A 196,067-nucleotide genomic window follows, 5' to 3' on the forward strand; every position below is an offset into this window, starting at 1 on the left:
TATCCAGTATTCAATATAGCTGATTCAGCATTATGTATTGGTGTTGTATTAATTATTATTCAAACATTATTAGAAGGCAAGAAAGCGAAGGAGTAATTGAATGAGTGAAGTAGTACAAGTAACAGTTGCAGCAGAGCAAAAAAATGAGCGAATTGATAAATTCGTTGCAGGGATAAATAACGAATGGTCACGTACGCAAGTGCAGCAATGGATTAAAGATGACGTTGTGACAGTAAACGGGAAAGCGGTAAAAGGGAATTATAAAGTAAAAGAAGAAGATGAAATTACAGTAACAATTCCTGAACCAGAAGAGTTAGATATTCAACCAGAGGATTTAAATTTAGAAATTTATTATGAAGATGCAGATGTGCTTGTTGTAAATAAGCCACGTGGTATGGTTGTACATCCAGCACCAGGGCATACAAGTGGTACACTTGTAAATGGCCTTATGCATCATTGTACAGACTTATCAGGCATTAACGGTGTAATGCGTCCAGGTATCGTGCATCGTATTGATAAAGATACATCTGGACTATTAATGGTTGCTAAAAATGATATGGCACATGAATCGCTTGTGAATCAGCTTGTAGCAAAAACAGTAACGAGACGTTACAAAGCGATTGTACACGGTGTGATTCCGCATGATAAGGGAACGATTGATGCTCCGATTGCTCGTGATAAGAAAGAGCGTCAAAGTATGACAGTTGATGAAAATGGTAAGAACGCTGTTACGCACTTCCAAGTGTTAGAACGCTTTAAAGACTTTACACTTGTAGAATGTCGCTTAGAAACGGGACGTACGCACCAAATTCGTGTTCATATGAAATATATTGGCTATCCACTTGCAGGAGATCCGAAGTATGGTCCGAAGAAAACGTTAGATATGAATGGACAAGCACTTCATGCGGGTATTTTAGGCTTTGATCATCCTCGTACGGGTGAATATATTCAGTTTGAGGCACCGATTCCAGAAGTGTTTGAAGACGCATTAAATATTTTACGAAAATAGTATTGACAAATCATAAGAAAATTGAGATACTGACAACAGTTAAATAATGATCCTTTAACACAGCCCCGTGAGGTTGAGAAGGTAACGGTTTGAAATACTTAGGGTATGTTGTACCCTTTTTTCAAAAGTCCTCTCGCACACGTTGAGAGGACTTTTTTTATACCATTACTCTCACGCAAGAAAAAAGCTTGGAGGTGTAGAGCATGCAAGAGAAAGCTGTCGTTTTAGATGACCAAATGATTCGCCGCGCTTTAACACGAATTAGTCATGAAATCGTGGAACGAAATAAAGGTGTCGATAATTGTGTTCTTGTCGGAATTAAAACTCGTGGAATTTTTATTGCACAACGTTTGGCAGAACGAATTGGTCAAATTGAAGGAAAAGAAATGGAAGTTGGAGAGTTAGACATTACGTTATATCGTGATGATTTAACACTACAATCGAAAAATAAAGAACCACTTGTAAAAGGTTCTGATATCCCTGTAGATATTACGAAGAAAAAAGTTATCCTTGTGGATGACGTATTATATACAGGAAGAACAGTTCGAGCAGCAATGGATGCTCTTATGGATTTAGGTAGACCATCTCAAATCCAATTGGCGGTTCTTGTTGATAGAGGTCATCGCGAATTACCAATTCGCGCTGATTATGTAGGGAAGAATATTCCAACATCAAGTGAAGAGCGTATCGAAGTTGATTTGCAAGAGACAGATCAACAAGATCGAGTAAGCATATACGATAAGTAAAGCCCTTTTAAATGTAGTCCTGTGAGGCTGCCAAAGGGTCTTGGCTTTCATATGTCAAATTTGGCATACGAAAGTGTAGGACTCTTTGTGCACAGGCACAAAGAGTTTTTTTATTGCAAAGATTTAAACTGAAGGAGGATATAACAATGGAACAAAAGCCAGTGTTAGACGTTAATGAAGTACCGAAACCGGGAAAATGGTTATTTTTAAGTATACAACATTTGTTCGCGATGTTTGGATCAACAGTGCTTGTTCCGTTTTTAACAGGATTGAATCCATCAGTAGCATTAATATCAAGTGGATTAGGAACGTTAGCATTCCTTCTTATAACGAAAGGTCAAGTACCTGCTTATCTAGGATCATCATTCGCCTTTATCGCACCGATTATAACAGCGAAAACGGCAGGTGGACCGGGAGCGGCAATGCTTGGTGGTTTGCTAGCAGGACTTGTGTACATCTTAATCTCACTCGGAATTAAGAAATCAGGATCAGAGTGGATTATGAAATTACTACCACCAATCGTAGTTGGTCCAGTAGTAATGGTAATCGGTCTAGCTTTAGCACATACAGCAGTTAACATGGCGATGAACGGTGCGGATGGCAAATATAGCTTTACACACTTTTCAGTAGCGTTAGTAACATTAGCAATTACAATTATATGCTCGATATTTGGAAGAGGATTTTTCAGTATCATACCAGTGTTACTTGGCATTATCGGCGGATATATCTTCGCTTACTTCCAAGGGCTAGTAGACTTAAAGCCGGTAGCTGAGGCAAAATGGTTTGTTGTACCAGATTTCACAGTACCATTTGTAACATACACACCAGAGTTTTCATGGAAGATTGTACTCTTGATGGTACCAGTTGCACTAGTAACAATATCAGAACATATCGGACATCAAATTGTTCTTGGAAATGTTATTAAAAGAGATTTAATTGAAAAACCAGGTTTACACCGTTCAATCTTCGGTGACGGAGTAGCAACATTAATCGCGTCACTAATCGGTGGGCCACCGAATACAACGTATGGTGAAAACATCGGTGTGCTAGCAATTACGAGAGCATACAGTGTATACTTATTCATCGGTTCAGCAGTATTCGCAATCATGTTCGGATTTATCGGTAAGATTTCTGCACTGATTCATTCGATCCCAACACCAGTTATGGGTGGTGTATCAATCTTACTATTCGGTGTAATCGCATCAAGCGGATTACGCATGATGGTAGATGATAAAACAGATTTAAGTGACAAACGAAACTTAATGATTGCATCAGTAATATTAGTAATCGGTATTGGTGGAGCGGTACTTCACGTAGGAGAATCATTCCAAGTAGAAGGAATGGCACTAGCAGCAATTGTAGGTGTACTGTTAAATCTACTACTACCGGAAACGAAACAAATAAAACAATCTAAGCAGATTGCTTCATAATAATAACCTTTTAATTCAGTCCTGTGAGACCGGAAAGGGTGGCTTCTTTCTTGCACCCTAGTCTCACACGATTAGGGTATTTTTATGCAAAGGTTGTTATAAAAATTCAAAAGTGGTAACATAAAAATCAGAAAGATGAGGGATGACGATGAGCCATTTGTTAACGATGAGTGAATTATCGGAAGTAGAAATTTCAGAAATCCTAAAAGATGCAGAAGATTTTGCGAATGGAAAAGAGAGCAAAACGACAGAGCAAACTTTTGTTGCGAACTTGTTCTTTGAGAATAGTACGAGAACGAGATTTAGCTTTGAAGTTGCTGAGAAGAGATTAGGACTTGATGTTTTAAACTTTTCAGCTGATGCATCTAGCGTACAAAAAGGAGAAACTCTATACGATACGATAAGAACACTAGAATCAATCGGAACAAAAGCAGTGGTCATCCGCCACGAGCAAGATCGCTACTTCGATGAACTAAAAGATCAGGTGAATATTCCAATCTTAAATGCTGGAGATGGATGCGGAAACCACCCAACACAGTGCCTACTGGACCTTCTTACAATTAAACAAGAGTTTGGAAGATTTGAAGGTTTGAAGATTGCAATAGTAGGAGATGTTCGTCATAGCCGAGTAGCACGTTCTAATGCAGAAGCATTAACGAAGCTTGGTGCAACAATTTACTTTGCAAGTCCAGAAGAGTGGAAAGATGAAGACAACACATTTGGAACATACAAACCATTAGATGAACTTGTTCCAGAAGTTGATGTAATGATGTTACTCCGTGTACAACATGAGCGTCATGATCATTATGAAACAGACATTATGAAAGAATATCATGAGAAACACGGATTAACAGTAGAAAGAGAAAAGCGTATGAAAGAAGGAAGCATTATTATGCATCCAGCTCCTGTAAACCGTGATGTTGAAATTGCAAGTGAACTTGTTGAGTGTGAGCGTTCACGTATATTTAAACAAATGGAAAATGGAGTTTACGTAAGAATGGCTGTACTAAAACGCGCCTTACCAAATGTATTAGGAGGAATGAAACATGAATTATTTGTTTAAAAATGGTCGTTATATGAATGAAGAAGGAAAAATCGTAGCAACGGATCTTCTCGTACAAGACGGTAAAATCGCTAAGGTAGCAGAAAATATTACGGCAGATAATGCTGAAGTAATCGATGTGAACGGAAAGTTAATCGCACCTGGATTAGTAGATGTACACGTACATCTTCGTGAACCAGGTGGTGAACATAAAGAAACAATTGAAACAGGTACACTAGCAGCGGCAAAAGGTGGATTCACTACAATTTGCGCAATGCCAAATACACGCCCGGTACCAGATTGCAGAGAACATATGGAAGACTTGCAAAAACGTATTGAAGAAAAAGCTCATGTTAACGTACTACCATACGGAGCAATTACAGTACGTCAAGCTGGTTCTGAAATGACAGATTTCGAAACATTAAAAGAACTTGGAGCATTTGCTTTCACAGATGACGGCGTAGGCGTACAAGATGCGAGCATGATGTTAGCGGCTATGAAACGTGCAGCAAAATTAGATATGGCAGTAGTTGCGCACTGTGAAGAGAATACGCTTATTAATAAAGGTTGTGTACATGAAGGGAAGTTTTCTGAGAAACACGGATTAAACGGTATCCCATCAGTATGTGAATCTGTACATATTGCAAGGGATATACTGCTTGCTGAAGCAGCAGATTGCCACTATCACGTATGTCATGTAAGTACGAAAGGTTCTGTACGTGTAATCCGTGATGCGAAACGCGCTGGAATTAAAATAACAGCAGAAGTAACACCGCATCACCTAGTGTTATGTGAAGATGATATCCCATCAGCTGATCCTAACTTTAAAATGAACCCACCGCTTCGTGGAAAAGAAGACCATGCAGCATTAATTGAAGGTTTATTAGATGGAACGATCGATATGATCGCAACTGACCATGCACCGCATACAGCGGAAGAGAAAGCACAAGGAATTGAAAGAGCACCGTTTGGAATTACTGGTTTTGAAACAGCATTCCCGCTTCTATACACAAACCTTGTGAAAAAGGGAGTTATTACGCTAGAACAGTTAATTCAATTCTTAACAGAAAAGCCAGCTGATACATTCGGCTTAGAAGCAGGTCGCCTAAAAGAAGGTAGAGCAGCTGATATTACAATCATTGATTTAGAACAAGAAGAAGAGATTGACCCAACAACATTCTTATCAAAAGGAAAAAATACACCATTCGCAGGTTGGAAATGCCAAGGATGGCCGGTAATGACAATCGTTGGTGGTAAGATCGCATGGCAAAAGGAGAGTGCATTAGTATGAAAAGACAACTTATCTTAGAAGATGGAACAGTATTAATTGGAACAGGTTTCGGAGGCGAAATCGAAAAGTCAGGTGAGGTTGTATTTACAACAGGAATGACTGGATATCAAGAAACATTATCTGATCCATCATATTGCGGTCAAATCGTAACATTCACGTACCCATTAATCGGAAACTACGGCATTAACCGTGACGATTTTGAATCCATTCACCCATCTGTAAATGGTTTAATCGTAAACGAAATTTGTGATCACCCATCAAACTTCCGTAATGAAATTTCGTTAAATGATTACTTGAAAGAAAGAAATATCCCAGGATTAGCAGGGATTGATACGAGAAAATTAACGAGAAAAATTCGTCAATACGGTACATTACGTGGACGCCTTTGTAACATGGATGCAGATGTAGAGTACATTGTAAGCCAATTAAAAGCGACAGTATTTACAGATCATGTAAAACGCGTATCAACGAAAGATCCATACCCAAGTCCAGGTCGTGGTCACCGAGTTGTACTAGTAGACTTCGGTATGAAACATGGTATTTTACGAGAATTAAATAAGCGTGACTGTGATGTAATTGTAGTTCCTTACAACACAACAGCGGAAGAAATTTTACGCCTTAGCCCAGATGGAATTATGTTAAGTAATGGACCTGGAGATCCGAAAGATGTACCAGAAGCAATTGAAATGTTAAAAGACATTATCGGTAAAGTTCCTTTATTCGGAATTTGCCTAGGACATCAATTGTTCGCTCTAGCATCAGGTGCAAATACAAGTAAGTTGAAATTTGGTCACCGTGGTTTAAACCATCCAGTAAAAAATCTTGCAACTGGAAAAGTAGCAATTACATCTCAAAACCACGGATACGCAGTAGAAGAAGAATCAGTTGAAAATACAGATCTTGAAATTACACATGTTGCTTTAAACGATGGAACGGTAGAAGGTCTTCGTCATAAGAAGTTCCCGGCATTTACAGTACAATACCATCCAGAAGCTTCAGCGGGACCAGAAGATGCAAATGATTTATTCGAAGATTTCTTAACAATGATTGAAAACTTCAAGAAAGAAGGGGAAGAGTTATGCCAAAACGCCTAGACATTAACACAATTTTAGTAATCGGATCAGGACCAATTGTAATTGGGCAAGCAGCGGAGTTTGACTACTCTGGTACACAAGCTTGTCAATCTCTTAAAGAGGAAGGTTACAAAGTAATCCTTGTTAACTCTAACCCAGCAACAATTATGACGGATACTGCAACAGCAGATAAAGTATACATCGAGCCATTAACATTAGAATTCGTAAGCCGTATTATTCGTAAAGAACGTCCTGATGCAATCCTACCAACATTAGGTGGTCAAACAGGTTTAAACATGGCTGTTGAACTTGCAAAATCAGGCGTACTTGACGAGTGTGGAGTTGAAATTTTAGGAACAAAATTATCAGCAATCGAGCAAGCGGAAGATCGTGATTTATTCCGTACATTAATGCAAGATTTAAATGAACCAACACCACCAAGTGAAATTATTCATAACCTTGATGAAGCATATGGATTTGTAAACGAAATTGGTTACCCAGTAATCGTTCGACCAGCGTTCACATTAGGAGGAACGGGCGGCGGAATTTGTCATAACGAAGAAGAGCTAATTGAAATCGTAACAAGTGGTTTAAAACATAGCCCAGTAACACAATGTTTATTAGAGAAAAGTATTGCTGGCTGTAAAGAAATTGAATACGAAGTAATGCGTGATTCAAATGATAACGCGATTGTAGTGTGTAACATGGAAAATATCGATCCAGTTGGTGTTCATACAGGTGATTCAATCGTTGTAGCACCGAGCCAAACGCTAAGCGACCGTGAATACCAAATGTTACGTAACACGTCATTACGAATTATTCGTGCACTAGGAATTGAAGGTGGATGTAACGTTCAGCTTGCACTAGATCCATATAGCTTCCAATACTATGTAATCGAAGTAAATCCACGTGTAAGTCGTTCATCTGCACTAGCATCTAAAGCAACTGGATATCCAATTGCGAAATTAGCAGCAAAAATTGCAGTCGGCTTAACGTTAGATGAAATCGTAAACCCAGTAACACAAAAAACTTACGCTTGCTTCGAGCCAGCGTTAGACTATGTTGTTTCAAAAATTCCACGTTGGCCGTTTGATAAGTTTGAATCAGCGAACAGAACGCTTGGAACACAAATGAAAGCAACTGGTGAAGTTATGTCAATCGGACGTAACTTAGAAGAATCATTACTAAAAGCAGTTCGTTCTTTAGAGCTTGGCATTTATCACTTAGAATTAGACCACTTAAAAGAACTTGATAAAGAAACGATGAAAAAACGTATCATTAAAGCGGATGATGAACGACTGTTTATTGTAGCAGAAGCAATTCGCCAAGGTGTAACGAAAGAAGAAATCAATGAATGGTGTGAAATGGACTTCTTCTTCTTACAAAAAGTTGAAAACATCGTAAATATGGAACGTGAAGTAAAAGCGAATGTAGGAAATATGGAAGTACTACAAACTGCAAAAGAAATGGGCTTCAGCGATCACTACATTGCAGCAGCTTGGAACAAAACGGAGCGCGAAATTTACGATATGCGTAAAGAAAATAATATGATGCCAGTATTCAAAATGGTAGATACTTGTGCGGCAGAGTTTGAATCTGCAACGCCATATTACTACAGCACATATGCGGACGAAAATGAATCGATTGTAACAGATCGTAAGAGTGTAGTAGTTCTAGGATCTGGTCCGATCCGTATTGGTCAAGGTGTTGAGTTTGATTACGCAACAGTTCACTCAGTATGGGCAATTAAAGAAGCTGGATATGAAGCAATTATCATTAACAACAACCCAGAAACAGTTTCAACAGACTTCAGTATTTCTGACAAATTATACTTTGAACCATTAACGATTGAAGATGTAATGCATATTATCGATTTAGAAAAACCAGAAGGTGTTATCGTTCAGTTCGGTGGACAAACGGCAATTAACTTAGCAGCGAAACTAGAAGAACACGGTGTGAAAATTTTAGGAACATCACTTGAAGACTTAGACCGTGCAGAAGATCGTGATAAATTCGAAGCTGCTTTAACAAAACTTGGCATCCCGCAACCAGTTGGTAAAACAGCAACGACTGTAGAACAAGCGGTAGCAATCGCAGAAGAAATTGGTTACCCAGTATTAGTAAGACCATCTTACGTACTAGGTGGACGTGCGATGGAAATCGTATATCGTCAAGAAGAACTACTGCACTACATGAAAAATGCAGTTAAAGTTCATGCAGATCACCCAGTATTAATCGACCGTTACATGGTTGGTAAAGAAATTGAAGTAGATGCAATTTCCGATGGTGAGAATGTATTCATTCCAGGTATTATGGAACATATTGAACGCGCTGGAGTTCACTCTGGTGACTCAATTGGAGTATATCCACCACAAAGTTTATCTGAAAAACTAAAAGAACAAATCATTGAACATACAATTGCACTTGGAAAAGGATTAAACATTGTTGGATTACTAAATATCCAGTTTGTAGTATTCAAAGATCAAGTGTACGTAATTGAAGTAAATCCACGTGCAAGCCGTACAGTACCGTTCTTAAGTAAAATTACAGGCGTACCGATGGCGAATGTTGCAACGAAAGTTATTTTAGGGCAAGACCTAGTAGAGCAAGGATACGGAACTGGCTATCACCCAGAAGAGAAAGAAGTATATGTAAAAGCTCCGGTATTCTCATTCGCGAAACTACGCTCAGTTGATACAACATTAGGACCTGAAATGAAATCAACAGGGGAAGTAATGGGTAAAGACTTAACGCTTGAAAAAGCATTATATAAAGGGTTAGTTGCTTCTGGAATTAACATCCCAACGCACGGCTCAGTAATCATTACTGTAGCGGATAAAGATAAAGAAGAGGCGATGGAAATTGCAAAACGTTTCCACGAAATCGGCTATAACTTATTAGCAACAGCTGGAACAGCACAATCATTAGAAGAGCAAAATATCCCAGTACAAGTTGTAAACAAAATTGATTCTGAAGACTACAACTTACTAGATATTATCCGTCAAGGAAAAGCACAGTTTGTAATTAACACATTAACAAAAGGTAAACAACCAGCGCGTGATGGTTTCCGCATTCGCCGTGAATCAGTAGAAAATGGTGTGGCTTGCTTAACATCACTTGATACAACAAGAGCAATCTTACGAGTATTAGAATCTATGACATTCTCAGCTCATTCAATGAAAGAAATTACGCAAACAAAGCGTCACGAGGTGGTACATGCATGATGCAAAAGCAAAATATGATCGTCGTTAACCAAAAAGAAATCGCAAAAAATATTTACGAATTAGTGCTTCAAGGAACGTTAGTACAGCAAATGAACGAACCAGGGCAGTTTGTACACATTAAGGTAGCAGAGGGCATTGCGCCCCTTCTGCGCCGCCCAATTAGTATTTGTAATGTAGATCAAGAGAAGAATGAATTTACAATGCTATATCGTGCCGAAGGACAAGGGACAAAAACATTAGCAACTAGAAAACAAGGTGAAATGGTAGATGTACTAGGACCATTAGGACACGGTTTTCCTGTAGAAGAAGCAGAAGCTGGTCAAACAGCTTTACTAGTAGGTGGGGGAATTGGTGTACCACCACTTTATGAATTATCACAGCGCCTCGTTGCAAAAGGTGTACGTGTTATTCACATCTTAGGCTTTCAAACGAAAGATGTAGTTTTCTATGAAGAAAAATTTGCAGAACTTGGTGATACGTACGTTGCGACAGTAGACGGTACACACGGTACAAAAGGATTTGTCACAGATGTAATTGATAATTACGGAATTGACTTTGATATTCTTTATTCATGTGGTCCGCTAGCGATGCTTCGTGCATTAGAAGGACGTTACAAAGAGAAAAAAGCCTATATTTCATTAGAAGAACGTATGGGCTGTGGTATTGGAGCTTGTTTCGCATGTGTATGCCACTTACAAGAAGATCCAAGTGGACATTCTTACAAGAAGGTGTGTAGCGACGGACCAGTATTTCCAATCGGGGAGGTTGTACTATGAACAGATTGCAAGTTGAATTACCAGGATTATCATTAAAAAATCCAATTATACCGGCATCTGGATGCTTTGGGTTTGGTCGTGAATATGCACAGTTTTACGATTTAAGTGTACTAGGATCAATCATGATTAAAGCGACGACAGAACAACCACGTTATGGAAATCCAACGCCTCGTGTTGCTGAAACACCAGGGGGCATGCTAAATGCAATCGGACTTCAAAACCCGGGATTAGACAAAGTAATGAATTCGGAATTACCATGGTTAGAACAATTTGACCTTCCAATTATTGCAAACGTTGCAGGCTCACAAGCTGAGGATTACGTAGCGGTTGCGAAGGAAATTTCTAAAGCGCCTAATGTCCATGCACTAGAATTAAACATTTCTTGTCCGAACGTAAAAACAGGTGGTATCGCCTTTGGTACAAATCCTGAAATTGCTGCTGATTTAACGAAGCGAGTAAAAGAGGTTTCTGAAGTACCTGTATACGTGAAATTGTCACCGAACGTGGCAAACATAGTAGAAATTGCAAAAGCGATTGAAAATGCAGGTGCAGATGGTTTAACGATGATTAATACATTGCTTGGTATGCGTCTAGATTTAAAAACAGCTAAACCAATTTTAGCAAACCGTACAGGCGGATTATCAGGTCCTGCGATTAAGCCAGTAGCAATTCGCATGGTACATGAAGTAAGCCAAGCGGTTAACATTCCAATTATCGGAATGGGTGGTATTGAAACAGCTGAAGATGTAATTGAATTCTTCTATGCTGGCGCAAGCGCAGTTGCAGTAGGTACAGCGAACTTTATCGATCCGTTCGTATGTCCGACAATTATTGAAGAGTTACCAGCATTATTAGATGAATTAGGATTTGATCACATTTCGGAATGTCAAGGAAGGAGCTGGAAGCAAACATGTCACAGTCGTTAATCGTTGCACTAGATTTTCCAGGGAAACAAGAAGTAGAACAATTCTTACACCACTTTGAAGGGGAAGAGTTATTTGTCAAAGTAGGTATGGAGTTATTTTACAAAGAAGGCCCTGCGATTATTACGTACTTAAAAGAAAAAGGACATAAGATCTTCTTAGATTTAAAACTTCATGATATTCCGAATACAGTAAAAAGCGCTATGCGTAGCCTAGCTAGTCTAGATGTTGATATGGTAAATGTTCATGCTGCTGGGGGAAGCAGCATGATGAAAGCTGCGATTGAGGGATTAGAGGAAGGTAAGCAAGAAGGAAAAGAGAGACCGATTTGTATTGCAGTTACACAACTAACAAGCACTTCGGAAGCTATGATGAAAAAAGAGATCGGCATTGAGAAAACGTTAGAAGAAGCGGTTGCTCATTATGCAAAATTAACGAAAGAAAGTGGACTTGATGGCGTTGTTTGTTCAACACTTGAAGTTCCAAAATTACGTGAAGTATGCGGAAATGAATTTGTAACAGTAACACCGGGGATTCGTCTTGCAAGCGATGATGTAAATGACCAAGTGCGCGTAGCAACACCGAAACGTGCGAGGGAACTTGGCTCAAGCTACATCGTAGTTGGACGTAGTATTACAAAAGCAGAAAATCCGCTTGAAGCGTATAAAACAGTAAAACAACAGTGGGAAGGTGTAACAGTATGAAAAAAGAAATCGCATCGCATTTATTAGAAATTGGAGCAGTATTTTTACAACCGAATGATCCATTCACTTGGTCTTCAGGTATGAAATCACCAATTTATTGTGATAACCGTTTAACTTTATCTTATCCAAAAGTACGTCAAGCGATTGCAGCTGGATTAGAAGAGTTAATTAAAGAGCACTTCCCAACTGTAGAAATTATTGCAGGAACAGCAACTGCTGGTATTGCGCACGCTGCATGGGTAAGCGATCGTATGGATTTACCAATGTGCTACGTACGTAGTAAAGCAAAAGGTCACGGTAAAGGGAACCAAATCGAAGGAAAAGCTGAAAAAGGTCAAAAAGTCGTAGTAGTAGAAGACTTAATTTCAACTGGCGGTAGTGCAATTACATGTGTAGAAGCACTTCGCGAAGCTGGATGTGAAGTATTAGGAATCGTATCAATCTTCACATATGAGTTAGAAGCAGGAAAAGAAAAACTAGAAGCAGCTAACGTAGCATCATATTCTTTAAGTGATTACAGTGCATTAACTGAAGTTGCAGCAGAAAAAGGTATGATTGGACAAGCTGAAACGAAAAAATTACAAGAGTGGCGTAAAAATCCAGCTAACGAAGCTTGGATCACAGCGTAACATGAAAAAAACGACCGCGGGGGAACGCGGTCGTTTTTTATATTATTGTTAAAACTTCATGTAAAGAACAGATAGTAGGAATATCGTACTTGAGTTGTGAGTTATCTCGATTTAACCATATCCCTTGCATCCCAGCTGCTGTACTACTAATCGCATCAGTCTCTAATCGATCGCCAATATAATAGCAATCTTTCATTTCAAGGTTCGATTGTAATACGGTTCTGTGAAAAATTTCAGGATCTGGTTTCGATATACCAAGTTCACTAGAAGTAAATATATATTTGAAAAAAATCTATAATACCATTTCTTTCAGCAGCCTCATAATCAAGTAAAGTTCCATCAATATCAAAGAAAATCATATTGCTGTCTCCTTGCTAACAACTATTTAGCGTTTTCAGCAACCTCATATCCTTTCACAAACAATAGCGTCATATAAGAAACGATAAACGAGAAGATACTGTACATGCCAACCCAAAAGAAAAATTTTGGAGTAAAGGCGATAACACCTATTATTAAAAAACTAGCAAACGTTACAATCGGCATTACGTAATACGTTTTCGTTTTGCGTGTTCCAATAACAGATACGATAAAGATAAATAATGGACAAATTAATAAGACGAAAATCAATTCATTCATAGGTATGTCCCCTTTTCTAATTGCAGTAATCTGTTTCTCGTAAACGTTTTGAAATAATTACTCTCCTAATATAATTTCGCTAAGTAATAACGAATCCCTCTTGAAAACTTATAATTCATGATGAATTTTACAAGCAAAAAACGTAAGCAAGAGAACACTTGCTTACGTTATAGGATAAACATCGCAACGATCGTGGTGACAATTAAACCGATAACAACCGGTAAAAAGTTTCGGCGTGCAAGTTCAAATGGATCGACTTTACAAATCGCAGCAGCAGGAATAAGTGCCCAAGGAATTAACGTCCCGCCCCCGGTCCATATAGCTGCAATTTGCCCGAGTGCTGTTAATGTAGCTGTTCCATGGCCAAGTGCTGTTCCAAAAAGATTGGCAATGGAACCAGCAAGTGATATACCTGAAAAACCTGATCCATCTAAGCCGGTAATGACACCCACGATGGTTAATGTCCCTGCCGATACATATTGATTTAAAGGAACAGTTTGAGATAAAGCGATGCCTAAGTCGTTAATGATTCCGTGTGAACCTTTCGGTAAATAGTCTCCGATAATTTTCACAAAGCCACTATCTCCTAAATAAAAGAGTGCAGCGATAGGAATAACTGGTCCGAAAATTTTAAAGCCAAATTGGAGCCCTTCTATGAAATAATCGGTCGTTTTATTCAGTCCATTACCTTTGTAGGCGATGAGAGAAATGATGATAATCATAATAACAGTTGTTCCGCCGATAAGTGCAGTTGCGTCGCTTCCTTGTAGTTGAAATTGAATCATGCAAAGGATATCAATGATATATACGATAGGGATACAAATAGCGAGCCATTTCTTTGTACGAGGAGATAATGAAGTGAGCGTTTTAGAAGACTCAGTTGATAGAATAGATTCTTGTATAGCTAAGCCTGTATGAAACTCTTTTCGTAAGAAGAAAAAAGCGACGGAAGTTGTCACAACTCCCATAACGATAACGAGTGGAACACTTGCAGATACGACGCTGGAAACAGGGAGACCAGCAGCGTCTGCGGTTAATTTTGGTGCGCCTTGTATAACGAAGTCGCCGGATAAAGCAATCCCATGACCGAATAAGTTCATAGCAATTGCTACTCCAATTGGGGGGAGACCGACGCGTACAGCAACCGGTAATAAAATAGCTCCCATTAAGGCGACAGCGGGAGAAGGCCAAAAGAAGAAAGAAATTGTCATCATCAAAAGGCCAATAATCCAGTAGGCGAGGGTAGGGGTACGGATCATCTTTGTAAATGGTGAAATCATTGTATCATTTATACCGGTATGAACGAGTAAATTGCTCATGGATACAATAATAGAAATGATTAATATAGTTGGTAATAGCTCAGTAATGGCGTAAATAAAACTTTGAAAAATGCCGCTAACGGCAAGAGGGATAGAACTTGTAGCAGTTAATGCTAATAAAAAGATAAAAACGATACAAATAATTGTAGTATCTTTCCGGAGAATAAAAAAGGTAATAATAGTGAGTAAACAAATAACATAGAGAGCGTGTAATAGCGTTAATTCAACTCCCATAACATTCACATCCTTAGGCAATCGTGTAGTTTATTGTATGAAAGTAGGGAAAGTATGTGAGTATAAGAAACAGAAAAAAGGTAAAATTTCATGTACTGCAATGGTAAGGATAAAAAATGGATGTTACAATACAATTAATCCTAAAAATGGAATTCGAGGAGGACTTATGCACAAAAAAATTGGATTTTTGGGATTTATCATATCTTGTAGTCTATTAATCATTTTAAAGCTATTTACAAACAATGAATGGATAAGTATTATACCTGTTTTCGGGTTTGTATTTATACTTTTATATAACTGGGATGGTATGAAACAATACAGTAAAAAGTATCGGAATTATGATAGGTATCATCGTTGTTTGCTCATTGTTCGCAGGGGTTATTTTAATAGAGGGTCAGAAACAAATGGAGAAAATGTCTATTTTTCAAGAATGGATGTCTTCTGCAAACGTTCTTTATCTTGTAATTATAGTTGTTATTTTTCTAAGAATTGTTATAAGTATAGCAAGTTACATATTAAAGGAGAAGTAGAATGGGGGAGTACGAATGAGAGAAAAAATAGGATATTATGGTGTGCTAGTTTGTTTACTATTATCAATTATTTCAGGACAATTTCTTAACAGTGAATGGGTACCAGTTATATTATGTATAGGAGTATTGATTTTTGCTCCTATGTATCGCTGGAATGAATGGAAAGCATATAGTCGAAAAAAGAAAATGGTTTTCAGCATCGAATTTGTCATTATAATCAGCACAATTCCGTTTTTGTTATGGAAAGGAAATGAGATAATAGATGGAATTGTAATGTTTCAAGGGTGGTTGTTTATTGCGAAAATGCTATATTTAATATGCATTTTAATGTTGGTAGTGGTAGTCGCTAAAATAGTAAACGAAAAGCTATTCATTAATGAATAAAAGAAAATGCCACCTTATTCGGTGGCATTTCCTCATTTTACTGCATGAGCTTTTTGCATCTTTTTAATTAAACGAATTTGTCCACGATGATTGATTTCATCTTCAAAAACGTGAAACCACTTAAAATAGTTATTTGCTGGTTTGTCATACCAAAAGTCTGTCGTTTTAAATAACCATTCATCAGGTAACGATTGAAAAGTCTCGATTGTTTTGGAACGTACTTCTTGTAATGTATTTATATAAAATTCTATAGCGTTTCCTTTTATTTTTTCACGCCCAAGATCGCCTAATTCAATGCCAGGTAACCAGCGTTCTAATTCAGCCTCCGTTGGTTCACGGTCTTCAAAAGTATGAATTTGGTAGTAAAATTCAATAGCAGCCATATGATACAATAACATGCCAATTGAATTTGCTTCCTTATCATATAAATAATCAAGTTCTTCAATTGTTAAACTTTCCACTGCTTGCATTGTTGTATAGCGAGCGTAATTCATCATGGAAACAAGCTTTGAAAATTCTACATGTAAACCCTCCAATTTATCAATTACAAAATTCAATTAAAATTCCCCCTCTTTAAATGAATACTCCAGAGAAGGAATTCTATGTGCAAAAAAAGTTTTGTTTAAACCTTCATAATATTAACAAGGGATTATAATTAGTTCTCTATTTGATTTTGTAATAACGTCATAACCATCTTTGGTGATGACAATATCATCTTCGATTCTACAACCGCCCCAGTTCGGTATGTAAATGCCCGGCTCAACTGTAACAACCATACCTTCTTGTAAAGTTGCCTTGCTTTCTTGGGATAAGCGAAGTGGTTCATGTATTTCTAACCCAAGACCGTGCCCGGTAGAGTGGCCAAAGTATTGACCGTATCCATGTTCTGTAATGTAATTCCTCGTTATATCATCGATACTTTTCGCAGTTTCTCCAGGCTTAATTGCTTCAGTCCCACGCTTTAACGCTTCTCGTACAACATTGTATATTTTTTGGAATTCTTCCGATGGTTCCCCGATTGCTACGGTACGTGTTATATCGGAACAATATCCGTCGTAAAGTGCACCGAAGTCTAATGTAACGATATCGCCTCGTTCGATTATTTTATTTGATGCAACTCCATGGGGAAGTGAAGAACGAACGCCTGAGGCTACAATGATTTGGAATGAAGAAGATGTGGCCCCTTTTTTTCGCATGAAAAATTCTAACTCATCTCGAACGTCAGTCTCGCTTATTCCAGGCTTTAGAAATGTAACAATATGGTGAAATGCTTCGTCAGCGATCGTAGCTGCGATTTTCATTGTTTCTATTTCAGATGTGTCTTTAATAAGTCGAATATCTTCAATAATCTCACACACTGGAACCATTTCTGTATGTATATATTTTTGTAGTTTCTTAAATTGTTGCAAAGTCATATTATTGTCTTCTATACCAAGTTTTTGAATTTTTAATTTTGATACTTGATTTGCAACTTCTTCTTCTAAATTTCCTTTATGCATAATAATTTCTGCTGCTTTTATTTCCGTTTTTGCTTGATCTACGTAACGGAAATCAGTAATGAAAATAGCTTTATGCGCAGCGATTAAGACAACGCCTGCGCTACCTGTAAAGTTTGTTGCGTATTGACGGTTTTCTTTTTTTGTAATAAGTAACCCGTCGATTCCGTAATTATGTAGTTGTTTTTGGATGTTAGTTATTCTTACATTCATTTTAATTCCTCCTTTTTACATTAATAAAGCAAGAATTGTGCCAGTATATTTATTTAGAATAAAAGAGAAGAGGGTAGCTGTGTGTCAAAAAAACTAGACGAATGTAAAATAAATATATATAAAATTTTTACAGTAAGTTTTTATGTGACTGAACAATAATATAAACTCGCAAACGAAAATCTTTTTAATTTAAATATTATATTTTTTGTATAAATGGATTAATTTAATTGGTATAATAAGGGATTGTTACGTTTTTTATAGGTAAAGAGATGTAACGAAAAAAACTGGGTTAAGGAATGTGAGTGTATGAAGAAATTAAGTAAAGTAATGTCATTTTGTTTGGCCGCTAGTATGCTTGTTATAACGGGGTGTGAAACAAGTGAACACAAAGTTCAAGTAAATGAAACGATTGAACAGCTTGATGAAGCGCCAGAAGTGACAGAAAAAGAAGCGAAAAAGATTGTAAGAAAGAGTGTAGATGGAATAGCAAATGCGTTTAGTGAGATGGAAAAAGAAAATGGATGGAGCCGAAATAATCCTGGGGATTTAGAGACAGCTAAAAAAGGAGTTAAAGGATTGGTTTCAGAAAAGTTTGTAGAGAATCAGCTTCCTGAATTGCTTGCTAACTTTAATAGATCGAGAGAGACTGATATGTTACCATTCCCAAATTATTTTCAAACTGAAATAAGATTTTCTTCTTCACAAGATAAAGAAAATTTAACGGTACATACATTAAGTTTAGAAGATGAAATAGGTCATGCGGCCCAAGATTGGGAATTTCATTTGGTGTATAAAGAAGGGGGATGGTTAATGGATAAATGGTCATTCGTTTTTCCTGAAGATTTAAAACTTACAAAAGAAGAAGCAAATAGAATTTTAAAAATGCCAGACGATAAGAATGTGTCATTTGTAAGTGAAGAAAATAGTGGCGATAAGAAATACATATTCAAAGATAGTAACGGATTAATTACTGTAAATGCGAAAACATCTCTTATTTCATACAATGTAGATAAAAATAGGTATGAAAAGGTAACGAAAGAAAGAAATATTCAAGAAACAGAACAAGTACAGAGAAAGGATTCGAGTGCGTATACAGGCTCAAAAGAAGAGAAACAATCGCAAAAAGAATCTTCTTCAAAGATAGATAGAGCAAATGTTTTAAGTGAATTAGCTGCTATAGATAAACAAGAAAAACATACGAATGCTATGTCAACCAATGATATAGTAAATGAAATAGAAGGAAATTATGAACTGTGGGATAATAAACTAAATGAAATTTACAGTACATTAAAAAGTACGATGTCACCTGATGCGTTTCAGTCGTTAAAAACGAAACAAATTGCGTGGGTTAAAGAAAAAGAAAGTAAAGTTAAAGCAATTGGTACTGATACAAATAACGGAACGATGAGGCGTATAGAAGCTTCAGAAGAGAAATATAAGATGACAAAAGCAAGATGTTATGAATTAGTAAATGGGTATATGAACTAGTGTGAACGAATATAAAAAATGCGTTGCTTATAAGCAACGCATTTTTGTATTTACGCTTTTAATTTCATTACAATATCAGCATCTGGTGTTACATATACGGTTTGCTGATTGTCGTACGTAACAAAACCAAGTTTTGCACCACTCGGTTTTTTGACATGGCGTATTTTGGTGAAATCAACAGGTACAGAGCTAGACTCTTTCGCTTTACTGTAATAGGCAGCAATTTTGGCAGCTTCTAGTAAAGTTTCTTCAGCAGGCTCTAAAGAACGAATGACAACGTGAGAGCCAGGTATGTCTTTCGTATGTAACCAAATTTCATCACGGCGGGCAAACTTCGTTGTTAAATAATCATTTTGTTTATTGTTTTTACCAACGAAAATCTCTGTGCCATCACTTGCTACATATTTATCTAATACTGGTTTAGTAGGCTTTTTCTTTGCGTTTTTCGTTTTGCGATTGCGCACATAACCTTCTTCAGCTAATTCCTCACGAATTTCTTCAATATCTTTTGAAGAAGCAGCTTCCATTTGTTGAAGTAAGCTATCAAAATAAAGAATTTCTTCATTTGTTTTTTCGATTTGTTCTTCTACAACAGCAACCGAATTTTTTGCTTTTTGATACTTTTGGAAATAGCGTTGTGCATTTTCAGATGGTGTTTTTAAAGGATCTAATGTGATTTTTACAGTTCCACCATCCTCATCGTAATAATTAACGACCTCAATATCTTTATCGCCTTTTTTTAAAGCGTACATATTGGCTGTAAGTAGCTCTCCAAATAGTTGATATTTATCTGCTTTTCCAGCATCTTGCAGTGTTTTTTCGAGTTTAATGAGTTTTTTCTCGTTTTTATTTTTTTCGTTTTGCATAAAGCGTTCTAAATCATGAGCTTGTTGTTTTACACGATCACGTTCTGCTTTGCCAAAGAAGAAACGATCTAACAATTCGCTTACTGATGAGAATGTTTTTTCTTCTCCTTGCAAGTGTGTAAGAGGGAAAAGATAAAAGAATTCTTTTCCATTTGCAGTAATCATTGTAGGTGTATATGCATGAGATAGTAATGGTGTTTGTATAGAGAAAAATGCTTCTGATAATGCTTTCTCGTTTACCATACCGGCTTTCTTTACTACTTCTTTTGCAAATAATGGGGATATTCCCATGAAAGCACCGACGAGTTGTTTATCCATATTTCCAGATAGAAAGTCTAGCGGTCTAATAAAATCATCTGCGGTTTCAATTTGCAGAGGATTGATTTTATGTTGGGCTGGTGGCGCGACGTACTCAGCACCAGCATATACAGTTCGGTGACGGTTTACGGCTAATGAAACGTGTTTTAAGCTATCTAAAATCACGTTTGTTTTCGTATCTAATAAGATAATGTTACTATGTCGTCCCATTATTTCAATTACTAATGTTTTTAATGATTCGTCTCCGATTTCATTACGACTGCGAACTGTAATTTGAATAATGCGTTCTAAGTCGATTTGTTCAATTTTTTCAATAAATCCACCTTCTAAATGTTTGCGAAGAAGCATACAGAACATCGGCGGTATTGCTGGCGAATCGTAGTTTTGATTCGTTAAGTGCATACGCGCATATGTAGGATGAGATGAAAGAATTAGTTTTTGGTTCTTTCCATTCGCTCGAATATGTAATAAAATCTCGTATTTTGAAGGTTGATATATTTTGGAAATTCTTCCTGTGTAAAGAGAATTTTCAATTTCATGTGTAATCGCTCTTGTAAATAATCCATCGAATGCCATAAATGAACACTCCTTTCTAACTAAATGTTAATTATAGCATTTTTTTGGACGAGGCTGAATAAGCTTTCAATAGAGTATGTCTGGAATCAGGAGGTCGATAGCAGGATGAACTGGTATGGAATGCGAGCACATGAAGTGGAAGAAAGAACGAATACGAATGTAAAGGTTGGACTTACAGAGAAAGAAGCAGAAGGGCGAGTAAAGAAATTTGGTACTAATGAATTAGAAGAAGCAAAAAGGCCTTCTGCACTAATGGTATTTTTAGCACAGTTTAAAGATTTCATGGTACTCGTTTTGTTTGGAGCAACAATTGTTTCTGCGTTTTTAGGTGAATACATTGATTCTATTGCTATTGTTGCCATTGTTATTATCAATGGTATTCTCGGCTTTTTTCAAGAAAGAAAAGCTGAAAAATCATTGGAAGCTTTAAAGGAACTAGCTGCCCCGCAAGTTACTGTAATGCGGAATGGAAAGTGGGTAAAAGCACCATCTAAAGCACTTGTTTTAGGTGATATTATTAAGTTTTCCAGTGGTGATCGTATTGGGGCTGATGTGCGTCTTGTTGAGGCATCAAGTTTATATATTGAAGAGTCTGCTTTGACAGGGGAGTCCGTACCTGTACAAAAGAAGGTAGAAGCACTGCAAGGGCAAGATGTTGCAATTGGGGATCAAAAAAATATGGCTTTTATGGGGACAATGATTACGCGAGGATCTGGTACAGGAGTCGTTGTAGCAACTGGTATGAATACAGCGATGGGGCAAATTGCAAATATGTTGCAAAATGCAGAGCAAATGGAAACGCCACTGCAAAGAAGGTTAGAACAGCTCGGAAAAATATTAATTATTGTAGCTCTTATTTTGACAGCGCTCGTTGTATTGGCTGGTGTGTATCAAGGGAATGAAGTATATCATATGTTTTTAGCTGGCGTATCGCTAGCTGTTGCGGCTATTCCAGAAGGATTGCCAGCAATTGTTACAGTAGCTTTATCACTTGGTGTACAGCGTATGATAAAAAAGAGAGCAATTGTAAGGAAGTTACCGGCCGTAGAAACGTTAGGCTGCGCTTCTGTTATATGCTCTGATAAAACGGGAACAATGACACAAAACAAAATGATGGTAACACATATGTGGTCAGGCGGAGAATTGTGGAAAGTGACAGGGCAAGGATATGAACCTAATGGCTCTTTTATGAAAGGTGAAAAAGAAGTGAATCCAGCTAAGACAAAATCACTTTATCAGCTACTTACATTTGGTTCACTATGTAACAATGCAAATATTATTCAAAAGAAAAAGGCGTACGTATTAGATGGGGATCCAACAGAGGGAGCGCTTGTAGCTGCAGCAATGAAAGCTGGGATAACACGTGAGGCATTGAAAGGGAAATTTGAAATTATTCGTGAATTTCCATTTGATTCAACTCGAAAAATGATGAGTGTTATTGTACGAGATCGAGAGGGGAAAAAGTTTATTGTTACGAAAGGAGCACCGGATGTTCTTTTGCAAATGAGTCAAACAATCTTATGGGGGGATAAGCAGCAGCCGTTAAGTGAGCTATATAGAAAAGAAGTACAGGCGGCTATTCATAGCTTAGGTAGTCAAGCGCTTCGAACAATTGCAGTTGCGTTTAAACCTTTAAAAGTCACGGATTCTATTGAACATGAAAGAGACGTTGAAAAAGATTTTATGTTGGTTGGGATACAAGGTATGATTGACCCGCCAAGGCCAGAAGTCGCGCAGGCGGTAAAAGAGTGTAAAGAAGCTGGTATTCGAACAGTAATGATTACAGGTGATCATAAAGTGACAGCAATGGCGATTGCTGAACAATTAGGAGTTTTACCACCAGATGGACGCGTTGTTGAAGGAGTAGAACTCGCGAATATGGATGTGGAGGAATTAGAAAATGTTGTAGAAGATACGTATGTATTCGCTCGTGTATCACCTGAGCATAAATTGAAAATTGTTAAAGCATTGCAAAATCAAGGACATATAGTAGCGATGACAGGTGATGGAGTGAACGATGCTCCAGCTATAAAAACAGCGGATATTGGGATAGCGATGGGGATTACAGGGACAGATGTTGCAAAAGAAGCCTCTTCACTTGTTTTACTAGATGATAATTTTGCTACAATTAAGTCAGCGATTAAAGAAGGAAGAAATATATACGAGAACATACGTAAGTTCATTCGCTACTTATTGGCGTCAAATGTTGGAGAAATTTTAGTTATGTTATTTGCGATGTTACTTGCATTACCACTGCCGATGGTTCCTATTCAAATTTTATGGGTGAACTTAGTTACTGATGGTTTACCAGCGATGGCATTAGGTTTGGATAAGGCTGAAGGAGATGTGATGAAGAGAACACCGCGTCACCCGAAAGAAGGGGTATTCGCTAGAGGGCTTGCGTGGAAAATAATAAGTCGAGGGTTTTTAATTGGAGCAGTGACGTTAGTGGCGTTTATTATTGCGTATAACCAACATCCAAATGAACTGAAATATGCACAAACTGTAGCGTTCGCGACGTTGGTACTTGCACAGCTTATTCATGTATTTGATTGTCGTAGTGAGCATTCTGTCTTTCACCGTAATCCATTTGGGAACGTGTATTTAGTAGTGGCGGTTATTATTTCGTTACTACTTATGCTAGTGGTTATATATTATCCACCGTTACAACCGATCTTTAGCACAATGCCGATACAAGCAAGAGATTGGTTATTAATTGGAGGTTTGTCATCAATTCCGACTTTCTTACTAGTAGGTTCTTTATTAACAGGGAAAAAGGCTAAGAAGAAAAAGCCGATGTTATATAAGAAGGGATTAAACTTGAAATAGTCAATGTTATGAAAATGTGATATAATTTACAGAAGGTAGTAGAGCCTTGTCTCTATTACCTTTTTCATTGAGTTATTTTATGGCTTGGATGTGATAAAAATGATTTCTAGTATGACAGGGTTTGGAAGATCGAAAGTAGAAAGTGATACTTTTCAAATTACAGTAGAAATGAAATCGGTGAACCACCGTTTTTTAGAGATGAGTATTCGACTTCCTAAGCAAATGATGGTATTTGAGGACAAAATTCGTAAAATAATTGCACAGCAAGTTCGACGTGGGCGCATCGAAGTGTCTATTAGTATAGCAGGTGAAGGACTTGTTGAAAGAAAATTAAGTGTGAATTGGTCACTTCTTGAGCAGTACCAATCGATGATGGAAGATATAAAAGGGAAATTTCAATTACAAGATTCTATTACACTCGAACAATTAATGGCAATGCCAGAAGTAACAGCAATTGAAGAAATAGAAAATGTAAATGAACATTTTGAGAACAGTTTATATGAGGCTGTTCGTCAAGCTGCTCATATGTTGAAAACGATGAGAGATGGCGAAGGAGAACGATTACATAAAGATATAGCGTATCGTTTACAAGAGATTAGCAATTGTGTAAATGCGATTATTCCACATGCACCAATTGTTACACAAAAATATCGTGAACGATTAGAAAATCGCTTAAAAGAATTACATAATCAAGATCTAGATGAACAAAGATTGCTAACAGAAGTCGCAATCTTTGCAGAGCGTTGTGATATTCATGAAGAGTTAGTTCGTTTGCAAAGTCATTTAGAGCAATTTCGTGAAACATTGCAGATTGAAGAGCCTGTTGGAAGGAAAATGGATTTCATCGTGCAAGAGATGCATAGAGAAATTAATACGATTGGTTCTAAGGCAAATGACTTAACAATTTCAAAATATGTTGTAGAAATGAAAAATAACCTTGAAAAAATTCGTGAACAAGTACAAAATATTGAGTAGCTTTCAAAAAATATATAAAGTTATACGTGGTGGAGAAATCGGATAGACTTACTAGGAGGCGCAAACTATGGCCATGCGGTTTTTAAATATTGGATACGGAAATATTGTATCTGCTCATCGAATTATTGCTATTGTAAGTCCGGAGTCAGCTCCTATTAAACGAACAGTACAAGAAGCACGCGAACATAATGCTTTGCTTGATGCTACGTATGGGAGAAAAACAAGGGCGGTTATTGTTATGGATGATGGGCATGTTGTATTAAGTCCAATTCAACCAGAGACGATTGCACATCGTTTGAATAATAAAGAAGATTTAAGTGAGGAAGGGTAGGTTTTACATATTTATGAGAAGTAGAAGAGGATTGCTCATCGTTCTTTCAGGGCCTTCTGGGGTTGGAAAAGGGACGGTTCGTAAAGAGCTGTTTAGCCATGAGGATACACGTTTTCAGTACTCTATTTCAGTAACGACACGTAAGCCGCGTGAAGGTGAAGTAGATGGTGTGGATTATTTCTTTAAAGAAAGAGAAGAATTCGAGGAAATGATTCGTAATGAAAAATTACTTGAGTGGGCTGAGTTCGTAGGTAATTATTACGGAACACCGATTGACTATGTTGAAAAAACATTACAAGAAGGAAAAGATGTATTCTTAGAAATTGAAGTGCAAGGAGCAATTCAAGTTAAGAAAGCTTTCCCAGAAGGTGTATTTATTTTCTTAGCACCTCCAAGTTTATCTGAACTAAAGAGCCGTATTGTCGGACGTGGTACAGAGACTGAAGATGTTATTGAAAATCGTTTAACTGTAGCGAAAGAAGAAATCGAGATGATGGACGCTTACGACTATGTAGTAGAAAACGATCAAGTTGAATTAGCTTGTGATAGAATTAAAGCAATTGTGGTTGGCGAACATTGCCGCCGCGAAAGGGTAGCAAAATATTATAAAGAAATGACGGAGGGTCTATAATTATGTTAAATCCATCAATTGACTCATTACTACAAAAAATCGATTCTAAGTACACTTTAGTAACAGTGGCTGCAAAACGCGCACGTGAAATGCAACTTGCTAATAACTGTGTTGTAGAAAAACCTGTTTCTCATAAATGTGTAGGTAAAGCATTAGAAGAAATCGATGCAGAAGCATTAAGCTACGTACCAAGTGAAGATAAAGTAGCTGAATAAGCCTTTGCCTTCGACAAAATAAAACATAGACTTTATAATTTTCTATGTAACGGTAACAACCTATTTACAAGTAGGTTGTTATTTTTTTACGAAAGGAATGAAATATCGGTACTGACGAGCTGAGAATTCTATTTCAGTATTATAAGTTTGAAAAAGAAAGAGGACGAGTCATATGCTAAAAGGGAAAAAGATACTTTTATGTGTAACAGGAGGCATTGCGGTTTTTAAAGCAGCTGCGTTAACGAGTAAATTGACACAATCTGGCGCGATTGTCAAAGTAATGATGAGTGAGTCGGCAATGAAGTTTGTTACGCCTCTTACATTCCAAGCGCTTTCTCGCCATGATGTATATACGGATACATTCGATGAGAAAGACTCAGCTGTTATTGCTCATATTGATTTAGCAGATTGGGCGGATGTTGTACTTGTCGCACCTGCTACTGCCAATTGTATTGGAAAGTTAGCTGGTGGTATTGCAGATGATATGATTACAACTACTTTGTTAGCTACTACAGCTCCGGTATGGATTGCGCCTGCTATGAATGTGCATATGTATGAAAATAAAATAGTTCAAAAAAATATGATGACATTGAAAACGCTAGGATATACATTTATTGAGCCTGGGGAAGGCTTTTTAGCATGTGGATATGTAGCGAAGGGACGACTAGAAGAACCTGAAGCAATTATTGCACGGTTAGAGGAAGCTTTCTCAGAACACAAACCATTGCAGGGAAAAAGAATATTAATAACTGCTGGCCCAACACGTGAAAAGGTTGATCCAGTTCGTTTTATGACGAATTTTTCTTCTGGGAAAATGGGGTATGCGATTGCGGAAGTGGCAGCGAATTTAGGCGTTGATGTTATACTCGTTTCAGGACCGACAGCATTAAATCCACCGTTACATGTAACGACAGTGCAAGTGGAATCTGCACAAGATATGTTAGAAGCAGTTCTTCAACATTATCAAAACGTAGACGTTGTCATTAAAACAGCAGCAGTTGCAGATTATCGTCCGAAATATGTGCATGAGAATAAAATGAAAAAGCAAAATGGTGATGCTGTCATTGAACTTGAAAGAACGGTGGATATTTTAAAAACATTAGGTCAGAAAAAGGATAAACAGTTACTTATCGGTTTTGCTGCTGAAACGACAAATGTAGAGGAATATGCAACGAAAAAACTACGTGAGAAAAATGCAGATATGATTGTCGCGAATGATGTAAAAGCGCAAGGAGCTGGATTTGGCACGGATACGAATATTGTAACAATGTATAGAAAAGATGGAAAAGTTATTGAGTTGCCACTTTTAATGAAAAAAGAGGTAGCTCGTGAAATATTGAAGCAAATTGAAATGATGTTAGAAGATGATCGTTTATGAAATTTGCAAGTGTAATTGTTGATGTACCTGCCCGTCAGACAGATCGACCATTTGATTACATTATTCCTAAAAAATGGGAAGATATTGTACAGACAGGAATGCGTGTAGTAGTTCCGTTTGGGCCAAGAAAATTGCAAGGTTTTATTATTGGGATTAAAGATTCGGTGGATGTAGAAAGTAAGAAGTTAAAGACAATCCATGAAATATTAGATGTAACACCGGTTTTAAATGATGAATTATTAAAGCTTGGATATTGGCTTACAAGTGAAACGTTATGCTACATGATTTCAGCTTTTCAAGTGATGCTTCCAACTGCGATAAAAGCAACGTATAAAAAACGTCTACAACTTTGTAAACAGGAAGAAATAGCACCTGAAATACTATATTTATTTCAGGATAAAGAAGCAATTGATTTTGAAGTAATCGAGCAACAGCCACATTTATACCGAACTATTCAACAAGAAATTAAAAATGGTACGGTTGAAGTCGTTTATCAGGTGAAAGATAAAGTACAAAAGAAGAAGCAAAGAGTGGTTCAGCCGGAGTTGCCAGAAGATAAATTGGAATTAGCGGCATTTGAACTGAAAAGTAAAAAACAACAAGATGTACTGTATTATTTTGTGGAAAATTATAAAAGTACACCGTTGAAAGTAATTACAGAAGAGTTACAAATAACAGATGCTCCAATAAAAGCACTTGTTAAAAAGGGATTCATTTCAGAAAAGTATGTGGAAGTATACCGAAATCCGTATGACGATGATGATTTTGAACAAACAAAACCATTTCCACTTACGGAGGAACAAAAACAAGTTATTACACCGATTTTATCATCAATTACAAATGAAACTTATAATCCATTTTTACTATATGGTGTTACAGGAAGTGGAAAGACAGAAGTATATTTACAATCTATAGCAGCAGTGCTCAAGAAAGGAAAAGAAGCTATCGTTCTTGTTCCTGAAATTGCACTAACGCCCCAAATGGTGGATCGTTTTAAAGGTAGGTTTGGCTCGCAAGTTGCAGTTCTTCATAGTGCGTTGTCTGTTGGAGAAAAGTATGACGAGTGGCGTAAGATTTTAAGAAAAGAAGTGAAAGTTGTAGTTGGTGCGCGTTCAGCTGTTTTTGCGCCTTTTGAGAATTTAGGGATTATTATTATTGATGAAGAGCATGAATCAAGTTACAAACAAGAAGATAATCCGAGGTATCATGCAAGAGATGTAGCTGTCTGGAGAGGACAATATCATAAATGTCCTATCGTTCTTGGTAGTGCGACACCAACACTTGAATCGTTTGCAAGGGCGAAAAAAGGTGTTTATGAACTATTAACAATGGAAAAACGTATGAATGAACAAGCTTTACCAACGGTAGAGATTGTTGACATGCGAGAAGAACTTCGTGACGGGAATCGATCAATGTTTTCTAAGGCGCTGCATGAAAAAATAGCAGATCGATTAGAAAAGAAAGAACAAATGGTACTCTTTTTAAATAGAAGAGGTCATTCTACATTTGTTATGTGCCGTGATTGTGGGTATGTTGTCCAATGTCCGCATTGTGATATTTCATTGACATATCATAAAATGAATCATCGTTTAAAATGTCATTATTGTAGTTACGAAGAGAATATGCCAACTGAGTGTCCAGCTTGTCAAAGTACATACATTCGTTTCTTTGGTACAGGTACACAAAAGGTAGAAGAAGAAATTACAAAACTATTTCCAGAGGCGCGAGTCATTCGAATGGATGTAGATACGACAAGTCGAAAAGGAATGCATGAAAAATTATTAAAGGCGTTTGGGGAAGAAAAAGCAGATATATTACTTGGAACACAAATGATTGCTAAAGGATTAGATTTTCCGAAAGTAACGCTCGTTGGGGTTTTAACTGCAGATACGATGCTTCACTTACCTGATTTTCGGGCGAGTGAAAAGACATATCAGTTATTGACGCAAGTAAGTGGACGAGCGGGTAGACATGAATTGCCAGGGGAAGTTGTGATTCAAACGTATACGCCAGAACATTACAGTATAGAGTTAGCGAAGAACCAACAATATGATGTGTTTTTTGACCAAGAAATGCAAATGAGACGAACAAGACAATATCCCCCATATTACTATGTTGTACTCGTAACTGTATCTCATCCAGAATTATTAAAAGCGGTACAAGTGACGGAAAAAATTGCCTCGTATTTACGAACGCATTGCTCACAGCAAACAATGGTGCTAGGACCAGTTGCTTCAGCGATTCCAAGGATAAAAGATAGATATCGTTATCAATGCATGATAAAATACAAACGGGAACCAAACTTAAAGAACGTGCTCAAAATGGTAAATGAACATTATCAAGCAGAAATGCAAAAAGAGCTACAAATCTCAATTGATTTTAATCCAACAATGTTAATGTAGCGGAGGGAAATATGGCAGTTTTAGAAATAATAAAGCATCCAAATGAAGTATTAGAAACACCATGCGAAAGAGTAATTAACTTTGATAAAAAGTTAGTGAAATTGTTGAAAGATATGCATGAAACAATGTTAATTGCGGACGGAGTCGGTTTAGCTGCGCCTCAAGTAGGTGTAAGCTTGCAAGTAGCGGTTGTTGATGTCGATGATGATACTGGGAAAATCGAGTTAATCAATCCATCAATATTAGAAAAACGTGGTGAACAAGTAGGTCCCGAAGGCTGTTTAAGCTTCCCGGGACTTTATGGTGAAGTAGAACGTGCCGATTATATTAAAGTAAGAGCGCAAAATCGCCGTGGGAAAGTATTCTTATTAGAAGCGGAAGGATTTTTAGCGCGTGCAATTCAACATGAAATTGATCATTTACACGGTGTTTTATTTACATCGAAAGTGACAAGATATTATGAAGAAAACGAACTAGAATAGGTGTTAAAAGGAGCGGTTTTTAAATGATAAAAGTAGTGTTTATGGGAACACCGGACTTTTCAGTGCCGGTGCTTCGTCGTCTTATTGAAGATGGCTATGAGGTAGTAGGTGTTGTGACGCAACCTGATCGTCCAGTAGGTAGAAAAAAAGTATTAACACCTACACCTGTTAAAGTTGAAGCGGAAAAACATGGTATCCCTGTGTTACAGCCGTTAAAAATTCGTGAAAAAGATGAATATGAAAAAGTATTGGCATTAGAGCCAGATTTAATTGTAACAGCTGCATTTGGGCAGATTGTACCAAATGAAATTTTAGAAGCACCAAAGTATGGGTGTATTAATGTTCACGCTTCTTTACTTCCTGAACTTCGTGGTGGTGCACCAATTCATTATGCAATTATGGAAGGTAAAGAAAAAACAGGTATTACAATTATGTATATGGTAGAAAAATTGGATGCTGGTGATATCTTAACGCAAGTGGAAGTTGAAATTGAAGAGCGTGAAACGACAGGCTCATTATTTGATAAATTAAGTGAAGCAGGAGCACACCTTCTATCTAAAACAGTGCCTTTATTAATTCAAGGTAAGTTAGAACCGATTAAACAAAACGAAGAAGAAGTAACGTTTGCGTACAATATAAAACGTGAGCAAGAGAAAATTGATTGGACAAAAACAGGTGAAGAAGTATACAATCACATTCGCGGATTGAATCCATGGCCAGTTGCTTATACAACTTTAGCAGGACAAGTTGTTAAAGTATGGTGGGGGGAAAAAGTGCCTATAACTGAACCGGCTGAAGCAGGTACGATTGTTGCAATCGAAGAAGATGGTTTTGTTGTAGCAACGAGTAATGAAACAGGTGTTAAAATTACTGAATTGCAACCTTCTGGTAAAAAGCGTATGAGTTGTTCACAATTTTTACGTGGAACAAAACCTGAAATTGGAACGAAGTTAGGAGAAAATGCATGAGACAAAATGTTCGTGAATTAGCTCTTGATGGTTTAATTCAAGTGGAAAAAAGTGGTGCATATAGCAACTTACTTTTAAATAATCTAATTGAAAAAAGTGCAATTGATAGAAAAGATATTGGTTTATTAACTGAAATTGTATATGGAACGATTCAACGTCGTGACACATTAGATTATTATTTACAGCCTTTTTTAAAAAAGAAGGTTGAGGCGTGGGTAAGAGTATTGCTTCGCTTATCTTTATATCAAATGATTTATTTAGACCGAGTGCCAGAAAGAGCGGCTATTCATGAAGCGGTTGAGATTGCAAAGCGTCGCGGGCATAAAGGAATTGCTGGTATGGTGAACGGTGTATTACGTTCGATTCAGAGAGAAGGTGTACCTTCTGTAGATGAAATCAAGGATCCAGTAGAACGTCTTGCAATTACAACAAGTCATCCAGTTTGGCTTGTCCAAGAGTGGACTTCAGAATATGGTTTAGAAACTGCAGAAAAAATGTGCGAAGTAAACATGTTACCCCCTGTACCAACAGCGCGTGTGAATGTTGATAAGGTAACTGTAGAAGAAGCGATTGAGTTGTTAGCAAGTGAAGGTATAGAAGCAAAACGTGGTGACTTATCAGATGATGCTATTCAGATTGAAAGAGGAAATGTAGCGCATACAGAAGCGTTTAAAAAAGGATTTCTTTCTATTCAAGATGAAAGTTCTATGCTTGTAGCACGCGCTTTAGAACCGAATACGGGAGATGCAGTCCTTGATAGTTGTGCTGCTCCAGGCGGAAAAACAACGCATATCGCGGAACGATTAAAGGGAACTGGTAAGGTCATGTCCCTTGATTTACATGCACACAAAGTACGTTTAATTAAACAGCAAGCAGAGCGACTTGGTCTAGAAAATGTCGAAACTAAAGCGCTAGATGCTAGAAAAGTGCAAGAGCACTTTGCAAATGAAACGTTTGATAAAATATTGGTAGATGCACCGTGTTCTGGATTTGGTGTAATTAGACGTAAACCTGATATTAAGTTAGGAAAAGATAAAGGCGATAGTGAAAGATTATCGACGATTCAAATTGCAATACTAGAAAAAATAGCACCATTATTAAAACAAGGCGGTCGTCTTGTTTATAGTACGTGCACAATTGAGAAAATAGAAAATGAACAAGTAATAGAGAAATTTTTACAAGAACATCCTGAATTTGAATGGGATACTACGCTTAAAGAGCGTATGCCAGAAAAATTAACTCCGTATATTGATGAAGGTCAAGTGCAAATTTTACCGCATTATTTTGCGACGGATGGCTTTTATATTGCTTGTTTAAGGAAGAAGGTGTAGCATCATGGAAACGACTGTAAGAAAACAAAAGAAAAATTTAGAAACGAAGAAACCATCAATTTACTCTTTACAACTTCATGAAATGCAAGATTGGTTAAAGGAACAAGGAGAACCGAAGTTCCGTGCTGGACAAATTTTTGATTGGTTATATAAAAAACGTGTAAAAAATTATGAGGATATGTCAAACCTTTCTAAAGGATTGCGTGATAAATTGTCGAATTCCTTTGATATTACTACTTTAAAAACGTTAGTAAAACAAACGTCTTCGGATGGAACAATTAAATTCTTATTCCAATTATATGACGGATATTCTATTGAAACGGTATTAATGCGACACGAATATGGAAATTCCATTTGTGTAACAACGCAAGTTGGTTGTCGTATTGGGTGTACGTTCTGTGCTTCTACACTTGGTGGATTAAAGCGAAACCTAGAAGCTGGAGAAATCGTAGCGCAAGTAGTAGAAGTTCAGCGTGCGCTTGATGAAACAGAAGAACGTGTAAGTTCTCTTGTTGTTATGGGGATTGGAGAACCATTTGATAACTATGATAATTTAATGGGATTCTTACGCATCATTAACCATGAAAAAGGACTTCATATTGGTGCGAGACATATGACTGTTTCGACGAGTGGAATTATCCCGAAAATTTATAAGTTTGCTGAAGAAGATCTACAAATTAATTTTGCGATTTCATTGCATGCTCCAAACTCAGAATTACGTTCAAAATTAATGCCGATTAACCGTGCTTATAAATTACCAGATTTAATGGAAGCTATTAAATACTATGTAAATAGAACAGGGCGTCGTATTACTTTTGAATATGGATTATTTGGAGGAGAAAATGACCAAGTAGAGCATGCTGAAGAGCTTGCTGCGCTCTTAAAAGGTGTAAAATGTCATGTGAACTTGATTCCGGTAAACTACGTACCTGAACGTGATTATGTACGTACGCCACGTGAACAAATTTTCTTGTTCGAAAAAACGTTAAAAGATCGTGGAGTGAATGTAACGATTCGCCGTGAACAAGGTCATGATATTGATGCAGCCTGCGGTCAGTTGCGTGCGAAGGAGCGCAAAGAAGAGACGAGGTGACGAGATGAAAGCCGTATTTCTATCGGATAAAGGAAAAGTTCGTCAACATAATGAAGATAGTGCAGGAGTTTTTCACAATTTAGATGGAAATGTATTAGCGGTAGTAGCAGATGGAATGGGAGGTCATCGAGCTGGTGATGTAGCTAGCTCGATGGCCATTCAATTATTCCATGATTATTGGAAGCAAACACATAATATGAATGAGCCGAAAAAAGTAGAACAATGGTTACATACTAGTGTTGGGATTATTAATGAGCGTATATATGAATATGCTCAGCAAAATGCAGAATGTAATGGTATGGGAACAACGCTTATAATAGCTGTTTGTACACCAAGCTTTGTGACAATAGGGCATATAGGAGATAGTCGTTGCTATATGGTATCAGAAGGAGAAATGACGCTAGTAACGGAAGATCATTCGCTTGTAAATGAGCTTGTGAAACATGGTGAAATTTCAAAGGAAGACGCAGAGTATCATCCGAAAAAGAATGTGTTATTAAGAGCATTAGGAACAGAAGAAAAAGTTGGGTTAGATGTTAAAACGTTGGTGATTGAGGAAGATGATCAATTACTTCTTTGCTCTGATGGGTTATCAAACAAAGTTTCTATTGATGATATGCGACAAATTTTACAGTTAAATGAACAGCTTGAAGGTAAAGGGCAGTGTCTCATTCAATTGGCAAATGATCGCGGTGGAGAAGATAATATCACACTTGTTCTTATTGATTATGCGGGTTCGACAAACGAAAGTAGGTGAAGTGCAACGTGCTGATTGGAAAACGCTTAAATGACCGTTATAAGCTGCTGAAAATGATTGGTGGTGGCGGAATGGCCAATGTATATTTAGCTCATGATGATATACTTGGCCGAGATGTAGCGGTAAAAATATTAAGACTCGACTACTCAAATAACGAAGAGTTTATTAAACGTTTCCATCGAGAAGCGCAGTCTGTTACAACGTTGTCGCATCCAAATATTGTGAATATGTATGATGTCGGAGAAGAAGATGGTATATACTATCTTGTCATGGAATATGTACCAGGGCAAACATTGAAGCAATACATAATTGAGCGAGGGATGTTACCTATAGGAGAAGCTCTTGATATTATGGAGCAGTTAACATCCGCTATGGCACACGCCCATCATTTTGAAATTGTGCATCGTGATATAAAGCCGCACAATATTTTAATTCGAGCTGATGGAATAATAAAAGTAACAGATTTTGGAATTGCGACAGCTACAAGTGCAACAACAATTACACATACAAATTCAGTGCTCGGTTCAGTCCATTATTTATCACCAGAACAGGCACGTGGCGGAATAGCAAATAAACAATCAGATATCTATTCTCTTGGGATAGTTATGTTTGAATTGTTAACAGGAAGACAACCGTTTTCTGGCGAATCTGCTGTTGCTATAGCTTTAAAACATTTACAAAGTGAAATCCCATCACCAAAAAGATGGAATGAAAATATTCCGCAAAGTGTTGAAAATATTATATTAAAAGCAACTGCAAAAGATCCGTTCCATCGATATCAATCTGCCAATGCGATGAAGCGAGATATTGAAACTGCGCTATATCCAGAGAGGATAAATGAGCAACCGTTTTACATACCAGAAGATATGGAAGCGACGAAAGCGATTCCGATTATTCAACAAGAACAATTATTTGAAAATGTAAGTGATGAAACGATTGTTTTAAAAGGGAGTAAGGTGGAAGAACCGATAAGAGCAGAAGCAGCTGAGTTAGATAAGAAGAAAAAACGGAGTAACAAGTGGCTTAAAGTTTTAATTTCAACATTTTTATTTTTAGCAATAGGAATAACATTAGCGCTTACGGTTATTCCAGGATTATTTATTCCGAAAGATGTGAAAGTTCCTGATGTGGCTGGTATGAAATACACGACAGCTGTAAATACATTAGTAGAAAAGGGCTTTGAGGTGACGGAGCCTAATATTGTATATACAGATGATGTTGAAGTTGGGGATGTAATAAAAACGGACCCTGTAGCAGGAAGAGTCGTAAAAGAAAACGCTAAAATTACTATCTATCAATCAGGTGGGAAAAAGAAAAGTAAGATGGCGAATTTCACAGGGCAAAACTTTGAGAGTGTAAAAGCTGAGTTAGAAGAAAAATATAAACAAGTTACAGTAAATTATATTGAAAATGATAAGCCGAAAGGTGAAATTGTAGAGCAAATTCCGACGCCTGATCAAATGGTTATAGAAGCGGAGCAAGAACTGAAAATCTGGGTAAGTAAAGGTCCTTATCAAATTAGACCAGGTGACTTTTCGGGGTGGACTGAAAATAGTGTAACTGGTTATTTGAATGAGAGAAAACTAACGTCAGATATAAAACGAGAGTATTCAGATACAGTCGAAAAAGGACTTGTAATTTCGCAATTTCCAAAACCAGGTACACCATTAAAAGAGGGAGATAAAGTAACTATTATTATCTCTGATGGTCAAAAGCCTAAAGTGACTAAAACGGTAAAATTGGACAATATCTCTATCCCATATGAGCCTGCTGTAACAGGTGAAAAAAAGCCGCAAACAATAGAAATTTATAAAGAAGACATGCAGCAAAAAATGGATAGACCGGTTGAAACGAGAACAATTACTGAATCAGCGACTATTTCTTTAGAATTTGTAATTCAAGAAGGTTCAAAGGGACACTATAAAATTGTACGAGATGGAGTAACGATTATTGATAAAGAAGTACCATATCCAACTCAATAATAGTGAAAGTCTACTTATTATTATTGCCTGTTATGCTGTCTACAAAGTGGACGGTATAGCAGGCAAAAATATATGATTCAAAAAGCTAGTAAAGTGATGCAGCTGTAAATGTTTTTTTGCATTTAATGGGAAATTTAATGTATATTAGCAAAAGTATATATGGTAGGTTTTGAAATCGTTATTTAGAAAATTTAAATCCATTCATTTTTAAATTCAGCATCACCTTATACAAAAAAGGAGAATTCTATGCCAGAAGGAAAAATTATAAAAGCTTTAAGTGGGTTTTATTACGTGCAGCATGAAGAAGGGGTTACGCAATGTCGTGGACGAGGTGTATTTAGAAAAAATAAAATTACACCACTTGTAGGAGACCAAGTTGTTTTTCAGGCAGATAATCCAACTGAAGGTTATGTGCTTGAAGTGTTTGATCGAAAAAATGAACTTGTTAGACCTCCTATTGCTAATGTCGATCAAGCGATCCTTGTGTTCTCTGCAGTAGAACCAGATTTTAATCCTGGACTGTTAGATCGATTTTTAGTGCTGATTGAATATCATAACATTAAGCCAATTATTTGTATTAGCAAGATGGATTTAGTAGATGAAAAGATGAAAGCAACTGTTGAAGCTTATGCGAATGATTATCGTGAGATGGGTTATGATGTTTTATTTACTTCTATTAATACGTCAGAAAGTATTGATATATTAAAACCATACTTAGAAAATTGTGTTTCTGTCGTTGCGGGTCAATCTGGTGTGGGGAAATCTTCAATGCTTAATGTGCTACGTCCAGAATTAGATCTGAAAACAAATGATATTTCCTCCCATTTAGGACGCGGGAAGCATACGACAAGACACGTAGAATTAATTGCAATTGGGAGTGGACTAGTAGCAGATACACCGGGGTTTAGTTCACTAGATTTCATTGATATAGAAGTAGAAGATCTTACATATTGTTTTCCAGAGTTGAAAGAAGCGAGCCAATACTGTAAATTTAGAGGGTGTACACATCTTTCTGAACCGAAATGTGCGGTGAAAGCTGCGGTTGAAGAAGGGAAGATTACAGAATATCGCTATAAGAACTATAAACAATTCGTAGAAGAAATTAGAGAGAGAAAGCCGAGGTATTAGTTATGATTAAAATTGCACCATCGATTTTATCAGCAGATTTTTCAAAATTAGGGGAAGAGATTAAAGATGTAGAAAAGGGCGGAGCGGATTACATTCACGTTGACGTAATGGATGGACATTTCGTACCAAATATTACGATTGGACCGTTAATTGTAGAAGCAATCCGTCCGATTACATCATTACCATTAGATGTACATTTAATGATTGAAAATCCTGATAACTATATCCCGACTTTCGCACAAGCGGGAGCGGATATTATTACTGTTCACGTAGAGGCGTGTCCACATCTACATCGTACAATTCAGTTAATTAAATCTCATGGTATTAAAGCGGGCGTTGTATTAAATCCACATACGCCAGTTTCAGTAATTGAGCATGTATTAGAAGATATAGATATGGTATTACTTATGACAGTAAACCCTGGATTTGGTGGACAGAAGTTTATCCATTCTGTATTACCGAAAATTAAACAAGTTGCAGACATGGTGAAAGAGCGCAATCTAGAAGTAGAAATTGAAGTTGATGGTGGTGTAAATGCTGAAACAGCAAGACTTTGTGTGGAAGCAGGAGCAAATGTACTTGTAGCTGGGTCAGCAGTATACAATCAAAAAGACCGCGGTGAAGCAATTCGCGTAATTCGTGGGTAGTGATGAACTTTTATCCTAGTAAGGTATTTATAGGATAGGGTAAAAATATGTAAAAAGGCAATCTACCGAATGGCAGATTGCCTTTTTACAATGGAAGGGGAAGAAAAAATGATTATTCATATTTTGGCAGGAGGACCTTCGGAATATTGCGCAGATTTTGCTCGATATGAGAATGAGGAAGTAGTGTGGGCAGCGGTTGATAGGGGAGTATACCGTCTATTAAAGAAAGGGATTACACCGGCTGTTGCGTTTGGAGATTACGATTCAGTTACTGAAGAAGAATTAGCATGGATGGGACAGCAAACGAACGAATTACATATTGTTCCGCGAGAAAAAGATCAAACGGATTTAGAAATTGCAATTAACTGGGCATTAGGACAGAAGCCGGCACTAATTCGTATTTTTGGTGCTACCGGTGGAAGGCTTGATCACGGTTTGGCAAATATACAGATGCTTTTAAAAGGGTTAGAAGTAGAGATAGAAATGTGTATTGTGGACAATAAAAATGAAATAACAGTTAAAAAAGTGGGTACACATATAATTGAAGAAAATAAAAACTTTCCTTATGTATCTTTTGTACCAGTTACTGAAATAGTGGAAGGGATTACATTGTTTGGTTTTAAGTACCCGCTTACTAATAAAACAATAGAGTGGGGATCAACACTTTGTATTAGTAACGAACTCGTTGAGGAAAAAGGTACTTTTTCATTTACTTCTGGCATATTAATGTTGATAAGAAGCACTGATTGAAGAAACAATTTTGCTCCTTACATCATATAGTGACCAAGTGGAGTAATGGGGATTAGGAGGGAAACCATGAGATTTTATACAATTAAGTTACCTAAATTTCTTGGTGGAATTGTTCGTGCAATGTTAAATACCTTCAAAAAAGATTAAAAAAAGCACCTATCACCGGTGCTTTTTCCATTGTTATAGTAAAAAAAGAGCCTATCGGCTCTTTTTTTTATTATTAAACACGTTCGATTTTGCCAGATTTTAATGCTCTAGCAGAAACGTAAACACGTTGAACTTTTCCGTCGATGCGTACGCGAACTTTTTGAAGGTTAGCGCCCCACTTACGTTTTGTAGCGTTCATTGCGTGAGAACGAGAGTTACCAGAACGAGCTTTTCTTCCAGTAATAGCACAAACACGAGCCATTTATATTTCCCTCCCTTGATACCTTACCATACGTAATTTTTCAATGTTAGTCTTTTATGCGATGCTAAAAACACTACTATAATTTAACACAACTAAAAAGAGAATGCAACACCGTAGAAAAAAGAAATCAAGAAAATTTACTTGACACTATATGTCAATGAAGAAAAGTTGAAATCCATAAAAATTGCTTGACATATTATAGTGGTACATGTTGTATAATAACAATGGACTATTTTGCTCATCATAAAAAAGTGTAATTTAAAACATAAAATATGAGAGTGAAAAGAAAGAACGATGGAATTTTCTTTAAAAAGATTATATGATAGTAACTAAAGTAGTCTAGCTCACTTTCACCATTTATGAAGGGGGAAACGAGATGTCAATTGAAATTAAAACGAAGTACGGTCAAATTGATATTAGTACAGATGTAATTGCAACAATTGCTGGAGGTGCCGCGGTAGATTGCTACGGTATCGTAGGTATGGCATCAAAAAATCAGTTAAAAGATGGATTAACAGACATTTTACGAAAAGAAAACTTCACTAGAGGTGTTATTGTTCGTAAAGATGAAGATGAAGTACATATTGATATGTATATTATTGTGAGCTATGGTACGAAAATTTCAGAAGTGGCACATAATGTGCAGACGAAAGTGAAATATACATTAGATCAAACTGTAGGACTAGCAGTAGATTCTGTAAACATCTACGTACAAGGAGTTAAAGTAATAAACTTGTAATGTGCATTAAGGAGGAAAATCTGTGTCAATTCAAAAAATTGATGGAAAACGTTTATCACAAATGATCATGCAAGGAGCGAATAATTTAACAAATAATGTTCAGCTTGTTGATGCATTAAACGTATTTCCAGTTCCAGATGGCGATACCGGTACAAACATGAACTTATCTATGACTTCAGGTGCGCGTGAAGTGAAAGCAAATCCTTCACAGCATGCTGGTAAAGTCGGCGTAAGTTTAGCCAAAGGATTATTAATGGGAGCTCGTGGTAACTCTGGAGTTATTTTATCTCAGTTGTTCCGTGGTTTCTCTAAATCCATTGAACAAAAAGAAGAATTAACAACAGTTGATTTTGCTGCAGCACTAGAAGCTGGAGTAGAGGCGGCTTATAAAGCGGTTATGAAACCGATTGAAGGAACGATTTTAACGGTTGCAAGAGAAACGGGTAAATATGCAGTAACAGTTGCGAAAAAACAGCGCGACTTTGTTTTGTTTATGGAAGACGTTGTGAAAGAAGCAAACGCATCGTTAAATCGTACGCCAGATTTATTACCTGTATTAAAACAAGTTGGCGTTGTAGATAGCGGTGGTAAAGGTCTTGTAGTGGTATACGAAGGGTTTTTAGCTGACTTAAAAGGAGAAACGATTTCTTCTGATGCACCGACGCAACCATCTATGAATGAAATGGTACGCGCAGAACATCACCGTAGTGTACAAAGCCAATTGAGTACAGAAGATATTAAGTATGGATATTGTACGGAGTTCATGGTGAAATTAGAGGCTGAAAAGGTGAAAGAGCATAATTTCTCTGAACAAAAATTCCGTGAAGATATTAGTGTATATGGTGATTCTCTACTAGTTGTGTCTGATGATGAAATTGTAAAAGTTCATATCCATGCAGAACATCCTGGAGACGCTATGAACTACGGGCAAAAATATGGTAGTTTAATTAAGATTAAAGTAGAAAATATGCGTGAACAGCATACTGCTTTGTTAGATGAACCTACTATGGTTCCTGAGCAACCAGCTCAATCGAAGGAAAAACAACCATATGGTATCGTAACTGTAGCTATGGGTTCTGGTATTAAAACTTTATTTGAGAGCATCGGCGCAACGAAAGTTATCGAAGGTGGTCAAACGATGAATCCAAGTACGGAGGATATCGTGAAGGCAATTGAAGAAGCAAATGCTGAAAAAATCATTATTTTACCGAATAACGGAAATATTGTAATGGCAGCAGAACAAGCGGCATCAGTTGTAGATCAAGAAGTTATTGTTGTTCGTTCGAAAACAGTTCCTCAAGGTATGGCAGCAATGTTAGCATTTAACCCAGTTGGAACGTTAGAAGAGAATGAAGAAAACATGCAAGAAGCTTTATCTCATGTGAAAACAGGTCAAATTACGTATGCTGTACGTGATACGGAAATTGATGGTGTAGCAATTCAAAAAGATGATTTCATGTGTATTGCAGATGGGAAAATTGTATCTACAAATGCTGAAAAAGTAGGAGCTGCGAAGCAATTACTAGAAGCGCTTATTGATGAAGATTCTGAAATCGTAACGATTCTACAAGGGGAAGATGCAACTGATGAAGAAGTAGCGGAGTTAGTTGAATTTGTAGAAGAGAAATTTGAAGATGCAGAAGTAGAAGTACATGCTGGAAACCAACCAGTGTATTCTTTCATCTTCTCTGTAGAATAAGATAAGATTCGTTTTGAAAATAAATGGATTACTTACTTGCTAATGGATAAGAAGTAGTAATATGAAGTTTATTACTAGTTTTTATTCAAAAGGCTAGCATATTGAAGAGAGAAAAGAGCCTTGCTGCTAATAGTGAGGCTCTTTTTTACTTGTTTTATATAAGGGATTTGAGTAGTTTCTCTTAGAATGCCTATGATAGAATATATAAGGTGAAAGAGAGCGATTACAGATGCTAATTGGTACTCAAATAAAATGCAATAAAGAAAATAATGTGACGGGGTGTGAGAATCTTGAATGATGTTGTACAAGTTCCTGTTACGGATGTAAAGGGGATCGGAGGAGAAACATCTGAGTTACTACATGAGATGGGTATTTATACAGTTTCTCATCTATTAGAACATTTTCCGTACCGTTATGAAGATTATGCGATGAAAGATCTTGCTGAAGTAAAGCATGATGAACGTGTAACGGTTGAAGGGAAGGTTCATAGTGCTCCTTTGCTGCAATATTATGGTAAGAAGAAATCGCGTTTAACAGTTCGTGTTCTCGTCGGTCGTTATTTAATTACGGCGGTATGTTTTAATAGGCCTTACTATAAGCAAAAATTAAAGTTAGATGAAACGATAACGATTACTGGTAAATGGGATCAACATCGTCAAACAATTGCTGTATCAGAACTTCATTTTGGACCGGTTGTACGTCAACAAGAAGTGGAACCTGTTTATTCAGTAAAGGGGAAACTTACAGTAAAACAGATGCGTCGTTTTATTGCTCAAGCGTTAAAGGAATATGGAGATTCTATAGTCGAAGTGTTACCGGATGGTTTGTTAGGGCGATATAAATTATTACCAAGATATGAAGCGCTCAGGGCATTGCATTTTCCGGTAGGACAGGAAGATTTGAAGCAAGCGCGTCGCCGTTTTGTATATGAAGAATTTTTCTTATTTCAGCTGAAAATGCAAACGCTCCGGAAAATGGAGAGGGAAAATTCAAAAGGGACGAAGAAAGAGATTCCGTCAGCAGAATTACAAGAATTTATCGATGCACTGCCGTTTCCATTAACGGGTGCGCAGCGCCGAGTTGTAGATGAAATTTTGAAAGATATGACATCTCCTTATCGGATGAACCGACTATTGCAAGGTGACGTTGGTTCTGGGAAAACAGTTGTTGCTGCGATTGGTCTTTATGCATCGAAATTAGCTCATTATCAAGGTGCTTTAATGGTTCCTACAGAAATTTTAGCTGAGCAACATTATCAGTCGCTTGCTGAAACGTTTTCGCATTTTGGTATGAAGGTGGAACTGTTAACAAGTTCTGTTAAAGGGGCGAGACGTCGAGAAATTTTAGCGAAGTTAGAACAAGGAGAAATAGATATTCTTGTTGGAACGCATGCCTTAATTCAAGATGAAGTTATATTTCATAGGTTGGGTCTCGTTATTACAGATGAACAGCATCGATTTGGTGTAGCGCAGCGCCGAGTTTTACGGGAGAAAGGTGAAAGTCCAGATGTATTATTTATGACAGCGACACCAATTCCGCGTACGCTTGCAATTACTGCATTTGGAGAGATGGATGTTTCGATAATCGATGAGATGCCAGCAGGTAGAAAGGTGATTGAAACATACTGGGCAAAACATGATATGTTAGATCGCGTTCTCGGTTTCGTTGAAAAGGAGATAAAAAAAGGAAGACAGGCATACGTTATTTGTCCTCTAATTGAAGAATCTGAGAAACTTGATGTGCAAAATGCTATCGACTTACATAGTATGCTGACGCATCATTACCAAGGGAAATGCCAAGTTGGATTGATGCATGGGAGATTATCGTCTCAGGAAAAAGAAGAGATAATGGGACAGTTTAGTGAAAATAAAGTACAAATTCTTGTATCGACAACAGTTGTTGAAGTAGGTGTGAACGTACCGAATGCGACTGTAATGGTTATTTATGATGCAGAACGTTTCGGTTTATCGCAGCTTCATCAGCTTAGAGGGCGTGTCGGCCGTGGTAGTGAACAATCATATTGTTTATTAATAGCAGACCCTAAATCAGAAACAGGGAAAGAAAGAATGCGCATAATGACTGAAACAAATGATGGATTTGTATTGTCAGAAAAAGATTTAGAATTACGAGGTCCTGGAGATTTCTTTGGGAGTAAGCAAAGTGGCTTACCAGAATTTAAGGTTGCTGACATGGTACATGATTATCGAGCGTTAGAAACGGCAAGGCAAGATGCGGCGATACTAGTAGATTCAGAAGCGTTTTGGCACAATGATCAGTATGCTGCCTTGCGTACGTATCTTGATGGGACAGGTGTGTTCCAAGGAGAGAAGCTCGATTAAAGGGAGTCAACAAAAGTTTTTGTTGCATTCTACTTTTAATGATTATATACTACTGTTAGTACCTAGTCATAAAAATGGATGGTGCGGTATGAAAAAAAGAAGAAGTAAAAAAGAAAGACAAGAGTTATTACAACAAACAATCGAATCAAATCCTTTTATTACGGATGAAGATTTAGCGGAAAAATTTCAAGTGAGTATACAAACGGTACGACTTGATCGTATGGAATTGTCTATTCCTGAATTAAGAGAGAGAATTAAACATGTAGCTACAAAGCAACATGAAGAAGATGTGAAATCTTTACCGTTAGAAGAGGTTGTTGGAGAAATTATTGATATTGAATTAGATAGACATGCAATCTCTATCTTTGAAGTAAAGATAGAACATGTATTTAAAAGAAATCAAATCGCTCGTGGGCATCATCTGTTTGCGCAAGCAAACTCACTAGCTGTTGCGGTTATTGATGAAGAATTAGCTTTAACTGCAAAGTCTACCATTCGATACATTCGCCCTGTAAAATTAGGAGAGCGTGTTGTTGCAAAAGCGCGCGTTGAAGATGTAGAGAATGATAAAGGACGGACGGTTGTCAAAGTGCGTAGCTTCGTTGGAGAAGAACTTGTTTTTACAGGCACTTTTGAAATGTATCGATCTAGTAATTATAGTGAGGAAGGTAACAACTTATGAAAATCGCAATAGATGCAATGGGCGGAGATCACGCTCCAAAGGCTGTAGTATTAGGGGCAATGAAAGCTATTAAGGAATATTCTGATTTACATATTACGTTAGTAGGGAAAGAAGAGGAAATTCGTCAATACTTAACGAGTGATGAACGAATTACTATTCTTCATACAGACGAAAAAATAGAATCAACGGAGGAACCAGTAAGAGCGGTTCGTCGAAAAAAACAAGCTTCAATGGTGCTTGCGGCACAACAAGTAAAGGATGGAGAAGCAGACGCTTGTATATCCGCAGGTAGTACAGGAGCTTTAATGGCAGCTGGATTATTTGTAGTCGGTCGTATGGAAGGAATTGAGAGACCAGCTTTATCGCCTACAATGCCAACTGTAGATGGAAAAGGTTTTGTTATGTTAGATGTTGGAGCAAATGTTGATGCAAAACCAGTTCATTTATATCAATATGCAGTAATGGGATCTGTTTATGCTGAGAAGGTAAGAGGAATTGAAAATCCTCGCGTTGGACTATTAAACGTTGGAACAGAGGATGGAAAAGGAAACGAGCTTTCAAAGCAAGTATTTGCAATGCTTAAAGATGCGCCAATTAATTTCGTGGGGAACGTTGAATCAAGAGATTTATTGCAAGGTGTAGCAGATGTTGTTGTATGTGATGGTTTTACAGGGAATGTAGCGTTGAAATCATTAGAGGGAACAGCACTTGCGCTATTCTCTATGTTGAAAGAACAGTTAATGAGTTCATTTACGAGCAAATTAGCAGCGGCGGTATTAAAGCCAAAACTTATGGTATTAAAAGATAAAATGGATTATTCGGAGTATGGAGGAGCTGCATTATTTGGATTGAAAGCACCTGTCATTAAGGCTCACGGTTCTTCTAATGATCAGTCGATATTTAGTGCGATTCGTCAAACGAGAGAAATGGTAGCGAAAGAAGTAATTCCTACGATTTCAAGCGTAATGGAGAAAGAGTCACTCCAATAAGAGGAGGATTTGAAATGGGAAAAATAGCATTTCTTTTTCCGGGCCAAGGTTCACAGGCAGTTGGAATGGGTAAACAATTAGCAGAGAATAATAAAGAGGTTGCAAAAGTGTTTGCAAAAGCAGATGAGGTGTTGGAAGATTCACTTTCAGAAGTGATTTTTGAAGGACCGCAGGAAAAGCTTACATTAACAACAAATGCGCAGCCTGCATTATTAACAACGAGTTTTGCTATTTTGACAGCTTTGAAAGAGTATGACATTACACCTGACTTTGTCGCTGGTCATAGTTTAGGTGAATATAGTGCTCTTGTAGCAGCTGGTGCATTAACTTTTGAAGATGCTGTATATGCTGTAAGGAAACGCGGGGAATATATGGAAGAAGCTGTTCCGGGCGGGGAAGGCGCAATGGCAGCTATATTAGGTGCTGACCCACATATGCTGAAACAAGTTACAGAAGAAGTAACAAGTGAAGGATATGCAGTGCAAATCGCTAATATGAATAGTACGAAGCAAATTGTGATTTCTGGAACGAAGCAAGGCGTAGAGGTTGCTTCTCAAAGAGCGAAAGAAAATGGTGCAAAGAGAGCGATTCCACTAAAAGTAAGTGGGCCATTCCATTCTTCACTTATGAAGCCGGCAGCTGAGAAGTTCCAAAGTGTTTTAAATGAAATTACAATTCATGACACGAATATTCCTGTTATTGCAAATGTTACGGCGGAAGTTATTACACGTGGTGCAGACATTCAAGAAAAGTTAATCGAACAGCTTTATTCGCCTGTATTATGGTACCCGTCTATTGAATATATGGTGAACCAGGGAGTAGATACATTTATTGAAATTGGACCTGGAAAAGTACTTGCTGGACTTATGAAGTCAATTGATTCATCAGTAAAAGCATATGCGATATACGATGAAGAGACATTAAAAGATACCATTTCAAATTTGAGAGGAGAAAACTGATGTTAAAAGGGAAGGTAGCATTAGTAACTGGCGCTTCACGTGGAATTGGTCGCGCGATTGCGATTGATTTAGCGAAACAAGGGGCAAATGTAGTAGTAAATTATGCTGGTAATGAACAAAAAGCAAATGAAGTAGTAGATGAAATTAAAAAATTAGGTTCTGATGCAATTGCGGTAAGAGCAGATGTTGCAAATGCTGATGATGTTACAAATATGGTGAAACAAACAGTAGATACATTTGGACAAGTTGATATTCTTGTAAATAATGCTGGTGTAACGAAAGATAATTTATTAATGCGTATGAAAGAAGAAGAATGGGATACAGTTATTAATACAAACTTAAAAGGTGTATTCTTATGTACAAAAGCAGTATCTCGTTATATGATGCGTCAACGTCACGGTAGAATTATAAACATCGCTTCGGTTGTTGGTGTTATAGGAAACCCAGGACAAGCTAACTATGTTGCTGCTAAAGCGGGTGTTATTGGATTAACAAAAACATCTGCAAAAGAGTTAGCAAGTCGAAATATTACAGTGAATGCAATTGCGCCGGGCTTTATTGCGACTGATATGACGGATGTACTAGATGAGAATATTAAAGCCGAAATGTTAAAAGTTATTCCAGCTGCTCAATTTGGTGAAGCGAAAGATATCGCGAATGCTGTAACGTTTTTTGCTTCTGATCAAAGCAAATATGTTACAGGTCAAACGTTAAATGTTGATGGCGGTATGGTAATGTAATAAAAGAATCGATTTCACCTAGTTTTTTTGGTCAATATTTAATATAATATTTGAGGGGAGGTGAATGGAATGGCAGATGTTTTAGAGCGCGTAACAAAAATCATCGTTGATCGTTTAGGAGTAGAAGAGACTGAGGTAGTACCAGCTGCAAGCTTCAAGGAAGATTTAGGAGCAGACTCCCTAGATGTAGTAGAACTTGTAATGCAATTAGAAGATGAATTCGAAATGGAAATTTCTGATGAAGATGCTGAAAAGATTGCTACTGTTGGCGATGCTGTGACTTACATAGAGAGTCATCTATAATGCTTAAGTGAAGTCCCGTTTTTTAGCGGGGCTTTCTGGCTTATATCTGGAGGGACCTATGCCGTACCGAAAATATAGAGAAAAAAAATACGAAACAAAATATCGTGAAGCATTTAAAGTGTTTCAAGAAAAGATAGGTATTACGTTTACAGATGAAAAATTATTGATTCAAGCATTTACGCATTCATCGTATGTGAATGAGCATCGAAAAAAACCGCATGAAGATAATGAGCGTCTTGAATTTCTTGGAGATGCAGTATTGGAACTGACTGTATCGCAGTATCTGTTTCAAAAATATCCGACAATGAGCGAAGGAGAGTTAACAAAACTACGTGCAGCTATTGTATGTGAGCCATCTCTTGTTCGTTTTGCGAACGAATTGTCATTTGGTAGCCTTGTTTTATTAGGAAAAGGTGAAGAAATGACAGGTGGACGTGAACGACCAGCTTTATTAGCGGATGTCTTTGAAGCGTTTATTGGTGCCCTTTATCTTGATCAAGGGCTAGAAACAGTTTGGGAATTCTTAAAAGAAATTGTATATCCGAAAATTAATGAGGGTGCTTTTTCTCATGTGATGGATTATAAGAGTCAGTTGCAAGAATTGATTCAGCGTGATGGCAGTGGCAATGTTGAGTATCAAATTTTGCAAGAAAAAGGACCAGCTCACAATCGAGAATTTGTGTCGCGTGTTACGTTAAATAACGTAGCTTTAGGTCTTGGTAGTGGTAAGTCGAAAAAAGAAGCAGAGCAACAAGCTGCTGCAGAAGCATTGAAAAAATTAAAAGAACAACTATAAGGAATCCCCCTTTGAATGAGGGGGATTCCTTGTGCATAGAATGAAACTTTCTTTTTGTTTATAATGAAAAAGAAGGTAAATCCGTATAATACTTGTTTTTGTATAGAGAACATTTATAACGACGGAGAATAGGAGGAAGGCCTTTCGTGTTTTTAAAAAGATTAGAAATAGCAGGGTTTAAGTCTTTTGCTGAGCGTGTATCTGTTGATTTTGTCCCAGGTGTAACTTCTGTAGTAGGACCTAATGGAAGCGGGAAAAGTAATATTACTGATGCAATTCGCTGGGTACTTGGTGAACAATCTGCAAAATCATTACGTGGTGCAAAGATGGAGGATATTATTTTTGCAGGCAGTGATACGAGGAGAGCGGTTAATGTTGCTGAAGTAACAATAACTTTAAATAATGAAGATCAACGTTTACCAATTGAATACAATGAGGTGTGTGTAACACGTCGTGTATCTCGTTCAGGTGATAGTGATTTTTATATTAATAAACAATCATGTAGATTGAAAGATATTATCGATTTATTTATGGACTCTGGTATGGGAAGAGAAGCTTTTTCAATTATTAGCCAGGGGAAAGTGGAAGAGATTTTAAGTAGTAAGTCAGAAGAGCGTCGAGGTGTATTTGAAGAAGCGGCAGGCGTACTAAAATACAAACTTCGCAAAAAGAAAGCTGAAGGGAAATTAGCAGAAACACAAGAAAACTTAAATCGTGTACAAGATATAATTCATGAATTAAGTAGTCAAGTAGAACCTTTAGAAAGACAAGCTTCTATTGCGAAAGATTATCTTGAGAATAAAGAAGAATTAGAGAAAGTAGAAGCTGCGCTTATTGTCCATGAAATTGAAGAATTGCACGAGAAATGGGAAGCGCTTCGAAATCAGTTTGGGCATAATAAAAACGAAGAAGCTAAAATGTCAACGAATTTACAAAAAAGTGAAGAAGAGCTTGAGGAATTACGAGGACAATTACAAGCGGTAGATGAGTCTGTAGACTCGTTGCAAGAAGTACTTCTTCTTTCTAGTAAAGAGCTAGAAAAACTTGAAGGGCAGCGCGAGTTGTTAAAAGAGAGAAAGCAAAATGCTACGACGCATTGTGCGCAACTTGAGCAGTTAATTGTTGAATTAACAGAGAAAGCTAAAAGTTACGATGGTGAGATTGAGTCAAGTACAGAAGCTTTAATGCAATTTGTGAATGAAGTAAAAGAGTTGGAGCAAAAATTGCATGATAATGAGCAACTGCTTGCTACTTTTGCTGACAATTTAGAGGAACAGATTGAGAATTTAAAAGGTGACTATATTGAGCTTTTAAATCAACAAGCTAGTCATCGTAATGAATTATCTATGATTGAAGAACAATCTAAACAGCAAACGTCTAAAAACGAGCGTCTAGATGAAGAGAATGCGAAATATGTAGAAATGCGTATGGAAATTACAGCGAAAAAGACGAAACTTGTAGAAAGTTACGAACAAGCGAAAGAAAAAGTAGCTGGCATTCTCTCAAACATACAGAAGACAGAGGCGGCGCTTGGGAAATGTAAGACGCAGTATAGTGAAAATGAAACAAAACTGTATCAAGCATATCAATTTGTGCAACAGGCACGTTCTCGAAAAGAAATGCTTGAAGAGATGCAAGAAGATTATTCTGGATTCTATCAAGGTGTACGTGAAGTATTGAAAGCTAGAGAAAATAGGTTGCAAGGTATCGAGGGTGCTGTTGCGGAACTGTTAACGGTACCGAAAGAATACGAAGTTGCAATGGAAATTGCTCTAGGTGCAGCGATGCAGCATATTGTTGTACAAACAGAGGAGCATGCTCGTAATGCGATAGCATTTTTAAAGCAAAATAAACATGGACGTGCAACGTTTTTACCGCAAGCTGTTATTAAAAGCAGGTCTTTATCATTTGAGCAATTACGCATTGCAAATCAACACCCATCGTTTGTAGGTGTGGCGGCAGAACTTGTGCAGTACAACAATAAATATGAAAATGTAGTTTCAAATTTATTAGGTACGGTTATTGTTGCGAAAGATTTACGCGGAGCAAATGAGTTGGCGAAACAACTGCAATACCGTTATCGCATTGTAACAATCGAAGGTGATGTAGTGAATCCTGGCGGTTCTATGACTGGTGGGGCGGTAAAGCAAGCGAAATCTTCTTTATTAGGACGCCAACGTGAACTGGAAGAGTGGACTCGCAAGTTAACTGATATGGAAGAAAAAACAATGAAGTTAGAAAACTTTGTTAAAGCAGTAAAACAAGAGATTCAAGAAAAAGAAGTGAAAATACGCGAACTAAGGCAAACTGTAGAAGTAGATCGTGTAGATGAGCAGAAATTAAGAGAAGAGATTAATCGTCTAGAATTAGAAGAACATCGTATTAATGATCGATTGTCTATTTATGATTTAGAGATTGAAGGGTTTTTACAAGATCGAGTAAAAATGCAAGGGCGTAAAGAGGAGTTAGAAGGGATTTTAACGAATCTTCAAGCTGATATCACTAAGTTAGATAGTAAAATTGTAGCTTTAACAAAACAAAAAAGTGAGCAACATTCTTCGAAAGAAAAAGTTCAAAAAGAAATGACGGAGTTAAAAGTGCTGGTAGCTGAAAAGCAACAACGCTTATTTAATCAAAAAGAAAAAGTTGAACGATTGACGAAGGAAAAAGAAGAAACGGATGCGACACTTGTAAAAACGAAAGAGGATTTAGCGTTCTTAAAACAAGAAATGACATCTAATTCAAGTGGTGAAGAGCAAATTACGAATATGATTGAGAAGAAAGCATATGATCGTAATCAAACTTCAGAATTAATTCGCTCTCGTCGTGAACAACGTGTATCGTTGCAAGAGAGGGTAGAACATTTAGAGCGCAATTTGAAAGAAACGACAGGTAAACATAAATATATTCTTGAAATGTTGAAAGATCAAGAAGTGAGAATAAATCGACTTGATGTAGAGTTGGAAAATAGATTACAACATTTACGTGAAACATATACGATTTCATTTGAAGCGGCAAAACTAAAATATACAATGACAATGCCTGCAGAAGATGCGCGTAAGAAAGTAAAATTAATCAAATTATCTATAGAAGAGTTAGGTACAGTGAACCTAGGGGCAATTGATGAATATGAACGTGTAGCGGAGCGTCATACATTCTTACTAGAGCAGAGAGACGACCTAGAAGAAGCGAAAGCGACATTGCACCAGCTTATTACCGAAATGGATGAAGAAATGAAAAAACGCTTTTCTACTACGTTTGAAGGCATTAGAATGGAGTTTCAATCGGTATTCTCTGAATTATTTGGAGGCGGTAGAGCGGATTTAGTAATGACTAATCCAGAGGATTTACTAAATACGGGTATTGATATTGTAGCACAACCGCCAGGGAAGAAACTGCAGAACTTAGGTTTACTTTCAGGTGGAGAGCGTGCTTTAACAGCAATTGCGCTTTTATTTGGTATTTTAAAAGTACGCCCAGTACCATTCTGTGTACTAGATGAGGTAGAGGCAGCCCTTGATGAGGCGAATGTAGCTCGTTTTGCACAGTATTTAAAGAAATTCAGTAATGAGACGCAGTTTATTGTAATTACACATAGAAAAGGTACAATGGAAGAGTCTGATGTGTTGTACGGTGTAACAATGCAAGAATCAGGGGTATCTAAACTTGTTTCGGTTCGTTTAGACGCCGGAGAAGAACTTATTGCAAGTGAATAGGAAGGATGGGAAAGTATGAGTTTTTTTAAAAAACTAAAAGAAAAAATTTCAAAACAAACGGATACAGTTACAGAGAAATTTAAACAAGGATTAGAAAAAACGAGAAATTCATTTGCGGATAAAGTGAATGATTTAGTGTATCGTTACCGTAAAGTGGACGAAGATTTTTTCGAAGAGTTAGAAGAGATCTTAATCGGTGCAGACGTTGGCGTTGCGACGGTAATGGAATTAATTGACCAATTGAAAGAAGAAGTACAACGTCGTAACATTCAAGATCCAAAAGAAGTACAAGCTGTTATTTCAGAAAAACTAGTAGGAATTTACAAAGGCGACAGCGATTTTAGTAACGAAATTAATATGCAAGAGGACCAATTAACGGTTGTTTTATTTGTTGGTGTTAATGGTGTAGGAAAAACGACGACAATTGGTAAACTGGCGCATAAGTTTAAATCAGAAGGTAAGTCAGTCCTATTAGCGGCAGGAGACACATTCCGTGCTGGAGCGATTGAACAATTAGAAGTATGGGGCGATCGCGTTGGTGTAGAAGTGATTAAACAAGGATCTGGATCTGATCCAGCGGCGGTTATGTATGACGCTGTACAAGCTGCGAAAGCACGTAAGGTAGATGTATTACTATGTGACACAGCAGGACGCTTGCAAAATAAAGTAAATTTAATGAAAGAATTAGAGAAGGTGAAGCGTGTAATTGAGCGTGAAGTACCAGGTGCTCCTCATGAAGTATTACTTGTTATTGATGCAACAACAGGACAAAACGGTTTAAGCCAAGCGAAAACATTCCGTGAAGCAACGAATGTAACTGGTATTGTTTTAACGAAGTTAGATGGAACTGCTAAAGGTGGTATTGTATTAGCGATTCGTAACGAAATGGATGTACCAGTGAAGTTTGTTGGATTAGGAGAGCAAATGGATGACTTGCAACAGTTTGATCCAGAACAATATGTGTATGGTTTATTTGCGAACTTAGTAGAAACAGAAGAAGTATAAGTGAAAGGAGCGGTATTTCCGCTTCTTTTTCTATAAAAAATATATGATGTTAAGAAAAAAACTTGACACTCTTTTGGACTACATGTAAACTAATTCATGTAAAGGGAAATCACTTAACAAAGGATGATCCAACATGCTCGAAAAAACAACGAGAATGAACTATTTATTTGATTTTTATCAATCGTTGTTAACGCAAAAACAAAGAAGTTATATGTCGCTTTATTATCTAGATGATTTATCTCTTGGTGAAATTGCGGAAGAATTTGATGTAAGTCGCCAAGCCGTGTATGATAACATTAAACGGACTGAAGCGATGCTTGAAGAATATGAAGGAAAATTAGTATTACTTCAAAAGTTTCAAGAGCGACAGCGACTTGTTGCAAAGCTAAAACAGCTAATCAGCGAAGAAGAGCATGTAAATGAAGAAATGAAACAAGTTGTTGAAGCTATCGAAAAATTAGATTAGGAGGGCGGCAATATGGCATTTGAAGGATTAGCCGACCGACTTCAACAGACAATGCAAAAAATCCGCGGCAAAGGAAAAGTTTCTGAAGCCGATGTGAAAGAAATGATGAGAGAAGTTCGTCTAGCTCTTTTAGAAGCAGATGTTAACTTTAAAGTAGTAAAAGATTTTGTGAAGCGTGTGTCTGAACGTGCTGTCGGACAAGATGTAATGAAAAGTTTGACACCTGGACAACAAGTAATTAAAGTTGTACAGGAAGAACTTACAGAACTTATGGGCGGAGAGCAAAGCAAAATTGCTGTTGCTAATAAGCCACCGACTGTTATTATGATGGTTGGTCTGCAAGGTGCGGGTAAAACAACGACGACAGGTAAGCTTGCGAATTTGCTTCGTAAAAAGCATAACCGTAAACCGATGCTTGTTGCAGCGGATATTTACCGTCCAGCAGCGATTAAACAGCTTGAAACATTAGGGAAGCAATTGGACATGCCTGTATTCTCTTTAGGAGATCAAGTAAGTCCTGTTGAAATTGCGAAACAAGCGATTGCAAAAGCAAAAGAAGATCATCACGATTATGTTTTAATCGATACAGCGGGTCGCCTGCATATTGATGAAGAACTAATGGATGAATTAGCGAAAGTTAAAGAAGTTGCGAAACCGGATGAAATTTTCCTTGTTGTCGATGCGATGACGGGACAAGACGCGGTAAATGTTGCGCAAAGTTTCCATGAACAGTTAGGTTTAACAGGTGTTGTATTAACGAAATTAGATGGTGATACGCGCGGTGGTGCTGCATTATCTATTAAGGCTGTAACAAACACGCCGATTAAATTTGCTGGTATGGGTGAAAAACTAGATGCAATTGAAGCGTTCCATCCAGAGCGTATGGCATCCCGTATTTTAGGGATGGGCGATGTCTTAACATTGATTGAAAAAGCGCAAGCTACAGTTGATGAAGAGAAAGCGAAAGAACTTGAGCAAAAAATGCGTACGCTTTCGTTTACGCTTGACGATTTCCTAGAACAACTTGGACAAGTGCGTCAACTTGGGCCGCTTGATGAATTGTTAGGAATGCTTCCTGGTGCAAATAAAATTAAAGGGCTGAAAAATGCACAAGTTGATGAAAAACAAATTGGGCATATTGAGGCAATTATTCGTTCTATGACTAAATTAGAACGAGAACAACCGGAAATAATCAATGCTAGTCGCAAAAAGCGCATTGCCAAAGGTAGCGGTACAACTGTACAAGAAATCAATCGTCTAATTAAACAATTCGATGACATGAAAAAAATGATGAAGACGATGACGGGAATGCAAAAAGGTAAGAAAAAAGGACTAGGTGGATTGAAGTTTCCATTCATGTAAGGAAAAAAAGATGGCTCTGTTAAGAAAAAATACTTTACAAAGCAATAGTCTTTTTGCTAATATAATTATCTGTGTGAAATAAATTCGGAGGTGCTTTATAAATGGCAGTTAAAATTCGTTTAAAACGTATGGGAGCTAAAAAAACTCCTTTCTATCGTGTAGTTGTTGCAGATTCTCGTTCTCCTCGTGACGGACGTTTCATTGAGGAAATCGGAACTTACAATCCAGTTGCTCAACCAGCTGAAGTTAAGATCAACGAAGAAGCAGCATTAAAATGGTTAGGAAATGGTGCTAAACCATCTGATACAGTTCGTAACTTATTCTCTAACCAAGGTATCATGGAGAAATTCCACTTATCTAAACAAGGTAAGTAATTGAGGCAATGACTATGAAGAAGTTAGTCGAGACGATTGTCAAGCCTCTTGTCGATTATCCTGAAGATGTAAAAGTTACACAGGAACTTTGCAACGGAGAGATAAAGTATCGATTAACTGTACATCCTGAGGATGTTGGAAAAGTCATTGGAAAGCAAGGGAGAGTTGCGAAAGCGATTCGAATGCTCTTGTATTCAGTGGGACATCATAATGATGAAAAAGTAACACTGGAAATTCAATAAACGTAAAAAAGGGCGAGGAGTTATTCCTCTCCCTTTTTTAACATTTAAATAGAGAGTGCATGTTCCATCTGTGAAATGGAGATGCTTAATTTATATAGAAACCAGGGGTGACATACTATTTATGACAAAATGGTTTAACGTAGGGAAAATTGTAAATACTCATGGCGTAAGAGGAGAAATCCGTGTTATTTCTCGTACTGATTTTCCAGAAGAGCGATATAAAGTAGGAAACACGTTATACATATCGAATGAGAAAGGCACAGACTACCTTCCGGTGAAGGTAACTTCTCATCGCCAACATAAGACATTCGATTTATTAACATTTGAAGGATATAACAATGTAGATGAAGTAGAGAAGTTTAAAGGTTCTTTAATAAAAGTACCAGAAGAGCAGTTAGGTGAACTTGCTGAAGGTGAATACTACTATCATGAAATTATTGGTTGCAGTGTTGTAACGGAAGAAGGAGAAGCGCTAGGGACAATCAAAGAGATTCTATCTCCTGGTGCAAACGATGTTTGGGTAATTAAACGCCCGAAGGGTCAAGATCTCTTAATTCCTTATATCGATGACGTTGTACTTCAAGTTAATATTGAAAATAAATTAGTAACCATTCATGTAATGGAAGGGCTGCTATAATGAAAATTGATATTTTAACGTTGTTCCCAGACATGTTTACCGGTGTATTTGGATCTTCTATATTAAAGAAGGCGCAAGAAAAAGAAGCGGTAAACCTTCGTGTTGTTAACTTTCGTGATTATACAACAAGTAAGCATAATAGCGTAGACGATTATCCTTACGGCGGAGGAGCTGGTATGGTGCTTACTCCTCAGCCTATTTTTGATGCTGTAGAAGATTTGACGAAAGAAACAGAGCGTAAGCCGAGAGTTGTCTTAATGTGTCCGCAGGGCGAAAGGTTTACGCAGAAGAAAGCGGAAGAGCTTGCAGGGGAAGAACATTTAATCTTCGTATGTGGGCATTATGAAGGATATGACGAACGAATTCGTGAGCATCTCGTAACGGATGAGATTTCTATTGGTGACTATGTATTAACGGGCGGCGAATTAGCCTCTATGGTTATTACTGATAGTGTGGTACGTCTCTTGCCAGGTGTGTTAGGAAATCATGCTTCACAAGTAGAGGATTCGTTTAGTACAGGTTTATTAGAGCATCCTCATTATACACGTCCGGCTGATTTTCGTGGTATGAAGGTACCGGATGTATTAATGTCAGGGAATCATAAAAATATTGATGAATGGCGACATAAGGAATCTTTGCGCCGAACGTATACGCGTAGACCTGATTTATTAGATGAGAGAGAGTTATCTAAACAAGAGAAAAAATGGCTTGAGGAAATAAAGCGAGAGCAGTAATAACTTCATATATTTGCTATTGCAACAGGCCTAGTAATATGCTATTATAACATTTGTGCTACTGAAATCAGTAGCCGTATTAACGATGTTCCGCTGTAATTTATTAAGACTTTATAAGAGCATCTGTTTAAAGGAGAGAATTTAATATGCAACAATTAATCGCAGAAATTACAAAAGGCCAATTAAAAACTGACCTTCCTTCATTCCGTCCTGGTGACACTTTACGTGTACACGTAAAAGTTGTTGAGGGAACTCGTGAAAGAATTCAGCTTTTCGAAGGTGTTGTAATTAAACGTCGTGGTGGCGGAATCAGTGAAACATTCACAGTTCGTAAGATTTCTTACGGTGTAGGTGTTGAGCGTACATTCCCAGTTCACACGCCAAGAATCGCGAAAATCGAAGTACTTCGCCGTGGTAAAGTACGTCGTGCTAAGTTATACTACTTACGTAACCTTCGCGGTAAAAAAGCACGTATTAAAGAAATTCGATAAGACATGTATGGGAGCTTGTAAATGCACAAGCTCCCTTTTTCCAATCTATATGAAATTTTGGTATAATACGAGCAGTTTACATAACCGTGGAGGGGAAATGCATGAAAAAAGAGAAGAGTTCACTTTGGGAATGGATTAAAGCAATTTTGATTGCTGTTGTATTAGCTGGTGTTATTAGACAGTTTTTCTTTGCGCCAATTCTCGTAGACGGGGTATCGATGGCACCTACTTTACATGATCGTGATCGAATGATTGTGAATAAAATTGGTTATCACATTGGAGATCCAAAACGCTTTGATATTATCGTATTTCGAGCAACAGAAGATAAAGATTACATTAAGCGCATTATAGGCCTGCCAGGCGATGAAATAGAGTATCGTAATGATAAACTGTATGTTAACGGAAAAGCTTATGAGGAGCCGTATTTAGACAAGCAGAAAAAGCAAATTGCTGACGGACCGCTTACATATGATTTTAATCTTGAAGAAATGACAGGCAAGAAAACCGTTCCAAAAGATCAATTATTTGTTTTAGGTGATAATCGTCGTTTTAGTAAAGATAGCCGTTCAATCGGTACGATTTCAATGGATCAAGTAATTGGTAAAGCTAATATGTTATATTGGCCGTTAGAAGACGCACGTATTGTGAAATAAATGAAAAAGAAGGTGGCAACATGGTAATTCAATGGTTTCCAGGGCATATGGCGAAGGCTAGACGCCAAGTAACGGAGAAATTAAAATTAATTGATGTTGTAATTGAACTTGTAGATGCTCGATTACCATTATCATCTCGAAACCCAATGATTGATGAAATCATTACACATAAGCCAAGGCTTGTTGTTTTAAATAAAGCGGATATGGCGGATGATCGTTTAACAAAACAATGGATCGCATATTTTAAAGAAAACGGCCATATGGCAATTTCGATTAACGCGCAAGCTGGACAAGGTATGAAGGAAATTGCAGCAGCTTGTAAAGTGCTTGTTAAAGAAAAATTTGATAAAATGGTTGCAAAAGGTATTAGACCGAGAGCGATTCGTGCATTAATTGTAGGTATACCAAATGTTGGTAAATCTACATTGATTAATAAATTGGCAAAGAAAAATATTGCTAAAACAGGAGATCGTCCAGGTGTGACAACAGCTCAACAATGGATTAAAGTTGGGAAGGAAATGGAATTGTTAGATACACCAGGTATTCTGTGGCCTAAATTTGAAGATCAATTAGTGGGTCTTCGTTTAGCGACAACGGGTGCAATTAAAGATTCAATTTTAAATTTACAAGATGTAGCTGTTTACGCATTACGTTTTATGGAGAAACATTATCCAGAACGCTTGAAAGAACGCTATAATTTAAATGAGATTCCAGAAGATATTGTGGAATTATTCGATGCAATTGGAAAAAATAGAGGTTGCTTAATGGGCGGCGGAATGATTGATTATGATAAGACATCTGAGCTTGTGCTTCGTGAGCTTCGTGGTGGCAAACTTGGAAAAATGACGTTTGAAACACCGGAAGAGTTTGGAGAGCAAGTGGAAGATGTGGAAAAAATAGAAGAAGTATAAGACGTGCGTTTGTGCGTCTTTTCTTTTTGGATATGTTTAAAAAGGAGCTTGTATAAATGCAAACTATGACGATAAAAGAAGCGGAAAATGTATTGAAAGAAATTATGAATGAAGAAGATGATCGCTTTCAACTATTAATGAAAGATGAGCGAAAAGGTGTTCAAAAGCTCGTTTTGAAGTGGTATAAACAAAAAGAGTTAGAACAGAAAGAAAAAGAGAAGTTTTTTGAAATGTCCAAGTATGAAAATGCTTTGCGTGAAAAAGGGGTCACATATATCGCGGGTATTGATGAAGTAGGGCGCGGTCCGTTGGCTGGGCCTGTTGTGACGGCAGCTGTCGTTCTTCCTGAGGATTTTTATATTCCAGGGTTAAATGACTCGAAAAAGTTGAGTGAAGCGAAACGTGAGCGTTTTTATGATGAAATAAAAGTACAAGCAATTGCAATTGGAGTAGGAATTGTATCACCGCAAGTTATTGATGACATTAATATTTACCAAGCAACGAAACAAGCGATGTTAGATGCAGTTGCAAATTTATCTTGTACACCCCAACATTTATTAATTGATGCGATGAAGCTTCCTACACCAATTCCGCAAACATCAATTATTAAAGGTGATGCGAAAAGTGTTTCGATTTCAGCCGCATCCATTATCGCAAAAGTAACGAGAGATCGTATGATGAAAGAACTGGGAGAGAAGTATCCTCAATATGGATTTGAGCAACATATGGGTTATGGCACAAAGCAACATTTAGAGGCAATTGAAGTGCATGGAGTATTAGATGAACACCGAAAGTCATTCGCGCCAATTAAAGATATGATTCAAAAATAAGCTGTAAATATACAGCTTATTTTTTTATTTTGAGATATAAACATTACTATTTTTGAAAAAGAATAAAGCGATTTCAGTTTTCTGACACTTTATTGTAGACAGCGTGCCAATCATCTTATACAATGGCAATGTAATGTTTTTTAAACATTAAAAAACTTTTCGAGTAAAACAGGAAAACAGGGGAGGATGGGACCATGAATATCCATGAGTACCAAGGTAAGGCAGTCCTTAGAAGCTATGGGGTTAGCGTTCCGAACGGGAAGGTTGCGTTTACAGTAGAAGAAGCTGTAGAAGCAGCGAAAGAATTAGGAACAGATGTATGTGTAGTGAAAGCACAAATTCACGCTGGTGGACGCGGCAAAGCTGGCGGAGTAAAAGTTGCAAAAAATTTAGATGAAGTTCGTACATATGCAGAAAGCATTTTAGGAACTACACTTGTGACACATCAAACAGGTCCTGAAGGTAAGGAAGTAAAACGCTTACTTATCGAAGAAGGTTGCGATATTAAAAAAGAATATTATGTAGGTCTAGTTTTAGATCGTGCAACTTCTCAAGTTGTTTTAATGGCGTCTGAAGAAGGCGGAACAGAAATTGAAGAAGTAGCAGAAAAAACACCTGAAAAAATCTTTAAAGAATATATTGATCCAGCAGTAGGCTTACAAGGTTTCCAAGCGCGCCGAATTGCATTTAACATCAATATTCCAAAAGAGCTTGTAGGACAAGCTGTGAAGTTTATGATGGGCTTATATCGTGCGTTTATCGAAAAAGATTGCTCTATCGCTGAGATTAATCCACTTGTTACAACAGGTGAAGGTAAAGTTATGGCATTAGATGCAAAATTAAACTTTGATTCTAATGCGTTATATCGCCATAAAGACATTTTAGAGCTTCGTGATCTTGATGAAGAGGATTCAAAAGAAATTGAAGCTTCAAAATACGACTTAAACTACATTCCTTTAGATGGAAATATCGGTTGTATGGTTAATGGTGCAGGTTTAGCGATGGCTACAATGGATATCATTAAACATTACCACGGTGACCCAGCTAACTTCTTAGATGTTGGTGGCGGTGCAACTGCAGAAAAAGTTACAGAAGCATTCAAAATTATCCTTTCTGACAAAAATGTAAAAGGTATCTTCGTTAACATTTTTGGTGGCATTATGAAGTGTGATGTTATTGCAGAAGGTGTTATTGAAGCAACGAAACAAGTAGGTCTTGAGTTACCTTTAGTTGTACGTCTTGAAGGTACAAACGTAGAACTAGGTAAGAAAATTTTAAATGAGTCTGGCTTAAATATTGTTGCAGCAGAATCTATGGCAGACGGTGCACAAAAAATTGTTTCACTAGTGGGCTAATAGAAAGCGGGGGAGAAAAATGAGCGTATTAGTTAATAAAGATACAAAAGTTATTGTTCAAGGTATTACAGGTTCTCAAGGTTTATTCCATACAAAACAAATGATTGAATACGGTACGAAAATTGTCGGTGGTGTAACACCAGGTAAGGGCGGCACTGATATTGAAGGTGTACCAGTATTTGATACAGTAGAAGATGCAGTGAAAGCAACAGGCGCAAACGCTTCAGTTGTATACGTTCCACCCGCTTTTGCGGCAGATGCAATTATGGAAGCTGTTGATGCAGAAATTGATTTAGTAGTATGTATTACTGAAGGGATTCCTGTATTAGATATGGTAAACGTAAAGAGATATATGGCGGGTAAACATACACGTTTACTTGGACCAAACTGCCCAGGTGTAATCACACCAGATGAATGTAAGATTGGTATTATGCCAGGATATATTCATAAAAAAGGTCATGTTGGTATCGTATCTCGCTCTGGTACATTAACTTATGAAGCTGTACATCAGTTAACACAAGAAGGTATTGGCCAATCTACTGCTGTAGGTATCGGCGGAGACCCTGTTAACGGTACAGACTTTATTGATGCGTTAAAAGCATTTAATGAAGATGAAGAAACACATGCTGTAATTATGATTGGTGAAATCGGCGGTACAGCAGAAGAAGAGGCAGCTGAATGGGTAAAAGCTAATATGACAAAACCTGTTGTAGGCTTCATTGGTGGTCAAACAGCGCCTGCTGGCAAACGTATGGGCCATGCTGGTGCAATCATTTCTGGCGGTAAAGGAACTGCTGCTGAAAAGATTAAAACAATGGAAGCTTGTGGCATTAAAGTAGCTGAAACTCCAGCAGTTATGGGAGAAACGCTAATCTCTGTTTTAAAAGAAAAAGGTTTATTTGAGACTTGTAAAAACTATTAATCTGTTGAAAGACACCTTCTTACTTGAGGGTGTCTTTTTACACTTTTTTCTGTTTACATAATAAAAATTATGGGTAAGGAGAATTAAGATGAAAAGAGAGAGATTATTACATCTTCATTACTTGCTAGCAGATTATTGGAAAGCGATGGAGAGGCTACTATATGTCGATCCAGAATTAAAGAACATATATAATTTTAACGAAAAACAAATGGAACACTACACTGGAATATCCTCGAAAAAATCTTCAGAACTAGTAAAATTTCTTCAAAGTTCAAATCTTCCGCAATATATATCTTATTTAGAGAGAAATCGTATTTTTTATATAACGATATGGGATGAAGATTATCCGCAATTATTACGTGAAATACAAGACCCTCCCTTCGTTTTATATGGAAAAGGAGAGAAAGATTTCCTGAATAAAGTAAATAAATTAGCAGTTGTTGGAACGAGAGAACCATCATTATATGGTCATGAGAGTTTGAAGTTTATTTTACACCCTTTATTAGAAAGAGAGTGGCTTATTGTCAGTGGGTTTGCAAAAGGGATAGATACAATGTCTCATGAGATTACAGTAAGGCATCATTGCCCGACTATTGCGATATTAGGGCATGGATTGTCTTTTATGTATCCGAAAGAAAATAGACATTTATATGAAATGTGGAAGGAATATATATTGTTATTGACAGAGTATCCGCCGCACTATGCACCGAAAAAATGGTATTTTCCAAAAAGGAACCGGATTATTAGTGGTATAAGTAAAGGTGTTTTAGTTGTAGAAGCGAAATCGAGAAGTGGAACACTTATTACTGCAGACCTTGCGTTAGAGCAAAATAGAGAGGTGTTTGCGCTTCCTGGACCTATATTTGTAGAGGGGGCATCGGGAACGAATCATCTTATTCAGCAAGGAGCAAAACTAGTAAGAAATGCAGAAGATATCTTGGAAGAGATTTTAAATTAACCTTATATTTTTATGTTTTTATTAAACAATTATTGACAAATGGTAGATTGGCACTGTATGGTATATTCATTCTTGATTGACAAAAACAAGAGAAATCAATAAGATTAATGAAGACTTGAATCCACCTCTTAAGGAGGCACTAGCATGTCAGATTACCTCGTAATCGTGGAGTCGCCTTCTAAGGCGAAGACCATTGAGAAATATTTAGGAAAAAAATACAAAGTTGTCGCGTCTATGGGACATGTTCGCGATTTGCCAAAAAGTCAAATGGGGATAGAAGTAAAGAACAACTTCACCCCGAAGTATATTACCATTCGTGGTAAAGGTCCCGTCTTAAAAGATTTAAAATCAGCGGCGAAAAAAGCAAAGAAAGTCTATCTCGCGGCCGATCCAGACCGTGAAGGGGAAGCGATTGCTTGGCATTTAGCGAATACGTTAAATGTGGACGTTGAATCAGATTGTCGGGTTGTGTTTAATGAGATTACGAAAGATGCAATCAAAGAATCATTTAAACATCCTCGTGCAATTAATATGGATTTAGTGGATGCACAACAAGCAAGACGTATACTTGATCGTCTTGTTGGTTACAATATTAGTCCTTTATTATGGAAGAAAGTAAAAAAAGGATTAAGTGCAGGACGTGTACAATCTGTAGCAGTTCGTTTAATCATCGAGCGTGAAAGGGAAATTCAAAACTTTGAACCTGAAGAATTCTGGACAATTAAAACAGAATTTGTAAAAGGAAAAGACAAATTTGAAGCAAGCTTTTACGGTGTAGATGGTGAAAAAGTTCAATTAACAAATGAAACGCAAGTGAATGAAATAATTGAACAGATGAAAGACAATGCGTTTTCAGTTGAAAATGTAACGCGCAAAGAGCGAAAACGTAATCCTGCATTACCGTTTACAACATCTTCCTTGCAACAAGAAGCAGCACGTAAGTTAAACATGCGAGCAAAGAAAACAATGATGCTTGCACAGCAATTGTATGAAGGGATAGATCTTGGAAAACAAGGAACTGTAGGTCTTATTACGTATATGAGAACTGATTCAACACGTATCTCAGAAACAGCTCAAACAGAGGCTCGTACTTACATCACTGAAGCGTATGGTACGGAATACATAGGAACAGAAAAGAAGAAAGAAACGAAAAAGTCAAATGCACAAGATGCGCATGAGGCAATTCGTCCTACTTCAGTAATGAGAAAGCCAGAGGAACTAAAAAGTTTCTTAGGTCGTGATCAACTTCGATTATATAAATTGATTTGGGAGCGATTTGTTGCAAGTCAAATGGCGTCTGCTATAATGGATACTGTGACAGCGAGACTCATTAATAACAATGTTCAGTTCCGTGCAAGTGGATCGGTTGTAAAGTTCCCAGGATTTATGAAAGTGTATGTAGAGTCAAAAGATGATGGTGCTGAAGAAAAGGATAAGATGTTGCCACCTTTAGAAGTAGGGGAAACTGTATTTTCAAAGGATTTAGAACCAAAGCAACATTTTACACAACCTCCTCCGCGCTATACAGAGGCTCGCCTAGTAAGAACACTTGAAGAACTTGGAATTGGAAGACCGTCAACATATGTACCTACACTTGAAACAATTCAAAAGCGTGGGTATGTAGGTTTGGATAATAAACGCTTCGTTCCGACTGAACTTGGTGAAATAGTAATTGAACTTATTTTAGAGTTTTTCCCAGAAATTATTAACATTGAATTTACTGCCAATATGGAGCAAAGCCTTGATGAAGTAGAAGAAGGAAATGCGAATTGGGTAAAAATTGTTGATGATTTCTACGTAGGTTTTGAACCGCGTTTAGAAAAAGCGGAAAAAGAAATGCGTGAAGTGGAAATTAAAGATGAACCAGCTGGGGAAGATTGTGAATTATGTAATCACCCAATGGTCTTTAAAATGGGTAAATACGGGAAATTTATGGCTTGCTCGAATTTCCCAGATTGTCGTAATACAAAGCCGATTGTGAAAGAAATCGGTGTTACTTGTCCAAAGTGTGATAAGGGTCAAATTATTGAACGCCGTAGTAATAAAAAGAAACGTCTTTTCTATGGGTGCGGTACGTATCCGGAATGCGACTTTGTATCTTGGGATAAGCCAATTGGTCGTAAGTGTCCGAAGTGCGAAGGCATGCTTGTAGAGAAAAAGTTGAAAAAAGGCGTGCAAGTACAATGTATTTCGTGCGATTATGAAGAAGAACAACAAATGTGAGCGTAACTGCTCACATTTTTTTCGGGAAGAAAAGGAAAGGTGATATAAATGACAACACAAGTAGTAAACGTCATTGGCGCAGGTCTTGCAGGAAGTGAAGCAGCTTACCAAATTGCAAAACGTGGTGTCCAAGTTAGATTATATGAAATGAGACCGGTAAGGCAAACGCCAGCTCATCACACAGATAAATTCGCTGAATTAGTATGTAGTAACTCACTTCGTGCAAACACTTTAACAAATGCAGTTGGAGTTATTAAAGAGGAAATGCGCTTAATGGATTCTGTAATTATTCGTGCGGCGGATGAGTGCTCTGTACCAGCTGGAGGTGCTTTAGCTGTAGATCGTCATGAGTTCGCAGCTAAAGTAACAGAATACGTAAAGAACCATCCAAATGTAATTGTAATGAATGAAGAAATTACAGATATTCCAGAGGGACCGACAATTATTGCTACAGGTCCATTAACATCTCCTGATCTTTCTGCAAAATTGAAAGAATTAACAGGAGAAGATTATTTCTACTTCTATGATGCTGCAGCCCCAATCGTAGAAAAAGACAGCATTGATATGAATAAAGTGTATTTAAAATCGCGTTATGACAAAGGTGAAGCTGCATATTTAAATTGCCCAATGACAGAAGAAGAGTTTGATCGTTTTTATGAGGCTCTAATTGCTGCTGAGACAGTGCCTTTAAAAGAGTTTGAAAAAGAAATTTTCTTTGAAGGTTGTATGCCAGTAGAAGTTATGGCAAGTAGAGGGAGACAGACGTTAGTATTTGGACCTATGAAACCTGTTGGATTGGAAGATCCAAAAACAGGGAAAACGCCATATGCTGTTGTTCAGTTACGTCAAGATGATGCAGCGGGAACTTTATACAATATCGTAGGTTTCCAAACTCATTTAAAGTGGGGACCGCAAAAAGAAGTGCTACAGTTAATTCCGGGATTGGAAAATGCAGAGATTGTACGTTATGGTGTAATGCATCGTAATACGTTTATTAATTCACCTAATTTGCTTCGTCCAACATATCAATATAAACAACGTGATGATTTATTCTTCGCTGGTCAAATGACTGGAGTAGAGGGATATGTTGAATCAGCAGCATCAGGATTATTAGCAGGAATTAATGCTGCGCGTCTTGTGCAAGGTGAAGAGCCAGTTGTATTACCGCCAGTAACTGCGATGGGTAGCATGGCAAATTACATTACGGCAACGAACGCTAAAAACTTCCAGCCGATGAATGCGAACTTCGGTCTATTTGCACCGTTAGAGAAGAAGATTAAAAAGAAAGCAGAACGAAATGAAGCGTACGCAGCACGCGCTTTAGAAACGATTCGAAATTTTGTAAATATTTAGTTAAATTTCTTGCAAAGGCTACTAAGTTGTGATACGATTTAGTAGCCTTTATTGAGGTGAGTTGTGTGAATGTGAAGAAATTGTTACAATTATTCGTTGGATATTTACAAATTGAAAGAAATTATTCAAAATATACAATTGCAAGTTATCAAAATGATTTAGAACATTTTGTGCAATTTATGGAACGAGAAGGCATATCCTCTTTTTTAGACGTTACATACGCGGATGTTCGTTTGTACTTAACGACGTTGCACGATGAAAAGTTAGCCCGTAAATCTGTCGCAAGAAAAGTATCAAGCTTACGAAGTTTATATCGTTTTTTGATGCGTGAAGGTTATCGAAAGGATAATCCGTTTGCACTTGCGTCACTCCCCAAAAAAGAATTGTCAATCCCAAAGTTTTTATATGCTGAAGAGTTAGAGGAATTATTTGAAGTTTCTGACACGGAAACGCCATTAGGTCAAAGGAATCAAGCTTTATTAGAGTTGATGTATGCGACTGGGATCCGTGTGAGTGAATGTGTCAATTTACAACTTACCGATATTGACTTTGCGGTGGGAACAATTTTAGTAATGGGAAAAGGAAAAAAACAAAGGTATATTCCGTTCGGAAGCTATGCGCAAGATTCTTTAATTACTTATATAGAGAATGGGAGAAAACAGTTAGTTAATAAGACTGACGAAGATTCTCATATGGTATTTTTAAATGCGAAAGGTACACCGCTAACAAGTCGTGGGGTTCGTTATGTTTTAAATGAACTCATTAAAAAGGCTTCGCTGACAATGCGGATAAGTCCCCATATGTTAAGGCATACATTTGCTACACATATGCTAGATGAAGGGGCGGATTTACGTACTGTACAGGAGCTATTAGGCCATGAAAATTTGTCGACGACACAAATTTATACGCATGTCTCTAAAGAAAGATTGCGTTCTGTTTACATGAAGCATCACCCGCGGGCATAAATTGCTTTAAAAGCTATAAAAACAAATAAAGGAGTTTTTTCTATGGGAAATTTCCACGCTACAACGATATTTGCAGTTCATCATAATGGAGAATGTGCAATGGCTGGAGATGGCCAAGTGACAATGGGAAATGCTGTTGTAATGAAACATACAGCTCGTAAAGTTCGTAAACTTTTCCAAGGTAAAGTTTTAGCTGGTTTCGCAGGATCAGTTGCTGACGCATTTACTCTTTTTGAAATGTTTGAAGGGAAATTAGAAGAGTATAATGGCAACTTGCAGCGTGCTGCTGTTGAAATGGCAAAACAATGGCGTGGCGATAAAATGTTACGTCAGCTAGAAGCGATGCTCATTGTCATGGATAAAACAACTATGCTCCTTGTTTCAGGTACAGGAGAAGTGATTGAACCGGATGATGGTATTTTAGCAATTGGATCTGGTGGGAATTATGCACTTTCTGCAGGTCGTGCTTTAAAGCAATATGCAAGTGAACACTTAACAGCGAAGCAAATTGCGAAAGCGAGTTTAGAGATTGCTGGCGATATTTGTGTTTATACGAATCACAACATAATTGTTGAAGAATTGTAGAATCGTAAGGGAGGCATTTTATATGCATTTACATTTTACTCCGCGCCAAATTGTGGAAAAATTAGATCAATACATCATCGGTCAAAAAGACGCAAAGAAAGCGGTTGCTGTAGCGTTGAGAAATCGATATCGCCGCAGTAAATTAGCTGAAAATTTACGTGACGAAATTGCACCTAAAAATATTTTAATGATTGGACCGACAGGTGTTGGGAAAACAGAGGTAGCACGACGAATGGCGAAACTCGTTGGAGCACCTTTTATTAAGGTTGAGGCTACAAAATTCACAGAAGTTGGATATGTGGGTAGAGATGTAGAGTCGATGGTACGTGACTTGGTGGAAACATCGGTTCGTATCGTAAAAGAAGAAATGGTAGTGAAAGTTCAAGATAAAGCAGAAGAGCAAGCGAATCAACGTCTTGTTGAAATTTTAGTGCCGAGTCCGGAGAAGCAATCTGGATTCAAAAATCCATTAGAGATGCTTTTTGGAGGCGCTCAAAATTCGAATCAAACGTCTGATACACAAGAAGATGTTGAAATCGAAAAGAAACGTCAAGATGTGGAGAGAAAGCTTGCTGCAGGGCTTCTTGAAGAAGAAATTGTATCGATTGAAGTGACTGAACAACAGTCTTCCATGTTTGATATGTTACAAGGAACTGGCATGGAACAAATGGGAATGAATTTCCAAGATGCGCTAGGAAGTTTTATGCCGAAAAAAACGAAAAAACGTAAACTTTCTGTAAAAGAAGCAAGAAAACTCTTGACAAATGAAGAGGCACAGCGCTTAATTGATATGGATGAAGTTACACAAGAGGCTGTTTATCGTGCTGAACAGCTCGGGATTATTTTTATCGATGAAATTGACAAAATTGCTGGTAAGCAGTCGAATAGCGTAGATGTATCACGTGAAGGTGTGCAACGTGACATTCTGCCAATTGTAGAAGGGTCGAATGTTGCGACAAAATACGGATCAGTAAAAACGGATTATATTTTATTCGTTGCAGCTGGAGCGTTCCATATGTCTAAACCGTCGGATTTAATTCCGGAATTGCAAGGGAGATTTCCGATTCGAGTAGAATTAACAAAATTATCGACAGACGATTTTGTTAAAATATTAATCGAGCCTGACAATGCGTTAATTAAACAATATATGGCATTATTAGCGACTGAAGGTATAGAAATTGAATTTTCAGACGAAGCTATTCGTAAGATTGCTGAGATTGCTTATCAAGTTAATCAGGATACAGATAATATTGGAGCAAGAAGACTTCATACGATTATGGAGAAGCTCCTTGAAGATTTATCGTTTGAAGCATCTGAAATTACGTTAGAGAAAATAACGATAACACCTCAATACGTTGAGGAGAAATTAGCAACAATTGCTAAAAATAAAGATGTGAGCCAGTTTATTTTGTAATAGTGTCATCAGGTGACTCGCCCTAGTTTCCAAGTGATGAAAAAATATGTGAGTAACATGTAGGAGGAACTTTTGAAATGGAATTATTAGCAAAAACGAGAAAATTAAATGCGTTATTACAGAGCGCAGCAGGGAAGCCTGTAAACTTTAGAGAAATGTCTGACACAATGTGTGAAGTAATCGAAGCAAACGTATTCGTAGTTAGCCGTCGTGGTAAATTACTAGGTTATGCAATTCACCAACAAATCGAAAACGAACGCATGAAGCAAATGCTTGCAGAACGTCAATTCCCAGAAGAATATACACAAAGCTTATTCAACATTACAGAAACATCTTCAAACTTAGATGTGAACAGTGCTTACACAGCATTCCCAGTAGAAAACAGAGAATTATTTGGTCAAGGTTTAACTACAATCGTACCAATCGTTGGTGGCGGTGAGCGTCTAGGTACATTAGTATTAGCTCGTCTTGGTCAAGAGTTCTTAGATGATGATTTAATCCTTGCTGAGTACAGCTCAACTGTTGTAGGTATGGAAATCTTACGTGAAAAAGCAGAAGAAATCGAAGAGGAAGCACGTAGTAAAGCTGTTGTTCAAATGGCGATCAGCTCATTATCTTATAGTGAGTTAGAAGCAATTGAGCATATCTTCGAAGAGTTAAATGGAACAGAAGGTTTACTTGTTGCAAGTAAAATTGCTGATCGCGTAGGAATTACTCGCTCTGTAATCGTAAATGCACTACGTAAATTAGAAAGTGCTGGTGTTATTGAGTCTCGTTCTTTAGGTATGAAAGGAACATACATTAAAGTGCTAAACGACAAGTTTCTACAGGAACTTGCTAAATTAAAAACAAACTAATTTATAAAAAACTCTCCTCAATTGAGGAGAGTTTTTTTGTGCAATGGATAGATGATGCTTGTGAAAAGTGTCATAAGTGTGTTTTCTGGGAAAACTATTAATTGTATTTACTTTTTTGCTTAAAAGAAATGAAGGTTGGTAATACTAGAATTCGAGTATGAACAAAGAAAGTTTTACATTGTTCGCATTTTCGACTTGATTGAAATATTTCAGTATGATATAGTAAGCAGTGGTGTCAGTACAAAGTACACACGTTTACTGATTTAAGTGTTGGTGCTACGTTTGTAGTTTCGCTTAGAGATGAAGTAAACGGAGGATATCAAAAACCATTTAGGAGGAACTATATTATGTCAGTAATTTCTATGAAGCAATTGCTTGAAGCTGGTGTTCATTTCGGACATCAAACTCGTCGTTGGAACCCAAAAATGAAGCGTTACATTTTCACAGAGCGTAACGGTATCTACATCATCGACTTACAAAAAACTGTGAAAAAAGTTGAGGAAGCTTACAGAACGATGCGCGACATCGCTGCTGAAGGCGGAGACATCTTATTCGTAGGTACTAAAAAACAAGCACAAGAAGCTATTAAAGAAGAAGCAACTCGTGCTGGTATGTACTTCGTTAACCAACGTTGGTTAGGCGGAACTTTAACAAACTTCCAAACAATCCAAAAGCGTATCAAGCGTCTTAAAGACATCGAAAGAATGCAAGAAGATGGTACTTTCGAAGTACTTCCTAAGAAAGAAGTTGTTCAACTTAAAAAAGAGTTAGAGCGTCTTGAGAAATTCTTAGGCGGTATTAAAGATATGAAAGGTCTTCCAAGTGCATTATTCGTAGTAGACCCTCGTAAAGAGCGTATTGCAGTTGCTGAAGCACGCAAATTACACATTCCAATCATCGGTATCGTTGATACAAACTGTGATCCAGACGAAATCGATCACGTTATCCCAGCAAACGATGATGCAATTCGTGCTGTAAAACTTCTTACATCTAAAATGGCAGACGCGATCCTTGAAGCAAAACAAGGTGAAGAAACTGTTACTGCGTAACAAAGTTGGAAAGGTGATAAGGGGTTCGGCCTTTTATCACCTTTTTTAAGGTATAAACACCTTTATAAAAGGTATAAATACATATTTTAGGAGGATGAAAAGTATGGCAATCACTGCTCAAATGGTAAAAGAATTACGTGAAAAAACTGGCGCAGGTATGATGGACTGCAAAAAAGCTTTAACAGAAACTAACGGCGACATGGAGAAGGCAATTGACTTCTTACGTGAAAAAGGTATTGCGAAAGCTGCTAAAAAAGCAGACCGCATTGCTGCTGAAGGTTTAACTTTCATCGAAACAAACGGTAACGACGCTTTAATCTTAGAATTAAACTCTGAAACTGATTTCGTTGCGAAAAACGAAGGTTTCCAAACACTAATTAAAGAATTAGCTGCTCACTTATTAACTAACAAACCAGCTAACGTTGAAGAAGCTATGGCTCAAACAATGGAAAACGGTAAAAAAGTTGAAGAGCACATCAACGAAGCAATCGCTAAAATTGGTGAAAAACTTACACTTCGTCGTTTCGAAATCGTATCAAAAACTGATGCAGATGCATTCGGCGCTTACCTACACATGGGTGGACGCATTGGTGTATTAACAGTTCTTGAAGGTTCTACTGATGAAGCTGCTGCTAAAGATGTTGCAATGCACATCGCTGCAGTTAACCCTAAATACATCGACCGCGATGCTGTAACAGCTGAAGAAGTTGAGCATGAGCGTCAAGTATTAACACAACAAGCATTAAACGAAGGCAAGCCTGAGAAAATCGTTGCGAAAATGGTTGAAGGCCGTCTAGGCAAATTCTTCGAAGAGATTTGCTTACTTGACCAAGCATTCGTTAAAAACCCTGATATGAAAGTTCGTCAGTTCGTTGAGTCTAAAGGCGGAACATTAAAAGGATTCGTTCGCTACGCTGTTGGTGAAGGTATCGAAAAACGCGAAGACAACTTTGCTGAAGAAGTAATGAACCAAGTAAAAGGTAGTAACTAATACAGATTAGGGAACACATTGTGTTCCCTTTTTTAAAATAAAGATGTAAGCAATTGGAGGTTCATTATGAGTAAACCGAAATATAATCGTGTCGTTTTAAAGCTAAGTGGAGAAGCTTTAGCTGGAGAGCAAGGATTTGGAATTAACCCAACTGTTATTAAGTCAGTTGCGGAACAAGTAAAAGAAATTGCAGAACTTGATGTAGAGGTTGCTGTTGTTGTTGGTGGCGGTAACATTTGGCGTGGGAAAATTGGAAGTGAAATGGGCATGGATCGTGCAGGGGCAGATTACATGGGCATGTTAGCGACAGTTATGAATTCATTAGCTCTTCAAGATAGCTTGGAGAATATCGGAATTCAAACTCGTGTACAAACTTCAATTGAGATGCGTCAAGTTGCAGAACCTTACATTCGTCGTAAAGCAGTTCGTCACTTAGAGAAAAAACGTGTTGTTATCTTTGCAGCAGGTACAGGTAACCCATACTTCTCTACAGATACAACAGCAGCATTACGTGCGGCAGAAATTGAAGCAGATGTAATTTTAATGGCGAAAAACAATGTAGATGGTGTATATAATGCAGATCCATCTATTGATCCAACAGCTACGAAATACGAAACGCTTACTTACTTAGACGTATTAAAAGAAGGTTTAGGTGTAATGGATTCTACAGCTTCTTCTCTATGTATGGATAATGATATTCCATTAATTGTATTCTCAGTTATGGAAAAAGGTAATATTAAACGTGCCGTTTTAGGCGAAAATATCGGAACAGTGGTAAGGGGGAAATAAATATGGGACAACAAGTATTGAAGTCTTCAAATGAAAAAATGGAAAAAGCAGTTGCTGCTTATTCTCGTGAATTAGCAACAGTTCGTGCTGGCCGTGCAAACGCGTCTGTATTAGATAAGGTACAAGTTGATTACTATGGTGCACCAACACCAGTTGTGCAATTAGCGAACATTACAGTTCCAGAAGCGCGTTTACTAGTAATTCAACCTTATGATAAAACTTCTATCGGTGATATTGAAAAAGCAATTTTAAAAGCAGATTTAGGCTTAAACCCTTCTAATGATGGAACTGTAATTCGTATTGCATTCCCTGCATTAACAGAAGAGCGTCGTCGTGATCTTGTAAAAGTTGTGAAAAAATATGCTGAAGAAGCAAAAGTTGCTGTTCGTAACGTACGTCGTGACGGAAATGATGATCTTAAGAAGCTTGAAAAAGCTGGCGAGATTACAGAAGATGATTTAAGAGGATATACTGAAGATATCCAAAAAGAAACAGATAAATATATTGCAAAAGTTGACGAAATCGCAAAAAACAAAGAAAAAGAAATCATGGAAGTGTAATAGCGATAACTTCGCAAATATGACCCTCTTCTTAAGGGGGTCTTTTTACACTTTTAGGCATACGTCTGCTTGCTGGAGGGTATGAATGATGTTTAAAAACTTTCCTTTTTTTAAAGGTAAAAAGGACACATCGTTTGATCATCTCGTTGAAGAAGTGAAAAAAGGATATATCCCAGAACATATTGCCATCATTATGGATGGGAATGGAAGATGGGCAAAGAGGAGAGCAATGCCTCGCATTGCGGGACATCATGAAGGTATGCAAGTTGTAAAGAAAATTACAAAATTTGCAAGTAAACTTAATGTGAAAGTGTTAACTCTCTATGCTTTTTCAACTGAGAACTGGAAAAGACCGAAAAAGGAAGTTGATTATTTAATGAAGCTTCCAGAAGAATTTCTAGGTACATTTTTACCAGAATTGATTGAAGAAAACGTACAAGTCCGAGTAATAGGGCAAAAAGATCGTCTTCCTACGCATACACGCAGAGCGATGGAGAAAGCCATGGAAGATACGAAAGAGAATACGGGATTAATTCTTAATTTCGCGTTAAACTATGGAAGTCGAGATGAAATCGTTTCTGCTGTGCAACATATGATGAAAGATAATGAGGAAGGAAAAATTCGTTCTGAAGAGGTAAGTGAAGAAATGCTTTCCTCCTACTTAATGACGAGTTCTTTACCTGATCCAGAGTTGTTAATCCGAACAAGCGGAGAGCTACGTATTAGTAATTTCATGTTATGGCAAATTGCATATTCGGAGTTTTGGTTTACAGACGTGTATTGGCCAGACTTCAAAGAAGAACATTTGCTAAATGCGATTACTGACTTTCAACATAGAGGGCGCAGATTCGGAGGCGTGTAGAAAGAGAGGGTTTGGTAGTGAAACAGAGAATTATTACTGGAGTGGTTGCTGCCGCGCTATTCATTCCCATCGTAATATACGGTGGCGTGCCTTTTACGGTTTTAGTGTATGCACTTGCTTCTATAGGTTTATATGAATTAATTCGTATGAATAAGCTTACGCTTATTTCAGTACCGACAGTTTTAGCTGCAGTATTATTGTGGATTCTTTTAATTCCAAGTAGTGCATCAGAACTGTTTACATGGATTGGATTAGGTAAATTGGAAATCACATTTGTGATTGTTTTATTACTTTTATCATATACAGTCCTTTCTAAGAATACATTTACTTTTGATAATGCTTCATTTTTACTGATGGCAACGACATATGTGGCAATGGGATTCTTATATTTAAATGAAACGAGAATATTAGGAATTAAATATGTATTTTGCGCATTATTTGTTATATGGGCTACTGATTCAGGCGCATATTTCGTAGGAAAAGCATTAGGCAAGAGAAAATTGTGGCCAGAAATTAGTCCAAATAAAACGATTGAAGGTTCATTAGGTGGCATCGTTTGTGGAATTATTGTGGCACTTGTTTACAACGTGTTCTTCCTAGTCGAATCGAATGTAGTAATTTTAATTGTGCTGACAATTATCATTTCTATTTTTGGACAAATTGGTGATTTAGTACAATCTGCTTTTAAACGTCATTATGGCGTAAAGGATTCAGGTACAATTTTACCTGGGCATGGTGGTATATTAGACCGAACAGATAGTTGGTTATTCGTTTTACCAATTCTCTACTTCTTATTACAATACAATTAATAAATGAACGAGGGGTTGGAGTCATGAAAAACATTAGTTTATTAGGTGCAAGCGGATCAATTGGTACACAAACTTTAGATGTATTACGCTCGCACCCAGACCAATTCCGTCTCGTTGCTTTTTCTGTAGGGAAAAATATTGACTACGCAGTAAAGGTAATTCAAGAATTTTCTCCGCAAATCGTCTCTGTGCAAAGAGAGGAAGATGTTTTAAAATTACAATCTGTTTCTGGTAATACAAAAATTGTATATGGTAGTGAAGGACTTTTAGAAGTAGCATTACATCCAGATGCGGAGATTGTAGTAAATGCTGTTGTAGGTAGCGTAGGGTTGTTACCAACACTTCGTGCAATTGAGGCGAAAAAAACAATTGGAATTGCAAATAAAGAAACGTTAGTAACTGCAGGACATCTTGTAATGGAAGCAGCACGAAAACATAATGTTTCGTTACTTCCAGTAGACAGTGAACATTCGGCTATTTTTCAATGCTTGAATGGTGAAAATGAAAAAAGAATTTCTCGTCTTATTATAACGGCTTCTGGTGGAAGTTTCCGTGATAAAACGAGGGATGAATTGCATCATGTGACCGTAGAAGATGCGCTTCGACATCCAAACTGGTCAATGGGTTCGAAAATTACAATTGATTCTGCTACAATGATGAATAAGGGACTAGAAGTAATTGAAGCACATTGGCTTTTTGGTATCCCTTATGAGCAAATCGATGTTGTTTTACATAAAGAAAGTATTATCCATTCTATGGTTGAATTTGAAGATCGTAGTGTAATGGCGCAGCTTGGTTCACCTGATATGCGAGTACCAATTCAATACGCACTTACATATCCTGATAGATTGCCTCTTTCAGACACAAAACAGTTAAACTTATGGGAAATAGGGACGTTGCATTTTGAGAAAATGGACCAAGAACGATTCCGTTGTTTACGTTTTGCGTATGAAGCTGGAAAAGCAGGTGGAAGTATGCCAGCTGTAATGAACGCAGCGAATGAAGTAGCTGTTGAAGCCTTTTTACAAAAGAGAATTGGTTTCTTAACAGTGGAAGACCTCATTGAAAAAGCAATGAACCATCACAATGTCATTGCACGACCGAGCTTAGAGGGAATTTTGGAAATTGATGCGGCCACAAGACGGTTTGTGATGGAACAAATTTAGCAAAGGTGGTTATGGAATTGAATACAGCGATTGCCTTTATATTAATTTTCGGTGCACTCGTATTTTTCCATGAGCTAGGGCATCTATATTTCGCAAAAAGAGCAGGTATTTTATGCCGCGAGTTTGCGATTGGTTTTGGTCCGAAAATATTCTCATTTGAAAAGAATGAAACGGTGTATACGATTCGATTACTGCCCCTTGGTGGCTATGTAAGAATGGCCGGCGAGGATGCGGACACAGTTGAGTTAAAGCCTGGGAAAAAGGTTGGCCTTGTATTAAATGAAAAAGATGAAGTTGTGAAATTAGTTTTTGATGGATATGAAAAGTATCCAAATGTTCGTGTTATTGAAGTCGAACAAGCTGATTTGGAGCATAATTTAACAATTTCGGGCTATGAAGAGTACGAGGAAGAGCTTCAAACATTCCGAGTGAATGAAAAGGCTCGTATTATTACTGCGGGGGAAGAAATTCAAATTGCTCCGTATAATAGACAATTTGGCTCGAAAAAACTAGGGCAACGCGCTTTAACAATCTTTGCGGGTCCTGCAATGAACTTCATTTTAGCATTTGTTATTTTTGTGATTCTTGGGTTTGTACAAGGGGTTCCTATTGACAAACCAATGGTCGGAAAAGTGATGGATAACAGTGCAGCACAGCAAGCTGGATTGAAAGAGAATGATACAATTCAAGCTATTGATGGGAAAAACACAAGTACATGGAAAGATGTTGTTAATATTGTACGTGAAAACCCAAATAAAGAAATTACGTTACAAGTAAAGCGTGATAATGAACAGTTTAATGTGAAAGTAACGCCAACGCTCGATAAAGAAGGAAAAGACGAAGTTGGTAGAATCGGTGTTTATTCTCCTGTAGAGAAAACAGTAATGGGTTCTATTAAATCAGGATTTGAACAAACGTACCAATGGACGAAACTAATTTTTGAATCTCTTGTTAAATTAGTAACTGGTCAATTTTCTATTAATGAGTTGTCAGGTCCAGTAGGAATTTATAATCTAACAGATCAAGTTGTAGATTATGGGTTTACGCGTGTACTAAGTTTAGCTGCAGTTCTAAGCATTAATCTTGGTTTATTTAATTTATTACCAGTTCCTGCTTTAGATGGTGGCCGTTTATTCTTCTTCTTAATTGAAGCGTTACGAGGGAAACCAATTGATCGCCAAAAAGAAGGAATGGTTCACTTTATTGGTTTTGCATTATTAATGTTACTTATGTTAGTTGTAACTTGGAATGACATTCGTAAGTTTTTCTTGTAAAATAAAGTGAAACTTATAATGAAATAGAGCTCGTAGAATAAAATCCCTCACCTAACTCGAGGTGAGGGGTTTTACTGCGTGTAAGAGTAAAATGAAGAGGTGCAAATAAATGAAACAAAGTATGGTATTCAGTCCTACATTACGTGAAGTTCCAGCTGATGCTGAAATTAAGAGTCATCAGCTATTACTTCGTGCAGGTTTTATGCGTCAAAATGCTTCTGGTATTTATAGCTTTCTACCATTTGGATTAAAAGTATTACACAAAGTAGAACGTATCGTTCGAGAAGAAATGGAGCGCGCAGGTGCTGTAGAATTATTAATGCCAGCTATGCAAGCTGCAGAATTATGGCAAGAATCAGGTCGCTGGTATTCTTACGGATCTGAATTAATGCGTATGAAAGATCGTAACGCTCGTGAATTCGCATTAGGAGCGACACATGAGGAAGTAATTACGGACCTTGTGCGTGATGAAGTGAAATCATATAAAAAATTACCGTTAACATTATACCAAATTCAAACAAAATTCCGTGATGAGCAAAGACCTCGTTTCGGCTTATTACGTGGAAGAGAGTTTCTAATGAAAGATGCATACTCTTTCCATGCTACACAAGAGAGTTTAGATGAAGTATACGATCGATTATACAAAGCATACTCTAACATTTTTGCTCGTTGTGGCTTGAATTACCGTGCAGTTATTGCTGATTCTGGAGCAATGGGCGGAAAAGATACACATGAATTTATGGTATTATCTGATGTTGGTGAAGATACAATTGCATACTCTGACACATCTGATTATGCAGCAAACATCGAAATGGCTCCTGTTGTAGCTACGTATACGAAGAGTGACGAAGCAGAAAAAGCACTTGAAAAAGTAGCAACACCAGACCAAAAAGCAATTGAAGAAGTATCTGCATTCTTAAACATTGCAGCTGACAAGTGCATTAAGTCTATGGTATTTAAAGTAGATGAGAAATTAGTAGTTGTACTTGTTCGTGGTGATCACGAAGTAAACGATGTGAAAGTGAAAAATGTATACGGCGCTTCAGTTGTTGAGCTTGCTTCTCATGAAGAAGTAAAAGCATTATTAAATTGTGAAGTTGGTTCATTAGGACCGATTAATGTAACAGGTGATATCGAAATTATTGCTGATCATGCTGTAGCATCAATTGTTAACGGATGTTCAGGAGCGAATGAAGAAGGATTCCATTATGTAAATGTAAATCCAGAACGTGACTTTAAAGTAAGTCAATATACAGATTTACGCTTTATTCAAGAAGGAGACCAATCTCCAGATGGAAACGGAACAATTCTTTTTGCACGCGGAATTGAAGTTGGTCATGTATTCAAATTAGGAACTCGTTATAGTGAAGCAATGAACGCAACATTCCTAGATGAAAACGGAAAAACACAACCACTTATTATGGGTTGTTACGGCATTGGTGTGTCTCGTACAGTGGCAGCAATTGCAGAGCAGTTTAACGATGAGAACGGCTTAGTTTGGCCAAAAGCTGTAGCACCGTTCCATGTGCATGTAATTCCAGTAAATATGAAATCGGATGCACAACGTGAAATGGGTGAAAATATCTACAACTCATTACAAGAACAAGGCTATGAAGTGTTATTAGACGATCGTGCAGAACGTGCAGGTGTTAAATTTGCAGATGCAGATTTATTCGGTCTTCCAGTTCGTGTTACAGTTGGTAAAAAAGCAGACGAAGGTATTGTAGAAGTGAAAGTACGTGCTACAGGTGAGTCTGAAGAAGTAAAAGTAGAAGAACTTCAAACATATATTGCAAATATTTTAAAATAAGAAGAGGTACCTCGTAATGAGGTACCTTCTCTTTCTTTGTAAACGTATTTTGTAAAAGAAGAGGTGAGAAATCTTTCTTTGTGGTACGTTTCAATTTATAATAGCAAATGGAAGGAGAGTGCTTATGTCTTTAACAAATGAACAACAAGAGCGATTTCAAATTTTGCTCCAGCAGTTGCAAATACCAGACGACCTTATAAATCAATATTTACAAGGCGGTGGTATTGAAAGGCTCGTTATTGATAAAGCGAATAAAAGTTGGCATTTTGATTTACAAGTGCCACGTATTTTGCCTACAGAATTATATGAATTGCTAGAAACAAAGCTTAAGCAATCATTTTCTCATATTGCAAGAACAACATTTGCATTAGAAACAGAGAATAAACAATTTACAGAAGAAGAAGTGAGGGCGTATTGGCCGCTTTGTACGGAACGAATTACATTTTCACCTATGTTCGCATACTTAAAGAAGCAGCTTCCGCAGGTGAATGGAGTGAAGTTGCTAATAAATGTGAATAACGAGTTGGAGTCTACTGCTTTAAAGAAAAACGTTGCGAAACCAGTAGGGGATCAATACGAAGTTTTTGGATTCCCGCGTTTTCAGTTAGACACACATATACAGCAAAATACAGAAGAAATGCAAAAGTTTCGTGAACAAACGCAGCAAGAAGACCGCGAGCGTGTTATACAAGCTATGGAAGAAATGGCGAAGAAGCAAGCTGAGGAAAGCAGCGTTGTGTATGAAGGACCGATTACACTCGGGTATCTTATTAAGCCAGATGAAGAGATTACACCGATGCGAGAAATTCAAGATGAAGAAAGAAGAAAAACGGTTCAAGGATATGTCTTCCATGTAGAAACAAAAGAGCTTCGTAGTGGACGTACGTTATTAACTTTAAAAATAACGGATTATACGGATTCTATTATGATCAAAATGTTCTCGCGTGACAAAGAAGATATTCCAATGCTGCAATCCTTGAAAAAAGGAATGTGGGTGAAAGCGCGTGGTTCTGTTCAAAACGATACATTCGTTCGAGATTTAGTAATGATTGCAAATGATATTAATGAAATAACAGGACCGTCTCGTAAAGATAAAGCACCAGAAGGCGAAAAACGAGTAGAGCTGCATCTCCATACTCCGATGAGTCAAATGGACGCTGTCACTCCAGTTTCTAAGCTTGTTGCTCAAGCTGGTAAATGGGGACATGAGGCTATTGCGGTTACAGACCATGCCGTGGCTCAGTCTTTCCCAGAGGCGTATTCTGCGGGGAAGAAGGCTGGAGTTAAAGTTATATATGGTGTAGAAGCAAATCTAGTTAATGATGGTGTACCGATAGCGTATAACGAAGCGCATCGTTTACTTGCAGAGGAAACGTATGTTGTTTTCGACGTTGAGACGACAGGTTTATCAGCTGTATACGATACAGTCATTGAGTTGGCTGCCGTAAAAGTAAAGGGTGGCGAAATTATTGATCGCTTTGAATCTTTCGCAAATCCACATCAACCATTATCAGCGACGATTATTGAATTGACAGGTATTACAGATGATATGTTAACTGATGCACCTGAAGTGGACGAAGTGTTTAAAAAGTTTGAGGAATGGATGGGCGACCATACACTTGTTGCCCATAACGCGAGCTTTGATATGGGCTTTATTAACGTAGGTTTTAAAAAGGCTGGACTAGAAAAAACGAATAACCCCGTTATTGATACGTTAGAACTTGCACGATTCTTATTCCCAGAAATGAAAAATCATCGATTAAATACGATGTGTAAAAAACTTGATATTGAATTAACACAACATCACCGTGCGATTTATGATACAGAAGCGACGGGATATTTACTTGTGAAAATGTTGAAAGACGTAATTGAAAAGGGATTTGAATATCACGATCAATTAAATGATAGCATGGGACAAGGGGATGCGTATAAGCGTGGCCGTCCAAGTCATATGACGTTACTTGCCACATCAGATGTTGGATTGAAAAATTTATATAAACTTGTTTCATATTCTCACCTTAATTACTTTTACCGTGTACCACGTGTGCCGAGGTCACTATTAAAAAAATACCGTGAAGGAATTTTAGTAGGAACGGCTTGTGATAAAGGTGAAGTGTTCGAGGCAATGATGCAAAAGGCACCTGAAGAGGTAGAAGAAATTGCCCAGTTCTATGATTACATTGAAGTAATGCCTCCAGAGGTGTTGCGTCATTTAGTAGAACGTGAACTTGTTCGAGACGAAGGTCAATTAAAAACAATTATTTCTAACTTAGTAAAACTAGGTGAGACGTTAGATAAACCAGTTGTTGCTACAGGAAACGTGCATTATTTAGACCCTGAGGATGCAATGTATCGTAAAATTTTAGTCAGTTCGCAGGGCGGGGCCAATCCGTTAAATCGACATTCATTACCGCCAGTACATTTCCGTACAACTGATGAAATGTTAGAATGTTTTTCATTCTTAGGTGAAGACAAAGCGAAAGAAGTTGTTGTAACAAATACACAAAAGATTGCGTCATTAATTGGTGATGTGCATCCAGTAAAAGACGATCTATACACACCGAAAATTGAAGGTGCTGATGATGAAACGCGTGATATGAGTTATAAAATGGCGCGTAGTATTTATGGTGAAGAGCTACCGGAAATTGTAGAAGCACGTTTAGAAAAAGAATTAAAAAGTATTATTGGGCATGGATTCGCCGTAATTTATTTAATTTCACATAAGCTTGTGAAAAAATCGTTAGTAGATGGATATCTAGTAGGTTCGCGTGGATCGGTAGGGTCATCATTTGTTGCAACGATGATGGAAATTACAGAAGTAAACCCATTACCACCACACTATGTATGTCCGAAGTGTAAGCAATCAGAATTCTTTAATGATGGTTCTGTAGGTTCTGGTTTTGACTTACCGGATAAAGAATGTCCTGCTTGTAATATTCCATATGTAAAAGATGGACATGACATTCCGTTCGAAACGTTCCTTGGATTTAAAGGAGATAAGGTACCCGATATCGATTTGAACTTCTCCGGGGAATATCAACCACGTGCCCATAACTATACGAAAGTACTGTTCGGCGAAGACTATGTATACCGTGCAGGAACGATTGGTACAGTTGCGGAAAAAACCGCTTATGGATATGTAAAAGGTTATGCAAATGATCATAATTTAACAATTCGAAATGCAGAGATTGATCGCTTAGTAGCAGGATGTACCGGTGTAAAACGTACAACTGGACAGCATCCAGGTGGTATTATCGTTGTGCCAGATTACATGGATATCTTTGATTTCTCACCAATACAGTATCCTGCAGATTCAATTGGTGCTGAATGGAGAACAACGCATTTTGATTTCCACTCGATTCATGATAATTTATTGAAACTTGATATACTAGGACACGATGATCCGACCGTTATTCGTATGTTACAAGATTTAAGTGGTATTGACCCGAAAACAATCCCAACGGATGATCCAGAAGTAATGAAAATTTTCTCAGGTCCAGAATCGCTAGGCGTAACGGAAGAACAAATTAACTGTAAAACAGGTACACTTGGTATACCAGAATTCGGTACGAAATTCGTAAGACAGATGTTAGAAGAGACAAAACCAACGACATTCTCAGAGTTAGTTCAAATTTCTGGACTATCACATGGTACGGACGTATGGCTTGGTAATGCAAACGAGTTAATTTATAACGGTACATGTACGCTGAGCGAAGTTATCGGTTGTCGTGATGACATCATGGTATATTTAATCTATCAAGGTCTAGATCCATCATTAGCCTTCAAAATCATGGAGTCGGTACGTAAAGGTAAAGGTGTACCAGAAGAATGGGAAGACGACATGAAAAGTAATAATGTACCAGGTTGGTATATTGATTCATGTAAGAAAATCAAGTATATGTTCCCTAAAGCCCATGCGGCTGCTTACGTACTTATGGCTGTACGTATCGCATACTTTAAAGTACATTTCGCGCTTCTATTCTATGCGGCATATTTTACAGTTCGAGCAGATGACTTTGACGTAGAAGCAATGGCGAAAGGTTCAGCATCTATACGTGCAAGAATTGATGAAATTGCGCAAAAAGGTTTAGATGCAGCGCCGAAAGAGAAGAGTTTATTAACAGTATTAGAAATGACACTTGAAATGTGTGAGCGTGGATACTCATTCCAAAAGGTTGATTTGTATCGTTCACATGCAACAGACTTTATTATTGATGGAGACTCATTAATCCCTCCATTTAATGCGGTACCTGGTCTTGGTACAAACGCAGCTTTAAGTATTGTAGAAGCACGCAAAAATGGAGACTTCTTATCAAAAGAAGACTTACAGCAGCGTAGTAAGGTTTCGAAAACAATTATTGAGTATTTAGATAGTCAGGGTTGTTTAGGAGATTTACCTGATCAAAACCAGTTATCACTGTTCTAGTAGGTAGGAAAAGTCTTTGCAAATCAACATTTCCTATGATATACTATTAACCGAGATAACCATGTCATGTATATTGTGTAAAGAAAAGAGTGGGGAAACCCACTCTTTCGTGTTACTATCTATGTTTTATCTACGTAGATAGGTAAAAGATTTCTGTCGTATATACATATTTTGTTACAAGTTTTACTTCTTAAATTTGGTAATACTAAGACAGATAATCCCTGCTGAACAGCAGGGGCTTTTGTTAGCTAACGAGAAAGAATAAGATAGTCCGTTTTTAAATTGGCGGAGTCTTCTTCTTTTAAATGGTACATGGCGGCAGGAAGGAGGCTGTTTATGGATAAGAAAGTCACAGAAGTTGTAGAAGCATTTGCGCAGCCGATCGTTGAAGAGTTAAATCTTGAACTTGTAGATGTAGAGTATGTGAAAGAAGGACAAGACTGGTTCTTACGCGTATTCATCGATTCTGAAAAGGGAGTCGACATTGAAGAATGCGGTGCGGTAAGTGAACGTTTAAGCGAAGCTTTAGATAAAGAGGATCCAATTCCTCATCTTTACTTTTTGGATGTATCATCTCCTGGAGCGGAACGCCCATTAAAGAAAGAAAAAGACTTCCAGCAAGCGGTAGGAAAACAAGTGGCAATTAAAACATATGAGCCGATTGATGGTGAAAAGATGTTTGAAGGAAAACTGCTTTCTTACGATGGTACAACAATAACATTATTATTAACAATTAAAACACGTAAAAAAGAAATCCAAATTTCGATGGATAAAGTCGCAAATGCGCGACTTGCTGTTACGTTTTAGTTAGAAGGGGGATCTTCATGAGCACTGAGTTATTAGATGCTTTGCTCGTATTAGAATCTGAAAAAGGCATTAGCAAAGACATTATTATTGATGCGATTGAAGCAGCTTTAATCTCTGCTTATAAGCGCAATTTTAATCAAGCACAAAACGTTCGTGTGAGCTTTAACCCAGAAGTGGGAACAATTCAAGTTTTAGCACGTAAAGACGTAGTAGACAATGTGTTTGATCCACGTCTTGAAATTTCTGTAGAGGAAGCAAGACAAATTAATCCAAACTACCAAGATGGTGACGTACTAGAAATTGAAGTAACACCAAAAGACTTTGGTCGTATTGCAGCACAAACTGCAAAACAAGTTGTAACACAACGAGTGCGTGAAGCAGAGCGCGGTGTTATTTACTCTGAGTTTAGTGATCGTGAAGAAGATATTATGGTAGGTATTGTACAACGTCAAGATGCTCGTTTCATCTATGTAAGCTTAGGAAAAGTAGAAGCTTTATTACCTGTAAGTGAGCAAATGCCTAATGAGCAATACAAACCACATGATCGTATTCGCGTATTCATTACGAAAGTAGAAAAAACGACAAAAGGACCACAAATTTACGTATCACGTACACATCCTGGTCTTTTAAAACGTTTATTCGAAATGGAAGTTCCTGAAATCTATGATGGAACTGTAGAAATTCGTTCTGTAGCACGTGAAGCTGGCGATCGCTCTAAGATCTCTGTATATGCAGAGAACACTGATGTTGATCCAGTTGGTTCTTGTGTAGGACCAAAAGGGCAACGTGTACAACGCATTGTAGACGAATTAAAAGGTGAAAAAATTGACATCGTTCGCTGGTCAAATGATCCAGTTGAATATGTTGCAAATGCATTAAGCCCATCACAAGTTGTTAAAGTACTTGTAGATGAAGAAGAAAAAGCGACAACAGTAGTTGTTCCAGACCACCAGCTATCATTAGCTATCGGTAAGCGTGGACAAAATGCACGTCTTGCAGCTAAATTAACAGGCTGGAAAATTGACATTAAGAGTGAGTCTGATGCGAAACAACTTGGTATTGTAACAGAAGAAGATAGCGTAATCGCATTTGGATTCGATTCAGTGGAAGACGAAATCGAATAGAGGTGATGAGTATGAGCAATCGAAAAGTTCCGTTACGAAAATGTGTTGCAACGCAAGAAATGAAATCAAAACGAGAGCTCGTTCGCATTGTTCGTTCCAAAGAGGGAGAAGTATCCATTGATTTAACTGGAAAAAAATCAGGACGAGGTGCTTACTTGTCGAAGGACAAGGAGAGCATTCTTCAAGCTCAAAAGAAAAATGTTTTGGAACATCATCTAAAAGCGAAAATCGACGGTTCTTTATATGAAGAGCTTCTTGAGCTTGTTGAGAAGGAGTCGAAATAAGTGTCCGATTGGAAATCGTTTTTAGGACTAGCAAACCGGGCTCGGAAAATTATTTCGGGTGAAGAACTCGTTTTAAAAGAAGTACGAAGTGGCAAAGCAAAACTTGTATTGCTATCTGAAGATGCGTCAGTAAATACTACAAAACGCATCACAGATAAAACTACGTACTACAACGTACCAATGAGAAAGGTCGAAAATCGACAACAATTAGGGCATGCGATTGGGAGAGATGAGCGAGTCGTTGTAGCTGTGTTAGATGAAGGCTTTGCGAAAAAGCTGCGTAGCATGCTCGATACAAATTACCGGGGGTGAAGGTATGAGTAAAATTCGAGTGCATGAATATGCAAAAAAACATAATATCTCAAGTAAAGATCTTATGACAAAACTAAAAGAAATGAATATCGAGGTTTCGAATCATATGACAATGTTAGACGATGAAGTAGTAAATAAATTAGATAATGAATATCAAACTGAAAAACCTTCTGTTGCAGATGAGTTTGAAGTAGAAGAAAAAGTTGTTCGCAGTAAAAAGAACAGCAATAAGAAAAAGAAAAAAGGCAAAGGAAACGAAGACAAACGTCAAGAAAACTTTGCTGGTAGACAACAAACTCAAATTGTAGAAACACCAGATAAAATTACTTTCTCTGGAAGCCTTACAGTAGGAGATCTTGCTAAAAAATTAAGCAAAGAGCCATCTGAAATTATTAAGAAGCTCTTCATGCTTGGAATTATGGCAACAATTAACCAAGACTTGGATAAAGATACAATTGAGTTAATTGCTAACGACTACGGTATTGAAGTAGAAGAAGAAGTAATTGTGAGCGAGACTGAGTTTGAAACATTCATTGATGAGCAAGATGATGAAGAGAACTTAAAAGAACGTCCAGCTGTAGTTACAATCATGGGACACGTTGACCACGGAAAAACAACATTACTGGATTCTATTCGTAACTCAAAAGTAACTGCAGGCGAAGCGGGTGGAATTACTCAGCATATCGGTGCATATCAAGTTGAAGTAAACGATAAGAAGATTACATTCTTAGATACACCTGGTCACGCAGCATTTACAACGATGCGTGCTCGTGGTGCACAAGTAACGGATATTACAATCCTTGTTGTTGCAGCGGATGACGGTGTTATGCCACAAACGGTTGAAGCAATTAACCATGCGAAGGCAGCAGGAGTACCAATTATTGTTGCTGTGAATAAAATGGATAAACCAGCTGCAAACCCTGATCGCGTAATGCAAGAACTAACAGAATATGAATTAGTTCCAGAAGCTTGGGGCGGAGATACTATTTTCGTACCAATTTCTGCAATTCAAGGCGAAGGCATTGACAACTTACTAGAAATGATCCTTCTTGTAAGTGAAGTAGAAGAATATAAAGCAAATCCAAACCGCTATGCAACTGGTACAGTAATCGAAGCACAGCTTGATAAAGGTAAAGGAACTATCGCGACATTACTTGTTCAAAACGGTACGCTTCGAGTTGGAGATCCAATCGTTGTTGGAACTTCATTCGGACGTGTTCGTGCAATGGTAAGTGATATTGGTCGTCGTGTAAAAGTTGCTGGTCCATCAACTCCTGTTGAAATTACTGGTTTAAACGAAGTACCACAGGCTGGAGATCGTTTCATGGCATTCGCTGATGAGAAGAAAGCTCGTCAAATTGGTGAATCACGTGCACAAGAAGCGTTAGTTGCACAACGTGGTGAGAAATCTAAATTAAGCCTTGAAGATTTATTCCAACAAATCCAAGAGGGCGATGTAAAAGAAATTAACTTAATCGTAAAAGCAGACGTACAAGGTTCTGTTGAAGCGATGGCAGCATCACTTCGTAAAATTGATGTTGAAGGTGTAAAAGTTAAAATCATTCACACTGGTGTAGGTGCGATTACAGAATCTGATATCATTTTAGCTTCTGCATCTAATGCAATTGTAATTGGATTTAACGTACGTCCAGATGTGAACGCGAAGCGTACAGCTGAATTAGAGAACGTTGATATTCGTTTACACCGTATTATTTATAAAGTAATCGAAGAGATTGAAGCAGCGATGCAAGGTATGCTTGATCCAGAATTCGAAGAAAAAGTAATCGGTCAAGCAGAAGTTCGTCAAACGTTTAAAGTAACAAAAGTTGGAACAATCGCAGGTTGTTACGTAACAGACGGTAAAATTACGCGTGATAGTGGCGTACGTATTATCCGTGACGGCGTAGTAATTTTCGAAGGACAACTTGATACGTTAAAACGTTTCAAAGACGATGTAAAAGAAGTTGCACAAAACTATGAGTGTGGTATTACAATTGAGAGATATAATGATCTTAAAGAAGGGGACATCATTGAAGCGTACATTATGGAAGAAGTGAAGCGATGATTATCGCTTCACTCTCATTCGAGTGTATGATTTACGATGTGCATTCTTTAAAAGAGAAACGTGCAATTTTACAACGTGTGTTAACTCGTGTGAAACAGCGCTATAATGTAGCTGTTTCTGAAGTTGGGCACCAAGATGTATGGCAACGTACAGAAATTGCAATTGTTTCCGTATCCTCAAATCGTGTTATCTGTGAAAAAGAAATGAATCGTGTACTTGAGTACATCGATTCATTTCCTGAAATTGAACGTACAATAACACATTTGGAATGGTATTGAATGAGGTGAAGAGTTATGAAATTACGTGCGAACCGTGTGGGCGAGCAAATGAAAAAAGAATTAGGCGATATTATCAGTCGTAAAATTAAAGACCCACGTATTGGATTTGTTACAGTAACAGATGTACAAGTGAGTGGTGATTTACAAATTGCTAAAGTATATATTTCTGTTTTAGGTGACGAAGAACAGAAAGAAAATACTTTAAAAGGTTTAGCGAAGGCAAAAGGCTTTATTCGTTCAGAAATTGGCCAACGTATTCGTCTTCGTAAAACACCGGAAATTACCTTTGAGTTTGATGAGTCTATCGGATATGGTCATCGAATTGATACACTTTTACATGAAATTAATAAAGACGGTAAACGTGAAGAATAATGGATAGACATTTGTCTATCCATTTTTTCAATGCAAAATAAGTTTTGGATATTTAATACGAAAGAATTATGATGAGGTGAACATATATGGAAGGTGTAGTATTATTACATAAGCCAAAAGGCATGACATCACATGATTGTGTATTTAAATTAAGAAAGATATTGCGAGAAAAGAGAATTGGTCATACGGGAACATTAGATCCAGATGTAACAGGAGTATTACCAATTTGCGTTGGAAGAGCAACGAAAATTGCACAATTTTTAACAAGTGAAACGAAAACATATGAAGGTGAAGTAACACTAGGGTTTTCAACGACAACTGAAGACGCTTCTGGTGAGGTTGTTGAAACGAAAAATGTAGATCGTACTATTACTCGTATGGAAGTAGAGAAAGCCCTTGCGGAATTAACAGGCACGATTGAACAAATGCCACCAATGTTCTCGGCTGTAAAAGTAAACGGGAAAAAATTATATGAATATGCAAGAGCAGGACAAGAGGTGGAACGTCCAGTTCGTACAATTACAATTCATGAATTCGTATTACTTGATGATCGTGAAGTTTTTGAAGGAGAAAATATTTCATTCCGTTTCCGTGTAACGTGTAGTAAAGGAACATATGTAAGAACATTAGCTGTAATGATTGGGGAGAAACTTGGTTTCCCATCACATATGTCGCACCTTGTAAGAACGGCATCTGGTGAATTTTTATTAGAAGATTGCATATCATTTGAAGAAATTGAAGAAAACGTGCAAAATGGAACAGTAGAGTCTATCTTCATTTCAATCGATGAAGCATTAAGCAAGTTTCCAAAAATGGTTGTAGATGAAAAGCAAGCAGAGAAAATAAAGAATGGTATGTTCTTAAAGAATGAATTAGAAATAACAGCACCATTTATTACAGTGTTTGATAAAAATGATCGTTGCTTAGCAATTTATGAACATCATCCGAAACATCCTGGCATGTTAAAGCCGATGAAAGTACTTGTGAATAATCAAGAACTAAAGCTATAATGAATTATTGGAAGGATTATTACAGAAAAAGGTGAATTCAAGCGTGAAACTTATTCATTTAACTCATCCACATGAACAAAATAAATTAGAATTACCACCTACTGTAATGGCATTAGGATTTTTTGATGGCATTCATTTAGGACATCAATGTGTAATTCGAACTGCGAAAAAAATAGCGGACGAACGAGGATATAAAAGTGCAGTTATGACATTTCATCCTCATCCATCTGTTGTTTTAGGGAAAAAGGATGCGCATGTGGAGTATATTACACCAATGCGCGATAAAGAAAAAATAGTCGAAAGCTTAGGAATCGATATATTATATGTGATTAAATTTGATGAATCATTTGCAGGATTATTACCGCAACAATTTGTAGATGATTATATTATTGGTTTAAATGTAAAGCATGTAGTAGCAGGGTTTGATTATTCATATGGACGTTTAGGAAAAGGAAAGATGGAGACTTTACCATTTCATGCAAGAGGGGAGTTTACACAGACTGTGATTGAAAAAGTTGAATTTCAAGAAGAGAAAGTAAGTTCTACAGCATTACGAAAGTTAATTCGAAATGGCGAAATGGAGCAAATTCCATCTATTTTAGGTAGAGCCTATACTGTAGCGGGAACAGTTATACACGGCGACAAACGTGGGCGTCAAATTGGTTTCCCGACAGCTAATGTAGGTTTAAGTGATGAGTATTTATTGCCACCTGTAGGTGTTTATGCAGTGAGATTAAAAGTTCACGATGAATGGTACGATGGTGTATGTAATATTGGATATAAACCGACTTTTAAAGAAGATGAGCGTCAATTATCAATTGAAGTGCACTTATTTGAATTTAACAAAGATATATACGATCAAAATGTTACAGTAGAGTGGCATATGCGTATAAGAGCAGAAAAGAAATTCAACGGTATTGATGAGTTAGTTGAACAAATCGCAAAAGATAAGAAAACAGCACAAGAATATTTTATGAGCGAAAAGAATATACTTGCTTTTTCAAATGAAAAGTAGTATTCTATGTTATGTACTTTATGACAACCATTGCTTGGCATTGCGACTCACCGACGCTTGCTAGGTAATTGGGGGTTTAATTAATAGGAGGTGAAATAGGATGGCTTTAACACAAGAACGTAAAAATGAAATCATTGCACAATTTAGAACTCATGAGACTGATACTGGTTCTCCAGAGGTTCAAATTGCTGTCCTAACGGAGCAAATTAACACTCTAAACGAGCACTTACGTACTCACAAGAAAGATCATCATTCACGTCGTGGTCTATTAAAGATGGTTGGTAAACGTCGTAACTTACTAACTTACCTTCGTAATAGCGATATCACACGTTACCGTGAATTAATCACAAAGCTTGGCTTACGTCGATAGTCAAAGAAGCGGGAATATTCCCGCTTTTTTGTTAGGTAAAAATATATCTTCTACGCTTTATAGCTTACTTAATTTTAGGCAATACTAGAGGTAGAATATTGTGATATACTATCCATTTACATAGAAGAATTGAATACTTTAAATTGAGAGGGGTACTTAAATGAGTCAAGAAAAGCAAGTCTTCTCGATAGATTTAGCTGGTCGCCAGCTAACAGTTGAAACTGGTCAGCTTGCAAAACAAGCGAACGGAGCAGTATTAGTAAGATATGGCGATACAGCGGTTCTATCTACAGCAACTGCATCAAAAGAAGCAAAAAATGTAGATTTCTTCCCACTTACAGTAAACTATGAAGAGCGTTTATATGCAGTCGGAAAAATTCCTGGCGGTTTTATTAAGCGTGAAGGTCGTCCAAGTGAAAAAGCAATTTTGGCAAGTCGTTTAATCGACCGTCCAATTCGTCCGCTATTCGCAGATGGCTTCCGTAATGAAGTACAAGTTGTCAGCATTGTAATGAGTGTTGATCAAGATTGTTCTTCTGAAATGGCAGCTATGCTTGGTTCTTCATTAGCGTTATCGATTTCAGATATTCCATTTGAAGGTCCAATCGCTGGTGCGACAGTTGGCCGTATTAATGGCGAATTCGTTATTAACCCAACAGTAGAACAGCAAGAACAAAGTGATATCCACTTAGTTGTAGCTGGTACGAAAGATGCGATTAACATGGTTGAAGCAGGAGCAGATCAAGTACCTGAAGAAACAATGTTAGAAGCAATTATGTTTGGTCATGACGAAATTAAACGTCTAATTGCATTCCAAGAAGAGATTGTACAAGCTGTAGGTAAAGAGAAATCAGAAGTGAAACTTTATGAAGTTGACGCTGATCTTAACCAAGCTGTACGTGAAATGGCTGAAGAAGATATGCATTCAGCAATTCAAGTACATGAGAAACATGCACGTGAAGATGCAATTAACGAAGTGAAAAAGCGTGTTATTGAGCATTACGAAGCGCAGGAAGCTGACGCTGATACATTAGGACAAGTAAATGAGATTTTATATAAAATTGTAAAAGAAGAAGTACGTCGTCTTATTACAGTTGAAAAAATCCGTCCAGATGGCCGTAAAGGTGACGAAATCCGCCCATTAGCATCAGAGGTTGGTATTTTATCTCGTACACACGGTTCTGGTTTGTTCACTCGTGGACAAACACAAGCATTAAGTATTTGTACATTAGGTGCATTAGGCGATGTGCAAATTTTAGATGGTCTTGGCGTAGAAGAATCAAAACGCTTTATGCACCATTACAATTTCCCATCATTTAGTGTTGGTGAAACAAGACCAATGCGTGGACCAGGTCGTCGTGAAATCGGTCACGGTGCACTAGGAGAACGCGCACTTGAGCCTGTAATTCCATCTGAAAAAGATTTCCCATACACAGTACGTCTTGTATCTGAAGTTTTAGAATCAAATGGTTCTACTTCACAAGCAAGTATTTGTGGTAGTACTTTAGCAATGATGGATGCTGGTGTTCCACTTAAAGCTCCAGTTGCAGGTATTGCAATGGGTCTAGTTAAAACTGGTGAGCATTACACAATTTTATCTGATATTCAAGGTATGGAAGATCATTTAGGTGATATGGACTTTAAAGTAGCAGGTACAGCACAAGGTGTAACTGCACTACAAATGGACATTAAAATCGATGGTCTATCTCGTGAAATTTTAGAAGAGGCATTACAACAAGCGAAAGTTGGTCGTGTGCACATTCTAAATCATATGTTATCTGTTATTCCAGAGCCACGCACTGAATTATCAGCGTACGCTCCAAAGATTATTACAATGACAATTAATCCAGATAAAATCCGTGACGTTATCGGACCGAGCGGTAAACAAATCAATAAAATTATTGAAGAAACTGGCGTTAAAATTGACATCGAGCAAGATGGCACAGTATTCATTTCTTCAATAAACCAAGAAATGAACGACAAAGCTAAGAAAATTATCGAAGATATCGTTCGCGAAGTACAAGTAGGTGAAATCTACGAAGGAAAAGTGAAACGTGTTGAGAAATTCGGTGCTTTCGTTGAATTATTCAGCGGTAAAGATGGATTAGTTCACATTTCTGAACTTGCACTTGAGCGTGTAGGTAAAGTAGAAGACGTTGTAAAAATCGGTGATGTAATTACGGTTAAAGTTATCGAGATTGACAAGCAAGGTCGCGTAAATCTATCTAGAAAAGTATTGCTAAAAGAAGAGCAAGAAAAAGAAGCTGCTAAAGAAGAAAACAAACAAGAGCAGCAATAAGTAAAAGCCAGTTTAACTGGCTTTTTTGTTATGTAAAAATATGATTTATATATATTTTTATGTCAGCATAGGTATAGTTTTCATTATAACGCTCAAATTAACAAAGATAAGAAGAAAAATGTTTTTTATATAGTTAAATTGGGAGGGTTTATATGAAAGTTCGTATATTGGCATACATATGTATATTTTCTTTATATGTCAGCTTAGGCTCTTATTCTGTTTTTGCACAGGATAACTTATATGAAGAAATTCAAAAGCATGCAAAACAATATGAGATTGCACCTCAAAATGCGATGATTGATAAAATATGGAAAGCAACACCAGGATATAATGGAAGACAAGTTGATATGGAAGCATCCTATAACAATATGAAGAAGCTAAAGGAATTTGATCAAAAACACCTTGAATTCAAGGAAGTATCACCGAGTGTCCATTTAGAAGATTTATCACCCGCTCCAATTTATAGAGGCCATCCGAATAAAAAAATGGTAGGATTAACAATAAATGTGGCATGGGGAAATGAGTATTTGCCTCGTATATTAGAAATATTGAAAAAGCATGATGTGAAGGCGACTTTCTTTTTAGAAGGACGTTGGGTGAAAGAAAATTTACGATTTGCAAAAATGATTGTCGATGCAAATCAAGAAGTCGGAAATCATTCTTATACGCACCCTAATATGAAAACGCTATCGTCTGATGAAATACGAGAGCAGTTACAAAAAACAAATCGAATGATAGAAGTAGTAACGAATCAAAAAGTAAGATGGTTTGCCCCGCCGAGTGGAAGTTTTCGGGATGAAGTCGTGAAAATCGCTGATGATTTCCAAATGGGAACGATTATGTGGACTGTCGATACAATCGATTGGAAGCGACCTGAGCCAGATGTACTATTGCAGAGAGTAATGAGAAAAATACACCCAGGTGCTATCGTATTAATGCATCCTACTTCGTCAACGGCAGAAGCATTAGATACAATGATTAAAAAATTGAAGGAACAAGGATATAAAGTGGGGAATATAACAGAATTACTGGATGAAAAACGTGTGGATTAAATACATTTGCATGACATTCATCCTTAAACTTGTTATCATTAAATAATAGCACTTATTTAGAGAAACTGGCAGTAGGAGGAAAGTTTTTGATTAAAAAATATACTTGTAAAAATGGTGTAAGAATAGTTATGGAGAATATACCAACTGTAAGATCGGTTGCGATTGGTATTTGGATCCATGCGGGATCAAGAAATGAAAATGAAAAAAATAACGGGATTTCTCACTTTTTAGAGCATATGTTCTTTAAAGGGACAGAAACACGTAGTGCACGCGAAATTGCAGAATCATTTGATAGCATTGGTGGACAAGTGAATGCTTTTACTTCAAAAGAATACACTTGTTACTATGCAAAAGTACTAGATGAACATGCTAAATATGCTTTAGATGTATTAGCTGACATGTTCTTTAATTCAACATTTGATGAAGAAGAATTGAAAAAAGAGAAGAATGTCGTATGTGAAGAAATTAAAATGTACGAAGATGCTCCAGATGATATTGTGCATGATATGTTAACGAAAGCAACATATGAAACGCATCCACTTGGATATCCTATTTTAGGAACAGAAGAAACGCTTAATACGTTTACAGGTGATACGTTACGTCAATATATAAAAGATCATTACACACCTGAAAATGTAGTTGTATCAATCGCAGGAAATATTGATGAAGCATTTTTACAAACAGTGGAGCAATATTTCGGTAGTTATGAAGGAACAACAAACCGTGAACAAGTACATAGCCCAATTTTCCATTTCAATAAGGTAGCCCGTAAAAAAGAAACGGAACAAGCTCATTTATGTCTAGGATATAAAGGCTTACAAATGGGACACGAAGATATTTATAACTTAATTGTATTAAATAATGTTTTAGGCGGTAGCATGAGTAGCCGTTTATTCCAAGAAGTACGTGAGCAACGTGGATTAGCTTACTCAGTATTTTCTTACCACTCTTCTTATGAAGATACAGGCATGTTAACACTTTACGGTGGAACAGGTAGCCAACAATTAGATACATTGTATGAAACAATGCAAGAAACATTAGAGACATTGAAAAATACAGGTATTACAGAAAAAGAGCTTATGAATAGTAAAGAGCAATTAAAAGGAAACTTAATGTTAAGTTTAGAAAGTACAAATAGCCGTATGAGCCGTAACGGTAAAAATGAATTGCTTCTTCGTAAACATCGTTCACTTGATGAGATTATTGAAAGTGTAAACACTGTAACAAAAGAAAATGTGGACGGATTAATTCGCAATATGTTTACTGACGAGTTCTCTGCGGCACTTATTAGTCCAGACGGAAAACTTCCAAAAGGAATAAAACTATAATCAATTTTTACGATGTAAAAAAAATAACCTTCTCTCTTTTTAAATGAGAGAAGGTTATTTTTTTTATACATATAGAATAGGTACTAATTATAGACAATGCAAATGAAAAATTCATTAGGGGAGTGGAGTGTGTATGCGATTAAGTGAATTAAGTGGTAAAGAGGTTGTAGATATAGAAAAAGCGGAAAAAATGGGAGTCTTAGGTTATATGGATTTAGAGATTAATGAGAAAGACGGGCAAATACAAACACTTATAATACCTGTAGGGAAGTGGGGAGGTTTTAAAAAGGAACCACAAGAAGTAAGGGTGGCATGGAGTCAAATAAAGAAAGTCGGACACGATATGCTTCTTTGTGATAGTATAGATCGTTCAAATTCGGAGTGAAGGATGGCCATTTTGGTCATCTTTTTTTGTATCTACATAGAAACCTGATAAATCATATGTGCATTTGGATTTTCAATCACCATAAACTCGTACATTACATATGATGTGGAGGAAAAAGAAAAAGTAGGCACTTTTCTTATAAATGACAGAAAAAGAAGGTGAATTAGGGAATGTTGACTGAGATGCATATTGCTGTCATAGGAGGAGATGCAAGACAGCTAGAAGTAATTCGTAAGCTAGTTGAATTGGATGCGAAACTTTCTTTGATAGGTTTTGATCAGTTAGATCATGGTTTCACAGGGGCAGCAAAAGAAAGTATACAAAATTTAGATTTCACTTCTGTAGACGCAATTATTTTGCCGGTTGCCGGTACAAATGCCAAAGGAGAAGTAGATACTATTTTTTCAAATGAAAAAGTTTCAATAACGAAAGAACAAATTGAAAATACACCAGAACACTTTACTATATATTCAGGTATTGGTACACCTTACTTGGAAAATCTCGTATCTACTACGAACCGAAAACTTGTTAAATTATTTGATCGTGATGATGTAGCAATATACAATTCTATTCCAACGGTAGAAGGTACATTAATGATGGTAATTCAACATACCGACTATACAATTCATGGGTCCAATGTAATGGTTCTAGGATTTGGTAGAACAGGAATGAGTGTTGCGAGAGCATTTCAATCATTAGGAGCCCATGTCAAAGTTGGAGCAAGACGATCTGAACATATTGCACGTATTACAGAAATGATGTTTTCTCCTTTTCATATGCAAGACATAGAGAAAGAAGTAGGAAATATCGATATTGTAATTAATACGATTCCGCACCTCGTTGTAACAGCGAATGTTATTGCAAAAATGCCAGCTCATACGTTAGTGATTGATTTAGCTTCTAAACCAGGCGGTACCGACTTTAGATATGCGGAAAAAAGAGGAGTCAAAGCATTGCTAGCACCTGGATTACCAGGTATTGTTGCCCCAAAAACGGCTGGGCAAATCTTAGCAAATGTTCTTTCTCAGTTATTAGCAGCAGATGCAATCGCAAAGGAGGAGGAAAAGAAATGAGTTTGAAGGGGAAACGAATTGGTTTCGGATTTACAGGTTCACATTGTACGTATGAGGAAGTTATGCCGCACTTAGAAAAATTAATTGCTGAAGGAGCAGAAGTACGTCCTGTTGTTTCATACACTGTTCAATCAACAAATACTAGATTTGGAGAAGGAGCAGAGTGGATTAAGAAGATTGAAGAAATAACAGGTTTTAAAGCAATTAATTCAATTGTTGGAGCAGAGCCACTTGGACCTAAAATTCCATTAGACTGCATGGTAATCGCTCCTTTAACAGGAAATTCTATGAGTAAATTTGCAAATGCAATGACAGATTCTCCAGTACTAATGGCAGCAAAAGCGACGCTAAGAAATGGCAAGCCTGTCGTATTGGCGGTTTCGACGAATGATGCTTTAGGATTAAATGGGGTAAATCTCATGCGCCTAATGGCAACAAAAAACATCTACTTCGTCCCATTCGGTCAAGATGCGCCAGAGAAAAAACCGAACTCAATGGTAGCTCGTATGGAGTTACTGGAAGATACAGTATTAGAAGCGCTGCAAGGGAAGCAATTGCAACCGGTGGTCGTAGAAAAATTCAGATATATGAATTAAAAAACGAAAAAAAACGGACAATTTTTGATGAAACCATCATTCTTACTGTAGAATATGATAAAATTAACATTATTAAGATTAGAAGGGGTATTGTATACTCCTTCTGATTCTAAGTTATAGAAGGATTGGTATCTAGAAAGGGGCATAGTGATGGAAAAGCAAAAAACTTTTCATGTCGCTGTAGTTGGAGCAACCGGCGCAGTTGGTGAACAAATGTTAAATACTTTAGAGAAACGAGAATTTCCAATCGGGAAATTAACGTTACTTTCATCTAAACGATCTGCAGGTAAGAAACTTGTATTTAAAGGCGAAGAATTTACAGTTCAAGAGGCAACTCCTGAAAGCTTTGAAGGAGTAGATATTGCACTATTTAGTGCTGGTGGATCTGTATCGAAACAATTAGCGCCAGAAGCAGCAAAACGCGGTGCGATTGTTGTTGATAATACAAGTGCATTCCGTATGACAGAAAACGTGCCACTTGTTGTACCTGAAGTAAATGAAAACGACTTAAAAGAACATAATGGTATTATTGCAAATCCAAACTGTTCTACAATTCAAATGGTAGTAGCTCTTGAGCCAGTTCGTCAGCAATATGGTTTAAAACGAGTAATCGTTTCCACATATCAAGCTGTATCAGGTGCTGGTGCGGCAGCTATTGAAGAACTGCATGAACAATCACAAGCAATCTTAAATGGCGAAGAAGTTAAGGCAAATGTTCTTCCTGTATCAGGTGATAAGAAGCATTTCCCAATTGCTTTTAATGCGATTCCACAGATTGATAAATTCCAAGATAATGGATTTACGTTTGAAGAAATGAAAATGATTAACGAAACGAAAAAAATTATGCATATGCCTGAATTAGAAGTAGCGGCAACATGTGTACGTTTACCAGTTGTATCAGGACACTCTGAGTCTGTTTACATCGAAGTAGAAAAAGAAGGCGTAACAGTAGCAGAATTAAAGAGCTTACTTGCAAATGCGGAAGGTATTGTTCTACAAGATAATCCAGAAGAGCAGTTATATCCAATGCCAGCTACTGCAGTAGGTAAAAACGAAGTATTCGTTGGAAGAATCCGTAAAGATTTAAATAACGATAAAGGATTCCATCTTTGGGTCGTATCTGATAACTTATTAAAAGGCGCTGCATGGAATTCTGTTCAAATTGCAGAGAGCTTAGTAAAATTACAATTAGTGTAAACGGCTAAGAGAAGGTGCAAAATATGAAAATAATTGTTCAAAAATTTGGTGGCACATCAGTACGTGATGACAATGGACGTAAGCATGCGCTTCATCATATAAAAAAATCATTAGCTGCTGGTTATAAAGTAGTTACTGTCGTATCTGCTATGGGCCGTAAAGGTGAACCATATGCAACGGATACGTTATTAAGTCTTGTAAATCAAGAGGAATCTACTATTTCTAAGCGTGAGCAAGATTTATTATTATCGTGTGGAGAGTTAATCTCTGCAATTGTTTTCTCTAATATGTTGAATGAGAACGGTATAAAAGCAGCAGCATTAAATGGTGCACAAGCTGGTTTTGTAACGAATGATGACTTTACGAATGCAAAGATTATTGAAATGAATTGCGATCGTATACATGAAGAGTTAGAAAATGTAGATGTAATCGTCGTTACAGGATTCCAGGGACAAACGAAAAAAGGTGATACGACAACACTTGGACGCGGAGGTAGTGATACTTCAGCTTCAGCATTAGGTGTTGCACTTCATGCTGAATACATCGATATATTCACTGATGTAGAAGGTGTTATGACTGCGGATCCTCGTATTGTAAAAGATGCACGTCATCTTCAAACTGTAACGTATAACGAAATTTGTAACATGGCTTATCAAGGTGCGAAAGTCGTTCATCCACGTGCAGTTGAAATTGCGATGCATGCAAAAGTGCCACTTCGTGTACGTTCTACGTATTCTGATAGTGAAGGTACGCTTATTTCAGCATATGACGGTGCTACAAGAGGTCGTGATGTAGAAGAACGTCCTGTTACAGGCATTGCCCACGTATCAAACGTAACGCAAATTAAAGTGCTTGCAAAAGAAACGGCATATGATTTGCAACAACATGTGTTTAAAGAGATGGCGAACGAAGGAATAAGTGTTGATTTAATTAATATTTCACCTACTGGCGTAGCATATACAGTGAGTGATAATGTATCAAGTCATGCAGTTAAATTATTACAGAACCTTGGATATGAGCCAATTGTGACAGAACATTGTGCGAAAGTATCTATCGTTGGGGCTGGAATGGCAGGATACCCAGGGGTTACTGCGAAAATCGTTACAGCTTTAGCGGAAAAAGGTATTCAAATCCTGCAATCGGCAGATAGTCATACAACAATTTGGGTTCTTGTAAAAGAAACTGATTTAGTGGAGGCTGTAAATGCATTACATAGTGCGTTTGAGCTTTCAAAAGAAAAGCAACTGGAACAATAAGGAGTGAGACCATGATAGATTTTGGGACAATTGCAACCGCGATGGTAACACCGTTTGATATAAACGGGAATATCGATTTTGCAAAGACAACGAAATTGGTAAATTATTTAATTGATAACGGTACAACAGCAATCGTGGTAGGAGGAACGACAGGAGAATCTCCTACATTAACTTCAGAAGAGAAAGTAGCGTTATATCGCCATGTCGTATCTGTTGTCGATAAAAGAGTGCCCGTAATCGCTGGAACAGGTAGCAATAATACGCATGCTTCTATTGACTTAACTAAAAAGGCAACAGAAGTTGGTGTGGATGCAGTAATGCTAGTAGCACCGTATTATAACAAACCGAGTCAAGAAGGAATGTATCAGCATTTTAAAGCAATTGCTGAAAGCACGCCGCTTCCGGTTATGCTATATAACGTTCCAGGACGATCTATTGTACAAATCTCCGTTGATACAGTTGTTCGTTTATCAGAAATAGAAAACATTGTTGCTATTAAAGATGCCGGCGGCGATGTGTTAACAATGACAGAAATCATTGAAAAAACAGCGGACGACTTTGCGGTATACAGCGGTGATGACGGTTTAACGTTACCAGCTATGGCAGTTGGAGCGAAAGGTATCGTTTCGGTAGCATCTCATGTTATCGGAAACGAAATGCAAGAGATGATTACAGCATTTCAAGTAGGAGAGTTTAAGAAGGCACAAAAATTACATCAATTACTTGTAAGAGTAACTGATTCATTATTTATGGCGCCAAGTCCAACTCCAGTAAAAACAGCGTTACAAATGGTTGGATTAGATGTAGGTTCTGTACGTTTACCACTTCTTCCATTAACAGAAGAGGAAAGAGTAACGTTACAATCTGTTATGCAATCTATCCCTCGTTAATAAAAAATGACCTAGTGTAGAACTAGGTCATTTTTTATTATATGCAAATCTTTTCCTCTTTTTTTCACCTATATGTGTTTTTATAAGAACATTAATCGCTTCTTCATTATATGTATAAGAAAATAATCATCCCCCTTTAACTGAGTCAAAAAATGATAGATATTATGGAATAAACGTAATAAACCACGGTGTCTGTTTTTAGAGAAATCCCCTAAAATGTGACGTAATTCATAAAAAAACTCCATTTTGTAAGTGTTTTTGTTGGATTCTAGAAAAATAAATCTTGAAACTCCCTATTATGAAATGAATTTAGCGTATGTATGGCTAGTTCTTCAAAATAATATGGAGTATAAAATCGGAGTAAATATAAAGGAAATACGTTCGATACTTTTATTGTCATTCCGTTCTTTTCCTCTTTCTTTCGCACGATTTAACTTGTGTTCTATTTCTTGTATCAGGTATAATATGGCTAAGTAGCTTAGTACGGGTATGCTTAGCAAAATTGGTAAAAATTATAATTTGATTACATTTTCATATCATATCGAATAAGATATTTGATTTATATAATGAAAGAGAGGTGAAACCTGGTTTAAAAAATAAACAAGGACATGATATCGCATAACGGTAAGGACATTCGTCTTGGACGGTGAATATATGGTGGTTGTAGAGTTTCCCCTGGTGTCTCTGCAATTTTAGTGAAATCAGTGTTTGAAAGATTTTTAAACCAGGCAACAACATGAAGAGAAAAGAGAATGAGTCTGTTAAAGTATTTGCTCTTGGTGGAGTAGGTGAAATCGGGAAAAACATGTACTGTGTTGAAATTGATTCTGAAATCTTTATCGTAGATGCAGGGTTAATGTTCCCGGGAGATGAAATGTTTGGAATTGATATCGTTATTCCTGATATTACATATTTAGTGGAAAATCAAGAGCGAGTAAAAGGTTTATTTATTACTCACGGTCATGAAGATCATATTGGTGGAATTGTGTATGTACTTCGTAAATTATCTATTCCAGTCTATGCAACGAAATTAACAGTAGGACTTATACAAGAAAAACTTGGTGAAGCGGGCATGTTAGGCCGTGTAGACTTAAAAACAATCGATTCAAATTCAACAGTAGAATTTAACACTACAACGGTGTCATTCTTCGGAACGACACATAGTATTCCGGATTCTGTTGGCGTTTGTTTCCATACATCAAAAGGTGCAGTCGTATATACGGGAGACTTTAAATTCGATCAAACTCCAATTGGAAATAGTGGAGCAGACCTTGGTAAAATGGCACAAATCGGAAATGAAGGCGTACTTTGCTTATTATCTGATAGTACAAATGCAGAGCGCCCAGGCTATACAGGTTCAGAAAAAGAAGTTGGTGTAGAAATCTCTAAAGTGTTCTACGGCGCAGAAGGTCGCATTATCGTTGCTTCATTTGCATCGAATGTACATCGTATTCAACAAGTATTTGATGCAGCTGCTGAAACAGGGCGAAAAGTAGCAGTAGTAGGACGTAGTATGGTGAAAGTAGTAGACATTGCAAGACGTCTTGGTTATTTAGATGTTCCAGAAGGTATGGTTATTTCATTACAAGAAGTAGACAACTTCCCAGAGAAAAAGGTAGCTATTTTAACGACAGGTAGTCAAGGTGAACCGATGGCTGCTCTATCTAGAATGGCAAAACAAGCGCATAAACAAATTTCAATTCGTAAAGGTGATACTGTTATCATTGCTGCTTCGCCAATTCCGGGTAATGAAATATCTGTATCAAAAATTATTGATTTGTTATTTAGAGCTGGAGCTGAAGTTGTTTATTACGGCGAACGAAAAGTTCACGTGTCAGGTCACGGTAGCCAAGAAGAATTAAAATTAATGTTAAATTTAATGAAACCAAAGTACTTTGTACCCGTACATGGTGAGTTCCGTATGCAAAAAGCACATGCATATTTAGCTGAAGATGTAGGTATTACAAGAGAAAATATCTTTATCGTAGAAAAAGGCGATGTAATTGCTTTTGGTGACGATGAAGCAAACTTAGTCGGTAAAGTACAAGCTGGTAATGTTTTAATTGATGGATTAGGTGTAGGTGACGTTGGTAATATCGTTCTTCGAGATAGAAAGATGTTATCTCAAGATGGAATACTAGTAGTTGTTGTAACGCTTGGTAAAGATGAAAAGAAAATTATCTCTGGTCCAGAAATCATTTCACGTGGTTTCGTATATGTTCGTGAATCAGAAGCGTTAATTGAACGATCTACAGAGATTGTACGTATGATTGTTGAGCAGTCAATTAAAGAATATTCAATTGAATGGTCAATGTTAAAACAAAATATTCGTGAATTATTAGGACAGTTCTTGTACGAAGAGACAAAGAGGAAACCTATGATTTTACCGATTATTATGGAAGTATAAAAAGATCACCCTTATGGGTGATCTTTTTTCTTTTTAACCCTATCGAATGAAATTTATAACTTAAGAAATAATAGTTATATACGAGTGAAAGGGGATGCGAAATGACAGAACGTGATCGATATACAAATGAAGAAAAAGAAGCTGAGCCAAAAGAAGCTGGAAAAGAGGCTTCAATAGTTGAAAAAATTCAACAGCTTGGACAGACAAATGTACCACAGATGAATGAATCACGTATTCATTGTTTAACGATTATCGGACAAGTGGAAGGTCATGTTCAATTACCACCGCAAAATAAAACAACAAAATATGAGCATATCATTCCGCAAATTGTTGCGATTGAACAAAATCCGAAAATTGAAGGTTTGCTTTTAATATTAAATACAGTTGGAGGTGACGTTGAAGCTGGGCTAGCAATTTCTGAAATGGTAGCTTCACTTTCAAAACCAACAGTATCTCTAGTTTTAGGTGGGGGACATTCCATCGGTGTACCGATTGCTGTTTCTACTGACTATTCGTTTATTGCGGAAACTGCGACGATGACAATTCATCCAATTCGTTTAACAGGTCTTGTCATAGGTGTGCCACAAACATTTGAGTATTTGGATAAGATGCAAGAAAGAGTCATTCGTTTTGTGACGAAGCACTCGAAAGTAACAGAAGATCGTTTTAAAGAGCTTATGTTTGCGAAAGGAAATTTAACGCGAGATATTGGGACGAATGTAATTGGTGGGGATGCAGTAAAGTACGGTCTTATAGATGATGTCGGCGGTATTGGAAATGCGATTCGAAAATTAAACGAATTAATAGATGTTCGTGCGGAAGATAGTACAGAAGGGACAATGCTACAATGATTTTATATACAATTATGCCAGAGCAACTTGTGTATCCGGTCGATTATTCACAATGTGAAAGTCAAAAAGTTGTAAATATAAATGGTGTGGAATTAATGGTTTCTGAAGAGGAACATGGATGTTATTCTATTGTACGTGTGCTAAGTACGGACCCACTTCACTATTTAGAGTTTGAGCCCGGTCAGAAAATAACCTTTTAGCAAAAAGAAGGATTTTGTTTAGAAGCTATGGTATAATATAAAAAACAAGACGGTTGAGCAGCCATGAGTAGGCTGCTTTCTTCTGTTTATTTAGCATTTTACAAGAAGTGTAAAAATAGAAGATATAAAGACCAGAAAAATAGAGAAAACAGACATATAAATAGAGCGTTTTGAAGGGAGCTTTACTTATATGTAGAACACGAGGTGAAGAAATGGCAAAACAAAAGCAAAGAGGGACGAAGGCAAAGGCAAGACGTACGATAAAGCCAACTTTGTATTATGAAATCGTCGGTTTAACTCTTTTTGCACTTTCAATCATTACGATTTTACAGCTAGGCGTTGTAGGGAAATCGTTTGTGTTATTTTTTCGCTTCTTCTTTGGTGAGTGGTACATAATTGGTGTGTTAGGTGTAATAGCTTTATCGGTTTCCTTTGTTATAAAACGCGGATGGCCGAACCTTTTAAATAAACGATTAATTGGATTTTATTTAATTGTATTGGCGATATTAATGTTTAGTCATATTACATTATTTAACCTTCTTACAAAAGATGGAGCAGTGCAAAATACTTCTGTTATTGTGAGTACGAAAGATAACTTCTTTCTTGAAATGAAAAAGGGGCCAGATAGCGTTCATTTAGGTGGTGGTATGTTTGGTGCGCTTATGTTCGCAACATGTTACTTCTTATTTGACGAAGTAGGAGCTTATATCATTGGTATTATTCTAGTTATTCTCGGTATACTTTGTATAACAAATAAGCATATTGGAGAAGTGTTAGCTCCAGTTGGTAGAATTCTTAGAAGTCAGTTTCAAGTGATGCAAGGGGATTATAAAGATTGGAGAGCCAAAAGAACGGCTGAACAAACAGAAAAGAAAAAAACAACAAGAAGCACAAGAAGCAAACGTGCTGCAGAACAAGAAGAAATTATTGAGCCGATGGAAGAAATCTCAATTGATCCTCCGATTATTTCGAATTTCACTGAGAATTATCCTGTAAATGAAGAAGAGGATAAACGAATCGAAGTAGAGCAAGAAGAGTTGATCACTTCACCGTTTATTGAAGAGACTCCGCCAATTGAAGAACCAAAGAAAAAGCGTGGAGAAAAAATTGTTGAATCGTTAGAGAGTGAAGCGCAAGCACCTCCTATGCAATTTTCAAATGTAGAAAATAAAGATTACAAGCTTCCTTCACTTGATATATTAAAATTTCCAAAGAATAAGCAAGTTACAAATGAAAATGCGGAAATTTATGAGAATGCTCGTAAATTAGAACGTACATTCCAAAGTTTCGGAGTGAAAGCGAAAGTAACAAAAGTGCATAGAGGTCCTGCAGTTACAAAATATGAAGTGTATCCTGATATGGGGGTAAAGGTAAGCAAAATTGTCAGTTTAAGTGATGATTTAGCCCTTGCTTTAGCCGCAAAGGACATTCGTATTGAAGCGCCAATTCCCGGGAAATCAGCTGTAGGGATCGAAGTTCCAAACTCAGAAGTTTCGATGGTAACGCTGAGGGAAGTTCTTGACTCTAAGGCTAATAATCATCCGGAAGAGAAGTTGTTAATTGGTCTTGGCCGAGATATTACAGGTGAAGCTGTATTAGCCCGTCTAAATAAAATGCCTCATTTACTCGTAGCTGGTGCGACAGGTAGCGGGAAAAGTGTATGTATTAACGGTATTATTGTTAGTATTTTAATGCGTGCAAAACCACATGAAGTAAAATTAATGATGATTGACCCGAAAATGGTAGAGCTAAATGTATATAACGGTGTACCTCATTTGTTAACGCCAGTTGTAACTGATCCGAAAAAAGCATCGCAAGCATTGAAAAAAGTTGTGAGTGAAATGGAACGTCGTTATGAATTGTTTGCTCATAGTGGTACACGTAACATTGAAGGATACAACGATTATATAAAAGAGCATAATAGTCAATCAGAAGCGAAACAACCCGAATTACCTTATATTGTAGTAATTGTGGACGAGTTAGCAGATTTAATGATGGTTGCTTCGTCTGATGTAGAGGATGCGATTATGCGTCTAGCGCAAATGGCTCGTGCTGCTGGTATTCATTTAATTATTGCAACGCAACGTCCGTCAGTTGACGTTATTACGGGTGTTATTAAAGCAAATATTCCATCACGTATTGCATTCGCTGTATCTTCTCAAACAGATTCTCGTACAATTCTTGACGGTGGTGGTGCAGAGAAGCTACTAGGTCGTGGAGACATGCTGTTTATACCAATTGGTGCATCGAAACCTGTACGTGTACAAGGCGCATTTTTATCAGATGATGAAGTTGAGAGAGTTGTAGAATATGTTATTGGACAGCAAAAAGCACAATATCAAGAAGATATGATTCCGCAAGATGTTCCTGATACGAAGCAGGAAGTAGAAGATGAATTATATGATGAAGCGGTTCAACTTGTAGTGGAAATGCAAACAGCATCTGTTTCTATGTTACAACGTAGGTTTAGAGTAGGTTATACGCGAGCTGCTCGCCTAATTGATGCAATGGAAATGAATGGTGTAGTAGGTCCGTATGAAGGGAGTAAACCGAGAGAAGTACTCATTAATGATGTACAAGAAAAAAGTTCTTAAAAAAAGCCTAATTGTTTTTACAATTAGGCTTTTTTATATAGTGTTTTTGTTATATACTATACTCAGCGATAAAGAAAGGGCTTACATTTAGGGGTGCCCTTTAGAATACGAATACTTTGAGTATGTTTTATGTAAATGTTCGATATTTAATGCAGAAAAATGTTCGATTTTGTTGACACGTATGAGAGCAAGTGGTAAGATTACTTCGAAAAGAATCACTGCCTCATATAATCTTGGAGATAAGGTCCATAAGTTTCTACCTGGCAACCATGAATTGCTAGACTATGAGGGGAAAAGTGTGTAACAAAGGATGTAAAGGATCTTTGTGCCGAACTTTTTCTCGAAATGAGGAATGTTTATGGTGCAAAGTTTTTTTTATGCAATAAAGAGTGAAAATTTTATTTTAAAAAATTATTATTATTTATTCGACAATTACACTTATTTTGGTGTTTAGTCATTTGTACTATGTTGTAAGTTGAAAAAAGAGAAAAGAAGTCTTACATCAGAGGTCGAATAATTGAAATGCGGGGGAGTCTTATGTCAGTAAAATCTGATAGTCGTCACCTATATCTACGGGTGATTGATCACATCAAAGAAAAAATTAAAGATGGCGCTTATAAAGAACGACAAAAGTTACCATCAGAGTTTGATTTAGCGAAAGAACTTGGCGTAAGTAGAGCGACTTTAAGGGAAGCGTTGCGTATTTTAGAAGAAGAAAATGTTGTCATTCGTAGACATGGTGTAGGGACATTTGTAAATGCAAAGCCATTATTTTCTTCTGGAATAGAACAACTTTCTAGTATTACAGATATGATTTCTAGTGTGGGGAAAACACCAGGAACAATCTTTTTATCATCATCTACTACAACTTTAACAGAAGAGGAAAAAGAGAAGTTTAATAGTGAAGATGGTTTTAATGCAGTGATGATTGAACGCGTGCGTACAGCAGATGGGGAACCTGTTGTGTATTGTATCGATAAACTTGCAAAAGAAATATTGCCAGACTTATCGGGTTACAATGAGGAATCATTATTAACGGTGATACATAATAACACGCATAAGCGCATAACATATGCGGTTGCTCACATTGAGCCAATTGGCTATCACCCTAAAATCTCACCAATTTTAGAATGTGAGCCTGAAACAGCACTGCTTGTATTAAAACAAATGCACTATGATCAAAATGATGAGCCAATCTTATATTCTATCAATTACTTTAGAGCTGATAAATTTAGCTTCCACGTATTAAGAAAGCGTATGTAGGTAAATTCCTTTTTAGGGAGGTGACAGCAAGAAGTAAGGAACAGCAGCGTAAGAATAAATAAATATATATCATTTTTGGAGGGGTTTCTAGTATGAAGAAAAAAGCAGGCCTTTTATTATCATTAACTTTAGCAGCAAGTACAGTTTTAGGTGCATGTGGTAACTCGGATAAGGCGAGCAGTGACAAGAAAGACACGAAAGACAATAAAGACTTCAAGGTTGGTCTCGTAACGGATGTTGGGGGCGTTGATGATAAGTCATTTAACCAATCTTCTTGGGAAGGGTTACAAAAGTTTGGTAAAGATAATGGTTTAAAAGAAAAGACAAATTATCGTTACCTTCAGTCTGAAAAAGAAGCTGATTATATTCCGAATTTAAAAAAATTCTCAAAAGATAAATATGATTTAACATTCGGAATTGGTTATAAATTAGAAGGTGCAATTAAAGAAGTAGCAAAAGAATCTTCAAAACAACAATTTGCAATCGTAGATACTGTTGTAGATGCACCGAACGTAACGAGTATTACGTTTAAAGATCATGAGGGATCATTCCTTGTAGGTGCGGTAGCAGCTATGTCAACAAAATCGAATAAAGTAGGATTTGTTGGTGGAATGAAAAGTGATTTAATTAGTAAATTTGAAAATGGATTTAAAGCTGGTGCAAAGGCAGTAAATCCAAACATTGAAATCGTATCTGAATATGCAGAAGCATTCGATAAGCCTGAAAAAGGTACAGTTCTTGCTTCAGCAATGTATGGTCAAGGCGTAGACGTAATTTATCATGCTGCTGGTGGTACAGGTAACGGTGTGTTCACAGAAGCGAAAAACCGTAAGAAAAAAGGTGAAAATGTTTGGGTAATCGGTGTTGACCGTGACCAACATCAAGAAGGTATGCCTGAAAATGTAACATTAACTTCAATGATTAAACGTGTTGATGTAGCAGTAGAAAAAGTAGCTAAAGAAGCAAAAGATGGGAATTTAAAAGGTGGGAAAATTGAAGAGTTTGGCTTAAAAGATGACGGTATTGGTATTTCAAAAACAACTGATAACGTGAAAAAAGTTAACCCTGAAATTTTAACAAAAGTAGAAGAGCTTGAAAAGAAAATTACAGCCGGTGAAATTAAAGTGCCAGCTACAGATAAAGAGTATAAAGAATATGAAGCTTCTCTAAAAAAATAAATAGAGAAATAGCAAAGGTTAGTTCATAGAACTAACCTTTGTATGTATAAAACTTCCGAATTGCTTAATAAGTTAATAGTGTAATAGGGAATGTTCCCTGTTAAAAGGAGGAACACAATGGAATACGTAATTGAGATGAATAACATTACGAAAGTATTCCCAGGCATTGTAGCGAATGATGATATTACGCTGCAAGTAAAGCAGGGTGAGATACATGCTTTACTTGGAGAAAATGGTGCAGGGAAATCCACATTGATGAATGTACTATTTGGTTTGTACCAACCAGAGCAGGGTGAAATTAAAATTAAAGGTAAACCTGTAAAAATCACAAATCCGAATATAGCAAATGACCTTGGTATTGGAATGGTCCATCAACACTTTATGCTTGTTCATAATTTTACAGTTACAGAGAATATTATTCTCGGAAATGAACCGAAGAAAAAAGGGAAAATTGCTGTTGAGGAAGCTGCTAAAGAAATTCAAAAACTGTCTGAACAATACGGTTTATCTGTAGATCCATATGCGAAAATACAGGATATTTCAGTTGGTATGCAGCAGCGTGTTGAGATTTTGAAAACTCTTTACCGCGGTGCAGAAATTTTAATATTTGATGAACCAACAGCTGTGTTAACACCGCAAGAAATTCATGAGCTAATTCAAATTATGAAAAAGCTTGTGCAAGAAGGAAAATCTATTGTTCTTATTACACATAAGTTGAAAGAAATTATGGAAGTTTGCGATCGTTGTACGATTATTCGTAAAGGAAAAGGGATTGGAACGGTTGACGTTGCAAATACGGATGAAAATAAACTTGCAGAATTAATGGTCGGACGTCAAGTGAATTTTAAAACAGAAAAAATAGACGCGAAGCCAAAAGAAGAGGTACTTTCAATTGCAAACCTTGTTGTTCACGATGCACGTCAACTACCTGCTGTAAAAGGCCTTGACTTAACTGTTCGTGCGGGGGAAATTGTTGGGATTGCAGGGATTGATGGAAACGGACAAAGTGAATTAATAGAAGCAATTACTGGTTTACGAAAAGTTGAGTCAGGTTCTATTGCAATTAAAGGAAAAGAAATAACAAATTGGCCTGTTAGAAGAATAACAGAAGAAGGAATTGGTCATATTCCAGAAGATCGTCATAAACACGGACTCGTTCTTGATTTTTCTGTTAGAGATAATATAGTTCTGCAAACGTATTATAAAAATCCATTTTCAAAGAAAGGGATTTTAAATTTCAGCAAAATTACAGAAAAAGCAAAGGCTCTTATTGAACAGTTTGATGTGCGTACACCTAGTGAGCAAACGTTAGCACGCGCTCTATCTGGGGGGAATCAACAAAAAGCAATTATTGCACGTGAAGTAGACCGAAATCCAGATTTATTAATTGCGGCACAGCCAACACGTGGTTTAGATGTAGGAGCAATTGAATTTATTCATAAGAGATTAATAGAGCAAAGGGATAAAGGAAAAGGTGTATTACTTTTATCATTAGAGTTAGATGAAATCTTAAATGTTAGCGATCGAATTGCTGTTATTTATGAAGGGGAAATTGTAGCAATAGTTGATGCGAAAGAAACGAATGAACAACAGCTTGGATTGTTAATGGCTGGAGGAACAAAGAAGGAGCAGGTGGGTACAAATGGCTAAAAAGCTTTTAACAGAACGAACGATAAATATTTTAGTCCCAGTACTATCCGTTATTTTCGGCTTACTTGTAGGAGCGATTGTAATGCTAGTTAGTGGCTATGATCCAATTGTTGGTTATAGTGCACTTTGGACAGGAATGTTCGGCAGCGCAAGTGCGATTGGTGAAACGCTCCGTACAATGATACCGCTTATTCTTGCTGGCTTATCGGTGGCGTTTGCATTTCGTACAGGTTTATTTAATATCGGGGTAGAGGGTCAATTGTTAGTTGGTTGGCTTGCAGCGGTTTGGTTCGGTTATGCAGTCTCACTACCAGCTTTCCTTCATATTCCATTATCTATTTTATTTGCAGCATTGGTAGGCGGAATTTGGGGCTTCATTCCGGGATACTTAAAAGGGAAGTTTCAAGTGAATGAAGTTATTGTAACTATTATGATGAACTATATCGCGTTGTATGTAACGTATGACATCATTAAGCGTTTCTTACATGCGGGTAATGACAAAACGTATGATATTAAAGAGAGTGCTTCACTATCTTCAGACTGGCTTGCTTCTATTACTGATGGTTCACGTCTACACTGGGGAATTATTGTAGCAATTTTAATCGCTATTTTAATGTGGTTCTTATTAGATCGAACAACTTTAGGTTACGAATTAAAGTCAGTAGGATTTAATCAGCATGCTTCTCAATATGCAGGTATGAAAGTTTCTCGTAATGTAGTATTCTCCATGACAATTGCTGGTGCATTTGCGGGGATTGGTGGAGCGATGGAAGGATTAGGGACATTCCAGAGTATGACAGCGATGTCTTCGTTTACAGGAGTAGGATTTGATGGGATTGCCGTAGCATTACTTGGAGGGAATAATCCGTTTGGTATAATCCTTTCAGCTTTATTATTTGGTGGTTTGAAAAGTGCTTCCCCTCAAATGAACTTTGAGGCAGATGTACCGTCAGAGCTTATTAATGTAATTATTGCATGTATCATCTTCTTTGTTGCATGTAGTTATGTGTTAAGATGGGCGCTTACACGCATGAGCAAGGAGGGGAAATAAATGAGCTTTTTAGATATATTAGCCATTCTTGTGACGGGTACGTTATATACATCGGCACCTATCATTTTCACAGCACTAGGTGGTGTATTTAGTGAACGATCGGGTGTTGTAAACATCGGATTAGAAGGACTAATGCTATTTGGTGCATTTATTGGAGTCGTTACAAACTTATTAATGGGTGATACTTGGGGAACGATGACTCCGTGGATTGCGTTACTATTTGCGGCAATTGGTAGTGGGTTATTTGCATTACTTCATGCGGTAGCTTCTATTACATTCCGAGCAGATCAAGTTGTAAGTGGTGTAGCCATTAACTTCTTATCTCTTGGTTTAACAGTATTTGCAATTAAGAAGATTTTTGATAAAGGGCAGACTGACTTTATTCAGTATCGTATTGAAAAGATTGATATTCCAGGACTTTCGGATATTCCGGTTTTAGGGAAAATATTTTTCTCGAACGTACCAATAACGTCATATATTGCCATTATTTTAGCATTCGTTGTTTGGTATGTTATTTATAAAACACCGTTCGGTCTTCGTCTACGTGCTGTTGGTGAACACCCAATGGCAGCGGATACGATGGGGATTAACGTATATAAAATGCGCTATATTGGAGTCTGTATTTCAGGAGTGTTTGCTGGAATTGGTGGAGCGATTTTTGCAATGTCAATTTCTAATAACTTCTCAGGGGCAACTATTACAGGACAAGGTTTCTTAGCTTTAGCTGCTATGATTTTTGGAAAGTGGAATCCACTAGGCGCACTAGGTGCAGCTCTATTCTTTGGTTTTGCGCAATCTCTAAGTGTAACGGGCGGAACAATCCCTGTATTAGATCAAATTCCAAGTGTTTTATTAACGATATTACCATATATATTCACAATATTAGCGCTTGTCGGTTTTGTAGGTCGTTCTGAAGCTCCGAAAGCTTTAGGAACTCCTTATGAAAAAGGAAAACGATAAGTATTTTATAAGTATAAAAAAGCTCGCACATTAGTGTGGGCTTTTTTACATAGAATATATTTAATACGGAATTTTACTATGTTCCTTACATATTAAAGTTTTTAGAAAGAATCATATGTAAGCATAATAAGGGAGAAAAGTTGATTTTTTATTTCTAAAAACTGTATATTGAAGAGGAATATTCCTATATACGTAAAGGAGGGCTATAAATGAAACTAATGGAACAACAACTACATGAGTTAGGTGGTTTGCGCGTACATATTATTCCGACTGATAAATATAAAACGAATACCTTTGTATTTCGTTTTAAAGCGCCTTTAAATGAGGAGACGGTGACAGAGCGTGCCCTATTGCCATACGTATTGCAAAGTGCGACAGAAAAATTACCTTCTGTAATTCGTCTTCGTCAATATTTAGAAGAATTATACGGATCTTCTTTAGCGGTAGATGTAAGTAAAAAAGGGGAAGACCATATTATCTCCATTTATGTAGACATTGCAAATGAAGTTTATTTACATGATGCACCACCGTTATTTGAAAAAGTGCTTTCTATGTTGTCAGATATTGTGTTACATCCAGCAACGGAGGGGAACGGTTTCCTATCTTCTATCGTAGAAAGTGAAAAAAGAGCACTGTTACAGAGAATTGAAGCTACTTATGATGATAAAATGCGTTATGCAAACGAGCGTTTAATTGAAGAAATGTGCAAAGTAGAACCGTATCGTTTAAGTGCAAATGGAAAAAAAGAGAGTGTTATGTCTATTACAAATGAAAGTTTGTATCAATATTATCAAAAGGTGTTAGCGGAAGATGAAATGGATCTATATATTATTGGTGATATTTCAGAAAACGCCGTTGATCTTGTAAGTAAGTATTTTTCTATTTCAACTCGTCCAGTGAGAGAAAGAAATGTACTCCTTCATAGACGAAATAATGAAGAAAAAGAAGTTGTTGAAAAACAAGAATTAAAACAAAGTAAATTACACATCGGTTATCGTACATTTGTCACATATAAAGATGAAGATTATTTTGCATTGCAATTGTTCAATGGATTGTTTGGTGGCTTTTCTCATTCGAAGTTATTCGTAAATGTGCGTGAAAAAAATAGTTTAGCGTACTATGCAGCATCGCGCTTTGAAAGTCATAAAGGTTTATTATTTGTTATGTCAGGAATCGAAGCGAAAAATTATGAAAAAGCAGTTGAGATTATTAAAGAACAAATGCTTGCGATGCAAAACGGAGAGTTTTCTGAAGAAGAAATACATCAAACAAAAAGTGTCATCCAAAATCAAATATTAGAGGCAATTGATACACCACGTGGCTTTGTAGAAATGCTATATCATGGTATTATTTCAGATCGTACACGTCCAGTTGAAGAATGGCTTACAGGTATAGAAAGTGTGACGAAAGAAGAAATTGTAAAAGTTGCTAAAAATATTGAACTAGATACAATTTACTTTTTACAAGGAACGGAGGGAGAGTAAATGGAGAAAATTGTTTATGAGCAATTAAAAGAAACACTCTATTATGAAAAACTTCCTAATGGATTAGATGTATATGTTTTACCGAAACAAGGATTTAATAAAACATTTGCGACGTTTACGACGAAATATGGTTCTGTAGATAATACATTTGTACCATTAGGGAAAGAAGAAATGATTCGTGTGCCTGATGGAATTGCACATTTTCTTGAGCATAAATTATTTGAAAAAGAAGATCACGATGCTTTCCAATTGTTTAGTAAACAAGGAGCATCGGCAAATGCTTTTACATCCTTTACACGAACAGCTTACCTTTTTTCATGTACTTCAAACGTAGAACAAAATTTAAATACATTGCTAAACTTCGTGCAAGAGCCTTATTTCTCTGAAAAAACGGTTGAAAAAGAGAAGGGGATAATTGGGCAAGAAATTCAAATGTATCAAGATAACCCAGATTGGCGTTTGTACTTCGGGTTAATTGATAGCTTGTTTGTAAAACACCCAATTAAAATTGATATTGCAGGGACAATCGAATCTATTAGTAAAATTACGAAAGATTTATTGTATGAATGTTATGAAACATTTTATCATCCGAGCAATATGTTATTATTTGTTGTGGGTGCAATTGATCCAGAGAAAACAATGGATTTAGTACGTGAAAATCAAGCGAAAAAAGATTATAAAAACCAGCCAGAAATTGTGCGTTCATTTGAAGAAGAACCAAATGAGGTAAATGAAAAGAAAAAAATTATTTCAATGCCTGTGCAAACACCGAAATGTTTAGTTGGTATTAAAGCGACTAATTTAAAGGAAAAGGGGCAAGCGCTTTTAAAACAAGAAATTGCGCTTACGTTACTCTTAGATTATTTATTTGGGAAAAGTTCTGTTCATTACGAAACTTTATATAATGAAGGGCTTATTGATGATTCATTCTCGTATGACTATACAGAAGAAAATAACTTCGGTTTTGCAATGGTTGGCGGTGATACGAAACAACCTGATGAATTGGCAAATCGTTTAAAAGATATTTTATTAAAAACAGATTATGATCAATTAGATGCGGCGGCATTAGAACGAGTGAAGAAAAAGAAAATTGGTGGTTTTTTACGCTCGTTGAATTCACCAGAATATATTGCAAATCAATTTACACGATACGCGTTTAATGAATCTAGCCTATTTGATGCATTGACTGTATTAGAAGGACTAACCGTTCAAGACTTACAAGAAGTAGCGAAATTATTGTTATCAGAAGACAAAATGAGTATTTGTCAGGTGTTACCGAAAAAATAAAATTAAAAAGATACCCTCATCTTATCATTGAAAAATTGTAAGATGAGGGTATTATTTAGTTGTGTGAAAATTGAACTTGTAGAGATAAGAGAGGGACTTTATGAAAAAGTATGTGTTAGTAACTGGAGGGAGCGGAGGAATTGGCTCTGCTATTTCTAAACAATTAATTCAAGATGGATATACAGTTTATGTTCATTACAATAACAGTGAAGAAAAGGTATTGGAATTGCAGAAGGCATGGGGAGAAGTTATCCCTGTTCAAGCGAATTTAGCTTCTAGTGATGGAGCAGAGCGATTGTGGGGACAAATTGAACATCCTATTGATGTTATTGTATACGCAGCTGGGAAGAGTATTTTTGGACTAGTAACAGATGTAACAAACGATGAATTGGATTATATGGTAGAACTTCAAGTGAAGAACGTATATAAATTACTTTCTATGGCACTTCCGCCTATGATCGGGAGAAGAAGTGGTAATATTGTAATTGTTTCATCTATATGGGGACAAATAGGGGCTTCTTGTGAAGTGCTTTATTCAATGGTAAAAGGGGCACAAAATTCATATGTGAAAGCTTTAGCGAAAGAAGTTTCTTTAAGTGGATTACGTGTGAATGCAGTAGCACCAGGAGCAATTGAAACGGAAATGTTAAGTGTTTTTTCTGAAGAAGATAAAATGGGAATTGCAGAAGATATACCATTAGGTAGAATAGGATTACCAGAAGAAGTAGCGAAAACAGTTTCATTCCTCGTATCACCAGGAGCGTCTTACATAACTGGACAAATTATCGGAGTGAATGGCGGTTGGCACTGCTAAAAAATTCTTACATAAAAAATGAATAGTTGCACAAATTAAGGATGATTTTATTACTCAATAGTGAGGTGCTTAATTATGTCAGTATTAGATAATTTTGATCAGTGGAAGAGCTTTTTAGGAGAACGTTTAGAGCAAGCGCAAGACAAAGGTTTAGATGGCGGTGCGGTATCAGATATGGCGTTTCGTGTTGGCGACTATCTTGCTAATGAGGTAGAAGGACGCAATGACCAAGAGAAATTATTAGCTGAGCTTTGGAAAGTTGCTGATGAACAGGAGCAACATACAATTGCAAATTTAATGGTTAAGTTCGTACAACATAAGTAAAAGTAGAGAGGAGATTCTCCTCTCTACTTTTTTTGTATAATAATTACACAGGGTAGATTATACATTTAGCTTCCCTATTAAGGTGAAATCATATAATATAGTACGTAGGTGTAAAGTAAGCAAGGGGAGTGATCTTGGATGATTGAATGGTATTTTGAATATGAAATACATAAAAACCGACCTGGCTTGCTTGGTGACGTTTCTTCGTTAATCGGTATGCTCGGCATTAATATTGTCACAATTAATGGTGTAGATAATGCACGACGTGGGTTACTTCTTATGTGTGATAATCAAGAGCAAATCTCTAGACTTGAATCAATTTTAAATACGATGGATAACATAACGGTAACGAAATATCGTCCGCCCAAGCTAAGAGATAAGCTAGCGGTTAGACATGGTAGGTACATACAACGAGATGCAGATGATAAGAAAACATTTCGATTTGTGCGTGATGAATTAGGCTTACTTGTAGACTTTATGGCAGAAATTATGAAAAAAGAAGGCCATAAACTAATTGGGATACGCGGAATGCCTCGTGTCGGAAAAACAGAATCCATTGTTGCTGCAAGTGTTTGTGCAAATAAAAGGTGGTTATTTGTATCATCTACTCTTATTAAGCAAACTGTTCGTAGTCAATTAATTGAAGATGAGTATAGCGATGACAATATTTTCATCCTAGATGGAATTGTGTCAACGAAGCGTGCTAACGAAAGACATTGGCAGCTCGTTCGTGAAATTATGAGATTGCCTGCAACGAAAGTTGTAGAACATCCTGATGTATTTGTGAGTCAGTCAGAATACACATTGGATGATTTTGATTATATTATCGAGTTGCGTAACGATTATGATGAAGAAATTCAATATAATTTAGTAGATGAAATTGAGCAAGGTACGCAAAATAATTTCTCTATGTTTGACTTTTAAAGAAATATTGAGGTGTTAGTAGTGACGGAATTGGGACAAAAGCTGAAAGAAGCAAGAGAAGCGAAAGGCTTGTCTATTGATCAGCTGCATGAGATTACAAAAATTCAAAAACGCCATTTAGTGGCAATTGAAGAAGGCAATTATGATGTATTGCCAGGAGCTTTTTATGCGCGTGCATTCATTAAACAATACGCAGATGCGGTTGGATTAAATGGAGAGGAACTGCTCGTAGAACATCAGAGTACGATACCACAATCTGAAAAGCGGGAAGTTCCACAAGTATCAACGGGACAAAAAACACAAGAAACAATGCAAAAATCTTCATCATGGCCAATTGCAGATCACATGCCGAAAATCTTAGTTGCGCTGTTAGTAATTGCAGTTGGAGTGGTAATCTGGTTTGTGTTTCAAGCGTTAACTGGAAAAGATGATGAAAAAGTTCCGAGCGCTCAAAGTGAGAAAATTGAAGTTCAAAAAGCGAAAGATTCTCCGTTAGATACGAAGAAAGATGAAGTGAAAGCGGAAGAGCCAAAAAAAGAGGAACCAAAGAAAGAAGAACCAAAGAAAGAAGAACCAAAGAAAGAGGAGCAACCAGCACAACCAACTGGACAGCAAGAAGTGAAAGTAGTTGGAACAACTGGAAAAGTATCTACTTTGGAAATTCATAATAATAAAACATTAGAACTGGAATTATCGGGTAAAGGTGCGAGTTATGTAGATGTTAAAGATGATGCTGGGAATGTGATTCTAAACGCTACAGTACAAGAGGGCCAAATAGAAAAACGTGATGTATCAACATTAAAAGAAGTGCGACTTAATATTGGAAATGCAACGAATGTTGAAGTTAAACTGAATGGCCAAGTGGTCGCTTATCCATTGGATCCAGAAAAAGAACTTCACCAAAGATTGGTGATAAAAAACCAAGGGATAGAGCAACCTGCACAATAACAGTCATCGCTTCGATGACTTTTTTTCGATGAACAAATGTTTTTGATATGATGGAGGAATAGCTGTGAATTTACCAAATAAAATTACAATATCTAGAATCTTCTTAATTCCAATTTTTATGGTAATTATGTTAGCGCCCTTTGATTGGGGTTCATACAAAATTGGTGATGTTGATTTACCGATTCAACATTTAGTGGGGGCACTTATCTTTATCATTGCTTCAGCTACAGATTGGATTGATGGACATTACGCAAGAAAATATAATCTTGTAACGAATTTAGGGAAGTTTCTTGACCCGTTAGCTGATAAATTACTTGTTTCGGCAGCACTTATTACATTGGTAGAGATGCAATATGTACCGGCTTGGATTGTTATTGTAATTATCAGTCGTGAGTTTGCGGTAACTGGTTTACGTCTTGTACTTGCTGGAACAGGGGAAGTAGTTGCAGCAAACCAGCTAGGAAAAATTAAGACATGGACACAAATTATTGCGATTGCAGCATATTTATTACACGATGTACCTTTAAATTTAATCCATATTCCAGTTGCGGATATCTTCATATGGATTGCATTAATCTTTACTGTTATTTCAGGATGGGATTATTTCTGGAAAAATAGAGCTGCTTTTGTAAACTCAAAATAGAAGTTTATGGGGGAATTGGGATGAATGCTGAGATTATTGCGGTTGGAACTGAATTATTACTTGGACAAATTGCAAATACAAATGCCCAGTTTTTATCTGAAAAGTTAGCTTCAATCGGAATTAACGTGTACTATCATACTGTTGTTGGTGATAATAATAAGCGATTGCAAAAGGCGATTGAAGCTGCGGAAGAACGTGCTGATATACTTATTTTTACAGGTGGATTAGGACCGACAAAAGATGATTTAACGAAAGAAACGATAGCTGCTAGTTTAGATGAAGAGCTTGTGTATGATGAAAAGGCATTAGCCTTAATAAGTAATTACTTTAAGCGTACAGGCCGTGAATTTACGGAGAATAATAAAAAGCAAGCGCTCGTTTTAAATGGAGCAACAGTATTTGCAAATGATCACGGTATGGCGCCGGGTATGGGGGTAAATAAGAACGGAAAAGTTTATATTTTATTACCAGGGCCGCCAAAAGAAATGAAACCAATGTATGTAAGTTACGTAGAGCCTTTTTTACGTAATTTTACAACAGGAGAAAACATTTATTCTCGTGTGCTTCGTTTCTTCGGTATTGGGGAGTCCCAATTAGAGGTGAAAGTTCAAGATTTAATTGATGGACAAACAAACCCAACAATTGCCCCGTTAGCAAATGATGGAGAAGTGACATTACGTTTAACCGCTAAGCATCAAAATGTTAGCGAAGCGGAGAAACTAATTCAACATGTGGAAGATTTGATTTTAGAAAGAGTAGGAGAATTTTTCTACGGATATGACCAAGAATTTTTGCATTATAAGGCAATCGAGTTATTGAAGAGAAAAGGGTTAACTTTAGCGTGTGCAGAAAGTTTAACAGGTGGTCTTTTTGGAAATCAAGTAACTGAAAACGCTGGTGTTTCTTCTGTGTTTAAAGGCGGTGTCATTTGTTATCATAATGATGTGAAGCAATCTGTTTTACGTGTGCCTGAAGAAGTGTTGCATACTGATGGTGCAGTTAGTAAAGAATGTGCTCGTTATCTTGCTGAAAATGTTAAGGATGTACTAAAAGCGGATATTGGAATTAGTTTCACTGGGGTAGCAGGGCCAGATGCTTCAGAACAGAAAGAACCAGGAACAGTATTTGTTGGGCTTTCGATTAAGGATGAACCAACTGTAGTCTTTTCTCTTAATTTAAGCGGAAGTCGTCAACAAATTAGAGAACGAACAGCAAAATATGGATTTTATCATTTATATAAAAAGCTAGAAGAGATATAAGTTTCTTCTAGTTTTTTTACGGTTAAATTTAGATGTTATTTGATAGAAAATAAAAAAATCGAATAAATGTTCGATTTTTGTTGGCAAATTGAATTGAAAATAGGTATAATAAGATTAGCAATTCAGTTAAGGAGGAATTTTGAATGAGTGATCGTCAAGCAGCGTTAGATATGGCGTTAAAACAAATAGAGAAGCAATTCGGTAAAGGTTCAATTATGAAATTAGGAGAACAAGCGGAGCGTAGAGTTTCTACGGTTTCTAGTGGTTCTTTAGCACTTGATGTGGCACTAGGGGTAGGCGGATATCCACGTGGCCGTATTATCGAAATTTACGGACCTGAAAGTTCAGGTAAAACGACAGTTTCATTACATGCAATTGCAGAAGTACAACGTCAAGGTGGACAAGCAGCATTCATCGATGCGGAGCACGCAATGGATCCTGTATATGCACAAAAACTAGGCGTTAACATAGATGAATTACTATTATCACAGCCTGATACAGGGGAGCAAGGATTAGAAATCGCGGAAGCACTTGTACGAAGTGGTGCGGTTGACATTATCGTAATTGACTCTGTAGCAGCTCTTGTACCGAAAGCAGAGATTGAAGGCGACATGGGTGACTCACACGTAGGTTTACAAGCACGTTTAATGTCACAAGCACTTCGTAAGCTTTCAGGAGCAATCAACAAATCAAAAACAATTGCAATCTTTATTAACCAAATTCGTGAAAAAGTTGGGGTTATGTTCGGAAACCCAGAAACAACTCCAGGTGGTCGTGCGTTGAAATTCTATTCAACTGTTCGTCTTGAAGTGCGTCGTGCGGAGCAATTAAAGCAAGGTAACGACATCGTTGGTAATAAAACAAAAGTAAAAGTAGTGAAAAATAAAGTAGCACCACCATTCCGTGTTGCTGAAGTTGATATTATGTACGGAGAAGGTATTTCAAGAGAAGGTGAAATCTTGGATATGGCTTCTGAGCTTGATATCGTTCAAAAGAGCGGTGCTTGGTATTCTTATAATGAAGAACGCCTAGGACAAGGTCGTGAAAATTCGAAGCAGTTCTTAAAAGAAAATACAGATTTAAGAGAAGAAATTGCTTTCTTTATTCGTGAGCATCACGGAATTAGTGAAGATTCTGGTGCTGAGGGCGCAGAAGATTCAACTCTTCTTGATTAAAAAAATAAAAGACACGGCCTCGTGTCTTTTATTTTTTTATCTACTATTAAGGAGCATAATACTATAGATAAAAAATATTTTTTTACTTCAAATGCGTTGTGTAAAGAGGGATATATAAATATTTTAAGTAAAAGAAATGGGAATTACTAAGGTTTTCCAGTATAGTAGGCTCCTTACTTTTAAAATTTAGGTCACATTCAAGGCTGAAGGCAAAGAAAGTAAAAGTAGACAACGCTTGACAATGAAAATTACGATAGATACAATGAGAATGTATATTTTTTCTTATATACAATATACTCTTCTCAAGAAGAGAAGTAATATTCGGAGTAAGGTTTAAATCTTACCGAAATAATAATATGACATTTTAATTGTGAAATGAAGAAAGTCCCTTAAAAAAGCGGGACGACGGTCTTTGCTGTATGTTGTAATTCAATGTACATGCCGACAGTCTTTTTTCATTCATAGCAAGGGGAGGTGAAATCATGACGAGTACAGTTTGGATACTCATCTCCATTTTGCTTGCAACAGTCGGTGCAGTTGTTGGCTTTTTTGTTCGAAAGTCTATTGCTGAAGCGAAGATTAATGGTGCAGCTAATGAAGCGAGACGTATTTTAGACGAAGCGAATCGTGATGCTGAAGCACTTAAGAAAGAAGCGCTTTTAGAAGCAAAGGATGAAATTCATACACTTCGTACAGAAGCTGAATTAGAAATTCGTGACCGTAGAAGCGAATTACAAAAACAAGAAAATCGTTTAATGCAAAAAGAAGAGAACCTTGATCGTAAAGACGAAACGCTCGATAAACGCGAGCAGCAGTTAGAGAAGAAAGAGGAATCTCTTGTAGCGAGACAACAACAGATTGAAGAGTTGGAAAGCAAAGTGGGAGAGTTAGTTCAAAAGCAACAAACAGAATTAGAGCGCATTTCCAATCTGACACGCGAACAAGCGAAAGCAATTATTCTTGGTAAAGTAGAAAGTGAAGTTTCTCATGAAATCGCTGTTATGGTAAAAGAGAGTGAAGTTCGCGCGAAAGAAGAAGCGGATAAGAAAGCAAAAGAGATTTTATCTCTTGCAATGCAAAGATGTGCAGCTGATCATGTTGCTGAAACAACCGTTTCGGTTGTAAATCTTCCAAATGACGAAATGAAGGGACGTATTATCGGGCGTGAAGGTCGTAATATTCGTACGTTAGAAACGTTAACGGGTATTGACTTAATTATCGATGATACACCAGAGGCAGTAATCCTTTCTGGATTCGACCCAATTCGTCGTGAAACAGCTCGTATCGCTCTTGATAAACTAGTACAGGACGGACGTATTCACCCAGCGCGTATTGAAGAGATGGTCGAAAAATCAAGACGTGAAGTGGACGAGTATATTCGCGAAGTCGGAGAGCAAACAACGTTTGAAGTGGGTGTTCATGGATTACATCCAGATTTAATTAAAATTTTAGGTCGTTTAAAATACCGTACAAGTTATGGTCAAAACGTCTTAAAACACTCTATGGAAGTTGCATATTTAACTGGACTTATGGCGGCAGAGCTTGGCGAGGATGAAAAACTAGCAAGACGTGCAGGTCTATTACATGATATCGGAAAAGCGATTGACCATGAAGTAGAAGGAAGCCACGTTGAAATTGGTGTTGAACTTGCAACGAAATATAAAGAGCATCCTGTAGTTATAAACAGTATCGCATCTCACCATGGTGACACAGAACCAACTTCTATCATTGCAGTTTTAGTTGCAGCAGCAGATGCTTTATCAGCTGCAAGACCGGGAGCTCGTAGTGAAACACTTGAAAACTATATTCGTCGTCTTGAAAAGTTAGAAGAGATTTCAGAGTCTTATGAAGGCGTTGAAAAGTCATTTGCAATTCAAGCAGGACGTGAAGTTCGTATTTTGGTAAAACCAGATACAATCGATGACTTAGAAGCTCATCGTTTAGCTCGTGATATCCGAAAACGTATTGAAAATGAACTGGATTACCCAGGACATATTAAAGTAACTGTTATTCGTGAAACACGTGCAGTGGAATACGCAAAATAAAGTGGTGAAACACCACTTTATTTTTTTGTGTTGGAATTGGATAAAATAAAGACAGTTAGTTATATAGTATAAAAGTGAAACAAACTTATAATAAACATATTATAAGGAATTTACTTGATGCTATAGCAATAAAAAATGCAGTACATAGAAAGGGTAAGACATATGAGAATATTATTTGTTGGGGATGTAGTAGGATCTCCTGGTAGAGGTATGATTCAACAATACGTACCGGCATTAAAGAAAAAATATACACCTACAGTAACAATCATTAATGGAGAAAATGCAGCAGGTGGCCGTGGGATTACAGAAAAAATATATCGAAACTTTTTAGAGTGTGGGGCGCAGGCAGTTACACTTGGAAACCACGCTTGGGATAATCGTGAAGTATTTGAATTCATCGATGATGCAAAATATCTTGCAAGACCAGCTAACTTCCCAGAAGGAACTCCAGGAAAAGGACTTATCTTTGTGAACTGTAATGGAACAGAAGTTGCAGTTATTAACTTACAAGGACGTACTTTCCTTCCTCCAATTGATTGTCCATTCCGTAAAGTGGATGAATTAATTAATATTGCGAAAAAGCGTACGAATATTATATTTGTTGATTTCCATGCGGAGACTACAAGTGAAAAACAAGCGCTAGGTTGGTATGTAGATGGACGTGCTACAGCAGTAGTAGGTACGCATACGCATGTCCCTACAGCGGATAACCGTATTTTACCAAGCGGAACGGCATATATTACAGATGTTGGGATGACAGGGCCGTATGACGGAATATTAGGTATGGACAGAGAAGCAGTATTGAAGAAGTTTTTAACAAACTTACCAGTACGATTTGAAGTAACAAATGGTAGAACGCAATTAAGTGCAGTGTTAATTGATGTGGATCCAAATACAGGAAAAGCAAAGAAAATTGAACGTATTTTAATTAATGACGATCAACCATTTTTTGAGTAAATTTTCGTTAAATTTTAGATGAGTTATTATATTTTAATTTTTTAGAAAAATTACGAAAATTTAGCAGGAATACGCGCCATTCCTCGTGAATATAAGTTAAAGTGAAATAATTGCTAATACTTTTTAAAGAAACGAGGAGGAAACGCGGAATGGAAATATTAAAAGTTAAAGCAACGTCGGTCCCTAATTCTGTAGCTGGTGCACTTGCAGGTGTTATTCGCGAACGCGGAACAGCAGAAATTCAAGCTATTGGTGCAGGTGCATTGAACCAAGCGGTAAAGGCAGTAGCAATCGCAAGAGGATTTGTAGCGCCTAGTGGTTTGGACCTGATTTGTATCCCAGCGTTTACAGATATTATGATTGATGGCGAAGAGCGTACAGCAATAAAATTAATTGTAGAACCTCGTTAAGTTTTAAACAACCTGTTTGCAGTATGCAAACAGGTTGTTTTTATAATGGAGGAATGAAAATGAAAATTTTTGATGCTCATTGTGACGTGCTTCTTCAGTTATGGAGTGCACAAGGGAAAAGGAATTTTAACGATGATTCACAATTACATATTACATTTGAACAGTTGAAGAGAAGAAAAGGAAGTATACAATGTTTTGCTATATATGTACCAGAAACAGTGGCATATGAAAACCGATTTGAAGCAGCATTACAAATGGTAGATATTTTTTATAATGAAATTTTATCCCTACCAGGTGTAAAGTTTATTCAGACAAAAGATGATATTAACATGTTAAAACAGGACGAGGTTGGAGCGATATTAACACTAGAAGGATGCGAAGCAATTGGAAAAGAAGCAATGAAATTAAGGTTGTTGTATCGCCTAGGAGTACGTTCTTTTGGACTAACATGGAATTATGCCAATCTCTTAGCTGATGGTGCGCTAGAGACACGTGGGGCGGGTTTAACGAATTTTGGTAAACAGGTTGTACAAGAACTGAATGCGCTACATGTATGGACTGATGTGTCTCATCTGAATGAAAGAAGTTTTTGGGATGTTATAGAGATTGCAAAAAATCCTATTGCTTCCCACTCAAATTGTATGAAACTTTGCGAGCACCCACGTAATTTAAACGATGAACAACTTAAAGCTCTTATAAAGAAAAATGGCATGATCGGTGTCACTTTTGTACCGCAGTTTCTAACGAATGAAAATGAAGCAAATATAACAGATATAGTAAGACATATCGAATATATTTGTTCATTAGGTGGAGAGTACAATATAGGATTTGGTTCAGATTTTGATGGGATTTTAGAAACAGTTGTAAATGTATCAGTTTATCGAGATTATGAAAATGTAATGAATGAGCTTTGTAAACACTATGCTGCATCTACTGTAGAACGATTTTTATATGATAATTTTGTAGAACATATGAGTTTTTAATTTTTGGTTTAAAATTCAGAAAAATTAAAATTAATTCATTTGATTTTATTGCTTTTTTTAAGACCTAATACTAGAATGAAAAACAAAATAGCTTTATACTAAAGATTCAGGGAAATCAGAAGAGGCATAATTTGCGTCCGTTGTAGTTTATTTGCATAAAAAATGCTAAACTATTACTGTAAAAAAATACACTACAATGAATGCAGCCAAAAGGGGTGTAGGAGATGATTAGTCAACTTTCATGGAAAGTTGGAGGCCAACAAGGTGAAGGAATTGAAAGTACAGGAGAAATCTTCTGTATTGCATTAAACCGATTAGGATATTACCTATACGGTTACCGCCACTTCTCATCACGTATAAAAGGCGGCCATACAAATAATAAAATTCGTGTAAGTACAACAGAAGTACGAGCGATCTCAGATGATTTAGATATTTTAATTGCTTTTGACCAAGAAACAATTGATTTTAATTTCCACGAACTACGTCCAGGTGGAATTGTAGTTGCGGATGCGAAATTTAATCCAACAATACCTGACAATACAGATGTAAATCTATATGTGATACCGTTTACAGATATTGCTTCAGAATTAGGCACATCATTAATGAAAAACATGGTTGCTGTTGGAGCATCAAGTGCAGTATTAGGATTAGATGAAACAGCTTATTTAGATGTTGTTGAAGAAATCTTTGGTCGTAAAGGAGAGCAAGTCGTTCAAAAGAATATGGACGCAATTAAACGTGGCTCTCAATATATGAAAGAATTACTAGGTGAGAAAGTAAACATGATGCAGCTTGAAAAAGCTGATGGTAAAAAACGCATGTTTATGATTGGGAACGATGCAATCGCATTTGGTGCGGTAGCTGGTGGTGCTCGTTTTATGTCAGCATACCCAATCACACCTGCATCAGAAATTATGGAATACTTAATTAAAAAATTACCGAAAGTCGGCGGAACAGTAATCCAAACTGAGGATGAAATCGCAGCTTGTACAATGGCAATCGGTGCAAACTATGCTGGTGTTCGTACATTAACGGCATCTGCTGGTCCAGGTCTTTCATTAATGATGGAAGCAATTGGTTTAGCAGGTATTACAGAAACTCCATTAGTAATTGTTGATACACAACGTGGCGGCCCAAGTACAGGATTACCAACTAAGCAAGAACAGTCTGACTTAATGGCGATGATTTACGGTACGCATGGTGAAATTCCAAAAATCGTAATGGCGCCAAGTACAGTTGAAGAAGCTTTCTATGACATTGTAGAAGCATTTAACTTATCTGAAGAATATCAAGTTCCTGTTATTTTCTTAACAGATTTACAGCTTTCTTTAGGAAAACAAACAGTAGAACCACTTAAATTAGATAAAGTGGAAATTCGTCGTGGTAAGCTTGATTTAGAAGTAGAATTACCAGAACGTGAAAATAAAGCATACTTCAAGCGTTATGAAGTAACAGAAGACGGCGTTTCACCACGTGTTTTACCTGGTATGAAAAATGGTGTTCACCATGTTACAGGTGTAGAACATGATGAAACTGGAAAACCATCGGAATCAGCAATAAACCGTAAAGATCAAATGGACAAACGTTTCCGTAAAATGGAGAACTTGAAGTTTAATACCCCTGTTTATAAAAATGTTAAGCATGAAGAAGCAGACGTATTGCTTGTTGGATTTAACTCAACTCGTGGTGCGATCGAAGAGGCAATGACGCGTTTAGAACAAGAGGGTATGAAAGTAAACCATGCTCATGTGCGTTTAATTCACCCGTTCCCAACAGCTGAAATCGATCCACTTGTAAAAAAGGCGAAGCGTGTTGTAGTAGTAGAAAACAATGCAACGGGTCAGCTTGCTAACATTATGAAAATGAATCTTGGTAATGGTGAGAAAATTTCTAGTCTTTTAAAATATGATGGAAACCCATTCTTGCCGAAAGAGATTTACAACGAATGCAAAAAAGGGGTTGTATTAAATGGCAACATTTAAGGACTTTCGTAACAGTGTAAAGCCAAACTGGTGCCCAGGTTGCGGAGACTTCTCAGTGCAAGCTGCAATTCAACGTGCAGCAGCTAACGTTGGCTTAAATCCAGATGAACTTGCTGTTATTTCTGGTATCGGCTGTTCAGGCCGTATTTCAGGTTATATTAATTCATATGGTGTGCATAGTATTCATGGTCGTGCCCTTCCGATTGCACAAGGTGTGAAAATGGCAAATCGTGATTTAACAGTTATCGCTTCAGGTGGTGACGGTGATGGATTTGCGATTGGTATGGGACATACAATCCATTCTATTCGTCGTAATATCGACATTACTTACATCGTAATGGATAACCAAATTTACGGATTAACAAAAGGGCAAACTTCACCACGTAGTGAAGCTGGATTTAAAACGAAAAGCACACCACAAGGTTCAATTGAACCATCACTAAATGTAATGGAAATGGCTTTAACAGCTGGTGCGACATTTGTGGCGCAAAGCTTTTCGAGTGATTTAAAAGAACTAACACAAATTATTGAAGCTGGTATTAACCATAAAGGATTTTCATTAATTAACGTATTTAGCCCATGTGTTACTTACAATAAAGTAAATACTTACGATTGGTTTAAAGAGAATTTAACGAAACTAAGCACAGTAGAGGGATATGATCCATCTAATCGTATGATGGCTATGCAAACGTTAATGGAAAATAACGGTTTAGTAACAGGGTTAATTTATCAAAATACTAAGCAACCATCATATCAAGAACTTGTTAAAGGCTATAGTGAAGAGCCTTTAGTGAAATCTGATTTAAATATGGATCAGAAAATGTTTGATGAGCTTGTTGCTGAGTTTATGTAATGTAAGAAGAGGAGGTTGCCGATTTGGTAACCTTTTTTTATGTACAAAAATATAGGGTAGTCTTATTTACTTAGAAAATTCAGAATGATAAAATAATATATAAATCGTTGTATGAAAATGGCAAGTTCATTGCTTGTGAAATGTAAGATAATAAAGGGCCTCTTTATTGTTAAAATTGGCGAAATACATCATACTATGGTAATGTTTATAGGGATAAAGCAATATGCTTTTTGGTAGGACAACAAGAAATGATAAAAAGGGAATGTCTATTTGCGTGGGGAAGACTTCATTCTTATGAATGATTAGATTGATTACTCAAGTTTCAAAGGACAAGTTATCTCTCAAGCTATCTAACCATTTTTGAGGTGAGTCTAGGCGCATTAAAATGGACTATAGAGTATGTATAGTTAAGGGTGAAAGGAGATTACCGATGAACGAGCAACAACGATTAGCAAGTCAACAAGCAAATTCCTCTACGAAAAAAGAAGAGAAAGATTATAGTAAATACTTTGAAAGTGTATATCAACCACCTTCCTTAAAGGATGCGAAAAAGCGCGGGAAAGAAGAAGTTAAAATTGAACGGGATTTTGGCTTACCTGAAGAGTTTCGCAATTTTGGTACAGGAAGAAAGTTCTATATTCGTACATATGGTTGTCAAATGAATGAGCATGATACGGAAGTAATGGCAGGCATTTTCACCGCACTTGGATATGAACCAACTTTTTCAACTGAGGATGCAGATGTAGTTTTATTAAACACTTGTGCAATTCGTGAAAATGCTGAAAATAAAGTGTTTGGTGAGCTAGGCCATTTAAAGTCACTCAAACGAAGAAATCCAGACCTTTTAATTGGTGTATGTGGTTGTATGTCTCAAGAGGAATCTGTTGTAAATAAAATTATGCAGAAAAATCAGCATGTAGATATGGTATTTGGAACGCATAATATTCATAGATTACCGTACATTCTAAAAGATGCGATGTTCTCGAAAGAGACGGTAGTTGAAGTATGGTCAAAAGAAGGTGACGTAATTGAAAACCTTCCGAAAGTACGTCGTGGTGATATTAAAGCTTGGGTAAATATTATGTATGGCTGTGATAAGTTCTGTACGTATTGTATTGTACCGTATACACGAGGAAAAGAGCGAAGTAGACGTCCAGAAGATATTATCCAAGAGATTCGTCATTTAGCTGCAAATGGTTATAAAGAAATTACTTTACTTGGACAAAACGTAAATGCATATGGTAAAGACTTTGAAGATATAGAATACGGTCTTGGCGATTTAATGGACGAACTTCGTAAAGTTGATATTGCCCGTATTCGTTTTACAACGAGCCATCCACGTGATTTCGATGATCACTTAATTGAAGTGCTTGGAAAAGGTGGCAACCTAGTAGAACATATTCATTTACCAGTTCAATCTGGAAGTACAGATATGCTGAAAATTATGGCACGTAAATATTCGCGTGAGCATTATTTAGAACTTGTAAGAAAAATTAAAGAAGCAATTCCAGATGCAGTATTAACAACAGATATTATCGTTGGTTTTCCAAATGAAACAGATGAGCAATTTGAAGAAACGATGTCGTTATATCGTGAAGTAGGGTTTGATACTGCCTTTACATTCATTTACTCTCCTCGCGAAGGTACACCAGCTGCAAAAATGAAAGATAATGTACCGATGGAAGTAAAGAAAGAACGTCTTCAACGCTTAAATACACTAGTAAATACGTTGGCAATTGAAAAGAATAGTCGTTACAAAGGTCAAATTGTAGAAGTGTTAGTTGATGGGGAAAGTAAAAATAATCCGGAAGTACTTGCAGGTTATACTCGTACGAATAAACTTGTAAACTTCGTCGCTTCAAAATCTTTAATTGGTCAGCTTGTGAAAGTAAAAATAACGGAAGCAAAAACTTGGTCTCTTAACGGGGAATTAGTTGAAGAGCCGATTGAGGTGAAATAATAGATGAAAGTATATTCGAAAGATGACATTGTTGAACAAGCGAAAGAATTAGCAAAAATGATTTCTGAAACAGAAGAAGTTGATTTTTTTAAGAAAGCAGAGGCGCAAATTCATAAAAATGAAAATGTAAAGCGCGCAATCGATGAAATTAAAGCACTGCAAAAACAAGCAGTAAACTTGCAACATTACGGGAAATGGGAAGCTTTAAAAAAGGTAGAAGCTGAAATTGATGCATTGCAAGATAAGTTAGACAGTATTCCAGTCGTACAACAATTTAAATCTTCACAAACATACGTAAATGACTTATTACAGTTAGTTGCTAGTACAATTTCTAACAACGTAACAGATGAAATATTAATTTCAACTGGTGGCGATGTACTAAAGGGTGAAACTGGCGCAGCGGTAGAAAGTAAAAAAGGAAATTGTGGTTGTTAAAGAGATGTCATATTGACATCTCTTTTTTTTGTGGATTAAACGTAAGTTCTTCTCAAAAAAAGAATGACACATTCCGCTATTGTCACGCATATGATTAAGTGAATAGTGATTGAGGAGGGTTACGAATGTCCGAATTTAGAGAGATTATTACAAAAGCAGTGGTTGGAAAAGGACGTAAGTATACAAAGTCAACGCATACATGTGAATCGAATAATGAGCCAACAAGTATTTTAGGGTGCTGGGTAATTAACCACTCGTACGAAGCAAGAAAGAATGGAAAGCATGTGGAAATTGAAGGTTTCTATGATGTGAACACTTGGTATTCATTTGATGGAAATACAAAGACTGAAGTTGTAACAGAACGTGTGAACTACACGGACGAAGTAAGTATTGGTTATCGTGATAAAAACTTTTCTGGTGACGATTTAGAAATTATTGCTCGTGTTATTCAGCCGCCAAATTGTTTAGAAGCGCTTGTATCACCAAATGGTAATAAAATTGTTGTAACTGTAGAACGTGAATTTGTAACAGAAGTAGTTGGAGAAACGAAAATTTGTGTAAGTGTAAATCCTGAAGGCTGCGTAGAATCAGATGATGATTTCCAAATTGCTGATGATGAATTTGAAGAATTAGATCCGAACTTTATCGTTGATGCAGAAGAAGAGTAATAGAAAGCTAGGGAGAAGTTCTTCCTAGCTTTTTACTTTACATAAGTGGCGCTGAATGAACATGATTCTTTATGAAATATGTTATAATGAAGAAAGACTCCTGAAATAGGAGATAAGAGTGTCCGTGAAATGCGACATATATGAAAATAGATTATCATGTAAGAATTATGGAGGAAAAGTATGACTCAATATACGCCTATGATACAGCAATATTTAAAGGTTAAGGCAGATTATCAAGATGCCTTTTTATTTTTTCGCTTAGGCGATTTTTATGAAATGTTCTTTGAGGATGCTGTAAAAGCAGCTCATGAACTTGAAATTACATTAACGAGCCGAGATGGCGGTAGTAGTGAACGTATACCAATGTGCGGTGTACCGTATCATGCGGCTAAAAACTATATTGAACAACTTGTTGAAAAAGGATATAAAGTAGCAGTCTGTGAGCAAGTAGAAGATCCGAAAACAGCTAAAGGTGTAGTACGTCGTGAAGTAGTACAATTAATTACGCCAGGAACGATGATGGAAGGGCGTACAATTGATGAGAAAGAAAACAACTTCTTAGCCGCATTAACACATTTTGAAGATGGATCATATGCATTAGCTTGTAACGACTTAACGACTGGACAAAATACAGTAACGTTATTGACTGGTTCAGTAGAAGATATTTTATTAGAAGTGTATGCAACTGGTTCGAAAGAAATTGTTGTTGATTCTTCATTTTCTAAAGATGAACTAAACAAGTTAACTGAAACATTGAAAATGACGATTTCATATGAAGATGCAACGGTAATTCCAGAAGGGTTAGAACATCTTGTGAAAAATGTTTCACAAGCAAAATTAATTAAAGCAGTTGGACGCTTATTTAACTATGTAATAAGAACGCAAAAGCGTTCGTTAGATCATTTGCAACCAGTAGAAATTTATTATACGAATCAATTTATGAAAATTGATGTACATTCAAAGCGAAATTTAGAACTGACAGAAACACTTCGAACGAAGGAAAAAACAGGATCACTATTATGGTTATTGGATAAGACGAAAACAGCTATGGGTGGTCGTATGTTAAAACAGTGGATGGAACGTCCACTTATACAGAAAGAAAGAATTGAAGAGCGTTTAGAAATGGTTGAAACGTTTGTAAATGATTACTTCTTACGTGAAGATTTAAAAGAAAAGTTAAAAGAAGTATATGATTTAGAACGTTTAGCAGGAAAAGTTGCATTTGGTAACGTAAATGCAAGAGACTTATTACAATTAAGACGTTCATTACTTCAAGTACCAGCTATTTTAGAAGCAATTAGTTTGTTAGATAACGCTTATGCATCGAGATTAATTCAAGGTGCAGATCCATGTGAAAGCTTAACAGAATTACTAGGAAGAAGTATTCAAGAAAATCCACCGCTTTCGATTAAAGATGGAGATATAATTAAAGACGGTTATAATGACAAGCTTGATCAATATCGTTACGTTAGTAAAAACGGGAAAACGTGGATTGCTGAGCTTGAAAAAAGAGAACGTGATATTACTGGAATTAAATCGTTAAAAATTGGATACAACCGTATTTTCGGTTACTACATTGAAGTAACGAAAGCGAATCTTGCAGCACTTCCAGAAGGTCGCTATGAGCGTAAACAGACGCTTGCTAATGCTGAACGTTTCATTACAGATGAACTGAAAGAAAAAGAAACGTTAATCTTAGAAGCTGAAGAAAAAATTGTACAGCTAGAATACGATTTATTTACAGCACTTCGTGAAGAAGTAAAAGTATTTATTCCGAAATTACAACATTTAGCGAAAGTAATTAGTGAATTAGACGTACTGCAAAGTTTTGCGACAGTTAGTGAAGAAGAACAGTTTGTAAAACCTGTACTGACAACGAAGCGCGAAATCTTTATTAAAGATGGTCGTCATCCTGTCGTTGAAAAAGTATTGAACGGGAAATTGTATGTACCGAATGATTGTATTATGCCAGAGAATATGGATGTCTTTTTAATTACAGGGCCGAACATGTCTGGTAAAAGTACGTATATGAGACAATTAGCACTTGTAACGGTTATGTCGCAAATCGGTTGTTTCGTACCAGCAACAGAAGCAGTATTACCTGTATTTGATCAAATCTTTACGAGAATTGGTGCAGCGGATGATTTAATATCAGGTCAAAGTACATTTATGGTCGAGATGTTAGAAGCGAAAAATGCAATTGCAAACGCATCAGAAAGAAGTTTAATTTTATTCGATGAAATTGGACGCGGTACATCTACCTATGATGGTATGGCACTTGCACAAGCAATTATTGAACATATTCATGACCAAATTGGTGCAAAAACGTTATTCTCTACGCATTATCACGAATTAACGGTGTTAGAAGAGAGTTTAGATCAACTGAAAAATGTACACGTTTCAGCAATTGAAGAGAATGGAAAAGTAGTATTCCTTCATAAAATTCAAGACGGGGCAGCAGATAAAAGTTACGGAATTCACGTTGCGCAACTTGCAGAGCTTCCAGATAGCTTAATCGCCCGCGCGAAAGAAGTGTTAGCACAGCTAGAAGGACAGGAAGAAATTATTATTCCAAAACGAGTAGAAGTGAAAGTACAAGAAGCTGCTCCAGAACCTGTAGTTGTAAAAGAGGAAATAGCAGAAATACAGGAAACGAAAGTAGAGACTGAAGAAGAATCGCAACTATCTTTCTTTGGAGGAGAACAGTCTTCGAAGAAACAAGAAAAACCTCTGCTAGATCAAAAAGAAACGGCAGTACTCGCACAAATTAAAAAAATCGATTTACTTGATATGACACCTTTAGAAGCGATGAACGAATTGTATCGCTTACAGAAAAAGTTAAAGAAAGGATGAGTAAGTAGATGGGGAAAATTCGCAAACTCGATGACCAACTCTCTAACTTAATTGCGGCAGGGGAAGTAGTAGAGCGCCCTGCTTCAGTCGTAAAAGAACTTGTGGAAAATTCTATCGATGCGAATAGTACATCTATTGAAATCCACTTAGAAGAAGCTGGGTTATCGAAAATTCGTATCATTGATAACGGTGATGGTATTGCAGAAGAAGACTGTATCGTCGCTTTTGAACGCCATGCGACGAGTAAAATTAAAGATGAAAACGATCTGTTTCGCATAAGAACACTCGGTTTCCGCGGTGAGGCATTGCCGAGTATTGCCTCTGTTAGTGAATTAGAATTAATTACTAGCACAGGTGATGCGCCTGGTACACACCTCATAATTAAAGGTGGAGACATTATAAAACAAGAGAAAACTGCGAGCCGAAAAGGAACAGATATTACAGTACAAAACTTATTCTTTAATACACCAGCGCGTCTTAAATATATGAAAACCATTCATACGGAGCTCGGGAATATTACAGATATCGTGTATCGTATTGCAATGTCACATCCAGAAGTATCGTTAAAACTGTTTCATAATGAAAAGAAATTGCTTCATACATCAGGTAACGGTGATGTAAGACAAGTACTTGCATCGATTTACAGTATTCAAGTTGCGAAGAAGCTTGTTCCAATTGAAGCTGAATCTTTAGACTTTACAATTAAAGGCTATGTAACATTACCAGAAGTAACGAGAGCATCTCGTAATTATATGTCAACGATCGTAAATGGTCGTTACGTTCGAAACTTTGTACTAATGAAAGCAATTCAGCAAGGATACCATACATTACTGCCAGTTGGCCGGTATCCAATTGGCTTCTTATCGATTGAAATGGATCCAATGCTAGTTGACGTTAACGTACATCCAGCGAAGTTAGAGGTTCGTTTTAGTAAAGAACAAGAATTGCTAAAGCTGATCGAAGAAACATTGCAAGCTGCATTTAAAAAAATACAGCTCATTCCAGATGCAGGCGTAACAACGAAGAAAAAAGAAAAAGACGAAAGTGTGCAAGAACAGTTCCAGTTTGAGCATGCGAAGCCGAAAGAACCATCTATGCCGGACATTGTTTTACCAACTGGCATGGATGCAAAACAAGAAGAACCGCAGGCTGTGAAACAGCCACCACAACTGTGGCAACCGCCGAAACAAGAATGGCAACCACCACAGTCGCTCATAAGAGAAGAACAAAGTTGGCAACCATCCACTAAACCGATAATCGAAGAACCAATTCAAGAAGAGAAATCGTGGGACAGTAATGAAGAGGATTTTGAACTAGAGGAATTAGAAGAAGAAGTTCGGGAAATAAAAGAGATTGAAATGAACGGGAATGACTTACCACCGCTTTATCCAATTGGACAAATGCATGGAACATATATTTTCGCTCAAAATGATAAAGGCTTATATATGATTGACCAGCATGCCGCGCAGGAACGTATTAATTATGAATACTTCCGTGATAAAGTAGGAAGGGTAGCGCAAGAAGTACAAGAGTTACTTGTACCGTACCGTATTGATCTATCTCTTACTGAATTTTTACGTGTCGAAGAACAGTTAGAAGAACTAAAAAAAGTTGGGCTATTTTTAGAACAATTCGGCCATCAATCCTTTATCGTCCGCTCGCATCCAACATGGTTCCCGAAAGGACAAGAAACAGAAATTATCGATGAAATGATGGAGCAAGTTGTCAAACTAAAAAAAGTGGATATTAAAAAGTTACGTGAAGAAGCAGCCATCATGATGAGCTGTAAAGCATCCATTAAAGCGAATCAATATTTAACGAACGATCAAATATTTGCCTTACTGGAAGAATTACGTACAACAACAAACCCATACACATGCCCACACGGAAGACCGATTCTTGTGCATCATTCTACTTATGAGTTGGAGAAGATGTTTAAGAGGGTTATGTAGAGTGAATAAATTATATTTCAAAAGGGAGCAACATTTACTGTTGCTCCCTTTTCATATGTAGATTTAATAGTTAAACGAGAATATGGTGGAGTAATTTTACAGTTTATTTCTTGGTTGTGTTAGCTTAAATTTATCTATGTATAAAAAAGCGCTGTATACAGCACTTTTTAAAATGTGCATGAATTGTATCATTACTAACTAAATAACTATGCATGGTTGAATGTTGCTTCTTATTTGGCTAATTGTTATAAAGGTCTATACAATTACTTATTTTTATTATTATTAATTTTTTCAGTGTATAGAACTTGCTCTTTATAGTGCTTCTTAATTGGGAAGTTATGTGTACCTGTGCCGTTCTTGAATTTTTTATCAATGGGGTTCTTTAGAGGAACTGTTGTAGTTTCAGTAAATTCATATGGGTAATTTATTTTAGATTTATCTTCAAACATGAAAATGCCTCCTTTTAGGATCTCCTAAATTCTTTACTATAACATGATATGCATATAGATATTTTTTGGACTAGTTATTTATATAGGTTAATGGAATTTAATTACATAACTACTGAAACATTTTAAAGGAAAACAATTTGAGAAAGAAATGGTATGAATAGCTGTTGGCTCCTATTGTTGTTTTTTTGTTTGACAGCACAGTGAATTATGTATATAAATTCAATATAGATTGTTTTTATAATATGGTTTATATGGGGTTTTCCTGATAATATAATGTGGAATATTATAGTGTTATTAGGTTATTAGGAACATTTAATGCTGTTTCATAACTGAAAGGGAATTGAAAAAAAACTGAAACTTTTCTCATAAAAATTCAATCTAACTTGAAAAATGAAAGGAAAATGAAATTTTCCAAAAGATATTCTTTGTTAAGATAAAAAGCATACATACAAAAAGTATTGACATATCTTAAAAATGTATTTTCAAGATATAGTGGGGGAAAAGATGAGATTAGAAAAACAATTAATAAAAAAGATGTATTATGAAACATTCCTAATGGAGAATGAAACAAAACCAACTCTTGACGTACTTGGACAAGCTTATGTAAACGAAGAAAAAAATGAGATTTCTGATGGGTCTTATATTCGTTTTGCACAAGGTGAATTTTATTATCGTCATCAAGATTTTGAAGCAGCTATTTTTAAATGGGAGAAGGTTAGTAATGAATTAGTACCATGGGCACAAAAAAATATTGCGGATGCTTATTTTGAACTTAATCAGTTATCATTTGCTGAAAATATTTATACTTCTATTACTACTGATAATAAAATATTGATGACCGAAATTAGACTACAATTACTTTCTCTTTACATTGAGCAAAATAATTTTGACTCAGCTTTCGGTGTTATTAAAGAAGCAGTTTCTTTAAATCCTGATTATCCGAACGTAACAAAAATTGCCCGTTCCTTTTATGAGGAACAGCAAGATTTTGATAGTGCAGTAGAGCTTGCTGTGAATGAGTTAATTCGAATAGAATCGTATCCGTGGTTTGAGGTGTTAAAAGGATATATCGATAAAGGGTTTACTAAACATATTTCACCAGACTATTTTTATGATGCATTAGCTACATTAAATAATGTAGATCAAGTACAATTTACACAAATGGTTTCATCACTTTGGAACAGTTATAAAGATGAACCAAATTATTTATTATGGCTTAATACAATAAATGAATTTTTCTTACATATTGAAATACAATCGTCTGATATATGGAACAAAGTTTCTGCTCTTTACGAAGAAACGTACTTTGCATTAATTCAAGGTCAATATACGCTTAGACAATTAAACGATATTATACCAAATCTGTTAGCAAATTGGTTAAAGGTGGTCAATCCATCTTATGCTGTATTTCCATCTGCAGCTGTATTGGCATGGGATGAGATTTTCCCTTCCAAAATAGATTCAGCAAATATAGAACATGCGGAAAACTTACTGTCACATTCTATTAATCATGTAAATGGCTTAGAGTACAGCTTACACCTTTTTGAATCTATTACACAGTGGGCAAAAAAGCAGAATATAGAAATAGGTCACCGATTTAAATGGTTAGTTGACGAGCTCGCAGATTTAAGAACAAATCGTATTTTAGTAACAGGAACTTCAGGGAACGGAAAAACTACATTTATTAACTCTATATTAGGAGAAAATATATTAGAAAAATCAATTTCAAATGTAGTAGTTTTAAAAAATGATGCTCATATAGAAATAAATGCTATAACAGACTCAGCGATTACAACAACGGAAGATGTCTCTGATTACTATAATATGATGTCTCAGCACCATCAAACATATAGAGATAGAGCATGTATTGAATTTAAATTACCATGCAGATTTTTAAATGAAAATAAACTTACATTTGTAGTGACACCTGGCTTTAATAGGAATAACGACACTAGAGATGAGATATTTGAATATTTGAATTCTGTAGACGAATTACTATTCGTATTGAATGCGGATTCACCTTTTACTGATAAAGAACGTGACATTCTATTAAGTATTCAAGAACATACGCCAAATTTACAAATTCATTTCTTATTAAATAAAATCGATAACATTTACAGTGAAGCAGAAGTGAAAAGGGTATTACATGATACGGCAACGAGAATAAACACATATTTCCCGCATGCGAGAATTTTCCCTTATTCCTCGTTATATACAAGTAGTCAACAATTAAATGATTTAACTGAGTTTATTCATTTTAACTTTAATCATAAAAATATCGATGTAGAACGTACTGAAAAGTTATTATTTTTCATTCGAAAAACAATTACATATCTTTTGGATAAACGTGTTGAGAAAGAAAATAATCTAGTGGATGCTATTAATTGGAATGAAGATATGCTAGTGAAACTAAACGGTAGCATTAATAACCTTACTACATTTGAGAGGGAAAAAATTCATTTCATTACACAATCATATCGTTCAATGAAGACTGAAATTACAAATGATCTTACTGAAAATATTCCGAAGATATTAAAGAGCTGTTCTAATTTAATTAGTGAAGAAAGTGATTTCGGGCACATGGATACGGAACTAAATAAAGCAATGAATGAAAGAGTGCATAAATATTTAGAACAAACTGTGTTACCTAATCTGGCTCTTTCTATGCAAAATTGGATTGCAACTTCTAATAATGAGCTTCTTCAAAGTCAAACGTATTTAGAAGAACTTAGTGAAGGGCTTAATTCACTATTTGGAGAAAATAGAATACAGTTAGAATGTGACTTTAAAGTGCTTGATGACTGGCGCAGAGATACTGACAGGATGACGACTAGAATACAAATGGATGAAGTAAATATTTTACGTCGATTTACGCCAGCACAATTTTTACTGAAAAGTGCCGGTAAATTATTTGGAGTTCTTCCTAAAAATAAATCTATGCTATATAACAAATACAAACAGTATGTAGAAAATGAAGATTATACTGAAGTAACGGCTTCTATTATGAAGAAATTTTTCTTGCAATTTGAGCTGTTTGAAAACACACAAGAGCGAGATATTAATATATTCTTTAGGAATCCATTTAACTCCTTAAAGCAAGCTGTAGAAAACACGCATTTAGAAATACAAGAAAAACAAGAGATATTACATAAGATGAAATCAAATCCTGAAATCTATCACGATTCTATCATGCTCTTTGAATTGAGATTGCGTCAATGTGAAGTGATTTTAAATATAGGTGATGATAATACTTTTGCGGATGTAGCTTTAGAAACAAGCGTAGAATAAAAGTAAAAGGGAGCAACTGTAATAAGTTGCTCCTTTTTCATATATAGATTATTTTTCTGTTTCTTTAATTTTAGTTTGTACTTCGCCAGTTTTAATTTTATTGCTTTCTGAGAAGCGTAATAAATCGCCTTCAATAATTTTGTCAGACATTCGTAATTCATTTTGGGCACGTTTAATGAGGGCTTGAGCTTCTTTTTTTGGTAAATCTACAATTTCACCTGTTATACGGTCGTAGAAAGTGTTGTTTTTGTATGCATACTTATCTGTAACGAAGCTACCATCACGTAAAACAACAAAGCCAGTATATTCATCTGAAAACATATCATGGCCAAAACGAATATCATTCGTAGAATCAACACCTAATAAATTTAGAATAGTAGGTTTCATATCGATTTGTCCAGTAGGCTTTGAAATAGTTTGACCTTCTGTTTGTCCAGGAATATGAATATATAAAGGTGTACGTTGTAAATTTAAAGTATCAAATTCTGTTATTTGATCTTTTTCTAAAAACTGTGCCATTGCACGATTATGTTTTTCGGAAATACCATAATGATCACCGTATAACACAATAATAGAATCATCGTAAAGCCCCTCGGCCTTTAGACGTTCAATAAATTTTTTAATGGATTCGTCTAAGTAACGTGCTGTTACGATGTAACGATCAAATACGCCATTACCAGAGTTGTATGGTTCAATGAATTTTGTATCTTCATCATACGTAAATGGATAATGGTTTGTTAAAGTAAGGAAACGAGCATAGAATGGTTGATTAACAGTTTTTAATATATCTACTGATTGATCAAAGTATTCGATATCTTTTAATCCCCAATTTAAATTTGTTTCTGGTGTAATTTTGTAATCAAGCTCATTATAGTAACGATCATAACCAAGAGCAGAGTACATGATATTACGATTCCAAAATGTTGCGTTATTCGCATGAAATACAGAAGTGAAATAACCTTGCTGACGTAAAATTTCTGGAGTTGCAGTATAATCATTGTTACCGTGTGTAAAGAATACAGCTCCTCGATTTAATGGATACAACGACGTATCGATTAGAAATTCAGAATCAGATGTTTTCCCTTGACCAGTTTGATGGAAAAAGTTATCAAAGTAATAACTTTCATTTATGAATTCATTTAGGAATGGTGTAACTTCTTGCCCGTTCACTGATGCGCCTATTAAGAAGGTCTGCAAGGATTCAAGAGTGACGACAATTACGTTTTTTCCTTTCGCTGCACCAAACATATTAGGGTTTGGCTCGCTTTGATTTGCTTTTACGTAGTTTTCAGTTTCTTGTAATTTACTACTATCAGCAAGTGCTTTTTGTGACCCAGCTTTTACTTGCAGTGTTAAGTCATATACTTGGTGAGTATATAAGCCTAAATTTTTGACAAGCATGACTCGGTCGAATGATCTTGTTAATAATTCAGGGCGCTCTTTTTCTGCAAGATGTAGATTCGCAAAGAATACACCAATCGTTAAAAGAAAGTATAACAAGCGCGTAGAATGAGTTACACGTTCTGTTTTAAAGACCAATGATTTCTTTTTTAATAAAATAAAGAAGAAAACAATGTCTACGAATGCGAGTATAATTTTGTAGTTTAATATTTCTATAATACTGCCGCCTAATTGGCCGAAGTTTGAGGTTTGTCCAAGTACTGGTAATGTAACGAAATCACTATAAAAATCATAGAACATTACATTTCCAACAAGCACGATTGTTAATAAGAAATTAATACAGAGCGCTATATAATTTCGCTTTTCACCAGTTGCAAATAATGCTAATCCAACAAATGCTAATGATGCGGCTAGAGGGCTAATAAACAAAATGAGCTCTTGCGTTGAAGACTCGATTTTTAAATCAAAACTGAATCGCGTAATAAGATATGTTTTTAACCATACCGCTAAAGCCATTATTATAACAAAACTTATATTTTGCATTTGTAAATTTATTTTGTTCTTCATTTTTACACCTTCTTTATATAATTTATTTAACTAAAGTTATATATTATGTTTTTATAACTATTAGAGTGTAATGAACCATTTAGACTTTGTTTTCTAAAGGGAATAATTTGAAGTATTCATATATATACAATGGGGATTTTTAAAGCGTAGTAGCATAAATATAACTCTTTTTGAGAAACGGGCAGAACAAGTCATAGTTGTAGTGAAATTGACTTATAGACATCCTACCATATTAAACACTATGATGATGTTACAAAATATCGAACAAATAAAAGTGAAAATGGATAGAGACTTTTAAAACTGTTGACATTCAATTTATTAGAATTGAATGTCAATCGTTTTAAATATACAGTTATATTACATATGTATTTTGTAAAATCCCGATTTTTTGTCGGTTAATTATTAGCAGGGAAGGATAGGGGTTTTATTAATATAATTTTACTATATGTAAGTAAAGTGTTTTGAAATTGAAAATATTTGACTGACATTTTAATGATAGAAATTAAATGTCAGATAAGTACTTTCCAACATACAGACCACTTGCAGCTGCTTGAGATAATGAATGCGTAACGCCTGAACAATCTCCAATTAAAAATAGCCCATGTATACTAGTTTCAAAATGATTATTAATTTTTATCGTAGGAGCATAGAACTTTCCATCAATTCCATATAGTAAAGTATGTTGATCAATAGGTTCTTGTATAAATTGTTCTAAACGTAATAAAAATTCTTTGAGCCCTTCAATATATAATTGAGGAATTTCTTGATTCAAATCTCCATAATCCCCCTGTAGTGTAGGCTGTATACGGCTATGTTCCATGCTGTTTTCCGCCGTAGGTTGTTTCTTTAGTAAGTCCTCTAAGCGCTGTATAACAATCCGATCTCGTCCTTGGTTAATGCCTTTAATAATTGAACTTGCGTATACATTTGCTTCTTTGAGAGTTGGAAAATAGCTAGGAATAAATAAAGTGAAATTTAAATTAGAAGTGCCAGTTCCTTGCTCTCGAAAATTTTGACCGTCAGGCATAACTAAACCTTCTTCGTACTTTCGAATGATGCGTCCTTTTGGATTCATACAGTAAGTAGTTGCTGTGAAATGCTCACCTTGATAAGAAAGTTTTGTTTCAAAAGTATCTTTTAATATAGAACGTAATTGATGTTCTTTCATTTCTACTCTAATTCCTAAATCTACACGTGTTTGCTCCTGAGAAATATTTAGGGAACTGCACATTTCTTTTAACCAATCGGCCCCAGAGCGCCCAGTTGCAAATACTAGTTGCTTAGTTTGAACTGTTTCTTGATTTGTATCTATTGTAAAATGATCTTCCTGTTTCAGAATATGTTGTACATCTATATGAAATTGGATCTTTATTTTCGTCAGTAAAAATTCATAGAGCTGCTGAAAAATGTTACTGGAAAGTGTAGTACCAAGATGTCTTACTTCTGTTGTTAGCATTTGTAAACCACACGCTTCAGCTCTCTTAGTGAGACTTGAATTTTCAGTAGAATATTTTGAAACCGAACTTCCACCAAACTGACATAGAATTTCATCTACTTCAGCCATGAGTTGTAAAAAACCCTCTTTACCGACTTTTTTCTCAAGTTCTCCGCCAAATCCGTTTGTATAATTAAATTTCCCTTCAGATTTGCCTAAACCACCAAACCCGAAATATTTATCACATGTAGTACAATTACACACTTTTCCTTCGTCTAAAGGACAATGGCGATCTTCTAGCGCTTTACCTTTATCAAGAATTAAAACTTTTTTGTTACTTTTAGCTAGTGAATAAGCCATAAAAATGCTACTTACTCCAGCGCCGATAATCGTAACATCATACATATTCTTCCACCTGCTAACGAATAGTTTATTTTTTATTTTTCTAGTGTATAACAATTTTATGAAGTTAAGAAATAGCTTTTATTAATAAAGTGGGAGTTTTTGAACTTGATGCTTTATTAATTTCTACGAGTGGTGGAGTAAATACAAAAATTTTTATTTGAAAGAAGAAACAGTTTAAAAAATAACTATGTCATATGATTAATAACATCTTACATAGAAAAAAACAGACCTTTTAAGTGAAGAGGTCTGTTAATGATTTTAAATCTTATTTAGCAAACACATGATTACCAATTACTGCTACTGTTTGACGTGTCGTAATCCACTTGTCCGTTGATGTTTTTGGATTGTAGAAATAAATCCAGTCTGAATGTACTCCATTTGTGGAGATAGCCTCTTCTACAGCCATTTTTGCTTCTGCACTTGCAGGTTGATTAATTCTTCCATCTGTAACAGGAGTAAATGCATATCCGTATTTAATAGGTTCATAAATAACGCCTGTTATTGTATTTGGAAAACCTTTTGCATTTACACGATTTAGTATAACTTTGGCTACTGCTACTTTTCCTTTATAGGATTCGCCACCTGCTTCAGCGGTAACTAAGCGTGCCATTAAGTCTTTTTCTTTTTGTGAAATACTTGAGTTGATTTTTAAATGTTGTCCTGTATAAAGCTTGTTTCCGACTGTATTGTTCATTTGTTTTATAGATTGGACAGTGACATTGTAACGCTTTGCTATCGTTTCTAATGAATCTCCCGGTTGTACTTGATAAATAATTTGTTCAGAAATGTTCACAGGCTTGGCATTTTGAGGAACAGTGATTTCATTTGATTTCACGGACCCTGGAATATGTAACTGTTCGCCAATAAAGGTTTTATCGTTTCCTTTATTATTAGCCTGTTTAATGGATTGTATTGAAACTCCGTATTGTTTACTAATGCCCCAAAGTGTATCGTTCTTTTTTACTGTATGAATGGTAGAAGCTTCAGCTGTACTTTGACTACATACGAATGTAATTGCGGCCGCAGATAAAGGAATTATATGTTTTATTTTTAGTAATTTCATTGTAAATCCTCCTAAGAAAAAATTAAGGTGAAACGATTAAGTAATGTAGTTTGAAATGTGTATATGCGTAATATATTAATGTAAGTATATTAGCACATATAAAATAAATAATCACTATAAGTTTCATATTCGTTTAGTGTAGAGTCAGAATATGAAATATTGCATATGAAAATACATTGAAGTTCATATTTCTGATTACTATAATCTATTTAGTAGAAAGGGAATACGTTATAGAATTAATCAGTATAGATTAATATAATGATTAATAATTATTAATAGGAGGATTGATGTAATGAAAATATTTCAAAAAATGTGTGCGTCAACTGTAATCATTACAACACTTTTAGGAACAGGAGGCACTATCAATAGTGTATATGCTGATTCTATAGAACAGCAGAGTAAATTAGGGATAGAACAAGAAACAGATAAGCAAATCATTGTAAAATTTAAAGCGGATTTGGATTTGCCATATGAAGATGGTATTGAAAAACAAATACAATCTCAAACGAATGATAAAATAATAAAAGATCTTTTGACAGAATATCCAGATGTAACATTTACTCGTTTATTCACATCTGTAAGCCCGGAACAAATACAAAACCTTGAAGTGAAAGCACCTAATCATGTATCTACAAGTCTATTAAACTACTATATTCTTCAAAATCAAAATAGTGGGTATGAAGAAGAAATAGTAGATAAGTTAAAGGCATCTTCTTTAATAGAAGATGCGTATATGAAGAAACAAGAGAAAATAATGCCACCTGAAGTGCAATCATCAAGTGTAGCTCTTAATCCTAATAACAATCCTAGATTTAAAAAACAAGGTTATCTTGAAGCAGCCCCATACGGTATTAATGTGCCTTTCGCCTGGGGAATTCAAGGCGGTAATGGAAATGGTATTACTTTTGTTGATATGGAATACGGATGGCTATTAAATCATGAGGATTTATTACATCAAAATATTGAATTAATGTCTGGAAGAAATATAGATCAGCATGTCGGTCATGGGACGTCTGTACTAGGAATTGTATCCTCTGAGGACAATGAAGTCGGGAATATTGGGATTGCGCCAAAAGCGAAAGCAAAGGTTATCTCTCAAATAAGAGATAACGGACAGTATAATACGGCTGATGCAATATTAAGCGCTGTAAATCAGTTAGAAGCTGGGGATGTTTTATTATTAGAGGCGCAAGCATCCTTTGATGGATATGGTGATAAATATTTACCTGTTGAAGTACAACCAGATATTTTTGATGCAATTCGTGCTGGTACAGATAAAGGGATTGTAATTATAGAGGCTGGAGCAAATGGGTGGAATGATTTAGACCAGTTCAAAGATAGAAAAGGTAAGCAAGTCTTAAATCGTAATAGTAAAGATTTTAAAGATTCGGGTGCAATTATGGTAGGCGCTGGCTCTTCATCTTTCCCTCATGAACGTATGTGGTTTTCGAATTATGGAAGCCGTATTGATGTGTACGGATGGGGAGAAAATGTAGATACAACTACAGCTGAACAAAGTAGAAGTGCTGTAAATCTTTATACTTCAAGCTTTAGCGGAACATCTAGTGCCTCGCCAATTATTGCTGGGGCAGCGACTTTAGTACAAAGCATTGCTAAAGAAAATGTAGGACAACCATATAGACCTAGTGAACTAAGAGCAATATTAAGCAACCAGAGCACAGGAACAAAATCTAAAAATCCATATGCAGATAAAATTGGTGTTTTACCAGATTTGAAGTCTATACTAGTAAACTTAGGCTATGAACAAAGAAAACCAAACGGTGGGAATGAATTACAAGTAACAGAAAATGAACCAAATAATGAGCCTAGACAGGCAAATAAAGTTAACTTTCATACACCGGTGAAAGGAATGCTACATAATAGTGATAGAGTAGATGTATTTACTTTCCAAATTGACTCGCCGGAAAATATTAATATTTCTCTACTAAATGAACAAAATATCGGAATGACATGGGTACTTCATCATGAATCAGATTTAAATAACTATGTAGCATATGGTGAAAATGAAGGCAATGTAGTTAAAGGAACTTATAATGCAAAGCCAGGTAAATATTATTTATACGTCTATAAATATGAGAATAAAGATGGTTCATACGTATTGAACATAAAATAAGTAAAAGGAACTTCAGATGAAGTTCCTTTAAATTTTCTAATTTAGTATATGTGAATGATTTTTTAACTTTATTTCTATGCAATATTTCATATTGATGAAATGTTATTTATTTTTTCTGAACTAGCTTATATTATATTCAATAAGTTTGATATAAAAACAGAAAAAGAGAGGGATAATAATGAGCAATAAGAAGTTAATTTTGAAATTATTCATATGTAGTACAATATTTATCACATTTGTATTTGCTTTACATGATAAGAGAGTAGTTGCAGCTAGCTCTGTTAATGAGCTTGAAAATTGGTCGAAATGGATGCAACCTATACCTGATAATATCCCGTTAGCACGAATTTCAATTCCAGGAACACACGATAGTGGGACGTTCAAGTTGCAAAATCCGATTAAGCAAGTATGGGGAATGACGCAAGAATATGATTTTCGCTATCAAATGGACCATGGAGCTCGCATTTTTGATATAAGAGGACGTTTAACAGATGATAATACGATAGTTCTTCATCATGGGCCATTATATCTTTATGTAACACTGCATGAATTCATAAACGAAGCGAAACAATTTTTAAGAGATAACCCGAGTGAAACGATTATTATGTCTTTAAAAAAAGAGTATGAGGATATGAAAGGGGCAGAAGATTCATTTAGTAGTACGTTTGAAAAAAATTATTTTGTTGATCCTATCTTTTTAAAAACAGAAGGAAATATAAAACTTGGAGATGCTCGTGGGAAAATTGTACTACTAAAAAGATATAGTGGTAGTAATGAATCTGGAGGATATAATAATTTTTATTGGCCAGATAATGAGACGTTTACCACAACTGTAAATCAAAATGTAAATGTAACAGTACAAGATAAATATAAAGTGAGTTATGATGAGAAAGTAAAATCTATTAAAGATACAATGAATGAAACGATGAACAATAGCGAGGATTTAAATCATCTATATATAAATTTTACAAGCTTGTCTTCTGGTGGTACAGCATGGAATAGTCCATATTACTATGCCTCTTATATAAATCCTGAAATTGCAAACCATATAAAACAAAAGAATCCTGCGAGAGTAGGCTGGGTAATTCAAGACTACATAAATGAAAAGTGGTCACCATTATTGTATCAAGAAGTTATAAGAGCGAATAAGTCATTAATAAAAGAATAAAGATGATGAGAGTGAGAAGCGATAAAATATATCGCTTCTTATTTCTTTTCCAATAACCAACAATATAAATTGTACTTTTATAATAGAAAAAAATAAAAACATAAGATATAATCATACATATAAAATTTGTACCTATAAATTTTATATGTATGATTGAATTTGATTTGTTGTAATGAAATGGAGGTATATACTATGAAGTTTCCACATGATTTTTTATTCGGAGCTGCTTCAGCTTCTTATCAAGTAGAAGGTGCATGGAATGAAGATGGAAAAGGTGTTACGAATTGGGACGAGTTTTCAAAAATTCCTGGCAAAACATACAATGGAACAAATGGTGATGTAGCTGTTGATCATTATCATCGATATAAGGAAGATGTTCGCTTAATGGCTGAGATGGGATTAGAATCGTATCGTTTTTCTATTTCTTGGGCGAGAATATTGCCGACTGGAGATGGAAAGGTAAATGAAAAAGGGATTGAATTTTATAACAACTTAATTGATGAATGTTTAAAATACGGGATTGTGCCGTTTGTCACTTTATATCATTGGGATTTACCATTACCGTTAGAAAAAGATGGTGGATGGACGAATAAAAGAACAGCAGAGGCTTTCGTAAAATATGCAGAAACTTGTTTTAAGGCATTTGGTGACAGAGTTAAGCATTGGATTACTTTTAATGAGACCGTAATGTTTTGTGGATTAGGTTATTTAAAAGGTGCACATCCACCAGGAATACAAAATGATGTTCCAAAGTATTTTCAAGCGACTCATTATGTATTTTATGCACACGCGAAAACAGTTGCGGTGTACAAGCAGCTGAAACAATATGGTGAGATTGGGATTACACATGTTTTCTTACCAGCTTATAGTGTGGATGATCAAAAAGAAAATATACAAGCAGCAAATCATGCGAATGAATATGAAACGTATTGGTATTATGATCCAATTTTAAAAGGCGAGTATCCGTCTTATGTTGTACAACAATTAAAGGAAAAAGGATGGACTCCTAATTGGACGGTTGAAGAATTAGAAATCATTAAACAAAATGCAGAAGAAAATGATTTTATTGGCTTGAATTATTATCAACCAATACGAGTAGAAAGATACGATATGGATATAAAGAGTGAGGAACACTCTCGAGAAAACTCAACGCTTGCTCCAGGTAACCCTTCTTTTGATGGTTTTTATCGAACAGTTAAAATGGATGATAAAACATATACAAAATGGGGATGGGAAATATCTCCCGAAGGTTTCTTAGAGGGATTGCATATGTTGAAAGCGCGTTACGGTGACATAAAGATGTATGTAACGGAAAATGGACTTGGTGATGAAGATCCAATCATTGACGGAGAAATTGTAGATGTTCCGAGAATTAAATTTATTGAAGCGCATTTAAAAGTAATGAAGCGTGCAATTGAAGAGGGAATTAACTTAAAAGGTTATTATGCATGGTCAGTGATTGATCTTTTAAGTTGGTTAAATGGATATAAAAAGCAATATGGCTTTATTTTTGTCGATCATAATGATAACTTAAAACGTAAGAAGAAACTTTCGTTTCATTGGTATAAACGTGTGATCGAAACGAGAGGGGAAGAGTTATAACAGATAAAAGCGTATTTTAGGAGAAAGTGTATGAGTGCAAAGTATAAACAAATTGCAGATGTGTTAGAGCAAAACATTCGAGATGGGCTTTTTAATGAAACGAAAAAACTACCTACAGAAGAAGCGTTGATGAATCGATTTGAAGTAAGCCGTAATACGATACGTAAAGTAATTAGTCAGCTTGTGAATAGAGGTTATATTTTTCAAGTGCAAGGTAGTGGCATGTTTTTACGCGAAACTTCTGTAACAGATTACATTAATTTAGGAAGTTTACGTGGATTAACGAAAAATCTTGTTTCACAAAATATTGAAACGAAAGTGTTAGAGCTGGAAGTAATAGATGCGGACGAAGAGATAGCAAAGCGGATGCAATGCGAAGCTGGAACTAGGTTGTATTTTTTGAAGCGCTTAAGAATTGTAGATGCTAAACCATTCTCTATTGAAGTAAGTTATTTCAAAAAGGATATTATTCCATATTTGAACGAAGAAATAGCATTAAGCTCTGTATACAGTTATTTCATTGAAGATTTACGATTAAATATTGGTTTTGCTGATAAAGTTATTAGTTGTGAAAAAGTAAATAAAGAAAATGCACAGCTTTTAGAATTAAATGAAGGTGATCCGGCGCTTCTTATTGAAAATACAGTGTATCTTGTAAATGGAACAATTTTTGAGTTATCTCAGTCGATGTTTCATTATGAAAAGGCGAAACTTTTAAATCGAATTAATTTTAAATGAAAAATTATCGTGTGAAAAAAGCAACTGGTCCTAAGTGATCAGTTGCTTTTTATTTTTTAAGTGGATGAGCAAAAAAACATGAAAGTGGTTGGTCCGCTTTTTGCAAACATCTATTATGATAAGAGAAGAAAGGTAGTATGTTATCGACGTTTTAAAGAGGAAGGTTTTTATGTAAGTTCTTTAATTAAAATAGATGGGTCTTAGAGAGGTGAAAAGACAATGAGTTTTGCAATTTTACTAGTCGTTATTATTGTAATTGTATCGCTATTTGGGACTGTACTAGTTGCAAGAAACGTGGAGGAGAATTACGGTAAGTCTACAAAAAGAAATGTGAAAAACTTATCTGCAATCTATATTCTTCTTCTTTTTGTTCTACTGGCCGGGGTAACATGGTACGCGGTAATGATTTAATAGTTTGTAAAAGAACTGAAATGAGAGTATGAAGTTGGAATTTCAGAAGCTATTGAGTAATCAGAAAGAGAACCATTTTGGATATATCCATTTACGGATAAGAAAATGTGACTAATTAATACTATTTTTACGGTGAATACTGTTAGTAAAAAATGAGGATAGTTCGTTTTGAAAGGAGGAAACTAGATGGAATGGAAACCAAATCGTGCAGATAAGACACCTGTATATAAACAAATTGCGGATTATATTGAAAGAGGCATTTCTTCAGGTGAATTTCCTTCTGATAGTAAGTTACCTTCTGAGCGTATGTTAGCAAAGGAATTACAGGTGAACCGGAGTACAATAGTAGCTGCGTATGAAGAATTAAAATCACTTGGAGTAGTAGAACGGCAAAAGGGAAGCGGAACACGGGTCAATACAGACATATGGGGTGTCTCACATAAACGAATACCGAACTGGGGTAGGTACGTGGAGGATGGATCGTTCTTACCTAACGTACCACTCGTTCAACAAATTCGAACGGAAACACAAAAAGATGATTTAATTAATTTAGCAAGCGGTGAACTGTCACCAGAATTAATTCCAAGTGATAGATTTCGAACAATTTTGTCGGAGAAAACATTTATGGAAAACCTCGGTTATGATCATCCACTTGGAAATGAGATGTTGAGAAAAACAATTGCAGCACATGTTCAGCAATATAAACAAATTGAAGCAGATTCAAGCTCTATTCTTATTACGTCAGGAGCACAACAGGCGCTTAATCTTATCGTTCAATGTTTATTAAAACCTGGTGATGCGATCGCGATTGAAGATCCTTCGTATTGTTTTTCGCTTCCAATGTTTAAATCGGCCGGTTTAAACATATTTCATTTACCTGTTGATGAGCATGGAATGAATCCAGATGACTTAATCGATTTGCACAAAAAGCATCGCATTCGTATGGTGTTTTTGAATCCAGATTATCAGAATCCGACGGGGACTGTGCTTTCATTAGCGAGACGTAAAAAAATTTTAGAACTGTCTTCTGAGTTCGGTATACCAATTGTAGAAGATGATCCGTATAGTTTAATCTCTTTTAATGGAGAAGTGAACCCGACATTAAAATCAATGGACCAAAATGGAAATGTTCTTTATATAAGTTCATTATCAAAAATTGTTGCATCAGGATTACGTATTGGATGGATAATTGGTCCTACACGTGTAATTGAGCGTTTAGCAGATGCAAAGCAACAAGTTGATTTTGGCCATAGTGTATTTACGCAGTGGGTAGCAAATCAATTTTTAGAATCAAAGGATTTCCATAAACATATTACGATACTTCGTGGACAATTGAAGCAAAGAAGAGATGTATTAATTGCAGAGCTTGAAGGAACATTGGGAGATCGAGTTGAATGTTTCGTGCCAGAGGGTGGAATACATGTATGGTGTAAAGTGAAAGGAAAGTTTGATGAATATCACTTATTAGGTGAATCTATACAGAATGGTGTCGCATTTGTTCCGGGCAGTGTTTTAGGTTCGAAAAATGAATATATACGATTTACGTTTGGTAGAGCGAATATAGAACAAATTCAACTTGGAATTAAACGGTTTGCCAACACGCTAAATGAGATTTCATAATATGGATGTGTGATAGTGAAATGAGGGAAAGAAATGAAGTACGTGACGCTTTTACTTCAAGTAGGCGTGCAATATGTATTTAGCCTAGTGGGTACGTGGATTCAAGGAGTATTCCATCTATCAATGCCAGGAAGTTTAATAGGGATGTTAATACTGTTCCTGTTCCTTTCCACTCGCGTTTTACCGTTAAAATGGTTTGAGTTAGGTGCGGAAAAGTTAATCGTATTTTTACCGTTATTTTTAATCCCTTCGACAACAGGGCTCATGGAATACGGGTCTTTTCTTTTCAGTAAGGAGAGTATTATATTCCTTTTAGTAGTTGCAAGTACTGTAGTAACTTTGATTGTTTCAGGGTATATAAGTCAATTATTAATAACAACAAAAAAATAAAATCGACAAGGTGCACGATTCAAATGGTCTTAATTATTATTACTGTAGCAATTTATTTCTTGGCGACAAAGCTATATAAAAAATTTACGTTTGCATTTACGTTACCGGTGTTAACAGTTACGGCAATTATGATTTGTTTATTTTTCATTTTTGGTATTTCTCATCATGAGTATAGGGAAAATGGAGGAGACATTCTTTCAAGCTTATTGAGCCCTGCAATTGTAGCATTAGCCATACCTCTATTTAAAGAGCGAAAGATACTTATGAAAAATTTTTTATCGATACTTATTGGAGTAGTGATAGGTATAGTGGCTGTAACGAGTATGAATGTAGTGATTGGCGGAATTTTAAATATAGATAAGGAACTTATATTAACTACTTTACCACAGTTAGCAACGATGCCTATTGCCCTATCATTAGCGGATCAAATTGGTGGTATTCCATCTATGACTTCTAGTTTTGTAGTTGTTGCAGGAATAACAGGCGCTATGATCGGACCAACAGTACTTAAGTTTTTCAGTATAACAAGTACGATTGGAAAAGGAGTTGGAATGGGCTGTGCATCACATATTATCGGTGTGAGCCGTCTCGTGAAGGAAGGCGAGAAAGAGGCGACAATCGGTTCGGTAACGATGATTGTAACTGGAATACTCATTAGTATACTAATACCGTATGGAACGAAATTTATTTTTTAAATGTAATGGAGATGATAACAATGACAACATGGTTTATAGTTACATTATTTGTTTTTGGAGCTATTAAAGTATTAGTTTCTAGCATGCCCACTTCTGTTGTAGAATCAATTATTAGTAAATTTGAATTGCATCAAAAGCTTGAGGCGGAAAATACTTCTATATCGATAGATGGAAAAAATATAGAGGGAGAAATGAAACTACAAGTTATTCATGAATTTAATGAGGCTTTGTTTTTAGATAAACATTATTTCCCGCCGCACGGAGAAGGGACACCCATAGTCATTGATACGAAGAAAGGGAATAAAGAGATTAGATTTTCGCTATATAGCTATGAAGAACATGTTGATGTCATTAAGCAATATAAGAAGAAAGTCGTTGCCTATCGTTTACGCTCTAAAAGCCTTCAAACATTGGCACCATTAGCAATAACGGAAGAGTATGCTTAAGAAGGGACCTATAATGGTCTCTTTATTTTTTTATCCAATTATATACGTTCCAAATAAAAGAATGAAAAATCATATAACCAAATAAAGAATATGTATGGTTCCAATTCGCGCTATGTACAAATAAACCTAAACTTTCAGCAATCTGTTCAAAAAGGCTAGCACAAATACCGATTGAAATAATAAATAAAATTCTAGAAACGTTAGATAATTTTTTTGAAATGTGTATAAAGATAACTGTTAAAATCGGCAGTACGAACAATGTAAAAGCTATATTAACCGAAAATGTGGATGAGAAGGGCCTAGCCGGAAAGGAATATATTTGTTTATGAACAAAAAAGGCATCTAAGCAAGTTCCAATAATAGAAGAGAGAAAGATTGTAACTACTAATGCTAGAAACTCATTCTTCTTCTCGGAGGAGGACATTTTTCTTTGCGAGAATGGCGAGTTCAATTTTTTCGAGTGTTTTGCAGTAGTCTTCTGTAATTTGTCCATTTATATTTTCCTCCTTATCAACTAAGTAATTTACAACTTGCCAATCGGTAAACCAATCTTCACTGTCAACTTCTTCATGCTTCATATCTCGCCATGCATAGATGAGTGCAGGGCTGTATATGCGATAAGCGCCATTTCGTAACTGGCATTTCTTTATTCGGCGCTTATAAAACTCACGGGAAAAAGATTCATTTACACTTGAAAATAAATGGGGCCAGTAATCTTTCCTTGATCCTGTATGTGGATGGTGTTGAGCCCAGTTTATTATTTGAGATAAAACATGTGTATCTCGAAATAATAATGAGTACAATCTTTTTCCAATTAATATCCGTTCATGTAAGGAAGTGAAATGTTTCATTGTATCACCAAATAGTAATACTTTTTGTTTCTTATCATTTTCGTAGAATGGGAAAAGAATATGATTAAACTGAAAGAAATCAAAGAGTTTAAATCCAATACTATTTAGTACAGTCTTTTTAAATTGTACATTTTGAATCACTCTTTTTTCTAAGTAGTTTTGTTCATTAATAATAGTGGCAATCGCTAAAGTTTTTTTGTTACCTGTTTTCCAAAAATGGTTCCACATCGTTTCCATAAATGTAGAAACATTTAGGTGAGGGAGAAGGTGAAATAACTTTTGTGATCTCTTTACACTTTGTTCGTAAAGTAAAAATTGAGGGTATACATCTTGGAAAATAAGCCAATTCCCTCTTTCTAAAAAAGAAAAAAATATGAATTGATCTTTCTCTGATAAAATTCTCGTATATAAATCCCCCTTTAAATCAGTCATATTCCAACCGCCGTTACGTGATACCATATGTCCAAGCAGTGCCCAATGTATTTCTGGATATTGAATGTAAAATTGGTAGTATGCGCGTGTTCTTGTAACATTATTTTTATTTAGCTGTTCTGTTTGTATTTTTATTTTGTTGATGATGAGTTGCTCTTCTTTTGTTAATTTATACATGGTATCAGAAGGAATAAGCTTGCTTTTTTGTTTTAATTCATTTTTTACGTCAAATAGGGAGAGAGGCAGTGCTTTGGAAGGTCCGTTATATGTATGATTTGAATTGCTTCGGTCCATTCCGTTACCTCCCTTTTTCATAAATTTAAACATGATTATTGGCTATGAATCATTCTATTTATTTTATTACGAGTATAAGAAATAAATGAGCGGTGTTTTTTTACAAGGAATTTATTTATCATGCAAACAGTATGGAAAATCTTACTGTTGTGAGGTGAAATGAAAAACAGAAACTAAGTTTAATAGTTTCTGTTTTTTTATTTTGTCAATTAAATGTAACAAACGACGATTATGATTTGAATCAATTGAAAATAATTCAATAAATATTATTTAAATTGAGATGTTTCGTAGGAGGAAAAGGAATGTTAAATAAAATAATTTTAATTACTGGTGGTACAGGTTCGTGGGGGCATGAACTTATAAAACAACTATTAGAAAAATCACCGAAAGAAATTAGAGTTTTTTCAAGAAATGAAACGGTTCAGTTTGAAATGCAGCAACAGTTTATAAATGATGATAGGCTAAAATTTATTATTGGAGATATTCGTGATAAAGATCAACTAGTCTATGCATGCCAAGGTGTACATTATGTATTCCATCTTGCAGCTTTAAAACACGTTCCAGTATGTGAGTATTATCCTTATGAAGCTATAAAAACTAACATACATGGTACGCAAAATGTAATTGAAGCCTCTACACAGATGCAAGTTGAAAAAGTTATATATGTTTCAACGGATAAAGCAGCTGATCCATCAAATACGTATGGGATGACAAAAGCAATTGGTGAAAAATTAATGGTTCATGCGAATATACAAACGAAGAAAACAAAATTCATTTGTGTTCGTGGTGGAAATGTTTTAGGAACGAGTGGAAGTGTAGTACCGCTTTTTAAACAACAAATTAAAAGATCTTCAGAAGTAGGGATTACCGATGCGAATATGACTAGATTTTTCTTAACAGTTGAAGATGCTGTTGGATTGTTATTTAAAGCCGTATCTCAAGGTAGAGGCGGAGAAATCTTTGTTATGAAAATGCCGGCATGTAAAATAACAGATTTAGTAGAAATATTAATTGAAGATTCAAAAAAAGAAAATATTAAGGTGAAAGAGGTAGGGATAAGACCGGGTGAAAAATTAAGTGAAATGCTTCTATCTGAGGTAGAGAGTAAAACAAGTATAAGTTTTGATCAAAATTATTTTGTGGTACTACCGACGATTCCTATCGAAGGACTTCAAGAATATTATTCTAGCTATCCGCTAGTGGATGTGAAGAGTTTTAGTTCTCAACAAGATTTACTTGCAAAACATGAGGTGAAACAAATGCTATTAAAAGGAGGGTTTTTGCGATGAAAAAAAATGCGAGCCTTTTAATAACTGGTGCAAATGGTTTCACAGGCCGCCATGCTTGCCACTATTTTTTAGAGCAGGGCTTTCATGTAATTCCTATGTTTCAAAATCGTGCACATAGAGAAAAAATTAGAAATGGTATTACGTGTAATTTAACTAATAAGAGCGAAGTAATGAAGGTAATGAAACAAATAAAGCCAGACTACGTATTGCATTTAGCAGGAAGGAATTCGGTTATAGAATCTTGGACAGCTGCTCTTGAGTATATAGAGATTAATGTAATAGGAACGTTATATTTATTAGAAGCAATTAAGCAAGAAGCCTCGCATTGTAGAACATTAGTTATAGGATCTGCTTTGCAAGCAGATAGTATGAACGAAATGAAAATTTCAAATCCATATAGTTTAAGTAAAACGATGCAAGTCATTATTGCAGAGGCTTGGGGAGGATTAATGGATTCAAATATTATCATTGCAAAGCCCTCAAACTTAATTGGTCCAGGGGTATCGAATGGTATTTGTTCGATTCTCGCAAAGAAAATAATAGATATAGAATCAGGTAGAAGTAAGGCTATTATCGAAGTAAACAGTTTGAAAGATAGTAGAGATTTTCTAGATGTACGTGATGCGGTCAAAGCGTATCATGTGTTATTACGAGATGGAATAAATGGAAAACAATATAATATCGGATCAGGAGTAAAACGATCTTTATTAGATGTACTAGAACAATATAAAGAATTAACACAGCTAAATTTTTTTATAGAGGAAACAGAGAAAAGTGGGAGCGACTCAAATGAGAGTTTAGCAACAGAGGAAATAAAAAATTTAGGTTGGATCCCAGAAATTGAATTTCATCAATCATTAAAAGATGTACTTGAGTATGCGAAGTGTAGTGACATCTGCGTGCAATGAAAAACAAAAAAGGGTGTAAGAAATATATGAATGGTTATGAAGTAATAGATAATCAAAATACGCTATTTCTTTCAATTGTTGATACGCTGGACTGGAGAGATGAAGAAGCGCATGTATTGCTTATTTATGAGGCAATACATAAATATCAAGCGTATGTAGAAGAAAAAAGGGTTAATCGAATAAAGTCAGCATTAGAGACGGAAACTAGATATGTGATTCAAATCTTTGCTCAATACGAGTGTAGTGAGTATGGAAATGATTTTTATGAACTCATTAACGATCTTTTACAAGATATAGAGGTGGAGTTAAAGATTTATATAAAAAATAATAAGTTTATTTACATTTAAAAGGTAAAGAGAAAGCTAGATTTTTAATAATAAAGGTGGGTATAAGTTATGAGCAAAACGATTCTTTTTACTGGGGGCGGTACAGCCGGACACGTTATGATTAATATTGTATTAATTCCTAAATTTATAGAGAAAGGCTGGAGAGTCGAGTATATTGGATCCAAAAATGGAATTGAAAAATCATTAGTGCAAAATGTTAAATACAATAGTGTTTCAACGGGAAAGCTTAGGAGATATTGGGATTGGGAGAATTTTAAAGATCCTTTTAAAATTATACGCGGTTGTTTACAAAGTTATAATTTAATTAAGAAAACAAAGCCTGACGTTATCTTTTCAGCAGGAGGATTTGTTTCAGTTCCTGTAGCTATAGGAGCATGGTTAAATCGTGTGCCTATAATTATACGTGAACCAGATAGCACATTAGGGCTTGCCAATAAAATAGCATTACCTTTTGCTACAAAGCTATGCACAACATTTCCTCAGACAGGAGAAAATGTAAGTAATGAGAAGAAGGTTTATGTAGGACCAATTGTAAGGGAAGAAATTGAGAAGGGTAACGTATTACGAGGAAGAAGATATTGTGAATTTCAGCAAGATAAACCAGTATTATTAATTATGGGTGGGAGTCAAGGTGCTAAGTGGATAAATGATATGGTAAGGGAATGTTTAGATACAATACTATTAAACTTTAATATTATTCATATATGTGGTAAAGGGAAGGTAGACCCATCTATTGGCATGGAGGGATATATGCAATTTGAATATATAGGCGACGAGTTGCCGCATATACTAAATATGGCAAGTGTTGTAGTTTCTAGAGCGGGTTCTACTGCTATTTCTGAATTGTTATTTTTGAAGAAACCGATGTTGCTTATCCCGTTAACTAACAGTTCCAGTAGGGGAGATCAAGTTTTAAATGCTGAATATTTTTCACGGCAAGGATATGCGGAAGTTATACTCCAAGACAGAGTAAGTACGAATACATTTATACATGCAGTAAATAAGTTGTATACAAATAAGGAGAAATATATTCAAAACATGAATGGATATAAGAAAACAAATGATGAGGGAATTCATCAAATAATAGATATAATAAATGAAGTGGTGAAGTAATAGAAATGTAAATAGAAAAACAAAAGGAAAGAAGGTATCTTCTTTCCTTTTTGCTATATTTGTTCTAATTAGTTATGTACTATGGGTGAATGCCGTTTTCTAATAGCTCAGTAAATGCATGAATATGAATAGGTTTACTGTAATAATAACCTTGAATAAACTGACATTTATTTTTTTGAAGGAAATTTACGTGCTCTTTCGTTTCTACACCTTCAGCAATGACAGACATTCCTAATGTATTTGCTAATGTGATGATCGTTTTAATAATTTCCATTCCATCATCACATGTTTCAGACATTGTAATAAATTCTCTCGGGATTTTTAACGTATCAATTGGATACAAAGGTAAGTAGGCTAGCGAAGAATAACCTGTACCAAAATCGTCGATAGAAATGTGAATCCCTAAACTTTTTAGTGTACGCAGTTTTATCAATGTTTCTCGCTCATCCATCATTGCAATTCGCTCTGTTAATTCAAGATCAAGAGAGCTTGCTGGTAAACCTGTATTTGTTAAAGTAGAAGAAATAGATCTTACAAAATCCTCTTGTTCAAATTCCTTAGCAGATAAATTTACACCTATTTTTAAATGTGAATATCCGAGTGCGTGCCAACGTTTCATTTGTTTACAAGCCTGCTCTAATGTCCATTTACCTATTGAAATAATTTGTAGTGTTTCTTCTGCAATCGGAATAAACTCGTATGGAGAAATAATACCTAATTCAGGATGATTCCACCTAATTAAAGCTTCTGCACCGATAATTTTATTAGATTCACTATCAACTTGAGGTTGATACAAAAGGAACAATTCTTCATTTTGTAGTGCGTTTGGTAAATCTTTTTCTAATCGTAATCGTCTTTCAATTTTTTTAGCGATTACATCGTCATAAATAGAGACAGAATTAAGCTCTTTTGCTTTTGCATCATACATTGCAACATTAGCGTTTTTCAGAAGTGTAGCGGTATCGATTCCGGAATGTGGATAAATAGCGATGCCGATACTCAGTGATAAAGTTAATTTATGCTCATGTATGATAAATGACTTTTTCATGCATTTAAATAATTGGTTACATAATTGGAATAAGTAATCTTCGTCAGTATAGTTTTCAATTATGATTGTAAATTCATCGCCACCGATTCTTGAAAGATGAGTATGTGATGGAAGACATGATTGGAATCGCTTTGCTACTTCTTCTAATATGTAATCTCCTGATGAATGTCCAAGTGTATCGTTAATTGCTTTAAAGCGATCTAAATCTAAATATAATAATGCAAACTCGCTTTCTGTTATTTTAGCATTTTTTATAACTCTCTTTAATTTCTTATGGAAAAAGGCACGGTTACCAATTTTCGTTACAGTGTCATGGAATGCTAAATATTTTATTTCTTCTTGCTGTTTTTTTAGTGCAGTAATATCTTTCACCATAATATAGCTTCCTGAAATTTGTCCGTCTATTATAATAGGAATGATTGTAACGTATAAAAAATAAGTAAAGCCATCTTTATATTGAGAACTAAGTTGTAAGAATGCCGATTCTTGTTGTTTCACTTTTTCTAATGCTAATGCTAGCTTATGCTTATCTTCATCTAAAATGATCGAAAAACAAGTTTCACCTAGTAACTCATCCGTTGGTGCCCCAAGTAGTACACTCCCAGCCTTATTTACATTTAAGAATATTCCATTTAAATCAATGGTGAAGATAGGGTCAGGATGATATTCATATAATGATTTAAACTTTTGCTGTTTTTGAGAAAGAGCCTCTGATTTATGAACTAAATCAGACGTCCGTAAAGTAACTTTTTCTTCTAGTTGGGCATTAAATGCCTGCAAACGTTTTGTTAAGGAATTGTTTTGCATACGTACGATAGAATGACGAATGAGTACGAAAATAAAAGTAATACAATTCCCTGTAATGAGAGTTGAAGATGATGTTTGTTCTTTTAATGTAAACCCGATTAGTATTGCAACAGCAAGATAGGGAAATACAACTAAAGCTTTTTTTCCTATTATAGGGTTTACAAGGAAATAATTTCTATGGCTATTATGATCTTCTGAAATAGAGCCAGCTATTGCAATAAGTAATATAGGTATTCTATATAAAAGACGTAATAATATTATCGTTTCAGTTGATAAGTGGTTATTTAAGTAAAAATAAATATAGTTAAAAGTTGCAGAACTTATTAATACAAAAATAAAGATATAAATTTTCCGTTTGGAATTAAAAATTGTTGGACGGAAAAAGAGACTAACACCTAGCAGTAGAAATAATAAATCTGCAATTGGGTATAAAAATGAAAGGAAAACATCTCCTAGTGAAAGAGCGAATATATTTAAATTTGGTTGATTAAATAAATACCATTCTAATGTAAATATGGAAGTAAGCACTATGCATATATCACAAATAAAGAACGCTTTTTCCCATTTATTGCATTCCTTTAAGATTTTATAGCAGAAAGCGATAAGACAGAAAAATAGAAAAAACATGTAAAATACATCAGAAACCGTAAAACGATGTATTGGAATTTCGAAGAAGCTATCTTGATATGTATATACTATTTTCCCTAATAAAAAACTACCAATTGCTATTGTAATACATATCCAAAACGGATTTGAACTGACTTTTTTAGAATATATAGAGTAAATCAGTGATACAAATGTAATGGCTTCAACGACAAGTGAAGCGAAGCGTACATCTGAATTTGAAAAATGAGTAGGGAACAGATAGAAAAACATAAAATAGATTGAATAGCATATTAATGTTCCGATTAATATACATAATTGTAAATTTTTATTTAATTTCAATGAAATCACCTTCTTTAATTATGCACTATGTTCGTTATATCTATACATAATAATATTATTTAAGAATTGTATCAGATTTCCTTATAAAAATCATGTTTATAAGGAAAGTGTTAAAGAGTGTAAGTATTCTTAAGGTTGAAAAAATATTGCGGTTGATAGTATAGACTGTATCAAGACTTTAAATAGAAATTGTATATTTAGTCATCCTTTGAATTGTAAAGTTTTTTTAGTGATTTGTAAGTGGAGATGCAAAATTGCATATAAAATGATGAGTATCTTTTTTTGGTGAGCTTTTTATTTTTAATCTGAAGATTAATATTTGTGAAAATGTTGAGAAAAGATATAAAATAAGAACGTGTATTCTTACAGAGTGGAATAGTATTGCCACTAAATAGGGAGGCTTTTTTATGATATATCGAATTAAAGATGCAGAAATATACTATGAAATTGTGGGAGAGGGTAAACCGGTCATTATCATACATGGCTGCGCCCCTGACCATAGGTTAATGATGAAATGTATGGAATCAGTATTTCAGAAATATGAAGGTTATAAGCGAATATATATTGATTTACCTGGAATGGGAAAATCGAATGCTCCAAATTGGATAAATAGTTCAGATCGTATAGTAGAAGTGCTTATCACATTTATTGAGGAAATCATTTCTACTGAAAAATTTTTATTGGTAGGAGAATCATATGGAGGCTATTTAGCCAAAGGTATACTTGCAAAGATGTTTGAGAGAGTTAGCGGATTACTATTAGTATGTCCTGTTGTTGTAGCGGAGCCAGAAAAAAGGATTCTTCCAGATAAACAGGTAATTGTACAAGATGAGGAATTTTTAAATACGCTCACTTCCACAGAAAGAGAGGAGTTTTGTGAGTTAGCTGTAATAGCAAATGAATATACATATAAGCGATTTAAAGAAGAAATTAAGCCTGGGTTAGATGTTGCTAATTATGAATTTATTGAAAGGTTGCAAAAGAATTACTCTCTTACTATGGATTTTCAGCATGAAAAATATGAAAATCCCGTTCTTTTACTGACTGGAAGACAAGATATATCAGTAGGTTATCAAAATATTATAGAAATTATTGAAGAATATCCAAGGGCAACATTAGCAGTGTTAGATATGGCAGGGCATAATTTGCAAATTGAGCAGCCTGAATTATTTGAGAGTTTAGTAGGAGAATGGATTAGACGAACAAATCAGCACAGTTTATAAAGTATTTTAGTATTACCCCTAAGTGTTGAAATGGGATAAATGAACGTGATTTATTAACTTATCTCGCTATTTGCCGGGCAGCCCGATTAGTGAGGGCTGATTAAAGTTTCACTTTATAAAAAATTTTAAGGAGAAATTATGAGCACATATATTTATATGGTTAGACATGGTGAATCACCAAAACTAGAAGGAAATGAAAGAATGCGTGGATTAACTGAGAGGGGACATATGGATGCCCGTAGAGTAACTGACATATTAAAAGCGGAGAGGATTGATACTTTTATTTCCAGTCCTTATAATCGGGCTATGCTAACGATAGAGGAGTTAGCTAATTTCCATGAAAAAGAAATAGTAGTATATGAAAATCTTAAAGAGTGTATGTTTTCAAGTGAGGATCAGGTTATATCAGACAAAGAGGTGTATCCACTTGTACAGAAGATGTTCTCTAATCCGGACTTTGCACGAACGGAAGGAGAGTCATATGCAGATTGCCAGAGAAGAGTAGTGAAAGTATTAAAAGAAATCTTAATGGATTTTCGAGGATGCAAAATTGTAATTGGTACACATGGGCTTGTCATGACATTAATGATGAACTATTTTGATAAACAATATGGTTTTGAATTTTTAATGAATACGTCAAAACCGGATATATATAAGATGGAATTTAAAGAAGAACAATTAATGAATGTAGAGAGATTATGGAAAGCTGAATAAAATTAGTTGCATGGATTTTGTTGTAAAAGTTACTTTTATAGCAAAGTCTTTTTTTGAATAGAAAGCATCTTTATCAACTATTGTTAGAATGTTAAATAAATAAGTAATTATTCAGTCTTTGAATAAATTATGGAGAAATTGGTTTAGGGAAACAATTTTAAATGTGTCAAAATTCCAAACGTTGGATTTATATTCAATAGGAGAAAAAGATGTAGAATTTTGTCTTACAGTCCCCGTTTACTTTTCATTTCATTACATATAGGCTTTGTGGTGTAAGGGAGGACATTGCCTTTACGTAAAATCTATAAGGAGGTCATTGTAATGAAACAGATTAAAAAGTTTGCGGGAGTTGCTTTAGCGGGGACGATTGGATTAAGTGGATTACTGTTTTTAGAACCAAGTGTAAGCGTTGCGGAAGCACAGCAAGTGAAAGTAGAAAATTTCAATACAATTGATGTAACGATGAATCTAAATGAATTGTATGTATTAAGTGGCAGAAGCATTGATATTCTTTCTGGAGATAAAGAAGCAATTCAGTTAAATAAATACACAATTAGTTTTAATAAACCTGGGAAGTATGTGATTAAAGTAAATGGCTGTATTTATGATGATGTATATACTTTTATTGTAAATGAGTAGTATATATTCTTAAATTGCGAGATAAAAACAGAAACACCCTATTTGCGATGAGAGTCGTAAATAGGGTGAATTTATTTGTATTAAGCTGTACTTTAAATATGTTCACTAATTTTCTTTTTGTTATGTAAAAGTGTTAACAATGTAAATGAAATATACATCTTCACAGTCAAAAAAGTTAAAATATTTCGTTTTAAGGATTATAATGGAGGGAGGAACATAAAAGGGAGTGAATGAACTTGAAACAAGAACTTATTGAAAGATTTACGAGATATGTAAAAATTGATACGCAATCAAATGAAGAAAGTCATACAGTACCAACAACACCAGGACAAATTGAGTTTGGTAAGTTATTAGTGGAAGAGCTAAAAGAAATTGGTTTAACAGAAGTAACGATGGATGATAATGGCTATGTAATGGCAACACTTCCAGCTAATACGGACAAGGATGTTCCTGTAATCGGATTTTTAGCCCATTTAGATACGGCAACAGACTTTACAGGGAAAAACGTCAAACCACAAATTCATGAAAATTTTGATGGTAATGCAATTACGTTAAATGAAGAGCTAAATGTTGTGTTAACACCAGAGCAGTTTCCGGAATTACCATCATATAAAGGACATACCATTATTACAACTGATGGTACAACACTTCTAGGAGCAGATGATAAAGCTGGTCTTACAGAAATTATGGTTGCAATGAACCATTTAATACATAATCCGCAAATTAAGCACGGGAAAATAAGAGTAGCATTTACACCGGATGAAGAAATTGGTCGTGGGCCAGCGCATTTTGATGTAGAAGCGTTTGGTGCATCATTCGCTTATACGATGGATGGAGGTCCATTAGGTGGTTTAGAGTATGAAAGTTTTAATGCTGCAGGTGCTAAGTTAACGTTTAACGGAACGAATACACATCCTGGAACAGCAAAAAATAAAATGCGCAATGCTACTAAACTTGCTATGGAGTTTAATGGGTATTTACCAGTAGAAGATGCGCCAGAATATACAGAAGGCTATGAAGGATTCTATCATTTACTTTCTTTAAATGGTGATGTTGAGCAAAGTAAAGCATATTATATTATTCGAGACTTTGATCGTGAAAATTTTGAGGCACGTAAAAATAACGTTAAAAATATTGTGAAGACTATGCAAGAAAAATATGGCGAAGATGCAGTCGTTTTAGAAATGAATGATCAATACTATAACATGCTTGAAAAAATTGAACCGGTAAGAGAAATTGTTGATATTGCATATGAAGCAATGAAAAGTTTAGACATTGAACCAAATATTCATCCGATTCGCGGAGGCACAGATGGATCACAATTATCATATATGGGATTACCGACGCCGAATATTTTCACTGGTGGTGAAAACTATCACGGTAAATTTGAGTATGTTTCGGTAGATACTATGGAAAAAGCCGTTCAAGTTATTGTGGAAATTGCAAGACGTTTTGAGGAGCAAGCTTAAAAAAGAACCAAGTAGTACGAATGTGCTACTTGGTTCTTTTAATATAGTACTCGCCACAAATAAAAAGTCGCATAAGACTCCCAATTAGCCCAGTTTGCCGCGAAATCTTTTATTTCATTTTTTGTCGGTTTATTTTCGGAACCTGTTATAAATTTAATTGCATTATGCAGACCAACATCATCAATTGGAAAAGCCGAAGGAAATCTTAAACAACGCATTAAAACATAGTTGGCAGTCCATGGTCCTATACCATGGATAGCAGTTAATTGTTTCTCAGCAACCTTTACATCTTGTGTTTGCAGTAAATCCTCTTTTGATAATTTTCTCTCTGTAATAAGCTTCGCAATACCGATTAAATATTCACATTTTCTAGTCGTCATTTTTAATTGTTGAAGATTTTCTACATGTAGATTTGCAATTGTTTCAGGTGATGGGAATATCCAATGTTTTCTACCGTCCCATTCTACATAACTTCCAAATTGCTCAACTAATCTCCTTTTTAGTGTATAAGCATATGTTAGGTTAATTTGTTGACCGATAATTCCCCAGGAAAGTGCCTCAAATAAGTCTGGAATGCCTAAAGTACGAAGGCCATAATATTGTTCAATTGGTCCTTGAAGGAGTAAATCATGTTTAGCTAATGTATAAAATGGGGCTAAATCAGTAGTTAAATCAAACCATTCTTTTACATAGTTAACTACAGCTTCACGTATCGATTTTTCAGATGTATATGGTTCTTCTAAACAACGTATTTGAATATTCCCATCTGTATTCACACTAATTTCAACTAAAGGATTTACATCTTGAACAGGGATAACTTTATAAATTTTGTTATCTTCAATATGGAACATACATTCATTGTTAGAGCGTGATAGATAACGTAAATTTTCTTGGAAACAAAATTCTTTTGGAACTGCTATAGATAATGCGCTATTATATTCTGCTGTCATATGAATTCCACCTGCAACTTTTCTAATGTAAGCAATTTTTTCTTCATTTCTAATCCACCCCTAAATCCGGTTAGTTTCCCATTCTTCCCAATAACGCGGTGACAAGGAATGGTAATAAGAAGAGGGTTAGCAGCAATAGCAGAAGCAACGGCGCGCACAGCTTTAGGTTTTTGAATTCTTTCAGCAATTTCTGTATAAGAATATGTCTTTCCATAAGGAATTTCACGTACCGTATTCCAAACAGATAATTGAAAATTAGTTCCATAAGCATCGATAGGAAATGTAAAAGTTTCTCGCTTGTTTTCTAAATACTCGATAACTTCTTGCGTATATATTTGCAAGTAATCTGGACTATGGGTCAATATATGTTGGGGCAGTTTTTTTCTAGCCCATATATTTAATTCTTCAAAGTTTTCGTCTTGTGATCCAATGAAACATAGTCCATTTTCAGTTGCAGCAATATGAAATCGCCAATTTTTATGTGTAAGTAGCGTCCAATATATATAATTATTTTTGTAGGAATTCATTATCGTATCCCTCTTTCATTTCGTTCTTTTTTCGATATTCAGTAGGAGTAAATCCGGTTTTCTTTTTAAATAAAGTTGCGAAATACTCTGGGTTTTCTATCCCGACAGCAGTACTAATTTCTTTAATAGATTGATTTGTGTGTAAAAGGTATTCGGTTGCTTTAAGAACCCTGAATTGTTGTATATATTCTATAGGAGTTAACCCTATTATTCTTTTGAAAGTACGTTGTAAATGAAAAGGGCTACCGTGACACATTTCCGCAAGCATGTCGAGAGTTAAGGATTCGTCATAATGCTTTTCGATATAGTCTTTAATTTGTTCTACCCACTCTTCATTAGGTAAAGTGATCCCATTTGGCTTACAACGTTTGCACGGGCGAAAGTTCTCACTTAATGCTTGCTCTGCATGATGAAAAATTCGTACATTGTTTCTATTCGGTATTCTTGATTTGCATGATGGTCTGCAAAAGATTCCAGTTGATTTCACAGCATAAAAGAATTTGCTATCATAGGAAGAATCATTATGAATAATTGCTTGCCAATACTCATTTGTTAATGTAACTCCTTCATTGTGCATAGAACATCACCTCTGAAATTAGTATAACCTGAATAAAGTGCGTATGTATGTATTCATAAATGTAAGAGCAAGATTACAAAGGTGAAAATATGATTGTTTTCTATTTTGTGATAGCATGAAATTTGGAAATAAACATCAAGAGGAGGACTATAGATGAAGTTAATTTCATGGAATGTAAATGGTTTGCGAGCTGTTATCGCAAAAGGTGGATTTTTGGAATATCTTGAGGAATCAAGTGCTGACATATTTTGTCTACAAGAGATTAAATTACAAGAAGGGCAAATTGATTTAAATTTAGAGGGATATTATACATACTGGAATTATGCTGTGAAAAAAGGATATTCAGGAACTGCTATTTTTTCGAAAAAAGAACCGCTTTCAGTTACATATGGTTTAGGCATTGAAGAGCATGATCAAGAAGGGCGACTTATTACTTTAGAATTCGAAGATTTTTACATGATAACGTTATATACACCAAATTCAAAACGTGGATTAGAACGATTAGATTACAGAATGAAATGGGAAGATGATTTCAGGTCCTATATCAAACGATTAGATGAGAAGAAACCAGTTATTTTTTGTGGAGACTTAAATGTTGCTCATAAAGAAATTGATTTGAAAAATCCGAAAAGTAATCGTAAAAATCCTGGATTCTCTGATGAGGAACGAGAGAAATTTTCATGTATTTTAGAAGAAGGATTTATTGATACATATCGTTACCTTTATCCTAATCAAGAAGGTGCATACTCGTGGTGGTCGTATCGTATGGGCGCGAGAGCGAAAAATATCGGATGGCGTTTAGATTATTTTGTTGTTTCGGAAAGAATGAAAGACCAAATAACAGAAGCGAAAATTAATAGTGAAGTAATGGGGTCAGACCATTGTCCAGTTGAATTACATATAAATTTCTAAAAAAAGAAGTATCTCCCTAATATTAGGGAGATACTTCTTTTTTTAATTCAGTTTGTTAAAATTTTTCAAATCATTCTTGAAATAATTTCATATTAAATATATACTTAGTAACGATAATCATTATCAGTGAAAATGATTATCAAGTGATGAAGGCGTAAAAGAATTATAGTCTAGGGGAAGTGAACGGGAATGAGTTCTGGATAAAATTATTAATCTAATGAAATATATATATGGGACAAGGTTCATATAGTTAAATTTTATTGAGAATATAGTTTGAAAATTCGAGAGGAGACATATAAAGATGAACAAGAAATTATTTACTTTAGGGATGGTTACAGTTTTAAGTGTAGGTTTAGCGGCATGTAATAGTGCGGATAAAACTTCAGGCGAGCAAAAACAACAGACAAAAGCTACGGAAACGAAAAAAGATGAAAAACGAAAAATCACATATTTAGGTAAAGAGTATACAGTGCCAGCAAAAGTAGATAAAATTGCGACAGCTAGTTTAGAGTCAATGGAAGATGCGGCAGTACTTGGAATTAAACCAGTTGGTGCTATTACTGTAGGTGGTAAATTACCAAAATATCTTGAAAAAGAGTTAGAAGGTGCTAAATCTGTTGGTGAGAAAATGCAACCCAATTTCGAAACATTACTACAATTAAAACCAGATGTTATTACATCGAGTACGAAATTCCCAGCAGAAACAGCTGAAAAGTTTACGAAAGTAGCTCCTACATTCCCGGTATCACACGTTTCAACAAATTGGGAAGATAACTTAAAGTTAATGGGAGAATTAACTGGTAAAAAAGATAAAGCAGAAAAAATTATTAAGGATTACAATTCGGACGCTGAAAAAGCAAAAGCAAAACTAGGAGATAAGTTAAAAGATAAAAAAGTACTTGTCATAAGACTAAGAGCAAACGAATTATTCCTATATCCAGAAGGAGTATACTTCAACCCTGTAATTTATAAAGATCTTGGACTAACTGCTCCAGAACAATTGAAAACTGTAAAAGCACAAGAGAAAATTTCATTTGAAAAACTTGCTGAACTTAACCCAGATTATATTTTCTTACAATATGAGGCAAGTGAAAATAAAAACCCGAAAGTGTTAGAAGAAATTGAAAGTAATCCAATTTGGCAAAGTATGAATGCTGCGAAGGAAAAGAAAGTATTTGTAAATGTTGTAGATCCAATGGCACAAGGTGGTACAGCTTGGAGTAAAACAGCATTCTTACAAGAAGCCGTGAAAAATTTATCTAAATAATACAATAAGTAAGGTGCGTTGAATGATATGCAGAAAACAAATGCAGTACCAGTAACTATATTATGTATAGCACCCATACTCATCTTATTTACAATTATACTTTCGATTTTGTATGGGGCAAAAAGTATTGACGCTGAAACAGTGTGGAACGCATTATTTCATTTTGATTCAAGCGATGTAAATCATAATATTATTATTACTTCACGTTTACCAAGGATAGTTGCAGCTCTTTTAGTCGGAGCATTTCTAGCCATATCAGGAGCACTTATGCAGGGGATGACAAGAAACTATCTTGCATCCCCTTCTATTATGGGTGTGACGGATGGCGCTGCCTTTGTTATTACACTTAGCATGATTTTTCTTCCGGGAATGTCATCAATTGGTATGGTTGTATGTTCAATGATTGGTTCTGCACTAGGAGCCGGTATCGTGTTTGGTTTTGGTTCGCTCCTTCAAAATGGCTTATCACCAGTTAGGTTAGCAATTATAGGAACAGTTATTGGAACATTTTTAAGTAGTGTATCGGCTGCAATGGCTTCGTATTTCCAAATTTCTCAAAATGTTAGTTTTTGGTTTAATGCAAAGTTAGATCAAGTAGATCTTAATATCATTAAAATCACGATACCGTTTGGGATAATTGGAATAATTTTAGCATTGTTAATATCAAAATCTATTACCATTCTTTCATTAGGCGAAGAGGTTTCTATTAATTTAGGGCAACGTACAAAACTAGTTAAAGTGATGGCAATTTTATCGGTAATTTTCTTAACAGGAACAGCAGTTGCTTTAGTGGGGAAAGTTGGTTTTGTAGGTTTAATTATTCCGCACATTACGCGCTTTATAATTGGGGTAGATTATAAGTGGATTTTGCCATGTGCAGGTGTTATTGGTGGCGTTTTCTTAGCGTTATGTGACGTTTTGAGTAGATTTGTAAACTATCCATTTGAAACACCTATTGGAGTCGTTACCTCTTTAATTGGAATTCCTTTCTTCCTTTATTTAATCCGTACTAGAGGAGGAGAGAGACATGCTTAAAAGTTCAAGTCAACGTTTCGGAATGACGATGGGGATTATTATATTTTTAATACTATGTGCTATTTATATTAGTTTAACAAATGGTACGTTCGACATTACGATTACAGATGTATTTAAAACACTGTTTAGAATTGATCCAGTACCAGAACATGATTTAGTTATTTTTGAGTTTCGCCTTCCGCGCATCGTAATTGCTGGATTAGTAGGATTAGGCCTTGGTGTTGCGGGTGCCGTTATTCAAGGGATTACGAGAAATGGGTTGGCGGACCCAGGTATTTTAGGCGTAAATGCCGGAGCAGGAACAGCGATTGTCATTTTTATGTTTTTCTTTCAAGGGCAATTAAAAAGCACAGACTGGGTTTCTATTATGATGATGCCAATGTTTGGTTTAGTAGGCGGATTAGGTGCAGCTATCATCATTTATCTGTTTTCTTGGAAAAACGGTAAATTAGATTCGCAGCGACTTTTATTAACAGGGATTGCAATTGGATCAGGATTTGGAGCCTTTTCTATGTACTTATCACTCAAAATGAAGTCAACTGATTTTGAAATGGCCGCAGTGTGGGTGTCTGGAAGCATATATAGTGCAAACTGGAAGTATATTGTGGCTATGTTACCATGGCTTATTATCTTAATTCCGCTTATACAAAAGAAAGCTTATTTATTAGATTTATTTCAATTGGAAGAAACGAGTATTACAAGTTTAGGTGTTTCAGTAGAAAGAGAGAAATCGATTTTACTATTAAGTAGTATCGGGCTTGTGAGCGCATGTGTTGCTGTTTCAGGGAGTATCGGTTTTATTGGCTTAATGGCACCGCATATAGCGAAAAGGCTTGTCGGTATTCAACATAAGTATATAATTCCTACGTGCGGCGTAATCGGAATGTTTCTTGTAATTGCTTCAGACTTTATTGCGAAAACAGTTTTTACACCTGTAGAGCTACCAGTTGGAATCGTTATTTCTATTGTCGGTGTACCGTATTTCTTATATTTACTTTATAAGGCGAAAGCGTAAGAGGAGGAATAAAAGTGAGTATTTTAAGTGCAAAAAATTTAGAAACAAGTTATGAAAAGCTTACAGTGTTTCGCGATTTAAATGTGGAAATACAAGAAGGAAAAGTAACGACAATTATAGGTCCAAACGGTTGCGGTAAATCGACATTGTTAAAAACAATGGGAAGAATTTTAAAACAAAAAAGCGGTAAAGTATATTTGCAAGGACAGGATTTACATACAATTCCAACGAAAGAAATTGCGAAGCAGTTAGCTTTACTCCCGCAAACTCCAATTGCACCAGGTGAGCTTAAAGTGGAAGAATTAATTTCTTATGGACGCTATCCACATCGAAATAACGTAAATAAGTTAACGACAAAAGATAAAGAAATGATTGATTGGGCATTAGATATAACGAAAACTTCTGAATTTCGAACGAGACAAATTGCAAATTTATCAGGTGGTCAAAGACAAAAGGTATGGCTAGCGATGGCATTAGCACAAGAGACAGAAGTGTTGCTATTAGATGAGCCAACTACATACCTTGATATGTCTCATCAATTAGATGTATTACAAATTGTGGAGAAGTTAAATAAAGAACATAATTGTACGGTTGTTATGGTATTACATGATATTAACCATGCATCAAGGTTTTCAGATGAAATTATTGCAATGAAGGAAGGCGAAATTGTTACAACTGGTAGCCCAGAAGAAATCATTACAAATGAAGTGTTAAAAGAAGTATTTCATATTGATGCGCGTGTCATGATTGATCCGCATAATGGGGCTCCTGTTTGTTTCGGTTATGATAGCGTTGTATCTCAAGAAGAAAAAATCGAAATATATGTAACAAGTTAAAAGGGGGGGATAGGGTGAATACTACAATTGAAAAACAGCAGATTATAACATCTAATACAGAGCAGTGGAAAATGTATTCAAAATTAGAAGGTAAGGAATATCAAATTCATATTTCAAAGCCGAGGCAACCAGCACCGGATTCAGGATATCCCGTTATTTACGTATTAGATGGCAATGCCTTTTTTCAAACATTTCATGAAGCAGTTAAAATACAATCAGTAAGAGCGGAAAAAACTGGTGTTTCACCAGCTGTTATAGTTGGAGTGGGTTATCCGATTGAAGGCGCATTTTCAGGGGAAGAAAGGTGCTATGATTTTACGCCTAGCGTAATTTCAAAAGATGCCCCTTTAAAACCAGACGGTAAACCGTGGCCTAAAACAGGAGGAGCACATAATTTCTTTACTTTTATTGAAGGAGAACTGAAACCACAAATTGAAAAGAATTTTGAGATTGATAAAAGTAAGCAAACGTTATTTGGACATTCTTTAGGTGGACTATTTGCTTTGCATATACTATTTACAAACTTAAACGCTTTTCAAAATTATTTTATTAGTAGTCCATCTATATGGTGGAATAATAAATCCGTTCTTGAAAAAGAAGAGAACCTTATACATGAATTAAACAATGCTAAGTTTGAAACAGGAGTGTTCCTTACAGTTGGATCACTTGAACGAGAGCATATGGTTGTAGGTGCAAATGAATTATCAGAGCGCCTTCTCCAAGTAAACCACGATAAACTTAAATTTAAGTTTTATGAAGCTGAAGGGGAGAATCATGCATCTGTTGTGCCGACGTCTTTAAGTAAAGGATTGAGGTTTATTAGTTACGTATAGGAAAAAAGGTTATGGATGAAACATTCCATAACCTTTTTTAATATGTAGAATTGTCCTTTTCGAAAGTTTTGTTTCAACTTTTCGTCTAAAGAGACAAAAAGTTGTCACAAATCGGTCACAATTAGCATAAACATAAAATAGACGAAATGAACTTATTTCCAAAAAGGCTTGGTTTATTCCGATCATGATTTGTAGAGCTGAAAAAGTATGGATGAAAAGTTCACTATATTCCCAAGGAGGTAGATCGTATGAAAACTATTCTTGCTATCGCTGGACTTATTTGGGTTCTATCACATGGCATTCCAATTTATGAAGGAGAACAAATTCGCAGTGCTCTAAATAAAAATTTTAATGAATATCATATCATTGATCGGCAAGATAATGTTGTGACAGTTCGAGTAAATGACTGTTTTCATACGGTAACCGTTGAAGGAACTTCAGTAGTGAATGATACAAAAGTATGTGATCAGCAATAATTATATATGGAAAGAAAAAATTCTTGGGTTAAATATCTGAAAATTTAAATTAAAACATTATAGACGAAGAATAAGCGGGGGCGGGTAATCCCCGCTTATTCTTGTTTCACTTTATTGAATTTTGATGAGAGATATAATGATTTTTTGACAAAAAGGAAAGGGTATACTGAAAATTGAGATTAAGAAGCTAATGCGTTGTTAAGAATAATCATAAAGTGTAAATATACTCTTATGGGGTATCATGCGTAGATATTTAATGCTATAATTGGTATACTCATAAAAAACAATTGTTTTATTGGATGAAGAGAAACTTTAAGAAGGTGATAATATGGATCATAAAGAGCATGAAGCAGTAACACATAGATCAGAAAAAGAAAAAGAACAGATTATAAATAGATTAAAGAGAATTGAAGGACAGGTCCGCGGTATTCAAAACATGATTGAAAATGATCGTTATTGCGTAGATATTTTAGTGCAAATTTCAGCGATTAATGCAGCGATGAAAAAAGTAGGAATGGGCGTTCTCAAAAATCATACGAGTCATTGTGTTTCAGGAGCTATTAAAAATGGAAATGGTGACGAAGCAATTGAAGAATTAATGACAGTATTTGAACGTTTTTCAAAAGCGTAAAAACAAGCTAGTATTTAACTGGCTTGTTTTTTTGTTTACCCTCATATTGGATTTGGGTGTATTGTAGTGAAAAAGTGTGTGTAAAATAAACTTTTAGAAAATAATTGAAAAATCATGATACAAAACCATTGATTACCTTAGGGGGGTATGGTAAGATGTAATTGTGATTAACAAACAATGAATAAACAAGAGGAGGATTTTAAATGGAACAGTTAACATTACAGGTTGAAGGTATGTCTTGTGGACATTGTGTAAATGCTATCGAAAGCAGTGTGAAAGAGCTAAACGGTGTTGAACAAGTGAAGGTTCAATTAGCAGAAGGAACTGTTGAAGTTACTATCGACTCGTCTGCTGTAACATTAAAAGATATCGTTGCTGTAATCGAAGATCAAGGATACGATGTTCAATAATTATTTTTAGATATGGAAATAAATCGTACTTTAAATGAAGTACGATTTATTTTGCTAATCATTATACCTCATAAGGGTATATAGAGGTGAGAGACATGAATGAAAAAAAAGAGGCCAATCTTCAAATATCAGGAATGACATGTGCGGCATGTGCAAATAGAATTGAAAAAGGTCTAAAAAAAGTAGAAGGTGTTCATGAGGCAAATGTAAATTTTGCGCTTGAAAAAACAAAAATAATGTACGATCCAACTAAAACAAATCCGCAACAATTTAAAGAAAAAGTTGAATCATTAGGATATGGAATTGTAAGTGATAAAGCTGAATTTACTGTTTCAGGAATGACATGTGCAGCATGTGCAAATAGAGTTGAAAAGCGTTTAAATAAGTTAGATGGTGTGAACAAGGCGACAGTAAATTTTGCTTTAGAATCAGCCACAGTAGACTTTAACCCTGATGAAGTTAATGTAAATGAAATGAAGAGCGCGATTACGAAGCTAGGATATAAATTAGAAGTGAAACCAGATGATCAAGATGCATCAACTGATCATCGATTACAAGAAATTGAAAGACAAAAGAAGAAGTTTATTATTTCGTTTATTTTATCTTTCCCATTATTGTGGGCAATGGTTAGTCATTTCTCATTTACGTCATTTATTTATTTACCGGATATGTTAATGAACCCTTGGGTGCAACTAGCACTTGCAACTCCTGTTCAATTTATCATTGGTGGACAGTTTTATGTTGGGGCTTATAAAGCGTTACGCAATAAAAGTGCTAATATGGATGTTCTCGTGGCGCTTGGAACGTCGGCCGCGTACTTCTATAGTGTATATTTAAGTATTCAATCTATTGGTTCTTCGGAACATATGACAGATTTATATTTTGAAACGAGTGCGGTACTTATTACATTAATTATTTTAGGTAAATTATTTGAAGCGAAAGCAAAAGGGCGCTCATCAGAAGCAATTAAAAAATTGATGGGTTTACAAGCGAAGACAGCTACAGTTGTGCGAGATGGAACAGAAATAAAAATTTTGATTGAAGAAGTAGTAGCTGGTGATATCGTCTATGTAAAGCCTGGTGAAAAAATACCAGTAGATGGTGAGATTGTAGAAGGAAAGTCAGCAATTGATGAATCGATGTTAACGGGTGAAAGTATTCCTGTTGATAAGTCAATTGGGGATGTAGTAATAGGTTCGACAATAAATAAAAATGGATTTTTAAAAGTGAAAGCAACTAAGGTAGGAAGAGATACTGCATTAGCTCAAATTATTAAAGTAGTAGAAGAGGCACAAGGTTCAAAAGCTCCTATTCAAAGGGTAGCAGATCAAATTTCAGGTATTTTCGTACCGGTTGTAGTTGTGATTGCGATTATCACCTTTGCAGTATGGATGATATTTGTTACACCTGGTGATTTTGGCGGAGCACTTGAGAAAATGATAGCAGTACTTGTTATTGCTTGTCCATGTGCATTAGGTCTTGCAACGCCTACATCTATTATGGCAGGATCAGGAAGATCGGCTGAGTATGGTATTTTATTTAAAGGTGGAGAGCATTTAGAAGCAACGCACCGATTAGATACGGTTATTCTAGATAAAACGGGTACAGTGACAAATGGGAAGCCGGTATTAACAGATGTAATTGTAGCAGATGGATTCAATGAAAATGAACTGCTTAGATTAGTAGGGGCAGCAGAAAGAAATTCTGAACATCCGCTTGCAGAAGCGATTGTAGAAGGAATTAAAGAAAAGAAAATTGATATCCCAAGTTCAGAAACGTTTGAAGCGATTCCGGGATTTGGTATCGAATCAGTTGTAGAAGGAAAACACTTATTAATTGGTACACGTCGATTAATGAAGAAATTCAATATTGATATTGAAGAAGTTTCTAAATCAATGGAAGCGCTAGAACGAGAAGGAAAAACAGCAATGCTTATTGCAATCGATAAAGAATATGCTGGTATAGTTGCCGTTGCAGATACTGTGAAAGATACTTCAAAAGCAGCTATCGCAAGACTGAAAAAAATGGGTCTAGACGTTGTGATGATTACAGGAGATAATACACAAACTGCTCAGGCAATTGCAAAGCAAGTTGGTATTGATCACGTAATTGCAGAAGTATTGCCAGAAGGAAAAGCAGAAGAAGTGAAAAAACTGCAAGCAAATGGTAAGAAAGTAGCGATGGTTGGAGACGGGATAAATGATGCTCCTGCTCTTGCTACAGCGAACATTGGTATGGCAATTGGAACGGGAACGGATGTAGCGATGGAAGCAGCGGATATAACGTTAATCCGCGGTGACTTAAATAGTATTGCTGATGCGATATTTATGAGTAAAATGACGATAAGAAATATTAAACAAAATTTATTCTGGGCATTAGCTTATAACGCGTTAGGAATTCCAATTGCGGCATTAGGTTTCTTAGCCCCTTGGGTTGCTGGAGCAGCGATGGCATTTAGTTCTGTATCCGTTGTATTAAATGCATTACGATTACAAAGAGTTAAATTAAAACCTTAAAAAGCTACATTAAGTAATTGAATAGAATTAAAAAACAATACTTGAATAAGTATTGTTTTTTTGTTCGTATAGAAATTAAAACGATATAATAAAGCAGAAATATAGAATCGTATGTAGTAGAAAAGTTAAGAGGTAGTTTGGTAAGGAGACTTATATATGTTAAAAGATATTATAATTAGAACATTCCAGAAAAAAGATTTAGATCAAGTATTACAATTGTTCTATGAAACAGTTCATACGGTTAATGCAAAAGATTATAATGAGTTACAGCTACAGGCGTGGGCACCGGAGCGACTAGATAGAGAAAATTGGTTACAGTCTTTAGAAAAGAATATTAGCTATGTAGCGGATCATAAAGGTATGATTGTGGGGGTTGGGGATTATAACGATGATCGTTACGTAGATCGTTTATTTACGCATAAAGATTATCAAGGAAAAAGAGTCGCTTCATACATACTACAGAAGTTAGAAAAAGAAGCAGTGAACTTGGGACATAGGGAGATATATACAGAGGCGAGCATTACCGCAAAACCTTTTTTTGAAAGTAAAGATTTTATTTGCATAAAAGAACAAAAGAAACAGCATAATGGTCAGATTTTTATTAATTATGTTATGAAAAAATATCCTTCTCATAAATGAGAAGGATATTTTTTATTATTTTACAGCTTCTTTTAGTTCTTTACCAGCTTTGAAAGCAGGTACTTTAGAAGCTGCGATTTGCATTTCTTCACCAGTTTGTGGGTTACGGCCTGTACGAGCAGCTCTTTCGCGAACTTCGAATGTACCGAATCCGATAAGTTGTACTTTTTCACCAGCAGCTAAAGTGTTAGTGATTGATTCTACTACAGTTTGTACAACTACAGTAGCTTCTTTTTGAGAAATCTCAGCATTTTGTGCTACGTTTTTAATTAATTCTGTTTTGTTCATGTTTTTCACCTCATATGTAAATAATGCTATTTAAGTTGTTATTATAACGTATAAAACATTCGAGAACAAGTGTACGTACATATATTCGCAAAAAAAATGAAATTTGTAATATTTTTAGGGTCCTTTATAGACATTCTATTTAAGCCGACAGAGATTTGTTCTTCATTTCAGTCTTCTCTTGATAAGAAGATAGTTTCTTATTATAAGATATGAAGTAAGGTAGTGCTACAAATAACATACCTCCTACTAAATTTCCAAAGAAAACAAAAATAAAGTTTGGAAAATATTCAGCCCAAGTGGAATGACCGGCAAAAATTGCGGCTGGGATGACAAACATATTTGCTACAACGTGTTGAAATCCAATCGCAACAAAAGTCATAACTGGGAACCAAATACCGATAATCTTTCCGATAAATTCTTTACTTCCCATACTGAGCCAAACAGCTAAACAAACGAGCCAATTACATCCGATTGCAGAAATAAATGCTTGCAATGGTGTATCTTGTAGTTTCGCTTGAGCGATAGAAATAGTTTTCGCTAAAAAAGCTCCTTCAGTTAAGCCAACGATATGGCCGAAAAAGTAGGCTACAAATACAGCCCCTATGAAATTGCTAAACGTAACAATAACTAAATTTCGTATGAAATGAAATAAAGTAATTTTCTTTTGAAGCCAAGCCATAGAAACTGTCATCATGTTACCAGTTACTAGTTCACCGCCTGCAAGAATAACGAGAATAAGACCGATAGGGAATACAGCAGCGCCTAGAAAACTAGTAAATGATCCCCAATATTTTGGCATTGTTCCAATAACATGAATATCGAGTAAATACCCTAATGCGATAAAAGCACCGCCAAAAAAACCGAGAATTAGCATAGGGAGTAATGATAAATGAGCTTTTTTCCTTCCGGAATTCGCAGCAAGTTCCGTAATTTCTTCTGGTGTAAATACAGACATGAATAACCCCTCCGTAATAAAATGATGGAATGAATAGAAAAAGATTCGAAAATATATGTATTATAAAAATATGGTATGACTTCTGTATAAAATTGTCAAAGTGAATAGGGAGGAAATTACATATTAATAACATTGTTCATGTTGTCACATTAATGTAACAATAAGGATTTAAAGTGTTTCTAGAGGTGAAAACATGAATACAAATCATGTAAAAAAAGAACGAAAAAAATCAATCGTAAAGATATTTATTATTAGTTTTATAAGTATATTAATGATACTAGTAAGTTTGTATTATTATGCGACAGAAATAGAACGAAAACTAGTAACAGTTACATGGAATGAAATAGAAGCTTCTGCAATTCCTAAAGAATTTAATAATAAAAAAATATTACAGTTTTCAGATGTACATTTAGGGCCAGAGTTTACATTGAAGCAACTTGAACATTTGGTGGAGAAGATGAATGAATTACATCCAGATATAGTAGTTTTTACCGGAGATTTAATAGATAAATTTGGTTCTTATAGTGCAGAAAGAGAGGAAGCGAAGGCTATTTTGCAGAAAATTTATGCTCCCTTAGGGAAATATGCTGTGTTTGGGAATCATGATAGGGGCGGGGGCGGTAGTTTATTTTACAAAAAATATATGGAGGAAGCTGGTTTTTCTGTATTAGTAAATGAAGTGCAGAAAATTAAAGTGGAAAACGGCAAATATATTACAATATCAGGTTTGGATGATTTTCTATTAGGGAAGCCGAAAATAGATTCAACTTTAAAAAACTTGAAACAAAATGATTTCAACATGTTATTAGTACATGAGCCGGATGTTGTAACCAAAATAAATCGTTACCCAGTTGATCTTCAACTGTCAGGACATAGTCACGGAGGACAAGTCCAAATCCCTTTTGTAGGTCCGTTAATTACTACCAAACTAGCTGAGAGTTATGTTGAAGGTATGTATGAAGTGGAGGGGAAGAGTAAGCAGTTATATTTATATGTAAATCGTGGTATTGGGACTACTAGGATGCCTGTTAGATTTTGTAGTGTACCTGAACTTTCAGTTTTTGTGTTGAAGCAAAAGAGTGACTAGAATATTTAACAATATGATTCGGAGGAACGTGCGATGTTGGGCGATGGAAAACAGTTTCTTAAAACTTTAGATGTGACAAAGTAATTTTCATAAATAAAAAACAACAATAGGACCTATAAAGGGTCCTATTGCTGTTTTTATCCTGCATTGATTGCCCATAAATGTCCGATTTATGGGGGCTAATTATAGTTTTACTTTGTTATTTTTGCAAGGAAAGACCATCAAAATATGTTCTATAGTTATTTGAGAATTCGAAGTTGTTTTTTGCATCCCAATTAATAGACCAAGACATTAGGCCGCGGAATGCAGGATAGCCACTCTGGTTAGAAAGTTTATACTTTCCTCCGAACGGAACTCCTTTAATGATATAATTTAAAGCTTTTTTCATTTCAGTTGGCGAAATGTATCCACCACTTGGAGCTGCCGCTGGTGCTGCTGGAAGCCCAATCATGACTTGATCTGAACGAAGAGCTGGGAAAATGTTATTTGCATTACCACCTACAGGAAAACCATGTAAGAGCATATCTGCCATAGCGACCTCGTAGTCTGCAGTACCTTGATTGTAGTTATTACCGTCCATTCCAATCCCGCTACCAGCGTTGTAGTGTTGAACATGAATGTATGTTAGTTTATCTTTCACTCCGTAAATAATTGGTAAATATGCACCCCATATGCTTCCATATGCGCTATAACCGCCTTGAACATAAGCTGTTTCAGGAGCCATGCTTAATAGAAAATCTGGACCATAATGATCTGAGATTGTTCGAATAGCTGATATAAGATTTACGATTTGGGGAGTAGTTGGATTTTTGAAATTAGTATCATTTCCGTTTAAGTAAATACCTGATTCAAGGTCAATATCTATTCCATCAAAACCGTATTTATCGATTAGAGACTGTATGGAATTAATAAAACGTTGCTTAGAGGCATTGTCAGGAAGTAAAACGACTCCATTTTGTCCACCTATTGAAAGAACTACTTTCTTTCCTTTACTTTTTAAATAAGAAATATCTGATTTGAAGTCTGCATCTGTACCATACACAGGAGAAAATTCAACAGTGGAACGATCACCACCAGTTTCACCAAAAGATACATTGATTACATCCCATTTTGGTGAAACGTCTTTTAATTTAATAATGCCAGTACCGTTATCAAAGTTATGCCAATATCCAACGAGTAATTTTGAACCTAAATTGTTTGCTGCTTGTGCTTGGAAAGGGGATAGCGGTAGAAGTAAGAACATTACTAAAATACAACAAAAAAATTTGAACTTGTTTAACATATCAACACTCCTATACAAAAAGTTGTCTAGATGTATAATCTTGTTTATTTAATAATATCCGAAAATTCTTTCTTTTGTAAGGGGACTATAATTTTCTCAACAATTGTGTATGGGAAAGTATTAAACCTAATGTAATAATTTTTGAAGAAGGTTGAATTGTAATTGTTAAATTCAGAATATTTTGATATATTTTAAAGTATAGGACAAAATCTTTCGCACAGTACTCTTACATAAGTTTCAAAATTTAGTTTGGAAGGGGATGTACAAGATTTGGATAAAAATCTAAAGAAAGACCTCAAAATACGCCACATTACAATGATTTCAATTGGCGGCGTAATAGGGGCTGGTTTGTTTGTTGGAAGTGGTGCAGTTGTACATTCGGCAGGACCAGGTTCTATCGTTTCATATGCATTAGCAGGACTTCTAGTCATTTTCGTCATGAGAATGCTAGGAGAAATGGCAGCTGTTAATCCGACAAGTGGTTCATTTGCAACGTATGCAAGAGAAGCGATTGGTCCTTGGGCGGGTTATACAATAGGCTGGTTATACTGGTTTTTTTGGGTAATTGTTATTGCAATAGAAGCCACAGCAGGTGCTGGTATTATCCAATATTGGATTCCACAAATACCGCTTTGGTTATTAAGTTTAATATTAACAATTTTATTAACGCTGACGAACGTTTTTTCGGTGAAATCATTTGGAGAGTTTGAATATTGGTTTTCTTTTATTAAAGTAATAAGTATTGTTTTGTTCCTTTGTCTAGGTCTTGCTGTTATTTTAGGATTTGTTCCAGGAACAGAAGCACCCGGCACTTCGAATTTAATTGGACAAGGTGGGTTTATGCCAAACGGTATAAGTTCGGTCCTGCTTGGAATTACTGTTGTTATATTTTCATTTATGGGATCAGAGATTGTAGCAGTAGCCGCAGGTGAATCTGCAGAACCTGTAAAAGCAGTAAAAACAGCAACAAACAGTGTGATTTGGCGTATTCTTGTATTTTTTATTGGGTCTATAGCGGTAGTTGTTACGCTACTGCCATGGAATTCAGCAAACATATTAAAAAGTCCATTTGTAGCTGTACTTGAACATATAGGAATACCAGCGGCAGCACAAATTATGAATTTTATCGTTTTAACAGCTGTACTTTCTTGCTTAAATTCAGGCTTATATACAAATTCAAGAATGCTTTTTTCAATGGCAGAAAGAGGAGATGCGCCAAAGTCATTTTTAAAATTGAACAGTAGTGGTGTTCCCGTTCGAGCGGTTTTATTTGGAACTTTCTTCGCTTATATTGGAGTTGTGTTTAGTTACATTTCTCCAGATAAAGTCTTTTTGTTTTTAGTGAATGCATCTGGCGGGATTGCGTTACTAGTTTATCTCGTTATTGCAGTTTCGCATTTAAAGATGCGTAAAAAAATGGGGAAAGTAGAACAACAAAATTTGAAAGTGAAAATGTGGCTTTTTCCGTATGTAACGTATGTTACAATTGCTGCTATTATAGCAGTTTTAGTTGCGATGTTCGCAATTGATACTTTACGTTCACAAGCATTTTTAACAATGTTTGTTACTGTTCTTATCATACTTTCTTATTTTATTTTTAATAGAAATAAAAATAGCACAGTTTTGCATCCTAAAAGTAAGAATGAGGAATCTGTTCGATTCTAATTTTCTTATTTTCGAAGAGAGTTACACCCAATCATTGCTATAAAAGAATCATATATAATCATAAAAACAAGTAATTACTATTGTCATAGTGGATATAAACTTTTTTCTTGACTTTTTATACGAAGGCGAGCAAAATGGTAAAAAAGGAAGGGGGGATGATGATGGAAGAGTACGTATTAGAGCTGTATAACCTGTTATATACGACAGAATGGCAAGATATTGTTTCGTTTCTAGGAATCGTATTTTGCATGAAAATTGTAATTGTATATATGGAAGAGCAAGGTATGTTCTATTCCTTCTCATCTCCGTTCGATGTGCAGCGCGAGCCGTTGCTAAACTATGCCAATGTGAATTACGAACAATTTCCTTTTGTAGTTTTCTTTATGATTCGATTTATTACAGCAATTGTAAGGAAAAAGGAAAGTGATGATGAAGAGTGCCACGCAACTTGTAAGGTAGCTAACGTTTTTTAAGCTAAATACAAGGAGGAGATTTATATGTGGTTTCGATTTCTTATGATTGGTTTCTTTTCATTAACAGCAATTTCATTAATGGGATATCAAGTGTCTGAAATTTTTCAAGCATATAGCGATACATTTTTTAACAAAAACTAATCGCATTGCTATTTGAATAATAAAGCGATAAAATCCTTCTTAAGAAGTTTTATTAAGAAGGATTTTTTTCTTTGTCTGGTCTTGCTGTGTCAAACTATTGTCACATTTGCACTGTGAATAATATGTTAAAATAGTGAGGTTATGTATACATACTTGAAGGAAGAGGGAGTGACCATTTTGGTGGATCAATCAACAAATCAGAAAAGCTATGCTCCTATTGTGATAACGCTTTCTGTAATTGTAAATGCGATTATTTTATTTTTGTTCTTTGGACCTGTTGGCTATGAAGGAGAAGTACATTTTGATGTAACGATTTTACCAATGTTAAACGCGATTTTTAATAGCTTTACGTTCGTATTTTTATTAGCAGCGTTATTCTCTATTATTAAAAAGAATGTGAAAATGCATCGTGGTTTTATCCTTGCAGCATTTACGACAACTTTACTATTTTGTGTGTCGTATTTATCGTATCATTACTTAGCACCGGCAACACATTTTGGCGGAGAAGGATTCATTAAATATGTGTATTTCATCATTTTAATTACACATATTATCCTAGCAGCAATTATCGTACCACTTGCATTGTTTGCGCTTGTATTTGGTTTTACAAATCAATTAACACGTCACCGTAAAATTGTACGTTGGACGATGCCGATTTGGTTATATGTAAGTTTATCTGGTGTTATTGTTTACTTAATGATCTCACCTTATTACCAATAAAAAAATCTCAGCCTGTAGGCTGGGATTTTTTTATTAAGCAAATATTTTTGTGAAATGAAAAAAATATGGTATACAAAAGTATAGTTGCTTTTCATATAGAAGGGATGGTAAAGAAATATGCAAAATTTTGTATTTCGTAATCCAACGAAACTTATTTTCGGTAAAGGTCAATTAGAACAGTTAAAAACTGAAATTCCACAGTTTGGTAAGAAGGTTCTTCTCGTATATGGAGGAGGCAGTATTAAAAGAAACGGTATTTATGATAATGTGATTTCTATTTTAAAGGATATTAATGCAGAAGTATTTGAATTGACGGGTGTTGAACCGAATCCTCGTGTATCAACTGTAAAGAAAGGGATTCAAATTTGTAAAGATAATGGAGTCGAATTTATTTTAGCAGTTGGTGGAGGAAGTGTAATCGACTGTACGAAGGCAATTGCAGCTGGTAGTAAGTACGATGGAGATGTATGGGATATTGTAACGAAAAAAACATTTGCTAATGAGGCATTACCATTTGGTACTGTACTTACTCTTGCAGCAACAGGATCTGAAATGAATGCAGGCTCGGTAATTACAAATTGGGAAACGAATGAAAAGTATGGATGGGGAAGCCCAGTTACATTCCCGCAGTTTTCAATTTTAGATCCAGTTCATACTGCATCTGTGCCGAGAGATCAAACGATTTATGGTATGGTAGATATTATGTCACATGTATTAGAACAATATTTCCATCATGGAACGAATACAGAACTACAAGATCGTTATTGTGAATCTGTTTTAAAAACAGTAATTGAGACAGCTCCCAAGCTTTTAAGTGATTTAGAAAATTATGAACATAGGGAAACAATTTTATATTGCGGAACGATGGCGTTAAATGGTATTTTAGCGATGGGAGTAAGAGGTGACTGGGCAACTCATAATATTGAGCATGCAGTTTCTGCTGTTCATGATATACCACACGGGGGTGGCCTTGCGATTTTATTCCCGAACTGGATGAAGCATGTTGTAGAGGGAAATGTAAGTCGTTTTAAACAGTTTGCTATTCGAGTATTCAATGTAGAAACAGATGGAAAGACTGATCGAGAAATTGCGTTAGAAGGAATTCAGGCGTTACGTCAATTTTGGACTTCAATTGAGGCGCCAGTAACATTATCTGATTACGCTATTGGAGAAAATGAAATTGATTTAATGGCGGATAAAGCGATGGCGTATGGTGAATTTGGTAACTTTAAAAAATTAAATAAAGATGATGTTTTAAGTATATATAAAGCTTCTTTATAAGTGAATTTAGAAAAGAAATCTATTTGATTGTTTGATCGAATAGGTTTCTTTTTTTGCTGTTTATAAATGTTTGTGGATGTTTTTGATTATTTTTGATTGTTTATGGTTGATTTTTGTGACCGTTTTCATTATACTGTAATCAAAGAAGAGGTGAATAAAATGTTAACTCCTGAACGTCATCAAATGATATTGCAACTTGTAAAAGAACAGAAAGTTGTAAAATTACAGCAATTAGTTGAAAGAACAGAAAGCTCTGAGTCGACAATTCGCCGTGATTTAGCACAATTGGAAAAGCAAAGGTTATTAAAAAGAGTTCATGGTGGTGCCGCTGTTTTAACAGGAAAAGGGCAAGAACCAACGATGGTCGAAAAATCATCCAAAAACATTCAAATAAAACAACAAATTGCTAAGTATGCGGCTAGCGTTATTGAACAAGGTGATTGTATTTATTTAGATGCAGGAAGTACAACATTTGAAATGATTCCATTTTTAATAAATAAAGATGTTACTGTCGTTACGAATGGACTTATGCATATTGAAGCTTTAGTTGAAAATAATATTCGTGCGTATTTACTAGGCGGAATGATGAAGAGTAGGACGAAAGCTTTAATCGGTGCTATGGCACAGGAAAGTATGCAGAAGTATCGTTTTGATAAATGTTTTTTAGGTGCAAATGGTGTACATGAACAGCTTGGCTTTACAACGCCAGATCCAGAAGAAGCGCTCTTAAAACAAATGGCATTAACATTAGCAAACGAAGGATATTTCTTAATTGATGAAAGTAAGTTTTCAGAAGTTGCGTTTGCGAAAATTGCAAATGTTGAAGATGCAAATATTATTACAAACCATTTAGAAATTGATTTAGAAAAATATAAACAACAAACCAATGTAATTGAGGCTGATAAACAATGATCTATACAGTTACTTTAAACCCATCTATTGATTATGTAGTGCAAGTTTCTTCCTTTGATTTAGGAACAATAAATCGAGCGGAAAAAGATATGAAGTTTCCTGGAGGAAAAGGAATTAATGTTTCTCGTGTTCTTCAGCGTTTAGGTGTTAAAAATATAGCACTTGGATTTACTGGTGGATTTACTGGTCAATTTATTAAAGAGGTATTACAGACGGAAGGTGTAACAACAAACTTCGTCCAAGTAGATGAAGATACTCGCATTAATGTGAAAATAAAAGGGGAAGAAGAAACAGAATTAAATGGCCAAGGTCCTATTGTAACAAAAGAGCAGTTCGAACAGTTAATGAAAAAAATTGAGAGTATGCAACCTGGAGATTGTGTTGTACTTGCTGGGAGTGTACCAGTTTCTATTCCAAGTACCTTTTACGAATCAATTGCTGCGTTTGGAGCTGAAAAAGGTATTCGTGTAGTAGTAGATGCAAGTGGAAGTGCACTGCAACATGTAATTAAAAATAAGCCATTTTTAATTAAGCCAAACCACCATGAACTTGGTGAGTTGTTTGGAGTGGACCTTTCAACAGTAGAGGACGTTTTACCTTATGGAAGAAAATTAATTGAACAAGGTGTAAAACACGTTATCGTATCGATGGCTGGAGAGGGAGCTTTATTATTTACGGCAGAAGGTATATATGAAGCGACTGTTCCAAAAGGTGTTGTAATTAATTCAGTTGGGGCCGGGGATTCTCTTGTTGCAGGGTTTGTAGGCAAATATGAACAGACAAAAGATATTGAAAAGGCATTTCAATACGGCGTTGCAACAGGGAGTGCAACAGCATTTTCAGCTGATTTATGTAAGAAGGAAAAAGTAGAAGAATTATTGTCGCAAGTAATTGTAGCTAAGCGATAGGGGGAAGCAACATATGAAAATTACAGAACTATTAAAAAGGGATACAGTCATTATGGATTTGACAGCTTCAAATAAAGAAGCTGTCATAGATGAATTAGTTGAGAAATTAAACGGGGCAAATCGTTTAAATAGTAAAACGGAATTTAAAGAAGCTATTTTAAAGCGGGAGGCCCAAAGTACGACTGGAATAGGGGAAGGTATTGCAATACCTCATGCGAAGACAAAGGCTGTTAAACAACCATCGATTTGTTTTGGTAGAAGTGTAAGCGGTATCAATTATGAGTCGCTTGACGGACAGCCAGCACACTTATTCTTTATGATTGCTGCAAGTGAAGGAGCGAATAATACTCATTTAGAAACGTTGTCTCGTTTATCGACATTATTAATGGATGAAGGATTTCGCAAGCAACTATTAGAAGCAAAGGATGAAAGTGAGCTTCTTCAACTATTTGATGAAAAAGAGAATGAAAAAGAAGAAGAGATTGAAGTCGCAAAACCAGAAGGAAATGAACCGTACGTACTTGCTGTTACAGCTTGTCCAACTGGAATCGCTCACACATATATGGCAGCGGATAGCTTAAAAGCAAAAGCGACAGAGTTAGGAATAGCGATTAAAGTTGAAACAAACGGATCAACAGGTATTAAAAACGGTTTAACGAAAGAGGATATTGAACGTGCAACAGCTATTATTGTTGCGGCGGATAAACAAGTAGAAATGAATCGTTTTGCTGGTAAACATGTCATTCAAGTGCCAGTTGCTGATGGGATTCGAAAAACGGAAAATCTGCTTAAGCGAGCTGTCAAACAAGATGCACCAATCTTTAAAGGTGTAAAAGAGGACGGGAAATCAGAAAGTATTGAGGGAGAAAAAGGATTAGGAATTTATAAGCATTTAATGAGCGGTGTAAGTAATATGCTTCCATTCGTTGTTGGTGGCGGGATTTTAATAGCGCTAGCGTTTTCGTTTGGTGGTATAAAGGCGGAAGGTCCTTTAGCTGAATTGTTCATGTCAATTGGTGGAGGAAAAACAGGTGCGTTTTTATTCCTTGTACCAATTTTAGCTGGATTTATTGCAAGTTCTATTGCTGATCGTCCTGGTTTTATGCCTGGTGTTGTAGGTGGATTTTTAGCGGCGAATGCGAATGCTGGATTTTTAGGTGGATTAATTGCTGGTTTCTTAGCTGGATATGTTGTTTTAGGGTTGAAAAGATTATTTTCAGGACTACCAGTACAATTAGAAGGAATTAAACCTGTATTGTTATATCCAGTCTTTGGATTATTGATTACAGGAGTTGTAATGCAAAAAGTAGTAATTCCGCCTGTAGTAGCATTAAATGAAATGTTGACAGGGTGGTTAAATGGTTTAAACGGTACGAATGCTATATTACTAGGTCTTATTTTAGGTGGTATGATGGCAATTGATATGGGGGGGCCAATTAATAAAGCGGCATTTACGTTTGGTATTGCTGCAATAGAAGCGCAGAATTTTGGAGTGCACTCAGCAGTTATGGCTGGTGGGATGGTACCACCACTTGCGATTGCATTCGCAACTACATTCTTTAAATCAAAGTTTACAGAAGCGGAACGTAAATCTGGTTTAACAAATTATATTATGGGAGCGTCGTTCATTACAGAAGGTGCGATTCCGTTTGCAGCTGCAGATCCGGTTCGAGTAATCGTAAGTTGTGTTGTTGGTTCAAGTATTGCAGGTGCGTTATCTATGTTATTCCAAATTACATTACCGGCACCGCATGGTGGATTATTTGTAATAGCGTTAGTAAATAAACCGTTACTATATATTTTCTCTATATTAATTGGAACAATTGTCTCGGCTGTTATGTTAGGTGTTTGGAAAAAGAAAGTTCAATAACAAATAAAAAGAGAGCAGTTTTTAGTAGCTGCTCTCTTTTTATTACAAAAAAATAGGTTAACAATTGAATATTGATGTTTTTTGGTAAAAGATGTAACGAATTGTGAATTTTTTGTAACAAAAAAGTAACACTGTAATTTTTTCTGGAAAAAAGTTCTTGTGCTCGTATATGAAAAATATATGAAAACCACTGGAGATTGTATGAGAAATACATTTTATAAATATGGAAATTTATGTTACAACTCGTTAATCGTATATTACGAATGCTTTGTAATTGTGTGATTTCTAAAAATTCTAAAAATCTGTTGCTATAATGAAAATACGAAAACAAAGCAAATGGAGGCTATTCATGAAAAAATTATTAAGTATAGCAACAGCAGCAGTTTTTGGTCTTGGGATTTTTGCGGGTTCTGCTAAAGCGGAAACACTTGTAACAACAGACGTATTAAATGTTAGAGAAAACCCAAATGTAGAGTCAAAGCTTGTAGGTAAAGTGTTCAGTGGGAATACACTAGATGTTATAAATACAGAAAATGGATGGACAAAAATTAAGTTGAACGGTAAGGAAGCGTTTGTAAGTGCCGATTTTACAAAGAGCACATATTATGTAACGGCGGGCGTATTAAATGTTCGTGCTGGAGCGAATACTGATTCTGAAATTTTAGGTAAACTTAATAAAAATGATGTGATTGAAACGACGAATCAAGTTCAAAATGAATGGTTACAATTCGACTACAATGGAAAAGTCGGATATGTTCACGTGCCATTTTTAACAGGAACGGCACCTGTAATTGAAAAGAAAGAGGTTGTAGCTCAAGAAGAAGCGCCAACTAGAACAAAGACGCCGGTTAAAAATAATACAGTAGTTAAGAATAAAGAGTCTGTTAAGAGTAACGATTCTATTAAGAATGTAGAATCAAGTAAACCTGTGGTAAAAGAAAAAACGGCTGCAAAACCAGTTGCAAAATCTACTGAAACAAGTGCGCCTGCTGGTGGTCGTGAAATTACGGTAGAAGCGACGGCCTATACAGCAGATCCGAGTGAGAATGGTTCGTATGGTGGTCGTGTATTAACTGCAATGGGTCATGATTTAACAGCAAATCCAAATATGAAAGTAATTGCTGTTGATCCAAAAGTAATTCCGCTTGGATCAAAAGTATGGGTAGAAGGATATGGAGAAGCGATTGCTGGAGACACTGGTGGTGCGATTAAAGGAAATCGTATTGATGTATTAGTCGGTTCAGATGGTAGTGCTAATAGCTGGGGGCGCAAATCTGTAAAAGTGAAAGTTATACAATAGGTTATCGATATTAATATAAAAAGCGGTTGCTTGAAATTATGTAAGCAGCCGCTTTTTATGGATTATTGAAAGGGATAAATAGTTTTACCTGTAATAATTTTATATGCACTGCAAAATTGTGTTTGTATATATTCTGTATTTTTATTTTCTGGATGTGATGTTGTTTCATGGAGAGTAGAATGAAAAGCCCGTAGTAAACAATTTAGGGCGAAGTATAATTCCTCTTGTGAACAATTTTGTTCTTTTGTAGAAGTAGCTAAAATGAGGTCTTTTGTCAAAGATGAAAAATTGATGGTGGATTGTTTCATAGTTAACTCATCCTCTCGAAACTATTTTTATCATGTATATGCAGAATTGGACAAACTATGTTCTTTTTTATATGTAATTTCATGTACCGAAATGAAAGAACTTGCAATCATGCCGTTAAAATTGGTAAGATTGGGTATAATCAATAGATGGAGTATATTACATAAAGAGAGTTGAATGCTATGGGAGAAGTGCAACGTGAAAAAGTTGCTGTCATCATTGGACCAACAGCTGTTGGAAAGACGAAGTTAAGTATCGATCTTGCCAAAGCGTTGAACGGTGAAATTATTAGTGGTGATTCCATGCAAATCTATCGAACGATGGATATTGGAACTGCAAAGGTAACAAAAGCAGAGATGGACGGGATTCCACATTATATGGTCGATATAAAAAATCCGGAAGATTCATTTTCTGTCGCGGAATTTCAAGAACGTGTTCGCAAACATATTCGAGAAATTACAGAACGTGGTAAATTACCAATTATAGTTGGTGGGACCGGTCTTTATATACAATCTGTTTTATTCGATTATCAGTTTACAGATGATGCTGGTGATGTGATATACCGAGAGCAAATGGAAAAGTTAGCTTTAGAACGCGGTGTGGAATATGTACATAAAAAATTGCAAGAAGTAGATCCGGAAAGTGCGGAGCGTATTCATGCAAATAATGTACGACGTGTCATTCGGGCGTTAGAAATTTTCCACACGACGGGTGAAAAAATGAGTGACCAAATTGAGAAACAAGAAAAAGAGTTACTCTATGATGTTTCATTAATTGGCTTGACAATGGATCGAGAAATGCTATACGATCGCATTAACTTACGAGTGGATTTGATGATGGAACAAGGCCTATTAGAGGAAGTAGAAGGTCTGTATAATAGAGGGATACGAGATTGTCAATCTATTCAAGCGATTGGATATAAAGAAATCTATGATTATTTTGAGAATCGAGCCCCTTTAGAAGATGCGGTATCACAATTAAAGACGAATTCGCGTCGTTATGCAAAGCGTCAATTAACGTGGTTCCGTAATAAAATGGATGTCACGTGGTTTGATGTTACAGACGGTGAAAAAACGTCAGAAATTTTACGATACATAGAAGGAAAGTTACAAGTAAAGTCGAATAATAGTAAGTAGAGAAAAAGAGGAGGATTCGACATGAAGCAATCAATCAATATTCAAGATCAGTTTTTAAATCAACTCCGTAAAGAAAATACGTTTGTTACGCTGTACTTATTAAATGGTTTCCAGCTTCGTGGACTAATTAAAGGATTTGATAATTTTACAGTCCTGCTGGAAACAGAAGGTAAGCAACAGCTTATTTATAAACATGCAATTTCTACATTTGTACCACAAAAAAATGTTTCAATTGAATTAGAATAGTAATGAATTATTGTACATAACAAAAAAAGAGCGAGTTTCCTCGCTCTTTTTTTATTTGTCATAAACAATATATCATGAAATTTAAGCGATTCTAAATACAGTAAGGCGGATGTTAGTATTTCCTGTCGCAGGGATCGTAATCTCATTAAGAGTAGATTGAACAGAAATTCTTGCACCAGCTGCTAATGTTTCGATTGTAGTAAATGAAAGTGAGTCGCCTATTAAATTTGAAGAGAAATTATCAGTTGCGACTGCTCCATTAATTGAAATTCCTACTCCGAGTGGAGCGCATCCTGGCGCAGTTGTAGAAATGGATACGCTAATTACATAAATACCACCGTTAATAACAGTAACTGTATCTGTGCCGTTGAAGATAATATTGTTTACGTTAATTGCAGTACTAAAAATAAAGTTATTAAATTGCAGTACTGTTTGCTGAATATTGTTTGTTACAACAATTGTTGCTATAGGGAAGCTAGGTCCAGTTGGCCCAGTAGGTCCGGTAGGTCCACCAGAAGGTCCAGTAGGTCCAGTAACTCCTATACCAGTAGCGCCGGTAGCACCCGTTGGTCCTTGAATGCCTTGAGGTCCAGTAGCACCAGTAGCACCTGTGTTACCTTGAGCACCTTGAGGTCCAGTAGCGCCGGTAGCACCTGTGTTACCTTGAGCACCTTGAGGTCCAGTAGCGCCGGTAGCACCTGTGTTACCTTGAACACCTTGAGGTCCAGTAGCGCCAGTAGCACCTGTGTTGCCTTGAACACCTTGAGGTCCAGTAGCGCCGGTAGCACCTGTGTTACCTTGAACACCTTGAGGTCCAGTGGCACCAGTAGCGCCTGTGTTACCTTGAACACCTTGAGGTCCAGTGGCACCAGTAGCGCCGGTAGCACCTGTGTTACCTTGAACACCTTG

General features: G+C 36.0%; 180 protein-coding genes, 2 pseudogenes and 1 riboswitch (1 of these 183 cut by a window edge). Of the genes and pseudogenes, 160 read left to right on the plus strand and 22 right to left on the minus strand.

What is annotated here, in order from left to right; genetic code table 11:
- The 12 genes from lspA to pyrE all read left to right on the plus strand — a co-directional run.
- A protein-coding gene (gene lspA / locus ACS2QP_RS02560) for a lipoprotein signal peptidase LspA (protein ID WP_000642180.1) crosses the window boundary here: on the plus strand, positions 1–96 show its 3' portion. 363 nt of this gene lie to the left of the window's left edge; only the last 96 of its 459 coding nucleotides appear in the window; its start codon lies beyond the left edge, outside the window; the stop codon is at positions 94–96.
- Positions 97–100: 4 nt separating this feature from the next.
- Entirely contained in the window at positions 101–1,009 is a 909-nt protein-coding gene (locus ACS2QP_RS02565) for an RluA family pseudouridine synthase (RefSeq protein ID WP_000005829.1), read from the plus strand.
- 203 nt (positions 1,010–1,212) lie between these two features.
- A complete protein-coding gene (pyrR, locus tag ACS2QP_RS02570; RefSeq protein ID WP_001156491.1) occupies positions 1,213–1,755 on the plus strand; it encodes a bifunctional pyrimidine operon transcriptional regulator/uracil phosphoribosyltransferase in 543 nt (180 codons plus the stop codon).
- A gap of 146 nt (positions 1,756–1,901) precedes the next feature.
- On the plus strand, positions 1,902–3,185 hold the full coding sequence (gene uraA / locus ACS2QP_RS02575; protein ID WP_000435928.1) for a uracil permease: 1,284 nt from the start codon (positions 1,902–1,904) through the stop codon (positions 3,183–3,185).
- Between the two features lie 148 nt (positions 3,186–3,333).
- Positions 3,334–4,248, plus strand: a complete 915-nt coding sequence (gene pyrB, locus ACS2QP_RS02580; RefSeq protein ID WP_000018849.1) for an aspartate carbamoyltransferase — start codon at positions 3,334–3,336, stop codon at positions 4,246–4,248.
- Positions 4,232–5,518 carry a dihydroorotase gene (pyrC, locus tag ACS2QP_RS02585; protein WP_017672854.1) on the plus strand — a complete coding sequence of 429 codons (1,287 nt, stop codon included), beginning with the start codon at positions 4,232–4,234 and terminating at the stop codon, positions 5,516–5,518. The genes pyrB and pyrC overlap by 17 nt, the downstream gene beginning before the upstream one ends.
- Positions 5,515–6,612 carry a carbamoyl phosphate synthase small subunit gene (locus ACS2QP_RS02590; protein ID WP_000828680.1) on the plus strand — a complete coding sequence of 366 codons (1,098 nt, stop codon included), beginning with the start codon at positions 5,515–5,517 and terminating at the stop codon, positions 6,610–6,612. The genes pyrC and ACS2QP_RS02590 overlap by 4 nt, the downstream gene beginning before the upstream one ends.
- Positions 6,597–9,815, plus strand: coding sequence for a carbamoyl-phosphate synthase large subunit (gene carB, locus ACS2QP_RS02595; RefSeq protein ID WP_001126101.1), 3,219 nt, complete (start codon positions 6,597–6,599; stop codon positions 9,813–9,815). Before ACS2QP_RS02590 ends, carB begins: the two co-directional genes overlap by 16 nt.
- Positions 9,812–10,591, plus strand: coding sequence for a dihydroorotate oxidase B electron transfer subunit (pyrK, locus tag ACS2QP_RS02600; protein WP_000983359.1), 780 nt, complete (start codon positions 9,812–9,814; stop codon positions 10,589–10,591). Before carB ends, pyrK begins: the two co-directional genes overlap by 4 nt.
- Positions 10,588–11,517, plus strand: coding sequence for a dihydroorotate oxidase B catalytic subunit (gene pyrD / locus ACS2QP_RS02605; protein WP_001081049.1), 930 nt, complete (start codon positions 10,588–10,590; stop codon positions 11,515–11,517). The genes pyrK and pyrD overlap by 4 nt, the downstream gene beginning before the upstream one ends.
- Complete coding sequence (gene pyrF, locus ACS2QP_RS02610; protein WP_000083510.1) at positions 11,502–12,218, plus strand: orotidine-5'-phosphate decarboxylase; 717 nt, start codon at positions 11,502–11,504, stop codon at positions 12,216–12,218. The genes pyrD and pyrF overlap by 16 nt, the downstream gene beginning before the upstream one ends.
- Complete coding sequence (pyrE, locus tag ACS2QP_RS02615; protein ID WP_000711440.1) at positions 12,215–12,847, plus strand: orotate phosphoribosyltransferase; 633 nt, start codon at positions 12,215–12,217, stop codon at positions 12,845–12,847. Before pyrF ends, pyrE begins: the two co-directional genes overlap by 4 nt.
- A gap of 37 nt (positions 12,848–12,884) precedes the next feature.
- Here the strand turns inward: pyrE and ACS2QP_RS02620 are convergent.
- The 3 genes and pseudogenes from ACS2QP_RS02620 to ACS2QP_RS02630 form a co-directional block, all read right to left on the minus strand.
- Positions 12,885–13,136: pseudogene (locus ACS2QP_RS02620) on the minus strand (HAD family hydrolase); the annotation flags it as partial.
- Between the two features lie 92 nt (positions 13,137–13,228).
- Positions 13,229–13,483, minus strand: coding sequence for a YbeF family protein (locus ACS2QP_RS02625; RefSeq protein ID WP_001003915.1), 255 nt, complete (start codon positions 13,481–13,483; stop codon positions 13,229–13,231).
- Positions 13,484–13,650: 167 nt separating this feature from the next.
- Positions 13,651–15,036 carry a membrane protein gene (locus ACS2QP_RS02630; protein ID WP_000537906.1) on the minus strand — a complete coding sequence of 462 codons (1,386 nt, stop codon included), beginning with the start codon at positions 15,034–15,036 and terminating at the stop codon, positions 13,651–13,653.
- A 166-nt stretch (positions 15,037–15,202) separates the two neighbouring features.
- On the opposite strand from ACS2QP_RS02630, the pseudogene ACS2QP_RS02635 reads away from it, so the two are divergent.
- A pseudogene (locus ACS2QP_RS02635) lies at positions 15,203–15,566 on the plus strand (YoqO family protein).
- Between the two features lie 15 nt (positions 15,567–15,581).
- The gene (locus ACS2QP_RS02640; RefSeq protein ID WP_326263654.1) at positions 15,582–15,950 is read left to right on the plus strand and encodes a YoqO family protein; all 369 of its coding nucleotides are present in this window, start codon (positions 15,582–15,584) and stop codon (positions 15,948–15,950) included.
- A 32-nt stretch (positions 15,951–15,982) separates the two neighbouring features.
- Here the strand turns inward: ACS2QP_RS02640 and ACS2QP_RS02645 are convergent, their stop codons facing one another.
- Together ACS2QP_RS02645 and ACS2QP_RS02650 are read right to left on the minus strand one after the other, a co-directional pair.
- The gene (locus ACS2QP_RS02645) at positions 15,983–16,507 is read right to left on the minus strand and encodes a DinB family protein (protein WP_001012056.1); all 525 of its coding nucleotides are present in this window, start codon (positions 16,505–16,507) and stop codon (positions 15,983–15,985) included.
- An 81-nt stretch (positions 16,508–16,588) separates the two neighbouring features.
- The gene (locus tag ACS2QP_RS02650) at positions 16,589–17,659 is read right to left on the minus strand and encodes a M24 family metallopeptidase (protein ID WP_025689245.1); all 1,071 of its coding nucleotides are present in this window, start codon (positions 17,657–17,659) and stop codon (positions 16,589–16,591) included.
- A 306-nt stretch (positions 17,660–17,965) separates the two neighbouring features.
- Here ACS2QP_RS02650 and ACS2QP_RS02655 point away from each other — a divergent pair, with 306 nt between their 5' ends.
- Positions 17,966–19,147, plus strand: coding sequence for a lysozyme inhibitor LprI family protein (locus tag ACS2QP_RS02655; protein WP_000736521.1), 1,182 nt, complete (start codon positions 17,966–17,968; stop codon positions 19,145–19,147).
- A 50-nt stretch (positions 19,148–19,197) separates the two neighbouring features.
- Here ACS2QP_RS02655 and ACS2QP_RS02660 read toward each other — a convergent pair whose 3' ends face one another.
- Positions 19,198–20,907, minus strand: coding sequence for an Rqc2 family fibronectin-binding protein (locus tag ACS2QP_RS02660; RefSeq protein WP_000863284.1), 1,710 nt, complete (start codon positions 20,905–20,907; stop codon positions 19,198–19,200).
- Between the two features lie 105 nt (positions 20,908–21,012).
- Between ACS2QP_RS02660 and ACS2QP_RS02665 the strand changes: the two genes are divergently transcribed.
- The 17 genes from ACS2QP_RS02665 to spoVM all read left to right on the plus strand — a co-directional run bounded on the left by ACS2QP_RS02665 (position 21,013) and on the right by spoVM (position 38,953).
- Positions 21,013–23,736 carry a calcium-translocating P-type ATPase, SERCA-type gene (locus ACS2QP_RS02665; protein ID WP_438882116.1) on the plus strand — a complete coding sequence of 908 codons (2,724 nt, stop codon included), beginning with the start codon at positions 21,013–21,015 and terminating at the stop codon, positions 23,734–23,736.
- A 99-nt stretch (positions 23,737–23,835) separates the two neighbouring features.
- Positions 23,836–24,711 (plus strand): YicC/YloC family endoribonuclease, encoded by an 876-nt coding sequence (locus tag ACS2QP_RS02670; RefSeq protein WP_000625866.1) that lies wholly within the window; start codon positions 23,836–23,838, stop codon positions 24,709–24,711.
- Positions 24,712–24,778: 67 nt separating this feature from the next.
- Complete coding sequence (gene remA, locus ACS2QP_RS02675; RefSeq protein WP_001251456.1) at positions 24,779–25,042, plus strand: extracellular matrix/biofilm regulator RemA; 264 nt, start codon at positions 24,779–24,781, stop codon at positions 25,040–25,042.
- Between the two features lie 13 nt (positions 25,043–25,055).
- A complete protein-coding gene (gmk, locus tag ACS2QP_RS02680; RefSeq protein ID WP_001257741.1) occupies positions 25,056–25,673 on the plus strand; it encodes a guanylate kinase in 618 nt (205 codons plus the stop codon).
- Between the two features lie 2 nt (positions 25,674–25,675).
- Positions 25,676–25,888 carry a DNA-directed RNA polymerase subunit omega gene (rpoZ, locus tag ACS2QP_RS02685; RefSeq protein WP_000933960.1) on the plus strand — a complete coding sequence of 71 codons (213 nt, stop codon included), beginning with the start codon at positions 25,676–25,678 and terminating at the stop codon, positions 25,886–25,888.
- 172 nt (positions 25,889–26,060) lie between these two features.
- Positions 26,061–27,266: a bifunctional phosphopantothenoylcysteine decarboxylase/phosphopantothenate--cysteine ligase CoaBC gene (gene coaBC, locus ACS2QP_RS02690; RefSeq protein WP_336455867.1), complete on the plus strand. Its 1,206-nt coding sequence runs from the start codon at positions 26,061–26,063 to the stop codon at positions 27,264–27,266.
- The gene (priA, locus tag ACS2QP_RS02695; protein WP_000666720.1) at positions 27,263–29,668 is read left to right on the plus strand and encodes a primosomal protein N'; all 2,406 of its coding nucleotides are present in this window, start codon (positions 27,263–27,265) and stop codon (positions 29,666–29,668) included. The genes coaBC and priA overlap by 4 nt, the downstream gene beginning before the upstream one ends.
- A gap of 11 nt (positions 29,669–29,679) precedes the next feature.
- Positions 29,680–30,150: a peptide deformylase gene (def, locus tag ACS2QP_RS02700; protein WP_000279455.1), complete on the plus strand. Its 471-nt coding sequence runs from the start codon at positions 29,680–29,682 to the stop codon at positions 30,148–30,150.
- A gap of 23 nt (positions 30,151–30,173) precedes the next feature.
- On the plus strand, positions 30,174–31,118 hold the full coding sequence (gene fmt / locus ACS2QP_RS02705) for a methionyl-tRNA formyltransferase (protein ID WP_000598804.1): 945 nt from the start codon (positions 30,174–30,176) through the stop codon (positions 31,116–31,118).
- On the plus strand, positions 31,115–32,449 hold the full coding sequence (gene rsmB, locus ACS2QP_RS02710) for a 16S rRNA (cytosine(967)-C(5))-methyltransferase RsmB (RefSeq protein ID WP_001249666.1): 1,335 nt from the start codon (positions 31,115–31,117) through the stop codon (positions 32,447–32,449). Before fmt ends, rsmB begins: the two co-directional genes overlap by 4 nt.
- A 4-nt stretch (positions 32,450–32,453) precedes the next feature.
- Positions 32,454–33,542, plus strand: coding sequence for a 23S rRNA (adenine(2503)-C(2))-methyltransferase RlmN (rlmN, locus tag ACS2QP_RS02715; RefSeq protein WP_000450540.1), 1,089 nt, complete (start codon positions 32,454–32,456; stop codon positions 33,540–33,542).
- A gap of 4 nt (positions 33,543–33,546) precedes the next feature.
- Positions 33,547–34,299 carry a Stp1/IreP family PP2C-type Ser/Thr phosphatase gene (locus ACS2QP_RS02720; protein ID WP_000648703.1) on the plus strand — a complete coding sequence of 251 codons (753 nt, stop codon included), beginning with the start codon at positions 33,547–33,549 and terminating at the stop codon, positions 34,297–34,299.
- Positions 34,300–34,307: 8 nt separating this feature from the next.
- Entirely contained in the window at positions 34,308–36,281 is a 1,974-nt protein-coding gene (gene pknB, locus ACS2QP_RS02725; protein ID WP_000904747.1) for a Stk1 family PASTA domain-containing Ser/Thr kinase, read from the plus strand.
- Between the two features lie 246 nt (positions 36,282–36,527).
- Positions 36,528–37,409: a ribosome small subunit-dependent GTPase A gene (gene rsgA, locus ACS2QP_RS02730; protein ID WP_438882117.1), complete on the plus strand. Its 882-nt coding sequence runs from the start codon at positions 36,528–36,530 to the stop codon at positions 37,407–37,409.
- 2 nt (positions 37,410–37,411) lie between these two features.
- Complete coding sequence (gene rpe, locus ACS2QP_RS02735; protein ID WP_000589974.1) at positions 37,412–38,056, plus strand: ribulose-phosphate 3-epimerase; 645 nt, start codon at positions 37,412–37,414, stop codon at positions 38,054–38,056.
- Positions 38,057–38,125: 69 nt separating this feature from the next.
- Positions 38,126–38,806 carry a thiamine diphosphokinase gene (locus ACS2QP_RS02740; protein ID WP_002183880.1) on the plus strand — a complete coding sequence of 227 codons (681 nt, stop codon included), beginning with the start codon at positions 38,126–38,128 and terminating at the stop codon, positions 38,804–38,806.
- A 66-nt stretch (positions 38,807–38,872) separates the two neighbouring features.
- Complete coding sequence (gene spoVM, locus ACS2QP_RS02745; protein ID WP_001213599.1) at positions 38,873–38,953, plus strand: stage V sporulation protein SpoVM; 81 nt, start codon at positions 38,873–38,875, stop codon at positions 38,951–38,953.
- Between the two features lie 73 nt (positions 38,954–39,026).
- On the opposite strand, the gene rpmB is transcribed toward spoVM, so the two are convergent.
- Complete coding sequence (gene rpmB, locus ACS2QP_RS02750) at positions 39,027–39,215, minus strand: 50S ribosomal protein L28 (RefSeq protein WP_000124776.1); 189 nt, start codon at positions 39,213–39,215, stop codon at positions 39,027–39,029.
- Between the two features lie 376 nt (positions 39,216–39,591).
- Between rpmB and ACS2QP_RS02755 the strand changes: the two genes are divergently transcribed.
- From ACS2QP_RS02755 to mutL, 88 genes are all read left to right on the plus strand, one after another.
- Positions 39,592–39,954, plus strand: coding sequence for an Asp23/Gls24 family envelope stress response protein (locus tag ACS2QP_RS02755; protein WP_000021109.1), 363 nt, complete (start codon positions 39,592–39,594; stop codon positions 39,952–39,954).
- 22 nt (positions 39,955–39,976) lie between these two features.
- Positions 39,977–41,653 (plus strand): DAK2 domain-containing protein, encoded by a 1,677-nt coding sequence (locus ACS2QP_RS02760; protein WP_000027129.1) that lies wholly within the window; start codon positions 39,977–39,979, stop codon positions 41,651–41,653.
- Positions 41,654–41,943: 290 nt separating this feature from the next.
- A complete protein-coding gene (gene recG, locus ACS2QP_RS02765) occupies positions 41,944–43,992 on the plus strand; it encodes an ATP-dependent DNA helicase RecG (RefSeq protein ID WP_001000816.1) in 2,049 nt (682 codons plus the stop codon).
- Between the two features lie 88 nt (positions 43,993–44,080).
- The gene (gene fapR, locus ACS2QP_RS02770) at positions 44,081–44,674 is read left to right on the plus strand and encodes a transcription factor FapR (protein ID WP_000747348.1); all 594 of its coding nucleotides are present in this window, start codon (positions 44,081–44,083) and stop codon (positions 44,672–44,674) included.
- The gene (gene plsX / locus ACS2QP_RS02775; protein ID WP_000684102.1) at positions 44,671–45,663 is read left to right on the plus strand and encodes a phosphate acyltransferase PlsX; all 993 of its coding nucleotides are present in this window, start codon (positions 44,671–44,673) and stop codon (positions 45,661–45,663) included. Before fapR ends, plsX begins: the two co-directional genes overlap by 4 nt.
- Positions 45,664–45,677: 14 nt before the next feature.
- A complete protein-coding gene (gene fabD / locus ACS2QP_RS02780) occupies positions 45,678–46,622 on the plus strand; it encodes an ACP S-malonyltransferase (protein ID WP_000515899.1) in 945 nt (314 codons plus the stop codon).
- A complete protein-coding gene (gene fabG, locus ACS2QP_RS02785; protein ID WP_000911773.1) occupies positions 46,622–47,362 on the plus strand; it encodes a 3-oxoacyl-[acyl-carrier-protein] reductase in 741 nt (246 codons plus the stop codon). Before fabD ends, fabG begins: the two co-directional genes overlap by 1 nt.
- Positions 47,363–47,431: 69 nt before the next feature.
- Positions 47,432–47,665 (plus strand): acyl carrier protein, encoded by a 234-nt coding sequence (gene acpP / locus ACS2QP_RS02790; RefSeq protein WP_000786062.1) that lies wholly within the window; start codon positions 47,432–47,434, stop codon positions 47,663–47,665.
- Positions 47,666–47,723: 58 nt separating this feature from the next.
- Positions 47,724–48,461 (plus strand): ribonuclease III, encoded by a 738-nt coding sequence (gene rncS / locus ACS2QP_RS02795; RefSeq protein ID WP_001146875.1) that lies wholly within the window; start codon positions 47,724–47,726, stop codon positions 48,459–48,461.
- Positions 48,462–48,607: 146 nt separating this feature from the next.
- Positions 48,608–52,177, plus strand: a complete 3,570-nt coding sequence (gene smc / locus ACS2QP_RS02800; RefSeq protein WP_000478973.1) for a chromosome segregation protein SMC — start codon at positions 48,608–48,610, stop codon at positions 52,175–52,177.
- Between the two features lie 15 nt (positions 52,178–52,192).
- Positions 52,193–53,182: a signal recognition particle-docking protein FtsY gene (gene ftsY, locus ACS2QP_RS02805; protein ID WP_000007655.1), complete on the plus strand. Its 990-nt coding sequence runs from the start codon at positions 52,193–52,195 to the stop codon at positions 53,180–53,182.
- A gap of 133 nt (positions 53,183–53,315) precedes the next feature.
- The gene (locus tag ACS2QP_RS02810; protein WP_438882118.1) at positions 53,316–53,648 is read left to right on the plus strand and encodes a putative DNA-binding protein; all 333 of its coding nucleotides are present in this window, start codon (positions 53,316–53,318) and stop codon (positions 53,646–53,648) included.
- 12 nt (positions 53,649–53,660) lie between these two features.
- Positions 53,661–55,010, plus strand: coding sequence for a signal recognition particle protein (gene ffh / locus ACS2QP_RS02815; RefSeq protein WP_000863460.1), 1,350 nt, complete (start codon positions 53,661–53,663; stop codon positions 55,008–55,010).
- Positions 55,011–55,111: 101 nt separating this feature from the next.
- Positions 55,112–55,384 carry a 30S ribosomal protein S16 gene (gene rpsP, locus ACS2QP_RS02820; RefSeq protein ID WP_000268750.1) on the plus strand — a complete coding sequence of 91 codons (273 nt, stop codon included), beginning with the start codon at positions 55,112–55,114 and terminating at the stop codon, positions 55,382–55,384.
- 14 nt (positions 55,385–55,398) lie between these two features.
- Complete coding sequence (locus ACS2QP_RS02825) at positions 55,399–55,626, plus strand: KH domain-containing protein (protein WP_000737401.1); 228 nt, start codon at positions 55,399–55,401, stop codon at positions 55,624–55,626.
- Positions 55,627–55,747: 121 nt separating this feature from the next.
- Positions 55,748–56,263 carry a ribosome maturation factor RimM gene (rimM, locus tag ACS2QP_RS02830; protein WP_000170278.1) on the plus strand — a complete coding sequence of 172 codons (516 nt, stop codon included), beginning with the start codon at positions 55,748–55,750 and terminating at the stop codon, positions 56,261–56,263.
- Positions 56,263–56,997 carry a tRNA (guanosine(37)-N1)-methyltransferase TrmD gene (gene trmD / locus ACS2QP_RS02835; protein ID WP_000686903.1) on the plus strand — a complete coding sequence of 245 codons (735 nt, stop codon included), beginning with the start codon at positions 56,263–56,265 and terminating at the stop codon, positions 56,995–56,997. The genes rimM and trmD overlap by 1 nt, the downstream gene beginning before the upstream one ends.
- Before the next feature lie 146 nt (positions 56,998–57,143).
- A complete protein-coding gene (gene rplS / locus ACS2QP_RS02840; protein WP_001186516.1) occupies positions 57,144–57,488 on the plus strand; it encodes a 50S ribosomal protein L19 in 345 nt (114 codons plus the stop codon).
- Between the two features lie 101 nt (positions 57,489–57,589).
- The gene (gene lepB / locus ACS2QP_RS02845) at positions 57,590–58,141 is read left to right on the plus strand and encodes a signal peptidase I (RefSeq protein WP_000711853.1); all 552 of its coding nucleotides are present in this window, start codon (positions 57,590–57,592) and stop codon (positions 58,139–58,141) included.
- Between the two features lie 20 nt (positions 58,142–58,161).
- The gene (gene ylqF / locus ACS2QP_RS02850) at positions 58,162–59,052 is read left to right on the plus strand and encodes a ribosome biogenesis GTPase YlqF (RefSeq protein ID WP_017672865.1); all 891 of its coding nucleotides are present in this window, start codon (positions 58,162–58,164) and stop codon (positions 59,050–59,052) included.
- Positions 59,053–59,108: 56 nt separating this feature from the next.
- Entirely contained in the window at positions 59,109–59,882 is a 774-nt protein-coding gene (locus ACS2QP_RS02855; protein WP_061457655.1) for a ribonuclease HII, read from the plus strand.
- A gap of 194 nt (positions 59,883–60,076) precedes the next feature.
- On the plus strand, positions 60,077–61,237 hold the full coding sequence (sucC, locus tag ACS2QP_RS02860; protein ID WP_001020791.1) for an ADP-forming succinate--CoA ligase subunit beta: 1,161 nt from the start codon (positions 60,077–60,079) through the stop codon (positions 61,235–61,237).
- 19 nt (positions 61,238–61,256) lie between these two features.
- Positions 61,257–62,159 carry a succinate--CoA ligase subunit alpha gene (gene sucD / locus ACS2QP_RS02865; RefSeq protein ID WP_000115178.1) on the plus strand — a complete coding sequence of 301 codons (903 nt, stop codon included), beginning with the start codon at positions 61,257–61,259 and terminating at the stop codon, positions 62,157–62,159.
- Positions 62,160–62,247: 88 nt separating this feature from the next.
- The gene (gene dprA / locus ACS2QP_RS02870) at positions 62,248–63,117 is read left to right on the plus strand and encodes a DNA-processing protein DprA (protein WP_017672866.1); all 870 of its coding nucleotides are present in this window, start codon (positions 62,248–62,250) and stop codon (positions 63,115–63,117) included.
- A 144-nt stretch (positions 63,118–63,261) separates the two neighbouring features.
- The gene (topA, locus tag ACS2QP_RS02875; protein WP_438882119.1) at positions 63,262–65,340 is read left to right on the plus strand and encodes a type I DNA topoisomerase; all 2,079 of its coding nucleotides are present in this window, start codon (positions 63,262–63,264) and stop codon (positions 65,338–65,340) included.
- Positions 65,341–65,388: 48 nt separating this feature from the next.
- Complete coding sequence (gene trmFO / locus ACS2QP_RS02880) at positions 65,389–66,693, plus strand: FADH(2)-oxidizing methylenetetrahydrofolate--tRNA-(uracil(54)-C(5))-methyltransferase TrmFO (protein ID WP_061457652.1); 1,305 nt, start codon at positions 65,389–65,391, stop codon at positions 66,691–66,693.
- A 65-nt stretch (positions 66,694–66,758) separates the two neighbouring features.
- Positions 66,759–67,658 carry a tyrosine recombinase XerC gene (gene xerC / locus ACS2QP_RS02885; protein WP_001101243.1) on the plus strand — a complete coding sequence of 300 codons (900 nt, stop codon included), beginning with the start codon at positions 66,759–66,761 and terminating at the stop codon, positions 67,656–67,658.
- A gap of 42 nt (positions 67,659–67,700) precedes the next feature.
- A complete protein-coding gene (gene hslV, locus ACS2QP_RS02890) occupies positions 67,701–68,243 on the plus strand; it encodes an ATP-dependent protease proteolytic subunit HslV (protein WP_000526272.1) in 543 nt (180 codons plus the stop codon).
- Positions 68,244–68,265: 22 nt separating this feature from the next.
- Positions 68,266–69,657, plus strand: coding sequence for an ATP-dependent protease ATPase subunit HslU (gene hslU / locus ACS2QP_RS02895; RefSeq protein WP_000550078.1), 1,392 nt, complete (start codon positions 68,266–68,268; stop codon positions 69,655–69,657).
- A gap of 77 nt (positions 69,658–69,734) precedes the next feature.
- Positions 69,735–70,514: a GTP-sensing pleiotropic transcriptional regulator CodY gene (gene codY, locus ACS2QP_RS02900; protein ID WP_000421290.1), complete on the plus strand. Its 780-nt coding sequence runs from the start codon at positions 69,735–69,737 to the stop codon at positions 70,512–70,514.
- Positions 70,515–70,861: 347 nt separating this feature from the next.
- Positions 70,862–71,563, plus strand: coding sequence for a 30S ribosomal protein S2 (gene rpsB, locus ACS2QP_RS02905; protein ID WP_000111485.1), 702 nt, complete (start codon positions 70,862–70,864; stop codon positions 71,561–71,563).
- Positions 71,564–71,666: 103 nt separating this feature from the next.
- Positions 71,667–72,554 carry a translation elongation factor Ts gene (gene tsf, locus ACS2QP_RS02910; protein WP_001018578.1) on the plus strand — a complete coding sequence of 296 codons (888 nt, stop codon included), beginning with the start codon at positions 71,667–71,669 and terminating at the stop codon, positions 72,552–72,554.
- Between the two features lie 66 nt (positions 72,555–72,620).
- On the plus strand, positions 72,621–73,343 hold the full coding sequence (gene pyrH, locus ACS2QP_RS02915) for a UMP kinase (protein ID WP_000042668.1): 723 nt from the start codon (positions 72,621–72,623) through the stop codon (positions 73,341–73,343).
- A gap of 2 nt (positions 73,344–73,345) precedes the next feature.
- Positions 73,346–73,903: a ribosome recycling factor gene (gene frr / locus ACS2QP_RS02920; RefSeq protein ID WP_000531501.1), complete on the plus strand. Its 558-nt coding sequence runs from the start codon at positions 73,346–73,348 to the stop codon at positions 73,901–73,903.
- 85 nt (positions 73,904–73,988) lie between these two features.
- Positions 73,989–74,765, plus strand: a complete 777-nt coding sequence (gene uppS, locus ACS2QP_RS02925) for an isoprenyl transferase (protein WP_000971296.1) — start codon at positions 73,989–73,991, stop codon at positions 74,763–74,765.
- Positions 74,766–74,782: 17 nt separating this feature from the next.
- Positions 74,783–75,574 carry a phosphatidate cytidylyltransferase gene (gene cdsA / locus ACS2QP_RS02930; RefSeq protein ID WP_438882120.1) on the plus strand — a complete coding sequence of 264 codons (792 nt, stop codon included), beginning with the start codon at positions 74,783–74,785 and terminating at the stop codon, positions 75,572–75,574.
- A 23-nt stretch (positions 75,575–75,597) separates the two neighbouring features.
- A complete protein-coding gene (gene dxr / locus ACS2QP_RS02935) occupies positions 75,598–76,740 on the plus strand; it encodes a 1-deoxy-D-xylulose-5-phosphate reductoisomerase (RefSeq protein WP_265994792.1) in 1,143 nt (380 codons plus the stop codon).
- Between the two features lie 17 nt (positions 76,741–76,757).
- On the plus strand, positions 76,758–78,014 hold the full coding sequence (gene rseP / locus ACS2QP_RS02940) for an RIP metalloprotease RseP (RefSeq protein ID WP_065222972.1): 1,257 nt from the start codon (positions 76,758–76,760) through the stop codon (positions 78,012–78,014).
- Between the two features lie 109 nt (positions 78,015–78,123).
- The gene (locus tag ACS2QP_RS02945; protein ID WP_438882121.1) at positions 78,124–79,824 is read left to right on the plus strand and encodes a proline--tRNA ligase; all 1,701 of its coding nucleotides are present in this window, start codon (positions 78,124–78,126) and stop codon (positions 79,822–79,824) included.
- A gap of 124 nt (positions 79,825–79,948) precedes the next feature.
- Positions 79,949–84,250 carry a PolC-type DNA polymerase III gene (locus ACS2QP_RS02950; protein WP_000060003.1) on the plus strand — a complete coding sequence of 1,434 codons (4,302 nt, stop codon included), beginning with the start codon at positions 79,949–79,951 and terminating at the stop codon, positions 84,248–84,250.
- A gap of 336 nt (positions 84,251–84,586) precedes the next feature.
- Entirely contained in the window at positions 84,587–85,057 is a 471-nt protein-coding gene (gene rimP, locus ACS2QP_RS02955) for a ribosome maturation factor RimP (protein ID WP_000359096.1), read from the plus strand.
- 17 nt (positions 85,058–85,074) lie between these two features.
- Complete coding sequence (gene nusA / locus ACS2QP_RS02960) at positions 85,075–86,181, plus strand: transcription termination factor NusA (RefSeq protein ID WP_000102604.1); 1,107 nt, start codon at positions 85,075–85,077, stop codon at positions 86,179–86,181.
- Between the two features lie 11 nt (positions 86,182–86,192).
- Positions 86,193–86,465: an RNase P modulator RnpM gene (rnpM, locus tag ACS2QP_RS02965; RefSeq protein WP_000071127.1), complete on the plus strand. Its 273-nt coding sequence runs from the start codon at positions 86,193–86,195 to the stop codon at positions 86,463–86,465.
- Positions 86,466–86,777: a YlxQ family RNA-binding protein gene (locus ACS2QP_RS02970; RefSeq protein WP_001286523.1), complete on the plus strand. Its 312-nt coding sequence runs from the start codon at positions 86,466–86,468 to the stop codon at positions 86,775–86,777.
- Between the two features lie 4 nt (positions 86,778–86,781).
- Positions 86,782–88,842, plus strand: coding sequence for a translation initiation factor IF-2 (infB, locus tag ACS2QP_RS02975; RefSeq protein ID WP_000036343.1), 2,061 nt, complete (start codon positions 86,782–86,784; stop codon positions 88,840–88,842).
- Positions 88,839–89,120: a DUF503 domain-containing protein gene (locus ACS2QP_RS02980; protein ID WP_000582363.1), complete on the plus strand. Its 282-nt coding sequence runs from the start codon at positions 88,839–88,841 to the stop codon at positions 89,118–89,120. Before infB ends, ACS2QP_RS02980 begins: the two co-directional genes overlap by 4 nt.
- Positions 89,121–89,135: 15 nt before the next feature.
- The gene (gene rbfA / locus ACS2QP_RS02985; protein ID WP_000776437.1) at positions 89,136–89,492 is read left to right on the plus strand and encodes a 30S ribosome-binding factor RbfA; all 357 of its coding nucleotides are present in this window, start codon (positions 89,136–89,138) and stop codon (positions 89,490–89,492) included.
- An 86-nt stretch (positions 89,493–89,578) separates the two neighbouring features.
- Positions 89,579–90,502 (plus strand): tRNA pseudouridine(55) synthase TruB, encoded by a 924-nt coding sequence (gene truB, locus ACS2QP_RS02990; RefSeq protein WP_000399350.1) that lies wholly within the window; start codon positions 89,579–89,581, stop codon positions 90,500–90,502.
- A gap of 43 nt (positions 90,503–90,545) precedes the next feature.
- The gene (gene ribF, locus ACS2QP_RS02995; protein ID WP_000766706.1) at positions 90,546–91,517 is read left to right on the plus strand and encodes a bifunctional riboflavin kinase/FAD synthetase; all 972 of its coding nucleotides are present in this window, start codon (positions 90,546–90,548) and stop codon (positions 91,515–91,517) included.
- 100 nt (positions 91,518–91,617) lie between these two features.
- Positions 91,618–91,887, plus strand: a complete 270-nt coding sequence (gene rpsO, locus ACS2QP_RS03000) for a 30S ribosomal protein S15 (RefSeq protein WP_001229392.1) — start codon at positions 91,618–91,620, stop codon at positions 91,885–91,887.
- Positions 91,888–92,047: 160 nt separating this feature from the next.
- On the plus strand, positions 92,048–94,186 hold the full coding sequence (gene pnp, locus ACS2QP_RS03005) for a polyribonucleotide nucleotidyltransferase (RefSeq protein WP_000076737.1): 2,139 nt from the start codon (positions 92,048–92,050) through the stop codon (positions 94,184–94,186).
- Between the two features lie 152 nt (positions 94,187–94,338).
- Complete coding sequence (locus ACS2QP_RS03010) at positions 94,339–95,238, plus strand: polysaccharide deacetylase family protein (protein WP_017672874.1); 900 nt, start codon at positions 94,339–94,341, stop codon at positions 95,236–95,238.
- Between the two features lie 86 nt (positions 95,239–95,324).
- Positions 95,325–96,566, plus strand: a complete 1,242-nt coding sequence (locus ACS2QP_RS03015) for a M16 family metallopeptidase (RefSeq protein WP_000592996.1) — start codon at positions 95,325–95,327, stop codon at positions 96,564–96,566.
- 133 nt (positions 96,567–96,699) lie between these two features.
- Complete coding sequence (locus tag ACS2QP_RS03020) at positions 96,700–96,951, plus strand: YlmC/YmxH family sporulation protein (RefSeq protein ID WP_001239759.1); 252 nt, start codon at positions 96,700–96,702, stop codon at positions 96,949–96,951.
- 170 nt (positions 96,952–97,121) lie between these two features.
- Positions 97,122–98,024 (plus strand): dipicolinic acid synthetase subunit A, encoded by a 903-nt coding sequence (gene dpaA / locus ACS2QP_RS03025; protein WP_000954735.1) that lies wholly within the window; start codon positions 97,122–97,124, stop codon positions 98,022–98,024.
- Positions 98,021–98,620, plus strand: coding sequence for a dipicolinate synthase subunit B (gene dpaB / locus ACS2QP_RS03030; protein WP_000053596.1), 600 nt, complete (start codon positions 98,021–98,023; stop codon positions 98,618–98,620). Before dpaA ends, dpaB begins: the two co-directional genes overlap by 4 nt.
- A 150-nt stretch (positions 98,621–98,770) precedes the next feature.
- Complete coding sequence (gene asd, locus ACS2QP_RS03035) at positions 98,771–99,817, plus strand: aspartate-semialdehyde dehydrogenase (protein WP_000414847.1); 1,047 nt, start codon at positions 98,771–98,773, stop codon at positions 99,815–99,817.
- 23 nt (positions 99,818–99,840) lie between these two features.
- Positions 99,841–101,073, plus strand: a complete 1,233-nt coding sequence (gene dapG, locus ACS2QP_RS03040) for an aspartate kinase (protein ID WP_000692451.1) — start codon at positions 99,841–99,843, stop codon at positions 101,071–101,073.
- Between the two features lie 11 nt (positions 101,074–101,084).
- Complete coding sequence (dapA, locus tag ACS2QP_RS03045; RefSeq protein ID WP_000564766.1) at positions 101,085–101,963, plus strand: 4-hydroxy-tetrahydrodipicolinate synthase; 879 nt, start codon at positions 101,085–101,087, stop codon at positions 101,961–101,963.
- 736 nt (positions 101,964–102,699) lie between these two features.
- Positions 102,700–104,370, plus strand: a complete 1,671-nt coding sequence (locus ACS2QP_RS03050; protein WP_000823096.1) for a ribonuclease J — start codon at positions 102,700–102,702, stop codon at positions 104,368–104,370.
- 101 nt (positions 104,371–104,471) lie between these two features.
- Positions 104,472–105,221 (plus strand): translocation-enhancing protein TepA, encoded by a 750-nt coding sequence (tepA, locus tag ACS2QP_RS03055; RefSeq protein ID WP_000139806.1) that lies wholly within the window; start codon positions 104,472–104,474, stop codon positions 105,219–105,221.
- The gene (locus ACS2QP_RS03060; protein WP_000605036.1) at positions 105,218–105,421 is read left to right on the plus strand and encodes a YlzJ-like family protein; all 204 of its coding nucleotides are present in this window, start codon (positions 105,218–105,220) and stop codon (positions 105,419–105,421) included. Before tepA ends, ACS2QP_RS03060 begins: the two co-directional genes overlap by 4 nt.
- Before the next feature lie 212 nt (positions 105,422–105,633).
- Complete coding sequence (locus tag ACS2QP_RS03065) at positions 105,634–108,015, plus strand: DNA translocase FtsK (protein WP_001118782.1); 2,382 nt, start codon at positions 105,634–105,636, stop codon at positions 108,013–108,015.
- Between the two features lie 203 nt (positions 108,016–108,218).
- A riboswitch (purine riboswitch) is annotated at positions 108,219–108,320 on the plus strand.
- Between the two features lie 232 nt (positions 108,321–108,552).
- Positions 108,553–109,278: a GntR family transcriptional regulator gene (locus ACS2QP_RS03070; protein ID WP_000114182.1), complete on the plus strand. Its 726-nt coding sequence runs from the start codon at positions 108,553–108,555 to the stop codon at positions 109,276–109,278.
- Between the two features lie 92 nt (positions 109,279–109,370).
- Positions 109,371–110,456, plus strand: coding sequence for a BMP family lipoprotein (locus ACS2QP_RS03075; RefSeq protein ID WP_000725771.1), 1,086 nt, complete (start codon positions 109,371–109,373; stop codon positions 110,454–110,456).
- A 117-nt stretch (positions 110,457–110,573) separates the two neighbouring features.
- The gene (locus ACS2QP_RS03080; RefSeq protein ID WP_000456914.1) at positions 110,574–112,106 is read left to right on the plus strand and encodes an ABC transporter ATP-binding protein; all 1,533 of its coding nucleotides are present in this window, start codon (positions 110,574–110,576) and stop codon (positions 112,104–112,106) included.
- A complete protein-coding gene (locus ACS2QP_RS03085; protein ID WP_001085254.1) occupies positions 112,099–113,157 on the plus strand; it encodes an ABC transporter permease in 1,059 nt (352 codons plus the stop codon). The genes ACS2QP_RS03080 and ACS2QP_RS03085 overlap by 8 nt, the downstream gene beginning before the upstream one ends.
- On the plus strand, positions 113,158–114,117 hold the full coding sequence (locus tag ACS2QP_RS03090) for an ABC transporter permease (protein WP_000008856.1): 960 nt from the start codon (positions 113,158–113,160) through the stop codon (positions 114,115–114,117).
- 209 nt (positions 114,118–114,326) lie between these two features.
- The gene (yfmF, locus tag ACS2QP_RS03095; RefSeq protein WP_438882122.1) at positions 114,327–115,601 is read left to right on the plus strand and encodes an EF-P 5-aminopentanol modification-associated protein YfmF; all 1,275 of its coding nucleotides are present in this window, start codon (positions 114,327–114,329) and stop codon (positions 115,599–115,601) included.
- Positions 115,602–116,888 carry an EF-P 5-aminopentanol modification-associated protein YfmH gene (yfmH, locus tag ACS2QP_RS03100; protein ID WP_000411976.1) on the plus strand — a complete coding sequence of 429 codons (1,287 nt, stop codon included), beginning with the start codon at positions 115,602–115,604 and terminating at the stop codon, positions 116,886–116,888.
- 100 nt (positions 116,889–116,988) lie between these two features.
- Entirely contained in the window at positions 116,989–117,702 is a 714-nt protein-coding gene (ymfI, locus tag ACS2QP_RS03105) for an elongation factor P 5-aminopentanone reductase (RefSeq protein ID WP_438882123.1), read from the plus strand.
- Between the two features lie 75 nt (positions 117,703–117,777).
- On the plus strand, positions 117,778–118,026 hold the full coding sequence (locus tag ACS2QP_RS03110) for a DUF3243 domain-containing protein (protein ID WP_000114450.1): 249 nt from the start codon (positions 117,778–117,780) through the stop codon (positions 118,024–118,026).
- 138 nt (positions 118,027–118,164) lie between these two features.
- On the plus strand, positions 118,165–118,950 hold the full coding sequence (locus tag ACS2QP_RS03115) for a DUF3388 domain-containing protein (protein WP_000574107.1): 786 nt from the start codon (positions 118,165–118,167) through the stop codon (positions 118,948–118,950).
- Positions 118,951–118,971: 21 nt separating this feature from the next.
- Positions 118,972–119,898 carry a helix-turn-helix domain-containing protein gene (locus ACS2QP_RS03120; protein ID WP_000137459.1) on the plus strand — a complete coding sequence of 309 codons (927 nt, stop codon included), beginning with the start codon at positions 118,972–118,974 and terminating at the stop codon, positions 119,896–119,898.
- A gap of 64 nt (positions 119,899–119,962) precedes the next feature.
- Entirely contained in the window at positions 119,963–120,541 is a 579-nt protein-coding gene (gene pgsA, locus ACS2QP_RS03125) for a CDP-diacylglycerol--glycerol-3-phosphate 3-phosphatidyltransferase (RefSeq protein ID WP_001052967.1), read from the plus strand.
- Positions 120,542–120,561: 20 nt separating this feature from the next.
- Complete coding sequence (locus ACS2QP_RS03130; RefSeq protein ID WP_048656453.1) at positions 120,562–121,800, plus strand: competence/damage-inducible protein A; 1,239 nt, start codon at positions 120,562–120,564, stop codon at positions 121,798–121,800.
- Positions 121,801–121,943: 143 nt separating this feature from the next.
- Positions 121,944–122,975, plus strand: a complete 1,032-nt coding sequence (gene recA / locus ACS2QP_RS03135) for a recombinase RecA (RefSeq protein WP_001283860.1) — start codon at positions 121,944–121,946, stop codon at positions 122,973–122,975.
- A 482-nt stretch (positions 122,976–123,457) separates the two neighbouring features.
- Entirely contained in the window at positions 123,458–125,020 is a 1,563-nt protein-coding gene (gene rny, locus ACS2QP_RS03140) for a ribonuclease Y (RefSeq protein ID WP_000204911.1), read from the plus strand.
- A gap of 162 nt (positions 125,021–125,182) precedes the next feature.
- Positions 125,183–125,977 carry a TIGR00282 family metallophosphoesterase gene (locus tag ACS2QP_RS03145; RefSeq protein ID WP_001221095.1) on the plus strand — a complete coding sequence of 265 codons (795 nt, stop codon included), beginning with the start codon at positions 125,183–125,185 and terminating at the stop codon, positions 125,975–125,977.
- Between the two features lie 149 nt (positions 125,978–126,126).
- Positions 126,127–126,387 carry a stage V sporulation protein SpoVS gene (gene spoVS, locus ACS2QP_RS03150; protein WP_000404341.1) on the plus strand — a complete coding sequence of 87 codons (261 nt, stop codon included), beginning with the start codon at positions 126,127–126,129 and terminating at the stop codon, positions 126,385–126,387.
- Between the two features lie 59 nt (positions 126,388–126,446).
- The gene (locus ACS2QP_RS03155) at positions 126,447–127,370 is read left to right on the plus strand and encodes a dipeptidase (RefSeq protein WP_000688045.1); all 924 of its coding nucleotides are present in this window, start codon (positions 126,447–126,449) and stop codon (positions 127,368–127,370) included.
- 224 nt (positions 127,371–127,594) lie between these two features.
- Complete coding sequence (locus ACS2QP_RS03160; protein WP_000625418.1) at positions 127,595–129,352, plus strand: 2-oxoacid:acceptor oxidoreductase subunit alpha; 1,758 nt, start codon at positions 127,595–127,597, stop codon at positions 129,350–129,352.
- Positions 129,339–130,205, plus strand: a complete 867-nt coding sequence (locus tag ACS2QP_RS03165; RefSeq protein ID WP_000190155.1) for a 2-oxoacid:ferredoxin oxidoreductase subunit beta — start codon at positions 129,339–129,341, stop codon at positions 130,203–130,205. Before ACS2QP_RS03160 ends, ACS2QP_RS03165 begins: the two co-directional genes overlap by 14 nt.
- A 430-nt stretch (positions 130,206–130,635) precedes the next feature.
- On the plus strand, positions 130,636–132,165 hold the full coding sequence (gene miaB, locus ACS2QP_RS03170) for a tRNA (N6-isopentenyl adenosine(37)-C2)-methylthiotransferase MiaB (protein WP_001005386.1): 1,530 nt from the start codon (positions 130,636–130,638) through the stop codon (positions 132,163–132,165).
- A 3-nt stretch (positions 132,166–132,168) separates the two neighbouring features.
- Positions 132,169–132,600, plus strand: coding sequence for a RicAFT regulatory complex protein RicA family protein (locus ACS2QP_RS03175; RefSeq protein WP_000870461.1), 432 nt, complete (start codon positions 132,169–132,171; stop codon positions 132,598–132,600).
- Between the two features lie 125 nt (positions 132,601–132,725).
- Positions 132,726–133,268: an outer spore coat protein CotE gene (cotE, locus tag ACS2QP_RS03180; protein WP_001288799.1), complete on the plus strand. Its 543-nt coding sequence runs from the start codon at positions 132,726–132,728 to the stop codon at positions 133,266–133,268.
- A 180-nt stretch (positions 133,269–133,448) separates the two neighbouring features.
- Complete coding sequence (gene mutS / locus ACS2QP_RS03185; RefSeq protein WP_153580556.1) at positions 133,449–136,121, plus strand: DNA mismatch repair protein MutS; 2,673 nt, start codon at positions 133,449–133,451, stop codon at positions 136,119–136,121.
- Positions 136,122–136,129: 8 nt separating this feature from the next.
- Positions 136,130–138,073, plus strand: a complete 1,944-nt coding sequence (gene mutL / locus ACS2QP_RS03190; protein ID WP_000516465.1) for a DNA mismatch repair endonuclease MutL — start codon at positions 136,130–136,132, stop codon at positions 138,071–138,073.
- Positions 138,074–138,336: 263 nt separating this feature from the next.
- Here mutL and ACS2QP_RS03195 read toward each other — a convergent pair whose 3' ends face one another.
- Positions 138,337–138,522 (minus strand): hypothetical protein, encoded by a 186-nt coding sequence (locus ACS2QP_RS03195; RefSeq protein WP_000461138.1) that lies wholly within the window; start codon positions 138,520–138,522, stop codon positions 138,337–138,339.
- 504 nt (positions 138,523–139,026) lie between these two features.
- Here ACS2QP_RS03195 and ACS2QP_RS03200 point away from each other — a divergent pair.
- A complete protein-coding gene (locus ACS2QP_RS03200; protein ID WP_438882124.1) occupies positions 139,027–141,810 on the plus strand; it encodes a dynamin family protein in 2,784 nt (927 codons plus the stop codon).
- Between the two features lie 48 nt (positions 141,811–141,858).
- On the opposite strand, the gene ACS2QP_RS03205 is transcribed toward ACS2QP_RS03200, so the two are convergent.
- From ACS2QP_RS03205 to ACS2QP_RS03215, 3 genes are all read right to left on the minus strand, one after another.
- A complete protein-coding gene (locus ACS2QP_RS03205; RefSeq protein ID WP_000791027.1) occupies positions 141,859–143,778 on the minus strand; it encodes an LTA synthase family protein in 1,920 nt (639 codons plus the stop codon).
- Between the two features lie 502 nt (positions 143,779–144,280).
- Positions 144,281–145,618: an NAD(P)/FAD-dependent oxidoreductase gene (locus ACS2QP_RS03210; RefSeq protein ID WP_332284174.1), complete on the minus strand. Its 1,338-nt coding sequence runs from the start codon at positions 145,616–145,618 to the stop codon at positions 144,281–144,283.
- A 265-nt stretch (positions 145,619–145,883) separates the two neighbouring features.
- On the minus strand, positions 145,884–146,681 hold the full coding sequence (locus tag ACS2QP_RS03215; protein ID WP_332284173.1) for a cell wall hydrolase: 798 nt from the start codon (positions 146,679–146,681) through the stop codon (positions 145,884–145,886).
- Between the two features lie 292 nt (positions 146,682–146,973).
- Here ACS2QP_RS03215 and ACS2QP_RS03220 point away from each other — a divergent pair, with 292 nt between their 5' ends.
- The 9 genes from ACS2QP_RS03220 to ACS2QP_RS03260 all read left to right on the plus strand — a co-directional run bounded on the left by ACS2QP_RS03220 (position 146,974) and on the right by ACS2QP_RS03260 (position 155,885).
- On the plus strand, positions 146,974–148,815 hold the full coding sequence (locus ACS2QP_RS03220; RefSeq protein ID WP_332284172.1) for a S8 family peptidase: 1,842 nt from the start codon (positions 146,974–146,976) through the stop codon (positions 148,813–148,815).
- A 178-nt stretch (positions 148,816–148,993) separates the two neighbouring features.
- Positions 148,994–149,983, plus strand: a complete 990-nt coding sequence (gene plcA, locus ACS2QP_RS03225; RefSeq protein WP_000066298.1) for a phosphatidylinositol diacylglycerol-lyase — start codon at positions 148,994–148,996, stop codon at positions 149,981–149,983.
- A 192-nt stretch (positions 149,984–150,175) separates the two neighbouring features.
- On the plus strand, positions 150,176–151,585 hold the full coding sequence (locus ACS2QP_RS03230) for a glycoside hydrolase family 1 protein (RefSeq protein WP_000671628.1): 1,410 nt from the start codon (positions 150,176–150,178) through the stop codon (positions 151,583–151,585).
- Between the two features lie 30 nt (positions 151,586–151,615).
- Entirely contained in the window at positions 151,616–152,323 is a 708-nt protein-coding gene (locus ACS2QP_RS03235; RefSeq protein ID WP_001274912.1) for a GntR family transcriptional regulator, read from the plus strand.
- A gap of 219 nt (positions 152,324–152,542) precedes the next feature.
- Positions 152,543–152,734 carry a hypothetical protein gene (locus ACS2QP_RS03240; protein ID WP_438882125.1) on the plus strand — a complete coding sequence of 64 codons (192 nt, stop codon included), beginning with the start codon at positions 152,543–152,545 and terminating at the stop codon, positions 152,732–152,734.
- 186 nt (positions 152,735–152,920) lie between these two features.
- Positions 152,921–154,354, plus strand: a complete 1,434-nt coding sequence (locus ACS2QP_RS03245) for a PLP-dependent aminotransferase family protein (protein ID WP_438882126.1) — start codon at positions 152,921–152,923, stop codon at positions 154,352–154,354.
- Between the two features lie 33 nt (positions 154,355–154,387).
- Positions 154,388–154,744, plus strand: coding sequence for a CidA/LrgA family holin-like protein (locus tag ACS2QP_RS03250; RefSeq protein WP_438882127.1), 357 nt, complete (start codon positions 154,388–154,390; stop codon positions 154,742–154,744).
- Between the two features lie 23 nt (positions 154,745–154,767).
- Entirely contained in the window at positions 154,768–155,439 is a 672-nt protein-coding gene (locus tag ACS2QP_RS03255) for an LrgB family protein (RefSeq protein WP_000242940.1), read from the plus strand.
- Positions 155,440–155,459: 20 nt separating this feature from the next.
- On the plus strand, positions 155,460–155,885 hold the full coding sequence (locus ACS2QP_RS03260) for a YfmQ family protein (RefSeq protein ID WP_000214634.1): 426 nt from the start codon (positions 155,460–155,462) through the stop codon (positions 155,883–155,885).
- Positions 155,886–155,907: 22 nt separating this feature from the next.
- Here the strand turns inward: ACS2QP_RS03260 and ACS2QP_RS03265 are convergent, their stop codons facing one another.
- Positions 155,908–156,309 (minus strand): CBO0543 family protein, encoded by a 402-nt coding sequence (locus ACS2QP_RS03265; RefSeq protein WP_033693203.1) that lies wholly within the window; start codon positions 156,307–156,309, stop codon positions 155,908–155,910.
- Positions 156,284–157,462 (minus strand): DUF2515 domain-containing protein, encoded by a 1,179-nt coding sequence (locus tag ACS2QP_RS03270; protein ID WP_438882128.1) that lies wholly within the window; start codon positions 157,460–157,462, stop codon positions 156,284–156,286. Before ACS2QP_RS03270 ends, ACS2QP_RS03265 begins: the two co-directional genes overlap by 26 nt.
- A gap of 302 nt (positions 157,463–157,764) precedes the next feature.
- Here ACS2QP_RS03270 and ACS2QP_RS03275 point away from each other — a divergent pair, with 302 nt between their 5' ends.
- Genes ACS2QP_RS03275 through ACS2QP_RS03290 form a run of 4 tightly spaced genes read left to right on the plus strand, consistent with a single transcriptional unit; the run spans position 157,765 to position 161,119 of the window.
- The gene (locus ACS2QP_RS03275) at positions 157,765–158,751 is read left to right on the plus strand and encodes a UDP-N-acetylglucosamine 4,6-dehydratase family protein (protein WP_119683851.1); all 987 of its coding nucleotides are present in this window, start codon (positions 157,765–157,767) and stop codon (positions 158,749–158,751) included.
- Positions 158,748–159,659, plus strand: coding sequence for an NAD-dependent epimerase/dehydratase family protein (locus ACS2QP_RS03280; RefSeq protein ID WP_000739078.1), 912 nt, complete (start codon positions 158,748–158,750; stop codon positions 159,657–159,659). Before ACS2QP_RS03275 ends, ACS2QP_RS03280 begins: the two co-directional genes overlap by 4 nt.
- Entirely contained in the window at positions 159,656–160,006 is a 351-nt protein-coding gene (locus ACS2QP_RS03285; protein WP_002164458.1) for a DUF6572 domain-containing protein, read from the plus strand. The genes ACS2QP_RS03280 and ACS2QP_RS03285 overlap by 4 nt, the downstream gene beginning before the upstream one ends.
- 48 nt (positions 160,007–160,054) lie before the next feature.
- Positions 160,055–161,119, plus strand: a complete 1,065-nt coding sequence (locus ACS2QP_RS03290) for an undecaprenyldiphospho-muramoylpentapeptide beta-N-acetylglucosaminyltransferase (protein ID WP_000047562.1) — start codon at positions 160,055–160,057, stop codon at positions 161,117–161,119.
- 79 nt (positions 161,120–161,198) lie between these two features.
- Here ACS2QP_RS03290 and ACS2QP_RS03295 read toward each other — a convergent pair whose 3' ends face one another.
- Positions 161,199–163,919, minus strand: coding sequence for a putative bifunctional diguanylate cyclase/phosphodiesterase (locus ACS2QP_RS03295; RefSeq protein WP_332284169.1), 2,721 nt, complete (start codon positions 163,917–163,919; stop codon positions 161,199–161,201).
- Positions 163,920–164,326: 407 nt separating this feature from the next.
- Here ACS2QP_RS03295 and ACS2QP_RS03300 point away from each other — a divergent pair, with 407 nt between their 5' ends.
- From ACS2QP_RS03300 to pepT, 4 genes are all read left to right on the plus strand, one after another.
- Positions 164,327–165,142: an alpha/beta fold hydrolase gene (locus ACS2QP_RS03300; RefSeq protein ID WP_000640334.1), complete on the plus strand. Its 816-nt coding sequence runs from the start codon at positions 164,327–164,329 to the stop codon at positions 165,140–165,142.
- A gap of 138 nt (positions 165,143–165,280) precedes the next feature.
- Positions 165,281–165,856 carry a histidine phosphatase family protein gene (locus ACS2QP_RS03305; protein ID WP_332284168.1) on the plus strand — a complete coding sequence of 192 codons (576 nt, stop codon included), beginning with the start codon at positions 165,281–165,283 and terminating at the stop codon, positions 165,854–165,856.
- Between the two features lie 321 nt (positions 165,857–166,177).
- Positions 166,178–166,495, plus strand: coding sequence for a hypothetical protein (locus tag ACS2QP_RS03310; protein WP_000809495.1), 318 nt, complete (start codon positions 166,178–166,180; stop codon positions 166,493–166,495).
- Between the two features lie 236 nt (positions 166,496–166,731).
- On the plus strand, positions 166,732–167,964 hold the full coding sequence (gene pepT, locus ACS2QP_RS03315; protein ID WP_002164459.1) for a peptidase T: 1,233 nt from the start codon (positions 166,732–166,734) through the stop codon (positions 167,962–167,964).
- Between the two features lie 38 nt (positions 167,965–168,002).
- Here pepT and ACS2QP_RS03320 read toward each other — a convergent pair whose 3' ends face one another.
- The 3 genes from ACS2QP_RS03320 to ACS2QP_RS03330 are packed head-to-tail and all read right to left on the minus strand — an operon-like array spanning position 168,003 to position 170,018.
- Positions 168,003–168,914, minus strand: a complete 912-nt coding sequence (locus tag ACS2QP_RS03320; RefSeq protein WP_000123504.1) for a DNA glycosylase — start codon at positions 168,912–168,914, stop codon at positions 168,003–168,005.
- Positions 168,911–169,441, minus strand: a complete 531-nt coding sequence (locus tag ACS2QP_RS03325; RefSeq protein ID WP_001089840.1) for a methylated-DNA--[protein]-cysteine S-methyltransferase — start codon at positions 169,439–169,441, stop codon at positions 168,911–168,913. The genes ACS2QP_RS03320 and ACS2QP_RS03325 overlap by 4 nt, the downstream gene beginning before the upstream one ends.
- Positions 169,422–170,018, minus strand: coding sequence for a bifunctional transcriptional activator/DNA repair enzyme AdaA (locus tag ACS2QP_RS03330; protein WP_000551322.1), 597 nt, complete (start codon positions 170,016–170,018; stop codon positions 169,422–169,424). The genes ACS2QP_RS03325 and ACS2QP_RS03330 overlap by 20 nt, the downstream gene beginning before the upstream one ends.
- Positions 170,019–170,171: 153 nt before the next feature.
- Here ACS2QP_RS03330 and ACS2QP_RS03335 point away from each other — a divergent pair, with 153 nt between their 5' ends.
- The 11 genes from ACS2QP_RS03335 (at position 170,172) to ACS2QP_RS03385 (ending at position 180,588) form a co-directional block, all read left to right on the plus strand.
- Positions 170,172–170,930 (plus strand): exodeoxyribonuclease III, encoded by a 759-nt coding sequence (locus ACS2QP_RS03335; RefSeq protein ID WP_000767621.1) that lies wholly within the window; start codon positions 170,172–170,174, stop codon positions 170,928–170,930.
- 301 nt (positions 170,931–171,231) lie between these two features.
- Positions 171,232–172,197, plus strand: coding sequence for an iron-hydroxamate ABC transporter substrate-binding protein (locus tag ACS2QP_RS03340; RefSeq protein ID WP_438882129.1), 966 nt, complete (start codon positions 171,232–171,234; stop codon positions 172,195–172,197).
- 27 nt (positions 172,198–172,224) lie between these two features.
- Entirely contained in the window at positions 172,225–173,232 is a 1,008-nt protein-coding gene (locus tag ACS2QP_RS03345; RefSeq protein ID WP_326235419.1) for an iron ABC transporter permease, read from the plus strand.
- Positions 173,225–174,247 carry a FecCD family ABC transporter permease gene (locus ACS2QP_RS03350; protein ID WP_000920450.1) on the plus strand — a complete coding sequence of 341 codons (1,023 nt, stop codon included), beginning with the start codon at positions 173,225–173,227 and terminating at the stop codon, positions 174,245–174,247. The genes ACS2QP_RS03345 and ACS2QP_RS03350 overlap by 8 nt, the downstream gene beginning before the upstream one ends.
- A gap of 14 nt (positions 174,248–174,261) precedes the next feature.
- Positions 174,262–175,083 carry an ABC transporter ATP-binding protein gene (locus tag ACS2QP_RS03355; protein WP_000025765.1) on the plus strand — a complete coding sequence of 274 codons (822 nt, stop codon included), beginning with the start codon at positions 174,262–174,264 and terminating at the stop codon, positions 175,081–175,083.
- Positions 175,084–175,097: 14 nt separating this feature from the next.
- On the plus strand, positions 175,098–175,916 hold the full coding sequence (locus tag ACS2QP_RS03360; protein ID WP_098584469.1) for an alpha/beta hydrolase: 819 nt from the start codon (positions 175,098–175,100) through the stop codon (positions 175,914–175,916).
- A 248-nt stretch (positions 175,917–176,164) separates the two neighbouring features.
- Positions 176,165–176,392, plus strand: coding sequence for a hypothetical protein (locus tag ACS2QP_RS03365; RefSeq protein WP_000849103.1), 228 nt, complete (start codon positions 176,165–176,167; stop codon positions 176,390–176,392).
- A 328-nt stretch (positions 176,393–176,720) separates the two neighbouring features.
- Entirely contained in the window at positions 176,721–177,023 is a 303-nt protein-coding gene (locus tag ACS2QP_RS03370; protein WP_000349637.1) for a metal-sensing transcriptional repressor, read from the plus strand.
- 203 nt (positions 177,024–177,226) lie between these two features.
- On the plus strand, positions 177,227–177,433 hold the full coding sequence (gene copZ, locus ACS2QP_RS03375; RefSeq protein ID WP_000436973.1) for a copper chaperone CopZ: 207 nt from the start codon (positions 177,227–177,229) through the stop codon (positions 177,431–177,433).
- A 95-nt stretch (positions 177,434–177,528) separates the two neighbouring features.
- Positions 177,529–179,949 carry a heavy metal translocating P-type ATPase gene (locus tag ACS2QP_RS03380; RefSeq protein ID WP_001003178.1) on the plus strand — a complete coding sequence of 807 codons (2,421 nt, stop codon included), beginning with the start codon at positions 177,529–177,531 and terminating at the stop codon, positions 179,947–179,949.
- A 156-nt stretch (positions 179,950–180,105) separates the two neighbouring features.
- Complete coding sequence (locus tag ACS2QP_RS03385) at positions 180,106–180,588, plus strand: GNAT family N-acetyltransferase (protein ID WP_098771931.1); 483 nt, start codon at positions 180,106–180,108, stop codon at positions 180,586–180,588.
- Between the two features lie 15 nt (positions 180,589–180,603).
- Here the strand turns inward: ACS2QP_RS03385 and ACS2QP_RS03390 are convergent, their stop codons facing one another.
- Positions 180,604–180,876 (minus strand): HU family DNA-binding protein, encoded by a 273-nt coding sequence (locus tag ACS2QP_RS03390; protein ID WP_001043904.1) that lies wholly within the window; start codon positions 180,874–180,876, stop codon positions 180,604–180,606.
- Between the two features lie 139 nt (positions 180,877–181,015).
- Complete coding sequence (locus ACS2QP_RS03395) at positions 181,016–181,831, minus strand: formate/nitrite transporter family protein (protein ID WP_098771932.1); 816 nt, start codon at positions 181,829–181,831, stop codon at positions 181,016–181,018.
- Positions 181,832–182,024: 193 nt separating this feature from the next.
- On the opposite strand from ACS2QP_RS03395, the gene ACS2QP_RS03400 reads away from it, so the two are divergent.
- Positions 182,025–182,918: a metallophosphoesterase gene (locus ACS2QP_RS03400; RefSeq protein WP_071740065.1), complete on the plus strand. Its 894-nt coding sequence runs from the start codon at positions 182,025–182,027 to the stop codon at positions 182,916–182,918.
- Positions 182,919–183,117: 199 nt separating this feature from the next.
- On the opposite strand, the gene ACS2QP_RS03405 is transcribed toward ACS2QP_RS03400, so the two are convergent.
- A complete protein-coding gene (locus ACS2QP_RS03405; protein ID WP_098584466.1) occupies positions 183,118–184,200 on the minus strand; it encodes a chitinase in 1,083 nt (360 codons plus the stop codon).
- Between the two features lie 270 nt (positions 184,201–184,470).
- Between ACS2QP_RS03405 and gabP the strand changes: the two genes are divergently transcribed.
- The 8 genes from gabP to entD all read left to right on the plus strand — a co-directional run bounded on the left by gabP (position 184,471) and on the right by entD (position 193,470).
- Positions 184,471–185,865: a GABA permease gene (gabP, locus tag ACS2QP_RS03410; protein WP_000360112.1), complete on the plus strand. Its 1,395-nt coding sequence runs from the start codon at positions 184,471–184,473 to the stop codon at positions 185,863–185,865.
- A 134-nt stretch (positions 185,866–185,999) separates the two neighbouring features.
- On the plus strand, positions 186,000–186,338 hold the full coding sequence (locus ACS2QP_RS03415) for a hypothetical protein (protein ID WP_002041693.1): 339 nt from the start codon (positions 186,000–186,002) through the stop codon (positions 186,336–186,338).
- Between the two features lie 318 nt (positions 186,339–186,656).
- Positions 186,657–187,199 carry a DUF420 domain-containing protein gene (locus ACS2QP_RS03420; RefSeq protein ID WP_000228315.1) on the plus strand — a complete coding sequence of 181 codons (543 nt, stop codon included), beginning with the start codon at positions 186,657–186,659 and terminating at the stop codon, positions 187,197–187,199.
- A 117-nt stretch (positions 187,200–187,316) separates the two neighbouring features.
- Complete coding sequence (locus tag ACS2QP_RS03425) at positions 187,317–188,480, plus strand: iron-containing alcohol dehydrogenase (protein WP_438882130.1); 1,164 nt, start codon at positions 187,317–187,319, stop codon at positions 188,478–188,480.
- Between the two features lie 159 nt (positions 188,481–188,639).
- Positions 188,640–189,392: a DeoR/GlpR family DNA-binding transcription regulator gene (locus tag ACS2QP_RS03430; RefSeq protein ID WP_000957279.1), complete on the plus strand. Its 753-nt coding sequence runs from the start codon at positions 188,640–188,642 to the stop codon at positions 189,390–189,392.
- On the plus strand, positions 189,389–190,300 hold the full coding sequence (gene pfkB / locus ACS2QP_RS03435; RefSeq protein WP_224201072.1) for a 1-phosphofructokinase: 912 nt from the start codon (positions 189,389–189,391) through the stop codon (positions 190,298–190,300). Before ACS2QP_RS03430 ends, pfkB begins: the two co-directional genes overlap by 4 nt.
- Positions 190,301–190,313: 13 nt before the next feature.
- Positions 190,314–192,170 (plus strand): PTS fructose transporter subunit IIABC, encoded by a 1,857-nt coding sequence (locus ACS2QP_RS03440; protein ID WP_000704605.1) that lies wholly within the window; start codon positions 190,314–190,316, stop codon positions 192,168–192,170.
- A 349-nt stretch (positions 192,171–192,519) separates the two neighbouring features.
- Positions 192,520–193,470 carry a cell wall-binding protein EntD gene (gene entD / locus ACS2QP_RS03445; RefSeq protein ID WP_119683841.1) on the plus strand — a complete coding sequence of 317 codons (951 nt, stop codon included), beginning with the start codon at positions 192,520–192,522 and terminating at the stop codon, positions 193,468–193,470.
- A gap of 62 nt (positions 193,471–193,532) precedes the next feature.
- Here the strand turns inward: entD and ACS2QP_RS03450 are convergent, their stop codons facing one another.
- Positions 193,533–193,778, minus strand: coding sequence for a hypothetical protein (locus tag ACS2QP_RS03450; RefSeq protein WP_000814431.1), 246 nt, complete (start codon positions 193,776–193,778; stop codon positions 193,533–193,535).
- Between the two features lie 180 nt (positions 193,779–193,958).
- On the opposite strand from ACS2QP_RS03450, the gene miaA reads away from it, so the two are divergent.
- Positions 193,959–194,912, plus strand: coding sequence for a tRNA (adenosine(37)-N6)-dimethylallyltransferase MiaA (gene miaA / locus ACS2QP_RS03455; RefSeq protein WP_119683840.1), 954 nt, complete (start codon positions 193,959–193,961; stop codon positions 194,910–194,912).
- 21 nt (positions 194,913–194,933) lie between these two features.
- The gene (hfq, locus tag ACS2QP_RS03460) at positions 194,934–195,158 is read left to right on the plus strand and encodes an RNA chaperone Hfq (RefSeq protein ID WP_000813896.1); all 225 of its coding nucleotides are present in this window, start codon (positions 194,934–194,936) and stop codon (positions 195,156–195,158) included.
- 81 nt (positions 195,159–195,239) lie between these two features.
- Here hfq and ACS2QP_RS03465 read toward each other — a convergent pair.
- The coding region (locus ACS2QP_RS03465) for a Gly-Xaa-Xaa repeat protein (protein WP_438882131.1) at positions 195,240–196,067 on the minus strand (828 nt) is incomplete at its 5' end.

Source organism: Bacillus cereus group sp. Bce019, assembly GCF_051781745.1.
GTDB classification, from domain to species: Bacteria; Bacillota; Bacilli; order Bacillales; family Bacillaceae_G; genus Bacillus_A; species Bacillus_A cereus.

Coding starts and splice junctions, on each gene's coding strand:
- ACS2QP_RS02565 (WP_000005829.1), top strand. CDS start 101: ATGAGTGAAGTAGTACAAGTAACAGTTGCAGCAGAGCAAAAAAATGAG.
- pyrR (WP_001156491.1), top strand. CDS start 1,213: ATGCAAGAGAAAGCTGTCGTTTTAGATGACCAAATGATTCGCCGCGCT.
- uraA (WP_000435928.1), top strand. CDS start 1,902: ATGGAACAAAAGCCAGTGTTAGACGTTAATGAAGTACCGAAACCGGGA.
- pyrB (WP_000018849.1), top strand. CDS start 3,334: ATGAGCCATTTGTTAACGATGAGTGAATTATCGGAAGTAGAAATTTCA.
- pyrC (WP_017672854.1), top strand. CDS start 4,232: ATGAATTATTTGTTTAAAAATGGTCGTTATATGAATGAAGAAGGAAAA.
- ACS2QP_RS02590 (WP_000828680.1), top strand. CDS start 5,515: ATGAAAAGACAACTTATCTTAGAAGATGGAACAGTATTAATTGGAACA.
- carB (WP_001126101.1), top strand. CDS start 6,597: ATGCCAAAACGCCTAGACATTAACACAATTTTAGTAATCGGATCAGGA.
- pyrK (WP_000983359.1), top strand. CDS start 9,812: ATGATGCAAAAGCAAAATATGATCGTCGTTAACCAAAAAGAAATCGCA.
- pyrD (WP_001081049.1), top strand. CDS start 10,588: ATGAACAGATTGCAAGTTGAATTACCAGGATTATCATTAAAAAATCCA.
- pyrF (WP_000083510.1), top strand. CDS start 11,502: ATGTCACAGTCGTTAATCGTTGCACTAGATTTTCCAGGGAAACAAGAA.
- pyrE (WP_000711440.1), top strand. CDS start 12,215: ATGAAAAAAGAAATCGCATCGCATTTATTAGAAATTGGAGCAGTATTT.
- ACS2QP_RS02625 (WP_001003915.1), bottom strand. CDS start 13,483: ATGAATGAATTGATTTTCGTCTTATTAATTTGTCCATTATTTATCTTT.
- ACS2QP_RS02630 (WP_000537906.1), bottom strand. CDS start 15,036: ATGGGAGTTGAATTAACGCTATTACACGCTCTCTATGTTATTTGTTTA.
- ACS2QP_RS02640 (WP_326263654.1), top strand. CDS start 15,582: ATGAGAGAAAAAATAGGATATTATGGTGTGCTAGTTTGTTTACTATTA.
- ACS2QP_RS02650 (WP_025689245.1), bottom strand. CDS start 17,659: ATGAATGTAAGAATAACTAACATCCAAAAACAACTACATAATTACGGA.
- ACS2QP_RS02655 (WP_000736521.1), top strand. CDS start 17,966: ATGAAGAAATTAAGTAAAGTAATGTCATTTTGTTTGGCCGCTAGTATG.
- ACS2QP_RS02660 (WP_000863284.1), bottom strand. CDS start 20,907: ATGGCATTCGATGGATTATTTACAAGAGCGATTACACATGAAATTGAA.
- ACS2QP_RS02665 (WP_438882116.1), top strand. CDS start 21,013: ATGAACTGGTATGGAATGCGAGCACATGAAGTGGAAGAAAGAACGAAT.
- ACS2QP_RS02670 (WP_000625866.1), top strand. CDS start 23,836: ATGATTTCTAGTATGACAGGGTTTGGAAGATCGAAAGTAGAAAGTGAT.
- remA (WP_001251456.1), top strand. CDS start 24,779: ATGGCCATGCGGTTTTTAAATATTGGATACGGAAATATTGTATCTGCT.
- gmk (WP_001257741.1), top strand. CDS start 25,056: ATGAGAAGTAGAAGAGGATTGCTCATCGTTCTTTCAGGGCCTTCTGGG.
- rpoZ (WP_000933960.1), top strand. CDS start 25,676: ATGTTAAATCCATCAATTGACTCATTACTACAAAAAATCGATTCTAAG.
- coaBC (WP_336455867.1), top strand. CDS start 26,061: ATGCTAAAAGGGAAAAAGATACTTTTATGTGTAACAGGAGGCATTGCG.
- priA (WP_000666720.1), top strand. CDS start 27,263: ATGAAATTTGCAAGTGTAATTGTTGATGTACCTGCCCGTCAGACAGAT.
- def (WP_000279455.1), top strand. CDS start 29,680: ATGGCAGTTTTAGAAATAATAAAGCATCCAAATGAAGTATTAGAAACA.
- fmt (WP_000598804.1), top strand. CDS start 30,174: ATGATAAAAGTAGTGTTTATGGGAACACCGGACTTTTCAGTGCCGGTG.
- rsmB (WP_001249666.1), top strand. CDS start 31,115: ATGAGACAAAATGTTCGTGAATTAGCTCTTGATGGTTTAATTCAAGTG.
- rlmN (WP_000450540.1), top strand. CDS start 32,454: ATGGAAACGACTGTAAGAAAACAAAAGAAAAATTTAGAAACGAAGAAA.
- ACS2QP_RS02720 (WP_000648703.1), top strand. CDS start 33,547: ATGAAAGCCGTATTTCTATCGGATAAAGGAAAAGTTCGTCAACATAAT.
- rsgA (WP_438882117.1), top strand. CDS start 36,528: ATGCCAGAAGGAAAAATTATAAAAGCTTTAAGTGGGTTTTATTACGTG.
- rpe (WP_000589974.1), top strand. CDS start 37,412: ATGATTAAAATTGCACCATCGATTTTATCAGCAGATTTTTCAAAATTA.
- ACS2QP_RS02740 (WP_002183880.1), top strand. CDS start 38,126: ATGGCAGATTGCCTTTTTACAATGGAAGGGGAAGAAAAAATGATTATT.
- spoVM (WP_001213599.1), top strand. CDS start 38,873: ATGAGATTTTATACAATTAAGTTACCTAAATTTCTTGGTGGAATTGTT.
- rpmB (WP_000124776.1), bottom strand. CDS start 39,215: ATGGCTCGTGTTTGTGCTATTACTGGAAGAAAAGCTCGTTCTGGTAAC.
- ACS2QP_RS02755 (WP_000021109.1), top strand. CDS start 39,592: ATGTCAATTGAAATTAAAACGAAGTACGGTCAAATTGATATTAGTACA.
- fapR (WP_000747348.1), top strand. CDS start 44,081: ATGAAAAAAAGAAGAAGTAAAAAAGAAAGACAAGAGTTATTACAACAA.
- plsX (WP_000684102.1), top strand. CDS start 44,671: ATGAAAATCGCAATAGATGCAATGGGCGGAGATCACGCTCCAAAGGCT.
- fabD (WP_000515899.1), top strand. CDS start 45,678: ATGGGAAAAATAGCATTTCTTTTTCCGGGCCAAGGTTCACAGGCAGTT.
- fabG (WP_000911773.1), top strand. CDS start 46,622: ATGTTAAAAGGGAAGGTAGCATTAGTAACTGGCGCTTCACGTGGAATT.
- acpP (WP_000786062.1), top strand. CDS start 47,432: ATGGCAGATGTTTTAGAGCGCGTAACAAAAATCATCGTTGATCGTTTA.
- rncS (WP_001146875.1), top strand. CDS start 47,724: ATGCCGTACCGAAAATATAGAGAAAAAAAATACGAAACAAAATATCGT.
- ftsY (WP_000007655.1), top strand. CDS start 52,193: ATGAGTTTTTTTAAAAAACTAAAAGAAAAAATTTCAAAACAAACGGAT.
- ACS2QP_RS02810 (WP_438882118.1), top strand. CDS start 53,316: ATGCTCGAAAAAACAACGAGAATGAACTATTTATTTGATTTTTATCAA.
- ffh (WP_000863460.1), top strand. CDS start 53,661: ATGGCATTTGAAGGATTAGCCGACCGACTTCAACAGACAATGCAAAAA.
- rpsP (WP_000268750.1), top strand. CDS start 55,112: ATGGCAGTTAAAATTCGTTTAAAACGTATGGGAGCTAAAAAAACTCCT.
- ACS2QP_RS02825 (WP_000737401.1), top strand. CDS start 55,399: ATGAAGAAGTTAGTCGAGACGATTGTCAAGCCTCTTGTCGATTATCCT.
- rimM (WP_000170278.1), top strand. CDS start 55,748: ATGACAAAATGGTTTAACGTAGGGAAAATTGTAAATACTCATGGCGTA.
- trmD (WP_000686903.1), top strand. CDS start 56,263: ATGAAAATTGATATTTTAACGTTGTTCCCAGACATGTTTACCGGTGTA.
- rplS (WP_001186516.1), top strand. CDS start 57,144: ATGCAACAATTAATCGCAGAAATTACAAAAGGCCAATTAAAAACTGAC.
- lepB (WP_000711853.1), top strand. CDS start 57,590: ATGAAAAAAGAGAAGAGTTCACTTTGGGAATGGATTAAAGCAATTTTG.
- ylqF (WP_017672865.1), top strand. CDS start 58,162: ATGGTAATTCAATGGTTTCCAGGGCATATGGCGAAGGCTAGACGCCAA.
- ACS2QP_RS02855 (WP_061457655.1), top strand. CDS start 59,109: ATGCAAACTATGACGATAAAAGAAGCGGAAAATGTATTGAAAGAAATT.
- sucC (WP_001020791.1), top strand. CDS start 60,077: ATGAATATCCATGAGTACCAAGGTAAGGCAGTCCTTAGAAGCTATGGG.
- sucD (WP_000115178.1), top strand. CDS start 61,257: ATGAGCGTATTAGTTAATAAAGATACAAAAGTTATTGTTCAAGGTATT.
- dprA (WP_017672866.1), top strand. CDS start 62,248: ATGAAAAGAGAGAGATTATTACATCTTCATTACTTGCTAGCAGATTAT.
- topA (WP_438882119.1), top strand. CDS start 63,262: ATGTCAGATTACCTCGTAATCGTGGAGTCGCCTTCTAAGGCGAAGACC.
- trmFO (WP_061457652.1), top strand. CDS start 65,389: ATGACAACACAAGTAGTAAACGTCATTGGCGCAGGTCTTGCAGGAAGT.
- hslV (WP_000526272.1), top strand. CDS start 67,701: ATGGGAAATTTCCACGCTACAACGATATTTGCAGTTCATCATAATGGA.
- hslU (WP_000550078.1), top strand. CDS start 68,266: ATGCATTTACATTTTACTCCGCGCCAAATTGTGGAAAAATTAGATCAA.
- codY (WP_000421290.1), top strand. CDS start 69,735: ATGGAATTATTAGCAAAAACGAGAAAATTAAATGCGTTATTACAGAGC.
- rpsB (WP_000111485.1), top strand. CDS start 70,862: ATGTCAGTAATTTCTATGAAGCAATTGCTTGAAGCTGGTGTTCATTTC.
- tsf (WP_001018578.1), top strand. CDS start 71,667: ATGGCAATCACTGCTCAAATGGTAAAAGAATTACGTGAAAAAACTGGC.
- pyrH (WP_000042668.1), top strand. CDS start 72,621: ATGAGTAAACCGAAATATAATCGTGTCGTTTTAAAGCTAAGTGGAGAA.
- frr (WP_000531501.1), top strand. CDS start 73,346: ATGGGACAACAAGTATTGAAGTCTTCAAATGAAAAAATGGAAAAAGCA.
- uppS (WP_000971296.1), top strand. CDS start 73,989: ATGATGTTTAAAAACTTTCCTTTTTTTAAAGGTAAAAAGGACACATCG.
- dxr (WP_265994792.1), top strand. CDS start 75,598: ATGAAAAACATTAGTTTATTAGGTGCAAGCGGATCAATTGGTACACAA.
- ACS2QP_RS02945 (WP_438882121.1), top strand. CDS start 78,124: ATGAAACAAAGTATGGTATTCAGTCCTACATTACGTGAAGTTCCAGCT.
- ACS2QP_RS02950 (WP_000060003.1), top strand. CDS start 79,949: ATGTCTTTAACAAATGAACAACAAGAGCGATTTCAAATTTTGCTCCAG.
- rimP (WP_000359096.1), top strand. CDS start 84,587: ATGGATAAGAAAGTCACAGAAGTTGTAGAAGCATTTGCGCAGCCGATC.
- nusA (WP_000102604.1), top strand. CDS start 85,075: ATGAGCACTGAGTTATTAGATGCTTTGCTCGTATTAGAATCTGAAAAA.
- rnpM (WP_000071127.1), top strand. CDS start 86,193: ATGAGCAATCGAAAAGTTCCGTTACGAAAATGTGTTGCAACGCAAGAA.
- infB (WP_000036343.1), top strand. CDS start 86,782: ATGAGTAAAATTCGAGTGCATGAATATGCAAAAAAACATAATATCTCA.
- ACS2QP_RS02980 (WP_000582363.1), top strand. CDS start 88,839: ATGATTATCGCTTCACTCTCATTCGAGTGTATGATTTACGATGTGCAT.
- rbfA (WP_000776437.1), top strand. CDS start 89,136: ATGAAATTACGTGCGAACCGTGTGGGCGAGCAAATGAAAAAAGAATTA.
- truB (WP_000399350.1), top strand. CDS start 89,579: ATGGAAGGTGTAGTATTATTACATAAGCCAAAAGGCATGACATCACAT.
- rpsO (WP_001229392.1), top strand. CDS start 91,618: ATGGCTTTAACACAAGAACGTAAAAATGAAATCATTGCACAATTTAGA.
- pnp (WP_000076737.1), top strand. CDS start 92,048: ATGAGTCAAGAAAAGCAAGTCTTCTCGATAGATTTAGCTGGTCGCCAG.
- ACS2QP_RS03010 (WP_017672874.1), top strand. CDS start 94,339: ATGAAAGTTCGTATATTGGCATACATATGTATATTTTCTTTATATGTC.
- ACS2QP_RS03020 (WP_001239759.1), top strand. CDS start 96,700: ATGCGATTAAGTGAATTAAGTGGTAAAGAGGTTGTAGATATAGAAAAA.
- dpaA (WP_000954735.1), top strand. CDS start 97,122: ATGTTGACTGAGATGCATATTGCTGTCATAGGAGGAGATGCAAGACAG.
- dpaB (WP_000053596.1), top strand. CDS start 98,021: ATGAGTTTGAAGGGGAAACGAATTGGTTTCGGATTTACAGGTTCACAT.
- asd (WP_000414847.1), top strand. CDS start 98,771: ATGGAAAAGCAAAAAACTTTTCATGTCGCTGTAGTTGGAGCAACCGGC.
- dapG (WP_000692451.1), top strand. CDS start 99,841: ATGAAAATAATTGTTCAAAAATTTGGTGGCACATCAGTACGTGATGAC.
- dapA (WP_000564766.1), top strand. CDS start 101,085: ATGATAGATTTTGGGACAATTGCAACCGCGATGGTAACACCGTTTGAT.
- ACS2QP_RS03050 (WP_000823096.1), top strand. CDS start 102,700: ATGAAGAGAAAAGAGAATGAGTCTGTTAAAGTATTTGCTCTTGGTGGA.
- tepA (WP_000139806.1), top strand. CDS start 104,472: ATGACAGAACGTGATCGATATACAAATGAAGAAAAAGAAGCTGAGCCA.
- ACS2QP_RS03060 (WP_000605036.1), top strand. CDS start 105,218: ATGATTTTATATACAATTATGCCAGAGCAACTTGTGTATCCGGTCGAT.
- ACS2QP_RS03065 (WP_001118782.1), top strand. CDS start 105,634: ATGGCAAAACAAAAGCAAAGAGGGACGAAGGCAAAGGCAAGACGTACG.
- ACS2QP_RS03070 (WP_000114182.1), top strand. CDS start 108,553: ATGTCAGTAAAATCTGATAGTCGTCACCTATATCTACGGGTGATTGAT.
- ACS2QP_RS03075 (WP_000725771.1), top strand. CDS start 109,371: ATGAAGAAAAAAGCAGGCCTTTTATTATCATTAACTTTAGCAGCAAGT.
- ACS2QP_RS03080 (WP_000456914.1), top strand. CDS start 110,574: ATGGAATACGTAATTGAGATGAATAACATTACGAAAGTATTCCCAGGC.
- ACS2QP_RS03085 (WP_001085254.1), top strand. CDS start 112,099: ATGGCTAAAAAGCTTTTAACAGAACGAACGATAAATATTTTAGTCCCA.
- ACS2QP_RS03090 (WP_000008856.1), top strand. CDS start 113,158: ATGAGCTTTTTAGATATATTAGCCATTCTTGTGACGGGTACGTTATAT.
- yfmF (WP_438882122.1), top strand. CDS start 114,327: ATGAAACTAATGGAACAACAACTACATGAGTTAGGTGGTTTGCGCGTA.
- yfmH (WP_000411976.1), top strand. CDS start 115,602: ATGGAGAAAATTGTTTATGAGCAATTAAAAGAAACACTCTATTATGAA.
- ymfI (WP_438882123.1), top strand. CDS start 116,989: ATGAAAAAGTATGTGTTAGTAACTGGAGGGAGCGGAGGAATTGGCTCT.
- ACS2QP_RS03110 (WP_000114450.1), top strand. CDS start 117,778: ATGTCAGTATTAGATAATTTTGATCAGTGGAAGAGCTTTTTAGGAGAA.
- ACS2QP_RS03115 (WP_000574107.1), top strand. CDS start 118,165: ATGATTGAATGGTATTTTGAATATGAAATACATAAAAACCGACCTGGC.
- ACS2QP_RS03130 (WP_048656453.1), top strand. CDS start 120,562: ATGAATGCTGAGATTATTGCGGTTGGAACTGAATTATTACTTGGACAA.
- recA (WP_001283860.1), top strand. CDS start 121,944: ATGAGTGATCGTCAAGCAGCGTTAGATATGGCGTTAAAACAAATAGAG.
- rny (WP_000204911.1), top strand. CDS start 123,458: ATGACGAGTACAGTTTGGATACTCATCTCCATTTTGCTTGCAACAGTC.
- ACS2QP_RS03145 (WP_001221095.1), top strand. CDS start 125,183: ATGAGAATATTATTTGTTGGGGATGTAGTAGGATCTCCTGGTAGAGGT.
- spoVS (WP_000404341.1), top strand. CDS start 126,127: ATGGAAATATTAAAAGTTAAAGCAACGTCGGTCCCTAATTCTGTAGCT.
- ACS2QP_RS03155 (WP_000688045.1), top strand. CDS start 126,447: ATGAAAATTTTTGATGCTCATTGTGACGTGCTTCTTCAGTTATGGAGT.
- ACS2QP_RS03160 (WP_000625418.1), top strand. CDS start 127,595: ATGATTAGTCAACTTTCATGGAAAGTTGGAGGCCAACAAGGTGAAGGA.
- ACS2QP_RS03165 (WP_000190155.1), top strand. CDS start 129,339: ATGGCAACATTTAAGGACTTTCGTAACAGTGTAAAGCCAAACTGGTGC.
- miaB (WP_001005386.1), top strand. CDS start 130,636: ATGAACGAGCAACAACGATTAGCAAGTCAACAAGCAAATTCCTCTACG.
- ACS2QP_RS03175 (WP_000870461.1), top strand. CDS start 132,169: ATGAAAGTATATTCGAAAGATGACATTGTTGAACAAGCGAAAGAATTA.
- cotE (WP_001288799.1), top strand. CDS start 132,726: ATGTCCGAATTTAGAGAGATTATTACAAAAGCAGTGGTTGGAAAAGGA.
- mutS (WP_153580556.1), top strand. CDS start 133,449: ATGACTCAATATACGCCTATGATACAGCAATATTTAAAGGTTAAGGCA.
- mutL (WP_000516465.1), top strand. CDS start 136,130: ATGGGGAAAATTCGCAAACTCGATGACCAACTCTCTAACTTAATTGCG.
- ACS2QP_RS03195 (WP_000461138.1), bottom strand. CDS start 138,522: ATGTTTGAAGATAAATCTAAAATAAATTACCCATATGAATTTACTGAA.
- ACS2QP_RS03200 (WP_438882124.1), top strand. CDS start 139,027: ATGAGATTAGAAAAACAATTAATAAAAAAGATGTATTATGAAACATTC.
- ACS2QP_RS03205 (WP_000791027.1), bottom strand. CDS start 143,778: ATGAAGAACAAAATAAATTTACAAATGCAAAATATAAGTTTTGTTATA.
- ACS2QP_RS03210 (WP_332284174.1), bottom strand. CDS start 145,618: ATGTATGATGTTACGATTATCGGCGCTGGAGTAAGTAGCATTTTTATG.
- ACS2QP_RS03215 (WP_332284173.1), bottom strand. CDS start 146,681: ATGAAATTACTAAAAATAAAACATATAATTCCTTTATCTGCGGCCGCA.
- ACS2QP_RS03220 (WP_332284172.1), top strand. CDS start 146,974: ATGAAAATATTTCAAAAAATGTGTGCGTCAACTGTAATCATTACAACA.
- plcA (WP_000066298.1), top strand. CDS start 148,994: ATGAGCAATAAGAAGTTAATTTTGAAATTATTCATATGTAGTACAATA.
- ACS2QP_RS03230 (WP_000671628.1), top strand. CDS start 150,176: ATGAAGTTTCCACATGATTTTTTATTCGGAGCTGCTTCAGCTTCTTAT.
- ACS2QP_RS03235 (WP_001274912.1), top strand. CDS start 151,616: ATGAGTGCAAAGTATAAACAAATTGCAGATGTGTTAGAGCAAAACATT.
- ACS2QP_RS03240 (WP_438882125.1), top strand. CDS start 152,543: ATGAGTTTTGCAATTTTACTAGTCGTTATTATTGTAATTGTATCGCTA.
- ACS2QP_RS03245 (WP_438882126.1), top strand. CDS start 152,921: ATGGAATGGAAACCAAATCGTGCAGATAAGACACCTGTATATAAACAA.
- ACS2QP_RS03250 (WP_438882127.1), top strand. CDS start 154,388: ATGAAGTACGTGACGCTTTTACTTCAAGTAGGCGTGCAATATGTATTT.
- ACS2QP_RS03255 (WP_000242940.1), top strand. CDS start 154,768: ATGGTCTTAATTATTATTACTGTAGCAATTTATTTCTTGGCGACAAAG.
- ACS2QP_RS03260 (WP_000214634.1), top strand. CDS start 155,460: ATGACAACATGGTTTATAGTTACATTATTTGTTTTTGGAGCTATTAAA.
- ACS2QP_RS03265 (WP_033693203.1), bottom strand. CDS start 156,309: ATGTCCTCCTCCGAGAAGAAGAATGAGTTTCTAGCATTAGTAGTTACA.
- ACS2QP_RS03270 (WP_438882128.1), bottom strand. CDS start 157,462: ATGGACCGAAGCAATTCAAATCATACATATAACGGACCTTCCAAAGCA.
- ACS2QP_RS03275 (WP_119683851.1), top strand. CDS start 157,765: ATGTTAAATAAAATAATTTTAATTACTGGTGGTACAGGTTCGTGGGGG.
- ACS2QP_RS03280 (WP_000739078.1), top strand. CDS start 158,748: ATGAAAAAAAATGCGAGCCTTTTAATAACTGGTGCAAATGGTTTCACA.
- ACS2QP_RS03285 (WP_002164458.1), top strand. CDS start 159,656: ATGAAAAACAAAAAAGGGTGTAAGAAATATATGAATGGTTATGAAGTA.
- ACS2QP_RS03290 (WP_000047562.1), top strand. CDS start 160,055: ATGAGCAAAACGATTCTTTTTACTGGGGGCGGTACAGCCGGACACGTT.
- ACS2QP_RS03300 (WP_000640334.1), top strand. CDS start 164,327: ATGATATATCGAATTAAAGATGCAGAAATATACTATGAAATTGTGGGA.
- ACS2QP_RS03305 (WP_332284168.1), top strand. CDS start 165,281: ATGAGCACATATATTTATATGGTTAGACATGGTGAATCACCAAAACTA.
- ACS2QP_RS03310 (WP_000809495.1), top strand. CDS start 166,178: ATGAAACAGATTAAAAAGTTTGCGGGAGTTGCTTTAGCGGGGACGATT.
- ACS2QP_RS03320 (WP_000123504.1), bottom strand. CDS start 168,914: ATGACAGCAGAATATAATAGCGCATTATCTATAGCAGTTCCAAAAGAA.
- ACS2QP_RS03325 (WP_001089840.1), bottom strand. CDS start 169,441: ATGAATTCCTACAAAAATAATTATATATATTGGACGCTACTTACACAT.
- ACS2QP_RS03330 (WP_000551322.1), bottom strand. CDS start 170,018: ATGCACAATGAAGGAGTTACATTAACAAATGAGTATTGGCAAGCAATT.
- ACS2QP_RS03335 (WP_000767621.1), top strand. CDS start 170,172: ATGAAGTTAATTTCATGGAATGTAAATGGTTTGCGAGCTGTTATCGCA.
- ACS2QP_RS03340 (WP_438882129.1), top strand. CDS start 171,232: ATGAACAAGAAATTATTTACTTTAGGGATGGTTACAGTTTTAAGTGTA.
- ACS2QP_RS03345 (WP_326235419.1), top strand. CDS start 172,225: ATGCAGAAAACAAATGCAGTACCAGTAACTATATTATGTATAGCACCC.
- ACS2QP_RS03350 (WP_000920450.1), top strand. CDS start 173,225: ATGCTTAAAAGTTCAAGTCAACGTTTCGGAATGACGATGGGGATTATT.
- ACS2QP_RS03365 (WP_000849103.1), top strand. CDS start 176,165: ATGAAAACTATTCTTGCTATCGCTGGACTTATTTGGGTTCTATCACAT.
- ACS2QP_RS03370 (WP_000349637.1), top strand. CDS start 176,721: ATGGATCATAAAGAGCATGAAGCAGTAACACATAGATCAGAAAAAGAA.
- copZ (WP_000436973.1), top strand. CDS start 177,227: ATGGAACAGTTAACATTACAGGTTGAAGGTATGTCTTGTGGACATTGT.
- ACS2QP_RS03380 (WP_001003178.1), top strand. CDS start 177,529: ATGAATGAAAAAAAAGAGGCCAATCTTCAAATATCAGGAATGACATGT.
- ACS2QP_RS03385 (WP_098771931.1), top strand. CDS start 180,106: ATGTTAAAAGATATTATAATTAGAACATTCCAGAAAAAAGATTTAGAT.
- ACS2QP_RS03390 (WP_001043904.1), bottom strand. CDS start 180,876: ATGAACAAAACAGAATTAATTAAAAACGTAGCACAAAATGCTGAGATT.
- ACS2QP_RS03395 (WP_098771932.1), bottom strand. CDS start 181,831: ATGTCTGTATTTACACCAGAAGAAATTACGGAACTTGCTGCGAATTCC.
- ACS2QP_RS03400 (WP_071740065.1), top strand. CDS start 182,025: ATGAATACAAATCATGTAAAAAAAGAACGAAAAAAATCAATCGTAAAG.
- ACS2QP_RS03405 (WP_098584466.1), bottom strand. CDS start 184,200: ATGTTAAACAAGTTCAAATTTTTTTGTTGTATTTTAGTAATGTTCTTA.
- ACS2QP_RS03415 (WP_002041693.1), top strand. CDS start 186,000: ATGGTAAAAAAGGAAGGGGGGATGATGATGGAAGAGTACGTATTAGAG.
- ACS2QP_RS03425 (WP_438882130.1), top strand. CDS start 187,317: ATGCAAAATTTTGTATTTCGTAATCCAACGAAACTTATTTTCGGTAAA.
- ACS2QP_RS03430 (WP_000957279.1), top strand. CDS start 188,640: ATGTTAACTCCTGAACGTCATCAAATGATATTGCAACTTGTAAAAGAA.
- pfkB (WP_224201072.1), top strand. CDS start 189,389: ATGATCTATACAGTTACTTTAAACCCATCTATTGATTATGTAGTGCAA.
- ACS2QP_RS03440 (WP_000704605.1), top strand. CDS start 190,314: ATGAAAATTACAGAACTATTAAAAAGGGATACAGTCATTATGGATTTG.
- entD (WP_119683841.1), top strand. CDS start 192,520: ATGAAAAAATTATTAAGTATAGCAACAGCAGCAGTTTTTGGTCTTGGG.
- ACS2QP_RS03450 (WP_000814431.1), bottom strand. CDS start 193,778: ATGAAACAATCCACCATCAATTTTTCATCTTTGACAAAAGACCTCATT.
- miaA (WP_119683840.1), top strand. CDS start 193,959: ATGGGAGAAGTGCAACGTGAAAAAGTTGCTGTCATCATTGGACCAACA.
- hfq (WP_000813896.1), top strand. CDS start 194,934: ATGAAGCAATCAATCAATATTCAAGATCAGTTTTTAAATCAACTCCGT.